Genomic DNA, 225,284 nt, shown 5'->3' with positions numbered 1-225,284 from the left:
CGGCGGCGGGAGTCGTCGCCGACCTTCCCGCCGAACCCGACCTGACGACGGTGACCGAGGACAGCGAATCGGCCCTCGCCTGGGCCCTGCGCGAGGCGATCACCAACGTCGTACGGCACAGCGGCGCCCAGCGCTGCGTGGTCGAACTGGTCCGCCGCCAGACCCTGGACGGCCCGATGCTGGAACTCTCCGTCGAGGACAACGGCTCCGGCGGCTCGGGCAAGGGCCCCGGCAACGGACTCACCGGCCTCACCGAGCGCCTGGAGAAGGCCGGCGGCACCCTGGAGGCGACCCGCCTCAAACACGGCTTCCGGCTGGTGGCACGGGTGCCCGCGGGCGCACCGCTCACCGCGACGGACGTAGGATCCCCCGCATGAGCCGTACGATCAAGGTCCTCCTCGCCGAGGACCAGTCGATGGTCCGCGAGGCACTGGCCGCCCTGCTCGGCCTGGAGGACGACATCGAGGTCGTCGCCCAAGTCGCCCGCGGCGACGAGGTGTTGGCAGCGGCACGGCACCACACCGTGGACGTGGCCCTCCTCGACATCGAAATGCCCGGCTGCACCGGCATCGAGGCGGCGGCCCAGGTCCACAAGGCGCTCCCCGGGGTGAAGCTGGTCGTCCTGACGACCTTCGGCCGCCCCGGCTACCTCCGCAGCGCGATGGAGGCGGGAGCGGACGCCTTCCTCGTGAAGGACGCCCCGGCGGCCCAACTGGCGGCAGCGGTACGGAAGGTACTCGCCGGGGAGCGGGTCATCGACCCCACCTTGGCCGCGGCGGCCCTGGCGGAGGGCGCCAACCCGCTGACCGACCGCGAACGGGAAGTACTCCGGGCGGCGGCGGACGGCTCGACGAACGCGGAACTGGCAACGGCCCTCCACCTGTCCCAGGGCACGGTCCGCAACTACCTGTCGACAGCGATCCAGAAGCTGGCGGTACGGAACAGGGCAGAGGCGGTAAGGATCGCAAGGGAAAAAGGCTGGCTGTAGAACACAGTCCAGCAGCATCCCCCTCCAGGGGTGCGGGGAACTGCGCGACCAGCCATAACGCGCCCGCAGACGCCAAACAACCAGAGCCCCAACGGCGAACGGGCGAAGATCAGTTCAGCATCGCCCGAGCCGAAGAAGCCTGCCCCCGCACCCGATCCGCCGCAGGTTCATCCACGGCAGCCACCACCTCGGCGTAGGCATCCAACTCCGCCGCCCCGGTGAGGAAATCCCCCCGCTGAACCAGCAGTTGAGCCCGCTCGTACCGCAACTGCGCGGGGTGCGAAGGCAACAGCAGAGCCAACTCCACAGCCCACAGGGCGACTTCGGACTGTTCGGGCCAAGCCGCAGCCCACGCCCGGATGTTGTTGAGAACCCGCACGATCACGTCGAGGGGATCCGCGGGCTCCAGCATGGAGGGCCGCAACGTGGCCCCCACCAACAACTCCGCGTCACCCCCTGACAGAATCCGCCCCCCGTCGAAGGGATCGGCCAGCACCCGCTCGTCCCCCGCCCCGAACCCCACCACGAAATGCCCCGGCAGCCCGACCCCGTACACCGGCGCCCCCGCCCGCCGGGCGACCTCCATCCACACCACCGACAACAGGATCGGCAACCCGCGCCGCCGCCGCAGCACCGCATGCAGCAACGACGACTCCAGCCGCTCGTAGTCACCCGGCGAGCCCCGGAACTCGAAGCGCCCGCCCAGCAGTTGCCGCAGCGCCTCCGCCCAGGCCGACGGCGCCCCCGGCCGGAACGGCACCAGCCCGGCGAGCCGGTCCAGCTCCACCTGCGCAGAGTCGATGCCCGCGTCGTCGAGCGCCCCGTCCCCCGCGGCGCCGACCAACAGGCACAGCGTCGCGAGATCGGGCCGCCCGGACCGAGCCTCCTCGGCGAACAACCGCCGTACCTCGGCAGCCCGTTCGGCCGACGGAGGACAGGGCGACGACGCGGCGAACTCGAACCCGAACCCGTTCACGACGAACCGTCGCGGTAGTGGTGATAGGCGTGATGCGCGGAGAACCCCATCCCGGAGTACAGCGCCCGCGCCCCCACGTTCTCCGCCTCGACCTGCAACCACGCGGCCGAAGCCCCCTCCTCCAGCGCCCGCGAGGCCAACGCGGCCATGACGATCGAGGCGAGCCCCCGCCGCCGTAGGGCCGGATCGACCTCGACGGCGGCGAAGCCGGCCCAGCGCCCGTCGACGACACAGCGCCCGATGGCCGCGGGTTCGGCACCCTCGCCCGGCACGGTCGCGAACCACACCGAGGGTCCGCTGCCCAGCACCTCGAGGGTCACCTCGCTGACGCCCTTGCGCTGGTAGCGGGCGAGCCACGCCTCGTCGGCGGCCCGGGACAGCTCGACCCCGGAGGCGTCCGCGCGGTCGGCGACGGGGGCCAGCGCCCCGATCCACAGCTCGGCGGTGACCTCGCGGGTCCAGCCACGCCGTTCGAGCTCGGCGCAGAGCAGCTCCTGCGTGCCCTCCGCCCCCGTCGCGGTCTGGACGTACGCGGGCAGCCCCCGGTCGCCGTACCACCGTCGTACGGCGGTCAGGGCCTCGTCGAGGGGCACGCCGGGATCGCCGAGCGGGAGGGTGGAGTTGGCGCGCCGGGTGAAGCCGGCGGCGGCGCGCAGCTCCCACTCGCCGAGCCGCTCGCTCTCCACCGGCCGCCACGCGCGCGAGGAGACACGGGCGAGTTCGGCGTACGACGCGGAGGGTCCTCGGCGGCGTGCCGGGGCGGCCGGGACGACCTTGCCCGCTACCAGCGTGGATTCCGAAATACGGACGGACTCGCCACCCTTACGTGTGATCGTCACCACACCGCTGTCCCATGATGTGAGAACACCCACCGTGTCGGTGAACTTCTCCGTCGTGTCTTCAGCGGCGCTCAAGCACCTCACGGACACCCGTTTGCCCACGTCAGCAGCGGTGATCCGGACCTCGAGTCGTCCGGCCGCAGAGATTTCCACAGGTCTGTTCACCCCTCCTGTATGGATCACGCCCCGGAACGGAGATACTAGGTGCGGGCATGGACGACGCCGCGCTCCAGCGCGCCTGGCGGCGGAGCCTACGGAGGCCCGCCAGCGCCCTATCGAGGAGGAACGACAGCGTGACCTACGTCATCGCGCAGCCTTGTGTCGACGTCAAGGACAAGGCGTGCATCGAGGAGTGCCCGGTCGACTGCATCTACGAGGGCTCACGGTCCTTGTACATCCACCCGGACGAATGCGTCGACTGTGGAGCCTGTGAGCCGGTGTGCCCGGTCGAGGCGATCTTCTACGAGGACGACACTCCCGAGGAGTGGAAGGACTACTACAAGGCGAACGTCGAGTTCTTCGACGAGCTCGGCTCGCCGGGCGGCGCCAGCAAGCTGGGCCTGATCGAGCGCGACCACCCCTTCGTCGCCGCGCTGCCGCCGCAGAACCAGTAGGAGCGGCCCGCACAGACGCGCGCCGCCTCGGTCCCGTACGGCCTGATCACGCCCGATCAGCGCCCTACGGGGCCGAGGCGTTTGCCGTACGACGGCCCGACGACGGCTGTGCGGCGCGCACGTGCGGGGTGCACGCACCAGAAAGCGAGTCAGAGATCGTGTCCGCAGTCACCGACCGCCTGCCCACCTTCCCCTGGGACAAGCTGGAGCCGTACAAGAAGACGGCCGCAGCGCACCCGGACGGCATCGTCGACCTGTCGGTCGGCACCCCGGTGGACCCGGTTCCCGACCTGATCCAGAAAGCGCTGATCGCTGCGGCCGACTCGCCCGGCTATCCGACGGTCTGGGGCACACCGGCACTGCGTGACGCGATCACGGGCTGGGTGGAGCGCCGCCTGGGCGCCCGCGACGTGACCCACCGCCACGTCCTGCCGATCGTCGGCTCCAAGGAACTCGTCGCCTGGCTCCCGACCCAGCTGGGCCTCGGCCCCGGCGACCGCGTGGCCTACCCGCGCCTCGCCTACCCGACGTACGAGGTCGGCGCCCGTCTGGCCCGCGCCGAGTACGAGACCTACGACGACCCCACGACGCTGGACCCCGAGGGCCTGAAGCTCCTCTGGCTCAACTCCCCGTCCAACCCGACCGGCAAGGTCCTCCCCAAGGAGGAGCTGACCCGGATCGTCGCCTGGGCCCGCGAGCACGGCATCCTGATCTTCTCCGACGAGTGCTACCTCGAACTGGGCTGGGAGGCCGACCCGGTCTCGGTCCTCCACCCGGACGTGAACGGCGGTTCCTACGACGGGATCGTCGCCGTCCACTCGCTCTCCAAGCGCTCGAACCTCGCCGGTTACCGCGCGGCCTTCCTCGCCGGCGACCCCTCGGTCCTCGCCCCGCTCCTGGAGATCCGCAAGCACGGCGGCATGATGACCTCGGCACCCACCCAGGCGGCCGTGGTGGCGGCGCTCGCCGACGACACCCACGTCCAGGAACAGCGCGAGCGCTACCTGACCCGCCGCACCGCCCTCCGCGAGGCGCTCGTGAAGCACGGCTTCCGCATCGAACACAGCGAGGCGAGCCTCTACCTCTGGGCCACGCGGGACGAGTCCTGCTGGAAGACGGTCGCCCACCTGGCCGACCTGGGCATCCTCGTGGCCCCGGGCGACTTCTACGGAGAGGCCGGCGAGAACTTCGTCAGGGTGGCCCTGACGGCTACGGATGAGCGAGTAAGGGCGGCCGTGAACAGGCTGAGCTGAGTCGGAACCGAAAAAAGGGGTCCAGGGAATTCCCTGGACCCCTTCGACGCAGCCGAACTAGCCGAGCGGCAGCCCCTTCAGGGGCAGCTCCTGCGCGGTGGGCAGCCCGCCCTTGGTCACGGCGTCGGTCGGCAACCCGCCACCCGCGGTCGCGGTCTTCGCGGTCTCACCGAGCAGACCCCCGGCCTGCCCCGCCGTGTCCCCGGCAACGTGCTGCGCAGCCGGCGCCACCGTCTTGGCAACCTTCCCGCCGGTCTTCCCCGCGGCCGGCACCGCCTTCTCCAGCGTCTGGCCACCGGACTTGCCGGCGACCCCCGTGACGTTCTGGCTCGCGCCGTCGACCGCGTTGCCGACGCTCGCCCCGTCCAGAGCGGTGAGCCCGCTCAGGTTCGGGGTGGCCGGCAGGGAGGGGGCCGCACTGGCGGAGCCGGCCACACCGACCCCGGCTGCCGCTCCCGCTGCGACGAGCAGCGCGGCACGGGCGATCCGGCGGGTCAGGGGGAGGGACATGATGCTCCTTGTGTTGATCTCCGGGCTCGGACGCAGTGACTACCGCTCGAAGCCCGCGAAGGTTGCGGAGCGGCAACGTAAAGAGTTGGCAATGCGTCGCATAATCAGCTACGGATAAAAACGGACAAAGAGCGCCCGGTGTGAAAGCCCGTCACATGCTCACAGCCCTTTGTTTGCAAGGGCTTCGGCGCACGCCAGGGTGACCGCACGAAAACCTGAGCACACCGGGCCCCGGATCGGCCGCGCATAACCCCTACGGGTGAGGACCCGTACGAACGCCCGGCCGCCGCCTCGCGACTACTTCCGCCCGGTCTGCCGCTCGGTCACTATCCGCACCCCGCCGGAGGCATTCGTGGCGGTCGAGTGCCACGGGTCGTCCGCGCTCCCCGCGGCCCACTCGCGGCCCGCGTACGACACGCGCTCGATGTGCAGCACCGAGGAGTTGGCGACCGCCCAGTGCGCGAGCTGCCACCCGGTCCGCGTGCTGCCGGACCGCACGGGCAGGGTCACCGTGCTGCTGCCGCCGGTCGCGCTCGCGCTGGGCGACGGCGTGGACTTCGCCTCCGTCTTCGTCGCCGAGCCGTCCCCGGTCACCTCGGCGCCGGTCTCCTTCAGCACCGTGCGCCCGAAGTCCCGTACCAGCGCGGCCCGTACGGCGTCCGGGCCGGTGTTCGCCCGGGTGGTGTCCGGGAGGCCCTGGCAGGTCAGCGTGGCGGCCGCCTGGCCGGTGAGGGCGGCGGACAGCAGCGTGGCCTCGGGCTCGTGCTTCGCGTACGCCTCCGGATAGCCGCTGCGCTGCACACGCTGGGCGGCGACGGTGAGGGGGAGCTGCTGGTAGTCGTTCACCTTGGCCAGGTGCTCGTAGAAGACGCCCGCCGCGTACGTCGGGTCCAGGATCTCCTTCTTCGTGCCCCAGCCCTGGGAGGGCCGCTGCTGGAACAGGCCGAGCGAATCCAGGTCGCCGTGCTCGATGTTGACGAGCTGCGACTCCTGGAGGGCGGTCGCGAGCGCGATCGTCACGGCCCGCTCCGGCATCCCGCGCCCGGTGCCGACGGCGGCGATCGTCGCCGCGTTCATCGTCTGCTCCTGCGAGAACTCGTAGGCCTGGCCGTCGTCCTTGCCGGAGACCACCTTGCAACCGGGCCCGCCCCGGCCGCCGGTGACGTACTGGACGACCAGATAGCCCGCGACCGCGAGCAGCACCACGAGCGCCGAGGAGAACCGGAAGAGGCGGCCGCGTCGACGCTTCTTGGGGGTGGGGGACTGCTGCATGCCCACAAGGTACTGGAGGCTCCTGTTACCGCTGCGCCGGGTGTGGACAACTTGTGCGCACCCCGTTCGCGTTAGGGTCGGCGCCATGGCCGACACCGCACTTGACCTCACGCTGGACGCCGCACGGCTCACCGCGCAGCTCGTCGACTTCCCCTCGGAGAGCGGCAGCGAGAAGCCCCTCGCGGACGCGATCGAGACCGCCCTGCGCGCCCTGCCGCACCTGACGGTCGACCGGTACGGCAACAACGTCGTCGCCCGCACGAACCTAGGCCGTGGCGAACGCGTCGTCCTGGCCGGTCACATCGACACCGTCCCGATCGCCGACAACGTCCCCTCGCGCCTCGACGAGAACGGCGTCCTGTGGGGCTGCGGCACCTGCGACATGAAGTCCGGGGTGGCGGTCCAGCTCCGCATCGCCGCGACGGTCCCGGCCCCCAACCGCGACCTGACGTTCGTCTTCTACGACAACGAAGAGGTCGCCGCCCACCTCAACGGCCTCAAGCACGTCTCCGAGGCCCATCCCGACTGGCTGGAGGGCGACTTCGCGGTCCTCCTGGAGCCGACGGACGGTCAGGTCGAGGGCGGCTGCCAGGGCACGCTCCGGGTGTTCCTGAAGTTCAAGGGTGAACGAGCGCACTCCGCGCGCGCGTGGATGGGCTCCAACGCGATCCACGCGGCCTCCCGGGCACTGGCCAAGCTCGCCGCGTACGAGCCGCGCACGCCCGTCGTGGACGGCCTCCAGTTCCACGAGGGCCTCAACGCGGTGCGCGTCGAAGGCGGAGTGGCCACCAACGTCATCCCGGACGCGTGCACCCTGGTCGTCAACTTCCGCTACGCGCCCGACCGCAGCGAGGAGGAGGCGGAGGCCTTCGTACGGGACTACTTCGCGGACTGCGGGGTCGACGAGTTCGTCGTCGACGACCACACCGGGGGTGCCCGTCCCGGCCTGACCCACCCGGCCGCCGCCGCCTTCATGGCGGCCGTCGGCGGCGAGGCCCGCCCCAAGTTCGGCTGGACCGACGTGGCCCGCTTCAGCGCGCTCGGCGTGCCCGCGGTGAACTACGGCCCCGGCGCCCAGCTCCTCGCCCACAAGGTCGACGAGCGCGTCGAGGCGGCCCTGATCCCCGAGGCCGAACGGCGCCTCGTGGACTGGCTGACGGGCTGACATCCGTACGTCCCCCCGCTGTAACCCGCGTAGACCTACGCTGAGGTGGAAACACCTGCAAGTGGAGGGAGCGCACATGGCTACAGGCAACCCCGAGGGCAAGCAGCAGCCACCGGAGGAGCAGCGCCTGGGACCGGTCCTCCGGCGGCGCGGCCAGGTGACCGCGAGCACGACCGACCAGCGCCTCCTGGACGCGGGCGGCCCCTCGGACTGGGTCCACACCGACCCGTGGCGCGTCCTGCGGATCCAGTCGGAGTTCATCGAGGGCTTCGGCACCCTGGCCGAACTGCCGCCCGCGATCAGCGTGTTCGGCTCGGCCCGCACCAAGCCGGACTCACCGGAGTACGAAGCGGGCGTACGCCTCGGACGCGCCCTCGTGGAGGCCGGGTGGGCCGTGATCACCGGCGGCGGCCCCGGCGCCATGGAGGCGGCCAACAAGGGCGCCCTGGAGGCCAAGGGCATCTCCGTCGGCCTCGGCATCGAGCTGCCCTTCGAACAGGGCCTCAACGCCTACGTCGACATCGGGCTGAACTTCCGTTACTTCTTCGTCCGCAAGATGATGTTCGTCAAGTACGCCCAGGGCTTCGTGGTCCTCCCCGGCGGCCTCGGCACCCTCGACGAACTCTTCGAGGCCCTCACCCTGGTACAGACCCAGAAGGTCACCCGCTTCCCGATCGTCCTCTTCGGAAGCGAGTACTGGGGCGGCCTCGTCGACTGGCTGAAGAACACGCTGATCGCCCAGGGCAAGGCGTCGGAGAAGGACCTGCTTCTGTTCCATGTCACGGACGACGTGGAAGAGGCGGTAGCGCTGGTGTCGAAGGAAGCGGGACGGTAGTTCTGCTTCTGAACACAGGCCGGCAACACTCAGCCCGTCCGGCGTCTGAGGACGAGGCCATTTCGGGGCCGAAGCGGGGGTCTGGGGGCGGCAGCCCCCAGGGACGGGACGGGTAGGGGCGGCGGGGGCGAAAAAACCTACGCCAGCCCCCGCCTGCCCACCGCCGGAGGCCGATGCCCAGAGATCGACGCCACCATGTCCAGCACCTGCCGAGTCTCCGCGACCTCGTGCACCCGGTACACCTGCGCACCCAGCCACGCGGACACCGCCGTGGTCGCGAGCGTCCCGACGACCCGCTCCTTGACCGGCTTGTCGAGCGTCTCGCCCACGAAGTCCTTGTTGGACAGCGAGACCAGCACGGGCCACCCCGTCTCGACCATCTCCCCGAGCCGCCGCGTCGCCTCCAGGCTGTGCCGCGTGTTCTTCCCGAAGTCATGCCCGGGATCGATCAGCACGGACTCCCTGGGAACCCCGAGTTCCACGGCCCGCTCGGCGAGCCCCAGGGTCACGCGCAGGATGTCGGCCATGACGTCGTCGTAGGTCACCCGGTGCGGCCGGGTACGGGGCTCCGCGCCTCCCGCGTGCGTGCACACCAGCCCCACCCCGTATCGCGCGGCGACCTCCGCGAGCCGCGGATCCACGCCGCCCCACGCGTCGTTCAGGAGATCCGCGCCGGCCTCGCAGACCGCCTCGCCGACCTCGTGCCGCCAGGTGTCGACGCTGATGATCACGTCAGGGAAGCGCCGCCGCACCTCGGCCACGAAACCGACCGTGCGCCGCGCCTCCTCCTCGGCGGTGACCTCCTCGCCGGGGCCGGCCTTCACCCCGCCGATGTCGATGATCGCGGCGCCCTCGGCCACCGCCTGCTCCACGCGCGCGAGGGCGGGCTCGTCGCGGAACGTCGCCCCTTGGTCGTAGAAGGAGTCCGGGGTCCGGTTCACGATCGCCATGATCACCGGCTCGTGCGTGTCGAATTCACGCCTGCCCAGCCTGAGCATCCCCTGTGAACCTCTCCTAGTCCGTACCGGTCTTCAGCCGCCTGAGACCCTAACTGTCAGCGTCGCATGGCACGATCGGACCCTGACACATTCGGCTTCGGCACGTCCGACATCGACGCCCGTGGAGACCCCAGCGATGTTCATGTTCCTGTTCCTGGTCGTCGCGCTCGCCGTCGTGGTCGGCGCCGTGACGCTCTCGGTGATCGGCGGCGGCGACAGCGCCCCGCTGCCCGACGCGGCGCCCGAGCGCCTCGACGACGCGCTGCCCCCGGACCGGCCGGTGAACCACGCCGACATCGAGACCCTGCGCTTCCCGCTCGCCGCGCGCGGCTACCGCATGGCCGAGGTGGACGACGCGCTGGGCCGCATCGCCGCCGAACTCGCCGAGCGGGACGCCCGGATCGCCGACCTGGAGTCCGCCCTCGCGGGCGCCCGGGCCAGCGCGCACGTCTCCATGCGGAAGCCGGCCGAAGGCGACCAGCAGTGAGCGACGGCAAGGCCGTGGCGGGTCCGGACGGCGCTCTGCGCTGCCCCTGGGCACTGTCCACGGACGACTACGTCACGTACCACGACGAGGAGTGGGGCCGCCCGGTCCACGGCGACGACGCCCTCTACGAGCGCCTCAGCCTGGAGGCCTTTCAGTCGGGCCTCTCCTGGATCACGATCCTGCGCCGCCGGGAGGGCTTCCGGGCGGCGTTCGCGGGCTTCAAGATCGCCGAGGTGGCGACCTTCACCGACACCGACCGCGAACGCCTCCTCGCCGACGTGGGCATCATCCGCAACCGCCTCAAGGTCGACGCGACGATCGCCAACGCGCGCGTGCTGGCCGACTGGGCCCCGGGCGAGCTGGACGACTTCATCTGGTCCCACGCCCCGAAGCCGGGCCCGCCCCCGAAAACCCTCGGGGACGTCCCGGCGGTGACACCCGAGTCGACGGCCCTGTCGAAGGCCCTGAAGAAGCGGGGCCTGAAGTTCGTAGGACCCACGACGGCGTACGCCCTGATGCAGGCGTGCGGGTTGGTCGACGACCACCTGAAGAACTGCGTGGCGAGAAGCGCCGGGTAGGTAGGGGGTGCGGGGGCGCGGGGCGGTATCGATGCGCGGCTCCGCCGCGTGGGTGCGACCGGCCACCGCGGAGCCGCGCCCTCGACGGTGCTACCGCCCCAGATACTTCGGCTTCTCCTTGTTGACGAAGGCCTGCACGGCGATCGCGTGGTCCTCCGACGCGCCCGCCCGTGACTGAAGTTCGTCTTCTTTCTGCAAGGTCTCCTCAAGGGTGTGCGTCAGCCCGTAGGCCACCGCTTCCTTGAGGGCCGCGTAAGCCACCGTCGGCCCGTCCGCCAGCTGCCGGGCGACCTTCTCCGCCTCGGCGTGCACCTCGCCCACCGGGACGAGCCGGTTGGCGATCCCGAGGTCGTACGCCTCCTGCGCCTTGACCGTGCGCGGGAACAGCAACAGGTCGGAGGCGCGCCCGGGTCCGACCACCCGGGGCAGCGTCCAGGAGATGCCGGAGTCCGCGGTCAGGGCGACGCCGGCGAAGGACGTGTTGAAGCCCGCCGTGTCCGCCACGACCCGGTAGTCGGCGGCCAGGGCGAGCCCGAAACCGGCGCCCGCGGCGACCCCGTTGACCCCGGCGACCACCGGCTTCGCCATCCCGGCCAGCGCCCGCACGATGGGGTTGTAGTGCTCCTTGACCGTGGTCATCGTGGCGCCGGTCCCGGCCTCCCGGTCCGACGCGAGCAACGTGATGTGCTCCTTGAGGTCCTGGCCCACACAGAACGCCCGCTCCCCGGCCGCGGTCAGCAGCACGGCCCGTACGGCACTGTCGTCCGCCGCGGCCTGGACCGCCTCCCGGAGGGCGACTTTGGTCGCGATGTCCAGCGCGTTCATCGCCTCGGGGCGGTTCAGCGTGATCGTCGCGAGTCCGTCGCTCACCTCGTAGAGCACGGTGTCGGCCATGGTGTGTCCCCTCCGGTGTCGAGGCTGGGCCTACCGGTCGGTAGGCCCGGGTACCTAGGACAGCATGGCGGAGATCACGGTCCACGACCCGGACCGGACGTGTGACCTGCGTCAAAGAATTCCGGCCCGGATCGGGTCGGCGGAGGTCTGGGCGGCGGCGAAGTATCGCAGTCACATCGGCGAATTGAGTGGTTTTGCTCGCGCGCGTTGCCCAAGCGATGCCGACTGATGTTGGTCATCGGGTCCTGAGATGCGGGATAATGGCTTGGAAGCAATGTGTTCGATGCCGGTGACGCGTGTCTCATTAGGGGCCGCGCGTGCCCTCCATGGGGCCGTCGGCGACGATGAGCTGGTTTCAGGAAGGGGAACGAGCATGGCGGCCATGAAGCCGCGGACGGGCGATGGCCCGCTCGAGGTGACCAAGGAGGGGCGGGGCATCGTCATGCGCGTTCCGCTCGAAGGCGGCGGGCGGCTCGTCGTCGAGCTGACCCCTGACGAGGCCGACGCGCTGGGCGACGCCCTCAAGAAGGTCGTCGGCTGACGCGGCGGAACGCGACCATACCCCTTCAGCTGCCCCGGCACCCGAGACGGTGCCGGGGTCGCTGCTTTCTCCGGAGCGGTACGGGTCCGGACGCGGTTCTACGGCTTCTGCTCAGCCGTACGGGCTGTCCGCAGTCCTGGTGCTCGCCCTCGGCCCGACGGCCTGACCGGTGTCCCAGGGGGCTGTGTCCTCGGCTCGACGGCTGACCGCTGTCACAGGGGGCCGTGTCCTCGGCATTGGGTGCTGACCGCTGGGGGCTGCGCTGCCCTCGGCCTTACGGCCTGTCCACCGTCCGCTTCACGGCGCACAGCAGGCCGTCGCCCACTGGGAGAAGCGACGGAATCAGCTCGGGGCTCTCGCGCACGGCGCGCAGGAGTTCGCGCAGCCGGAGGACTTCGGTGGGCTGGGGGCCCGAGTCGACGGTGCGGCCGTTGGCGAAGACGCCCTCGAAGGCCACCAGGCCACCCGGACGCAGCAGGCGCAACGATTCAGCGAGATAGTCCAGGAACTCCAGCCGGTCACCGTCGCAGAACACGAGGTCGTAGCCGGCGTCCGCGAGCCGGGGCAGCACGTCCAGGGCGCGGCCGGGGATGAAACGCGCCCGGTTGCTGGCGAAACCGCAGGCACGGAAGGCCTGGCGGGCGAACTGCTGGTGGTCGGGCTCCGGGTCGACGGTGGTCAGTACCCCGTCCGGCCGCATGCCGTACAGAAGATGCATCCCGGAGACACCGGTCCCGGTGCCGATCTCCGCCACCGCCTTCGCGTCCACGGTGGCGGCGAGCATCCGCAGCGCGGCGCCCGTGCCGGGCGACACCGAGCGCAGCCCTGCCTCGCGGGCCCGGTCACGGGCCCAGCGCAGTGCTTCGTCCTCGGCGACATAGGCGTCGGCGAACGCCCAGCTAGTCTGCCGGTTGCCGGTAATGACCCTCTCCTGTCCCCGTGGTTGCCTGGGCGTGACTGTATCCGTTGGTGCCGGGAACCTGCTGATGGGACCGGGCGTTTAGAAGGGGGAGGAAAGCACCGGGGGACGCGGCCGGAGGGAAGAGCGGGGGATGACGATGGATCAGTTCACGGGGCAGAGGCCCGAGCAGGGTCACGAGCGTCGGCTCACACCACCGGCAGGTCGGTATGAGCGTGTATCAAATTCTCGTAAAACCGCTTATCCGGAGCTAACGGGCGAGGTGGCTATGGTAGGGGCTCCACTGGACACCACCAGAGCCGACAGGGGAGGTGCGGCTGCACCTGTGGATCGGGGAGGAGTGCTCCGGCGCTTTCTCGGATCGGCGGGCAGGCCGAAATCCGTGAACGACACCGCTGCTGACCACAGCCACGCCGCTGACCATGCCCAGACCGCGACCTTCTCCACCGACGCGGACGGGCAGGCGTGGACTCCGCCCACCTGGGAGGAGATCGTCAGCACCCACAGCGGCCGTGTGTACCGGCTCGCGTACCGCCTCACGGGGAACCAGCACGACGCCGAGGACCTGACCCAAGAGGTCTTCGTCCGGGTCTTCCGTTCCCTGTCGACGTACACGCCCGGCACCTTCGAGGGCTGGCTGCACCGCATCACCACCAACCTCTTCCTGGACATGGTCCGCCGCAAGCAGCGCATCCGTTTCGACGCGCTGGGGGAGGACGCGGCCGAGCGACTGCCCAGCCGTGAGCCGTCCCCCCAGCAGGTCTTCAACGACGCGCACTTCGACGCGGACGTGCAGCAGGCCCTGGACACCCTCGCCCCGGAGTTCCGGGCCGCGGTCGTCCTGTGCGACATCGAGGGTCTCTCGTACGAGGAGATCGCCGCGACCCTGGGCGTCAAGCTCGGCACGGTCCGTTCCCGGATCCACCGCGGCCGCTCCCAGCTCCGCAAGGCCCTCGCGCACCGCTCGCCGGAAGCACGGGCCGAGCGCCGTTCCTTCGTGGCGCGTGTGCCCGCGCTGGGGGGAGGGGGCGCGACCGCGTGAGTGGATCACGTCCTACGCCTGCGGAGCAGCACCTGGGAGACCGACTTTCCGCCCTGGTGGACGGCGAGCTCGGTCATGAGTCGCGCGAGCGTGTACTGGCGCACCTGGCCACCTGTACGAAGTGCAAGGCCGAGGCCGACGCGCAGCGCCGACTGAAGAACGTGTTCGCGGAGATGGCCCCGCCGCCGCCCTCCGAGAGCTTCCTTGCCCGACTGCAGGGACTGCCCGGCGGAGGCGACCCGGACGGCGAGGAGCCGCCCGGTGGTGGCCTGTTCGCCAGTGGCATCGGCGTCTTCGGCGTCAAAAGAGACGGCCCGCTGGACGCGTTCGAGTTCGGCTACGTCCCCGCGGGCCCGCATGCCGCGGCGGCGCTGAGGCCTTCCTCGCCGGCAGCCCGCGAAGGCTTCCGCATCCATGACGTCAGCCGGCACGACACCGACCGCTCCGCCTCGCGCGGCATGCGGTTCGCGTTCGTGGCCGCCGGTGCGGTGTCGCTGGCCGCGATCGCGCTGGGCGGGGTGGCCACGGTCACGCCGGGCGACACCGCCGCGGAGGCGCGGGGTGGTGCGGGGGTGACTCCGGCGCGTACGCAGGGTGCGGGTGCGGTGACCCCCGACACGGGGCGACGCCGTGGGACCGGTCCTCTCCTCGCGCAGGGCACGAGCCAGCGGTCGATGCTCGGCGACACGGCGACGGCACCGACGTCGGTCTCCGCGCCCCTGCTGCCCGGAGTCCCGTCTCCGGCGACCGTCCAGGGCGACGACCAGGTCATGCACACGTTGACGGCGCCGGTGATGGCCGGGGCGGCGGTCATGTCCCCCCTGATACGCCCTCTCAACGCGACCCCGCCGATCGCGCTCACGTCCTGGTCCACGGCCCCCGAGGCCATGACCCCCGGACTCCTGCGCACCCCGTCCCCTGACACCACCTCATCCCCCACACCGACCTCCTCCCACCCCCTCCACTGACCGACCCCTGCGCCCTGCCCCACTGACCTGGTTGAATCCGGGGAGTTCGGGGTGGCACGGGCAGGTACGGGGGGACCATGAGCGAGCGGTCTGAGGGGATGCCGGAGCAGTGGGTGCCGGGGGCGACACCGGGGGATTCGATGCCGGGTGCGGGTGGAGGCGTCGGTGCCGGTGGTGATGATGCCGGGGCCTTCGGGCCTGCCCAGCCTGTGGACGGGGACTTCGAGCTGCGGGAGCCTGTTGAAGGGCTGAGCGGTGAAGTGGCTTCTGGTGGGGGTGACTTCGAGTTGGCGCGGCCCGCCTCGGTTACCTCGGTCGGCGGTGAGGTCGAAGACACCGGCGCTGATGTCGAGTTGCGTCGCTCGGGGGTCGGTTCTCCGGTCGGCAGTGCGGAGCCAGACGGCGGTGGTGACTTCGAGTTGGACCACCCCAGGTTGACCGCTTCGGCTGGTGGTGAGGTCGGGGGCGGCGGTGATGACGGTCTGGATCGGCCTGAGTTGGAGTTTCCGGCGGGTGATGCGGTGGTGGACGGCAACGGTGACTTCGAGTTGGAGCGTCCCGCCTCGGTCAGCTCGGACGGCGGCGAGGTTGTAGACGCTGGGGATGTCGCTCTGGATCGCTCTGAGTTGGAGGCGCCGCTCAGGGGTGTTGCGGTGGATGCCGAGGGCGACTTCGAATTGCACCGCCCCGTCTCGGCTGCCCCGACCTACGCCGAGGCCGTAGACGCTGGTGATGTCGCTCTGGGGCGCCCCGAGTTGGGGACTCCGGCCAACGGTGCGGTGGTGGATGCCGAGGATGACTTCGAGTTGGACCGCCTTACCTCGGTCACCCCGACCGGCGGTGAGGTCGTAGACGCCAACAGCGTTACCGGGCTGGCTCACCCCGTGTCGGTCGCTCCGATCGCCGCCGACGCCGTAGGCACTGGTGCTGGTGTCGAAGCGGAATCCCCCGCGTCCGAACCCCCGACGACCCCCGGCGTGAGCCTCCCGCCCGCCGGTCGTCCCAAGCCTCTCCATGACCCCGACCCATACAGCACCCCTCCGTACGGCGCCCCGGGCCCCTGGGCGCCCGCGCCGCCAGTCCAGCACCCAGGGGTCATCTCTGCGTCTCGGGCGGTCACAGAGGCCCCTACAGCAGTTCCCGGCACTCACGTCCCGCCGGTCCCGGGCAGCGCGCCCGCGCCTTCTGGCACACCTGCGGCGCGTTTCGCTGACGCCGAGCCTTCCGGCGCCCTTGCTCGACCTGCCGCCGGCACTGTCTCCGGGCCCTCCGTCCAGGCCCCGGTGTCCTTCGCCGCCGCCGAACCACGCTCGACGGTTACCGCGTCTGCGAGCAGCGGGCCATCCCCTGCACCCGCTCCCGCTCCCGCGCCTCGCGCTGACGCCTCCGCACCCCTCGGCACGCCCCCTGCGCCCTTTGCTCTCCCCGCACCGCCCCCGGCCGACACCTCGACCTCGGCTCCCCTCACTTCAGCCGACGACGCCCGCACCCGAGTTGTCCCGGACCCGGCACCTGCTCCCGTCGCGGAGCACCCCGCACCCGCCCCAGTTGCCGACCCAGCACCCGCCACCCCCACGGACGCGGCACTCACCGCCACGCCGAACGCAGCCCCGGCGCCCATCCAGAGCCCGGACCGGGCACTCGCCCCCGCCCCGGAGCACCCCGCACCCGTTCCTGTTTCTAGGCCAGCACCCGCCACCCCGACGCACTCGGCCACCCCGACGCACTCGGCGGCCTCCGTCACTCCGACCCCAGCCCCGGCACCTGCTCCCGTCCCGAGGCACTCCGCACCCGCCCCTGTTGCCGACCCAGCACCCGCCACCCTCACGGACGCGGCACTCACCACCGCGCCGAACACAGCCCCGGCGCCCACCCAGAGCCCGGGCCCAGCACTCGCCTCCGCCCCGCTCCCGGAGCACCTCGCACCCGTTTCTGTTTCTAGGCCAGCACCCGCGATACCCAGGGACTCGGCGGCCTCCGTCACTCCGACCCCAGCCTCGGCACTCGCCCCCGTCCCGGAGCATCCCGCACCCACTCCTGCCCCTGGCCCAACACCCGCCACCAACACGGCCCCGGCACCCACCCCCGTCCAGAACTCGGACCCGGCCCCCACCCCCACCTCCACGCCCCCGTCGACCCCCACTTCGAACCCGGACCCGGCACCGGACCCGACACCGAACCCGAACCCAGACCCCGCACCGGCCCCCGCCCCCACACCCCCCAACCCCTGGCACCGCTACGACCCCTGGGCGTCCCGAACCCCCGCCCCCCTCCAACAAAACGGTGCCCCCACCCCGACCTCCACCCCCACCCACCCCCGAATCCGCCCCCGCACCCTTCTGACCTCCGCGCTGGTTCTCACCCTGCTCGCCGGAGGCGTCGGCGGGGTCGTAGGGGCCTATATCGAGCGGGGCGGACCCGGTGGGGACGTCGTGTTGCCGCAAGCTCGGGAAGAAGGCACCGGGCGCGCTGCCGGTACCGTCGCCGGGATTGCCGCTCGGGCGCTGCCCAGTGTCGTGACCTTGCGGGTGAGTGGGGACGACGGGTCGGGGACCGGGACCGGGATCGTGTTGGACGGTCGCGGGGACATCCTCACCAACAACCATGTCGTGCGGGCCGGGGGCGGTGGCGGGGCGATATCCGTTCGGTTCAGCGGGGGGCAGACCGTCAAGGGGGACGTGGTCGGGCGGGATGTCGGGTACGACCTCGCTGTCGTGCGGGTGCACGGCGTGCGGGGGCTCAGGGCGATGCCGCTCGGGAATTCCGACAATGTGCGGGTGGGTGACCCCGTCGTCGCGATCGGGGCGCCGTTCGGGCTCGACAACACCGTGACCGCCGGGATCGTCAGTGCCAAGGAACGGCCCGTCACGACCGACGGGGACGCGTCGGACGGGAGCGGCGTGTCGTATCTCGATGCTCTCCAGACCGACGCGCCGATCAATCCCGGGAACTCCGGTGGGCCGTTGCTCGACGCGCGGGGGCTGCTCGTCGGGGTCAACTCCGCCATCCGGTCCGCCGATCAGCAGGACGGGGACGGGGAGGGCAGTTCGCAGAGCGGGTCGGTCGGGCTCGGGTTTGCCATTCCCGTCAATCAGGCCAAGCGGGTTGCCGAGGAGTTGATCAATCACGGGAAGGCGACTCATCCCGTCATCGGGGTCACCCTCGACCTCGACTACGCCGGCGACGGCGCCCGTGTCGCCACGCCCAAGGCCGGGCTCAGGGCGGGGGACGTCATCACCCGGGTCGACGGTCAGCCGGTGCACTCCGGTGACGAGCTCGTCGTCAGGACGCGTGCCCACCGGCCCGGTGACCACCTGCGGCTGACGCTGCGGCGCGGCGGCCAGGACATGACCTTGTCGCTGGTGCTCGGCTCCGCGACCGGTGATTGACAGAAACGTCACAGGTGGGAGCCCCGCGCCCGGTCCCCCTAGGCAAACAACCCGGAAAACCGGTCCTGTACATCCACTCGTAGCCCACGGGACAGTACCGGTCGGGTGGGATCGCCGGGTACCGTGGACCCGGCCCGGACCACGGAAGACCCGCACAGACCACCGAGGGCCGAGGACCGAGGACATCGCAAGGAGCTTCAGGTGTTCAATGACATAGGACCGCTCGAGCTGGTGACGATCATTGTGCTCGCCGTGCTCGTCTTCGGTCCGGACAAGCTCCCGAAGGTCATCCAGGACGTCATGCGGACGATCCGGAAGATCCGAGAGTTCTCGGAGAGCGCCAAGGCGGACATCCGCGAGGAGCTGGGCCCGGAGTTCAAGGACTTCGACTTCGAGGACCTCAACCCCAAGACGTTCCTGCGCAAGCAGCTGGACAACGACGAGCTGGGGCTCAAGGAGATCCGCAACGGCTTCGACCTGAAGAAGGAGATGGCCGAGGTCACGGAGGCCGTGCAGAGCGCGGACACCCCCTCCTCCTCGTCGTCCTCGTCCTCCGGCAGCGGTCGCCTCGACATGACCAAGAAGCCCGAGGACCCGGAGAAGGACGACCGCCCGCCCTTCGACGCCGACGCCACCTGAGGGTCGTCAGCGGACGCCGGCCGAGCCGCCTGCCGGCGGTCCCTCCACCGCGTCGTACGTGACGCGTTTCATACCTCCCCACCCCCTCTGACGCCTCCGAACAGCCTCCAAAAGGCCTCCGTACGGCCCGAACAGGGCCCCCGTGCGCCTCACGCGCCGGGCGCTTTCCGGGCTGCCTCGCATGAGGTGGCTATGCTGCCGAGTTGTTGTGCGGACCGGGCGAGTCGCCCGACGGGGGGCGGGCCGCCCCGGTCCGACGAGAGCGAGGAGGCGTCCGGAGCATGGAGACGACGAGTCGGGTAGGCGCGCAGGCGCCGGCCGCGGAGGGCGGACAGCAGGTCCCCTCCGCCCGGCGCACGGTCGACGGCTACCTGCTGGCGCCCTTCCCCTGGTACGGCCTCGACGAGGCCTTCACCGGGCCGCGCTGGCTGATGCAGGTGGGCATGGCGGCGGACGGAGCCGTGGAGCACGGTTCGATCGGGCACGGTGACGAGCCCTCCGTACGCAACGAAGGCACGGAGGACAAGGAGAAGTTCGCGGTGGTCGTCACCGTCGCGGGCAACCCCGCCCGGCGCACCGCCGACGGCACGGGCCTGCTGGAGGCCACCTCGGTCTCCTCGGCGGCCTGGCTCGCCGGGGTGGGGCTGCTGTCGTTCACCTGGCCTGGCCAGATGGACCACACCCTGCGCGACGACTGGCTGGAGCAGCAGACGGAGACCGCCTGGGTCCTGGCCGACGATCTCGCCGGCGACGACTGGTCCACCCTGTCCCTGCCGGTGGACGGCGTACCGACGCCGTTCCACTACCGCGAGTCCGAGTTCGGCTGGGTGCTCGCCGGGTCGACGCAGGAGGGCGTGCACGTGGGGGCGTACGGCCGGGGCATGAGCGCGTACGGGCTCGGCTTCGCCATGATCAAGGACATCACCACGTACGCCGCCTGACGGCGGAGCTGCGGTGAGGGGGGAACTGCGGGCCGTTCATGGCCGGTCGCGCAGTTCCCCGCCGCTGAGGTGGAATCCCTAGAACTTGTTCCTCGGGGTGATCCCCAGGGACATGCCCGAGAGGCCGCGCTGGCGGCCGCCCAGCTTGCCCGCGATCGCGCGCAGTGCCGCGCCGGCCGGGGAGTCCGGGTCGGTCAGGACGACCGGCTTGCCGTCGTCGCCGCCCTCGCGGAGGCGGACGTCGATCGGGATGCTGCCCAGCACCGGGACGCTGGCGCCCGTCGTGCGGGTGAGGCCGTCCGCGACGGACTGGCCGCCGCCGGTGCCGAAGACGTCGACCATCTCGCCGCAGTGCGGGCAGGGCAGGCCCGCCATGTTCTCGACGACGCCGACGATCTTCTGGTGGGTCTGTACGGCGATGGAGCCCGCGCGCTCGGCGACCTCGGCCGCCGCCTGCTGAGGGGTCGTCACGACGAGGATCTCGGCGTTCGGGACGAGCTGGGCGACGGAGATCGCGATGTCACCGGTGCCCGGCGGGAGGTCGAGCAGCAGGACGTCCAGGTCGCCCCAGTACACGTCCGCCAGGAACTGCTGGAGCGCGCGGTGCAGCATCGGGCCGCGCCACACCACCGGTGCGTTGCCCGGTGTGAACATGCCGATGGAGATGACCTTCACGCCGTGCGCCGACGGCGGCATGATCATGTTCTCGACCTGGGTGGGGTGACCGTCGGCGCCCAGCATGCGGGGCACGGAGTGGCCGTAGATGTCGGCGTCGACGACACCGACCTTGAGGCCGTCGGCGGCCATCGCGGCGGCGAGGTTCACCGTCACCGAGGACTTGCCGACGCCGCCCTTGCCGGAGGCGACCGCGTAGACGCGGGTGAGGGAGCCGGGCTGCGCGAAGGGGACCTCGCGCTCGGCCTTGCCACCGCGCAGGGCGGTCGCGAGTTCCTTGCGCTGCTCGTCGCTCATCACGTCCAGGGTCACCTCGACACCGGTGACGCCCTCGACGCCCATGACGGCGTCGGTCACGCGCTGGGTGATGGTCTCGCGCATGGGGCAGCCGGAGACCGTCAGGTACACGGTGACCGCGACCGCTCCGTCCGCACCGATCTCCACCGACTTGACCATCCCCAACTCGGTGATGGGTCGGTTGATCTCGGGGTCGTTCACCGTCGACAGCGCTTCGCGCACCGCGTCTTCCGTAGCCATAGGGTCGATGGTACGGCGCCGCGCGGGGCCCCAGGTAAGCCCGTCACTGGTCGTCTACGTCACGTCCGTGCGACCGTTCTGCCGGGAATACGACGTGTTTGTGGTGGCCGTCCTCCCGTTCCTCCAGCTCTTTCACCAGGTCCTGGAGTTCGGAGCGGATCCAGTCCCGGGTCGCGACCTCGCCGAGGCCGATGCGCAGGGCGGCGATCTCGCGGGTCAGGTACTCGGTGTCGGCGATCGACCGCTCGTTCTGCTTGCGGTCCTGTTCGAGGTTGACCCGGTCGCGGTCGTCCTGCCGGTTCTGCGCGAGCAGGATCAGCGGGGCCGCGTAGGAGGCCTGGAGGGACAGCATCAGCGTGAGGAAGATGAACGGGTAGTTGTCGAAGCGGACATCGCGGGGCGCGAAGATGTTCCACAACACCCAGACGATGATGACGACCGTCATCCAGACGATGAACCGCCCGGTGCCCAGGAACCGCGCGATCCGCTCCGACAGCCGTCCGAACGCCTCCGGGTCGTACTCGGGCAGGAACCGGCGCCGGGGCGGGCGCGGCTGGTCGAGCCGGGCCCGGGGCCGGCTGGTGGCGGTCGCGCCCGCCGGTGTCCTTTCCCGCGTGGACTCGCGCTCAGGAGTCATGAGCCGCCACCTCCTCCGCCTCTGCCGGTCCGTCCGCCGATGTCTCTTCCGATGCCGCTGCCTCGTTCTCGCCCTCGTCGAGGTGGAACTCGGTCTCCCGCCAGTCCTCCGGCAGCATGTGGTCCAGCACGTCGTCCACGGTCACCGCCCCGAGCAGCGACCCGGTCTCGTCGACCACGGGCGCCGCGACCATGTCGTACGTCGCGAAGAACCCGGCGATCAGCTGGAGCGTCGCGTCCGGGTCGAGCGGCTGCAGGTCGTCGTCGATGATCGCGCTGACCAGGGTGTACGGCGGGTCGCGCAGCAGCCGCTGGAAGTGGACCGTGCCGAGGTACTTGCCGGTCGGGGTGTCGTCCGGCGGGCGGCACACGTAGACCTGGGCGGCGAGCGCGGGGGAGAGGTCGGCGCTGCGGACCCGGGCGAGCGCGTCGGCGACGGTCGCGTCCGGCCGCAGGACGATCGGCTCGGTCGTCATCAGGCCGCCGGCCGTGTGCTCCTCGTACGACATCAGGCGGCGTACGTCGGCCGCCTCGGAGGGCTGCATCAGGTTGAGGAGGCGTTCCTTGTCGTCCTCGGGGAGTTCGGAGAGGAGGTCGGCCGCGTCGTCCGGGTCCATGGCCTCCAGGACGTCGGCCGCGCGCTCCTCCTTCAGCTTGCCGAGGATCTCGATCTGGTCGTCCTCCGGGAGCTCTTCGAGGACGTCGGCGAGGCGGTCGTCGTCGAGGGCGGCGGCGACCTCGGCCCGGCGCTTGGGGGAGAGGTGGTGCAGGACGTTGGCGAGGTCGGCGGGGCGCAGCTGCTCGAAGGTGGCCAGGAGGCTCTCCGCGCCCTGTCCCTGCTCCTCCAGGGAGAAACCGGTGACGCTGGACCAGTCCACGGTCAGCGTCTCGCCCTTGGCCCTTCTGAAGGCTCCGCCGGTCCTGCCCTTGCGGACGAAGACGCGGTCGATCTCCCAGTCCCGGCGGGCCGGGAGGTGCTGCACCGACAGGTCGAGGACGGTGACCTCCTCGCCGGTCTCGACGAGGGTGACGCGCCGGTCCAGGAGTTCGCCGAACACCAGCCGCTCGGTGGGGCGTTGCTCGAAGCGGCGGACGTTCAGCACGCCGGTGGTGATGACCTGTCCGGACTCGATGCCGGTGACGCGGGTCATCGGGAGGAAGATCCGGCGCCGGGTGGAGAGTTCGACGACGAGGCCGAGCAGCCGCGGGGGACGCCGGCCGACGCGGAGCATGGCGACGAGGTCGCGGACGCGGCCCACCTGGTCGCCGTTCGGGTCGAAGACGGCGACACCGGCGAGGTGCGACACGAAGACTCGGGGAGCGCCCGATGCCATGGCCGCACCTCCATTCTTTCCTGGGTCTACCGAGGGACTTGCTGCTTCCCGGATGTTCCGAATTGCCTGCTCGGATGGGCTTCAGGCTAGCCCGTCCGCATGTGATCCGCGCTGGTGGGCGGTCCGGACGGACTGGCTCCGCCGGTGCCTCGCGGCCCCGGTACGCTGCCGTACGCCATCGACCCCCGCACGGAAGGCATCCCCCCTGTGACCGCTATCGCCCAGGTCCGAAACCGTCGTGCGGCGCTGCTCTCCGCGGTGTGTGTCGTGGCCCTCGCGGGGTGCGGCGGCGGGGACCCGGACGCGGGGACCAACGGGGTCGGGAAGCTGGCCGCCGACAAGATCCAGTCGAAGTCGGTGACGGCCGCGAGCGCCGCCGGTGCCGTACGGCTGTCGGGCACGGTCGTCACCAGCGGGCGGACGTACACGCTCGACATGCGGCTGACGTCCGACGGCGGCAGCGGGTCGGTCACCTCGAAGGGGTCGACCTTCGGGCTGCTGCGGATCGGCGAGCAGCTGTACCTGAAGGCCGACGCGGACTTCTGGAACAGCAACGGGGACTCGGGCGCTGGCACCGCGCTCCACGGCAAGTACGTGAAGGTGCCGCAGGGCGACCCCTCGTACAAGAAGTTCAGTGGTTTCACGGACAAGGACGTCCTCCTCTCCAGCTTGCTGACCCTGCACGGTTCGCTCGCGCGGGACGGGCACCACGCGCAGCACGGTGTCCGGACGATCCGCATCACCGGCGACAAGGGCTCCGGCGGCACCCTCGACGTCTCCCTGGAGGGCAAGCCGTATCCGCTGCGGCTGGTCCGCGCGGGCGGCGCGGGCACGCTGACCTTCTCGGACTGGGGCAAGAGCTTCACGGTGACGCAGCCGAAGGACGACGACACTGTCGACTACGGCAAGCAACTTCCGTCTTCCTAGCGGCAGTTACCGGCGTTTGCGTTTCTTCAGGAGCAGCCGCGGCAGGCCGGCCGGGACCGGCTGACGGGTCGTCGCCGAGGTCGGCAGCGGGGCCTCCGCGAGCGAGCCGTCGGGGAGAGCGGCCGTCGCTCCCGTCGGCTCCAAGCGGAGCACCCTGCACTCGCGCGCCCAGCGGGCCGTCATCGCCTCGCCGTCGGGGGCGTTCAGGCGCTTGCCCTTCAGCTCGGCGACGGCCGCCGTCCAGGCCTCGGAGTCCGGCGCCAGTTCCACGACCCTCGCGGTCCAGGAGACCAGCCGGCCGCCCTTGTCCTTGCTGCGGACGGTGACCTCGGCGGGGCCGCCGTCGACCAGCCCCGGCAGCGGCTGCTCGCCCGGTCCGTCGCCGATCAGACAGGCCGCGCCCTCGTGCCAGACATGCCACAGGGCGCGGGCCGGGACGCCGGGACCGTTGACCCAGACGAGGCCGGACTTCTTCGTGGCCTCCTCGACGAGGGCCTGGTCGAGCAGCTCGCTGCTAGTCATGGGCGTCAGCCTATCCAGCCGCTCACAGCCAGCCGTTGCGCTTCAGCGTGCGGTGGATCGCCAGACAGACCGTCACGGTGAAGGCGAGCACCGCCGGATACCCGTACCGCGCGTGCAGCTCCGGCATGTGCTCGAAGTTCATGCCGTACACGCCCGTCACCATCGTCGGTACGGCGATGATCGCGGCCCACGCGGTGATCTTCCGCATGTCCTCGTTCTGGGCGACGGACGCCTGCGCGAGGTTGGCCTGGAGGATCGAGTTCAGCAGCTCGTCGAAGCCGATGACCTGCTCCTGGACGCGGGCGAGGTGGTCGGCGACATCGCGGAAGTACTTCTGGATGTCCGGGTCGATCAGCCGCATCGGCCGCTCGCTCAGCAGCTGCATGGGACGCAGCAGCGGCGACACCGCGCGCTTGAACTCCAGTACCTCGCGCTTGAGTTGGTAGATCCGCGCCGAGTCGACACCGCGCGAGACCCCGCCTTTGCGGCCCGGGGTGAACACCTCGGTCTCGACCTCGTCGATGTCGTCCTGCACCGCGTCCGCGACCGCGACATAGCCGTCGACGACGTGGTCGGCGATCGCGTGCAGCACCGCCGAGGGACCGCGCGCGAGCAGCTCAGGGTCGTCCTGCAGCCGGTGGCGCAGCGCCCGCAGGGAGCCCTGGCCGCCGTGCCGGACGGTGATGAAGAAGTCCCGCCCGGTGAAGCACATGACCTCGCCGGTCTCGACGACCTCGCTGTTGGCGGTGAGCTGGTCGTGCTCGACGTAGTGGATGGTCTTGAAGACGGTGAACAGGGAGTCGTCGTAGCGCTCCAGCTTGGGGCGCTGGTGGGCCTGTACGGCGTCCTCGACGGCGAGCGGGTGGAGTCCGAACTCCCCTGCGATACCGGCGAATTCGGCCTCGGTGGGCTCGTGCAGGCCGATCCACACGAAGCCGCCGTCCCGGCGGACCAGGCGCATCGCCTCGTGCGGGGTGAGCGGCTTGCCGGTGTCGATGCGGGCACCGTCGCGGTAGACGGCGCAGTCGACGACGGCCGAGGGGGTGCCGGGGTCGCGGGTCGTGTCGTACGCGCCGCCGTCCTTGCGCAGGGAGGGACGGGACGGGCGGACCACGGCACGCAGGTCGCGGATCATCGACATGGCGGGCTCCTTCGCGACGAGCAACGAAAGGCGCCAACGACGGTTGGAACTGCCCGGAATGGGGACGTCCTGAGGTACGGATGTTTGGCACGTCCACAAAGCGGGGAGCACCGCTCCGTCGCGGTGGCGAGCTTCGCTACTGATACAGGCACTGACTTCGGAACAGACAGATCGGTCAGATCAGATACACCGGACAGATCAGGCAGATCAGGAAAAGGAAACGAAGTGCTCTTCCGCGACAGTGAAGAAGTGCGAGAGGCGGCAGCCGTCTGGGGAGGCTAGAGCCAGAGCGACGACATCAGCGGCCGGAAGAGCGGGTGGTACTGCCAGGCCGACTTCGGTCCATTGCAGCCCCACCTCCTCCGGCCGGTCCCCCGTGGGGGAGTCTCAACGGCGTCGGGACCTGATCGCGACGCTTCTGCGTGCTGCCCCGAACGACCGGCCAAGACTATCAGCCGACTGAACTGTCAAGGCGCTGCTTTGCCCGGTACTGACGAGTTCTATGCTCGCCGCATGGTTGATGTTCTTGCTCTGGTCGAGGCACGGTTGCGCACCGCGCTGGGCGAACCGGACGCGCGCGCCGCCGTCACCTTCCTGGGCACGGACCGCGTCGAGGTACTGCGTTTCCAGGACGGCAGCCAGGACGGAACCGTCGTCCGCTACGCCACCCTCGGCATGTCCGCCCAGCCCATGAGCGACCCCACGGCGATGCTCGCCGACCCGGTCGCCGGCCCGCGCGCCGAGCTGGTCCTCTCCGTCCGCGGCGGCCTCGCCGACACCGACAAGGTGCTCCGGCCGCTCGCCGTGCTCGCCGCGTCCCCGCAGGTCGAGGGCGTGGTCGTGGCCCCCGGCGCCTCGCTCGACGTGGGCGAACCGCTGTGGCCCGGCGCTCCGTTCGCCTCGGTGCTGGTCGCCGAGCCGGGCGGCCTGGTCGAGGACCTGGAACTCGACGCGCCCCTCGACCCGGTGCGCTTCCTGCCGCTGCTCCCCATGACCCCGAACGAGGCCGCCTGGAAACGCGTCCACGGCGCCCAGGCCCTCCAGGAACGCTGGCTCACGAACGGGACGGACCTCCGGGATCCCTCCCGGAGGTCCGTCCCGCTGGACTGACGGCGGAGTGAGCAAGCTCACCAACGCCAGCCAGGAATCGGCTAGTTGGCGAACACCGCCACGCTGTCCTCGGTCGCGTGCCGCGGCTCCAGCTCCTCGGCCTCGTGCGTGAGCGCGTTCCGTCGTACGAGGACCACCAGCGCACCCAGCGCCGCCGTGATCGCCGCGACCACGAACGGGATGTGGATGTTGCTCCACCCCTCGATCTTCGGCGCGAAGAACGGGGCGGCAGCGGCGGCGAACCAGCGGACGAAGTTGTAGCCCGCGCTCGCCACCGGGCGCGGCGCGTCCGACACGCCCAGCGCCAGCTCGGTGTAGACGGTGTTGTTCACGCCGATGAAGGCGCCGGACAGGATCGTGCAGACGATGGCGGTGGTGTGGCTGCCGTAGCCGAGGACGAGGACGTCGACGGCGAGCAGGACCAGTGAACCGCCGAGCACCTTCAGGGAGCCGAAACGGGCCTGGAGGCGCGGGGCGACGAAGACCGAGAAGACGGCGAGCAGGACGCCCCAGGCGAAGAACACGGCACCGGACTTGTACGGGGTCATGTTCAGCACGAACGGGGTGAAGGCCAGCACGGTGAAGAACGTGTAGTTGTAGAAGAAGGACGAGGCGGCGGCCGAGGCGAGACCTCCGTGGCCGAGGGCCTTGAGCGGGTCGAGCAGGGACGTCTTCTGCGCGGGCTTGGGCTGCTCCTTCAGGAACACCGTGATGCACAGGAAGCCGATCGCCATCAGGAACGCGGTGCCGAAGAAGGGGTAGCGCCAGCTCTGGTTGCCCAGCAGGGCGCCGAGCAGCGGGCCGCAGGCCATGCCCAGGCCGAGGGCGGACTCGTAGAGCAGGATCGCCGCGGCGCTGCCGCCGGCCGCCGCGCCGACGATCACGGCGAGGGCGGTCGAGACGAACAGCGCGTTGCCGAGCCCCCAACCGGCCCGGAAGCCGACGAGTTCGCCGACCGAGCCCGAGGTGCCGGCGAGCCCGGCGAAGACCACGACGAGGGCGAGGCCGAGCAGCAGGGTCTTCTTGCCGCCGATGCGGCTGGAGACGAAGCCGGTCACCAGCATCGCGATGGCGGTGATCAGGAAGTACGAGGTGAAGAGCAGGGACACCTGGCCGGCCGTGGCGTCCAGGCCCTTGGCGATCGAGGGCAGGATCGGGTCGACGAGTCCGATGCCCATGAAGGCGACGACCGAGGCGCCCGCGGTGGCCCAGACCGCCTTGGGCTGCCGCAGGATGCTGCCCGAGCCGGTGTCGGCTCCCTTGTCGAAGGGGTCGTCCATGCTTCCTCCCAAGTAGTTGGTATATGCACATAGTAAGTTAGGCAAGGTAATGAATGCAAGCTACATTTAGTTTCGTTCCGTGAGTGGCCCGGCCGGACGGGTGATCGTCCTTGACGTGCGCGGGTGAGGGTAGGACCGTGGGGCCCTATGAGGGGCGAACCCAGTTGCCCGAAGTGCGGTGGCCGGGTCAGGGCTCCCGGACTCTTCGCCGATTCCTGGCAGTGCGATGTCCACGGGACGGTGCATCCGCTGCAGCCCGTGATCCCGCCCAGCGTCGAGGCGCTCAGTGTCGTCGTGCACCGGACGCAGGTGCCGGTGTGGATGCCGTGGCCGTTGCCGGTCGGATGGCTGTTCACCGGTGTGGCCTGCGCGGGGGACGACCGTAGTGGGGGACGGGCCACGGCGGTGGCGTGTTCCGGGCCCGGGCCCCTTGGCGGGATCGGCGAGTTGATCCTTGTCGCGGAAGAGCTGGGGGTGGGGCTCGGGGCGCGGTATGCGGGGATCGACGGGCCGGATCCTGGGCCGTACATGAACGTCGAGAAGCCCCCTCAGGCGAAGTTGCTCGCCGCGGGGCGGCCCACGCCGTTGTGGCATGTGACCACGGCGCCGGACGACCGGGCGGTGTTCGCGGGGGAGGCATTGGGGCTGTGGCTGTGGGCCGTGGTGTGGCCCGAGCAGTCGGGGCTGCTGATGTACGACGAGCTTGTGCTGACGGATCTGCGGGATGCGGGGGCCGAGGTCGATCTCGTGCCGTGCGGGGCGTTGTCGCCGCGGTTGCTTGAGCCGTAACACCTAGGGGGTGCCTCGGGTTGGCGCAGCCCCGCGCCCTCTAGGGGGTCGGCCTCGGCGTGTTCCAAGGGGGCCCTGGGGTGCCGTTACCCTTGGGGGGTCCCTTTTCCTGCTGTCACCGTCTGGAGTTCGCGTCGTGCGTATTGATCTGCACACCCACTCCACGGCATCGGACGGTACGGACACGCCTGGTGAGCTGGTGCGGAACGCGGCCGCAGCCGGGCTGGATGTCGTGGCGTTGACCGATCACGACACCAGTCGGGGGTACGCCGAGGCCATCGACGCGTTGCCCTCGGGGCTCACGCTCGTGACCGGGGCCGAGATGTCCTGTCGGATCGACGGGGTGTCCATGCACATGCTGGCCTACCTGTTCGACCCGGAGGAGCCCGCGCTGCTCGCCGAGCGGGAGCTCGTGCGGGACGACCGGGTGCCGCGGGCCCGGGCCATGGTGGCGCGGCTGCGGGAACTCGGCGTGCCGGTCACCTGGGAGCAGGTGGCGCGGATCGCCGGGGACGGCTCCGTCGGGCGGCCTCATGTGGCCACCGCGCTGGTCGAGTCGGGGGTCGTGCCCACCGTCAACGACGCGTTCACCCTGGACTGGCTCGCCGACGGCGGGCGCGCTCATGTGGCCAAGCACGAGACCGACCCCTTCGAGGCGATCCGGCTCGTGAAGGCCGCGGGAGGCGTGACCGTGTTCGCGCACCCGGGCGCCAGCAAGCGGGGGCACACCGTGCCCGACGCCGCGATCGCCGAGATGGCCGCCGCCGGCCTCGACGGAATCGAGGTCGAGCACATGGACCACGACGCGGAGACACGGGTACGGCTGCGGGGGCTCGCCAAGGAACTGGGGCTGCTCGTCACCGGCTCCAGCGACTACCACGGGAGCCGCAAGACCGTACAGCTCGGTGAGTACACGACCGACCCCGAGGTCTACGGCGAGATCACGCGGCGCGCGACCGGGGCCTTCCCGGTGCCGGGGGCCGGCGGAGCCTGACGCCCGCACCGCTCCCGTACGTCCCGCTCTCCCCGCTCACCCGCTCATCTCTCTTCTGCAAGGCTCGTGGCTCACCCATGTTCGACGTCGCCGTCTTCGGCTCTCTCTTCCTGACCCTTTTTGTCATCATGGATCCCCCTGGGATCACCCCGATCTTCCTCGCGCTGACCGCCGGACGGCCGTCCAAGGTGCAGAAGCGGATGGCCTTCCAGGCCGTGTGCGTCGCGGGGGGTGTCATCACCGTCTTCGGACTGCTCGGGCACCAGATCCTCGACTACCTGCACGTCTCCGTGCCCGCGCTGATGATCGCGGGCGGACTGCTGCTCCTGCTCATCGCGCTCGACCTGCTCACCGGCAAGACCGACGAGCCCAAGCAGACCAAGGACGTCAACGTCGCCCTCGTGCCGCTGGGCATGCCGCTGCTCGCCGGGCCCGGCGCGATCGTGTCCGTCATCCTCGCCGTGCAGAAGGCCGACAGCGTGGCCACGCAGGTGTCGGTGTGGACGGCGATCCTCGCCATCCATGTCGTGCTGTGGCTGGTGATGCGGTACTCGCTGCTGATCATCCGGGTCATCAAGGACGGGGGCGTGGTGCTGGTGACGCGGCTCGCCGGAATGATGCTCTCCGCCATCGCCGTCCAGCAGATCATCAACGGGATCACCCAGGTCGTCCGCGCGGGCTGAGCGTCTGACGCCTGGCGCAACGCAGAACCCCCGCACGGCAACAGTGCCGTACGGGGGTTCTGAAGTGTGGTCGCGATCCGCGTAGGGGTCGCAAGTGGGTGTCGTAGATGGTGCGTCGTCAGTGGGCTGCTACGTCGTCAGGTGTACGTCGTCGGTATTGCGCGGCCTCAAGTGTTACGAGGCCTTGGTCTCGGCGGGGCGGATCCACAGGCGCTGTCCAATGGCGGCAGCCTGTTGCACGATCCGATTGACGGAGGCGGCGTCCACGACGGTGCTGTCCACGGTGGTGCCGTCGACCTCGTCGAGACGCATGATTTCGAAGCGCATGGCTTCTCCCTTCGTCTGGTCATCCTCCTGAGGAGAACTACTTGGTTACTGATGTAGTCAACGGGGTGCGTGTTACAAACATTCCCTACGCTAAGGAAATTTTTCGAACGCCTAATTACTGACCGGTAAGAGATCGCCGCGAGACTGACCGGGACCGGTTGTGTTCGCAGCGTGACCGCCGGGACAATGGAAGCGATGAACGACGACCTCGCGGCCCTCAGCGCCCGCATCGACCGCACGAACGAGCTGCTGCACCGCATGCTCGCCGAAGTAGCGAAGACGCCCTCGACGCATGCGATCTTCGTCGACGCGGGGTATTTGTATGCAGCCGCGGGCCGGCTCGTCTCCGGGACCGAGGACCGGCGCACGTTCGACGTCGACACCGAGGGCCTGATCGAGGCGCTCATCGACAAGGCCCGCACGATCTTCGCGGACAGCCGGCTGCTGCGCGTCTACTGGTATGACGGCGCCCGCCGCCGCATCCACACCGCCGAGCAGCAGTCCATCGCCGAACTCCCGGACGTCAAGGTCCGGTTGGGCAATCTGAACGCCAACAACCAGCAGAAGGGCGTCGATTCACTCATCCGCTCCGACCTGGAGTCCCTCGCCCGGCACCGCGCCATCAGCGACGCGGCGCTCATCGGCGGCGACGAGGACCTGGTCTCGGCGGTCGAGGCGGCCCAAGGGTACGGCGCCCGCGTCCACTTGTGGGGCATCGAGGCGCCCGAGGGCCGTAACCAGGCGGAGCCGCTCCTCTGGGAGGTCGACAGCCAGCGCACCTTCGACCTCGACTTCTTCAAGCCGTACGTCTCCCGCCGCGCGTCCGCCGTCTACGAGGCCGCCGCCACCCGGCCCACCCGCGACGACGTCCGTTTCGTGGGCGCGCAGATCGCGGCGAAGTGGCTCGCGGCGCGGGGGAGGGAGGCGCTGGTGGAGTTGCTGCCCGGGCATCCGTACCTGCCGGGCTCCGTCGACCAGGACCTGTTGGTCGAGGCGGAGGGGCTGCTCCAGTACTCCCTGCGCGGGCAGGCCGACCTCCGCCGGGCGCTGCGGGACGGCTTCTGGGAACACCTGCAGACGCAGTACTGAAATACAGGTGTTCAGGGGGCCGTGGAGTCCCAGAAATCGGCGATGGCCTTGGCGGTCGCGGCCGGCTGGTCCGTGTTCGGCGAGTGCTCGGCCTGCGCGATGACCGTCCGCCGCGCCTTGAGCCGTACGGCCATGTCGTCCAGGAGTGGCACCGGCCAGGTGTCGTCGCGGGAGCCCGAGAGGACGTGGAAGGGGAGGGGGACCGCGGCCAGTTCGGCGACCCGGTCCGGCTCACCGCACAACTGCCGTCCCGCCGCGAGGAGTTGAGCGGGCTTGGTGCCCAGCCAACGGCGGCGCAGATCGGACCGGTCGTCAAGACCCTCGTCCAGCGCACCGCCGGTCTCGGTCTCCTCCGGTGCCTCCATGGCCTGGATCGCGTCCCACACCTCGGCCATCGACATCACGGCGAGCGCGTCCCGCAACAGCTTGACCCGCTCCTGCTGCGACGCGGAGATCTGCGCAGGGCCCGACGACATGAGCGTCAACGACACGAACGGCGTGCGATCGAGCAGCACGGCCGCGCGCGCGACCTGCCCCCCGAAGGAATGCCCGAGCAGATGCACCGGCCCACCCAGCGCCTCGGCCAGCGCGAGCACGTCCCGCGCCAACTCGTCCTGCGCGTAAGCGGATTCGTCCTCAGCCGGCCCGTCCGACTCGTACTGCCCCCGCCCGTCCGCGGCCACGGTCCGATAACCCCGCACCCCGAACGCCTCGTGAAGGGGGTTGAAGTCCTCCTTGCTCCCGGTGAACCCCGGCAGCAGAAGCGCGACCCCCTTCGCCTCGACACCATCGCCCACGGGCGAATCCACCACGGCGAAATCACCGCGAGCGGTCCGCAGGGGGTATGCGCGAGCACCGGGGGGCGGGGTGAAGGAGGGGGGCTTGCTCATGGGGTGAGGTTATCCGGAGGGGTTGGGTGGGAGGGGGACGGGAGGGTGTAAGGGGGGTTAACGGGGTGGTGGGGGCAGGGAACGCCGACCCGCGCGGCGGACGGGAAACGCCGACGGCCCGGCCCATGTCGTATGGGTCGGGCCGTCGGCGTCGTGCCGGTGCTGAGTGCCGGGGGCGGGTCAGGCCTCCGTCGCCTCCGCTGTCGCCGCGGTCTTGCGCGGGCGGCGGACCCTCGGCTTGGCCTCGGGGGCTTCCGGTGTCTCCACGACGACCGGGGCCTCGGCGGTCTTGCGGGTCGCACGGCGGCGGGGCTTGACCTCCGCCTCCTCGGCGACCTGCGCCGGGATCTCGGCGGTGGCGGCCGTCTTGCGGGTCCGGCGCGGCTTGGTCTCGACGGCCTCGGCCGTGTCGACTGCTGTCTCGGCGGAGACCGCGGTCTTGCGGGTGCGACGCGGCTTCGCCTCGGCGACCACCTCGGCCGGAGCCTCTACCGCTACGGCTGCCTTGCGGGTCCGGCGCGGCTTCGCTTCCACGGCCTCGGCCGTGTCGACTGCTGCCTCGGCGGCGACCGCGGTCTTGCGGGTGCGACGGGGCTTCGCCTCGGCGACCACCTCGGCCGGAGCCTCTACCGCAACGGCCGCCTTGCGCGTCCGGCGCGGCTTCGTCTCCACGGCCTCCGCGGTGTCCACGGCGACGACCTCGGCCGGAGCCGCGGTCTTCCGGGTCCGCTTCGGCTTGGTCTCCGCCACGACCGGCGCTTCGACGGCCTCCACGACCGGCTCGGCGACCTTGCGGGTACGGCGCCGGGGCTTGTCCTGCTCCTCGACGACCTGCGCGGGGATCTCGGCGACGGCCTTGCGGGTCGTCGTACGACGGCGCGGCTTGGTCTCTTCGACGGCCTCGACGACCGTCTCCACGACCTCGACCGGCGCCGTGGTCTTCCGGGCCCTGGTCCGGCGCGGCTTCGTCTCGACGGCCTCGGCCGTGTCGACCGCGACCACTGCGGCGGCCTCGGCCACGACGGGCTCGGCAGCCTTACGGGTCCGGCGGCGCGGCTTCGTCTCCTCGGCCACCGGGGTCTCGGCCACCGGCGTCACCACCGAGGCCTCGGCCACCGGCTCCGCCGACTTCCGCGTCCGACGGCGACGCGAGGTCGTCGTCGGGGCGTCCGCGGCCGGGGCTTCGGCAGGCTCGACGGCGCTTTCGGCGACCTCGGCCACGGGTGCGACCGCCGTGGCCGGCAGCTGCTCTCCCGTCGCTCCGTTACGCGTGCGGCGACGACGGCGCGGGGTGCGTCCCGCCGTGTCCTCGGAGGGGGCCAGCGCGGTCTCCTCCGGGGTGGACGTCACGGCCGCAGCCGCTGAAGTCGCTTCCATCGGGGCGCCGTTGCGGGTACGACGGCGGCGGCGCGGGGTGCGGGCGGCGCGCTCGGTGTCGTCGGAACGGGACGCGTCGCGGGTGTGGCCACGGCCGTTGTCACGACCGCCCCTGCCACTGTCACGACCGCCGTCACGCCTGCCGCCGTCGCGGCCACCACGGCCGCGCGGACCGCCACGGCCACCGGTCTCGCCGAGGTCCTCGACCTCTTCCGCCGCCAGCCCGGCGCGCGTGCGCTCCGAGCGGGGCAGGACACCCTTGGTGCCGGCCGGGATGTTCATCTCCTCGAAGAAGTGCGGGGAGGTGGAGTACGTCTCCGGCGGGTCGTTGAACTTGAGGTCCAGCGCCTTGTTGATGAGCTGCCAGCGCGGGATGTCGTCCCAGTCGACGAGCGTGACCGCGATGCCCTTGGCGCCCGCGCGGCCGGTGCGGCCGATGCGGTGCAGGTAGGTCTTCTCGTCCTCGGGGGACTGGTAGTTGATGACGTGCGTGACGCCCTCGACGTCGATACCGCGCGCGGCGACGTCGGTGCAGACGAGCACGTCCACCTTGCCGTTGCGGAACGCGCGCAGCGCCTGCTCGCGGGCGCCCTGGCCGAGGTCGCCGTGGACCGCGCCGGAGGCGAAACCGCGCTGCTGGAGCTGGTCGGCGAGGTCGGCCGCCGTGCGCTTCGTACGGCAGAAGACCATGACCGGGCCACGGCCCTCGGCCTGCAGGATGCGGGCGACGAGCTCGGGCTTGTCCATGTTGTGCGCGCGGTAGACGAACTGCTTGGTGTTCGCGACCGTCGAGCCCTCGTCGTCCGGCGACGTGGCGCGGATGTGCGTGGGCTGCGACATGTAGCGGCGCGCGAGACCGATGACCGCGCCCGGCATGGTCGCCGAGAACAGCATCGTCTGACGGCGGGCCGGCAGGAAGTTGATGATCTTCTCGACGTCGGGCAGGAAGCCCAGGTCGAGCATCTCGTCGGCCTCGTCCAGGACGAGCGACCTGATGTGCTTGAGGTCCAGCTTCTTCTGGCCGGCGAGGTCGAGAAGACGGCCCGGGGTGCCGACGATCACGTCGACGCCCTTGCGGAGCGCCTCGACCTGCGGCTCGTAGGCCCGGCCGCCGTAGATGGCGAGGACGCGGACGTTACGCACCTTGCCCGCGGTCAGTAGGTCGTTCGTGACCTGCGTGCACAGCTCGCGGGTGGGGACGACGACGAGCGCCTGCGGGGCGTCGGTCAGCTGCTCGGGCTTGGCGCGGCCGGCCTCGACGTCGGCGGGGACGGTCACGCGCTCCAGGAGCGGGAGGCCGAAGCCGAGCGTCTTGCCGGTGCCGGTCTTGGCCTGGCCGATGACGTCCGTGCCGGAAAGGGCTACGGGGAGCGTCATCTCCTGGATCGGGAAGGGGGAGACGATACCGACGGCCTCAAGGGCCTCAGCGGTCTCGGGAAGGATTCCGAGCTCTCGGAAAGTAGTCAGGGTGCTGCCTCTTCTGTGTGCGCGGTGCGAGGCGAGCGCGGGGGTCGTGTCAGGACCGTGCCGGGACGTCGGCTGCCTTACGGACAACCCGCGAGGGCAAGCCGTACTGCACGGGACCACTGCCGACGCTCTAGCGCTCGAACCGCTGAGGGTCCCCCTCCGAACTCCGTACGCAGCGTGCCGTACGGGCGAGGAGGGCTGTCGGGTCGGAGCCGATCGGGCCACCGACCGGGCATCCTCATTCGTGCGGCCCGGCGAATACTCGGCGGGCGCATTACCACCATACCCCGGAATCACGCACATGCGTTGGCCGATTTGGTCACGTAGTCGTCGTCACACTGATTGACCAGGGACTTCCGCCGTGCTGTGAGCGGGCTATTGTGCGCTTCATGACGACCGCTGACAACGCCTCCGAAGCGCCCGCCGAACCCACCGGAGTCGCCGCCCAGGACTGGGCCACGGCCTCCGCCGACCCGCAGTACCGCAACGCGGTCGTGGACCTGCTCGGCGCGCTCGCGTACGGCGAGCTGGCGGCGTTCGAGCGGCTCGCGGAGGACGCCAAGCTGGCGCCGACGCTCGCCGACAAGGCGGAGCTGGCGAAGATGGCGTCGGCCGAGTTCCACCACTTCGAGCAGCTCAGGGACCGGCTCACGGAGATCGGCGCGGAGCCGACCGACGCGATGCAGCCGTTCGTCGCCGCGCTCGACGGCTTCCACCGCCAGACGGCGCCCTCGGACTGGCTGGAGGGGCTCGTCAAGGCCTACGTCGGCGACTCGATCGCCAGCGACTTCTACCGCGAGGTCGCCGCCCGCCTCGACAAGGACTCCCGGCTGCTCGTGCTCGGCGTCCTCGACGACACGGGGCACGCGAGCTTCGCCGTGGAAAAGGTGCGCGCGGCGATCGACGCCGACCCGCGCGTGGGGGGCCGACTCGCCCTGTGGGCACGGCGGTTGATGGGTGAGGCGCTGTCGCAGTCGCAGCGGGTGGTGGCCGACCGGGACGCGCTGTCGACGATGCTCGTCGGTGGTGTCGCGGACGGGTTCGACCTCGCGGAGGTGGGCCGGATGTTCTCCCGGATCACCGAGGCGCACACCAAGCGGATGGCCGCTCTGGGGCTCGCCGCCTAAGCGTGGTCACGCGGGGGCGGACCGCCCCCGCAGTCGTCGCGCCGGGCGCAGCAGCAGCGAGAGCGAGGCCGCCGAGACGACGGCGGCGCCGAGCAGGCTCGGCAGTCCGCTGCCCGGGCCCAGCGCGCTGTGGGTGACGAAGTCACCGAAGAGAGCTCCTGCGACACCCGTCGAGAACACCAGGGGGCGGGTCGGCAGACGGTGTGCAAGCCGGTGTGTGGCAGCCCAGGCGAGCAGCACACCCAGCACAGCGGAGCCGAGCGCTTCCAGGATCATCACGGGGGTCCCTCCCACGGTCGGCCTGCGTAACGCGTTCGTAGCCCGTCATACCCGTGACCTGCGGAATGCAATCCTCCCCTGTGGGGGACTTGTGCTCCATCTGTGGCGAAAAAGCTGATGAGCACAGCGGTGAAAACGTGAGGGGCCCGGTGACCGTGACGGTCACCGGGCCCCTCGTCCGTTCGCGACTACAGCGCGCCGAAGCCCACCTTGCGCGGGGCCGCCTCGCCGAGCTCGACATAGGCGAGCCGGTCGGCGGGGACGAGGACCTTGCGGCCGTGCTCGTCCACCAGGCTCAGCAGCGGAGCCTTCCCGGTCAGCGCCTCGGCCACGGCCTGCTCGACCTCTTCGGCGCTCTGACCGGTCTCCAGAACGATCTCGCGAGGCGTGTGCAGCACGCCGATCTTGACCTCCACGACTATGTCCCTCCGGTCAGCAAAGTGCGCGATCTTCCGCGCCGTACGCAGCACACACTAGCCCGGCGAGGGGACGTAGATGTTCCGCGCCGGAACGCCAAGAGCGAACAGCCGGCGGGAACAAACTCCGGCCCCGCGGCGGTCAGTGGTGCTGTTCGCTGCCGTGCAGCGGGAAACCGGCGATGCCGCGCCACGCGAGCGACGCCAGCAGCTGGACCGCCTGGTCGCGCGGGACGCTGCGGTCGCTGTGCAGCCACGAGCGGGCGACGACCTGGGCGAGACCGCCGAGACCCGAGGCCAGCAGCATCGACTCGGCGCGCGACAGACCGGTGTCCTCGGCGATGACGTCGCAGATCGCCTCGGCGCACTCGTTGGTCACCTTGTCGACGCGGGCGCGCACGGCGGGCTCGTTCGTCAGGTCCGACTCGAAGACCAGCCGGAAGGCGCCGCCGTCGTCCTCGACGTAGGCGAAGTACGCGTCCATGGTCGCGCGGACGCGCTGCTTGTTGTCCGACGTCGACGCGAGCGCGGTCTGCACCGCCTGGATCAGCGACTCGCAGTGCTGCTCGAGAAGGGCGAGGTAGAGGTCGAGCTTGCCCGGGAAGTGCTGGTAGAGCACCGGCTTGCTGACGCCGGCGCGCTCGGCGATGTCGTCCATCGCGGCCGCGTGGTACCCCTGTGCGACGAAAACTTCCTGGGCGGCGCCCAGCAGCTGGTTCCGTCGGGCACGGCGCGGCAGGCGCGTGCCCCGCGGGCGCGCCGCCTCTGTCTGCTCGATGGCTGTCACGCCGCCTCCCAAAGTCGTCCTCATGCGGTGAGCGCCGCGCGGCCATCGTACTTTTCGGTAACCGTGGTGTGCGCGGTGCGAGCGCAGAATTTCACGGACCGGACGGCGGGGAAAGCGGCGCAAAGTGTTTCGAAGGGGGATGGAGCGGGCAGAGGTGCGCGGTTCACCGCCTGTTTTCGGCCCTCCATAGGGGCGGTGACAGCGGTGACGGCCAGGACCGTCAGCGGTAGTCGTCCTCATCCACGGAGACGACCCGCGCCTGTTCGATGACATCGGCTACGTCGGCCTCGTTCGCGGAGTCCGGGTCCACACCGGCGAGTGGATCGCCGCCGTCCGGTGTCACCTCGGCCGACTGCTCGGCCGCGTCGTCCTCGGGGGCCTCGACATCGAGCTCGGGGGTGGCGCTCTCGTCCGCGAAGGTCTCGGGATCGGTGGGGTCGACGGCCATGGCGGGCTCCCTTCCTGGACTGTGACCGGATACGTCGATACGTCTCCGTACGGGTGCCCTGTTATGAGCCTAGGAGACACCTGATCCGTACGCCATGCGGTGCGGGGGCCTGGGCGGGGCGACGAGGGGGCGTGACCTGGCCTGTGACGGCGAACACATGAGCCACTGCGTGATCGTCTCGTAACATTGGCGCATGTCTTCGACAGAGCTGCCTTCCGCGTCGGCCGCCAGTGTGCTTCCCAAGGTGGCGCCCGTCAGGGTCGGCGAGGGGGAGCGGCTCAGGTCGGTCGGGCTGCCGGGGATCACGCTGACCGTGCGGTCCAGGCCGCCCGCGCGCGAAGGACTCCCGCCCGCGCTCTTCGTCCACGGGCTCGGCGGTTCCTCGCAGAACTGGTCGCAGCTCATGGCCGAGCTGGACGGCCAGGTCGACAGCGAGGCCCTCGACCTGCCGGGCTTCGGCGACTCCCCGCCACCGGACGACGGCGACTACTCCGTCACCGGGCACGCGCGCGCGGTCATCCGTTACCTGGACGCGGCCGGGCGCGGCCCGGTGCACCTCTTCGGCAACTCGCTCGGCGGCGCGATCACCACCCGCGTGGCCGCGGTCCGCCCCGACCTCGTCCGCACGCTCACGCTGATCTCCCCGGCCCTCCCGGAGATCCGCGTCCAGCGCTCGGCCCTGCCGACGGCACTGCTCGGCGTCCCCGGCATCGCGGCCCTGTTCACCCGCATCAGCAGGGAATGGACAGCGGAACAACGCGTCCGCGGCGTCCTCGGCCTCTGCTACGGCGATCCCGGCCAGGTCACGCCGGAGGCGTTCCGGTACGCGGTCGAGGAGTTGGAGCGGCGCCTTCAACTCCCGTATTTCTGGGACGTGATGGCCCGTTCCTCCCGTGGCATCGTGAACGCGTACACCCTGGGCGGCCAACACGGCCTCTGGCGCCAGGCCGAACGCGTCCTCGCGCCCACCCTCCTCGTCTACGGCGGCCGCGACCAACTCGTCGGCTACCGCATGGCCCAGCGCGCGGCCCGCACGTTCCGGGACTCCCGGCTGCTGTCCCTGCCGGACGCGGGGCATGTCGCGATGATGGAGTACCCGGAGACGGTGGCCACGGCGTTCCGTGAACTGCTCGCGGACACGGGGGAGTTGGACGATCGGGGGGAGTCGGTGGCTGCTGCCGGGCGCGCGGGTGCGGATTCGGTGGCGACTGCCGGTGCGGATTCCGGCTCGGATTCGGCGAGGGGCCGTCGTTCGTCCGAGGGGGACGGATTCGGCCGAGGTGGCGGGGGTGGGGCGCGAGGGTCCCGGGGCGGCGGTTCGGTGAGTACGGTGAGGGGTGCCGGCGGCGCGGGAGCGGGATCCGGTGCCGGGGGCGATGGCAAGACCGACGATACGAACGCGGGGAGTTGAGGGGGCGACGTGGGACGCCATAGTCGCCGTAGGTCCCCTGCGAAGGGTGACTCCGCGGGCGAGGGGACGGGGACGGGGAGAGGGCCAGGAGCGGGGGATGGCGCGGGGGGTGCGCGGGATTCTGCTCGGGGAGACGGTCGGGGTGCGGGGGAGCGTGGTCGGGGTTCCTGGTCGGATGGCCAGGGGGCTCGAGAGGGTGCGCGGGGTTTCCGACGGGACGGTCAGGGGTCTGGAGAGGGTGCGCCGGGTTTCCGGCGGGATGGTCAGGGGTCTGGAGAAGGTGCGCGGGGTTTCCGACGGGACGGTCAGGGTGTTCGAGAGGGTGCTCAGCGTTCCCCGCAGGACGGTCAGGGGGCTCGTGAGGGGCTGACTTCTCGGGAGGGTGAGGGAGCGCTGCCTGGTCAGCGGGGGGCTCGGCCTTCGGGTGGGGTGCCTGGGCAACAGGGGCCGCGTCTATCTGACGGTGGGTCTGGTCAGCGACCGCCGCGGCTTTCGGATGGTGCGTCCGGTCAGCGCGGGCCGCGGCTCTCAGGTGAGGTGCCTGGGCAGCAGGGGGCTCGGCTTTCCGACGGAACGCCTGCTCGTGGCGTGCCTGGTTTTGAGGGTGGGACTCCGGCGCGGGGTATTCCGCGTGTCCAGGGGGCGGTGCCTTCGGAGGGCGCGTCGCGGTTCGTGGACGGGACTCCTACGGGTGGGGTGCCGCGGGTTCCGGGGGCGTTGGGTGTGCGGGGCGGGGTGGGTTCCGGGGAGGGGACTCCGGCGCATGGCGTCCCGCGTTTCCAGGGGCCGCCGCCCGTTCAAGGTGGGTCGCGTTCTGGTGATGGGACTCCGGCCCACGGTGTTCCGCGTTTCCAAGGTCAGCCGCCCGTTCAAGGTGGGCCTCGTCTTTCCGATGGCACTCCCGCTCATGGGGTTCCGCGCTTTCAGGGTGCGGCGCCCGGGCAGGGTGGGGTGGGTTCCGGGGAGGGGACTCCGGCGCATGGCGTCCCGCGTTTCCAGGGGCCGCCCGTACAAGGTGGGTCGCGTTCTGGCGAGGGGACCCCGGCCCACGGTGTCCCGCGTTTCCAAGGACAGCCCTCCGTCCAAGGTGGCCCTCGACTTCCCGACGGCACCCCCGCTCACGGCGTCCCGCGCTTCCAGGGAGCGGTGTCCGGTCAAGGGGAGCAGCGTTTTCCGGACGGGACCCCGGCTCATGGGTCGCCGCGTTTCTTCGGGGGCGGGTCCGAGACCGGAGGGCCGCGTCTTCCTGATGGCACTCCCGCGCGCGGGGGCCCGCGTTCGCCTGATGGCATGCCCGTACAGGGTGCGCCGGGTTTTCGGGACGGGACTCCGGCGCATGGTTTTCCCCGGCTTCCGGACGGGACTCCGGCCCACGGGTTTCCGAGGCTGCCCGACGGCACGCAGGCTCGCGGTGGGCCACGTGTGCCGGACGGGACCCCGGCGCACGGCACTCCCCGTTTCGCCGACGGGACCCCGGCGCATGGCGTTCCCCGGCTGCCGGACGGCTTCCCCGCGCGCGAGACGCCCCGTTCACCTGATGGGACTCCGGCTCACGGCACCCCTAGCTACTCCGAGGGGACCCCGGCCCACGGCACCCCTCGCTACTCCGACGGCACTCCCGCGCGTGGGGTACCCCGTTTCGACGGCACCCCCGCCCACGGCACCCCCCGCACCCCCGCCGGCCACCCCGAGCAGCCCGAATCCGGGGGCGGCTGGGGTGAGTTGAAAGGACGTACCGGAGTTGGAGCCGGCGCCGCTCAGGGGACCGGTGTGCCTCAGGCCCCGGCCGTCGGTGCGCCTTCCGGGGCGGCAGGAACCGGGGTTCCCATTCCCCGCCAGCGCCAGGCCCCTCAAGCCGCCCCCCAGCGACGCCGGCACGGCGGTCGGGGTCCACGGCAGGACTACGTCGACGCGTTCGAGGCGGACGACGACGTCTTCGCGCCCCGGAGCGAGGTCGCGACGAACGCCTCCGACCCGTACGGCTCTGTCACGGACTGGACGCCCGAGACCGACGACGCCGATGACGCACCCCCCTCCGAGCAGCCCTCCGCGCCCGCGAAGGGCAGCAAGGGGCGGACGTACACCGGTATCGCGGCCGCCGCCGTCACCACCGTGCTGGCCGTCATCGTGGCCGGGCAGGTCGCGAAGGACGGTGACGGGACGCAGGCGCGGGCGGCGACCGATCAGGCGCGGGACGCGCGCGAGAGTGCCTCGGCGGAGGCCGGCCCGTCGAGTTCGCCGCGGCTGGTGGCGCTGACGTACGCCCAGAAGATGGCCAAGAAGTACCCGCTCGGCGCGAAGCTCAAGGGGCCGGACAAGTTCGACGCGGTGCCCGGTGTCGACAAGGCGCCCGGCAAGGGGCACAAGTACACGTACCGCGTGGACGTGGAACAGGGGCTCGGGCTCGACGGGACGCTCTTCGCGGAGGCCGTGCAGAAGACGCTGAACGACAAGCGGAGTTGGGCCCACAACCGCGCCCGCACCTTCGAGCGGATCTATACGGGCAAACCGGACTTCGTCATCACTCTGGCGAGCCCTGGTACTACCGCCACGTGGTGCGCCAAGTCGGGGCTCGACACCACCGAGGACAATGTGTCGTGCGACTCAGCGGCCACCGAACGCGTGATGATCAACGCGTATCGATGGGCTCAAGGGTCGACGACATATGGGGACAAGATGTACGCGTACCGGCAGATGTTGATCAACCACGAGGTCGGTCACCGTCTCGGCTACGGGCACGTCACCTGCGACAAGGACGGCGAGTTGGCCCCGGTCATGCAGCAGCAGACCAAGTTCCTCGATCATGACGGCATCCACTGTCTCGCGAACCCCTGGCCGTACCCGGGCAGTTGACAGGGGACGCTTATGTCACATTGACACGAGCCGCAACTTCCTTCATATTTTTCGGCATGTGGTCTAGTCATGTCCCGAACCGCGCCGCCATCGAGCTGGCGCTCATCGGCGTGACCCCGATCTGCGTGGCCGACATTCTCTGTCGCTGAACACCGCCCCTGGCGTTTGTGTCGCGACCCACATCACCATGCCCTTGCCGCATGACCCAGGCAGGGATTTTTCGACGACCCGACGCCGGGGCAGACGGCTGTTCACTTCCGTCTCACTCCTCGTCCATCAGTCTCACCATTCGAGAAGTCTCCTGGAAACCCCGGCGAGATTCTCGAAAGTCATCCGAGAGGTCGTCATTCCGATGCGTCAACCGTCCGTCATAGCCCGGCGCGTGGCCGTGGCATCCGTCAGCCTGGCCGTGGTAGCGGGTGCCGCTGCCTGCGGGCCGAAGGACAACGATGCCAAGGGCTCCGGTGGCGACTCCGCGCCCCACAAGGGCGGCACGCTCACGGTCCTGAACTCGCAGCCCCAGGAGGACTTCGACCCGGCCCGTCTGTACACGTCGGGCGGCGGCAACGTCCCCTCCCTCGTCTTCCGCACCCTCACCACCCGCAACCGCGAGAACGGCGCGGCCGGCGCCAAGGTCGTCCCGGACCTCGCCACCGACACCGGACGCCCCAACAAGGACGCGACCGAGTGGACGTACACCCTGAAGAAGGGCCTTAAGTACGAGGACGGTACGGCGATCACCTCGGCCGACATCAAGTACGGCATCGAGCGCTCCTTCGCCCCCGAACTCTCGGGCGGCGCGCCCTACTTGAGGGACTGGCTGGTCGGCGCGGCCGACTACCAGGGGCCCTACAAGGACAAGAAGGGGCTCAGCGCGATCGAGACCCCGGACAGCCAGACCATCGTCTTCCACCTGAACAAGCCCGAGGGCGAGTTCCCCTACCTCGCCACGCAGACGCAGTTCACGCCCGTCCCGAAGGCGAAGGACACGGGGACGAAGTACGAGCAGCACCCGATCTCCTCGGGGCCGTACAAGGTCGTCAGCAACCAGAACGACGGTGAGACGGTCGTCCTGGAGCGCAACACGTACTGGTCCACCGCGACGGACGCCGAGCGCAAGGCCTACCCGGACAAGATCAACGTCAAGTCGGGTCTCGACTCGTCCGTGATCAACCAGCGGCTGTCCGCGTCCCAGGGTGCGGACGCCGCCGCCGTCACGACGGACACCAACCTCGGTCCCGCCGAGCTGGCCAAGGTGACCGGCGACAAGTCGCTGGCGGCGCGCGTCGGCACCGGGCACTTCGGTTACACGAACTACATCGCGTTCAACCCCAAGGTCGCGCCGTTCAACAACGTCAAGGTGCGCCAGGCGATCTCGTACGCCATCGACCGGTCGTCCGTGGTGAACGCGGCGGGCGGCTCGTCCCTGGCCGAGGCCGCGACCACCTTCCTGCCGAACCAGAAGTCCTTCGGCTACGACCCCTACGACCTGTTCCCGGCGGGTGCGTCCGGCAACGCGGCGAAGGCCAAGGAGCTGCTCAAGGAGGCCGGTTACCCGAAGGGGGTCACCGTCACGCTGACGCACTCCAACGACAAGGACTTCGAGACGAGCCCGGAGATCGCGACCGCGATCCAGGACGCGCTCAAGAAGGCCGGCATCACCGTCAAGCTGCAGGGCCTGGAGAGCAACGACTACAAGGACAAGATCCACAGCGTCAAGACCGAGCCGGGCTTCTTCCTCGCCCACTGGGGTGCCGACTGGCCCTCCGGCGGTCCCTTCCTCGCCCCGATCTTCGACGGCCGCCAGATCGTCAAGGACGGCGCGAACTTCAACACCGGCCTGCTCAACGACAAGTCGGTCAATGACGAGATTGACTCGATCAACAAGTTGACGAACCTTGACGAGGCCGCCAAGCGGTGGGGTGCACTGGACAAGAAGATCGGCGAGCAGGCCCTGACCGTGCCGCTGTTCCACCCCGTCTACAAGCGACTGGTCGGCAAGGACATCAAGAACGTCGTCATCAGCGACTGGACCGGCGTCCTGGACATCTCCCAGGTAGCGGTCAAGTAACCCCATGAGCGAGGCACTTGTCGCCTCCCAGGCCGCCGGGACGGACATCTCCGTCCCGGCGGTCTCGGGGGCCCGTCAGTTCTGGCGGCGGCTGCGAGCGCAGCGCGCCGCCCTCGTCGCGGCGGCCGTCGTCGCCCTGCTCGTCCTGGTCGCGCTCGCCGCGCCGCTGCTCACCGCCATCGAGGGCCAGGACCCGTTCACCTACCACCCCTCGCTCATCGACTCCGCGCGCGGAGGTGTGCCGACCGGCTCCTTCGGGGGCATCAACGGCGACCACTGGCTCGGCATCGAACCGCAGACCGGGCGTGACCTGTTCGCCCGTCTCGCCTACGGCGCCCGGGTCTCCCTGGGTGTCGCCCTGGGTGCGACCGTCGTCCAGGTCTTCGTCGGTGTCGTGATCGGCGTCGCCGCCGGGCTCGGGAGCCGATGGGTTGATCAACTCTTGAGCCGGGTCACCGACATCATCGTGGCGATGCCATTGATGATCATGTCCTTGGCGCTGCTCGCGATCGTCCCCGACAGCTTTCCGCGCCCCCTGCTGGTCGCCCTGGTCATCGGGCTGATCGCCTGGGGCAACGTCGCGAAGATCGTGCGCGCCCAGACCCTGACCCTCAAGGAACTCGACTACGTCGCCGCCGCCCGGCTGAGCGGCTGGGGCACCTGGCGCATCGCCCGTCGCGAACTGCTGCCCGGCCTGGCCGCGCCCGTCATCACGTACTCCGCGCTCCTCTTCCCGATGAACATCAGCGCCGAGGCGGCCCTGTCCTTCCTCGGTGTCGGCGTGAAGCCGCCGACGCCCTCCTGGGGACAGATGCTCACCGCAGCCGACGTCTGGTACCAGGCCGCGCCGCAGTACCTGCTGCTGCCCGCCGGCGCCCTCTTCGTCACCGTGCTCTCCCTGACCGTCCTCGGCGACGGCGTCCGCACGGCCCTCGACCCCCGCGCGGCATCCCGTCTGCGCGTCGGCACGGGGCGCAAGCGCGAGGCGAAGGCGGACGCGAAGTCCGGCCGGTCAACGGTTGACCCGAGCGTCAATGCGGTCAAGACAGCCGACGCGCGCGGCACCAAGGAGGACCCGGCATGAGCGGCTTCGGAGGCTTCGTCCTGCGCCGGGCCATCGGCACCGTGATCACCCTGCTCGCCATCTCGGTGATCATCTACGTGGTCTTCTACGCCACCCCCGGCAACGTCGCCCAGATCACCTGCGGCCCGCGCTGCTCCCCGGAGCAAGTGCACCAGGTCGCCCAGCAGTTGAGGCTCGACGACCCGCTGTACCTCCGCTACTGGCACTTCCTCCAGGGCATCCTCGTCGGCACGGACTACTCGACGGGCACCTCGGTCGAGCACTGCGCGGCACCCTGCCTCGGCCAGTCGTACCAGGGCGACCAGCAGGTCACCAAGCTGATCCTGTCGAAGCTGCCGGTCAGCCTGTCCCTGGTGTTCGGCGCGATGGTCCTGTGGCTGATCCTCGGCGTCGGCACCGGCATCCTGTCCGCGTGGCGGCGCGGCCGGTTCACCGAGCGCCTGCTGACCGGCATCACCCTCGCGGGCGTCGCCACCCCGGTGTTCGTGATCGGCCTCGTCCTGATGATCGTCGTCTGCGGGCAGTTGGAACTGCTGCCCTTCCCGCAGTACGTCAGCCTCACCGACGACCCCGAACAGTGGGCCTGGAACCTGCTCCTGCCCTGGCTGTCGCTGGCCCTCATCGAGGCCGCCACGTTCGCCCGGCTCACCCGGGCGTCGATGCTGGAGACCCTCGCCGAGGACCACATCCGCACCTTCCGCGCGTACGGCGTCGGCGAGCGGTCCATCATCGGGCGGCACGCGCTGCGCGGGGCGCTCGCGCCGGTCATCGCGCTCAACGCCAACAACGTCGGCTCGGCGGTCGGCGGCGCGGTCCTCACCGAGACGCTCTTCGGACTGCCCGGCATCGGACAGGAACTCGTCCACGCCGTCAACGTCGTCGACCTGCCGGTGGTCGTCGGCATGGTCCTGGTCATCGGCTTCTTCGTGGTCATCGCCAACGCCGTCGCTGACGTGCTGTACGCGGTGGCCGACCGACGGGTGGTGCTCGCATGAGTTCGCTGGACGGCTCGACGAACGCCTCGGCGGACGTCCTGGTCCAAGTCACCGACCTGACGGTCGGGTTCGGCTCCCTGCGGGCCGTCGACGGCCTCTCCTTCACGCTGGAGAAGGGCGCCGCCCTGGGCCTGGTCGGCGAGTCCGGCTCGGGCAAGTCCACCGTCGCCTCGGCCCTGTTGGGCCTGCACCGCGGCACGGGCGCCGACGTCGGCGGCTCGGTCCGGGTGGCCGGCATCGACGTACAGGAGGCGTCCGACGCGGACCTGCGACGGCTTCGGGGCGGGAAGGCCGCGATGGTCTTCCAGGACCCGCTGTCGTCCCTGGACCCGTACTACGCGATCGGCGACCAGATAGCCGAGGTCTACCGCGTGCACACGCGCGTGTCCCGTCGGGCCGCACGCGCGCGTGCCGTCGACGTCCTGGAACGCGTCGGAATTCCGGACGCGGTACGGCGATCCCGTTCGCGCCCGCACGAGTTCAGCGGCGGCATGCGGCAGCGCGCCCTCATCGCGATGGCGCTCGCCTGCGAACCCGAGCTGCTGATCGCCGACGAGCCCACGACGGCGCTCGACGTGACCGTCCAGGCGCAGATCCTCGACCTGCTGCACACGCTGCGCGAGGAGACCGGGCTCGGGCTGCTGCTCGTCACGCACGACGTGGGTGTCGCCGCCGAGAGCGTCGACGACATCCTCGTCATGCGGCACGGGCGGGCCGTCGAACACGGGCCCGTGGACACCGTGCTCGGGGCGCCGGCCGAGGCGTACACCCGGGACCTGCTCGGCGCGGTCCCGCGCGTGGACGCCCCGCGCGCCCGCTCGGCGGCACCCTCGGCGCCCGCGGAGGTCGTCCTGGAGGCGACGGGCCTGCGGCGTGAATTCGGGCGCGGGAAGCGGGCGTTCGCGGCCGTGGACGACGTGTCGCTGACCATCCACCGGGGGGAGACCCTCGGCATCGTCGGCGAGAGCGGCAGCGGCAAGACGACACTGGGCCGGATGCTGGTCGGGCTCCTGCAGCCGACGGCCGGCGAGATCAAGCCCGGCGGCGGGGTCCGCCCCGACGTCCAGATGGTCTTCCAGGATCCCGTCTCCTCCCTCAACCCCCGCCGCAGCGTGGGCGAGTCGATCGCCGACCCGCTCCGCGCGCGTGGCGAACGCGACGAGGAGAGCATCCGGGGGCGCGTACGCGAACTCCTGGAGCGCGTGGGGCTCGGAGGGGCGCACTACGACCGCTACCCGCACGAGTTCAGCGGTGGCCAGCGCCAGCGCGTGGGCATCGCGCGGGCGCTCGCGGCCGACCCGCGCGTGATCGTGTGCGACGAGCCGGTCTCCGCGCTCGACGTCACCACACAGGCGCAGGTCGTCGCCCTGCTCGGCGAACTCCAGCGCGAACTGGGCCTCGCGCTCGTGTTCGTCGCCCACGACCTCGCCGTCGTCCGCCAGGTCAGCGACCGGGTCGCGGTGATGCGCCGCGGGAGGATCGTTGAACAAGGCCCCGCCGACGAGGTCTACGACGCACCCAAGGACCCGTACACGAAGCAGCTCCTGGCCGCCGTACCGGCCCTCGATCCCCAGGTCGCGGCCCGACGCAGGGCGGCCAGACGGGAGTTGGCGACGACGTGACGGTCGCGTCGCGACGACGGGACGGTGCCGTCCCCACGACGGTGCCGTCCCGTCCGCACGACGGTACGGTCCCGTCCTCGCGACGCTACGGCACCGTCGCGACGACGTGACCGACGCGTCGCTACGGCACCGTAGCGACGGCACGTCAACGGTCTGACGTTCCGTACGCGACTGATCTCTTAGCGCGACCGAACGCGGCCCGCACGGGAAAGTTACGCCCGTTCACCCCTTTTGGTGGCGCGATGGACAACCGTCCGTCGCGCCACCGCCTTGTCCGCATACGTTCGTCCCGCTGCGAGCCGCCGGGTCAACGGCGGCTCCCCATATGGGAGATCGGGGGTGTACCCGTGCGCATAGGACTGCTTACGGAGGGTGGCTATCCGTATGTGAGCGGTGACGCCAGACTCTGGTGCGACCGGCTCGTACGCGGGCTCGGGCAGCACCAGTTCGACATCTACGCGCTCAGCCGCAGCGAGCGCCAGGAGAACGAGGGCTGGCTCGAACTGCCGCCCCAGGTCAGCCGGGTGCGCACCGCGCCGCTGTGGAGCGCCGAGGACGACGGCGTGACCCTCGGGCGCCGCGCACGCCGGCGGTTCGGCGAGTGCTACGCGGAACTGGCGGCCGTGCTGTGCGCGGGCGACGGCCGGGTCGCGGAGGCGCCGGAAGGGGCGCAGGGCGAGCAGGAGGCCCCCTCCGCCGATGTGGCGGACCGTTTCGCCAACGCGCTGTACGGGCTCGCGGAACTCGCCCGCGACGAGGGCGGACTCGTCGGCGCGCTGCGCTCCGAAAGCGCCGTACGCACGCTCGAACGCGCCTGTCGCGCGCCCGGCGCACTCCGCACCGCCCGCGAGGCGCGCGTACCCGAACTCCTCGCCGTAGCAGCCCACTTGGAGCGTGCGCTGCGCCCCCTCTCGCTCGACTGGTACGAGGACGACGCCCTCGGCTCCGTGGACCTCTGCCACGCGACGGCCGGCGGCACCGCGGCCCTGCCCGGGCTGCTCGCCCGCCACTTCGCCGGCGTGCCGCTACTGGTGACCGAGTACGGCGTGCAGCTGCGCACGCACTACCTGGCCTCCGCCGACGCCCCGCCCGCCGTACGGGCGTTGCTCGCCGCCTTCCACGGCAGGCTGGCCACCGAGACCTACCGGCAGGCCGAGTTGATCACCCCGGGCAACAGCCACACCCGGCGCTGGCAGGAACGCTGCGGCGCCGACCGTACGAAGCTGCGCACGGTCCACCCCGGCATGGAGGCGACCCGCTTCGCCGAGGTGGGCGAGGCGCCCGACGGCGCGGACCCGGACACGCTGGTGTGGGTCGGCCGGATCGAACCCGCCAAGGACCTGATCTCCCTGCTGCACGCCTTCGCGGAGATCCGCAAGGAAGAGCCCAAGGCGCGGCTTCGGATCGTCGGCGCGCCCTCCGGCGCCGAGGGCCACGCGTACCTCGGGCACTGCCGGGCGCTGGCCGCCCAGCTCTTCCCCGACGAGGCCGAGGGCGTGCACGCGGTCGGCGACAACCCGGTGTCCTTCGAGGAGATCGGCGGCCCGGAGGCCCCCACACTCGCCGAGGCGTACGCGGCCGGGACGGTGATCGTCCTGTCGAGTGTCGTCGAGGGCTTCCCGGTCGGCCTGGTCGAGGCCATGTTCTGCGGCCGGGCGACCGTGTCCACGGACGTGGGGGCGGTGGTCGAGGTCATCGGCGGCACGGGACTCGTCGTGCCCCCGCGCAATCCGCGGGCGCTCGCGGAGGCGTGCGTGAGCCTGTTGCGCGACCCGGAGCGCCGGGAGCGCCTGGGCGCCGCGGCACGCGCCCGCGCGCTCGAACTGTTCACCGTCGAGCAGAACATCGCGGCATTTCACGGCATTTACCTGGAGATCGTTTCGCACGCCCCGGTCCGCCGGGTCGTCCTCGACGAGGCGGGCGAACCCCTCCCGTTCGCGGCCCCCGCCGAGGGTCACGTCCCCGGCCGCTGGACCGGCCCCATGGCCCGCGTCGTGGCCCGCGGCGGCCCCACCTGGGCGACCGGGACGCCCGTACGCGGCACAACTCCCTTGCCCGCCACGGAGGCAGCCCGATGAGCGGCCTCGGCGAACTCGACCGCCCCGGGACTCCTGGGAGCGCGGAGGCATGGGACGCGCGGTCGGAACAGTGGCTTGAGGGGAGGGGGGAGTCGCAGGTGGAAGCGGGCGCGGAGGCAGTGGCGCCGGGGGTGTTGTCGGCAGCAGCGCGGCACGGCAACGGAAGCGGTGACGTGCGTGGTGCCGCCGCCCGTGATGAAGCTCCGGTGGTTGAGGCGCCGGACGCCGGTGATGTGTGTGCCGCCGTAGACCTCGACGAAGCCTTGCCGCCCGCTGGCCAAGGCACCGGTGATGTGCGCGCCGCCGTAGACCTCCATGAAGCCCCGCCGGCCACCGGCCAAGACGCCAACGCCCGGACCACCCCCGCTCCTCGCCCCTCAGTCGGCGCGCGGCAACCGCATCCCGACGCGGCGCCCGCACCCACTCCCCGCGCGGCCGACCGCAAGGCCGCCACCCCCGCCCGGCGCGGTGCAGCCGACCCTGTGAAGGCGCTGATGCACCGTCACCGTGAGCTGTGTGAACGGGCCGTCGACCCCTTGGAGATCGCGGCGGGGCTCGAGGCGCACGGTGTCACCGATCGGACGGCCGCGCGCTTCCGGCACCGGGACGTGTTCTCGCTCGCCGAGGAGATGTACGCACGCGTGTCCCGCGACGACGTGGCGCCCGCGCACGCCGACCCGGTCACCGAACCGGCGCCCCGCGCGACCTGGGCCGTACTCGCCCTGCTGCCAGGGGTCCTCTGCGCTGCTGCCGTGACCGGTGTGCGGCTCACGGACGGTCGGCTGCGGTTGACGGTGGCCGTCGTCGGCGTGCTCGCGGTGGCCCTGGGTGTGCGCGTCGCCCTCCGCCGCGGCCCGTTGAGCAGCCCGCCCGGCACGCACGCGTGGCGTACGCCCCCCGGCACCCGCCTGTGGACGTACTGGCTGCTGGCCTACGCCCTCCTCGGCGACGGTCTGCTGCGTGCCGCGGACGACGGTGGCCCCGACGGGCTGCCGACCGGCCTCGCGGGCGGCCTCTGGCCCACGGCCACCGCACCGGTCCTCGCCCTCACCGTGGCCTGCGCCCCCGCGGCCTGGTGCGCGCACCACTTCGCCGTGCGCGCCCGCCGCAAGCTCGCGACCAGCCGTGGACTCGAGGACTTCGCCGACTCCGTGCAGCCGCTGCTGCTCGGCGCGTTCGCCCTGTTCGTGTGTGCCCTGACCGCCCTCCTCGCGCTCAGCGGCGCGGTCCTGGGGGAGCCCGCCGCGTATGCCCAAGGGATCACCCTGGGCGCCCTGTTGCTGCTCGCCCGCCTCCTCACCGTCCACGGTTTCACCCACGCCCCGACCGTCGCCCTCGGCGCGGCGGCCGTGACGGAGGCGACTGCCCTGGCCGTCGATCTCATCGGCCGCCTCCCCGGCTGCGGCTTCCTGGCCGCCCCCGTGGAAACCGTCCTGGAATCCGTGGGCCCCGGCGGCATCCCCGCCCTGGCCTGCGGAGCAGCCGCCCTGATCCTCCTGTTCCACACCACCCGCACGCTGACCAGAGCCTCCGCGCACGCGCCGGCGAACGAGCCGCGGTGACCGCCGTGCCCCGCACCGGGCAGAGCCGTCATCCCGTCGCAGGCGCCCGGCCCCACCGCCGGAGGCAACCGCAACACCCTGTGAAGGAGAACACCAGATGATCACCTCCCGATCCGGAGAGTCGGCCCGGGGAGCCGTCCGATGAGGGTCCTGCTGATCGGAGCCAACGGCTACCTCGGCCGCTTCGTCGCCGACCGCCTGCTCGCCGACCCGGCCGTCCAGCTCACCGCGCTCGGCCGCGGCGACGACGCCGACGTCCGCTTCGACCTCGCGACCGGCAGCCCCGGAGCGCTCACCCGCTTCCTGGACGCCGTCCACCCCGGAGTCGTCATCAACTGCGCCGGTGCCACCAGAGGCGGCGCCCGCGAACTCACCCGGCACAACACCGTCGCCGTCGCCACCGTCTGCGAGGCCCTGCGCCGCAGCGGCTGCGGGGCCCGGCTGGTGCAGATCGGGTGCGGCGCGGAGTACGGCCCGAGCCAGCCCGGTTCCTCCACGGCCGAGGACGCCGTACCCCGCCCCGGCGGCCCGTACGGCGTCAGCAAACTCGCCGCCACCGAACTGGTCCTGGGCTCGGGTCTCGACGCCGTGGTGCTGCGTGTCTTCTCGCCCGCGGGGCCCGGCACCCCGGCCGGCTCGCCGCTCGGCCGGCTCGCCGAGGCCATGCGCCGGGCCATGCAGTCCGGCGACGGCGAACTCAAGCTCGGCGGCCTCGGCGCACAGCGTGACTTCGTCGACGTACGGGATGTGGCCCGCGCCGTGCACGCGGCCTCGCTCTCCGCCGCGCAGGGCGTCATCAACATCGGCTCGGGCCGCGCGGTCCGGCTGCGCGACGCCGCCGCCGTCCTCGCCCGCGTCGCCGGATACGGGGGCGCGCTGCACGAACTCGACGGCCCTCCCGGCCCGTTGAGGGCGGCCATCGGGCACCCCCGCACTGACCCCGACCACGCGGCCCCGGTCGCGTACCCGTACCCGGACGGCTGCGGGAGCTGGCAGCAGGCCGATGTGCGCACCGCGCGGGACCGGCTCGGCTGGCGGCCCCGGATCAACCTGGAGGAGTCCCTCGCCGACATCTGGATGGAGGCGGCATGCCGCATCTGACCAGCGCCACCCCCGGCACCGCGAGCACCAGCGTCCGCACCGGCTTCGGCGTCCCCGGCTACGCGCACCCCCTGGTCGCGCCGACCGAATGGGGCGAACTCACCCGCCCCGGCACTCCCTTGCACTGGGTCGTCCTCAACGTCTCCTCGGGCCCGGGGACCCGCCCCGACCCGCACTGCCTGGAGGCGGCCGGGCGGCTGAGCAACGCGGGCGTCCGGGTCCTTGGCCACCTCGACGCCGCCCACGGCACCCGTGCCTTCGGCGACCTGATCTCCGAGGCGCACCGCTACCGCGACTGGTACCGCGTCGACGGCTTCCTCCTGGAGCGCTGCCCCACCGAACGCGCCCAGCTCCCGGAGATCCGCCGCACGGTCACCGCGCTCCGCGAGCTCCGGGACGGCGCCCACATCGTCCTGGGGCACGGCACCCATCCGTACCCCGGATACGCCGAGTGCGCCGACCAGTTGGTGACCTTCTCCGGGCCTTGGAGCGACTACCGCTGGTCGCAGGTGGCCGAGTGGACCGCCGACTATCCGCCCGAGCGGTTCTGCCACTTCGTGCACGGTGTCCCGCGCGGTCATCTCGACGAGGCGCTGCGCATCGCCCGCTGGCAGGGCGCCTCGACCATCTACTTCACCGACCGCACCGATCGCGGCGGCCGCACCGACCCCTGGGAGACGATGCCCGGCTACTGGGACGAGATCGTCTCGCGGATCGGAACGGGTGTCTCGGAATGAAGAAGGGCATGGCAGTGTTACGGCGAGAACAACTGTAGTGATTGACCGACCAACGGAGTCCCCGTGTCGCTGCCACCCCTGGTCGAGCCGGCTGCCGAGCTCACCGTAGACGAGGTCCGCAGGTACTCCCGCCACCTGATCATCCCCGACGTGGGCATGGACGGGCAGAAGCGGCTGAAGAACGCCAAGGTGCTCTGTGTGGGCGCCGGCGGTCTGGGCTCGCCGGCGCTGATGTACTTGGCCGCGGCGGGCGTGGGCACGCTCGGCATCGTGGAGTTCGACGAGGTCGACGAGTCGAACCTGCAGCGCCAGATCATCCACAGCCAGGCCGACATCGGCCGCTCCAAGGCCGAGTCGGCGCGCGACTCCGTGCTGGGCATCAACCCGTACGTGAACGTGGTTCTGCACGAGGAGCGGCTCGAGGCCGAGAACGTGCTGGACATCTTCCGCGAGTACGACCTGATCGTCGACGGCACGGACAACTTCGCGACGCGCTACCTGGTCAACGACGCCGCCGTCCTGCTGAACAAGCCGTACGTGTGGGGTTCGATCTACCGCTTCGACGGCCAGGCCTCCGTCTTCTGGTCCGAGCACGGCCCCTGCTACCGCTGCCTCTACCCGGAGCCCCCGCCCCCCGGCATGGTCCCCTCCTGCGCCGAGGGCGGCGTCCTGGGCGTGCTGTGCGCGTCCATCGGCTCCATCCAGGTCACCGAGGCGATCAAGGTCCTCACCGGCGTCGGCGACCCGCTCGTCGGCCGTCTGATGATCTACGACGCCCTGGAGATGCAGTACCGCCAGGTCAAGGTCCGCAAGGACCCCAACTGCGCGGTCTGCGGGGAGAACCCGACCGTCACCGAGCTCATCGACTACGAGGCCTTCTGCGGCGTCGTCTCCGAAGAGGCGCAGGAGGCGGCCGCCGGTTCGACGATCACTCCCAAGCAGCTCAAGGAGTGGATCGACGACGGCGAGAACATCGAGATCATCGATGTCCGCGAGGTCAACGAGTACGAGATCGTCTCGATCCCCGGCGCCAAGCTGATCCCCAAGAACGAGTTCCTCATGGGCACCGCCCTGGAGACCCTCCCGCAGGACAAGAAGATCGTCCTGCACTGCAAGACGGGTGTCCGCAGTGCGGAGGTCCTCGCGGTCCTCAAGTCGGCCGGCTTCTCGGACGCGGTCCACGTCGGCGGCGGCGTGATCGGCTGGGTCAACCAGATCGAGCCGGACAAGCCCGTCTACTAGACGCATGCTTTCCCGGGAGGGGCTCGGCACCACACGTGCCGGGCCCCTTTCCGCTGCCCTCGGTGTCTCTGTCGCCCCCGGAGCCCTCGTAGGCCCGGTCGCTCCGGCCGCCCCGGTTACGAGGCGCAGACCTTCCCGTCCTTGGGGACCGTCCCCTTCAGCAGATACGCGTTCACCGTCGAGTCGACACAGTCGCTCCCACTCCCGTACGACCCGTGGCCCTCGCCCTTCCAGGTGAGTTCCACACCGACGCCCTTGCCCAGCTCGTCGGCCATCTTGCGGGCACCCTCGTACGGTGTCGCCGGGTCCCCGGTGTTGCCGACCACCAGGACCGGCGGCGCACCGGGCGCGCTGACCTCCGGGGTGTCGTACTGCCCGGCCACCGGCCAGTCGTGACACCACCCGGCCGTGTCCCAGCCCAGGAAGTCGCCGAACACGGGGGAGATCTTCTCGAACTCCGGCAGCAGCTTCTCCGTCTGCGCGGGCGTCGGCCGCTGCTTGTCGTCCAAGCACGATATGACCCGTTGGGAATGGGTGGTCGTGCCGTAGTGCCCCGCGCCGTCACGGTCGTTGTAGCCGTCGGCGAGCGCCAGCAGCTCCGAACCGTCGCCCTCCTGCGCGGAGTTCAGGGCGCTGGTCAGGGTGGGCCAGCTCTCCTTGCTGTACAGCGGGAGGACGATGCCGGTGAGTGCGAGCGTCTCGGTCAGCTTCCGCCCGCTCGAGGTCTCCAGCGGCTTGGCGTCCATCCGCTTCAGCAGAGCCGCGATCTTCTTCGAGCCCTGAGCCGGGTCCTGGTCCGTCGACTTGAGGTAGTCGTCCAGCGCGCGCTGGAAGCCCCGGGTCTGGTTCAAGGCGTGGCCCACCGAGTCGGCGCTCGGATCGACGACCGCGTCCAGGATCAGCCGGCCCACGTTCTTCGGGAACAAGTGGGCGTAGACACCGCCGAGTTCGGTGCCGTACGAGATGCCGAAGTAGTGCATCTTCGGGTCGCCCAGCACCTGGCGCATCAGGTCCATGTCGCGGGCCGTGTCGGTCGTCGACACGTGTTCCATCAGCTTTCCGGCGGCCTTCTCGCAGCCCTTGCCGAAGGCGGCGGCGTCCTGGAAGTACGCCTTCTGCTCGGCCGGGGTGTCCGGCGTGGCGTCGATGTCCTCGGTGGCCTGGATCGCCTTGTCGCTGCGGCAGCGGACGCCCTCGCTCGCGGCGACCCCGCGCGGGTCCCAGCTCACCAGGTCGTAGCGCTCGTGCAGCGCGGACACCGTGGTGGCGTACGCCGGCATGTAGTCCACGCCCGAGCCGCCGGGGCCGCCGAAGTTGAACAGCAGCGAGCCGATGCGGTCGCCGCCCGTCGACTTGGAGCGGATCAGGGCGAGCCCGATCGTCGAGCCGTCCGGCTTCGACCAGTCCAGCGGGACTTTGAGCGTCGCGCACTGCCAGTCACTGCTCGGCGCGGCCGAGTCGGCGGTGGCCTTGCAGCGCCCCCAGCCCAGCTTCTGCCCGGTCAGCGACGCGGGCAGCGCGGCCGTGGTGGAAGAGGACGAACCGGCCGCGGACGGCTTGGCGTCCCCCGCGCCCGCGCCGTCCTTGCCGTCGTCCGACGAGCCGCCGCTACAGCCCGCCGTCAGCAGTGCGGCGGCGGCCATCAGGGCCGTCCACCGTACGAATCGCGCCATGTGCATTCCCCCCTCGCAGGCCGTCCGCGTTACGCCGCGGAAGGCGGTCAGGCCATAGTAGGCGGCGGGAGCCGAGCCCGTGACGGCCTGTGGATAACCTTCTGACCTGCGATTTCGCCCGGATTTCGGGGTGGGGTCAGGAGCAGACGGTGCCGGCCGCCGGGACTTTCCCGTTCAGCAGATAGCCGTTCACCGCGCTCTGCACGCACTTGTTCTTGCTGTCGTACGCGCCGTGCCCCTGGCCCTTGTACGTCAGCTCGACCGCGACGCCCTTACCCAGCGCGTCCACCATCTTCCGCGCCCCCTCGTACGGCGTGGCGGGGTCGCCGGTGTTGCCGACGACGAGGATCGGCGCCGACCCGTTCGCGCTCACGTCGGGATGGTCGGCGGCGCCCGGCACCGCCCAGTCGGTGCAGCTGACCATGCCCCAGGCGAGGAAGTCGCCGAAGAGGGGAGAGGCGGCCCGGAACTCGGGCAGCTTCGCCTCCACGTCGGCGGCGGTGTATCTCGGCTTGTCGTCGGCGCAGTTGATGGCGATGTTCGCCGCTGTGATGTTGCTGTACTCGCCGTTCTCGCTGCGCCCGTTCATCGAGTCGGACAACGCCATGAGGACTTTGCCGTCACCGCTGTAGGCCTGTTCGAGGCCCTCGGTGAGGTACTCCCAGAAGTCCTTCGAGTACAGCGCCTGCGCGATGCCGTTCGTGGCGGCCGTCTGCGTCAGCTGACGCGGGAAGATGCCCGGGATCGGCTTGCTGTCGAGGCTCTTGAGCAGTTTGGCGATGCGGTCCTTGACGTCCTGTGCGGTGTCGCCGATCGGGCAGTCCGTGGTCTTCGACGTGCAGTCGTCGGCGAAGTTGTCGAGCGCGAGCTGGAAGCCCTTGGCCTGTCCCAGGGAGCCCTGTTCGGAGTTCTGGGTGGGGTCGACGACCGCGTCGAAGACCGCCCGGCCCACGTGCTTGGGGAACAAGTGGGCGTAGACACCGCCGAGTTCGGTGCCGTAGGAGATGCCGAAGTAGTGCAGCGTGTCGTCGCCGAGGACCTGGCGCATCAGGTCCATGTCGCGGGCCGCGTCGGTGGTGCGCACCTGGGGGAGCATCTTCTTGGAGTTCTTCTCGCAGGCCGCGTTGAACTGCTTGGTGTTGGCCAGGAGCTTGGTGCGCTCGGCCGCGGTGTCCGGGGTCGCGTCCTGCTGGAAGTACTGGTCGAGCTGGGAGTCGCTCTCGCACTCCACGCCGGCGCTGCGGCCCACTCCGCGCGGGTCGAAGCTCACCAGGTCGTAGCGGGTGCGCAGGGCGGCGTAGTCGTCGCCGAACGCGGGCAGCGTGGTGACGCCCGATCCGCCGGGGCCGCCGAAGTTGAAGACGAGCGATCCGATCCGCTTGCTCTTGTCGCCGCTGGCCTTCGCGCGTACCAGGGCGATGCCGATCGTGTCGCCCTTGGGCTTGTTCCAGTCCAGCGGTGCCTTCATGGTGGCGCACTGCCACTTGGTGCCGTTCGGCAGCGGCGACGGCGCGGCACCGCCGCCCTCCGACTCGGACGGGGCCGGACAGTCCTTCCAGCTCAGCTTCTGGGCCGTCGGATCCTCGTCCTTGGAGCCGCCGCCGCAGCCCGCCAGCGTGGCGGACAGCAGGACGACGGTGGCGGTCAGGGCAGCGGCACGCAGCCGGGAGGGGTTCGGCATGGTCCCATCCTGGGGTCGTACGCGGTGGTGCGCTCGGGGCGCGGGCCGTACGAGGTACGCACGCGTGCGTGCACCCCGTGCGGACCCGAACGTGCTCTACAGAGCGCCCTTGCGGGACAGATGGTTGAAGAACAGCCAGCCCGGCAGCACCGGGATCCACAGCGTCAGCAGGCGGTAGAGCAGCACCGCCGGAGCGGCCACCTCCTTGGGGAGGCCGACGGCGATCAGACCCAGCGTCAGGCTCGCCTCGACGGCACCCACACCGCCCGGGGTCGGGGCCGCGGAACCGAGCGCGTTGCCCGCGAGGAAGACGACCGCGACGCTGGCCAGGCTGAGCGACGTCGAGTCGTCGCCGAAGGCCCGGATCGACGCGTCCAGGCACATCACGAAGCAGGCCGTCAGCAGGAGCATGCCGCCGATGCCGGTGACCAGCTTCTGCGGCCGCTGCAGCACGTCCAGCATGCGCGGGATGACACCGGCGAAGAGCGACCGCACGCGCGTGACGAGGAACTTCCGCAGGAACGGCACCGAGGTCACCACGAGCACGAGCACCGCCACCGTCAGCAGACCGGCGATGACCGTCCTCGACGGCGACAGCGACGGCGTCTTCTCGGTGCCGGTCAGATAGCCGAACGACAGCAGCATCAGGATGTGGCAGCCGAGACCGAACAGCTGTGACGCGCCGACACTCGCCACCGCGAGCCCGGGCCGCACCCCGGCCCGCTGCAGGAAGCGCGTGTTCAGGGCGACACCGCCGACCGCGGCCGGGGCCACGATCTTCACGAACGACCCGGCGACCTGCGCCCCCACGGCCCGCAGGAACGGCACCCGCTCCGGCACGAACCCCAGGAGGGCCATCGCCGCCGCGAAGTAGCTCAGCGCCGAGAACAGCACGGCCGCGGCCACCCAGCCCCACTGGGCGTTGGCGACGAGCGGACCGAACTCGATGTGCGTGAGCTGCGTCAGCAGGAAGTAGGCGCCGATCGCGCCCGCGATGACACTGATCAGCGTGCGTGGCCGCACCCGCTCCAGACGGGCGGGTTCGACGTGCGCCTGCGGCCTGATCAGCAGCACCTGGTGGCGGATCTGGGTGAGCAGATCCTCCTCGCGGGCCTCGTCCAACGCCTCGTCGATGGCTCGCTTCTCGGCCCGCTGCTCCGCGCGCACGGACTTCTTGTCGGGCTTCTCCAGTACGGGCGTCGAGCCCTCCGAGGCCTCCTCCGCGCGGGCCAGCCTGGTCTGCTGGGACGCCTCCAGGATCGCGTCCCGCTCGCGCTGGGCACGCTCCCTGGAGAGACGGCGCAGCGTCGCGCGCGTGGAGCGCGTCAACGCGATCGGCTGGAGCATCGGCAGACAGTCGGCCACGGCGTCGGGCCCGAGGACACCGACCGCCGAGGCGACCGCGCGCTCGGCGCCCACCCGTAGACCGATGGTCGTCACCAGCTGGGCGACGTCCATGCGCAGCAGCAGCTCACCGGCGGCGATCTCGCCGCCGCGCAGGTCCGTGAGAATCACCGTGCCGGAACGATCCACCAGAATCGCGTCACCGGCGAGCCTGCGGTGGGCGATGCGCCTCGACTGCAGGGCCTGCACCTGGTGCCAGGTCAGGCGCAGCAGATCGTCGGTGATCTCCTCGTCCGCGAGCGAGTCCAGCGTGCGCCCACCGGTGTGCTCGTAGACGAGCATCACGGCGTCCGGACCGAGTTCCGAGGTCGCGATCAGCTTGGGGGCGTTGGCCCCGGCCGCGATCGCCGCGTAGGCGAGCAGGGCCTCCTGCTCCAGCGCCTGGCGCAGCGACTGGAGGCTGCTGCGGGTCGCGAAGCCGCGCAGGGTCAGATTGCGCCACGCGCGGTAGAAGAAGCCCTGGGCCTGCTGTTCCCGGTCGACCACGGTGACGTCCAGCGGTGGACCGTCCTCCAGGGTCACGAAGTAGCGCCGGCCGCGGTCGCCGTTCTCCGTGTCGACGACCTCCTCGCGGGCCGCGCCCACGGGGTGGAAGCCGACCGTCCGCAGGCCCGCCATCAGCGTCCGCCCGGTGGGCCGCACGTTCGGGGAGCCGACCGCGTAGAGCGTCCCGTAGGCGACGGTCCAGCCGATGAGCACCGTGAGGATGATCGAGAACGGTGTGGTGTACCCGGTGACCAGCATCGAGAAGGCGTCGAGCAGCAGCACGATCCACAGCACGGAGCGCCAGCGCGGCCTCCGGGACATGCCTACGGCCGTCATGTACGCGATGACGGGCGCCAGATAGCCGTGCACCGGGTCGGTGAGGGCGTGGATGTCACCGGGGGAGGGCTGGGTGAGCGCCTCCTGGATGGAGCCCGGGGCGGCCTTGGCGACCCACAGGTCCGTGGCGAGCGTCACTCCGTGGGCGAGGACCGCCGCGAGGACGCCGTCGGCGATGCGCAGCCCGTCCCGCTTGATCAGCCGCTCGATCGCGAACGCGACCGGCACCAGCAGGATCGCGATGCTGGACGCGAGCCCCGCGATCTTGATCAGCAGGTCGGGCGCCTGCCCGGTGCCCTTGTTGATGTCCTGTTCGAGCCCCGAGGTCGTGCCGTGCGCGAACGCGGCGATCGCGAGCAGTACGACGATCGCGAGAAAGCCCACCAGGAGGCGCATGAGATCGGAAGGGCGGTGCACGCGCGCGGGGAGCAGCGGTTCGTCGCCCTCGACCTCCTCGACGTGCGGGTCGTCGCCGCAGTCGTCGAGGCCGGGCCCGGGGACGGGCGCGGGCGTCTCGGCGGGACCCTCCGAAGGGTCCTGCTCATGGGCGTCGGCGGTGTCCGGGCGCGACGCAGCGTCAGAGGTGCCCTCCGCGTCCTCGGGGTGCACACCCTGCTGCTTCATCGTCTCTTCTTGATCTCGTATCACCGGTCACCGCCCGCACGATGGTGGCATGCCCCACCGACACACGGGGGCATCAGGGTGCAAATGCGGGGGCGCACAGTCTGCCCCACGCGCCGCTTCGGGGCGAGGGATACGCACAGTCGCCAGCGCGTCGCATTGTCGGTGGGGTGCGGCAGGATGGGGCGGATGAGCGAGGAGAGCCTTCCGGACGACACCGGCACGGAGCACGGAGACATCCCTCCGGGGTACGACGACGGCCCCGAACGTGACAATGGCCACGCGCTGCCCGCATACGCGGAGCGCGTCCTGGACGTCGCCGAACGGATTCCGCCCGGGCACGTCATGACGTACGGGGACGTCGCCGAATGGCTGGAGGAGGGCGGGCCGCGCCAGGTCGGCCGTGTGATGGCCCTCTACGGAGGAGCCGTTCCGTGGTGGCGGGTCGTCCGCGCGGACGGCGCGCTGCTCCCCGGCCACGAACTGCGGGCGCTCGACCAGTACCGCGCGGAGGGCACCCCTCTGAAGGAGGCGAGCAGAGCCGCCGAGGGCCACCTGCCGCGCCTCGACATGAAACGGGCGCGATGGGACGGCGGCGAGCACGCGGACGGTCACACCTGACAGCTTCCGCCATCGGACGCGGCCCGGGGCGACCTGTGGCCCGTACGGGGGAAACCCGGCACGTCCGTGGCATGCCGTACGTTCGAGGGGCGAGGGACACCCGGGACGGGCGAGCCGTGAGGGAACGCGCGGAAGTCCTGCTTCCCGGCGACCCGTCGGCGTAGCGTCGGCTGCACCTGTCCCCCTCACCTCGCGGTCACCGCCCTCCACGCGCGGTGGTCAGGCAACCAGTACACCCACCAGGACCGGCGAACCACGTGAGCTCCTCTTCCTCCACCAGGCGCCTGTCGCACCCCCAGGTGCGACAGGGGAACCGTGGCGCTTACCGACTGGTGCGTACCCCGCCGACCCGGCCGGCTCCCCCTCGTCTGGACGCGCCACAGCGCTCGGTGGTTGACCACGGGACCGGCCCGCTGCTCGTCCTCGCAGGTCCGGGCACCGGCAAGACGACCACCCTGGTGGAGTCCGTCGCCGCACGGATCGCCCGGGGAGGTGACCCCGCGCGGATCCTCGTGCTGACGTTCAGCCGCAAGGCGGCCGTCGAACTCCGCGACCGCATGGCCCTGCGCATCGGCGCCGCCCGCGCGCCCCGGGCCACCACCTTCCACTCGTTCTGCTATGCCCTGGTCCGCGCCCACCAGGACAGCGACCTGTTCGTCGAGCCGCTACGGCTGCTCTCGGGCCCCGAACAGGATGTCGCCGTACGCGAACTGCTCGCGGGCCAGCCCGACCTGGAGCGGCTCGGCCTCGCCCATGTGCGCTGGCCCGACGAGCTGCGCGCCTGCCTCACCACCCGGGGCTTCGCCGACGAGGTCCGCGCGGTCCTCGCCCGCAGCCGCGAACTGGGCCTGGGCCCCGGCTCCCTGGACGCCTTCGCCCGCCGCATCGGCCGCCCCGACTGGCGTGCCGCCGCCGCGTTCCTGGCCGAGTACCTCGACGTACTCGACCTCCAAGGAGTGCTCGACTACGCCGAACTCGTGCACCGCGCCGTGCTCCTCGCGCGCCGCCCCGAGGTCGCCGAGAAGCTCGCCGCGCAGTACGACGCCGTGTTCGTCGACGAATACCAGGACACCGACCCCGCGCAGGTGCGGCTGCTGCACGCCCTCGCCGGCGGCGGCCGCACCCTCGTCGCCTTCGGCGACCCCGACCAGTCGATCTACACCTTCCGGGGCGCCGACGTGAACGGCATCCTGGAGTTCCCGAACGCCTTCCCGCGCGCGGACGGGCATCCGGCGCCCGTGGAGGTGCTCGGGACCTCCCGCCGCTCCGGCGCCGCCCTGCTGACCGCCACCCGCCTGCTCACCCAGCGCATGCCCCTGACCCGCCTCCCGGCCCAGAAGGTGCGCGCCCACCGCGAGCTGTCCCCGGTACGGGACGGCGGGCGCGTCGAGGTGTACACGTATCCGACGTCCGGCACGGAGCTGGACAACATCGCCGACATCCTCCGGAGGGCGCACCTGGAGGACGGCGTCCCCTGGAACGACATGGCCGTCCTGGTGCGCGCCGGCTCCCGGACCATCCCCACGATCCGCCGCGCCCTCACCGCGGCCGGTGTCCCCCTGGACATCGACGGCGACGACCTTCCCCTGCGCCACGAACCGGCGGTGGCCCCCCTGCTGACGGCACTGCGGGCGGTGGCGGCTGCGGAGGCTTCGGAGCGCCCCGAGGACGCCACCGAAGCCGTGGAAGCCGCAGGGGAGGCGGCCGTCGGGGTGGACGCCGTACTGGAAGCGGCCGACGAACAGGGCACCGCGGAAGCCGATGCCGAACAGGCCGAATCCGCAACCGAAGCCGACGCCCAGCAGGCCTCCCCGGAAGCCGCCTCCGAGGAGCCGGTCGCCCCCACCTGGCTCGACACCGAGACCGCCCTCACCCTGCTCGCCTCCCCCCTCGCCGCCATGGACGCCGCCGATCTACGGCGCCTGGGCCGCGCTCTGCGCGAGGAGGAGCGGGCCGGTGGCAATCCCGTGCCGCCGCCCTCGGACGAGCTGCTCACGCGGGCGCTGGCCGAGCCGGAGCGGCTGGTCGCGCACGACCCGACGTACGCGCGGGGAGCCCAGCGCCTGGGCGCGCTGCTGCGCAAGGCACGCGAGCGGCTGGCGGGCGGCGGGACGGCCGAGGAGGCGCTGTGGGACCTCTGGCAGGGCACACCGTGGCCCGGGCGCCTGGAGCGGGCCGCACTGCGCGGCGGCGCGGCCGGGCGCAACGCGGACCGCGACCTGGACGCCGTCTGCGCGCTGTTCGCGACCGCCGCCCGCGCGGAGGAGCGCACCGGGGGCCGGGGCGCCCTCAACTTCCTGGAGGAGATCGACGCCGAGGACATCGCCGCCGACACGCTCACCCGACGGGCCGTACGCCCCGACGCCGTACGCCTGATGACCGCGCACCGCTCCAAGGGCCTGGAGTGGAATCTGGTCGTCGTGGCGGGCGTCCAGGAGGGCCTGTGGCCGGACCTGCGCCGCCGCGGCTCCCTCCTGGAGGCCGACCGCATCGGCCGCGACGGACTCGCCGAACCACTCACCCCGGGGGCCCTGCTCGCCGAGGAACGCCGCCTGTTCTACGTCGCCGCCACACGCGCGCGTGAACGCCTCGTCGTCACCGCCGTGAAGGCCCCTGCGGACGACGGCGACCAGCCGTCCCGCTTCCTCACCGAACTCGGCGTCGAGCCCAAGGACGTCACCGGCCGCCCGCGCCGCCCGCTGTCGGTCGCCGCCCTGGTCGCCGAGTTGCGCGCCACGACCGTCGACCCGCGCGTGTCGGAGACCCTCAGGGAGGCCGCCGCGCGCAGGCTGGCCCGGCTGGCCGCGCTCGCCGACGAGGAGGGGCGCCCGCTGGTCCCCTCGGCGCACCCGTACCGCTGGTGGGGCATGTACGACCCCACCGAGAGCAAGGTGCCGCTGCGCGACCGCGACCAGCCCGTCGTGCTCTCCGGGAGCGCCCTCGACCAGCTCGCCAACACCTGTTCCCTGCAATGGTTCCTGGGCCGCGAGGTGAAGGCCGACGCGCCCGCGACCGCCGCCCAGGGCTTCGGGAACGTGGTGCACGTCCTGGCCGACGAGGTCGCCTCCGGACGCACCCCCGCCGATCTCGCCGTCCTCATGGAGCGCCTCGACACCGTCTGGAACGCGCTCGCCTTCGACGCGCCCTGGAAGTCGGCGCAGGAGAAGGACAACGCGCGCGTGGCGCTCGAACGCTTCCTGAAGTGGCACGTCGACTCCAACGGCGTCCGCACCGGCCGTACACCGGTCGCCAGCGAGCACGACTTCGACGTCACCCTCGGAGCGGGCGACTACGAAGTGCGCATCCGCGGCTCCATGGACCGCGTCGAGGCGGACGGCGAGGGACGCGCCTACGTGGTCGACTTCAAGACCGGCAAGCAGACGCCGACCGCCCGCGAGGTGGAGCGCCACCCCCAACTCGCCGTCTACCAGCTCGCGGTCCGCGAGGGCGCCGTCGACGAGGCCTTCGACGGAGTACGCCCCGAACCGGGCGGCGCCGAACTCGTCCAGCTGCGCCAGGGCGCCCCCCTGCGGGACGGCGGCGAGACCCTGCCCAAGGTGCAGGCCCAGGAGCCCCTGGAGGGGGAGTGGGCCGGTGAACTGCTGGCCACGGCCGCGGGCAAGGTCCTCGACGAACGGTTCACGCCCACGGCCGGACAGCACTGCGCGCACTGCGCGTTCCGGGCCTCGTGCAGCGCGCGGCCCGAGGGGCGACACGTCGTCGAGTAACTCGCGTGACGTATCGCACCACATGTGTTGACCTGCGCTTCTTCTGCCCCTGAGGGCGATTGGTCCTCGACTGTCAGTGGCCGCCGCTAGCCTTCCCGACATGCCCGCCCGTATCACCGATCCCGACCAGCTCAAGGAGCTCCTCGGCATCCCCTTCACCCCGGAGCAGACGGCCTGCATCGTCGCGCCGCCCGCCCCGCAGGTGATCGTGGCCGGAGCCGGGTCGGGCAAGACGACGGTGATGGCGGCCCGCGTGGTGTGGCTGGTCGGCACCGGCCAGGTCGCCCCCGAGCAGGTCCTCGGCCTGACCTTCACCAACAAGGCCGCCGGTGAACTCGCCGAGCGCGTCCGCAAGGCGCTCATCAAGGCGGGCGTCACCGACCCCGACGTCATCGACCCGGACAACCCCCCGGGCGAGCCCGTCATCTCGACCTACCACGCCTTCGCGGGCCGCCTCCTGACCGACCACGGCCTGCGCATCGGTCTCGAACCGACGGCCCGTCTGCTCGCCGACGCCACCCGCTTCCAGCTCGCCGCGCGCGTGCTGCGCGAGGCCCCCGGCCCCTACCCGGCCCTCACCCGCTCCTTCCCGGACCTGGTCAGCGACCTCCTGACCCTGGACGGCGAGCTGTCCGAACACCTCGTACGCCCCGAGGAGTTGCGCGCCCACGACGCCGGGCTGCTGCGTGACCTGGAGGGCCGCAAGCTCAGCAACGCCGAGCTGCGCAAGGTCCCCGAGGCGGCCGCCGCCCGGCGTGAACTGACCGAGCTGGTGAGCCGTTACCGGACCGCCAAGCGCGAGCGCGACCTGCTCGACTTCGGTGACCAGATCGCCCTCTCCGCGACCCTGGCCCGCACCCGCCCCGAGGTCGGCGAGATCCTGCGCGACGAGTTCCGGGTGGTGCTCCTCGACGAGTACCAGGACACCTCGGTGGCCCAACGCATCCTCCTGGCAGGCCTGTTCGGCGCCGGCACGGGCCACCCGGTGACCGCCGTCGGCGACCCCTGCCAGGCGATCTACGGCTGGCGCGGCGCGTCCGTCGCCAACCTCGACGACTTCCCGGAGCACTTCGCGCACCCCGACGGCCGCCTCGCCGCCCGCCAGTCGCTCAGCGAGAACCGCCGCAGCGGCGGCCGCCTCCTCGACCTCGCCAACAACCTCGCGGAGCCCCTGCGCGCCATGCACGCGGGCGTGGAGGCCCTCCGCCCGGCCCCCGGCGCCGAGCGCGACGGCATGGTCCGCTGCGCGCTGCTGCCCACCCACGCCGAGGAGATCGGCTGGCTCGCCGACTCCATCGCCCACCTCGTGAGGACCGGGACGGCGCCCGGCGAGGTCGCCGTCCTGTGCCGCACGGCCACCGACTTCGCCGAGATCCAGGGCGCCCTGGTGGCCCGCGACATCCCGGTCGAGGTGGTCGGCCTCTCCGGGCTGCTGCACCTCCCCGAGGTCGCCGACCTCGTCGCCGTCTGCGAAGTCCTCCAGGACCCCGGTGCCAACGCCTCCCTGGTCCGGCTGCTGACCGGCCCGCGCTGGCGCATCGGCCCGCGCGACCTCGCCCTCCTGGGCCGCCGCGCCCGCCTCCTGGTCGCGCACACGCGCGTGGGGGACGACGAGGACCCCGACCGCCGCCTCGCCGAAGCCGTCGAGGGGGTCGACCCCTCCGAGGTGATATCGCTCGCGGACGCCCTCGACACGTTCCTGGAGACGCCCCTCTACGGCGCCGACCGCACCGGGGACGACGACGGGCTGCCCTTCTCGCCGGACGCGCGCGTGCGCTTCGCCCACCTCGCCACCGAACTCCGCGACCTGCGCCGCTCCCTGTCCGACCCCCTGATGGACGTCCTGCACCGCATCCTCGCCGTCACCGGCCTGGAGGTCGAACTCGCGGCGTCCCCGCACGCGTTGGCCGCCCGCCGCCGCGAGACCCTGTCGAACTTCCTGGACGTCGCCGCCTCCTTCGCCGCGGGCGACGGTGAGGCGACCCTGCTCGCCTTCCTCGGCTTCCTGCGCACCGCCGCCCAGTACGAGAAGGGCCTCGACAACGCCCTGCCCGGCGGCGAGAACACCGTCAAGGTCCTCACCGCGCACAAGTCCAAGGGCCTGGAGTGGGACGTCGTGGCGGTCCCCGGTCTGGTCACCGGGACGTTCCCCAGCAGCCAGGGCCGCGAGAAATGGACCGCCCAGGGCAAGGTCCTGCCGCACGCGCTGCGCGGAGACACCGCCACCCTGCCCGACGTCGCGTCCTGGGACTCCAGAGGCCTGAAGGCCTTCCACGAGGCCATGAAGGACCACCAGCACACGGAGGAACTCCGCCTCGGCTACGTCACCTTCACCCGCCCCCGCTCCCTCCTCCTCGGCTCCGGCCACTGGTGGGGCCCTTCTCAGAAGAAGCCCCGCGGCCCCTCGGACTTCCTGACGGCCCTGTACGACCATTGCGCCGCCGGCTACGGCGAGATCGAGGCCTGGGCGGACGAACCCGAGGAGGGCGAGGAGAACCCCGCCCTGCACACGGCCACCGCAGACCAGGCCTGGCCGCTGCCCCTGGACGACACAGCGCTGGCTCACCGCCGCTCGGCGGCCCGGATGGTCCTGGATCACTTGGAGCACCTCGCCGCCCACGACGAGGACCACCCCGCGGCCGCCCACGACCCGAACACCGTTCCCGACGACCCGGACTGGCCCCCGCCACCCGAGGACGACGAGCGTCCTTATGAAGAGCCCCCTTTCGGGGAGCCTTCCTACGAGGAGTCCCTCCCCGAGACGCCAGCCGAAGAAGCTCTCCCGGAGGACGACCCCGCCGACTGGGACGCCTGGACCACGGACCGCCCGACCGTCCCGCACCAGGCGACGGCCCCGCACGCCGCCGATCACTCCAGTCCGCCGGGGGGCGCACGCCCGCACCCCGCCGATCCGCCCAGCACGCCCCTCACCCCCGAGGAAGCCCGCGCCATCGCCTCCTGGGACCGCGACCTCGACGCCCTCACCGGCGAACTGCTGCGCGCCCGCCGAGGCGTCACCGACGTACCCCTGCCGGCCTCCCTCACGGCCACCCAGCTGCTGCTCCTGGCCGCCGACCCGGACGCGCTCGCGCAGGAACTCGCCCGCCCACTGCCGCGCCCGCCCCAGCCCGCCGCACGCCGGGGCACCCGCTTCCACGCCTGGGTGGAGTCCCGCTTCGAAGAGCTGACCCTGCCCATGCTGGAGCCGGACGAACTGCCAGGCAGCGAGGCCGAGATCGCCGACGAACGCGACCTCGAGGAACTCAAGGACGCCTTCGAACGCACCGAGTACGCCCGGCGCACGCCCTACCGCGTGGAGACCCCCTTCCAGCTCGCGATCGCCGGCCGCGTCGTACGGGGCCGTATCGACGCCGTCTACAAGGAAGGCGACGGCGACGAGGCGACGTACGAGATCCTCGACTGGAAGACCAGCCGCACCCGCGCCGCCGACCCGCTCCAGCTCGCGATCTACCGCCTGGCCTGGGCGGAGCGGCAGGGCGTGCCCCTGGAGGCGGTCACGGCCGCGTTCCTGTACGTGCGCGGCGGCGAGGTCGTCCGGCCGGAGAACCTCCCGGACCGGGCCGCGCTGGAGCGGCTGCTGCTGGAGGAGCCGGGCGCGCAAGCAAACTGTGAGGAACCGCCCACCGAGGATGTCAGTGCGGGCCGATAGGCTCGTGACCATGAGCCACACCGTTGACAGTGCCGTCAGCGCGGTCCGCACGTACATCGAGCAGCACCGCGCAGCCTTCCTCGACGACCTCGCCGAGTGGCTGCGCATCCCGTCCGTGTCGGCGCAGCCCGACCACGCGCCCGACGTCCGGCGCAGCGCCGACTGGCTCGCCGCCACACTCCGCAGGACCGGCTTCCCGACCGTCGAGGTCTGGCCCACCCCGGGCGCCCCCGCCGTCTTCGCCGAGTGGCCCTCCGACGACCCCGAGGCACCCACGGTCCTCGTCTACGGCCATCACGACGTCCAGCCCGCCGCCCGCGAGGACGGCTGGGACAGCGAGCCCTTCGAGCCCGTCGTCCGCGAGAACCGCCTCTACGCGCGCGGTGCGGCCGACGACAAGGGCCAGGTGTTCTTCCACACACTCGGCGTCCGCGCCCACCTCGCCGCCACCGGCCGCACCGCCCCCGCCGTACACCTGAAGCTGCTCGTCGAGGGCGAGGAGGAGTCCGGCTCCCCGCACTTCCGCGCGCTCGTCGAGGAGCACGCCGACCGGCTCGCCGCCGACGCCGTGATCGTCTCCGACACCGGCATGTGGTCCGAGGACACCCCCACGGTGTGCACCGGCATGCGCGGCCTCGCCGAGTGCGAGATCCGGCTGCACGGCCCCGACCAGGACATCCACTCCGGCTCCTTCGGCGGCGCCGTACCCAACCCGGCGACCGCCGCGGCCCGCCTGGTGGCCGCCCTGCACGACGAGCACGCACGCGTGGCCGTCCCCGGCTTCTACGACGGCATCGTCGAACTCACCGACCAGGAGCGCGCACTCTTCGCCGAGCTGCCCTTCGACGAGAAGGAGTGGCTGCGCACCGCCAAGTCGCACGCCACCCACGGCGAGGCAGGACACACCACCCTGGAGCGCATCTGGGCCCGCCCCACCGCCGAGGTCAACGGCATCGGCGGGGGCTACCAAGGCCCCGGCAGCAAGACGATCATCCCGTCCTCCGCCATGGTGAAGCTCTCCTTCCGGCTGGTCGCGGGCCAGGACCCCGCCCACATCGAGCAGGTCGTCCGAGCCTGGGCCGCCCAGCAGGTCCCCGACGGGATCCGCCAGGAGATCACCTTCAGCCCGGCCACGCGCCCGTGCCTGACGCCCCTGGACCACCCGGCCCTGCGGTCCGTCGCCCGCGCCATGGGCCGCGCCTTCGAGAAACCGGTCCTCTTCACCAGAGAGGGCGGCTCCGGACCGGCCGCCGACCTCCAGGAAGTCCTCGGAGCACCCGTCCTCTTCCTGGGCATCTCCGTCCCCTCCGACGGCTGGCACGCCCCGAACGAGAAGGTCGAGCTCGACCTCCTCCTGAAAGGCGTCGAAACCACCGCCCACCTGTGGGGAGACCTCGCCGAAACCTGGCGCCACGCGCCCTGACGCCCCACGCGATCCGGAACGGCCGCACGCGCGGGGCACACTGGAAGACGCCCCGCGCACCCCGTCCCCGCCGGACCCGGTCGCCTCCCGCCGTACGTCCCGCTGAACCGCCCGCCGAAACAATCCGCATTGCCGGGGGAGTTGGAAGCACCCGTGACCACCTGGACCGACCACACAGCCGACCGACCCATCTCGCTCACCGCCCCGAGCGGCATCGACCGAGCCGCCCACCACCGGCTCGACGAGGCCTGGCTCGCCGCGGCGTGGAGCCACCCCACCACCCGCTGCTTCGTGGTCTCCGGCGGCCAGGCCCTCATCGACGAGACGCCCGACGGCAGCACCGAACTCGTCATGACCCCGTCCTTCGAGGCCCCCCTCACGGAGGCGCACCGCTACTTCCTGGGCACCGACGACGACGGCGTCAGCTACTTCGCCCTCCAGAAGGACGCGCTTCCCGGCCGTATCGACCAGTCGGCGCGGCCCGCGGGCCTGCGCGAGGCCGGCCTGCTGCTGTCGGCCCGGGACGCGGGCCTGATGGTGCACGCGGTCGCCCTGGAGAACTGGCAGCGCCTGCACCGCTTCTGCTCCCGCTGCGGCGAGCGCACGGTGATCGCCGCGGCCGGCCACATCCGACGCTGCCCCGCCTGCGGCGCCGAGCACTACCCGCGCACGGACCCCGCGGTGATCATGGCCGTCACCGACGAGGAGGACCGCATCCTGCTCGGCCGCCAGGTCCACTGGCCCGAGGGCCGCTTCTCGACGCTCGCCGGCTTCGTGGAGCCCGGCGAGTCCATCGAGCAGTCGGTGCGCCGCGAGGTCTTCGAGGAGGCCGGGATCACCGTCGGCCACGTCGAGTACGTCGCCAGCCAGCCCTGGCCCTTCCCGTCCAGCCTGATGCTGGGCTTCATGGCCCGCGCCACCTCGACCGACATCAACGTCGACGGCGACGAGATCCACGAGGCCCGCTGGTTCTCCCGCGAGGAACTGCGCGCCGCCTTCGAGTCCGAAGAGGTGCTCCCGCCGTACGGCATCTCGATCGCGGCCCGCCTGATCGAGCTCTGGTACGGCAAGCCGCTGCCCACGCGGACCTTCGTCTGAGGCGACCGGGGCGCCGATGACCGACCCCTACTGGAACCACAACGTCCACTACCACCCCGTGGTGGTAGACGCCGTGCCGGAGGGCTGCCGTACCGCCCTGGACGTCGGCTGCGGCGACGGCCTGCTCGCCCGCAAGCTGGCGGGCAGGGCCGGTTCGGTGACGGGCGTGGACCGTTCGCCCGAGATGATCCGGCTCGCCCGCGTGGACGTGCCGGAGAACGTCACCTTCGTGGAGGCCGATTACCTCGACGGCACCTCACTCGCCGACGGCACGTACGACTTCGTCAGCGCGGTCGCCGTCGTCCACCACACGGAGTTCGACAACGCCGTGGCACGGCTCGTGCGCCTGCTGGCCCCGGGCGGACGGCTCGTGATCGTCGGCCTGGCGTACAACAAGACGTTCCTGGACTGGATGATCAGCGGCTGCGGGCTGCCCGTCAGCCGGTTCCTGGCGCGACGGCACGGCGGGAAACTCGGCCCCGTCGGCATGCCCGTCGAGGACACGCTCATGAGCTGGGGAGAAGCCCGCGGGAGCGTCCGGAGACTGCTGCCCGGGGCGCGGTTCCGGCGACGGCTCCTGTGGCGCTACATCGCCGTGTGGGACAAGCCGGGCGCGTCGCGGGAACGCCAAGAGGGCGGCCCCTGACCACAGGGCCGCCCTCTTCGGAGTCGCGCGCGGAGCGTCGTTCAGGCGCCGATCTTCTGCTTGACCTGGGCCAGCGACGGGTTCGTGAGCGTCGAACCGTCCTCGAAAAGTACGGTCGGGACCGTCTGGTTCCCGCCATTCGCCTTCTCGACGAACGCCGCCGAAGCCGGGTCCTGCTCGATGTTGATCTCGGTGTACGCGATTCCCTCGCGGTCCATCTGGCCCTTCAGCCGACGGCAGTAACCGCACCACGTGGTGCTGTACATCGTCACAGTGCCCGACATTCTCTCGCGCTCCTCAACAACTCGGGGATGTGTCCTCGCAGTGAGGGGAACGTACGCGACACGGCCGCCATTCCCGCCAGGGGTGTGCCGCCGCACGTGACGCCTGCCGCATTAGTACGACTGCTGGGGCCTCCCTGTGGACAACCGACTCACCTGTCTCCGGCGACCTGGCAGCATGGCCGTGTGACAGCAGCAACGCACTCCTCCCTCTTCCCGCAGGTACCGGACTCGGCCGACGCGGTGCTCGAAGGGCTCGACCCCGAGCAGCGCGAGGTGGCCACCGCCCTGCGCGGCCCGGTGTGCGTGCTGGCGGGCGCCGGCACGGGCAAGACACGGGCGATCACCCACCGCATCGCCTACGGAGTGCGCGCCGGGGTCCTGCAGTCCTCCAGCGTGCTGGCCGTCACCTTCACCAACCGCGCCGCCGGCGAGATGCGCGGCCGACTCCGGCAGCTCGGCGCCACCGGAGTCCAGGCGCGCACGTTCCACTCGGCCGCGCTGCGTCAGCTCCAGTACTTCTGGCCGAAAGCGATCGGGGGCAGCATGCCCCGGCTCGTCGACCGCAAGATCCAGCTCGTCGCCGACGCGGCCGCCGCCTGCCGCATCCGCCTCGACCGAGGTGAACTGCGGGACGTCACCGCGGAGATCGAGTGGTCCAAGGTCACCCAGACCGTGCCCTCGGACTACGCGGCGGCGGCGGCCAAGGCGGGCCGTGACGTCCCCCGCGCCCCCGCCGAGATCGCCCAGCTCTACGCCACCTACGAGGACGTCAAGCGCGACCGCGCGGTCATCGACTTCGAGGACGTCCTGCTGCTCACCGTCGCCGTCCTCCAGGACCGGCACGACATCGCCGAACAGGTCCGCTCGCAGTACCAGCACTTCGTGGTCGACGAGTACCAGGACGTCAGCCCCCTCCAGCAGCGCCTCCTGGAGCTGTGGCTGGGCGAGCGCGACAGCCTGTGCGTCGTCGGCGACGCCAGCCAGACGATCTACTCCTTCACCGGAGCGACCCCGGACCACCTGCTCGACTTCCGCATCCGCCACCCCGGCGCCACCGTCGTCAAGCTGGTCCGCGACTACCGCTCCACACCCCAGGTCGTCCATCTCGCCAACGGCCTGCTCTCCCAGGCCCGCGGCCGTGCCGCCGACCACCGCCTGGAGCTGATCTCCCAGCGCGCCGCGGGACCCGAGCCGGTCTACGCCGAGTACACCGACGAGCCCGCCGAGGCCGAGGGCGCAGCCCGCCGCATCCGCGAGCTCATGGACGCGGGCGTTCCCGCGAGCGAGATCGCGATCCTCGTCCGGACGAACTCCCAGTCCGAGACCTACGAACAGGCCCTCGCCGACGCCGGGGTCCCCTATCAGCTGCGCGGTGCGGAGCGGTTCTTCGACCGCCCCGAGGTGCGCAAGGCCGGCATCGCCCTGCGCGGCGCAGCCCGCTTCGGGGGCAACGACTCGCTCCTGGACGACGTCATCGACCTGCCCTCCCAGGTCCGTGCCGTCCTCTCCGGCGAGGGGTGGACCACCGAGCCCCCGGCCGGCTCCGGCGCCGTCAGGGAGCGCTGGGAGTCGTTGGCCGCGCTGGTCAACCTGGCCCAGGACTTCGCCGCCGCCAAACCCGGAGCCACCCTCGCCGACCTGGTGGCCGAACTCGACGAGCGGGCCAACGCCCAGCACGCCCCGACCGTCCAGGGCGTCACCCTCGCCTCCCTGCACTCGGCCAAGGGCCTGGAGTGGGACGTCGTCTTCCTGGTCGGCGTCGCCGAGGGCATGATGCCGATCACCTACGCGAAGACCGACGAGCAGATCGAGGAGGAGCGCCGTCTCCTCTACGTCGGCGTCACCCGCGCCAGAGAGCGGCTCCACGTCTCCTGGGCCCTGTCCCGCTCACCGGGCAGCCGCCCCAGCCGCCGCCCCAGCCGCTTCCTGAACGGCCTGCGCCCCGGCTCCACCGGCGGTGCGGCCAGACCCGGCACGGTCGCCCCCGGAGGCATCGAGCGCGGCTTCACGGGCAGCGGCCCCAAAGCCGTCCCGCGGCGGACCCAGCGCACCGTCGCCCGCTGCCGGGTCTGCGGCCGCACGCTCACCGAGGCCGGTGAGATGAAGTTGATGCGCTGCGAGGACTGCCCTTCGGACATGGACGAGGGCCTCTACGAGCGGTTGCGCGAGTGGCGGGAGGTCCAGGCGCAGCGCAGCGGTCAGCCGGCGTTCTGCGTCTTCACCGACAAGACGCTGATGGCGATCGCCGAGACGGTCCCCGACGAGGAGGGCGAACTCGCGAGGATCCCCGGCGTCGGCGTGCGCAAGCTCAACCGCTACGGGGCCGATGTCCTGGCCATCTGCGGCGGTCAGGAGCCTGCGGAGGGTGTCGCGGAGGACTGATTCAAACTCGTCGAAAAAATAGTTTGCGCATGCCCCAGCAATCCCCATAGGTTCTTAGACACGGGAACAGGGGGCCTTCTCGAAGGCCCTGATCCCGTGTTGTACTTGCATATCCGAAGGGCCGGGCTCATCCCCGGTCCCCCGAGACGCCGAGAGGAGGCGATTCCAGTGATCAGCATCAACACCAGCTCCAGCAGCACCGTGAAAATGACCGATCCCTCGGTCGTCTCCCTGTGCATGCTCGGCGTTTCGAACCTGGGCACCGGTCTGTCCGGCATTTCCGCCGTCCGTCCGGCGTCCGCACTGTCTCTCGCGGTCCTTCCCGTCCGTGAGCGCAATGAGCGACCGACCAAGGCACTGGAAGCAGTAGCGGCACAGGCACAGGCGCAGGCCTATGCCTTTGCGGCCGGTGCCGGAGGCCGGAAGCAGACGACGCAGCACCACCAGATGTGGGCCTTCCGTGGGCCAGAACCCTGGAGTGATCCAGCCTGATCGATCAGGCCGGCGCCTTCAGGGCCGCGGAACCCCATCCGGGATCCGCGGCCCTTCTGTTTTCCCCGAACGGGGACGACGGAGCGAAGGGGCCTCGGGACAAGAAAAGAACCCGGTACCAAGCCGACACCCCGCCCAACAGGGCCGGACCGACCAGACGAGGAAGAACAACCGTGCAACTCGAAGCGCACGCCCCGTCCGTACCGCCTTCCGAAACGATCACCCCGCCCGGCCTCACGGAGGACTCCACCTTGACTCCGCTCACTGCGCTCACCGCGCTCGACGACGCCATCGAGAGCCTCGGCGTACCCGTCCCCTGCCGTTCCTACGACCCGGAGGTCTTCTTCGCCGAGTCGCCGGCCGATGTCGAGTACGCCAAGTCCCTCTGCCGCACCTGCCCGCTGATCGAGGCCTGCCTCGCCGGTGCCAAGGAGCGGCGTGAGCCCTGGGGTGTCTGGGGTGGCGAGCTGTTCGTCCAGGGTGTCGTCGTGGCCCGCAAGCGGCCGCGTGGCCGTCCGCGCAAGAACCCGGTCACGGCATGAACATCTTCGGAACGATCGACCGCCCCCTCACGCACGACCCCAAGAAGCAGGCCCCGATGAAGCCGTCCACTCCCAGCGAGCCCGCGGGCTCCGCGATCCCAGACTTCACCACCCCGGGTGCGACCGAGTCGCGCCAGAACAGGACCCGAGAGATGCAACTCATCCCAGAAGCCCTGGCTCGTGCGCATATGCACGAGCGCCTGCAGGACGCCGAGCGGGAACGCCGGGCCGTGCGCCTGGCGACCGCTCGCCGGATGCAGCGCAGGGCCGAGCGTGCCTCGATGCGCGCCCGCCGTGCGCTCGCCATGGCCGTCATGCAGTAATCGCTCACACCTGAAGCGGTGGCCTCCCGACCCCGGGAGGCGAAAGCTCCCCGCGGGGCCGGTCCGTCCGAACGGACCGGCCCCGCAGTGCGTTCAGGCCGCCGATCCCCGGGTACGGCGATATCGTCGCCGGATGACCAGCCGTGCCGGAGACAGTGACCCCAGCGACTCCACCGCGGAGCCCCAGCCCCTCGAGTGCGCCCGCTGCGGCACCCGGTCCGAGGATCCACAGCCCACCTGGACCTGCTCCATGGAGCACGGAACCCGGCACTACCTCTGCGACACCTGCGCCAGGGAGAACCTCAGGGCGATCGAGGGACGGCTCGACCCGGCCTGGTGGTAGCGCCGCGCGCAACCCGGCTGCCCGTACATCGGCCGCCCACCACCGGCTCCCCGCTCACGCCTCCGCCGCAGGGTCCTCCTCGTCCAGGAACTCCTCGTACTCGCCCTCCGGTACGAACCCCGGCAGCCACTCCTCCAGCTCCTCGCGCAGCCGCACCGTCGCACCCAGCTGGCACAGCACGCCGATTGTGCTCAATGTCACCCGGTGTATCAGGAGATACGCCGGCGGCAGGTTCAGCTGCTTGCCCAGTTGGTGGGCGGGGGAGCGGGGATCGGCGATGCGGGCGGCCTGGCTGCGCATCCAGCTGCGGGTGAAGGTGAACTCGTCGACCTGGGCCGGCTCGATGATCGGCACGAGGTAGTCGAGGACGGCGTCGGGGTCCAGCTCTATCGACTCCTTGACGAAGCCCTCCGTGCGCAGCAGTTCGTAGACCGCTTCGGCGTCGCCGTCGAGCGTCATGCGCAGGGAGTCGCCGATGGGCGTCGGCAGGCCGCCGGGGAGGCGGTCGACCGTGCCGAAGTCCAGGACGCCCAGTCGCCAGTCGCCCTTGCCGTCCGGGTCGGCGGGCAGCAGCCGGAAGTTGCCCGGGTGCGGGTCCGCGTGGAGGAGGCCGGTGCGGGCCGGGCCGGAGAAGAGGAAGCGGGCCAGGAGCTGGCCTGCCCGGTCGCGCTGCTCCTGGGTGCCGTCGGCGATCACCTCCGACAGCGGGATCCCGTCGATCCACTCCGTGACCAGGACCTGGTCGCACTGGTGGACCACGGCGGGCACCACGACATCCGGGTCGCCCTCGAACTCCTCCGCGTGCACCTGCTGGGCCTGCGCCTCCAGGGCGTAGTCCAGCTCCTCGGAGACCCGGTCGCGGAGCTCGGCGATGAGGGGCTTGATGTCCATCCCGGGGATGAGCGGGCCCAACAGGCGGGCGAAACGGCTCAGTTGGGTCAGGTCGGACAGGAGGGCCTCGCCGGCGCCCGGGTACTGCACCTTGACCGCGACCTCGCGGCCGTCGTGCCACACCGCCCGGTGCACCTGTCCGATCGACGCGGCGGCCGAGGGTTTCTCCTCGAACTCCTGGAACAGCTCGCGCCAGTCCGCACCGAGCCGCTCCTCCAGCACACCGTGCACGGTGCGCGTCGGCATCGGTGGCGCGGCCTCCTGGAGCTTGGTCAGCGCGGCGCGGTAGGGGCCGGCGACCTCTTCGGGCAGCGCCGATTCGAAGACGGACAGTGCCTGCCCGAACTTCATCGCACCGCCCTTGAGCTCGCCGAGCACCTTGAACAGCTGGTCCGCGGTGCGCTGCTGCAGCTCGCGGCCGACGATGTCCGCGGACTCGCCCACGATCCGTTTGCCGAGCCCCCACGTCGCTCTCCCGGCGAAGCCGAGCGGGAGCGCGGCAAGCTTGGCGGTGCGGGTGACCGCCTTGCGGGGAAGATCAGACATGCGCCCTCCAAGTCCCGGCCGGCCGGGCCGAGTCTGCCTTACGGCGCACATCCCTCGACGGCCGGTCCTCTGCCATTGTCGCGTGTCGATCCTCGTCCGTAGAGGTGTGTCCCTCCTTACCTTTCTCCGGGTCCTTCTCCGAGGCTCCGCAGGGGCAGCCGGAATGCGCCCAGACCGGTCGCGCGTGCCAGTGCAGAGCGGGTAGTGAGACCTCCCAGCGCGCGCCCGTGCTCGACGGCGACTGTCCGTCCAGGAAGGCGAGCGCGTGCGAGGCCGCCAGCCCGGCGACGGTCGTGGCCAGCGTCAGATCGCAGGGCCGCACCTGGGGCTGCCTGCCGGAGCGCCACTGCGCGACCAGCCGGGGCCAGGTCGGATCCCGGTCGGTGCGCGCGTGGTGCAGGCATTCCGCGCAGGACGTCTCGCCGGGCAGGACCAGGGGGCCCACGACCCCGGTGCCCTCCACGACACCCGCGTACAGATGAGGCGTCCCCGAGGCGATCAGGTCGGTGGCGGCGGCCGGGTCCGGCGCGTACACGGCGACATCGTCGCGTGGAGCCAGGATCACCAGGGAGAAACCGGGGTCGCCCTCCTCCGACGCGGCCCGCGAGGTCTGGCGCGGCGGGCGGTCCGGTGCGGCCCGGCGCACCGCGCGGCGGGCCGCCTCGTCCCTGCGCTCGCCGACCGCCTCGGCGGGCAGCCCGCCCGGAGCGACGTCCCAGGGTTCGGTGACGCCTCCGTCACGTACAGCAATCTCGCCGACCCCCGCGCCCGACAGCAGCGCGGCGATCACCGCGCCCACCCGGCCCGCGCCCCGCACCTGCACCCGCAGCGCGCGACGCGCCGCCAGACGGCCCAGCGCCGCGCCCGGCTCGCCGGTGTTCAGGGAGAGCGACGCGAGGTCCGGGCGCAGCCGGTCGAGGACGTCCTTCTTCGCGCGGAGGGCGTCGGCCGCGGGGCCGCCGCCGGTCGCGTCGTCGAGCAGACCCGCCCGTGTCAGGCCCTCCACGAGCCGGTCGACATGGCCCTCGGGCAGATCCATCCGGTGCCCCTCCTCGCGCAGAAGGGGCAGTCCACGGGTGCCGTTGAGCAGGTCCAGGAAGCTGCCCGTGGCCGTGTCCATCGGGCCCAGCGTCATCGCGTGCGCCGGTGTCATCCCGAACTGCACGGTGTTGAGGTCGCGCCAGCCGCGCCGCAGCGCGGGCTTCACCATCGGATGCATGACAGGCCCCCGTAGCCCTAGGAAGTACGTCCCGTGTGGCCGGTGGAACGGGTCGGTGCTCCGCCGGTCATGCCAGCGTGCACGGTCCCGCCGACGGGTGCCGAAAGTTGTCCACAGGCTGTGGGGATTCGTCGTACGAATCAAACGCTTGGTGGGGTATCGACACCGAACCGTCCCGGGGGCGGGACTTCCCGCGTGTGCAGAGGGTAACGTCGTGCCGTGCCCGCCGACCCACTGCACAGCGCCGGAAAACCACAGCGCAGTACGACGAGCCTGCCGCCAGGCGGCCCGGGGGCGAGCGCGATCGAGGTCCGCAGGAGCGCGCGCAGGCGCAGAACCGTCTCCGCGTACCGCGAGGGCGATCGCACCGTCGTGCTCATCCCCGCCCGCATGTCCGAGGCGGAGGAGAAGCGCTGGGTCACCGTCATGCTCGACAAGCTGGCCGCCCAGGAAAGCAAACGCGTGCTCGGTGACGCGGAGCTGGCCGAGCGCGCCGAGCGGCTGTCCGCCCAGTACTTCGACGGCCGCGCCCGGCCCACGTCGGTGCGCTGGGTCACCAACCAGAACACGCGCTGGGGTTCCTGCACGCCCTCCGAGGGCAGCATCCGCCTCTCGCACCGGCTGCAGGGCATGCCCGAGTACGTCGTCGACTACGTACTGCTGCACGAGCTGGCGCATCTCCTGGTGCCCGGCCACGGGCCGCGGTTCTGGCGGCTCCTGGAGGCGTATCCGCGCACCGAGCGGGCCAAGGGCTATCTCGAGGGCGTGGTCGCGGCCGAGCGGCTGCCCCATCCGCCGGGCGCCCGCGACGAATGACATCCCCTTGTGGGGGATTGTGTACCGGGTCTGTACCGACATCCTCCGGTGTCCGAGATTGCCGTTAGCCTGACGCGACGCACTCGCATTCGGGATGGGGGACGGTCGTTACGCATGGCCAGGGAATTCCAACGCGGCCACAAGGCCAAGATCAGTGACCTCACCGCGGGCACCGATCTGTACGTAGGTGTGCAGATCACCGGCCCCGGACTGACGTTCGACATCAGCTGCTTCGGCCTCGACGCCGAGGAACGGCTCTCGGACGACCGGTACTTCGTGTTCTTCAACCAGCCGAAGTCCCCCGAGGAGTCCATCCAGCTCCTGGGTGCCCAGGCGGGCGACTCGGAGTCCTTCCGCGTCACGCTCGACAAGATCCCGCCGCAGATCCACAAGCTGGCCTTCACGGCGACGCTCGACGGCGCCGGGCAGATGTCGCAGATCGCCCCCGGGTACGTCCGGATCGTCGCGGGCGGCGAGGAGGTGGCCCGCTACTCCTTCAACGGTTCGGAGTTCACCACCGAGCGTGCCGTGATGCTGGGCGACTTCTACCTGAAGGACGTCTGGCGGTTCGCGGCCGTCGGCCAGGGCTTCGACGGCGGCCTCGAAGCGCTGCTGAAGAACTTCGGCGGCGAGGTCATGGAGGAGGAGGCGCCCGCCGCGCAACAGCCGCAGTCCGGCGCCGCCCCGGGCTTCGCCCCGCCGCCGCAGGGTGCCGCGCCGCCCGCGTTCGGTGCCCCGTCCGCCCCGGCACCCGCACCCGCGCCTGCCCCGCAGCCCGCGGCGCAGGGCTTCGTGCCCCCGCCGGCCCCGGCGCCCGCGCCCTCCGTCCACGGCGCGCCGACGATCATCGCGCCGATGACCCCGCCGGGCGGCGCCCCCGTGCCGCCCCCGGCCCCCGCTCCCGCGCCCTACGGCCAGCCTCCGCAGCCGTACGGCCAGCAGCTCCCGGGTCAGACCGCGCCCCTGCCGCCCGGCTACGGACAGGCACCGCCGCCTCCGCCCGGCTACGGCCAGCCGCCCGCGCCTCCCGGCTACGGGCAGCAACAGCCTCCCTTCGGGCAGGTCCCCGGCCAGGCCGCCGGCTACGGAGTGCCCCAGGGATCTCCCCAGGGCGCCGGTGTGTCGGCCGCGCTGGAGAAGTTCAAGGAGACGCCCACCGGGCAGCGCTGGACGCAGCAGAACAAGAAGCTGATCCGCGTCGACCTCGGCATCGGTGGCCAGCCCGTGCTGGCCCGCCAGGGCAGCATGGTGCTCTACCAGGGCAAGGTCGACTTCGGGTACAAGGGCGCCGGGTTCGCCGGACGGCTCGTCGGCAACGCGACCGGCCAGGAGATGCAGCTGATGCGCTGCACCGGCCAGGGCCAGGTGTTCCTCGCCGAAAACTCCACCCATCTGCACCCCGTCGAGCTCCAGGGGGACGCGATCTGCGTCTCCGCGGAGAACGTCCTCGCCTTCGACGAGAGCCTCCAGTACGAGGTCAGACGCATCGAGGGACACGGCATCCCCGGGGGCGCGCTGTTCACGATGCAGTTCCAGGGGACGGGCACCATCGTCGTCAAGACGCACGGCTCGCCCGTGGTGCTGCCCGTCACGCCGACCACGTTCGCCGACTGCAACGCGGTCGTCGCCTGGTCCGCTGCCGCCCAGGTGATCGTCTCCAGCCAGGTCCGGATGCGCCGCAACGCCTATCCGGGCGACACCGGGGAGAGCGTCAACCTGCAGTTCCGGGCCGCCCCCGGCAACTTCATCGTCGTCCAGCCGTACGAGGTCTGAGGGAGCCCGTCATGAACCAGCCGCTCGCGGGCTACGCCCCCGCACCCGTCTCCGCCCGCATGGAGAACCACGGCAACAACATGCTGAAGGTCGCCATGCAGACCGGAAGCGACCTCTTCGCGCGCGTGGGCTCGATGATCGCCTACGAGGGCTTCATCCAGTACGAGCCCAACCCGCCCGCCGTGCGCCAGATCGCGCGCGACTGGATGACCGGGGAGGGCGCGCCCCTGATGAAGTGCTCCGGTGACGGACTGCTCTACCTCGCCGACTACGGCGCGGACGTCGTCGTGATCAACCTCAACGGCGACGGCATCTCCGTCAACGCCACCAACCTGCTCGCCTTCGACGCCCACCTCACGTGGGGCGTGGAGCGGGTCAAGGGGCTCGCGAAGTTCGCCGGCCAGGGCCTGTGGAACACGAAGATCAGCGGCCAGGGGTGGGTCGCGCTGACCTCCCGCGGCAAGCCGATCGTCGTCGACTGCGGCGGTGGCGAGGACGAGACCTACGTCGACCCGGACGCGCTCGTCGCCTGGTCCCCGAACCTCAAGGTGAAGGGCAAGCGCAGCTTCAAGGCGCAGTCGCTGATCGGCCGCGGCAGCGGCGAGGCCTACCAGATGGCCTTCTCCGGGACGGGCATCGTCGTCGTCCAGCCCAGCGAGGACAGCACCGACCGTCTCCGGTTCCGGGGCTGAGGGGGGAACACGACACCATGCAGAGCCCGCTTTTCGCGTTCAACGACTCGCAGTCCCAGGACCGCTACAGCCTCCAGAACAAGCAGATGCTGCGCGTCGTCCTGGAGGGCCACGACGACATCCTCGCCCGCAAGGGCACGATGGTCGCCTACCAGGGGCTCGTCGAGTTCGACGCCGAGTACCAGAACACCCAGCAGGCCTACGCCCGCGCGGCCACCGGCGAGGGCCTCAGCCTCATGCGCTGCCACGGGCAGGGCACCGTCTTCCTCGCCAACCTCGCCCAGCACATCCACGTGGTGGACGTGGAGCAGGACGGCCTGACCGTCGACAGCAGCTACGTCCTCGCCATGGACTCCTCGCTGCACCACGAGGTCATCGCCGTGGACAGCCAGTACGGCATCTCCGGCTCCGGGAAGTACCAGCTCAACATCACCGGCCGCGGCAAGGTCGCCCTGATGACCTCGGGCGCGCCCCTGATGATGCAGGTCACGCCCGACAAGTACGTCAACTGCGACGCCGACGCCATCGTCGCCTGGTCCACCGGACTGCGGGTCCAGATGCAGGCCCAGACGCACTCCTCCGGGGTGTGGCGGCGCCGCGGCAACACCGGTGAGGGCTGGGAGCTGAGCTTCATGGGCAGCGGTTACGCGCTCGTCCAGCCCAGCGAACTGCTGCCCCCGCAGAACGCCGCGATCGGCCAGGGCGTCGCCGCCCAGTTCGGCATGGGCCAGCACGGCGCGCACGCGCAGAACCAGGGCAACGCCTGGAGCTGAGCGTCCGGGAAACAGCCGAGCGCGTCCGGAAAACAAACGTAAGGGGCGCCCGCCATTGCGGGCGCCCCTTACACGTGCGGCGCTTGCCACACCCTGCTCAGAGCCTGGCGCGCGTCGCCTCCAGCAGCCGTACGACCGACTCGTCCGCCACCGACGCCACCTCGTCGTAGGGGAACCAGCGCAGGTCGAGGGACTCGTCGCTGATCTCCTGGACGGCGCCGGGGGGTGCCACCACCGCGTACTGCACGTCGTAGTGGACGTGGCACGGCGCGGGGATCGCGTGGCGGTCCAGGCGGACCGGGCCGCCCGGCAGGAGAGTCAGGCCGGTGATGCCGGACTCCTCCGTGGCCTCGCGCAGCGCCGCCGCCTTCAGGGAGGTGTCCTCCGGCTCGCAGTGACCGCCCATCTGGAGCCACATCCGCAGCTTCTTGTGCAGGGTCAGCAGGACCCTGCCGTGCTCCGGGTCGATCACCAGGGCGCTCGCCGTGACATGCCCGGAGTGGCAGGACTTCCACATGCCGTCCGGGTGGGCGGCCAGGTGGTCCAGGTAGGCCTGGCGCAGCTCTTCCTGGTCCTCGTAGCTCTTGAGTACGAGGACCGCGTCGTCGTACAGGCTCACTCGGTGTCGTCGTCCTTGGAGTCCTCGTCCTTCTTCAGGTTCGGCTTCTCCGCGGTGCCGCTCGCCGCCTCGCCGAGCATCTTGTCCAGCTCGGAGAAGTCCAGCTGCTCGCGGTGCACAAAGCCGTCCGGGTCGTCCAGGTCGGAGGCCGTCGGCAGCATGTCCGGGTGGGCCCACAGACCGTCCCGGCCGTCGACACCGCGCGCGTCCGTGAGCGAGGCCCACAGACGGGAGGCGTCGCGCAGCCGGCGCGGGCGCAGTTCCAGGCCGATCAGCGTGGCGAACGTCTGCTCGGCCGGACCGCCCGTCGCACGACGGCGGCGCAGGGTCTCGCGGAGCGCGTCGGCGGACGTCAGACGCGGTTTCGCGGCCGCGTGGACCACCGCGTCGACCCAGCCCTCGACGAGCGCCAGAGCCGTCTCCAGACGGGCCAGGGCGGCCTTCTGCTCCGGGGTGTCCTCCGGCTGGAACATGCCCTGCTGGAGCGCGTCCTGCAGCTGCTCCGGATTCGCCGGGTCGAACTGGCCGACCACGTCCTCCAGCTTCGCGGTGTCGACCTTGATCCCGCGCGCGTACCCGTCGACCGCGCCGTACAGGTGCGAGCGCAGCCACGGCACGTGGGCGAACAGGCGCTGGTGGGCGGCCTCGCGCAGGGCGAGGTAGAGCCGCACCTCCTCCTGGGGGACGCCCAGGTCCTTGCCGAACGCCTTGATGTTCAGCGGCAGCAGGGCGGCCTTGCCGACCGGGCCGAGCGGCAGGCCGATGTCGGTCGAACCGACGACCTCGCCCGCGAGCACGCCCACGGCCTGCCCGATCTGCGTGCCGAACATGGCACCGCCCATCGAGCGCATCATGCCGATGAGCGGGCCCGCCATGGCCTGCATCTCCTCCGGCAGGACATCGCCCATGGCCGCGCCGACCCGCTCGGCGACCGGGTCCACGAGTTCCTTCCAGGCGGGCAGGGTCGCCTCGACCCACTCCGCGCGGGACCACGCCACGGCGCTCCCGGCACCGGACGGCAGCGAGGTCGCGTCGTCCAGCCACAGGTCGGCCAGCCGCACCGCCTCCTCGACCGCACTGCGGTCGGCGGGGCCGATGCTCGCGTCCTTGACGTCGTCCTGCGTGCCCTGGGAGACCGTCTGGCGGGCGATCTGCTTGGCCATGTCCCAGTTCACCGGGCCGCCCTCGTACGAGAGCATCTGGCCCAGCTGCTGGAACGCGGCGCCCAGGTCATTGGGGTTCAGCGAGCCGAACATGGCCGCGAGCGGATTGTCCGCGCCGGGGCCGCCAAAGCCCCCGGCACCTGGCAGGCCGCCAAATCCGAACGGGTTGGCCGGTCCCTGACCACCACCGCTCTCCTGGTCCTTCTTCTTGCCCTCGTCGCCGTCGTCCGGCTCCTCCGGCGGAAGGCCGAATCCGAATGGGGTGTCACTCACGGGATTCCTCGGCTGTTAAGGCCGCCGGTTCTCTCCGACGGCACGACTGCCCTTCAACACCACCCAGCGTAGACACCGCGGGCCGATCGGGCCTCGGTGCTTCGCCGAGACCCGGCCTGCGGCAGGATGGATGCCACCTGGTCCGGACGCGTCACGCGCATCCGTACTGAAGACAACCGCTGGAGACGCCCGGTGAGTTCCCCAGATCCGCAGGTTCGCGCAGCGCGAAACCACTCAACCAGTCCCGCCGTGCGCGGGCCCGTCGTCGCGGTCACCGGCGCCGCGTCCGGGATCGGGGCGCTGCTGACCGAGCGGCTCGCCGCCTCCGAGGAGATCAAGCAGGTCATCGCCATCGACGAGCGGCGCGGCGAGTGCGCCGCGGCGCAGTGGCACATCCTCGACGTACGGGATCCGGCCATCGCGGAGAAGCTGCGCGGCGCGGACGTCGTCGTCCATCTGGCCCTGGACCTCGATCTGGAGACAGACCCGGCCGCCCGTTCGGCGTACAACGTCCGGGGGACGCAGACCGTGCTGACCGCCGCCGCGGCGGCCGGGGTCCACCGGGTCGTGCTGTGCACCTCGGCGATGGTCTACGGCGCGCTGCCCGACAACGAACTGCCGCTCTCGGAGGACGCCGAACTGCGCGCCACCGCGGAGGCCACCGGCGTCGGCGACCTCCTGGAGGTCGAGCGCCTCGCCCGCCGCGCACCCCGGGCGCACCCCGGGCTGAACGTCACCGTCGTCCGCCCCGGAGTCCTCGTCGGCGGCACCGACACCGCGCTGACCAGGTACTTCGAGTCGCCCCGGCTCCTCGTGGTGGCCGGGTCGCGGCCCGCCTGGCAGTTCTGCCACGTCGAGGACCTGTGCAGTGCCCTGGAGTACGCCGTCCTGGAGAAGGTCGAGGGGGAGCTCGCCGTCGGCTGCGACGGATGGCTGGAGCAGGAGGAGGTCGAGGAGCTCAGCGGGATCCGCCGCATGGAGCTGCCGTCCGCGGTCGCGCTCGGCGCGGCGGCTCGGCTGCACCGCATCGGGCTCACCCCGTCCCCGGCCGGCGACCTCGCCTACACGATGTACCCCTGGGTGGTCAGCGGGAGCCGGCTGCACGACGCGGGCTGGCGGCCGCAGTGGACCAACGAGGAAGTGCTCGCGGAGCTGCTGGAGGAGGTCTCCGGGAGGCACACGGTCGTCGGACGCCGCCTCGGCCGCAAGGACGCGACGGCGGCGGGCGCAGCGGGCGCGACGGTCGCCCTGCTGGGCGCGGCGGCGGTCGTACGCCGGGCCCGGAAGGCGCGGCGCCGGATCTGACGGGCGGGCACATCCGGGACGCCCAGACCCCGCTCCCGTCAAGCGCACCCAGGGCTCCAGCGACACGCCGACCCCACCCCCGAAAAGCCCACCCCCTGTAGGACACTCCAAACCCGCACACGCGCGTGCCTGGTGAAAGTGCTATTCCTCGCTGTCCGCGAGGTGCGGCACGATGGAGGCATGGCACCCACGATCGACCACCCCGGTGAGCTGGCAGCGCAGGACCCCATCAAGTTGATCGGGATCCGGGAGACGCCCCTCTCCGTGGACGAGGTCTTCCGGGCCGTGGGGGACGACGCGGCAGGCGGGATGGCCCTCTTCGTGGGGACCGTGCGCAACCACGACGGCGGGGCCGACGTCGACGAGCTGGGGTACTCGGCCCACCCCAGTGCCGAGGACGAGATGCGGCGGATCGCCGAGAAGGTCGTCGCGGAGTACCCGGTACGGGCGCTCGCCGCCGTCCACCGGGTGGGCGATCTCGGCATCGGGGACCTGGCGGTCGTCGTCGGCGTGTCGTGTCCGCACCGGGGCGAGGCCTTCGAGGCGTGCAGGAAGCTGATCGACGACCTCAAGCACGAGGTGCCGATCTGGAAGCACCAGAAGTTCTCCGACGGCACCGAGGAGTGGGTCGGCGCCTGTTGACGCACGATCACAACCCCGTCGTCCGTCCTCCGGTTGCGTAACCGTCCCCCGGGCATGAGCGTTGTCAGTGGGGCTGGCTAATCTGCTGATCAGTCAGTTGAGTTCACTCATTCGGGGTTGGGAGGTCGGCATGGCGGCACTCGCCTGGTTGTTGATTCCGCTGGCGGCTGCGATAGGTGCCGGCGTCTGGGGAAGCTGGGCGAACCGGACCCGCAAGGCGCGCAGCGACGGTCCGGAGCTGGACGGGTACACGCGCTTCCGCGAGGCCATGGAGAAGTCGCATTCCGGCACCTGATCGGAAGACGGCCCTGACGGTGCGCTGACAGAAGCGTCCCGTACTGTCGTGCCATGCCACGCCGCACCGCGACGATGCTCGCCTCCACCCTGATGCTGATCGCGCTCCTGTGCGCGGGAGTCCTCATCAACGTCCCGTATTCGGAGATGTCGCCGGGCCCCACGGTGAACACGCTCGGGGACCACGACGGCGAGCCGGTACTGCAGATCAACGGGCGCAAGACCTACGCGACGACCGGTCACCTGAACATGACGACGGTCCGCGTCACCAGCGCCGACTACAACATGAACCTCATCGAGGCCGTGTACGGCTGGCTCGCCCACGACGACAAGATCGTCCCGCACGACACGCTGTACCCGGACGGCAAGACGGAGCAGCAGTCCACCCAGGAGAACGCCGAGGAGTTCAGCCAGTCCCAGGAGAGCGCCAAGGTCGCCGCCCTGGACCAGCTGGGCGTCCCGGTGAAGTCCTGGGTGATCGTCTCCACGGTCGTCAAGGGCACCCCGGCCGAGGGCAAGCTGCACGCCGGTGACGTGATCAAGGCGGTCGACGGTACGACGGTGAAGCAGCCCGACGACGTCGCGAAGCTGGTCACCAAGCACAAGCCCGGCGAGAACGTCGTGTTCACGATCGTGCCCGCCAAGGAGCAGGCCGCCGCGGTGAAGGCGAACAAGACGGCGACGGCGACGAAGAACATCACGATCACCACCGCGACCTCCGACGACACCGGCGCCAAGCGCGCCATCGTCGGCATCTCCGCCGGGACCGATCACACGTTCCCGTTCACCATCGACATCAAGCTCGCCGACGTCGGCGGTCCGAGCGCCGGCCTGATGTTCGCGCTCGGCATCTACGACAAGCTCACCCCGGGCGACCTCACCGGCGGCAAGTTCGTCGCGGGCACCGGCACGATCGACGACGAAGGCAAGGTCGGTCCGATCGGCGGCATCTCGATGAAGACGGTCGGAGCGCGCAACAAGGGCGCCCAGTACTTCCTGACCCCGGCCGACAACTGCGCGGAGGCCGCCAAGGACACCCCGGGCGGTCTGAAGCTGGTCAAGGTCAACACCATCAAGGACGCGATCAGCTCCCTGAAGCTGATCAACAGCGGCAAGACCGCCGACCTCCCGAAGTGCAGCACCAAGAGCTGAACAAGGCATCCCCCAAGGCCTCTTCCAGGCCTCTTCTCAAGAAGAGCTCGATCACGGCTCGGAAGACTCGCTACGACTCCGGGGGCGTCCTCACACAGAGGGCGCCCCCGGAGTCGTACCCGAGCATCGGAGTCGTAGCGGACGGTGTCAGTCCTCGAAGGTGGCCGACAGGGCCTCCGCGAGGCCGGGGACCAGGGCGCCGCCGGTGAGGACCTCCGTGGGGGAGTCCTTCTCGCGCAGGCGGAGGGCCGAGTCGCGGCTGCCGTCGCGCAGGACCGCGACCGTCATGCGGACCTCCTGGCGGTCCGGGTGCTGGGCGACCCACTGGGTGAGCTTCTGCCCGCTGAGGCCCTCCGGGACCGACGCCTCGGCGGACGGCGGCAGCATCAGGCGCTCGACCGTGAGCGCGCAGCCGGCCACCGCGTCGGGCCAGGCGATTGTGCCGAGGAACTCGTCCAGCGGCTTCCCGGCCGGGATCTCCTCCTGCTCGATCGGGGTGAGACCGGTGGTCTCGGGCTCGTCCCGCAGGCCGAGTTGGGCCGCGAGACCGGGTTCCTGGGCCCGCAACTGCGCGGTGTCTACGAGGGCGAAGAGGCGGGCGGGCTGGTCCCAGCCGAGGCCGGAGGCGTACTCGTCGATCTCGAGCACGGCCCGGGTGAGGGGGTTCGCCGCCATGGGAGTGTTGGACATGGTCACAATCCTGCCTCGTTCATGGCCGGAATCGGGAACCGAGTAAACGGTGAGTAAGTTGCATAGGTGTGGGCCCGCGATCACGTGGGGCTACGGAGGGCCCCCGACACCGGGGACCTGACGCAACGACAGCGACCAACAGCGAACTTCGAGGTGCGCACCTTGGCTTTCCAGATGCCGGACCGCGGCGGAGGCCCGACAGGGCCGCGGATCAGAGTGGGCCGCCCGTCCCGGCGTGTCCGGACTTTGCTCATGACACTGGGCGTCCTTGCCGTACTCGGCATGGCGTTCACGATGTTCGCGGGCTTCTGGACGGACTGGCTCTGGTACCGCTCGGTGCATTACTCGTCCGTGTTCACGACCACCCTGACCACGAAGATCGGGCTCTTCTTCGTCTTCGGGCTGCTGATGGCGGCCGCGGTGGGGGTGAACATCTGGCTGGCGCACCGTCTGCGCCCGCCGCTCAGCGCCATGTCGATGGAGCAGCAGAGCCTCGACCGCTACCGCATGGGCATCGCGCCCTACAAGAAGTGGCTGCTGCTGGCCATCACGGCCCTCGTCGGGCTGATCGCGGGCGCCTCCGCGTCCAGCCAGTGGCGGGTCTGGCTGATGTGGGTCAACGGCGTGCCCTTCCACCAGTCGGACCCGCAGTTCCATCTCGACGTGTCCTTCTACGCGTTCGACCTGCCCTGGTACCGCTTCCTGCTCGGCTTCGGCTTCGCCGCCGCGATCCTCTCGCTGCTGGCCGCCGCGCTGACGCACTACCTGTACGGCGGCCTGCGCATCACCAGCCCCGGAGCGCGCGCCACGGCCGCGGCCACCGGGCATCTGTCGGTGCTGCTCGGCATCTTCGTCGCCCTCAAGGCGGTGGCCTACTGGCTCGACCGGTACGGACTCGCCGTGAAGTCCAGCGACTTCAAGGCGACGGGCGACTGGACGGGCCTGAGGTACGTCGACGCGAACGCGTATCTGCCGGCCAAGACGATCCTGTTCTGCATCGCCGTCATCTGCGCGCTGCTGTTCTTCGCCACCCTGTGGCGGCGCACCTGGCAGCTGCCCGTCATCGGCTTCGGCCTGATGGTGCTCTCCGCGATCCTCATCGGCGGCCTGTACCCGGCGATCGTCCAGAAGTTCACGGTCCAGCCGAACGAACAGGCCAAGGAAGCCCCGTACGTCCAGAAGAACCTCAAGGCGACGCGCGAGGCCTACGGCATCGACGACACCAAGGTCACGGAGTACTCGGGGACGAGCACCACCAAGGACAAGGGCAAGCTGCGCTCCGACGTGGACTCCACGGCGAGCATCCGGATCGTGGACCCGAACGTCGTGTCGCCCACGTTCCAGCAGCTCCAGCAGATCAGGAACTACTACGCGTTCCCGACCAACCTGGATGTCGACCGGTACAGCGAGGACGGCAAGGACCAGGACACGGTCATCGGCCTGCGCGAGCTGAACCTCAACGGCATCCCGAAGAACAACTGGATCAACGACCACTTCCGCTACACGCACGGCTACGGAGTGGTCGCCGCCAAGGGCACCGAGGTCGACTCCGAGGGCCGCCCGGTCTTCACCGAGTCCGATCTGCCGTCCAGGGGTGACCTCGGGACGTACGAGCAGCAGATCTACTACGGCGAGAAGACCACCACGTACTCGATCGTCGGCGGTCCCCAGAAGGAGATCGACTACTCCGACGACAGCGGCGAGAAGACCACCAGTTACACGGGCAAGAGCGGGGTCAACCTCTCCAACCCGATCAACCGGGCCGCGTACGCGGTGGCGTTCAACGAACCGCAGATCCTCTACTCCGGTGCGATCGGCGAGGGTTCGCGGATCCTGTACAACCGCACGCCCAAGGAGCGCGTCGAGGCGGTGGCGCCCTGGCTGACCATCGACGGTGACGCCTATCCGGCGGTCGTGGACGGCCGTATCCAGTGGATCGTCGACGCGTACACGACGAGCAACGGATACCCGTACGCCTCGCGTACGACCCTCGGGGACACCACGGCCGACTCGCTGACGGCGTCGAACAACAACCGCGCGGTGGTGGCCCAGCAGAACCAGGTCAACTACATCCGCAACTCGGTGAAGGCGACCGTCGACGCGTACACCGGCCAGGTCAAGCTGTACCAGTGGGACACCAAGGACCCGGTCCTGAAGACGTGGATGAAGGCGTTCCCGGGCACGGTCAAGCCCAAGGCCGACATCTCGTCCGCGCTCATGGCCCATCTCCGGTACCCGCAGGACCTGTTCAAGGTGCAGCGCGAGCTGCTCACCCGCTACCACGTGACGGACGCGCAGACGTTCCTCAGCGGCAGCGAGGTGTGGCAGGTGCCGGACGACCCGACCAACAAGTCGGGGAGCGCGGTCCCGCCGTACTACCTGAGCATGAAGATGCCGGACCAGTCCGCGCAGGCCTTCTCGCTGACGACGACGTTCACACCGAACGGCAGAGACAACCTCAGCGCCTTCATGGCCGTCGACTCCGAGGCCGGCACCCCGGACTACGGCAAGATCAGAATCCTGAAGCTGCCGACCAGTACGACCGTCGGCGGGCCCAAACAGGTGCAGAGCGCGTTCAACTCCCAACAGGACATCGCCGAATCCATCAAGCTGCTCAAGGGCGGCGACTCCGACATCGAGTACGGCAACCTGCTGACGGTGCCGCTCGACGGGGGACTGCTCTACGTGGAGCCTGTCTACGTACGCGGTGGTGGACTCAAGTACCCGCTCCTGCGCAAGGTGTTGGTGGCCTACGGGAACAAGACCGCGTTCGAGGACACCCTCGACGAGGGGCTCAACAAGGTCTTCGGGGCGGAGACGAGTACGACCCCGCCACCGGACGAGAGCACCAGTCCACCGACATCCAGCGACCCCACGGTCCAGGCGGCGTTGAGCGACGCCCAGAAGGCCTTCGACGCCGGGCAACAGGCGTTGAAGAAGGGCGACTGGGAGGCGTACGGCCAGGCGCAGAAGGATCTCCAGTCCGCGCTGAAGCGGGCCGAGGACGCGCAGGCCGCGGCGGACAAGAGCAAGACCAGCAGCGGTGGCAAGAACAGCGACAAGAGCAGTCCGAGTGCCAGTCCCAGTGCCAGTGGAAGTCCGAGCAGTGCGAGCGGTTAGCGCAGCTCAGACGGCAGTTGATCACTAGGTCAGAGGCCCCCTCCGCGCCGTGGTACGGTTGCAACACAACGGCGCGGGGTGGAGCAGCTCGGTAGCTCGCTGGGCTCATAACCCAGAGGTCGCAGGTTCAAATCCTGTCCCCGCTACTGAACGCGAAGGCCCGGATCCTTAAAGGATCCGGGCCTTCGCGCTGTGCGAACGCATGTGCCGACGAGGGTGACGGCCGTGCCGCCGGGGGGAGTTGGTGAAACCGTGTTTGGCTTGTCTCTCTGTGGGCATGTCGACAAAACGCTGTAGAGACCTCACGGGCTGCGGTATACCAGGTGTACCCAGGTTGCAGGTGGTGCGACGATGGACGTTATGGGGGACAAGGCAACTCTGTTGGATACAGGGCGTTTTGTGCAGCCTTCCGACCGGGACGAGACCGGTGACGGGGAGGCTGTCGACGAGGCACGCACACGGCTCGCCGCACAGGCCGGCGACGTCGAGGCGATGAGTGTCCTCGGAGCGATGCTGCTGCGCCGCGGTGATCTCGACGGAGCCGAGCCCCTGTTGCGTGCCGCCACCGCCGAGGGCGACCGGGCCGCCGCCAACAACCTGGGCGTCCTCCTGCACCAGCGCGGCTACACCGACGACGCCGCCGGCTGGTGGCGCATCGCCGCCGTGGCCGGTTCCGCCGCCGCCGCGCACGCGCTCGGGCGCTACCACCGCGAGCGCGGTGACGAGCCCGCCGCCGAGTACTGGCTGCGCCAGTCCGCCGAACAGGGCCACGCGCTGGGCGCGTACGCGCTCGCCGATCTCCTGGAGCACCGCGGGGACACCGCGGCCGAGCAGTGGATGCGGTCCGCCGCCGAGCGCGGGCACCGCGAGGCCGCGTACCGGCTCGCCCGCGCGCTCGACCGGCAGACGCAGCACGAGGACGAGTACGGGACTGACAACGGTGTCGACGCGCCCCCCGCGGGCGGCGAGGCCGAGCAGTGGTACCGCCAGGCCGCCGCGCGCGGACACCAGCGCGCCGCGCTGCAGCTCGGGGCGATCCTGGAGCGGCGGGGCGAGCTGAAGGAGGCCGGGCGCTGGTATCTGACGTCCGCCAAGGACGGGGAGGCGCGGGCCGCCTGCGCGCTCGGGTTCCTGCTGCGCGACGCCGGCGACACCGAGAGCGCCGCCGTGTGGTGGCTGCGGGCCGCGCAGGACGGCGACGGCAACGCGGCCAACGCGCTGGGCGCGCTGCACGCCGAGCGCGGGGAGACGCAGACCGCCGAGCGCTGGTACCGGGCCGCGATGGACGCCGGAGACGTGAACGGCGCGTACAACCTCGGGCTGCTGTGCGCCGAGCAGGCGCGTACCGCGCAGGCCGAGCAGTGGTACCGCCGGGCCGCCTACGCCGGGCACCGTGAGGCCGCCAACGCGCTGGCCGTGCTGCTGCTCCAGGGCGGCGACGCCACAGGGGCCGAGCCGTGGTTCTCCAAGGCCGCCGAGGCCGGCAGCGTGGACGCCGCGTTCAACCTCGGGATCCTCTTCGCCGGGCGGGGCGAGGAGGGCGTCGCGCTGCCCTGGTACGAGCGGGCCGCTGCCGCCGGGCACACGGAGGCGGCGTTGCAGGTCGGGATCGCCCGGCTCCGGGACGGGGACGAGCGGGAGGCCGAGCGGCATCTGCGGTGTGCGGCCGGTGGCGGGAGCGCGGAGGCCGCGTACCGGCTGGCCTCGGTGCTTGATTCCCGGCGGCCGCCCGCGCCCGCGCACGAGCTGGGTGAGCAGGTGCACGAGAAGACCGAGTGCGAGGAGTGGTACGAGCGGGCCGCGTCCCAGGGGCATCGGCGGGCGCAGGTCCGGGTGGGGATGCTGGCCGCCGCGCGGGGCGATGTCGTGGAGGCGGCCCGGTGGTACCGGTCGGCCGCGGAGGCCGGGTCTCGCAACGGGGCGTTCAATCTGGGGCTGTTGCTGGCTCGGGAGGGGAGCGAGCCCGAGGCCGCTGTGTGGTGGGCTCGGGCGGCTGACGCGGGGCATGGGCGGGCGGCGTTGCGGTTGGCGCTCGTGTATGCGCGGCGGGGGGAGTTGGCCGAAGGGCAGCGCTGGGCGGATCGGGCGGTGACCCTGGGGCCCGGCGAGGTGTCCGAGCGGGCCGCGCGGCTCCGGGATGCGCTGCGGCAGGAGCTGACCGCGTAGGGCTTCCCCGGCTGAGCGTCGCTGACCTGGGTTGATAACTGATTTGCTTCTGTCCGCCGGTCTGACGTAACGTTGCATTTACCGACGCGGGGTGGAGCAGCTCGGTAGCTCGCTGGGCTCATAACCCAGAGGTCGCAGGTTCAAATCCTGTCCCCGCTACTGAAGGCCGAGGGCCGGAACCCGAAAGGGTTCCGGCCCTCGGTGTTTCTACGGCTGGTGGCCCACCGCCTCCTCGTACAGGGAGCGGTCGACCGTGCGGGACTCCGGGAGCGGGGACCCCTTCGAGACGCCCGCCGCCTTGTAGGCCGACTGGAGCCGCGGGCATCGGCCTCGCGGCGCGGGGCGCGCTGGATGTCGAGGCCGAAGCGGACGTTGGCGCGGACCGTTTTCCAGTCGTAGATGCCGTAGTCCTGGAAGATCATGGCGGCCGGGTGGGCCGTGCGGCGGAGGCGCGGGGCGGACGGCGGCGGCGTGCGGATCTCCAGGGTGCCCGTGGTGGGGCGCAGCAGGCCCGGGGCGACGGTGAGTTCGAGCGGGTCGAGGGCGTCGACCTGGTGCGGGGCGCGGCCGAAGGTGCGGGTGAGATGGGTGGCGTGGAGTTTTGGGTGCGGGTCTCCCACGGTTGCTCCTCGCGGAGGTCGGGGTTCGGGGGGCGGGGCCGGAGATCGGTACGAGTCGGCGTGCCACACGGCGATATGACGGGCCGTCAGATTCAGGAAGGCCGTACGCAGCACAAAGCCCCGGCGGCCGCTGTGTGCGGTGCCGGGGCTCGGTGAAGGGCGGTAACAGGCTTACGCGCTCGCGCAGTTCGGGCACAGGCCGCGGTAGGTCACCTCGACGTCCGAGACCGTGAAGCCGAAGCGCTCCGAGTCGGGGAGGTCGGCCAGCGGGTTGCCGCCCGGGTGGACGTCACGGATCTGGCCGCAGTTGGCGCAGACCAGGTGGTGGTGCGGGCTGTGCGCGTTCGGGTCGTAGCGCTTGGCTCGCTTGTCCGTGGAGACTTCGAGGACCTCGCCGAGGGAGACCAGCTCGCCCAGCGTGTTGTAGACCGTCGCCCGGGAGATCTCGGGGAGCTTCGCCACGGCGCGGGAGTGGACTTCGTCGGCCGTCAGGTGGACGTGGTCGCCGTCGAGTACTTCGGCCACGACGCGGCGCTGTGCGGTCATCCGCCATCCGCGTCCGCGCAGCCGCTCCAGTAGGTCACTCATGCCGGTCAGCTTAACAGCTGGGTGACCAGTTCCCGAATGGGTGTGACTTTGGAGGAATGCTGGACTTGGACTTGGTCCAACCGCGATGAGGCCCGGTTTCAGGCGGGAACCTGCTGGCGGGCGGGTGCCCAGCAGCGGATGATGTCGCGGACCGAGACGATGCCGGCGGGCTCGCTGCGGTCGAGGACGATGAGGTGGCGGAAGCCGCCGTGGGCCATCGCGCTCGCCGCGTCCTCCAGGGTCCAGGCCGGGGTGGCGAAGACGACGTCGGTGGTGGTGTGGGCGTGGGCGCGCTCGGTGTCCGGGTTCTGGCCCCGGCCGAGGGAGTTGAGGATGTCGCGCTCGGTGAGGATGCCGATGCCGCCGGCGTCCGGATCGAGGACCACGGCCGCGCCGACATGACGCGAGGCCATCAGGGCGGCTGCCTGGCGGAGGGTGTGGGCGGGGCCGATGGTGAGGACCACCGTGCTCATGGCGTCGCGGACCAGGGTGGATCGGGGCGTGGATTGCGGAGTGGGATGCAGCATGGGATGAGGCCACCTCCTAGGGAATCCGGGGTCGTCGGCGGGCCCGTGGGATCTCTCGCGGGATCTGTCGTCGGAGCTTGTCGGCGGATCTCGTGTGGGATCTTCGGGTCCGTTAGTTACCGGGTTCACAAGTTCACAAGTGGGGGGACTCTCAGAGTCGCAGGTAAAGCACGGGTCAACAAGAGGGCGCGTGCGGCCGGTTGGGGGCGTGCGCAGGCGTCACGGGGTGCTCAGTAGCGCATGTATTGAGCGCGGTCGTTGGTGGGGTGCGGGGTTACCCTCCACTCCGCCGACGAGCTGCGTGGTTGCGGCCGTTGTTGGTCGTTGCTGGTCGTTGTTGGCCAGCCTCGGACGGCCCACAGACGGCCCGGCGAGGCCGCCGTGGCAATGCCCGGCTCGTCTCCGGACATCAGCTTGGGAAGCTAAGGGTGTCTAGGGCTCGTTCTGGGGTTGACCTGCGACGGAGCAGCGTCGGGGCTGTATGGGCGGGCGACCGGTTCCCCGGTGTTCCCCGTGGTTCCCCGCACGATCTGGCACGAGTTGAGAGAGTGCTTGATAGGTCGCAACGGTGACGGCATCAAATCTCCCTGACACGCGCACCGGTTGGCCCGTAGTGTCGTCAGATCAATGTGGATCACTTGAGCAGAGGTGATGCATGGCCCCACGCCCGCGGCGTTTGTGCGCCTTCTGCGGCAACCCAGGGAAGATCACGGAAGAGCACCTGTGGCCGCAGTGGATGGGAAAGTACACACAAGCCACCGAACCAACACGATCCATTCGGTCCCTCGGTTTCGGCCACCAAGAGGCCGGAACGATTACCGTGTATCCGCATACCATGCGTGAGCGTCAAGGCTCCGTCCTGTGCTTCGTCGCGAGAGAGGTCTGCAGAGACTGTAACGGCGGCTGGATGAGCCAGCTTGAGATGAAGACCGAGCGTCTCATCGTGCCCCTCATGCAGGGGAAGCGGGTGCTGTTGGACGAGGGAAAGTGCACCACTCTGGCGACGTGGGCCACGAAGACGGCGTGGGTGAACGAATTCATGGGCCGCCCGGGTCCTGATCCCACTCCGCAGCCGCTCACTACGCCAGCCATGCGCCGCCACCTGATGGACCACTCGACCCCGCCACAGCGGACTCAGGTGTGGATCGCCTACCACCAGGGCCTCTATCACCTCGACATTCGTGCCGCTGAACTGCGTATCAGCCCTTCACCGGATCCAGATGATCCCGAGGTCTACGACGCTCTGTTCACGGCACTGACCGTGGACAAGCTAACTATCCTGGTGTGGACCGCAGAGACAGATCGAGTGATCGCGCCACAGCTCCCCGCCGGCTACTGGCACCCAGTGTGGCCGTTCCAGACGGCGTTCATCTGGCCGTTGCAGCGCACGGTGAACGATCTGGCCATCGATACAGCTCTGACCCGGCACTCCCAACGCCATCCACTTCCGCCTCACCACCGCGTCGTGCAGGGAGAGTTGGAGACAGAGACACGCAGACGCAATGAGCTGCGGGGCCAGCCTTCCCGTGACTCTGCTCCGTGATGCCTCGAAACAGCTCCACCGCGGATCACCTATCTCCAACGGCCGCAGACGCTCACCGCGTGATGATAGAGCCCCTCGGAGACACCACAGGCGGGTGACTTCTTCGTCCCTGAAGTTCCCCCGAGATGCGGAGTGTGTTGACAGAGAGTCAGCTTGAACCACGCGGTGATCTGCCACGGAGCCTCGCAACTCTCGTTCCCCATCCCCTCACGGTTGGAGCGATCTTGCCGCTACAGTACGTATCGCCTGTACCTGTAGCGAAGGGGTGACCTACCGTGGCGACCGCATCGAATTCCCTCCCTGCCGGTTTTGATGCGGCTGTCCAAGCTGCCATTTCAAAGTACGGCGCGATTCTCAAGCCCAAGTTTCATGGACCTGGCGATCCTGAAGATCAGCTTCGCGCACCAACAGAAACCTTGGTTTCGGCGGTGGCGACCGCCATGGGGCTGAATGCCGTTATGCACGGCGAGGTGAGGCTAGTTGACCTAGAGGCGCGGCCGGACTACGGCGTTGATGTAAGCGGAGCGCCTGTGGGGTACATCGAAATCAAGCGTCCAGGGAAGGGGGCGGACCCTACTGTCTTCACTGGGCACAACGGCCGACAGTGGAATAAGCTGAAACTCCTACCGAACGTGCTGTACACGGATGGTAACGAGTGGGCTCTCTACAGAAATGGGAAACGAGTAGGCGAAATAGCCCGACTTAACAAGTCTGTCAGGACGGCGGGTTCCGCCCTCGCTTCTGATGACGGCCTGTTCTCTCAGGTGCTTCGTTCATTTCTTTTGTGGAGTCCCAATCCTCCCCGGACAATTACACAGCTTGTTAAGGCCATTTCTGGCCTCTGTGCGCTTCTCCGGGCTGAGGTTCTGTCCTCGCTCAAACTTGAAAAAGAGGGAGTTGCGTCCCCACTTTTCAGCGTCCTAGCTGACGACTGGCGTGGTTTGCTGTTCCCTGATGCTACCGATGATGCTTTCGCGGACCAGTACGCTCAAACGGTAACATTCGCTCTTCTTCTCGCACGGGTTGAAAAGGTAGATTTCTCCTCCCGGGATGTCTCCGTTATCGCGCGTGAGTTGGGTAAGAAACACAGTCTCATGGGTAAGGCCCTGGCTGTTCTGACTGATGATTCGAATGGCGGTTTGGGTGTTACGCTTGAATCTTTGATCGCAGTTATTGGAGCCGTCGACTGGCAGAAGTTGGATAATGCTTCCGGGGATGCTCACTTGCATCTCTATGAGAGCTTCTTGGCGCAGTATGACTCCAAACTGCGACAGGCCACAGGTTCTTATTACACGCCGCAGGAAGCGGTTTCATTCATGACCGGATTCGTGGATGAAATTCTTAAGAAAAGACTAGGGAAAATTAGTGGCCTGGCTTCAGATGGGATCGTGGTTGCCGACCCTGCCATGGGGACCGGGACTTTCTTGCTCAACATCATCCAAAAAGTAAAAGACGCCATTATTGACGAAGAAGGCCAGGGCGCAGTAGGGCCAAGGCTCAGGACTTTTTCATCTCAGCAGCTAATAGGCTTCGAAAAACAGACCGGTCCCTTTGCTGTCGCTGAACTTCGATTGCATCAGGCCCTACAGGAGATGATTGGGGATGAGCAAACTCCAGAACTCAGGGTTTATGTGGCAGACACGCTTGATAACCCGTATGCCGAGCAGAGTCAACTCGGCGCCCTGTATGAGCCGATTGCGCGGTCTAGGCGGGACGCTAACAAAGTAAAGAGAGAAGAGCCGGTACTTGTTGTAATTGGCAACCCGCCATACAAAGATAAGGCAGGCGGTCAAGGTGGCTGGGTAGAGTCGGGAGATCTGAAGGCGAGTCAGCAGCCGCTACTGAAGGATTTCACCCCTTCCGCTTCGCCGCGAGCCATGGGTGCCCACCTGAAGCATTTGAAAAATCTCTACGTATATTTCTGGCGTTGGGCCACATGGAAAGTGTTTGACGCCCACCCTGAGTTTCCGTCCGGCGTTATCGCTTTCATCACCCCGGGTGGCTATTGCACCGGCCCGGGCTTTGGTGCGATGCGGGAATACTTGCGGCGCGTTGCAGATGAGGCATGGATCGTCAACGTGTCTCCTGAAGGGCATAGGCCGCAAATTTCGACACGATTCTTCGCCGGTGTCCAGGAAGAACTATCTATTGCTTTCTTCGTGCGCTCAGGTGAGGGAGATCCGGAGAATCCTGCTACCGTCCACTATGCTGAGGTCCATGGAAATCGGAGTGAGAAATTCACTGCCCTTGAAGAACTAGGGCTGAATAGCCTTATGTGGACAACATGCACTGACGGATGGCAGGATCCCTTCAGGCCTGCACAGGAAGAGGACTGGACGCGTTATCCCCTTTTGGAAGATCTTATGCCGTGGACGGTTCCGGGTGTTAAGCCCAACCGCACCTGGATCATTAATCCATCCAAAGAAGTTTTGGCGGATCGATGGAAGCTCGTTGTTCGGGCTGAGGGGATCCGCAAATCTGAACTCTTTCGCGAGACTCGCGATTCAAATCTAAAGCGCGCCAAGGAGTCATTGCTAGATTCAGGAACTCGTCTAAGTGCATTTCTCGGTGAGACTGCGATCGACCCGCCGCTTGAGCGTTACGCCTATCGGAGTTTTGATCGGCAATGGATTATTGCTGACCCTCGACTGATGAATGATCCCCGCCCCTCTCTCTGGGCGAGTAGGTCTGAACAGCAAGTCTTCGTAAGTGAGCATCATGCACACGCTATTAAGTCGGGCCCTGGTGTAACCTTCTCGTCCTGGGTTCAGGATATGGATCACTACAAAGGTAGTGAGGGAGGGCGAGTCTTTCCGCTGTACAGGGATGCCGATGCGGGACATCTGAATTTCATGCCCAAGCTAGCCGAGTGTCTCTCGGAGATTATGGGACTCCAGGTGATTCCCGAAGATCTTGTTGCTTACGTGGCAGGGGTGGTGTCACATGCGCATTACACGGAACGATTCGTGGATCAATTGAAGACACCCAAGGTGAGAGTTCCACTCACAAGTGAGCCTGCTATATGGAACGAAGCCGTTCAGTTGGGGCGTCGGGTGATCTGGGCCCATACATTCGGAGAACGCTTCTTCGATGAGAGCGATGGTCGACCGCATAATATCGTCCGGCTGCCTGATGATCGTAGACCTAAAGTTATTCAACAGATTCCCGATGCTGCCGACGATATGCCGGCAGAAATCTCATACGACCCGACGACTGAAACATTGCGAATCGGTCAGGGCGCTGTCAGTCCAGTTCCCCATGCAGTCTGGGAATATAATGTCTCAGGAATGCAAGTGCTTAAGAAGTGGTTCGGCTATCGGAAGCGTGTGCCGGGGGGACGTAAATCTTCGCCCCTGGATGAGGTTTTTACTACCGCGTGGACCTCGCAGTACACGAGCGAACTTCTACAGTTGCTAAATGTGCTGGGCCTAGTTGTTGAACTAGAGGCCGCACAGGCCGAGCTACTCGACAGAGTAATCGCAGGTTCTCAAGTTACCGTTGGCGACCTGAGTGAAAAGAATTTGCTGCCCGTTCCTGATTCTGCTCGCGGCCCTGTGAAGCAAGACGATTCGATGCTCTTCTGAGGCGGGTGGAGCGGGTTTAGTCAGGCGGCCTGCCAGGTCTGAGGTCGAGCATGATCAGGGGGCTGTACTCGGGTCGGTAATTTGGGCAGGTTTCGGATTTTACCGTCATTAGAGAGAGTGGCTCCCTGGCCGGGGAGGTGGCTAAAGCCGCAGAGTCGAACGCCCATCCACGATGAACGCCTTCTCTTGTAGCAGGCGATTGATCGCTGTACGCGGCACGGGCGCCGGCCGGGCTGGAGCGGGGCGGAGACAGGAGTGCAGGCCCGGCCGGGGGCCGGGCCGCGCGCGGGGAGCGGAGCGAGCCGCCTTGAACCAGTAGAGAAAGTTGTAACTCGCTGGGCTGAGAGCCTCTGCGCAGCGACGACTTGAAAGACCGGCCGGACTTCAGGGAGGAAGCGGTACGCAAGATGCCGGGCGCATGGGGCGCCCGGGTCGAACAGACGGCCGTCGGCGAGCTGGCCCGACGGCTCGTAGGTCAGGCATCAGCAGGCTCGGGGTGCCGTACAGCCCGCTTCGCCGCCTGCTCCACCTCATACCGCGACATGGTCACGTCGTCGCGCGTCGCATATGCGGTCACGGCGGCCTGGAAGTCTTCGGCCGCCGTACGCCACGCCTTCCACTGTGCCTCGTACTCCTCACGATCAAGACCGGTGAGTTGTTGACGGGCGTCTTCGGAGGAACGTTCCAGCTTGATCAATTCGTCGGGGATGTCTGCCATGACCTGGATCCTAAGGTGCCGCCGAGACGGACCCGGGGATGCGGCTCGGGGAACGGCAAGGTCTACGGATGCAGGGACGACGGCAAGTGGCAACCGAAGGTTGGATGTAGATCTCGAACACAGAATTGGGCAAAGTCTGGGCTCAGCGCAGGGCTTCGATGGCTTTCACGATCAGAGCGCGGGCGTCCGCGCCGTACACGGCCATGCTGCGCAACCGCTCGAATGCCTTCGAGTACAGGGCGATCTCTGAGGGTTGGGTGACGTTCACTTCGGCGGACACCAGCTCGACGGAGACGTGCTTGTCGTCGTAGAGGTGAAAGGTCTCTTCGGGCCAGTGCGTCCGGCGGATGGTCATGGGGATGACGCCGAGGGAGACGGCTGGGAGGGCGCCGGCGGTGAGGAGGTAGCCGAGTTGCGCTGCCATCGCGTCGGCGTCGGCCACTTGGGAGTGCAGGACGGCCTCCTCGACGACCACGACGAAGCGGTGTCCCTGTTCGTGAATGATGCGGGAGCGTTCGAGCCGAGCGCGCGCGGCCTCTGCACTGTCGTCGATGTCCAGGTCGTGGATGCCTGCGGCGATGCCGAGGACGGCGAGTGCGTAGCCCTCTGTCTGCAGGAGCCCGGGGACGATGCTGGAGGAGTAGATCCGGAAGTTCTGGGTTTCGCGGGATGCCTGCATCCTGCTGTCCTGGATGTGGCGCAGTCCGGCGCGGACCTGGTCGCGCCATTGCCGGTACATCGACTCCGCGTTGATGGACTGCACGACGAGATCCTGCGCTTGTCCGTCCGACCCGGTCGCGGTGCACCACCGTCGGATGTCGTTCGCGGATGGCCCGGTGAGGGCGTTCTCGATGCGTGAGGTCTTGGAGTAGTGCCAGCCGCACGCGGCAGCCAACTGCACGACCGTCAGGCCGGCTTGCTTGCGCAGGTCGCGCAGCCGGTGGGCGACGGCTTCACGTGCGGCCTGGGCAGAGGAGGAGGGCGAGGCGGGCATGGGTTGGCTGCCGGTGCTTTCTGGTCAGTGGATCTGGTACTGGTCGTGCGGGATCGCGCGCGTCCATACGGCCTCGAAGGACTCAGCGCACAGCTTCGCGGCGGCTGGGCCCTCGGAGACCTCGTGGCCGATCATGGCTCCGTCGCCGGAGAAGTAACCCCACCGGATCACCTGGTCGTCGAAGAGCCAGAAGTCGTTGCCCGGTAGGGCGATGTCCGAGGCGCGTCGGCGGGGCAACCAGCGCACCTGTTCCCCGGCGTGCACGTTGACGCCGGTGGAGGCGTGTTCGTAGCGGATGTAGTCCGTGACGGGTTCGGACACGATCCGGGCGCGCCGCACCGCGATGCCGCGCGCCACGGCACGGGAGACCAGGTCCACCCAGGGTGCCCAGTCCGGCGATCCGGGGTCTGTGTCGAGACGGCCGGTCTCCAGCCATGTCCGGAAGTCATCAGCCTCTGCGGCCACCCCGTAGTGGTCTCGCATCTCAAGGTGCACAGCGGAGCGTGTGCACTCGTCCATGAGTTCAGCGATCGTCGGAACGATCGAGGACATCGCACGCCTCCCTGATCATGTGCACCATCCTGGCAGGGACGCGGATCACGGCCTCGTCCACCGGAATACCGACGGCATGACCTGGCACTTCGAACGCGGCGCACTCTGATTCGAGTTGGGGGTCGGGCTTCCATCCTTGGAAGACGAGTTCGCCCTTCTCCTGGTCGACCCATACGGTCGGTGAGTCCCCGGTCTTGGTGTCGGGGTCGATCCCGATGAACCGTAGCGACATGACTGTCTCCATCCATTCGATGTGCAGTTCTTTGCGACACGCTCCGGCAGATGTCGTAGCTGGTCAAGAGGCCGAACTCGCCAAGGAGCAGGGCTGGTTGGCATGACTGCAAAGATCTGCACATTGCTGGCATGGGTGACCATCGCACTCCTAGCTTCGAGAGGCACGACGAGACCCGGCGACCATGCGAACGGCCCCGGGCGTGGCCGACTGGGCAGGGGTCGACATGGCGAACCGCACCACCGCAGCATCCGAAGGTACTGAGCGCGGGCAAGCCGATCGCCCTGACATCACCGTCATGCGCGAGACCGTGCAGATTCTGCTGGACCCAGACGCGGTGGCGCTGCCCCCGACGGCTGACGAACTGGAGACGCTGACGCAGATGATTCGGGGCCACCTGGAGCTGCTTATCCCCGAGGTCGAGCAGTCCGTCAGGCGGTTGAAGAAGGACAGCATCCCCCGATACTGCGCACTTGCCTGCGTAGGCGAGGCGCGGGGAAAACTCCGGGCCGAGCCGATCCGCAGACTCGGCGTAGAAGTCGGCTATGCCCGACGCCTGGCACGCACCCTGAACGCTTTGTGCGACCACTACGAGAACCTCGGCGCGCGCCCGTGACCGCGGCCATCGACGACCCTTCGACGCGCTCCGCCGAGTGCGCAGTGGCCGCCCTGGACGGATACCAGGAACTGCACCACGAATGCCGCCAGACCAAGGACATCCCACTACCCCACGGGGCAGGCCTGGTCCTGGTACGACGCTGCACCTGCCCCTGCCACACACAGATCGCGGGTGCGTCATGACCCTGCGCTTCTGCCGCTACTGCGACGAGCCGATCACCGATCCCGACGACGCAGTTCACCTCTGGCACGAGGAGAGCATGAGCGGACCGGGGCGGGACGTGTGGGCACACCGCGAGCACGCCGACCTCGTCGAGCCGGACACCGCGCTGGTCCGCATCCTCGCGCGTGTGCTGATCGCGGCGTGGAAGACGTCCTGATGCAGAACTACTCCGATTGATAGCGGCCGGTTGGATCTCCCCACTGGCAGACATCAGGGGGGAGAAGATTCGCCGCCGATCGTGACGCCGAGTACCCGGCTAGGGCAGATCGGGGTGAGGCCCACGCCCGTTCTCAGTGTGCGGGGCGCAGGGTGGGGTCGAGGGCGAGGCGGTTGTCGGTGGGGTGGTGGCCTTCGGGGCTGAAGGGTGGGACGGAGGCGGGGAGGCAGTCGGCGATCAGGAGGCAGTCGTGTTGGCGGTCTTCGGGGTCAGCTGCGACCAGGGGCTCGCCGTCGGGGCCCCAGATCCCGGAGTTGCCCTGGTACTGCCAGGCGCCGGCTACGACCTGTTCCCAGCCGCGGCGGTTGGCGTAGGCGACGAACAGCCGCCAGATGCTGGCCATGGCGGGGATGATGTGGCGGGTGGCGTCCTGGTAGGGCACCTGGGTCATCGTCCCGTTGGCCAGGCGGAAGTGGCCATCGGCCGCTGTGGGGCCGAGCACGATCTTCGCTCCCCGCTCGGCAAGGTACTGGTAGAGCGGCGGGAACTCGCACTCGTAGCAGTTGAGGACGCCCACCTTGACATCGTTCAACGACACGACGGGCGGCAGTTCCTGGCCGAAGGAGTAATTGCGCCGCTCAGCTGCCCCGTACAGGTGGGTCTTGCGGTAGTTCGCCACTACTTGCCCGTCTGCAGCGATGACGCTGATGGAGTCGTAGAAGCTGGTGCCGTCGCGCTCGGGGTAGGGCAGGAGTACTGCGAGACCGTTCTCCTTGGCCGCCAGCCGGGCCCGCTCGACCGAAGGGCCCTCGCAGTGTTCTGCCAGTTCTCGGCACTGATCGGGGTCGATGGCGTAGCCGGTGGTGTACTTCTCCGGGAACACCACTACTTGGCAGCCGTAGGCCGCTGCGAGTGCGGTGACCTCGGCCAGTCGCTCCAGGTTCTGCCGTACCGCCTCAGAGCTTCCGACCGGCCCCTGGCCTTGGTACAGGGCCACCCTCAGACCCTCGCCAGGAGCAGGCGGAGTCCGCAGCGCGGAGCGGAACACGACACGAACGGGCTGCGTCTTCAACGAGTGGTCTTTCCGTGATCGGCGATCCGTGCGACCGCCACCCCAGCAAGAACGAGTCGGTACGCTGCCGGACACCCCACCACGCCGATGCGATCACGCATCCTGCCTGGCCATCAGGCCCGAGGCCACTACGTCACCGCCGGGGGAGGAACCCTGGCAACGCAGCGCGGCCACCAGGCCGGCACCGAGGCGGTACCCATCGCGCGAGGGGCGTGTCCCGCAGCAGAACGTCACATCGGGAATGGCCGTCCACGGGGAATATCCGATGCCCGCTGTCATCCGATGACACGGCTCTGCCAACGGTCAGACAATTCGTGATCGTCCACATCAGTCATTGATGTCGGAACGTCGTGCATTTTTCGTTGGTCAAGTCACCATTGGCAGTAGGCCACTGCGGCGTCATCCCCAGACTTGTACCGCGGCCACCGGCGTCCAGTGGGGTCCATGGCCTCAACCCTGCGTACGGTGTCGATCAGTTCACGGGGACCCCCCGCCCGGAGCGTGGCGAACGCTTCCGACCAGGTCACCATCTCGTACTCGCTCACGAGCCTTGATACGCCATCAGACATCACGGCAGCAGCATGCACTCCTCCGAGTGATGTAGTGCCGGTCAGGGTGTGCTCTGCTGCTTCTGGATCCGCCGCAGCCACCCAGTACCCCTCTGCCGTGTTGCGTACTTGCCGCTGCGCGAGCACGAATCGTTGCACGGCCTCCCTGTGCTCTGAGGTGTGAGTCTCGTACCGCTCAACCTCAGCTCTCATCTCGGGCAGGATGTCGTCCACCCGGAGATCAGTGATCACCGAATACCCCTGCGGCCCCTCAAGCACGATGGGAGAGTCTGCGAGGACGAGATGGTCCAGGACGCTGTCTCGATGCCGCAAGACCGCGACCGTGGCGGACGGCGTCCCCGGATTCTTGAGATCGCACTCGGGATGCAGCCCTGCAACACGTTCGAGAGCATCCGCCAAACCGTCTGAGAGTTGGCGGTCCGGGTCTGCGAGGGCCGCAACAAGCTGACCGCCGAGGTGCGCGACGTACCACGGGACGCCGTGCCGGCATCCCGTGCTGAGGCCTGCCGTACTGAGTCCGTCCAGCACGACAGCGAGCGTGGGCGTTCCTGCCACCCAGTCCTCATTGGGGTTGGCTCCCCCCGGCTGTGTGTCCATACAGACGCGCATGATCATCCCTCGTGTCGGTACAGCGGGGTGACGCGGCGGCTCTCCAGTACGTCGAGCGTCTTTGGGTCGTAGCGACAGGAAATGAGCGTCGAGAACCGGCGGGTGCGAACCTCCCGGTACAGCTCGGCGAGGTTGTTCTCCAGGTAGTGCACGACCCCGTTGGCGCCTATGGCGTGGATTCCGGCGATGTACAGGAACGTGCCACGGCCGTCCAGTCGGGGGAGTCGGCCCAGGTAGCCGAAGTCGCCGGCGGAGCCGTCTTCATCCATCGGCGATCGGTACTCCTTGCCGGCCTTCTGGTCCACCAGGTGCCAGGCTCGGTCTTTCTCGAAGCGCAGGTTGTCGTCCCCTTCGAGCACCTGGGCGACGATGGGCGACAGCCGCGGTCCACAGACGACCACGTGGTTGTCGCGGTTGAGGTTGACGATTCCCGTCGTCGGGATCACCTCGTACTCGGCCTCAAGCTTCATCCCGCCCAGCAGCTTGCGCAGGTGGTCGAAGTTTTTGAGGTCTTCCCTGGTCACAACCTCACTCGGGTTCTGGTCAGGGCCCTTGCCCGCCTCGGGCTTGCCACCGAGCGACACCGTCACCAGGTTTGTGCCGAAGAACGCGCGCTCCGGGGGCGGCCCGGCAGACGCCAGCTGCCCTACGCGACCTCGGCTCACCCCGAGTTGCGTGGCGATTTCGGTCTGAGTCATGCCGGACGCCTGCGCTTCTTCGATGGCCTCGCGGCGGATGCGGGACAGCTCAAGCACCCATCCCTGATAGGTCGCCATCAGGTCGATCGCTGCTTTGGCCCGGTCGACCGGGGCCGCGATCTCAGAGACCCGCTTCATGTCGTCGTGCACAGCTCTCCACTCCTCGTCTAGGGGGGCTAGCGAACTCTATCGCTAGAGGGGGTTGCGCGCACCCCTCCCGTTTGCTTACGGTACCTATCAGGAAAGAGCGCAACCCCCCCTAAGCAACGTAGGGAGGATGCGTCACGCCTGCTTGACCTGCAAGAACAGCACACTCAGGAGCCCCGCGTTGGACGGGGGGAGGGCACCGGACAGTCGTCTGCCTCACGGCAGGCGATCCCTTGGCAGTCCGGATGGCAGACCGAAAGGTCAGGTCTCTGCCTACAACGGGGCCCTAGCGGGCTGTACCTGATCCGGCAGCCGCGTCCCCGAAAGAGACCACTCATCCACCGCAGTTCTCTGCGGCCGGTTGCCTCCGCTGCTCGTCTCGCACGAGCGGCGCTGAGGGGAGCCGGAAACCCGACTTCAACGGCGCGCGGCCCCGGTGCGCGAACACCGGGACCGCTGTTCGGGCCGTTCACCTGTGGAAGGACACACGACCCAATGGACCACATCGTCACTCTTCAAGATGCTGTTACCGCGTTCGTCGACTTCATGGACCCGACGGACGCCGAGCTGGACGCCATCGAGCTGGAGATGCCCGCGATCCTCGCGGACGTCGACCTGCTGGACGCACAGATCATCACCATGAACCGCACCCCCACCGAGCTGGACGTGCGGCGTATCCGCCGGGCCCGCCGCCGACTGCTGACCGCGCTGGCGGGCCAGGCCGCGACCGTGCACCGGGGCGGTGCGGCGTGAACGGACAAAACGACGTGCGGGAGTTCACTGCGCAGATGTCCGTCCGCGCCGGCCACTGGCGCCTGTACGTGGCCTTGATGAACACCACCGAGCGGTGGCCCGACTATCGGTTCACGCGCACCGTCCCGACGTTCACGGATCGTACGGACGCGCTCAGCGTGCTCGGCTTCGAGCCGGTACCGGGCGCCGAGTGGGAGTGGACCGAGGACAGCGAGACCCCCGACGACCCCGCCTCCCCGGTCGTACTGATCGCGGCGATCCGGGTGCGTTCATGGTCGGAGGTGGGGGCGTGAACGCCGCTCACATCCGTTCAGCGGAGCGGGCGTTGTCGGTCGGCACGTGGCTGATCGTGGCGGGCGCGATGCTCTACTCGATCCTCACCGTCACCCCGCTCGCCTCCGCCCACACCCCCGCCCAGTGGGCCTGGACCGCGCCCATCCTGCCCCTGGTGGTGGATGCGGCCGTGGTCATCGTGGTCCGCCTGGACGCGGTGCTCGCCCGGCTCGGGGGCAACGGCGGACGGTGGCCCATCGCGCTGCGGTGGATGACCGGCTGCATGACCCTCGCCCTCAACGTCGCCGACTCCGCGCTCAAGAACGACCTGGTGGGCGTGGCCGTGCACGCGGTCGCCCCGCTGCTGCTGATCGTCACGGCGGAGACCGGACTCGCCTACCGGCGCGCGATCACAGCCGCCGTGCTGGCGCTGGAAGCCAAGCAGCAAGCGGAGCGGGAAGCCCGTGAACGGGCTGCGATCGAGCGACGTGACGAGGCTGCGCGGCGGGCTCGTGAGGAACGCGAGCACGCGGCGGAACTCGCTCGTGAACAGCGTGAACATGAGGCCCGCATGGCTCGTGAACAGGCCGAGCGGGAGGCCGCCGCGCGGCGTGAGGAACGCGAGCGGGAAGAGGCCCGGGAGCGTGCCGAGTGCGAGCAGCGTGAACGCGCCGACCGTGAGCGTGAACAGCGTGAGCGGGAGCGTGAACGCCGTGAACGTGAAGCCGCCGAACGCGCGGAACGCGAGCAGCGCGAGCGCGCTGAGCGGGAGCGTCGTGAACAGAACGAGCGGGAGGAGCGGGCAGCGCGTGAACGCGCCGCGCTGCTGTCCGCCGGTCCTGCCACGGAGAAGCTGTCCGAGGACGACGCCCGCGCGATCGTGGCCGCCGCTCACGCGGAGGGCATGTCGGTGCGCACGGCTGCGGAGTTGTGCGGTTGGTCGGTGGGCTGGGTCTCGACCCGCTACGCCGAACTGCGCGGCCAGGTCAACGGCGTACCGGTCGACCTCACCGGCACGGGCCGCTGATGACCACCGCGCACGCGAGCGCGTCGCTTCCTGTGTACCGGTGGCGTCTCGCCCGCATTGCTCGGCACCTGCGTGCCGTGCGCCGACTCCAACTGACCTGAGGGAGAGCCCTGATGGCACATCGTGACCCGCCGGGGATCATCGCCCCGCACATTCCCGCCGACGCCTACCGCCGTGCCGAAGCCACCGGGCAGCCGGTCGTCGTCATCGTCCACACCACCGACCACGCCGGGCACCCCCTGGGCCACTACCTGTTCCCGATCGTCATCGCCGGAGCCGCCGCCATGGGCTGCTGGGGACTGGTCGCCGCCCTGTGCGCGCTGCTCGACACCGCCGCCCACGCGGTCACCGTCATCGCCCAGACCACCGGCCCCATCGGCGTCGGTGGCGTCACGCTCAAGCTGGTCCGCCCCAAGCACTGAACGGCTTCCGCCCGAACCTGAAACGGGCGGAAGCCGCAGGCGGCCCGCAGAAGGCCCGACCCCCGCGTATGTGGGTGCACATCCCCCGGTCTGTGAACGGCCGTTGAGGGCCCCGCGAGGGGGTTGCACGGCCCCATTTTCCGCTGCTCTACGCGCGCGTGCGCGTAGGACCCCCACCCCTCCCCACTGCTCAACTCTGCAACATCGCAGGTCAGATGTGGTTGCAGGGGGTTCAACCGGTGCTGTCGACGCAACCGACAGCCTCGCCCCCTGCAACCCGGCGGGCCGGTGCCGCCACGCGACGGCGCACCGGCCCTCATCCACGGTCTTGGAGGACCCTTTCGTGGACTGGAAGCAAGCATGGTCGACCACCGCCAACACCACCACTACGGCTCTCGATTCACTCGCCCCGGTGTGTGCTCCGTTCGCGGCCCGCTGGGACCTTGAAGCCGAGCGGCGCACCAAGCTGCGTACCCCCGAGCATTTGAAGTCGCTGATGGCCGCGCAGAAGGAACACAACGCCGCGCGCTCCACGCACGCCACCGCCAAGTCGCAGCAACACGCCGCGCGCGCCGCGTCGAACAACCCGTTCGCGGCCGGCCGCCGAGCTGCCCGCGTCGCGGCCAAGGCAGCCCTGAGCCACGAGCGCGACACCCGCGCCAAGCTCAAGGCCGCGCGGGTGAACTACCCCACCACCCTCAAGGCCCGCGCGATCCAAACGCATTCGATGCACGCCGTGCCCAGCTCGATCGCGTCCGCGCTCCTGTCCACCGCGCACCTCACCCTCTGGCCGGCCGCCACCTCGGCCGTGCTGATCGGGGCGAACGTCGCCGCGCTCGCACTCGGTCGGCGCAAGCTGCGCGTGCCGGTGGACGAGTCGGTCTCGGTCGAAGAGCGTCAGCTCATGGAACGCCTCGACCCGTCGTACTGGGTGGAGCACGCTCCGGACCGTGGTCTGTCGGGCACGGTCACCACGCCTCCCGCGATGGAGCCGGGCGGCATCCGCTGTGAGATCCGGCTGGACGGGACGTGGACGGTCAAGACGCTCGCGGACAAGGCCGACTCCGTTCGTGCGCTGCTCGGTGCCCGCACCGCGCTGCGCGTCCGGATCACCTCCGCCTCCCGGGGCGGCTGGGCCGTTCTGAGTCTGGCGACCCGTTCGGCAGCCGCGGGCGTCCCCTCGCTGTGGACTGCGGACCGTATCCCGTCCGACCCGCTGATGATGAACCTCGGTCTGGACACCGAGACCGGGGATGAGGTCCTGATCCCGTTCGACGAGCGGCTGTTGGTGTCCGGCGCGTCCGGTACCGGCAAGTCCTGGTCGTTCCGCCCCCTCATGGCCACCGCCCACCTGCGCGGCGACCTGCTCCTGATCGACGGCAAGGGCGAAGAGGCCAACATCTGGGAACCGGTCTGCCGCGTCGCCGTGGAACGCGACGACATCACCGACGCCGTGGACGAGGCGCACGCGGAGATGACCCGCCGCAAGACCGACATGAAGCAGCGCGGCATCAGCGTGTGGGACGGCCGGCAGCTCACCGTCGTCGTCGACGAAGGACAGGTGATCCTCGCCTTGATCACCAAGGACAAGGACCGGCTGCAACGCCTGATCGAACTGTCCTCACTCGGCCGCTCGCGCGGCGTCGTCCTGTGGTGGGCCACCCAGTACCCGCTCACCGACGGCGGAGCGCCGGGCGTGCACAAGCTGATCGCACCCAACCTCCTCACCCGGTTCTCGCTCCGGGTGGCCGGCACGACACAGGCACAGGTCGCACTCGACGACTGCGCACACTACGCACCCCACCAGATCCCCGACGGCCGCGAATACCGAGGCCACGGCTACCTCAAGGGCTACGGACCGCGCATGCTGCGCACCTGGACCCTCGACGACGCAGGCGTACGCGCCCTGCCCACATCGATCTGGGCTCCTGCGCAGACGTCGGGCGGCTCGTCGCCGCGCACGCCGCTGCACCTGGTCAAGAACACGCCCGCACCCGCCGGGGCGGCAACCAACCGGGACAAGGTGCTCGCCGCCGTGCAGTCCGGGGCCCGCACCGCCAAGGACGTGGCCGACACGACCGGCCTCAACAAGGGCACCGTCTCCCGCGAGATCAAGACCCTCACCGCAAGCGGAGCCCTGCACCGCACCCCCGACGGCAGGCTCCTGCCCGGCCGGCAAGCGGCCTGAGCACTCCCGCGAACGACAAGGGCGGCCCCGTCTCGCCAAAGCCGGGCCGCCCTTGTCTCCAGTCCTCAACAGACCTGCGGAGGTCTCCAGCATGACCCAACCGACCCTCCTTCGGGGAGAGCACCTGCAAACCGCTCTCGACCTGGCCGCCTCCGGCCTGCCCCCGCTGCCCCTACGAGCCGGGAAGGTACCGTTCGGCAACTGCCGCCGCTGCGCCAACAACGCCTGTGGCGGCCGACCCAACATGAAGACCCCGGGCCCGTGCGCCTGCCCTGGCGTCTGCCACGCGTGGGCCGCCGCGACCACCGACCCACACGTCATCACCTCCGGCCCCTGGCGCCGCGCCTGGCTGCGAGCCGAAGCGGTCGCCTACCATCCGGGTGGGGCGGGGCTGACGGCCGTGGACCTGGACAACGCCGACGCGATCGCGTGGGCCCGCGAGAACCTGCCGCCCACACACGTCGTGCCCACCACCCGGGGAGAACACTGGCTCTACCTCGGTGCGATGCAGTCCGCCAACGCCGTACGCCCCGGCGTGGACATCAAGTCGACCATGGCCTACGCCCGCTGGCTCGGATTCGGCACCGGCACGATGACCGCCCTGCCGGACGCCGTACGCGCGCTCATCGTGAAGAAGCCCACCGCAGTCCGACCGACGGCCGTCACCGTGCCCGCCCTTGCCGGGGGCGGGAAGTGCCCGCACCGCACACCGACCTACTTGGACCGTGGCATCGCCATGGCGGAACAGCAGATCACCAACGCCCGGGAGGCGGTGCACGCGACCGTCTACCGGACGTTCCTCGCGGTGCTGTCCACGCACGGGCGGTGCGGCTGCCTCACCGAGGTGTACGTCGCCCGGTTGTTCACCGCTGCGCAGGCCAAGGGCGAATCGCTCCGGCACTGCACGGACGCGTGGACCAACGCCCGCACAACGTTGGGACTGTGACCATGTCCGAGGACGAGAAGACCCCGGCCCGCGAGGTCATCACCGACTACGCGCAGTCCCATTTCCGGTACTTCCGTACGCCTGATGGGACCGTGTACGCGCAGAAGAACGGCCAGCCCATCGCCCGCCCGATCCGCTCCCAGGGCACCACGGGAAGCCACCGGCAGGAACTCATGGTCGGCCTCTACCGCGACGGACGCGGCGCGTTCAACGGGTCGGCCCTGAAAGAGGCGTTGGACCTGATCGAAGCGCTCGCGCTGACCGAGGACGTCCAGCCCGTGCACATCCGCGTCGCCCCCGGATTCGACGGAGCGACCTGGTTGGACCTGGGCCGCGACGACGGGCAGTCCGTACGTATCCACCCCACCGGGTGGGACATCCTCATCCCCGACCCGCGTGAGGTGTGCTGGCGACGGACCCAGCTCACCGGGGAACTCCCCCTGCCCGTCAAGGACACCAACGGCAAGGGCATCGACCTGCTGATGCGGCTGTGCAACTTCGCCAACGCGGAAACAGAGTGCCTGGCCATCGCTTGGCTGATCGGCTGCCTCGGACCGTCCGTCCCGGTGCCCGCGCCGTTTCTCACTGGCCCTCAGGGTGCAGGTAAGTCGACCGGCGGGCGGATGCTGGTCCGGATCATCGAGGGTATGAGCGGGGACCTGCGCCGGGCTCCGAAGGATGAAGAGAATCTGATCGCGGCCGTAGCGGCGGGATGGGTCACCGCGCTGGACAACCTCTCGCACATGACGCCCGACCTGTCGGACGCGATGTGCTGCATCGTCACCGGGGCAGAGAGCGTCAAGCGTGCCCTGTTCACCGATGGGGACGTGTTCCGTGTCGGCTACCGCCGGCCGCTGCTGCTGACCGGGATCGACGTCGGCGTCATCCGGCCCGACCTCGCCGAACGGCTCCTACCTCTGCGCCTGGAGCGGCCTAGCATCCGGCGCACCGAGGCCGAGCTGTGGACGGACTACGCGGAGGTTCTGCCCATCGTCCTCGGGTCGCTGCTCGACCTCGCGGTCAAGGTCCGGGCGGTGGACGCGGAGACCCCCACCGACCTGCGGATGGCGGACTTCGCCCACCTGTGCGCGCAGTTCGACGCTGCGACCGGCCTGGGGGCGCTGCCCGCGTACCGGGCCAGTCTGGACGACCTGAACGACGACGTGATCGAGGGCGACCTGTTGGCGCAGACCGTCCTCAAGCACGCCGAGACCATCGAGCCGGGCGGCGCGCAGCGGATGACGTCCACGGAATGGCTGTCCTGCCTCAGCCGCCTCTACAGCGGCGACGACGGCCGTCCCCTGCCCAAGGGATGGCCGACCACGGGCAAAGTCCTCTCCGACCGCCTCAAGCGCCTCCAACCCACCCTGGCCGCCCGGGGTGTCCTCATCGACTCGGGCCGCACCAGCACGGGCCGATATCTCGAAATGACCCGCCCCGCCGCCCCGTCCCCACACCAGCAGCGGATGCTCTGACGCGCACGCTCACCCGGACAAGCAAGAGGAGCACCACCGCGCGGGGCGTGCTCCTCTTGCTGTTCGGCGCTGCGCGCCGCCCCAGGGACGCGCCGCGCAGCGGCTCCTTCTTCACGCGCTGAGCAGCACCGCACTACGACAGACACCCCCTCTCCTTGTCCTAAGAGGGAAGACGCTGCGTCATCTGCGTCATGCCAGCTGAAAAATGGCACCTGACCTGCGGCTACAGCCATGACGCAGACGGCCGTGCCTGCGTCATCCTGCGTCATCTGCGTCATGGGCTGCGTCACGGATGACGCAGCCCATGACGCACCAATGACGCACCTCGACACCGCCGCGTCACCCAAAGTCGCAGGTCAGGCGCCTGAATGACGCTGCTGACGCAATGACGCAGAAATCCATACCTCGGACAGACGTGAACTCCCGCCCCCCCCAAGCCAGTACGACGTGACTCAACTTCCGAGGACCAAATGAGCCGAACGTCCGCTCAACCCGACCTCCGCGCCACGCTCCGGGGCGGCCTCCCGGATCGGTACCTCACCCCCGACGACATCGCCGAGATGTTCGAGGTGCCCAAAGAGACCGTCTACCAGTGGCGCAAGAAGAACACCGGGCCGCCCAGCTTCCGCATCGGCAAGTACGTCCGCTACGACCCCGCCGACGTTCGCGCTTACGTCACTCAACGCAAGACCGACGACCGCACCGCCGCCTGACATAGCCCCAATCGCGCAGCTCAACACCCCAGGGAGGGCCCCCGTGGCCCTCCCTTCCCATGTCCAGAAGGGACCGCCATCACATGGCAGGCCACATCCAAGACCGCTGGTACAAGACCGAAACCGATGCCCACGGCAAGACCGTCCGACTCAAGTCCGACCGCCACGGAACCGGCCTGCGCTACCGCGCCCGCTACGTCGGCCCCGACGGCGCCGAGAAGTCCAAGAGCTTCCCCGACGGACAGAAGCGCGTCGCCGAGAAGTGGCTGTCTCAGATCGAGGCGGACATGACGCGCGGTCAGTACATCGACCCGCGCGCCGGGCGCCTGACGGTACGGCAGCACGCGGAACGGTGGCTGGCGTCGCTGACTATCGACCCCGGCACCTTCGTGAGCACAGAGCAGCGCGTGCGCCTGCACGTAGTGCCGCACTTGGGCAGTCGGTCGCTCGACTCGCTGAAGCCGATTCACGTTCGTGAGTGGCTGCGGAAGCTTCAGGATGGAGGGGTGGCGCCCGCCTATCAGCGGGTGATCTTCGCCAACCTCAATGCGATGTTGGGGGCGGCCGTCGACGACCGCCTGATCTCGCACAACCCGTGCCGTTCATCGTCGGTGAAAGCGCCCAAGCTGGAACCCCGCCGGATCGTGCCGTGGCGCCCTGAGCGTGTGCTCGCCATGCGCTCGGCACTGCCGGCGCGGTACCGGGGGATGGTGGACCTGGCCGGCGGGTGCGGCATGCGGCAGGGCGAAGTGCTCGGTCTGGCCGTTGACGATGTGGACTTCGTGGAAGGGGTCGTGCACGTCGTGCGACAGGTCAAGCTCATCGCTGGCAAGCAGGTGTTCGCCCTGCCCAAGGGCGGCAAGACGCGCACTGTCCCGCTGCCTGAGAGCGTCGCGCGGTCGCTTGAGGGCCACATCGCGAAGCATCCGCCCACGGCCGTATCGCTGCCGTGGCGGTCGGTCGACGGGCCGCCGGTGACCGCCTCTCTGCTGTTCACCAACGTTGGAGAGCACGCGATCAATCGCGTCGTCTTCAACCGCCTAGCGTGGTGCCCCGCCCTCGACACCGTGGGCGTCCCGCGCGGCAGGGAGAACGGCATGCACGCGCTGAGGCACTTCTACGCGTCCGTTCTGCTGGACGCCGGCGAGAACATCAAGGCTCTGTCCGAGTACCTGGGACATCACGACCCGGGCTTCACGCTGCGGACGTACACGCACCTGATGCCGAGCAGCGAGAAGCGCACGCGGGAGGCGGTGAACGGCGTGTTCGAGGACGGCCCGAAGGTGGATGACGGCCCCACCACGGCCCAGGGGTCTTAGAGGAGGGGGAAAGGACCAGGTCAGGCCGCAAGCCAGGTCAGTAGCGCATGTTGAGATACCCCAGGAACTCGTCGTGCAGGATGCCGTTCGACGCGGCCGCGTTGCCGCTGTGGGGGCCCGGGCGGCCGTCGAGGCCGGTGAAGGTGCCGCCTGCCTCGGTGACGATGATCGCGGTGGCCGCCATGTCCCAGAGGCTGAGTTCCGGTTCGGCGCAGATGTCGACCGCGCCCTCGGCGACCATCATGTAGGGCCAGAAGTCGCCGTACGCGCGCGTGCGCCACACCTCGCGGCTCAGGTCCAGGAAGCCGCCCAGGCGGCCCTGGTCCTCCCAGCCGGTGAGCGAGGAGTACGCGAAGGACGCGTCCTTCAGTTTCGAGACCTGGGAGACCCGGAGCCGGGACGCGGAGGAGAGGCTGCGGCCGGTGTAGGCGCCATGGCCCTTCGCGGCCCACCAGCGGCGGCCGAGCGCGGGCGCGGAGACCAGGCCGACGACCGGCTGGAAACCGCCCTCCGCCGCCTCCATCAGGGAGATCAGCGTGGCCCAGACCGGCACGCCGCGTACGTAGTTCTTGGTGCCGTCGATCGGGTCGATCACCCAGCGGCGCGGGCCGGTGCCCTCGATGCCGTACTCCTCGCCGAGGACCGCGTCCCGCGGGCGGGCGCGCTGCAGATGGCCGCGGATCAGCTCCTCGGCCGCCTTGTCCGCCTCGGTGACCGGAGTCATGTCCGGCTTGGTCTCGACCTTGAGATCGAGCGCCTTGAAGCGCGCGGTCGTCGCCGCGTCGGCGGCGTCCGCGAGGACGTGGGCGAGGCGCAGGTCATCGTGATAGTCGGCCATGCGTGAACCGTATCTTCAGGGGTCGCGCCGGGGCTACAGGGTCCGGTGGGCGAAACGTGAGGTGGGGGACCTCCGGGGAGACGGCCGGAACGGCGCCGCGTGATCGTCGTGGCGACACCGTCCGGTGAACTCCCGCGCGCGCCGGCCGAAGTGCGCCCCCCGGCACCGCCGCGACCCCTTGACACTGCCCCCGTGCGCGTCAAATCTGGGCGCAGAGCCGCTCGCCCCGGGAGGCGAATGATGCCTGCAGCGCGGGAATCCCTGCTGGACGCCGCCTACACGGCGCTGGCGCGACGGTCGTGGTCCACCGTACGGATGGTGGACGTGGCCGCTGCCGCCGGAGTGTCCCGGCAGACGCTGTACAACGAGTTCGGCAGCAAGGAGGGGCTCGCGCGGGCGCTGGTCCGACGGGAGGCCGACGGCTATCTCGTCGGCGTCGAGCGGGCGCTCGGCAGCCACAGCGACGCCCGCGAGCGGCTGACCGCGACCGCCGAGTGGACCGCGTCGGCGGCCCGGGAGAACGCGCTGATACGGGCGATGCTCACCGGCTGCTGGAGCGAACGGCTGCCCTCGCCGACCCTGTCCGCGGTGCCGTCCTCCTCCGCCGTACCCGCCCAGCGCCGGGCCGACGGGCCGCTGCCCTCACCCGGTGACTTCGTGGCCGTCGTCCGCGACCGTGCCGTCGCCGCGCTGACCGGACCCGGGGCCGCCAAGCCGGACACCGCCGACCTGGCCCGCTCCTGCGAACTCGTCGTACGGCTGGCGCTGTCCTGTGTGGCGGCACCGCCGGGGGAGGGCGGGGTCGGCGAACTCGTCCGCAGCGCGCTGGACCTGACCCCATAGGTGCTGGATCCGACCAATAGGTTCAGTGCGCGGAACCGGACAGCTGGAGTCCGATGACCCCGATGATGACGAAGCTGATCGACACGATCTTCAGGGTCGACACCAGGTCGCCGAGGAAGACCATGCCGTAGATCGCGGTGCCGGCCGCGCCGATGCCGGTCCACACGGCGTAGGCGGGGCCCACGTCGAGCTTCCGCAGGGAGAGGGTGAGCAGGCCGAAGCTGCCCAGGGCGAAGGAGCAGAAGGCGACCGTCGGCCACAGGCGCGTGAAGCCGTGGGACAGCTTCAGGCACACGGCGAACCCGGTCTCCAGAATTCCGGCCACGACAACCAGCAGCCACGCCATTGTGCTGTCCTCCCGTTTGTCCGGCTCGGTGCGATTATGCACTTACCGAACTTGAGTCCCCACAAACACGCGGTGGTCGGTCGGTGATCAGTCGCCTTCGGTCCGCTCGCGGGTGGCCAGCAGCCGCCGTAGCGAATAGAGCCGCTGCGGGTCCGCGTGGCCGTCGGCCACCCACTGGTCCAGGGCGCAGTCCGGCTCGTCGTGGCTGCACGCGCGCGGGCAGTCGGCCGTGCCGGGCTCCAGGTCGGGGAAGGCCTTGATGACCCGGGACGGGTCCACGTGGTGCAGGCCGAAGGAACGCACGCCCGGGGTGTCGACGACCCAGCCCGAGTCGTCCGGCAGCGGGATCATGCGCGCCGAGGTGGTGGTGTGCCGGCCGCGGCCGGTGACGGCGTTGACGATGCCGGTGCTGCGCCGCCGCTCCAGCGAGACCAGCGCGTTCACCAGGGTCGTCTTGCCGACGCCGGAGTGGCCGACGAACGCGGTGATCTTGCCGTCGAGCTGCTTGCGGACCCGCTCCACGGCGGTGCCGTTCTCCAGCTCCTCGCGGCTCGTGACGACATACGGGACGCCCAACGCGCCGTACATCTCCAGGAGTTCGTCCGGTGGGGCGAGGTCCGACTTGGTCAGCACGAGCAGCGGGTCGAGGCCGCCGTCGTAGGCCGCGACCAGGCAGCGGTCGATCAGGCGGGGGCGCGGCTCGGGGTCGGCGAGCGCGGTGACGATGGCCAGTTGGTCGGCGTTGGCGACGACCACGCGCTCGTACGGGTCGTCGTCGTCGGCCGTGCGGCGCAGCACCGAGGTGCGCGGCTCGATGCGGATGACGCGGGCGAGGGTGTCCTTGTCGCCGGAGAGGTCGCCGATGATGCCGACGCGGTCACCGACCACCGCGGCCTTCCGGCCCAGTTCGCGGGCCTTGACCGCCATCACGACCCGGTCCTCGACCAGACACGTCAGCCGGCCCCGGTCGACGGTGACGACCATGCCCTCGACCGCCTCCTCGTGCTTGGGGCGGATGTTGGTGCGCGGCCGGTTGCCCTTGCGGTTCGGGCGCTGGCGGATGTCGTCCTCGTCGGTGTTCTTGCCGTAGCGACGCATGGCGTGTGTCCCCTACGCCCCGTCGCTCCCGAGCATCCCGGTCCACAGGTCGGGGAAGTCCGGGAGGGTTTTCGCCGTCGTCGCCACGTTCTCGATCTGCACGCCCTCGACCGCGAGGCCGATGATCGCGCCTGCGGTGGCCATGCGGTGGTCCTCGTACGTGTGGAAGATCCCGCCGTGCAGGCGGCGCGGGCGGATGTGCAGACCGTCGGCGGTCTCCGTCACATCACCGCCCAGTTCGTTGATCTCCTTGGTGAGCGCGGCGAGCCGGTCGGTCTCGTGCAGCCGCAGGTGCGAGACGCCCCGCAGGGTGGAGGGGGAGTCCGCGAGGGCGGCGACGGCCGCGATGCCGGGGGTCAGTTCGCCGACCTCGCCGAGGTCCACGTCGATGCCGTGGATCGCACCCGAACCGGTGAACTCCAGTCCGTACTCGGTGAGTTCGCAGGAACCACCCATCTCGGTGAAGATCTCCCGCAGCCGGTCGCCGGGCTGGGTGGTCCGGGCCGGCCAGTCCGGTACGACGACCTTGCCGCCAGCGACCAGCGCCGCCGCGAGGAACGGCTGCGCGTTCGACAGATCCGGCTCGATGGTCAGGTCCCGGCCGAGCAGCGCGCCCGGCGTCACCCGCCAGACGTTGGGCTCGCCGCCCGACTCCGGGGTGTCCACCTGGGCGCCGACCGCGCGCAGCATGTCGACCGTCATCCGGATGTGCGGCATCGAGGGGAGCGAGGAGCCGGTGTGGCGGACCTCGACGCCCATGTTGAAGCGCGGGCCGGAGAGCAGCAGGGCGCTCACGAACTGGGACGAGGAGGAGGCGTCGATCTCCACGGGCCCGCCGTCCAGCGCGCCGCCGCCGTGCACGGTCAGGGGCAGGGCGCCCCGGCCGTCGTCGTCGATGCGGGCACCGAGGACGCGGAGGGCGTCGATCACGCCGTGCAGGGGGCGTTCGTAGGACCTCGGGTCGCCGTCGAAGCGGATGGGGCCGTTGGCCAGGGCGGCGACGGGGGGCAGGAAGCGCATCACCGTGCCCGCGTTGCCCACGTCCACCGTGGCAGGGCCGTGCAGGCCGGAGGGGATGACCCGCCAGAACTCTCCGGAGCCCTTCTCCGTGCCTACGCCCTCCTCGATGCCTACGCCCATTGCTCGGAGGGCGGCTGCCATGAGGAGGGTGTCTCGGGAGCGGAGAGGGCGGCGCAGCCAGCCCGGTTCGCTGGCGAGGGAGGCGAGGACTAGGGCGCGGTTGGTTACGGACTTGGACCCGGGCACGTGGACCGTCGCGTCGACGGCTCCGGCGGCTGTGGGGGCGGGCCAGAGGGCGGTTTGGTCGTTGTTCGGGGCCATGAGGTCACTGTATAAGTAGGCCGTCTTTCGGGTGCCGCGCCGTTGGGGCTGGTCGCGCAGTTCCCCGCGCCCCTGAAGCTTGCCCCTTCGGGGCGCTTCATAGCTCCAGCAGCCACCTGCCGCCGCCTATGAGCGAGCAGAGGGACACCAGGTGGAACAAGAAGAACCACAAGGCTGCCGGTACGTGGGTCAGGCGGGCCAGCTGGTCCGCGTCGGAGTCGCCCGCGCCGCCCCTCGCCCTCTTCGCCTGCAACTCGAAGGCGGGGCGTACGCCACCCAGCAACAGGAACCAGACCACCGCGTAGGCGAAGGCTGCCTGGACCTGGGGGCCCGTCAGCCAGGAGACGAGGAGGAAGGCTGCTCCACTGAGGATGACCGTGAGCGCGCCGTAGGCGTTGCGGATCATCACCAGCATGGCTATCAGGAGGACGGTCGACAGCCAGAGGAGGAGGGTGATGTGGCCCGCGCCCAGGAGGGCCGCGCCGCCGAGGCCCAGCAGCGGGGGAGCCGTGTAGCCGGACGCCGCCGTGAGGATCATGCCGAGGCCGTGCGGCTTGCCCCGGCTGACCGTGAGGCCGCTGGTGTCGGAGTGCAGGCGGATGCCGGTGAGGGTGCGGCCGGTGAGGAGGGCCACCAGGCCGTGGCCGCCCTCGTGCGCGATGGTGATGGCGTTGCGGGAGAGGCGCCACAGGCGGTGCGGGACGACCACGGCCAGCGCGGCGACCATGGTGGCGATGACCACCCACAGGTCCGGGTCGGGCTGACTGCCGAAGACCTCGTCCCAGAGGGTGGGTATCGAGGCGATTGCGGTGCTGTCCATTGGTGGCGGAGGCTCCCGTAGGTCTTGTCGAATCTGGCAGTCTGGCACGTATGTGCGGACGGTATGCAGCGAGTCGTGGGCCCGAGGATCTCGCAGGAGTCTTTGAGATCGAGAAGTGGGAGCCGGAAGAGGTTCTGGCCCCCGACTACAACGTGGCCCCGACCAAAGAGGTCTATGCAGTCCTCGACCGTCCACTTAAGGACGCGGACAGCCCGAAGCCGGTTCGGCAGCTGCGCAAGCTCAAGTGGGGGCTCGTGCCGAGCTGGTCGAAGACGCCCGAGGGCGGGGCGCGGATGATCAACGCGCGGGCCGAGACCGTGCACGAGAAGCCGTCGTACCGTCGCGCCTTCTCCACCCGGCGCTGCATCATCCCCGCCGACGGCTACTACGAGTGGGTCACCGCCAAGGACGAGCGGGAGCTGGAGGTCGAGGGCAAGAAGAAGCGGCAGCGCAAGCAGCCGTACTTCGTGCTGCCGGCCGACGGTTCGGTGTTCGCGATGGCCGGGCTGTACGAGTTCTGGCGGGACCGGACTCTGCCCGACGACCATCCGCTGGCCTGGTGGGTCACCTGCTCGGTGATCACCACCGAGGCGGAGACGACCCCGCTGGCGGTGTCCCCGGCCGACGGGCCGCACACGCTGGCCGAGATCCATCCCCGGATGCCGCTGATGCTCACCCCGGACCGCTGGGACACCTGGCTCGACCCGGCCCGCACCGACCCGGACGACCTGCGCGAGCTGCTCGCCCCGCCGCCCGCCGGGCTGATGCGCGCGTACCCGGTGTCCACGGCCGTCAGCAATGTCCGCAACAACGGGCCGGAGCTGCTGAAGGAACTCGAGGGCCCCGAAGAAGGCACACTCTTCTGATGTGACGGATGCAACAGGCGTGACCACAGAGACCCTTGAGACCGACGCGGGAACCGCCCGCATCACCTGGCACCCGGCCAGGAAGGCACGGCTCGTCCTCGCCGTCAGCCATGGCGCCGGTGGTGGCATCGAGGCCCGGGACCTCCAGGCCCTCGCCGCCGTCCTCCCCGCGCACGGCGTGACCGTCGCGCTGGTCGAGCAGCCGTGGCGGGTCGCCGGGAAGAAGGTGGCGACCGCGCCCAGGACGCTCGACGTGGGGTGGCGGGGGATCTGGACGGCCGTCGCGAAGCCCGGCCTGCCGGTGATCTCCGGGGGCCGCAGCGCCGGAGCCCGCGTGGCCTGTCGTACGGCCACGGAACTGGGGGCCGCCGCCGTCCTCGCCCTGAGTTTCCCGCTGCATCCGCCGGGAAAGCCCGAGAAGTCGCGGGCCGGCGAGCTGCTCGGGGCCGGGGTGCCCACGCTCGTCGTGCAGGGCGGCAACGACCCGTTCGGGAAACCGGCGGAATTTCCCGAGGGCGATTTCGAGCTGGTCGAGGTGCCGTACGGCGACCACGGGTTCGCGGTGCCGAAGCGGGCGGAGATCGGTCAGGACGAGGCTTTGGAGATCATCACGGGGCGCGTGGTGGAGTGGACTCGAACACTGCGGTAAGGCGTGGGAATGCTGAGCCCCTTACCGCTGTTGTCGCGGACAGACGTGCTGACGAAAAGACAGCGTCGACGTCGTGGATTCGTCGAAGAGAGGAAGTCCGCCGCATGGGTTCGACCTTCTGCCCGAGTCGCAACAGCCGCACTGACCTGGACTGGACTGTGCTGCGTGCGGCCAAGGCCACCCCGATTGGGGCGGCGGGCGGACCGGATCGTCGTCTATCCTCCGATTCTGGTGGCATCGGCTTCGGTGCCACCCGGAATCTTGAGGAGGTGGGTCCGGTTCCCGGTACCGACGCAGGGACCGAACACGGCCAGGCGGAGCAGCCCGAGGGCCAGGGCACGAGCGAGGTCACACCGGAATCGACCTCGGAGCGCAGCGCGCGCTTCGAGCGGGACGCGCTCGAATTCCTCGACCAGATGTATTCGGCCGCGCTGCGCATGACGCGGAACCCGGCCGACGCCGAGGACCTGGTGCAGGAGACGTACGCGAAGGCGTACGCGTCCTTCCACCAGTTCCGCGAGGGCACCAACCTCAAGGCGTGGCTGTACCGGATCCTCACGAACACGTTCATCAACTCGTACCGCAAGAAGCAGCGCGAACCCCAGCGCTCCGCGGCCGAGGAGATCGAGGACTGGCAGCTCGCACGCGCCGAGTCGCACATGTCGACGGGTCTGCGCTCCGCGGAGTCGCAGGCGCTCGACCACCTGCCCGACTCGGACGTGAAGGAAGCGCTCCAGGCGATCCCCGAGGAATTCCGCATCGCCGTCTATCTCGCGGACGTCGAGGGCTTTGCGTACAAGGAGATCGCGGACATCATGGGGACACCCATCGGCACGGTGATGTCCCGGCTGCACCGGGGCCGTCGTCAACTGCGCGGCATGCTCGAGGACTACGCGCGTGACCGCGGACTGGTCCCGGCCGGTGCCGGAGACTCGGACGAAGCGAAAGGCTCGGGCTCATGAGCTGCGGTGACGAGCACGAAACGGACTGCAGTGAGGTCCTCGACCATCTCTACGAGTTTCTCGACAGTGAGATGCCGGACGTCGACCGCGCCAAGTTCAAGCAGCACTTCACGGAGTGCTCGCCGTGCCTGGAGAAGTACGGCCTCGAAGAGGCCGTGAAGAAGCTGGTCAAGCGGTGCTGCGGGCAGGACGACGTGCCGACCGACCTGCGCGCCAAGGTCCTGGGACGGCTCGACCTGATCCGTTCCGGCCAGGCCGTGCCCGAGCACGACCTCACGGCCGCCCCCCAGGAGTCCTGACCCCCGGTCACGACCTCCTGAAGGTTCCTGAGCGGGCGAGCGTCACCCGAACGTGCTAATCCCCGGGTGATACGCCCGCGGCCCGCCCCCGACCGCCCTAGGCTCCTCGGCCTGGACAGGCATGGTCGGGGGAAGGGCGTCAGCCATGGAGGCGACACCGGCACGGGCACGTGCGTACGTCCTCTGTGCCGTCCTCGCCGCCCTGTGGTGCCTGCTTCCGCTGCCGACCGTCCACACACCCTGGTGGGCGGTCGCACTGCTGGCCGCGCTCTACGCCGGCTGCGAGCAGGTCGCCCGCCGCCGCTTCGCCGGCACCTTCTACCCGGTGCTGCTCGCCGCCGCCTTCCTCCTCCCGCCCCCCGCGGCCGCGCTCGTGCCGCTGCCGGGCGCGCTGTTCTCCCGCGTCGAGAAGGGCTCACCCTGGCTGCGGCGCGGTTGGCGGGCCGCACAGCTCGCGCTCGGCGTGTGGGCCGCGGCCCGCGTGCACTGGGCGCTGGGCGGACGGAACGCCGTCGTCGCCTCCGACTTCCCGTACGCGCTGGTGCCCGCCCTGGCCGCCGTCCTCGCCTTCTGCCTGGTCCTGACCGTGCTCGACGGCGGGATCCTCGCGCTGGCCGAGCGGATGCCGGTACGGCGGGCCTGGCGCGGTCTGTTCCTGCGGTCCCTGGCGCCCATCGGCGTCCACGGGCTCGCCGGGCTCATGATGGCCGTCCTGTGGCGCAGCCCCTACGGTCCCGTCGCCGCGCTCCTCGTGCTGCTGCCGATGGGGGTCTCCTGGTGGGTGTTCGCCCAGTACCACCGGGAACGCGCCGCCCACCAGGCCACCATCCGCGCCCTCGTCCAGGCCGTCGACATCAAGGACGGGTACACCCGCGGGCACAGCGAGCGGGTCGGACAGGCGTCGATGATGATCGCCCGCGAACTGGGCATGGACGACTCACGCGTCGAGGTGCTCCGCTTCGCCGGGATCCTGCACGACGTCGGCAAGCTCGGCGTCCCCACGCGGCTGCTCCGCAAGGACGGGCCGTTGACGCCCGAGGAGCGACGCGTGATCGAACTGCATCCGGAGTACGGCCACGAGATGGTGCGGGGCATCGGATTCCTGGGTGAGGCCCGCGCGGCTGTCCTGCACCACCATGAGCGCCTGGACGGGAGCGGGTATCCCTACGGGCTGTTGGGGAGTCAGATCCCCGAGTCCGCACGGGTCGTCGCGGTCGCCGATGCCTTCGACGCGATGACGTCGACCCGGTCCTACCGGCGCGCTCGGCCGGTATCTGCAGCGCTGGAGGAGTTGTCGCGCTGTGCCGGCAGTCAGTTCGACCCGTTGATGGTCACGGCGTTGGTGCGGGCGCTCGGGCGGTGTGGGTGGCATCCCTCGGTAACAGCCGACGAGGTCCAGTCGTCCATTGTTCTCCCACCCGGCCCGCCTGTTTCCAGTGTGCTGAGGGGTTGACGAAATGCCCCTGTTTCGCCCCCCTCTCACCCTCACCCTCATCCACACCTCCGCCACCCTCCTCGCCACCACCTCCCTCACCCTCACCCTCTGGACCGGCCTCGAAGAACGCGGAGTCGCCCTCGCCTTCGGAGTCCTCGTGGCCGTGGGCGAGTTGAGCCGATGGAACGGCACGACCGGCCTCAGGGAAACCGCCCCGCTCGGCGCGGCCGGCGCCCTCTCCTACGCCCTCCTCGGTGCCGACGCCGGCCACCCCACCCACCACGGCGTCTTCCAGACCGTCGCCGTGGTCGTCGCCGCCACCCTCGTCGGCTGCGTCCCGCACATCGCCCGCGGCCACAGCCGCACCCCCGACCACATGGCGCGCCGCGTCCTGACCGTCGGCTTCGCGGCCGTCTGCTTCCAACCCCTGTACAACCAGGGGGTGTTCAGGCACTGGGGCGGCCCCGCCTACGCCCTGCTCCTGCTCGCGCTGCTCTCCCTCACCGCGCTCTGCGACGCCGTGCTCGCCGCCGCGCTCGCGCACTCGCGGACCGGGTGGCCGTTCGGGCCGCTGCTGCGGGACGAGCTGCGCGGGATGCTCGGCATCGGGTCCGCCGTGTGCGCGACCGGCGCGGTGATGGCGCTCGCGGTCGCCGTCGTGGGGCTCTGGGCGCTGCCCGTGTTCTCGCTGCCGCTGCTGCTGACCCAGCTGTCCTTCCGGCGGTACGCGGCCGTACGGGACACCTACCGCCAGACCATCGCCTCCCTCGCCCGGTCCACCGAGATAGCCGGCTACACGCCTGCCGGGCACGCCCGCCGGGTCGCCGCGCTGTGCCAGGCGGTCGGCCGGGACCTGGGCCTGTCCGAACCCGACCTCACCGTCCTGGAGTACGCCGCCCTGATGCACGACATCGGCCAGCTCAGCCTCGTCGACCCGGTACCGGCCGGCGCCACCGCCGCGCTCCCCGCGGAGGAGCAGCGCCGGATAGCCCTGCTCGGCGGGGCCGTCGTACGGCAGACCGGGGTGAGTCCCCAGGTGGCGGCCGTCGTGGAGCGGCAGGCCGACCCGTGCCGGGAGCAGCCGCTGTCCGCGCGGATCGTCCGGGCCGTGAACGCGTACGAGGAGAAAACCCGGGCAGGCGGCCCCGGCGGGCCGCTTCAGGCGCTGGAGGAGCTGCGCCTCGGGACCGCCGGGGACTACGCTCCCGAGGTCGTGGAAGCACTGGCCCGGGTGCTGTGCAGTCAAGAAGGGTGGCGCGAAGCGCCTCGGGCAGGGCGGTGGTGGGTGACGGGTGGGACTGTCTGACCTTGCCCTTGGCTGGGTAACCCATGGGTAATGAGCGCCCTTCCAGTCGTACGTGGTTGGATGCGAAGAAGAGGGTGTCCGGGGGCATGGCCAGCCCACTGAACGGAACTGGCAGGCGGGAATCGTGAGGATCTTCGGCAAGGGACGGCACCGGCCCTCCGCCTCCTGGCGGCAGGCCACAGACCGCGCGTTCACGCTGATCGGCGACGGTCGGTACGAGGACGCGGGCGCACTGCTGACACGTGCCGCCGATCTTGAACCCTGGCTGTCCGAGTCCTGGTTCAACCTCGCCCTGCTCCACAAGTTCCGGCACGACTGGGAGCAGGCGCGGGCGGCCGGACTGCGGGCCGTGGCGCTGCTCGACCGGGAGGCCGGGGCACCTGACTGGTGGAACGTCGGCATCGCGGCCACCGCGCTTCAGGACTGGCCGCTGGCTCGGCGGGCCTGGCAGGCGTACGGGCTGCGGGTGCCGGGCGGAGTCACCGGTGCGGGTGAGCCGGCCGGGATGGATCTCGGCAGCGCGGCCGTACGGCTCTCTCCCGAGGGGGAGGCCGAGGTGGTGTGGGGGCGGCGGCTGGATCCCGCGCGGATCGAGGTGCTCTCGATTCCACTGCCCTCGTCGGGGCGGCGGTGGGGTGAGGTCGTGCTCCACGACGGGGTGCCGCACGGGGAGCGGACGACCGCTGCCGGGCACTCGTATCCCGTGTTCGACGAGATCGAGCTGTGGGCGCCTTCTCCTGTGCCCACGTGGGTGGTGCTGCTCGAGGCGGCCACCGAGGCGGATCGGGACGCGCTGGAGCAGCTGGCCGCGGACGCGGGGTTCGCGGCGGAGGACTGGTCGTCGTCCGTGCGGTTGCTGTGCCGGATGTGTTCCGAGTCGCGGATGCCGTCCGACGAGGGTGACGGGGAGCATCTCGATCCGCATGATCACAGTGAGCCCGGGCATCCTGGGCCGCTGGGGCATCGGACGGACGGGCAGTTGTGGGTGCCGGAGCGGGAGTGCGGGCTGGCTGCGCCGGCTTCGCTCGTGCGGGGGTTGCTGGACGGGTGGGTTGCCGACAGTCCTGACTCCCGGGACTGGCGGGATCTGGAAGAGGTCTGCTGAGGTCGTTGGTCGGGTGCCGCGCCGTCGTGGCCGGTCGCTCAGTTCCCCGCGCCCCTTGAAGACAAGACGATGGCCGTACCCTGTATCAGCAACTTCTCCCCCTTGGCTTCAGGAAGGCGTTCGTCGGCATGGCGCAGCAGGACACCGATCAGCAGCACGTGGGCGTGCTCCCCGTGGATGACGAGGGGTTCGTCATCGACACCGAGGAGACCGAGGAGCGTGAGGCGGTCTGGCGTGAGCGGGGGACCTCGCGGGCGATCACGGTCGTCGGGAATCCGGTGCTGCACAAGGAGTGCAAGGACGTCACCGAGTTCGGTGCGGAGCTGGAGACGCTGGTGGCGGACATGTTCGCCTCGCAGCGCACCGCCGAGGGTGTCGGCCTCGCCGCCAACCAGATCGGCGTCGACCTGAAGGTCTTCGTCTACGACTGCCAGGACGACGAGGGCAAACGCCATGTCGGTGTCGTCTGCAATCCCAAGCTTGTCGACCTGCCCGCCGAGCAGCGCCACCTGGACGAGAGCAACGAGGGGTGCCTGTCCGTGCCGACCGCGTATGCGCCGCTCGCACGGCCCGACTACGCCGAGGTGACGGGTCAGGACGAGAAGGGCAACCCCGTCAGGGTCCGCGGCACCGGCTACTTCGCACGGTGTTTGCAGCACGAGACCGACCACCTCTACGGCTACCTGTACATCGACCGGCTCTCCAAGCGTGACCGCAAGGACGCGCTGCGGCAGATGGCCGAGAACGAGCCCCGCTACCCCGTGGTCGCCAACGACTGACCCGGCCGACCCCAGCGGTCGCCCCTCTCCCTTCCGCACGGCGTCTGTTCAGGAGCATCTCCCTGACCAGGCGCCGTTCGCATGTCCCTCGCACATTCGATCGTTTGTGCTCGTGTAGTGATCCAAAATCGGTCACACAAGGGGAGATTCTCGGCACTTGGGGGTAGTGAAGGGAGCAAATCCGTTCCCAGAACGGTCAGTTGTGGTGCTGAATAGGAAGTGCGGGGATACGCAACGGCGCACGCCCGGCACAGCGGGAGGGGCGTGCGCAACTGGCGGCTGAGAGGGGTTTGTTCGTGCCTGCTTTCTCACACAGCACCACAACGACAACGGCAACGACAGCGATCGCGGTTCCACCGTCGCTCTCTCTCCCGGTGATCGAGGCGGCGTTTCCCCGGCAACTGCATCCGTATTGGCCGAGGCTCCAGGAGAAGACGCGTGTCTGGCTGCTGGAAAAACGTCTCATGCCGGCGGAGAAGGTACGGGAATATGCCGACGGTCTTTGCTACACGGACCTGATGGCCGGGTACTACTTGGGCGCCCCGGACGAGGTGCTCCAGGCGATAGCGGACTACAGCGCGTGGTTCTTCGTCTGGGACGACCGCCACGACCGGGACATCGTGCACGAACGGCCCGACGCCTGGCGGCGGTTGAGGTTCCGGTTGCATGCTGCACTCGATTCACCACGGCACCACCTGTTCCACCCGGATCCGCTGGTCGCCGGGTTCGCCGACAGCGTGACGCGGATCTACTCGTTCCTCCCCGACACCTGGAACGCGCGGTTCGCCCGCCACTTCCACGCCGTCATCGAGGCCTACGACCGTGAATTCCACAATCGCACCGACGGAATCGTCCCCACGGTCGACGAATACCTCGCACTGCGCCGGCTCACCTTCGCCCACTGGATCTGGACGGATCTGCTGGAGGCGAGCGCGGGTTGTGAACTCCCGGACAGTGTGCGGAAAAGCTCGGGATATCGCCGTGCGGCCCTGCTCAGTCAGGAATTCGCCGCCTGGTACAACGACCTCTGCTCACTGCCCAAGGAAATCGCGGGCGACGAGGTCCACAATCTCGGCATCAGTCTCATCAAGCACGAGGGGCTGACCCTCGAGGAAGCGGTCGCCGAACTGAGGCGCCGTATCGAGGAATGCATAGCCGAATTCCTGGAGGCGGAACGCGAGACATTACGGCTCGCCGACCGCCTCGACGACGGAACGGCACGGGGAGCGGAACTGAGCGCGGCCGTACGGGCCAACCTCGGAAACATGCGGAACTGGTTCAGTTCCGTCTACTGGTTCCACCACGAGTCCGGCCGTTACATGGTCGACAGCTGGGACGACCGGTCCACACCCCCGTACGTCAACAACGAAGCGGCAGGTGAGAAATGACCGTCGAGTCTGTGAAGCCCGCGGCACCCGAGGTGCCGGAGCTGATTGAGCCGCCCGTCGCGGGCGGCAGGGTCCCGCTTCTCGGCCACGGCTGGAAGCTGGTCCGCGACCCTCTGGCCTTCATGGCCCAACTCCGCGACCACGGCGACGTCGTGAGGCTCCGCCTCGGCCCGAAGACGGTCTACGCCGTCACCGCGCCGGCCCTCACCGGAGCACTCGCGCTGAACCCGGACTTCATCATCGCGGGCCCGCTCTGGGAGTCCCTGGAGGGACTGCTCGGCAAGGAGGGCGTGGCCACCGCCAACGGGTCCCTGCACCGGCGCCAACGGCGCATCATCCAGCCCGCGTTCCGGCTCGACGCGATCCCCGCGTACGGGCCGATCATGGAAGAGGAGGCGCACGCGCTCACCGAGCGGTGGACGTCCGGCGAGACGATCGACTGCACCTCCGAGTCCTTCCGAATCGCCGTGCGGATCGCGGCCCGCTGTCTGCTGCGCGGCGACTTCATGGACGAGCGCGCCGAGCGGCTGTGCGTCGCCCTCGCCACCGTCTTCCGCGGTATGTACCGACGGATGGTGGTACCGGCGGGACCCCTCTACCGGCTGCCTCTTCCGGCCAACCGCGAATTCAACCGGGCGCTGGCCGATTTGCATCTCCTGGTCGACGAGATCGTCGCCGAACGACGGGCATCTGGTCAAAAGCCGGACGATTTGCTGACGGCATTGCTGGAGGCGACGGACGACAATGGCGAGCCCATCGGGGAACAGGAGATCCACGACCAGGTCGTCGCGATCCTCACCCCGGGAAGCGAAACAATCGCGTCCACGATCATGTGGCTGCTCCAGGTCCTCACCGAACACCCGGAACACGCCGACAAGATACGCGAAGAGGTCGAATCCGTGACGGGTGGCCGCCCGGTGGCATTCGACGACGTCCGGAAGCTGACGTACACGAACAATGTCGTCGTCGAGGCGATGCGCTTGCGTCCCGCCGTATGGATATTGACGCGGCGGGCGGTCGCGGACACCGATCTGGGCGGCTATCGGATTCCGGCCGGGGCCGACATCATCTACAGTCCGTACGCGATCCAGCGCGACGCGCGTTCGTATGACCGCAACGACGAGTTCGATCCCGACCGCTGGCTTCCGGAACGGTCCAAGGACGTACCGAAGTTCGCCATGAGCCCGTTCAGCAACGGCAACCGGAAGTGTCCGAGCGACCACTTCTCGATGGCCCAGCTGAGCCTGATCACGGCGGCGGTGGCGGCGAGGTACCGCTTCGAGCAGGTGTCCGGCTCGGACGACTCCACCCGCGTCGGCATCACGCTGCGGCCCAACAAGCTGCTGCTCAGGCCCTTGTCGAGGTGACGGCGGCAGGCGTGCGTTCAGGCGGCCTCCGGGCCCCTGAACGTGCGTCGGTAGGCGTTCGGGGTGGTGCCCAGCGCCCGGACGAACTGGTGGCGCAGGGCGGGCGCGGTGCCGAAGCCGGTCCGCCAGGCGATCGTGTCCATCGTCTCGTCCGTCCCCTCCAGCAACTGCTGCGCCAGCAGCACCCGTTGACGCAGGATCCAGCGGTACGGCGTGGTCCCGGTCTCCTGCTGGAAGCGGCGGGCGAACGTCCGCGGTGACATCAGGGCGCGGGCGGCGAGCTGTTCGACGGTGACCTCCTGGTCGAGGTGCTCCGCCATCCACACCAGCACCTCGCCCACCGTGTCGCACCGCGTGCGCGGCAGCGGCCGCTCGATGTACTGGGCCTGGCCGCCGTCGCGGTGCGGCGGCACGACCATCCGCCGCGCGATCGCGTTGGCGACCTCCGGCCCCTGCTCCTTGCGCACGAGATGCAGACAGGCGTCGATGCCGGCCGCGGTGCCCGCCGAGGTGATCACCGGGTCCGCGTCGACGTACAGCACATCAGGTTCTACGACGACCTTCGGATAGCGCCGGGCGAGCAGCTCCGCGTGGTGCCAGTGCACCGCGCAGCGCCGCCCGTCCAGCAGCCCGGCGGCGGCCAGCACGAACACCCCCGAGCAGACGCTGAGCACCCGGGCGCCCCGGTCGACGGCCCGGCGCAGGGCGTCGAGGAGTTCCTCCGGGTACTCCCGCGCCGCGTAGGTCGCACCGGCCGGTACGGCGATGAGGTCCGCGGTCTCCAGGCGTTCCAGGCCGTGTTCGACGGCCAGGGAGAAGCCCGCGTGGGTGGAGAGCTTCGGGCCCTCGGCCGAGGCGACCGCGAAGTCGTAGACCGGAAGGCCCTCGTCGCTGCGGTCGAGGCCGAACACCTCGCAGACCACGCCGAGTTCGAAGGGGTGCACTCCGTCGAGCAGGACCACGGCCACGTTCTTCAGCATGCCGCCAGTGTGCGCCCCGGATGGCAGTAAATCGAGGATGTGCGGCAGTCCTGCCACTCACGGTAAGGAGTCAACAGGACGAGACTCATGTCCATGAACACAGCCATGGACAACCTCATCGCCCTCCTCACCGTCGTCGGCATCCTCGTGGCCGTGACCTTCCCCTCGCTGCTCGGCATCGCGCACGACCGGCGCGTCGACCGTCAGATCCGGACCGCCCACCGGCTCATGGCTTCGACACCACGACGGTGACCGACCACTCCTGAATGCCCTTGCACGAGATCTTGTGCGGCGCGGTGGCACACAGCGGCCGGGACGACGTGAGCTTCACGGTCCCGGCCGAGACCGCCTCGTAGGCGTTGCTCGCGTCGCCGGGCCGGATCAGGATCCCGCTGTTGGTGGCCTTCAGGCCGCTGCCCGCGGTCTTGACCGGGGCCCAGGGCCGGGTCGTCGTCCCGTCCAGCAGGATGCGGACGGTCTTGCCGGTCGTCAGACAGAACGTGCCGTTCGTGTCGGTCGCGGCGAGGGTCTCCTTCGCCGTGCAGGCCGCCCTGCTCCTGCTCGGTGTGGGGGACGAGGACGGCGACACGGTGCCGCTGCCGGTGTCGGACGTGTTGCCGCAGCCCGTGAGGGCGACCGCCAGGGTGGCGACGGCGAGGGACGGACCAAGAATCGATCGGCGCATGGGGGGCCTCCTTTGCCCCTTTGACGTGTCACGGACGCATCCGGATCCCTCGTGAGCAGCACAATATTCGTGGACATGACAGAGCCCCGGCCGTTGCGAGACGACCGGGGCCCAGCTCATACGGAGGTCAGCTCGTCGTCACGGCGGTGTCGTCGAGGACGAAGCTGGTCTGGAGGGAGGAGTCCTCGACGCCGCTGAACTTCAGCGTGACGGTGGAGCCGGCGAAGGAGGACAGGTCGAAGCTCTTCTGCGCGTACCCGGTGGCCTTGTTCAGGTTCGAGTACGTCGCGAGCGTGGTCGAACCGGCGGTGACCGTCAGCTTGTCGTACGCCGTGCTGGTCGTGGTCTCCGCGGTGTCGATGTGCAGGTAGAAGGTGAAGGTGGCCTTGCAGCCGGACGGGACGGTCACCGACTGGGACAGCGTGTCGGTGTGGGTCGAGCCGTAGCCGTCGAGCCACGCGAAGTACGAGCCCGTGTGCGCGCTCTCGCCGGTGTCGTTGGTGATGACACCGCTGCTCGCGGTCCAGGTGGTGTTGCCCGACTCGAAGCCCGCGTTGCCCAGCAGCTGGGTCGAGGTGCAGGTGCCGCCGCCACCGGAGGTGCTGACCGTCCAGGTGAAGGAGGCCGAGCCGGAGGCGCCGGTGGAGTCGGTCGCGGTCACCGTCACGGCGTAGGTGCCGGCGGTGGACGCGGTGCCGGAGATCAGCCCGGTCGAGCTGTTGATCGACAGGCCGGTGGGCAGCCCGCTCGCGCTGTAGGTGAGGGTCGCGCTCGCGCTGTCCGAGGCCTTGATCTGCAGGCTGGCCGCGGAGCCGGTCACGGTGGACTGGCTGCCCGGGTTGGTGACGGTCACCGTGTTGCCCGTGGTGGTGCCGGAGGTGAAGGCGGCGGTGCCGTCCGGGGTGCCCCAGCCGGTCGGGCCGTCGTAGCCGGTGCCCGCGGTGCAGAAGTAACTCGGCGAGCAGGAGCCGTTGTTACCGCTGGTGACGTCGTACAGGTTGCCGGTGTGGGAGTAGGGGTACTTCGCCGGGTAGTCGCTGGAGCCGGGGGTGCCGGCCAGCGCGTAGACGCCCGCGATGATCGGGGACGAGGCGCTGGTGCCGCCGTAGACCGCCCAGCCGGAGCCGCCGTAGGTGTCGTAGACGGCCACGCCGGTGGCGGGGTCGGCGACGGCGGAGACGTCGGCCTCCATGCGCTTGCTGCAGCCCGTGTCGGTCTGCCAGGTCGGCTTCGGGTCGTAGGCGGAGCAGCCGGAGCCGGTGCCCTCGGAGCTGCTGGTCTTCCACACGGACTCGGTCCAGCCGCGGGAGTTGGAGGACGTGGAGAGCGCGGTGCCGCCGACTGCCGTCACGTACTGGGACGTTGCCGGGTACTCGGCGCCGTAGGCCTCGTCACCGGAGGAGACGGTGATCGCGACGCCCGGGTGCTTGAAGTACGAGGTGTCCTCGCTGGTCTGCGAGGAGGACTCGGAGCCGCCCCAGCTGTTGGAGACGAACTTCGCGCCCAGGGTGACGGCCTCGTTCTCGGCGGTGCCGAGGTTGGCGTCGGTGGCCGAATTGGCCTCCACCAGAATGATGTTGCAGTTCGGGCAGACCGCGCTGACCATGTCGATGTCGAGCGCTTCCTCGCCCGCCCAGCCGCTGTCGTTGGTCGGCAGCGAGGTGGTCGAGCCGGTCTGACTGACCTGTTTGAAGCAGCCGTTGGCCTTGGTGCAGGCGGACAGGCCGAAGTTCGAGCGGTACGTGGCCAGGTCCGACTCGGCGTTGGGGTCGTTGTACGCGTCGACCACCGCGACCGTCAGGCCGGAGCCGCCGGTCGAGGGCAGCGCGTACGCGCTGTGCAGGTTGGCCGGGCTCAGCCCGGACACCGCGGCCGCGGCGTCCGAGTGCACGGCGGCGGCCAGTTGCTGCTTGATGTCGGTGCGCCGCTGGGCGAAACAGGACGCCGAGCCGGGGGCCGCGGTCGCGCAGAGGCGCTCGGTCGGCACCTTCTGCCCGGCCTTGCCGGTCGCGTGGACGGCCTGGGCCGCGGGGGCGGTCAGGGCCTTGGCGTTCTGGGTGACCTTGGAGACCTGGGCGGACTGGACGGCCGCGTGGGCGGCGGGCTGCGCGTCGGCGGGGGTGGCCGCCACGAGCCCGAAGACGCTGAGGGTGAGGGCGGGTAGGGCGGCGGTCAGCAGTCTTCGCAGACTCCGTCTGGGCTTCTCACGCATGGGGTACTGCCTCCATCGTTGGAGTGGGGTTCCTCGGCGTGGTGGCAGGCCTGTGACGCGCGTAGCGGCGGCAGTTGACGTCGTCATGGGCATGACACTTTGACCGTCCTGCGGGGTCATGGGTACATGACATGAGCAGGACGGGTGGAACGTAGCCGGGGCGGCGAGACCGCGAACAGACGCGCCCCATGAACTTTGCCGCTCCATAGAAACTCCATGGACGGCCCATGGAAGCTCCATGGGCCGTCCGCGAAGTAAGAGGCAGTCAAAAGGACACGCGTGTCCCCTGAGGAGAGCTAGAAGTCCTCGTCCAGGTCGACCGTGCCCTCCACGGCCACCTGGTACGCCGACGGGCGGCGCTCGAAGAAGTTCGTCAGCTCCTGCACACCCTGCAACTCCATGAAGGAGAAGGGGTTTTCGGAGCCGTACACCGGCGCGAACCCGAGCCGCTGGAGGCGCTGGTCCGCGACGCACTCCAGGTACTGGCGCATCGAGTCGGTGTTCATGCCCGGCAGACCCTCACCGCACAGGTCGCGCCCGAACTGCAGCTCCGCCTCCACGGCCTCCTTCAGCATGTCCGTGACCTGTTGCTGGAGCTGGTCGTCGAACAGCTCCGGCTCCTCCTTGCGGACGGTGTCGACCACCTCGAAGGCGAAGCTCATGTGCATCGTCTCGTCGCGGAACACCCAGTTGGTGCCGGTGGCGAGACCGTGCAGGAGACCCCGGCTGCGGAACCAGTAGACGTACGCGAACGCGCCGTAGAAGAACAGCCCTTCGATGCACGCGGCGAAGCAGATCAGGTTGAGGAGGAAGCGGCGGCGGTCCGCCTGGGTCTGGAGGCTCTCCAGCTTCTCGACCTCGTTGATCCACTTGAAGCAGAACTCGGCCTTCTCGCGGATGGAGGGGATGTTCTCCACCGCGTCGAAGGCGGCCGCCCTGTCCTCCGGGTCGGGGAGGTAGGTGTCGAGCAGCGTCAGATAGAACTGGACGTGCACGGCCTCCTCGAACAGCTGACGGCTCAAGTACAGCCGCGCCTCTGGGGAGTTGATGTGCTTGTACAGCGTCAGCACGAGGTTGTTCGCCACGATCGAGTCACCCGTCGCGAAGAACGCGACCAGCCGTCCGATCATGTGCTGCTCACCCGGCGACAGCTTCGCGAGATCGGCGACGTCCGAGTGGAGGTCGACCTCCTCGACGGTCCAGGTGTTCTTGATCGCGTCCCGGTAGCGCTCGTAGAAGTCCGGGTAGCGCATGGGGCGGAGGGTCAGCTCGAAGCCCGGGTCGAGAAGGTTCTTGGCTTCGCTGGTCATCACTGGCAGGCCTCGCAGGACTCGGGGTTCTCAAGGGAGCAGGCGACCGCTTCTTCGTCAGGGGTCAGCTGCTGGACGGGGATGGGGGTCTGGGCCTGGGCGGCGCGGGCGATGCGGGTCGCCGGGCGGGAGCGCAGGTAGTACGTCGTCTTCAGGCCCTGCTTCCAGGCGTACGCGTACATCGAGGAGAGCTTGCCGATCGTCGGCGTCTCCAGGAACAGGTTCAGGGACTGGGACTGGTCCAGGAACGGGGTGCGGGCGGCGGCCATGTCGATCAGGCCGCGCTGGGGGATCTCCCACGCCGTGCGGTACAGGGCGCGCACGTCCGCCGGGATCCAACTGAACGCCTGCACCGAGCCGTTGGCCTCGCGCAGCGCCTCGCGGGTGCGGGCGTCCCACACGCCGAGCTGCTTCAGCTCGTCGACCAGGTAGGAGTTGACCTGGAGGAACTCGCCGGAGAGCGTCTCGCGCTTGAACAGGTTGGAGACCTGCGGCTCGATGCACTCGTAGACGCCCGCGATCGAGGCGATGGTGGCCGTCGGGGCGATGGCCAGCAGGAGTGAGTTGCGCATGCCCGTCCGGGCGATACGTTCCCGCAGGGCCGCCCAGCGCTCCGGCCAGGTCAGGTCGACGCCGTAGTGGTCGGGGTGCAGGACGCCGCGGGCCGTACGGGTCTTCTCCCAGGCGGGCAACGGGCCGTTGCGCTCGGCGAGTTCGGCGGACGCCTCGTACGCGGCGAGCATGATGCGCTCGGCGATGCGGGTGGAAAGGGCCTGCGCCTGCGGGGAGTCGAAGGGGACGCGCAGCTTGAAGAAGACGTCCTGGAGGCCCATCGCGCCGAGGCCGACCGGACGCCAGCGGGCGTTGGAGCGGCCCGCCTGCTCGGTCGGGTAGAAGTTGATGTCGACCACGCGGTCCAGGAAGGTGACGGCGGTGCGGACCGTCTCGTCCAGCCGCTCCCAGTCGATGTCGCCGTTCGCTTGGTCCACGAACGCGCCGAGGTTCACCGAGCCGAGGTTGCAGACCGCGGTCTCGCCGTCGTCCGTGACCTCCAGGATCTCCGTGCAGAGGTTGGAGGAGTGGACCGTGTGGCCCGGCTCGGCCGTCTGGTTGGCGGTGCGGTTGGCCGCGTCCTTGAAGGTCATCCAGCCGTTGCCGGTCTGCGCGAGGGTGCGCATCATGCGGCCGTAGAGGTCACGGGCCGGGATGGTCTTCTTCGCCAGGCCCCGCGCCTCCGCCTCGCGGTACGCGGCGTCGAACTCGTCGCCCCACAGGTCGACCAGCTCGGGCACGTCGGCGGGGGAGAACAGCGACCACTCGCCGTCCGCGTTCACCCGGCGCATGAACTCGTCCGGGATCCAGTGCGCGAGGTTCAGGTTGTGCGTACGGCGGGCGTCCTCACCGGTGTTGTCCCGCAGCTCCAGGAACTCCTCGATGTCGGAGTGCCAGGTCTCCAGGTACACCGCGGCGGCACCCTTGCGCCGGCCGCCCTGGTTCACCGCGGCGACCGAGGCGTCCAGCGTCTTCAGGAACGGGACGATGCCGTTCGAGTGGCCGTTGGTGCCGCGGATCAGCGAACCCCGGCTGCGGATACGGGAGTACGACAGCCCGATGCCGCCGGCGTGCTTCGAGAGGCGGGCCACCTGGTGGTAGCGGTCGTAGATGGAGTCCAGCTCGTCCAGCGGGGAGTCGAGGAGGTAGCAGGACGACATCTGGGGGTGCCGCGTACCGGAGTTGAAGAGCGTGGGGGAGGACGGGAGGTAGTCCAGGCGGCTCATCAGGCGGTAGAGCGCGGCGACCTCGTCCAGGGCGCGGACGCTGTCGTCCTCGGCGAGGCCGGCCGCGACCCGGAGCATGAAGTGCTGGGGGGTCTCGATGACCTTGCGGGTGATCGGGTGCCGCAGCAGGTAGCGGCTGTACAGGGTGCGCAGGCCGAAGTAGCCGAAGCGGTCGTCGGCCCCGGTGTCGATCAGCGCGTCCAGGCGGGCCGCGTGCAGCGTCGCGAACTCGGCGGTGCGGTCCGCGATGAGGCCCTCGCGGTGGCCCACGGCGACGGACTCGGTGAAGCTCGTGACGCCCTGGGAGGTGGCCTCGGCGGCGATGCTGATCGTCAGCAGCCGGGCGGCGAGCCGGGAGTAGACGGGGTCCTCGGAGATGAGGCCGGCGGCCGCCTCCGTGGCCAGCTCGCGCAGTTCCGCCACGTCCGCCTGGGCGGACCGGCCGCGCAGGGTGGCGGCGGCGACCCGGCCCGGGTCGGCGTCGGGGAGGTCGGCGGTCAGCTCGGTCAGGGTCCGCAGGATCGCGGTACCGGGACCGTCGGCTCCGGGAACGGCCGTTCCGGGAACGTCGGTTCCGGGGACGATCGTGGCGGTTGCCCGGTTCGCTGATGCCGGCTCTGCTGGCGCGATGGTCACGGTGGGGCTCTCCCTCGCTCGGCACGGGGCCTCGCTGAGGGCAGGCGGCAGCACACGAGCGCACGGGGCGTCGCGTCCACCGGCCCACTCCACGAGGCCCGGACGTCATGCGCGCGGCCGGGTGGCCGCACGCGCGCCGTCGGCAGGTCCTCGGACTGGCCATGTGCGGATATGCGCACAAGTACACCGTTGCGGGACAGTTCCGGATTCGCACCGGATTCCCCTGCGGCGACAGCGAGCATGAGCATACATCTTGTGCTCGCCTGTCACATCACCACCAGATGTTGTGTCGCGGTGGTTTCAGAGTGTCAGCTCATAGGTGAGCAGAGTGAGATCGTCCAGGTGCGGCACGGGATTCCAGTCGCGGTCGGGGGTGCGGGTGAAGCCCAGGCGTTCGTAGATGCGGTGGGCCGCGTGCATGGAGGGCTGGGTGGAGAGGACCACGGCCGTGCAGCCCTCCGTGGCCCGGGCGCGGTCGATGCAGGCGCGGACCAGGGCCTCGCCCGCGCCTCTGCCCCGGGCGGTGCGGGCGATGGCGAGGGCGCGGATCTCTGTCTCGCCGGGGCGGGCTATGTCGGCGACGGGGCCGGGGCCGGGGACGAAGGTGACGCCGCCGAGGAGGTGGTCGCCGTCCACCGCGACGAGGACCTCCGCGGTGGCTGCGCGGGTTGCCACGTCCTTCAGTACGTCGAGGTAGGGGTCGCTGTCGCCGTAGTCGAGGAGACCGTCCTGCAGGTAGGCCTGCGCCGTGATGGTGCCGAGGTCTTCGTATTCGGTGGGGACCGCTCGGCGGATGAGGATGTCCATGGGGGTCAGTGTGTACGAACAGCGGGCCGCCGAGTGACTTGCTTTTCGGTGGCCCGCTGCGGGTTCGTCGTGGCTGGGCGCGCCCGCGCGGCGGAGCCGCACATGGACACAGTCCCGCGCCCCTGGGTGGGGATGGTCAGCCTGCGTTAATGGGTTGCTCCCGCTGTTGCCGGAGGGAGTTCTACCTCTACGCCCGGGTCGCCCGCGTCGGCCGTGTAGTCGCCGGGGTTGGTCTCGTCCACGCCCTCCGGCACCTTGAAGGCCTTCAGGGCGAAGGTGAGGACCACCGTGACCACGACGTTCATGACGAACGCCGTGAGGCCGATGTAGCCGATCTCGCCGATGCCGGGGATCTCCTTGGACGAGCCGCCGAAGTGGTCCTGGGTGGGGGAGGCCACGCCGTAGGCCGCGAGGGTGCCGTAGATCATGCCGACGGCCCAGCCGGCGAGGAGGGCCCAGCGGTGGAACCAGCGGGTGAAGAGGCCGCCGACCAGGGCCGGGAAGGTCTGGAGGATCCAGATGCCGCCCAGGAGCTGGAAGTTGATGGCGACCGTCTTGTCCATCGTCAGGACGAAGGCCAGGGCACCGACCTTCACCAGGAGCGAGACGATCTTGGAGACCTTCGTCTCCTGGGCCGGGGTCGCGTCCGGCTTGATGAAGTCCTTGTAGATGTTGCGGGTGAAGAGGTTCGCCGCCGCGATGGACATGATGGCGGCCGGCACGAGCGCGCCGATGCCGATCGCCGCGAACGCCACGCCCGCGAACCAGTCCGGGAACATGTTCTCGAACAGCTGCGGGATCGCCAACTGGCCGTTGGTGACCTTGACTCCGGCCGCGATCGCCATGAAGCCGAGCAGCGCGAGCAGGCCCAGCATCAGTGAATACAGCGGCAGGATCGTGGTGTTGCGGCGGATCACGTTGCGGCTCTTCGAGGAGAGCGTCGCGGTGATCGAGTGCGGATACATGAACAGGGCCAGCGCCGAGCCCAACGCCAGTGTGGCGTACGTCCATTGGCCCGCCGGCGCGGGGACGAGCCCGCCCGCTCCCGCCGCCTTGAACTTGGCGCCGGCCGCGCTGAAGATGTCGTCGAACCCGCCGAGCTTGATCGGGATGTAGATGATCGCCACCGCGATGACGATGTAGATCAGGCCGTCCTTCACGAACGCGATCAGCGCGGGTGCGCGGAGCCCGGACGAGTAGGTGTACGCGGCCAGCACGGCGAACGCGATGAGCAGCGGCAGGTCCTTCACGAACCAGTTGGAGTCGGCGCCGCCGCCCACGCCCATGACGTCCAGCACGGCCTGGATGCCGACCAACTGGAGCGCGATGTACGGCATGGTCGCGAGGATGCCGGTGATCGCCACCGCCAGCGACAGGCTCTTCGAGCCGAAGCGCCCGCGCACGAAGTCCGAGGTCGTCACGTACCCGTGCTTGTGCGACACCGACCAGAGGCGGGGCAGGAACGTGAAGATCAGCGGGTAGACGAGGATCGTGTACGGCACCGCGAAGAAGCCGGCCGCGCCCGCCGCGTAGACCGCCGCCGGGACCGCCACGAAGGTGTACGCCGTGTAGAGGTCGCCGCCGAGCAGGAACCAGGTGACCCAGGTGCCGAACGACCGTCCGCCCAGGCCCCATTCGTCGAGGCTGTGCTCGTTGTCGGCCCGGCGCCAGCGCGCGGCCAGGAAGCCCAGGACCGTGACGGCCAGGAAGAAGAAGATGAAGACGCCGAGGGCGACGCCGTTCACGCCGTCTTTCACCGGTTGCCTCCCTGGCGGGTCCGCTGGTCGCGCTGCCACAGCTTGTAGGCGGTCATCGTCAGCACGGTCGAGATCAGCACCCAGAGCATCTGGTACCAGTAGAAGAACGGGACGCCGATGAACGTGGGGTCGACCTTCGTGTAGGAGCCGACCCAGAGCAGGGCCACGAACGGCGCGACGAGACACACGGCGATGACGACACGGGCCGGCGTCACCACCGGCAGGCCCGCTTCGGGCGGAACTTCGGGCACATCTGACATTTCTCGGCTCCGTCCCCACGCTGATCACCTGTGTAATGCGCAGGCAATCTAGGTCACGGCGTCACCGCCGCGAAAGACCTCGTCCGCATATCGTCATGTCGATTCGGTGAAGGCCCGACATCGGTGTCAGCAGCACCGGAATCCCTGGCGCGGATCGGCCTCCTGGCGGGCGGTCCGCAGGCGTTCGAAGTCACGGCGGTCCGGGACGTCGGCGTCCGGGTGGTCCCGGCGGACGTGTGCGACATACCGGTCGTACGCCGACTCGTCCATCAACTCCCGGACGTACCACCGCACTCCGCGGATCGCCCGGCTAGCCGCCCGCGTCAGCGCCGACCGCATCGCGGGCCGCCTCCTCCTTCTCCTCGCGGGTCGGGACCAGCCCGGCCGGTGCCGTGATGTTCGACCGGACGTACGGCGTCTCGCTCAGGGTGGAGAGCGCGGGGCGGCGGACGTGGCGGACGCAGACCCGGAGCGCGTCCGCGATCACGACCACCACGAGCACCGCGAGAATGGCCGAAAGTACCCCGTCCACCGTGGAGTTGGTGACGACGGTCCGCATGTCGTCCATGGACCTGGCGGGCGGCAGCACCCTGCCCGCGTCGATCGCGTCCTGGAACACGGACCGCTGCTTGAAGAAACCGACCTTCGGGTCGCCGGAGAACACCTTCTGCCAGCTCGCGGTGAGGGTGACCGTCGCGTCCCAGGCGAGCGGAATCCCGGTGATCCAGGCCCACTTGAGGCGTCCGGACTTCACCAGGAGGGTGGTGCAGACGGCCAGTGCGACGGCCGCGAGGAGCTGGTTGGCGATGCCGAAGATCGGGAAGAGCTGGTTGATCCCGCCGAGGGGTTCGTGGACGCCGACCCAGAGGAAGTAGCCCCACAGGGCGCAGACCACGGCGCTGGTCAGGGCCAGCCCCGGGCACCAACTCACGTTCCTGAAAGGCCGGTAGAGGTTTCCCAGCGCGTCCTGGAGCATGAACCGGCCCACGCGGGTGCCCGCGTCCAGCGCGGTCAGGATGAACAGCGCCTCGAACATGATCGCGAAGTGGTACCAGAAGGCGCGCAGGCTCCCGCCGGTCACCTTGGCGAAGATCTCCGAGACGCCGACCGCGAGGGTGGGCGCGCCGCCGGTGCGGGACAGCAGGCTCGCCTCGTCGACGTTCTTCGCGGCCTGCGCGAGGTCGGCGGGGGAGATGTGGTAGCCCCAACTGCCCACCACCTGCGAGGCGTTCTGCACGGTGGTGCCGATCGCGCCGGAGGGGGCGTTCATCGCGAAGTACAGCCCTGGGTCGATGATGCTCGCGGCGACCAGTGCCATGACGGCGACGGAGGACTCCATCAGCATCGCGCCGTAGCCGATCATGCGGATCTGGGTTTCCTTCTGGATCATCTTCGGGGTGGTGCCGCTGGAGATGAGCGAGTGGAAGCCGGAGAGGGCGCCGCAGGCGATGGTGATGAAGACGAAGGGGAAGAGGGAGCCGGCGAAGACCGGGCCGTCGCCGTGTTTCGCGAAGCCGGTGACGGCGGGCATCTTCAGGGCGGGCAGGGCGACGACGACGCCGATCGCGAGCAGGGCGATGGTGCCGATCTTCATGAAGGTGGAGAGGTAGTCGCGCGGGGCGAGCAGCGTCCAGACGGGGAGGACCGAGGCGACGAAGCCGTAGCCCACCAGCCAGATCACCAGGGTCGAGGGGGCGAGGGTGAAGGTGCCGGCCCAGGACGACTCGGCGACCCAGCGGCCCGCGACCAGGGCGAGCAGCAGCAGGGCCACGCCGATCAGGGAGACCTCGGAGACGCGGCCGGGGCGCAGGACGCGGAGGTAGAAGCCCATCAGGAGGGCGATCGGGATGGTCATGCCGATGGAGAAGGTGCCCCAGGGGGAGGCGGCCAGCGCGTTCACGACGACCAGGGCCAGCACCCCGAGCAGGATGATCATGATGGCGAAGGTGGCGATCAGCGCCGCCGCGCCGCCGAACGGGCCGATCTCCTCGCGGGCCAGCTGCCCAAGTGACCTGCCGTCACGGCGGGTTGAGAAGAACAGCACCACCATGTCCTGGACCGCGCCCGCGAAGACGACACCGGCGATGATCCAGATCGTGCCCGGCAGATAACCCATCTGCGCGGCCAGTACGGGTCCGACGAGCGGTCCGGCGCCGGCGATCGCCGCGAAGTGGTGGCCCAGCAGGACGCGGCGGTCGGTGGGGTGGAAGTCGATGCCGTTGTCGAGGCGTTCGGCCGGGGTGGCCCGGGTGCCGTCGACCTTCAGGACCCGGTAGGCGATGAACCTGGCGTAGAAGCGGTAGGCGATGGCGTACGAGCCGAGGGCGGCGGCGACCATCCAGGCGGCCGACACGTTCTCGCCCCGCGCCAGCGCGAGGACGGACCAGCCCGCCGCGGCGACGAGCGCGACGAGGGTCCAGACGACGATGGTTCGGACGTTCGCGGTACGCACCGGGGTGCCCTCCCGTCCATGCGGCGACGGGAGGAACGTAGAGCAACCCCGGTTGCTCCGTAAGTCTTCTAGTCCTGCGGGCGCTTGAGTCGCGCCACGAACTTGTAGCGGTCGCCGCGGTACACCGAGCGCACCCACTCCACCGGCTTGCCGTCCTTGTCGAGGGAGTGGCGGGAGAGCATCAGCATGGGCAGGCCGACGTCGGTGCTGAGCAGGCCGGCCTCGCGCGGGGTGGCCAGCGAGGTCTCGATGGTCTCCTCGGCCTCGGCGAGATGGACGTCGTAGACCTCGGCCAACGCCGTATAGAGGGACGTGTACTTGACGAGGGACCTGCGCAGGGCGGGGAAGCGCTTCGCGCTGAGGTGGGTCGTCTCGATGGCCATCGGCTCGGCGTTGGCCATGCGGAGGCGCTCGATGCGCAGCACCCGGCCGCCCGCGGTGATGTCGAGCAGGTCGGCGAGGGTGTCGTCGGCCGTGATGTAGCCGATGTCCAGGAGCTGCGAGGTGGGTTCGAGGCCCTGGGCGCGCATGTCCTCGGTGTACGAGGTGAGTTGGAGGGCCTGCGAGACCTTCGGCTTGGCGACGAAGGTGCCCTTGCCCTGGATGCGCTCCAGGCGGCCCTCGACGACCAGTTCCTGAAGGGCCTGGCGCACGGTGGTGCGCGAGGTGTCGAACTCGGCGGCCAGGGTGCGCTCGGGCGGGACCGGGGTGCCGGGCGGCAGTGTTTCCGTCATGTCCAGCAGGTGCTTCTTCAGGCGGTAGTACTTCGGCACACGCGCGGTGCGGACGGTGGCCCCACCCTCGTTCTCCGCACTGCTGACGTCGGTGCTCATGCTCCGCCTTCCCGGCTCCGGACAAGGGTCACTTGGTGATCCCCTCTGTATACCGTCGCCGTCTCTTTTGGTCTAGTCCACAGCGCCAAGTGGTCTAGCGGAAGAGAGTACTCCGGCGCCCCTGTTTTCGCTGCCTTCTTACTTAAAGGTTCCTGCATATGTAGGTCCCATAACGGCTGGTCAGGGCCGTTTCGGGGACCCTTGACAGGCCCTCTGGTCTGGTCCAAGCTCCCGGTACTGGTCTACACCATTGGTTCAGGTCCCGGCCCATGGGCGGGAGGTGTGGCAGGCATCCCTGAGGAGGGTGGCGTGAAGCGCAAGCTCATAGCCGCGATCGGTATCGCGGGCATGATGGTCTCCATCGCGGCGTGCGGGGGCAACGACGACAAGGGCTCTTCGAACAGCGGCGCCGACGCCAAGGAGCTGACCGTCTGGCTCACCGTCGACGCGCAGAACAACTGGCCCGACCTGGTCAAGGCCGCCGACGCGACCGTGCAGAAGGCGCACCCGGGCGTCAAGATCAAGCACGAGTACTACGGCTGGCCGGACAAGAACACCAAGCTCGACGCGGTCCTCGCCACCGACAAGGCGCCCGACGTGGTCGAGATGGGCAACACCGAGATGCTCGGCTACATGGTCAAGGGCGCCTTCGCACCCGTCGACGCCTCCAAGTTCACCAACTCCTCCGCCTGGCTGGACGGCCTCAAGGCTTCCGTCACCTACGACGGCAAGACCTACGGCGTCCCCTACTACGCCGGTGGCCGCGTCGCCAACTGGCGCAAGGACATCGCCGCTTCGGCCGGCATCAAGGCCCCGCCGACGACGTACGCCGAGCTGACCTCCGACCTGGACAAGATCCAGAAGAAGGAAGGCAGCAAGTTCAGCGCCTGGTACCAGCCCACCCGTGACTGGTACGCGGCCATGTCCTTCGTCTACGACGCCGGCGGCGCCATCGCCACCCAGTCCGGTGACCAGTGGAAGGGCAGCCTCTCCTCGCCCGAGTCCCTCAAGGGGCTCAACGAGTGGAAGTCCGTCATCGACAAGTACATGCACGGTGACAAGACCAAGGACGAGTCCGACCGCTACATCGTCTACGGCCAGGGCAAGGCGGCCATGATCTTCGGCGCGGCCTGGGAGGGCGCGAGCGCGGCCGACCCGAAGGCCGACAAGACCGGCGGCAAGCTGAAGACCAGCCTCGTCAACTTCGTGATGCCCGGCCCGTCCGGCAAGAACATGCCCGTGTTCCTGGGCGGTTCGGACCTGGCCATCCCGGTCAAGTCCAAGGCGCAGGGCCTGGCCGCCGAGTGGATCAACGCCTTCACCGGTCCGTCCGGCCAGAAGGGCCTGATGGCCAAGGGCAACCTGCCGAACAACAAGACCGACCTCGCGACGCTGAAGAGCGACCCCGCGACGGAGGTCCCGGCCACCGCGGCCGAGTCCAACTGGTTCGTCCCGATGGCACCGGGCTGGGGCCAGGTCGAGAAGGCCCAGGTCCTGCAGACCATGCTGCAGAACATCGGCACCGGCAAGCAGTCGGTCGAGGCCGCCGCGAAGGCGGCGGACAGCGCGATCGACAAGGTCATCAACACCAAGTGACCTGAGTGCGGGGCCCTGTCGAAGCACAGGGCCCCGCACCTCGTACGAAGTCCGCGCGGTGCGCGGATCCTTGTACGAGGTACGGCCGTACGACCTGAGGGATCGCTGAGGAGCCCGCGATGAGTGCCGACACGACCACCCCCGCCAAGGTGCCGCCGCCGCGGCACGCGCCGCCACCGGGCGTCCCCAGCGTTTCCCGCAGACAGCGGACGTCGAGAGGGACCGGGGTTCCCTGGCTGCTGCTCGCGCCCTGCCTGCTGATCCTCGCCCTGGTCATGGGCTATCCGCTGGTCCGCCTGGTCACCCTGTCCTTCCAGTCCTTCGGGCAGTCCCAGCTGTGGGGCTTCAAGTCCGCCGAGTGGATCGGCCTCGACAACTTCACCGGGATCCTCGGCGACTCCGAGTTCTGGGGCGTCGTCGTCCGCACGATCGTCTTCGCGGCCGGCTCGGTCATCTTCACGATGGTCGCCGGCATGGCCCTCGCGCTGCTCCAGCAGAAGGTCTCCGGCTGGGTGAAGACCCTCATCAACATTGTCCTGGTGGCCAGTTGGGGCATGCCGGTGATCGTCGCGACCACCGTCTTCAAGTGGCTCTTCGACACGGACTACGGCGTCTTCAACGCCCTGCTCAGCAGGCTGCCCGGCGTCGACATGGTCGGCCACAACTGGTTCGCCAGCGGCCCCCAGGGCCTTCTCGTCATCATGCTGCTCGTGGTGTGGGGCGCGGTGCCCTTCGTGGTCATCACGCTCAGCGCCGGACTCACCCAGGTCCCCCAGGAACTGGAGGAGGCCGCCCGCCTCGACGGCGCCGGCGCCTGGGGCGTCTTCCGGTACGTCACCCTGCCCATCCTCAAGCCGATCATCGTGATGCTCACGACGCTGTCGGTGATCTGGGACATGGGCGTCTTCCCCCAGGTGTTCGTGATGCGCGGCGGTCACCCCGAAGCCGACTTCCAACTGCTGAGCACCTATTCGTACGACCGTGCCTTCGTCGTCAACGACTACGGACAGGGTTCTGCGATAGCCCTGGTCACGGTGGTGCTGCTGCTCGGTGTCGTCGCCGTCTACATGCGTCAGATGCTTCAGATCGGAGAGGTCGAATGAGCGCGCTCACGACCGACGCGCCCCGCAGGCAGACCGGCGGGCGCAAGAAGTCGAAGCTGGGCTGGAACCTCCTCGGCCTGCTCGTCTTCGTCGTCGTCGGCTTCCCCCTCTACTGGATGCTCGACACGGCGTTCAAGCCGGCCAAGGACGCCATCGACCCGAACCCGAGCCTGCTGCCCACCGGCATCACGCTCGACAACTTCCGCCGGGCGCTGGACATCGCCGACTTCTGGGGCCCGGTCGGCCGCAGCCTCATCGTCTCCCTGTCGGTCGTGGTGATCGGCATCGTCGTCGGCCTGCTGGCCGCGCTCGCCATCTCCCGCTTCGCCTTCCGCGGCCGCAAGATCGTGATCGTCGGCATCCTCGCGGTCCAGATGGTCCCGCTGGTCTCGATGATCATCCCGGTCTTCCTGCTGCTGAACGACCTCGACCAGTACGACAAGCTCTCGGGCCTGATCATCACGTACCTGACCTTCATCCTTCCGTTCACGGTGTGGACCCTGCGCGGTTTCATCGTCAACATCCCGAAGGAGCTGGAGGAGGCGGCCATGGTCGACGGCTGCACCCGCACCGGCGCCTTCATCCGGGTCGTCTTCCCCCTGCTCGCCCCGGGCATGGTCGCCACCTCGGTCTACGGCTTCATCCAGGCCTGGAACGAGTACCTGTACGCCCTGATGCTGCTCAGCCAGGAACACCAGACGGCGACCGTCTGGCTCGGCAACTTCACCACCAAGCACGGCACCGAGTACGCCCCGATGATGGCCGGCGCCACGATGATGGCCGTGCCGATCGTCGTCCTGTTCCTCATCGTCCAGCGCAAGATGGCCGCGGGGCTGACCGCGGGCGCTGTGAAGGGATAACGCCACCGATGACGACTCTCGCCAGCGGTACAACAGCGTCTGATTCTGTAAAAGACGGCCTGACGCGCGACGCCCTCACCGTCCTGCAGCCCGGCTTCCCCGGCACCACGGCCCCCGACTGGCTGCTCCGGCGCCTCGGTGAAGGCCTCGCCTCGGTGGGCCTGTTCGGCCGCAACATCGCGTCACCCGAGCAACTCTCCTCGCTCACCGCCCAGTTGCGGTCCGAGCGGGACGACGTCCTCGTCGCGATCGACGAGGAGGGCGGCGACGTCACCCGCCTGGAGGCCCGCACCGGTTCCTCCTTCCCCGGCAACCACGCCCTGGGCGCGGTGGACGACGTCGACCTGACGCGGGCGGTCGCCCACGAGCTCGGCCGCCGCCTCGCCGAGTGCGGGGTGAACCTCAACTGGGCGCCCTCCGCCGACGTCAACTCCAACCCCTCCAACCCGGTCATCGGCGTCCGCTCCTTCGGCGCCGACCCCGACCTGGTCGCCCGGCACACGGCGGCCTACGTCACCGGCCTCCAGGACGCGGGCGTCGCCGCCTGCACCAAGCACTTCCCGGGCCACGGCGACACGGCGGTCGACTCCCACCACGCGCTGCCGCGCATCGACGCCGATCTCTCGGTCCTGGAACAACGCGAGTTGCTCCCGTTCCGCGCGGCCATCGCCGCCGGCAGCCGCGCGGTGATGAGCGCCCACATCCTGGTCCCCACCCTGGACCCGGACCACCCGGCCACCCTCTCCCTCCGCATCCTCACCGACCTCCTCCGCGGCCGCCTCGGCTACGACGGCCTCATCGTCACCGACGGCATGGAGATGCAGGCCATCGCGGCGACGTACGGCATCGAACGGGGCAGCGTCCTCGCGATCGCCGCCGGCGCGGACGCGATCTGCGTCGGCGGCGGCCTCGCGGACGACGAGACGGTACGACGGCTGCGGGACGCGCTGGTGGGCGCGGTGCGCTCGGGGGAGCTGCCGGAGGAACGGCTCGCCGAAGCGGCGGAACGGGTACGGGGGTTGGCCCGGTGGGCGGCTTCGGCGTCGTCCGAGGCGGGCGCGAATTCAGGGTCCGGGTCGGCATCCGAGCCGGCCCAAGCCGCGACCGCCGACGTGACGCGCGTCGACATCGGACTCGTCGCCGCCCGCCGTGCCCTCACGGTCACCGGCGCCGAGGACTTCACCCCGCTCACCGAACCGCCCTATGTCGCCCTGCTCACCCCGGTCGCCAACATCGCCGTGGGCAACGAGACCCCCTGGGGTGTCGGCGCCGAGCTGCAACGCCGGCTGCCCGGTACGGAGTCGGCCGGGTTCGCCGGGGCGGACGCGGGGCGGGAGATCCTGGCCGCGGCCGGGGCGCGACGCGTCGTCGTCGTGGTCCGGGACGAACACCGGCACTCCTGGATGGCGTCGACCCTCGACACCCTGCTCGCCGCCCGCCCCGACACCGTCGTGGTCGAGATGGGCGTACCGCAGGCTCCGCCGCGAGGCGCCCTCCACATCGCGACGCACGGCGCGGCCCGGGTCTGTGGCCACGCGGCGGCGGAGGTCATCGCGGGCAGGTGACCGTGCGCCGGGGGAGCGACCCCGACCAGGGGAGACACCTCCGAACACGCCGGTGCCGGGCCCTCCACGAGGGGGCCCGGCACCGGTGCGTACGTAGGTGAAGGGGTGTCAGATCCCTTGCCAGTCCGGCTTGTTGACGAACGTGTGCCGGAAGTAGTCCGCGAGCTTCAGCTTGGACGCGGCACCCTCGTCGACCACGACCGTCGCGTGCCGGTGCAGCTGGAGCGCCGACGCCGGGCACACCGCGGCGACCGGACCCTCGACGGTCGCGGCGACCGCGTCCGCCTTGCCCTCGCCGGTCGCGAGCAGCACCAGGTGCCGGGCCTCCAGGATCGTGCCGATGCCCTGGGTGATGACGTGGTGCGGCACCTGCTCGATGTCGCCGTCGAAGAACCGCGCGTTGTCCACCCGCGTCTGCTCGGTCAGCGTCTTGATCCGGGTCCGCGAGGCGAGCGACGAGCACGGCTCGTTGAACCCGATGTGCCCGTCGGTCCCGATGCCCAGCACCTGGAGGTCGACCCCGCCGGCCTCGCTCAGCGCCCGGTCGTACGCCCCGCACGCCGCGAGCACGTCCTCGGCGGTGCCGTCCGGCCCGAAGAAGGCGTCCATCCCGATCCCGAGCGGCTCCAGCACCTCGCGCCGCAGGACCGAGCGGTACGACTCCGGGTGGTCGGCGGGCAGCCCCACGTACTCGTCGAGCTGGGCGATCCGGGCCCGCGAGGTGTCCACGGCCCCGGCGCGCACCTTCGCGGCGAGGGCTTCGTAGATGGGCAGCGGCGTCGACCCGGTGGCCACGCCGAGAAGGGCGTCCGGCGTGCGCCGGAGCAGCTGTGCCATGGCCTCGGCGATCAGCTCGCCGCCCGACTTGGCGTCCGGAACGATGACAACTTCCACGCTGGCCTGCCGTTCTGCAGAGGGGACTTCGAGGAGCCCGGAGGTGCTGTGTGGTTTAGACCAATCCGCGCACCAATCTAACAGAGGAGGGCCTTGCCTCCCAGAGTTCGCCGCCTGTCCGAAGACCGGTAACCGCCCACCACAGGCGCACCTCCGGCGGACGGGGTGGAATGGACACCGCAGCACAGCCCGACCGACCTCCGGAGGAGCCCGCATGACCGCCACGACCCCGGCCCCCGACAGCGACCTCCCCGGCCGGATCATGGCCCGCGAGATGGCCGAACAGCCCGCCGTCCTGCGCCGCATCCTGGACGAGGGCGCCCCGCGCATCCGCCGGGTCGCCCAGGAGGTCGCCGCCCGCACGCCGCGCTTCGTGCTGCTCACCGCCCGCGGCACCTCCGACAACGCGGCCCTCTACGCCAAGTACCTCCTGGAGATCCGCCTCGGCCTGCCCTGCGGCCTCACCTCGATGTCGACCACCACGGCCTACGGCGCCCACCCCGACCTGACCGACGTCCTCGTCGTCACCGTCAGCCAGTCCGGCGGCTCACCCGACCTGGTCGCCTCGACCCGGGCCGCCCGCGAGGCCGGCGCGATCACGGTCGCGGTGACCAACAACCCGGACTCACCGCTGGCCGCCGTGTCCGAGTACCACGTCGACATCATGGCGGGCCCGGAGAAGGCGCTCCCCGCGACCAAGACGTACACGGCGTCCCTGCTCGCGCTCTACCTCTTCGTCGAGGGCCTGCGCGGCGGCGACGGCGCCGCAGCCAAGGCACTGCCCGACCTCGCCGAGCAGCTTCTCGCCCGCCAGGGCGAGGTCCGCACCCTCGCCTCCCGCTACCGCTTCGCCGAGCGCATGGTCATCACCTCGCGCGGCTACGGCTACCCCACCGCCAAGGAAGCCGCCCTCAAGCTGATGGAGACCAGCTACATCCCCGCGCTCGCCTACTCGGGCGCCGACCTCCTGCACGGCCCCCTCGCCATGGTCGACAACGTCTCCCCGGTCATCGCCGTGGTGACCGACGGCAGGGGCGGCGCCGCCCTCCAGCCGGTCCTGGACCGGCTGCGCGGCCGGGGCGCCGACCTGGTCGTCATCGGCCCGGCCGGCCAGGTCGAGCAGGCCTCGGCCGGCTTCGTCCTCCCCGTCGAGGGCGTCCCCGAGGAACTCCAGCCGGTCCTGGAGATCCTCCCGCTCCAGCTCCTCGCCTACGAGGTCACCATCGCCCGAGGTCAGGACCCGGACGCGCCCCGCGCGTTGGCCAAGGTGACGGAGACCCGCTGAGTCCGTGGCCAGGCCACCGAAATTGTCATGACCAACCAGTCCCGCACAGGACCCGACACCGTTAGGCTTCCAACATCCTTCAAAGCATGGACACGGTAAGTGGTCTAGTCCACAATGTGTTAAAGGCGTAAGCCTCCGTCCTCCCCGCACAGGAGGACGGACCGAGGAACCGAGGCTCTCTGCCCTGACTGCCCCGGCTCCTCATCCATCGGCCGTCCGGGACCGCACACCCCGTGGCCGTTGCTGCTCCGGGCTGCGGTGCCGGGAGGGTTGAGGGTCCCTCCCAGGCGCCGCGGCCCGCGGGTGTTTTTAGGACAGGTACAGACCGGCGGGTACGCTCGCAGACGTGCCCTCCATGAACGAACTCGTACGCCAGCACACCGCACTCGACGACTCCGATCTCGAGTGGCTCCACCTGCTGGTCTCGGAGTGGCAGCTGCTCTCCGACCTCTCCTTCGCCGACCTGGTCCTGTGGGTCCCCACCCGCGACGGCACCCGCTATGTCTCCGTCGCCCAGATGCGGCCGAACACCGGGCCCACCTCGTACCAGGACGACATGGTCGGCCACCTCGTCCCGCGCGGCCGCCGCCCCATGCTGGACGCGGCCCTGGACGAGGGCCGCATCGTCCGCGAGGGCGACCCCGAGTGGCGCGAAGAGGTCCCCGTCCGGGTCGAGTCGATCCCCGTACGACGGGACGGGCGCGTCCTGGGCGTCATCGCCCGCAACACCAACCTGCTGACCGTGCGCACCCCGAGCCGCCTCGAACTCACCTATCTGCAGAGCGCGTCGGACCTCGCGCAGATGATCGCGGCCGGCTCCTTCCCGTTCCCGAACCAGCAGGTCGACATGGACGCCTCGCCGCGCGTCGGCGACGGACTGATCCGCCTCGACGGCGACGGCATCGTGCAGTACGCCTCGCCCAACGCCCTGTCCGCGTACCACCGCATGGGCCTCGCCACCGACCTCGTCGGCCAGCCGCTGGGCGTGACCACGGCCGAACTCGCCCCCACCAGGGGCCCGGTGGACGAGGCGCTCGCCAAGCTGGCCAGCGGGTGGGCACCGCGCGAGTTCGAGATCGAGGCCCGTGACGGGGTGATCCAGTTCCGGGCGATTCCTCTCAAACCCAAGGGCACCCGTATCGGTTCCCTGGTGCTGCTCCGGGACGTCACCGAACTGCGGCGCCGCGAGCGGGAGTTGATCACCAAGGACGCGACCATCCGGGAGATCCACCACCGGGTGAAGAACAACCTCCAGACGGTCGCCGCCCTGTTGCGGCTCCAGGCCCGCCGGATCGAGTCCGAGCGCGGCCGGGAGGCGCTGGAGGAGGCCGTACGCCGGGTCGGCTCGATCGCGATCGTGCACGAGACGCTGTCCCAGAACCTGGACGAGCGCGTGGAGTTCGACGAGATCGCCGACCGGGTGCTCGCGATGGTCGCCGAGATCTCCCCGGGCAAGGTCACCGGCCGGCGCAGCGGCCGCTTCGGAATACTGGACGCCGAGGTCGCGACCCCGCTCTCCATGGTCCTCACCGAGATCCTGCAGAACGCCCTCGAACACGGCTTCCGCGAGGGCGAGACGGGCACGGTCGAGGTCTCCGCGGTCCGCGGCGGCACCTCCAAGGAGGCCCGCCTCCTGGTCACCGTGCAGGACGACGGCGTGGGCCTCCCCGAGGGATTCGACCCGCACCGCTCGGGCAACCTCGGCCTGCAGATCGTACGGACGCTGGTGGAGGGCGAGTTGGGCGGCACCTTCGACATGGTGGCGGCGCCGGAGCGGGGGACCCGGGTGATCCTGGACGTGCCGGTGCAGGCCCACAAGTGACGTACGTGCACACGACCTTCACACGCACGTGCGTCAACGGCCGTACGCACGGCTCTACTTGAACGGCTCTGTGCGGGGGACCCGGATGGCCGTACGCGCGGGGATCTGAACAGCAAAGAGCCCCGGACCATGTGATGGTCCGGGGCTCGTCACTCGTTGCTATGCGCATCGGGGGTACTGCGCGCTGCGGCTCGGGGGCGGGAGATGCGTACTCGCTGTACGCGCCGCCAAGCTCAGGCTGTTAGCAGGGTGGGCGTCAGGCGGAGGCCTGACGGGCACGGTTGCGAGCGGCGCGGCGCTTCATGGCGCGGCGCTCGTCCTCGCTGAGACCACCCCAGACGCCGGAGTCCTGGCCGGACTCGAGCGCCCACTGCAGACACTGGTCCATAACAGGACAGCGACGGCAGACGGCCTTGGCTTCCTCGATCTGCAGCAGCGCAGGACCGGTGTTGCCGATGGGGAAGAAGAGCTCGGGGTCTTCCTCGCGGCAAACGGCGTTGTGACGCCAGTCCATGGCTGCTACCTCTCCTTGGTATTACGTGCGGGTTGCTTGTGAATGTGAACGCTTTCACGAATCCCTCAACAAGTGAAGGGCCGAACGCCAGACTCACTGGCGGGGTCCTGTGGATTGAAGAGGGGTTCCGGTGATCCGTGGAGGCCGGTGTTGCGGGCCGTCTCGATCGCCACGTAGAGACTCGCAAACCTCAGCGGCGGATACAACCCCTTCTGGAAAGTTTTTTTTGATTCCTCGGTGTCGACTAGGTCACAGCCGTACTTCCATGGGGTGGATCCTGGTCTAAACGTTCGAGTGAAAGGACTTCAGCCCTTTCTGCTCACACAATCACACGCAGTGCACGGCGTACGCCTGTGAACGTCACGCTGGTACGCAGTCCGAGGTGGTCGCCGTCCATCTGGAGGGGCAGGGGGACCTTCGAATGCAAGGTGAAGTCACTCAGGTCGTGCAGAGCCGCAGCGTGCTTGCCATGGGGTCCACGCTCGGGGGACGAAGTGAGCAACTGGGTGCCATACCGGGCAACCGCGGCGCTGGACAGCCGGCTGAGCCCGAGTACGTCGAGGCCTTTATCGAACGACGCCTTAGGTGACGTGTACATCGGGCGATTGCCGAGATACGTCCAGGGCGAGGTGTTCGAGACTATGGCCACCACCAGATCGGTCACCGGATCCTCACCGGGCTGCTCCAGCGTGATCGTCCCGTGCCGGCGGTGCTGCTCGCCGAGGAACTGCCGGACCACCTGGCGCACGTAGAGGGCGTGGGTGGATTTCTTGCCCTGCTCCCGCTGCTGTTCGACCCGTCCGACCACCCCGGCGTCGAACCCGAGCCCGGCGTTGAAGGTGAACCAGCGCGAGGGCACCGCCTCGTCCTCGGTGCCGGGCGTCCCGGAGGTCAGCCCGAGGCCGACCGTGCGCTCACGGCCCTCGCGCAGCGCGTCCAGGATGGCGCCGGTCGCCTCCACGGCGTCGTTGGGCAGGCCCAGGGCGCGGGCGAAGACATTGGTGGAGCCGCCGGGGACCACCGCGAGACCGGGCAGGTCCGGGTTCGGGCCGGTGTGCAGCAGGCCGTTGACCACTTCGTTGACCGTGCCGTCGCCGCCGAGGGCCACCACCAGATCGACGTTCCCGCTCTCCGCGGCCTGCCGGCCGAGGTCGCGCGCGTGCCCTCTGTACTCGGTGGTGACCGCTTCCAGCTTCATCTCGCTCGCGAGCGCGTGGAGCAGAACGTCGCGCGTACGTGCGCTTGTGGTGGTTGCCGCCGGATTGACCACGAGAAGTGCACGCATGAGTTGCAGCGTACCTACTGGGGGGTACTCGGCCCATACCGAGGTAGGCGTTCGGTAAGAGGAGACGACGTGAGCCTGAACACCTGGGGCCGCACCCCGAGGGCTACCCTTCTGGGGTGAGTGCTGAGCAGACCCCCGCCCCGGAGACCGACGGCCCCGGCGGACCCCGCCCGCGCCGACTGACCTACGCGGCGGTCCTCGTCGCCGTCGAGGGGCTCGCGCTGGCCGTCGCCGGCGTGTGGATGCTCGTCCTCGGAATCACCGGCGAACCGGACGACCGCCAGCAGGCCGTCACCGGTGGCGTGACCCTGGTGGTGCTCGCGCTGCTGCCGCTGCTGGCCGCGCGCGGACTGCTCCTGCTGCGCAGCTGGAGCCGGGGCCCGGCCGTCATCACCCAGGTCATGGCGCTGCCCGTGGCCTACAACCTGCTCCAGGCCGACAGTGTCGCGATCCCGGCCGGGATCGTGCTCGCGGTGCTCGCGGTCGGCGCGCTGGTGCTGCTGGTGAACCCGGCGACGACACAGGCCCTCGGAATCCGAGGGCCTGGTCGTGGAACCGAAGAGCCGAAGAGCTGACTCTTTTTCTGCGTCCGTCCTACTCCTCGACGAGGAGCTTCTCCCGCAGCTGGGCCAGCGTCCGGGCGAGCAGCCGGGACACGTGCATCTGCGAGATGCCGACCTCCTGCGCGATCTGCGACTGCGTCATGTTGCCGAAGAACCGGAGCAGCAGGATGCGCTTCTCCCGGGGCGGCAGATCCTCCAGCAGCGGCTTGAGCGACTCGCGGTACTCGACACCCTCCAGGGCCTCGTCGTACGCGCCGAGCGTGTCCGCGACCGCCGGGGACTCGTCGTCCGTGTCCGGGACGTCCAGGGACAGCGTGGAGTAGGCGTTGGCCGACTCCAGGCCCTCCAGGACCTCCTCCTCGGAGATGCCGAGCTTCTCGGCCAGCTCATGGACCGTGGGGGAGCGGCCGTGCCGCTGGGAGAGCTCCGCCGTCGCCGTGGTCAGCGACAGCCGCAGCTCCTGGAGGCGGCGCGGGACGCGCACCGCCCAGCCCTTGTCGCGGAAGTGCCGCTTGATCTCGCCGACGACGGTCGGGGTCGCGTACGTCGAGAACTCGACGCCGCGCTCCGGGTCGAAGCGGTCGACCGACTTGATCAGGCCGATGGTGGCGACCTGGGTCAGGTCGTCCAGCGGCTCGCCGCGGTTGCGGAAGCGGCGTGCGAGGTGCTCGACGAGCGGCAGATGCATACGGACCAGCCGGTTGCGCAGCTCCGCGTACTCGACGCTGCCGTCCTTGAGGGTGCGCAGCTCGATGAAGAGTGCGCGCGCTCCGCTGCGGTCCTGGGGGTCGTGCCGGGTGACCTGCACGCTCTGCGTGCCCGCCACGTCGTCCCGCTCGTGCTCGCTCATCGCCTGGTCCGTCGCCCCTTCCCGAGCTTTCGCCTCCTCCCCCGCGCTCGACTCAGTCGGAGCGGGGGAACCCCCGGCAACGGGGGAGACCCCACCAATACGCACGGCACCGTCCTGCTCGCGTTGACCGTCGTCCATCACACCGGCCTCCGAGGGTTCGTCCTCCGGGTGCGGCCGGGCCTGCTCGGGGATTCCGCCGCGCGGCACCAGGGCGCTGTCGTCCGCCGTGCGGCGGGATCCGCCTGAGCCGCCCTCGGCCGGCAGCTCCCGTGTGCCGCGCTCTTCGTCCCGCACCGGCCCGTCCCCGTTCCTCACGCCGGCCCGGGTCCCGCGCCGCGCTGTTTGTAGAGGCTGATCGAAACGGTCTTGTCCTCGTCGACTGCCGATGAGACCTTGCCCGCGAGGGCCGAGAGCACGGTCCAGGCGAAGGTGTCGCGCGAGGGTGCGTGACCGTCCGTCGTCGGGGCGGAGACGGTGACTTCGAGCGAGTCGTCCACAAGGCGGAAGACACAGCTGAGCACCGAGCCCGGCACGGCCTGCTGGAGCAGGATCGCGCACGCCTCATCCACCGCGATGCGAAGGTCCTCGATCTCGTCGAGGGTGAAGTCCAAACGGGCCGCGAGGCCGGCCGTGGCCGTACGCAGCACCGACAGGTAGGCACCCGCAGCCGGCAGCCGGACTTCCACGAAGTCCTGGGTCGCGGGCTCGCCTGCGATCTGGGACACCCTCACCTCCAAGGTGGTACAAGCTCTTTCGGGGGCCCAGGGGTCGCCCCCCGGGGTAACGCGATACTTGGTTCAGCGGTGACGCTACCGCGCTCCGAACTTTTCTGTCCCCGGGACCCCAACCCCATGCTGTCACTCATAGTAAACCTACGGATACGCTCCGTGGCTAGGGGTCCTGCGGGCCCAATTGGGAAGAGCGCGCGCCGGGTTGACGTACCCAGACGTCAGACGGTCGAACCGTCGAAAGCGGCGGTCGGATTACGGGGTCACAGGAGTACGTGGTCGACGAAGCACCAGCGCCAGCTCTCCCCGGGCTCGAACGTCCGCATCACCGGATGTCCGGAGTCCTTGTGATGTGCTGTGGCGTGGCGGGCGGGCGAGGAGTCGCAGCAGGCGACATGGCCGCAGAAGAGGCACAGTCGCAGCTGCACCGGGTGGGTGCCGGCCGCCAGACACTCCAGACAGGTCTCGCTCTGGGGCCCCGGTTCAGGGAGCGGCAGCGCGTCGGCGTGCGTGCACTGTTTCATGATTGCCAGATTACGACGGGTGTGCGGTTGGCCGCGCGGAAAAACGAGGGTGGGCGAGGTCGATGGACGTGATGCCACTGCTGATGCTGGTGGCGGGGAGTGCCGTGGTGGCCGCCGCGGCCAGACGCACCCCGGTGCCGGCACCGCTGCTGCTGGTCGCGGTGGGGCTGGTCGTCTCGTACGTACCGGGGGTGCCCGACTACACCCTCGACCCCGAGGTCGTGCTGCCGCTGCTGCTGCCCCCGTTGCTGTACACCTCGGCCACCGACAGTTCGTATCTCGACCTGCGGGCCCAGGTGCGGCCCGTGGCGCTGCTGTCGGTCGGGTACGTGCTCTTCGCCACGTTCGTCGTCGGCTGGGCCGCGTACGTGATCGTGCCGGGGCTGCCGCTGACCGCGGCGCTGGTGCTGGGCGCGGTGGTGGCGCCGCCGGACGCGGTCGCGGCGACGGCCGTGGCCCGCCGGGTCGGCCTGCCGTCCCGGATCACGACGATCCTCCAGGGCGAGTCCCTGCTGAACGACGCGACCGCGATCACCGCCTACAAGGTGGCCCTCGCGGCCGCGATCGGCGAGGGCGCCACCTGGGCCGGCGGGATCGGGGAGTTCCTGCTCGCGGCCGTCGGCGGGGTCGGGATCGGGCTCCTGCTGATGGTGCCGATCCACTGGCTGCGCACGCACCTCAAGGAGGCGCTGCTGCAGAACACGCTCTCCTTGCTGATCCCGTTCGTCGCCTACGCGGTCGCCGAGCAGGTGCATGCCTCCGGGGTGCTCGCCGTGGTCGTGGTGGCGCTCTATCTGGGGCACCGCGCGTGGGAGGTCGATTTCGCGACCCGCCTCCAGGAGGAGGCCGTCTGGAAGATGGTCGCCTTCGTCCTGGAGTCGGCGGTGTTCGCCCTGATCGGGCTCCAACTGCCGGTGGTCCTCAAGGGCCTTGGGGAGTACCGGGGCCTGGACGCCGCCTGGTACGCGATCGCCCTCTTCCTGGTCGTCGTCGCGACCCGGTTCGTGTGGGTGTACCCGGCGACCTTCCTGCCCCGGATGTTCTCGGCGCGGATCAGGGGCCGCGAGGACAACCCCACCTGGAAGGGGGCGATGACCACCGGGTGGGCCGGCATGAGAGGCGTGGTCTCGCTCGCCATCGCCTTCTCGATCCCGCTCACGGTGCACGGCGGCGGCCCGTTTCCGCAGCGCAACCTCATCCTGTTCCTGACCTTCACGACGGTCATCGGCACGCTGGTGGTGCAGGGCCTGACCCTGCCCCCGATCATCCGCCTGCTGAAATTCCCCGGCCGCGACCAGCAGGCCGAGACGCTCGCCGAGGCCAACGCCCAGGCACAGGCGTCCCGGGTCGCCGAAAAACGCCTGGAGGCTCTTCTGGAGGACGAACGCAACGCCCTGCCGCCTCCCCTCGCCGACCGCCTCCGCGAGGTCCTGGAGCGCCGCCGCAACGCCGTCTGGGAACGCCTGGGCGCCACCAACCCCGTCACCGGCGAGACCGTCGACGACACCTACCGCCGCCTCTCCCGCGAGATGATCAGCGCCGAACGCTCGATGTTCGTCCGCCTCCGGGACGGCCGCTACATCGACGACGAGATGCTCCGCACCCTGCTGCGCCGCCTGGACCTGGAGGAGGCGGCGGCCTACCGCGAGGCGGCCTAGCGATCTCTACGACACGGGGAGCGCCCGGCGTTTTCCACGGCGCCCGAAGCGGCTCTACGGGAACGGTCGCCCGGTGATCACCGCGGCGACCGTGCTCCCGCGCGGGAAGGCCCCTTCGTCGGCCAGGGCGACAAGTCCGTGGAGCAACTTGGCGACATAGAGACGCTCCACGGCCAGCCCGTGCCGCTGCTCGAAGTCCCCGGCGAAGGCGTCGAGTTCGGCGGGCACGCGCGCGTAGCCCCCGAAATGGAACCGGTCGTCGAGGGTCCAATCGCCCCGTCGGCCACCGAAGGCGCGCTCCTGCAGCTCCTCTATGTCCGCGCTCAGGAAGCCGCCCTTCAGGACCGGTATCCCCAAGGCCCGCTGGTCAGGGCCGAGTCCGGCGGCGAGCCCGGCCAGCGTGCCGCCGGTCCCGCAGGCGAGCGCGACGACGTCGACGTCGGCACGCGCGCGGAGTTCCTCGCCCAGGGCCCGGCAGCCGCGTACGGCAAGGGAGTTGCTGCCGCCCTCGGGGACGACGTACGCGTCCTCCGCGCCGGCCGCACGCAGGATCGCCGCCAGCGTGTCCGCCTCGGTCTTGCGCCGGTAGGTCGACCTGTCGACGAAGTGGAGGCGCATCCCGTCGGCCGCGCACCGGGCCAGGGACGGATTGAGCGGACGGTCGGACAGCTCCTGCCCGCGGACCACGCCCACCGTGCGCAGCCCCAGGAGCCGGCCCGCGGCGGCGGTGGCGCGCAGATGGTTGGAGTAGGCGCCGCCGAACGTGACGACCGTCCGGCCGGCCGCCGCCGTGAGGTTCGGCGCGAGCTTGCGCCACTTGTTGCCGATCAGGTCCGGGTGGATCAGGTCGTCCCGCTTGAGCAGCAGCCGGATGCCGTGCCGCCCGAAGCGCCCGTCCGCGACCTCTTCCACCGGCGAGGGGATCAGGGGCCGTAGGGCGGCGAGGTCGGGGCTGGTCACGGCACCATTGTCACCCGGGTCGGCCGGATCGCCCGGTGGTCACTTCAGGCGGTCGTGGATCCGGTCGCGCAGCCAGTTCATCGTGAACCCGCGCGGGTCCACCTTCCCGGGCTGCCACTCCAGATGCCCGATCACCGACCGCTGCGACCAGCCGTGGTGGCGGCAGATCGCCGCGCAGACCTTCTCGACCGTCTCCAACTGGGCGTCGGGCCACGGGTCGTGCCCGTCGCCGAGGTTCTCGCACTCGAAGCCGTAGAAGTGGCGGTTGCCGTCGGTGTCGGCCTCGTTGTCGTGGGGGAGCGCCTTCTCGGCGATCACCGCGCGCAGGACGTCGTCGTCGCCGAGGCCCGCGTGGTTGGCGCGGCCGTAGCCGACGAGGTGGAGGCGGCCGTCCTTGGTGATGACGCCGTGGCAGAGCGGGCCGGGGAGGTCGGGGCGGCCCGCGCGGCACAACTCGACCGTGGCCGCGCTGCCCTTGGTGACCGTGTGGTGGATCATCACGCCGTGGACGGGTCCCCAGGGGCCCTTGTGGTTGCGGTTGTGGGTCTGCCAGTCGCCGACCTCGAGGACCGGGACGCCCGTCGCCTTCAGACAGGACAGGAATCCGCCCGCGGACATGGGTGAGGCCATGATCGCCTCCTTCGTGCTGTGCGACGGCCGCCGTTCGCGGTCGCCTGTTGTCAGTGCTTGTACTGACAACAGGGCACTTGGGCCTACTTGTTCGTACGGCGTGCGAGCCGATCCGGACACCCCCGGCACCAGCAGCCACTCGAACAACATTCGAGGTGAACGGCCCTGTGCCCACCCCGTGAAGATCCATTCCCGCTCTTTCGGGTAATACCATCAGCACGCTCCGTGAGGAAGGCTGGTGCGCGAGAACGATGCCGGGCGCACAGGTGCCGGGCATGAATGGGGAGGGCATTTCTCTATGTCGGTAGGCGAAGAGGTCCGCGCGGAGCAGAACAAGCCGCAGCAGAGTCTTGGTACGGCGGCGGCGCGGAACCTGGCCACGACCACGAAGTCCGCACCGCAGATGCAGGAGATCAGCTCACGCTGGCTGCTGCGCGCACTGCCGTGGGTGAACGTGCAAGGTGGCACATACCGGGTGAACCGACGGCTGAGCTATTCCGTGGGCGACGGCCGGGTGACATTCGTGAAGACCGGCGACCGCGTCGAGGTCATCCCCGCGGAACTGGGCGAACTGCCCGCACTGCGGGACTACGAGGACGAGGAGGTGCTCTCGGAGCTGGCCACCCGCTGCCGGCAGCGCGAGTACGCCCCGGGAGAGGCGATCGCGTCGTTCGGCAGCCAGGCCGACGAGGTGTACCTGCTGGCGCACGGCAGGGTGGAGAAGGTCGGCACCGGCCCGTACGGCGACGACACGGTCCTCGGAGTCCTCGCCGACGGCGCCTACTTCGGCGACCAGGCACTGCTCGACCCGGAGGCCATCTGGGAGTACACGGCCCGCGCCGACACCGCGTGCACGGTGCTGATCCTGGCCCGCGGGGACGTCGAGCAGGTCGCGGAGCGCTCCGAGACCCTGCGCGACCACCTCACACAGCTGCGGGCGATCCCCGAGCAGCGCACCAACAAGTACGGCGAGAAGGCCATCGACCTCGCCGCGGGCCACTCCGGCGAGCCGGACATCCCGCACACCTTCGTCGACTACGACGCCAGGCCGCGCGAGTACGAACTGAGCGTCGCCCAGACCGTCCTGCGCATCCACTCGCGCGTGGCCGACCTCTACAACCAGCCGATGAACCAGACGGAGCAGCAACTCCGGCTCACCGTCGAGGCGTTGAAGGAGCGCCAGGAGCACGAGCTGATCAACAACCGCGAGTTCGGCCTGCTCAACAACTGCGAGTACGACCAGCGGCTCCAGCCCCACGACGGCGTCCCCGGCCCGGACGACATGGACGAGCTGCTCAGCAGGCGCCGCGGCACCAAGCTGTTCCTCGCCCACCCGCGCGCGATCTCCGCGTTCGGCCGCGAGCTGAACAAGCGCGGACTGGTCCCCGAGTCCATCGACGTCGGCGGCAACCGCATCCCGACCTGGCGCGGTGTGCCGATCTACCCGTGCAACAAGATCCCGGTCAGCGACCGCAGGACCACCTCGATCATCGCCATGCGTACGGGCGAGAACGACCAGGGCGTCATCGGCCTCCAGCAGGCCGGCATCCCGGACGAGATCGAGCCGAGCCTGTCGGTCCGCTTCATGGGCATCAACGAACAGGCCGTCATCAACTACCTCGTGACGGCCTACTACTCGGCGGCCGTCCTCGTGCCGGACGCCCTCGGCGTGCTGGAGAACGTCGAGATCGGCCGCTGGAGGTGACGTTTCAGCAGTTGGACGCGGTGTCCCCGCCCGAGAGGGCGGGTACACCCCGGTCGTACGCGGCCGGTCGCGGCGCGGGCGTCACCGTCCGCGGACTCTCCGAGGGGGACCCCATGGCCGAGCTGAGGGGGGACCCCGTGGCCGAGCCCAGGACGGAGCCGAGGCACCGGACCGCCGGCACGCAGCCGCCCGACGGGCAGGAGGCGGCGGTGATCCTGGAGGGGGCCAGGAGGTCCGTCGACCCCGAACTGCGCGCCGCGATCGACTCGTTGCCCGGCTCGATGCGCCGGATCGCGCTCTACCACTTCGGATGGGAGCACGCGGACGGCACCCCGGCCGCGGGCAACGCGGGCAAGGCGATCCGCCCCGCCCTCGTCCTCGCCGCCGCCACCGCACTCGGCGGCGAGCGGGCCCGGGCGGGCGCGCTCCGGGCCGCGGCGGCGGTCGAACTGGTCCACAACTTCACGTTGCTGCACGACGACGTGATGGACCGGGACGCCACCCGCAGACACCGGCCCACCGCGTGGACCGTGTTCGGCGACGCCGACGCGATCCTCGCCGGGGACGCCCTCCAGGCGCTGGCCCTGCGGCTGCTCGCCGTGGACCCGCACCCGGCGGCCCAGGCAGCCGCGGCCCGGCTCGCGGACTGTGTCGTCGAACTGTGCGAGGGCCAGCACGCGGACACCGCCATGGAGAAGCGGGCCCCCGCCGAGGTCACCCTCGACGAGGTGCTCGTCATGGCCGAGGCCAAGACCGGCGCGCTCCTCGGCTGCGCCTGCGCGGTGGGCGCGCTGTACGCGGGGGCGTCCGCCGAGGACGTCGAGGCGCTGGACGCGTTCGGCCGGCAGGCCGGGCTCGCCTTCCAGCTGATCGACGACGTCATCGGGATATGGGGCGACCCCGGCCGCACCGGCAAACCCGCCGGCGCCGACCTCGCCGTACGCAAGAAGTCCCTGCCCGTGGTCGCCGCCCTCACCTCGGGCACCCCGGCGGCCGCGGAACTCGCGGAACTGTACGGACTGCCGTACGAGGAAGGGGAGTTGGAGCGCACCGCGCTCGCCGTCGAGCGGGCGGGCGGCCGGGACTGGGCGCAGGCCCAGGCGGCCGACCACATGGCGCGGGCCGTGCAGGAGCTGGCCCGGGCGATCCCGGACCCGCAGGACGCGGGCGGTCTGCTCGCGCTGGCCGAGTTCGTGACCCGGCGCAGCAGTTGAGGACTCCGGAGCCGGCCGGAACCGCGCGGTCCTGACCCCGCACGGCCCCCGAAAGGCCCCGGACCAGCGGGTCCCGCGCATCCCCACGGTGCGCGGGGCCCCACTTTTTTTGAGGCTCGGTTCGCCTCCGGGGCGCCGAAGTCGGTGTCGGGAGCGCGATCGTGCTCGACCCTTCGGGCCTCCGCGCGTTCGCGCTCCCGACACCGACGCGCCCCTTCGGCTCACTCGCCCCGTAGGGCAGCGTTAGGCTCAACAGCCGTTCGGGTGGCGGTGGTTGAGAGGTGAGGGGTGGGGCATGGGTGTCGCGATACGGGTGGCGGGCCAGGGGGACCGGGAGCTGGTCGTCCGGCTGCTGGACGAGGCCTTCCAGGACGATCCGGTCAGCGGGTGGGTCTTCCCGGACGCCGAGTACCGCCGTACGACCCACCACCGGCTGATGGCCGCCTTCGCCGACGCGGTGTTCGCCGACGGGTGGATCGACCTCACCGAGGACGGCGCGGCCTGCGCGCTCTGGCTGTCGATACCGGATGAGGCACATCCGGCGGACGGCGCCGACGAGGCCGTGGAACTACGGGAGTTGGTCGATCCCGACAACGACCGGGTCGAGACGATCGCCCGGCTCATGGCGGACTCGCATCCCGCCGGGCGGGCGCACGAGTACCTGTGGATGATCGCCGTCGCCCCCGGCCGGCAGGGCGAGGGACTCGGCGCCGCGCTCGTCCGGCACGTCCTGGACCGCTGCGACCGTGAGGGCCTGCCCGCGTATCTCGAGGCCAGCAGCGAACGCAGCGCCAAGCTGTACGAGCGCCTCGGCTACACGTTCACCGACCGCACCCTCGACCTCCCGGACGGCCCGCGCATGTACCCGATGTGGCGCGAGCCGAGGCCGTAACGTGGGCGTATGCCCGAACACGAACCCACCGCCCCCGTCCTGCACATCACCGAGCGCGCCCTCTGGGACGCGGCCCGCGAGCGCGGGAGCTATGAGTGGTCGACCCGTGGCCGCACCCTCCAGGAGGAGGGCTTCATCCACTGCTCGACCCGCGACCAACTCCCGCGCGTGGCACGCTTTTTGTACGGTTCCTACGACGGCCCGGACGAACTGGTGGTCCTGGTCGTGGACCCGGCGCGGCTCGACGCACCGCTGAAGTACGAGGCGCCGGAGCCGGGCGGGGAGGAGTTCCCGCACGTGTACGGGGCGATTCCGGTGGGCGCGGTGGTGGACGTGGAGGTGTGGACGGGCTGATCCCCTTGTCTCAGGGGCGGTGGGGGAGTCCGCCGGTCTCCGGGTCGCGGCCGGTCAGGCAGTAGGTGCCGCCCGCCGGGTCCCGCATCACCGTCCAGTGCCTGCCCTGGGAGACGACGGACGCGCCGAGGCGCTCGTGCGCCACGACGGCCGTGCCGATGTCCGCGCAGGCCAGGTCGAGATGGGCGGACGCGGGACGGTCCTCGCCGAGACGCTGGAGCAGGATGCGGATCGGCAGGCCGGTCGGGGGCTTGAGGACGTGGAACTCGGGGAGCGCCCCCGCCAGCGAGGCCCAGTCGGGCAACAGGGCGCTCCAGAAGGCGAGTTCGGCGTCGTAGGAGCCGGGGCCGATGTCGAGGGAGACCTGGTCGAGGCGGGTGCCGGCCACCACGGGCGGTCGTACGGACTCGCCGTGCCAGGGGACCGCGCAGAACAACTGCCCCGCGGGGGACCGGAGTACGGCCCAGCCGTCGTGCTCGGCGACGGAGTCCGCGCCGAGGCGCAGCGCGGACTCCACGAACGCCGGCACGTCCTCGACGGAGAAGTCGAGATGAGCGCCACCCGGGCCGTCCTCGACGCCCTGGACCTTCACGCAGGCGTCGGCGCCGGAGGACAGCAGGGTGGTGAACTCGCCCCTGTCACCCCGGAGTTCGGACAGCTCGGTGTCCGTGGCCGCCGTCCAGAAGTCGTGGGCGGGGCCGAGGCGGCCGAGCGGGCGGTCGATGAAGGCGTGGGTCCAGCGGACGGTCGTAGCGCTCATGGCGTGATCGTAAGCGCGAGGGAGAGAGCCGACCGCGGGATTTTCGTCCCCGTCCTCAGCCCTCAGTCCTTGTTGCGCTGCATGAACCGCAGCATGTTTCCGGCCGGGTCGCGGAACGCGCAGTCGCGGACGCCGTAGGGCTGGTCGGTCGGTGCCTGGACGACCTCGGCGCCGGACTCCTGGACGCGGGCGTAGAGGGCGTCGCAGTCGGTGGTGGTGAAGTTGACGCCGCGCAGGGTGCCCTTGGCGAGGAGTTCGGCCATGGCCTGCTTGTCGGCGGGGGAGGCGTCCGGGTTCGCGGCCGGCGGCTCCAGGACGATCTCCACGTCCGGCTGCAACGGCGAGCCCACGGTCACCCACCGCATGCCCTCGAAACCGACGTCGTTACGGATTTCCAGCTCCAGGACGTCGCAGTAGAAGGCGAGCGCCTTGTCGTGGTCGTCGACGGCGATGAAGCACTGGCGGAGTTTGAGATCCATGCAGGACAGGCTAGGGCTGGAGGGGCGGTCCCGCCCGGTTCGGCCGGGTAAAAGTGCGGGCCACACAGGACGGGATCACCGCACCCGCCTCGTGCGAACGGGCACGGTACGCGCTGGGCGTCTCACCGACCAGCTCGGTGAACCGCGAGCTGAACGACCCGAGCGACGTACAGCCCACGGCCATGCACACCTCGGTCACGCTGAGGTCCCCGCGCCGCAGCAGCGCCTTCGCCCGCTCTATCCGCCGGGTCATGAGATAGCTGTACGGCGTCTCCCCGTACGCGGCGCGGAAACTGCGCTGGAAGTGGCCCGGCGACATCAGCGCGGTCCGCGCGATCGAGGCAATGTCGAGCGGCTCCGCGTACTCGCGGTTCATCCGGTCCCGGGCCTGGCGCAGCCGTACGAGGTCGTCACGGTTCACGCCGTCCAGGATGGCACGGGGGCCGCCGGGGCCGGGGCGGGAACGGCGAAGGGGCCCCGCCGGCGAACCGGTGGAGCCCCTTCCCCAGACCCGCTGACCGTCGATGGTGCACCGATCGCCGGTCGGCCGGGCTGGGCCGACTGGGTGTCAGGCCTTCTTGGTCTCCCAGAAGATCTTGTCGATCTGGGCGATGTAGTCGAGCGCCTTCTGGCCCGTCGCCGGGTCGGTGGACGCCTTGGCGGCCGAGAGGGCCTTCAGGGTGTCGTTGACCAGCTGGTGCAGCTCCGGGTACTTCTCGAAGTGCGGGGGCTTGAAGTAGTCGCTCCAGAGCACCGAGACGTGGTGCTTCGCGAGCTCGGCGCGCTGCTCCTTGATGACGATGGCGCGCGCCTGGAAGTGCGGGTCGTCGTTGGCGGCCATCTTGTCCTGCACGGCCTTCACCGACTCCGCCTCGATGCGGGCCTGGGCCGGGTCGTACACACCGCAGGGCAGGTCGCAGTGCGCGCTGACCTTCACCTTGGGGGCAAACAGGCGGGAAAGCATGGAGCGTTCCTTCCTCGTGATCGTCTTCTCAGGTGGGACATTACTCCCTGGAGAAGCTGTTTTCGCGAGTGCCCCCATGGGCTTAGGACAAAAGTCCAGGGTCAGACTCAGACTGGTGGAGGATAGGACCGGGGAGGTGCCGGGGATGCCGGAGCTGTCGCAGGAGACCGAGCGCGGAAGGGCCGTACTGCCCTTCGGGACGGCCGAGGTGACCGGCCCGTCCATGGTGCCGACGCTGTGTCACGGGGATCTGCTCGTGGTGCAGTACGGGGCGCGGATCAGGCCCGGCGACATCGTCGTGCTGCGGCATCCGTTCCAGCAGGACCTGCTGGTCGTCAAGCGTGCCGCCGAGCGCCGCGAGGGCGGGTGGTGGGTGCTCGGGGACAACGCGTTCGCGGGCGGGGACAGCACGGACTACGGCACCGTGCCCGAGGAGCTGGTGCTGGGGAAGGTGCGGTTCCGGTACCGGCCGCCGAAGGCCGGTCAGCGTTCGCCGGTCGCGGTGGTCCGCTGGGCGCTCTCCGCGGCGAGGCCCGTCTTCTCCGACCGGTCGGCCTCCAGGCGCTTCCGGGCGCGGTAGGCGGCGACGTTGGCGCGGGTCGCGCAGCGGTCCGAGCAGTAGCGCCGGGAGCGGTTCGTCGAGGTGTCCAGGTAGGCGTTGCGGCACGGCGCGGCCTCGCACAGGCCGAGGCGGTCGACGCCGTACTCGGTGAGGTGGAAGGCCAGGCCCATCGCCGCGATCGCCGCGTAGCCGGCCGTCGCGTTCGACGGGTGGTCCGCGAGGTGCATGTGCCACAGCGGGCGGCCGTCGTCGTCGCGGAAGTTGTGCCCGGAGATCTGCGGGCTGACCGGGAACTCCAGCAGCAGCGAGTTCAGCAGGTTCACGGAGAGCGTCTCGTCGCCGCCGTCGGCCGCCTCGAAGACCGCCCGCAGCCGCCCGCGCACCGAACGGAAGCGGGTCACGTCGGCCTCCGTGGCGCGGCGGGCCGCCTCCTGGTTGGCGCCGAACAGATCCCGTACGGCCTCGACCGAGGTCAGGACGTCCTTGCCCCGGACCGGTTCCTCGGTGTTGACGAGGCGTACGGCGTAGTCCGAGTAATAGGCCAGTTCCACTTGTAGTCCTTACGGAGGCGCTCTATGGTCGTGGATGCGGTCAGGTAACAGCTGATCGTGCTTCCAGGGTATTACGACAGTGCGTGGACAGGGGGTCCTCATGACGACCGGTGTCGGAACCGACTGGCAGGCCTGGCAGGAGAGCTGGGACCGGCAGCAGGAGTGGTACATGCCCGACCGGGAGGACCGCTTCCGGATCATGCTCGACATGGTCGAGGCCCTCACCGGCCCCGCACCGCGCGTCCTCGACCTCGCCTGCGGCACCGGCAGCATCACCGCCCGGCTGCTCGCCCGCTTCCCGGACGCCACCAGCACCGGGGTCGACCTCGACCCGGCCCTCCTCGCCATCGCCGAGGGCACCTTCGCGGACGACGACCGGGTCACCTTCGTGACGGCCGACCTCAAGGACCCGGAGTGGACGACACGGCTGCCGTACGACACGTACGACGCCGTGCTGACCGCCACGGCCCTCCACTGGCTGCACAGCGAACCCCTCGCGGCCCTCTACGGTCAGGTCGCGGGGCTCGTCCGCGACGGCGGTGTCTTCATGAACGCGGACCACATGATCGACGAGTCGACGCCCAGGATCAACGCGGCGGAGCGGGCGCACCGGCACACCCGGATGGATCAGGCCAAGCGCGACGGCGTCCTCGACTGGGCCGACTGGTGGCAGCTCGCCGCCCAGGACCCGGTCCTCGCCGGCCCCACGGCCCGCCGCTACGAGATCTACGGCGAGCACGCGGACGGCGACACACCGTCCCCGGAGTGGCACGCGCGCGTGCTGCGGGAGAAGGGGTTCGGGGAGGCGCGGGCGGTGTGGTGCTCGCCTTCGGACACCCTGCTGCTGGCGCTGAAGTAGGACGCGCAGGCGGGACAGGCGAAGGGCCGGACAGCGAAGGGCCGGACAGCGAAGGGGCGGTACGAGAATTCCGTACCGCCCCTTCAACTCGCCTGCCTCTAGAGCACCTTGGACAAGAAGCCCTGGGTGCGCTCGTGCTGAGGGTTCGTCAGGACGTCGCGTGGGTGGCCGGATTCGACCACCACGCCGCCGTCCATGAAGACCAGGCTGTCGCCGACCTCGCGGGCGAAGCCCATCTCGTGGGTGACGACGATCATCGTCATGCCGGACTCGGCGAGGTCGCGCATGACGTCGAGGACGTCACCGACCAGCTCCGGGTCGAGGGCCGAGGTGGGCTCGTCGAAGAGCATCAGCTTCGGGTCCATCGCCAACGCCCGTGCGATCGCGACCCGTTGCTGCTGGCCGCCGGAGAGCTGCGAGGGGTAGCTCTGCGCCTTGTCGGCCAGCCCGACCCGCTCCAGGAGCTGCATCGCGCGCTCCCTGGCCTGCGCCTTGTTGACGCCCCTGACCTGAACCGGCGCCTCGATGACGTTCTCCACGGCCGTCATGTGCGGGAACAGGTTGAAGCGCTGGAAGACCATGCCGATGTCCCGGCGCTTCACCGCGACCTCGCGATCACGCAACTCGTAGAGCTTGTCGCCCTGTTGGCGGTAGCCGACCAGCTCGCCGTCGACGTACAGCCGGCCGGCGTTGATCTTCTCCAGGTGGTTGATGCACCGCAGGAACGTCGACTTGCCGGAGCCCGAGGGGCCGATGAGGCAGAACACCTCGCCGGACTTCACCTCCAGGTCGATGCCCTTGAGGACCTCGACCGGGCCGAACGACTTGTGCACGCCCTCCGACTTGACCATCGGGACCGAGGGGTCGGACGGGTTCTTCTCCGCGGAGTCGGACTTGCCCAGCTTCGGACTCATGCCGTGCCTCCCTTCGGACGGCCGATGGACAGCATGTTCGCCTTGATCTTCTGGTACGGCGTCGCCGGCAGCGCGCGGCTGGAACCGCGGGCGTAGTACCGCTCGACGTAGTACTGCCCGACGCTCAGCACGGACGTCATGATCAGGTACCAGGCCGCGGCGAGGAAGTACATCTCCACCGGGGCGCCGGAGTTCTGTCCGATGTCCTGGGCATAGCGGAAGAGTTCCGGATACTGGACGGCCGCCACGAGCGAGGTCGTCTTCAGCATGTTGATCACTTCGTTGCCCGTGGGCGGCACGATCACCCGCATCGCCTGCGGGATCACGATCCGGCGCAGCGTCTTGGCGTGGCTCATGCCGAGCGCGTGCGAGGCCTCGGTCTGGCCCTCGTCGACGGCGAGCAGACCGGCACGGCAGATCTCCGCCATGTACGCGGCCTCGTTGAGACCGAGGCCGAGCAGCGCCGTCAGCAGCGGCGTCATGAAGGCCGACCAGTAGTTCTTGTAGATCGGCCCGAGGTTGATGTACTGGAAGACCAGGCCCAGGTTGAACCAGAGGAACAGCTGGACCAGCACCGGGGTGCCGCGGAAGAACCAGATGTAGAACCACGCGATCGACGAGGTCACCGGGTTCTTCGACAGCCGCATGACCGCGAGGCCGATGCCGCCGACGATGCCGATGACCATCGACAGGACCGTCAGCAGGAGCGTCTTGTAGACACCGGTCATGATCCGGTGGTCGAAGAAGTAGTCCGGTACGGCATGCCAGTTGATCTTGCCCTGGCCGAACGCGTAGATGATCGAGACCAGGATCCCGATCGCGACCACGGCGGAGACGTACCGCCCGTAGTGCCGGACCGGAATGGCCTTGATGGGCTTGGGGGCGTCCGGGGGCGCGTCGTGCGCCCCCGGCGTCCCGTCGATGTCAGTAGTCACGGATGTTGCCTCTCGGTGACGGCGGATCCGCGGTCACTTGCCGCCGTTGATCACGGACGACTTGACGGCACCGTCCTCGGCGCCCCACTTCGTCAGGATCTTCTGGTACTCGCCGCTCTTGATCACGGCGTCCATCGCGGCCTGCAGCGCGTCCCGCAGCTGCGTGTTGCTCTTGGCGACCGCGATGCCGTACGGCGCCGCCTCGACCTGGTCGCCGACCAGCTGGAAGTCCTTGCCGCCGCCGGAGGTCTTCACCGCGTAGGCGGCCACCGGGAAGTCGGAGGAGGCCGCGTCCGCGCCACCCGAGCGCAGCCGGGTCTGGGCCTGCTGGTCGTCGTCGAAGGGCTCGATGGTGATCTTCTTGCCGCCCGTGCACTTCTTCGTCTCGCTCTTGGCGAGGTCCTCGGAGACCGTGCCGCGCTCGACCGCGAGCTTCTTGCCGCACAGGTCGGACCACGAGGCGATGTTCCCCGTGTCGCCCTTGCGCGTGTAGATGGAGACACCGGCGGTCAGGTAGTCGACGAAGTCGACGCCCTCACCGACCTTCTTGCCCGTGTCGCCGTCGATGCCCTCCTGGCGGTTCTTGTTGTCCGTCATCGCGGACATGGCGATGTCGTAGCGGTCCGAGCGCAGACCGGTGAGCAGGGCGTCGAAGGTGCCGTTCTCGAACTCGAACTTCACGCCGAGCTGCTTGCCCATCGCGGCGGCCAGATCCGGGTCGAGGCCGACGACGTTGCCGGAGTCGTCCTTGAACTCGACCGGCGCGTACGCGATGTCGGAGCCGACCTTGACGACCCCCGCGCTACGGATGGACGAGGGAAGCTTGGAAGCCAGTGGAGCCGTGCTCGTGGACGCGCTGCTCGAGTCGGCCTTCTTCGTCTGGTCACCGCAGCCGGTGAGCACCAGGGCGCCGGCGACCGCGATCGCACCGACCGCGGCCAGCCGGGTGTGCGGGGCGGTCGTACGACGGGTGAATCTTGCGGTCATGGTGAGTTCCTCCGGCGGATGGACGGCAATGCCGACGGGTCGACGTGAACACACACCTTCGAGTGTCGCGACCCCGTGTGATTAGGGCATCTTGCCATTCGGACTGAACCATTCAGGGGACTCTCCATGTCAAAATCGGATAACGGGTGACCCCCGAATCGCATCAGGTCGGTACATCAGGACGGCCCCCGCACGGACCATCTACGGGAATCACGCCTTCCGGCCGGAAGACCTTCGGTATGTCTCACGATGTGATCGATCATCGTTCCGCCCATGGCGGACGGGATGTGACCTTGCGCCTATTGGACTCGTCCTCGGCGGTGTCCGTCCGGTAAGAAGGGTCTTTACACCCCTCATCCGGGGCTCAGGGCGCGTGTGCGGCGCGCCCGTCGCGCAGATGCTCGTACGCATCAATTCCTGGGCTCTGCGCGGTGCCCGCCCACCCCTCACCAGGGAGTGGCCACCCTCAAAATCAATGAAGACTTAAGGGGTAAGACAAAGTGGCAGCGGAGATCGTCAATCCTCGCAGCGACAGCAGTACGGATCAGGACGGCGGGGCCGAGCCCCTCGATTCCTTCGATCCGGCGTTCGCGCTGCACCGCGGCGGCAAGATGGCCGTGCAGGCCACCGTGCCGATCCGCGACAAGGACGACCTGTCCCTCGCGTACACACCCGGCGTCGCGCGCGTGTGCACCGCGATCGCGGAGCAGCCGGAACTCGTCCACGACTACACCTGGAAGTCGTCGGTGGTCGCCGTCGTGACGGACGGTACGGCCGTGCTGGGACTCGGCGACATCGGTCCCGAGGCCTCCCTCCCCGTCATGGAGGGCAAGGCGATCCTGTTCAAGCAGTTCGGCGGCGTGGACGCGGTGCCGATCGCGCTGGACTGCACCGGCGTCGACGAGATCATCGAGACCGTCGTGCGGCTCGCCCCCGCCTTCGGGGGCGTCAACCTGGAGGACATCTCGGCGCCGCGCTGCTTCGAGATCGAGCGGCGGCTCCAGGAGCGGCTGGACATCCCGGTCTTCCACGACGACCAGCACGGTACGGCGATCGTGACGCTGGCGGCCCTGCGGAACGCCGCGCGGCTGACCGGGCGGGAGCTGGGCGATCTTCGGGCCGTCATCTCCGGTGCGGGTGCGGCCGGTGTGGCCATCGCCAAGTTCCTGCTGGAGGCGGGGCTCGGTGACGTCGCCGTCGCCGACCGCAAGGGTGTCGTCTCGCGGGACCGGGACGACCTCACGCCCGTCAAGCGTGAACTCGCCGAGCTCACCAACAAGGCGGGGATCTCGGGGTCGTTGGAGGCGGCGCTGGAAGGCGCCGACGTCTTCATCGGGGTGTCCGGGGGTACGGTGCCGGAGCCTGCCGTCGCCTCCATGGCCGAGGGGGCGTTCGTGTTCGCCATGGCCAACCCGAACCCCGAGGTGCACCCTGATGTGGCGCACCGGTACGCGGCGGTTGTCGCCACCGGGCGGTCCGACTTCCCGAACCAGATCAACAACGTGCTGGCGTTCCCGGGGATCTTCGCGGGGGCGTTGCAGGTGCGGGCGTCTCGGATCACCGAGGGGATGAAGATCGCGGCGGCCGAGGCGTTGGCCGGGGTGGTCGGGGACGACCTTGCCGCGGACTATGTGATTCCGTCGCCGTTCGATGAGCGGGTGGCGCCTGCGGTGACCGCGGCTGTCGCTGCGGCGGCTCGGGCGGAGGGGGTTGCCCGCCGGTAGGTTGGAGGGTCCCGTCCGTTTGGGCGGGGCCCTTTTTCCCACCCGCCCGCCCGTGCGGGGCGTTGGGGGGTGGGCGTTTGCCGTGGGTGGTTCGGGTGCGTCGGCGTCTGCGGGCCAAAACCTTTCCCACCCGCCCGCCCGTGCGGGGTGTTGGGGGGTGGGCGTTTGCCGTGGGTGGTTCGGGTGCGTCGGCGTCTGCAGGTCAAAACCTTTCCCACCCGCCCGCCCGTGCGGGGTGTTGAGGGGTGGACGTTGCCTGTGGGGCGCGAGGCCGTTCGGCGGCTGCGGGGCGTTGAGGGGTGGGCGTTGCCCGTGGGACGCGGGATCGGTCGGCGGCTGCGGGGTGTCGGTTCGAACTCCCCGCACCCGATGGCAAGAGGGCATCTGTCACACCGCGAGGTAGTTCCCTGTTCAACCGGCGGAGCCTATCGTCAAGGTCATGTTCGCCGTCTACGCCGCCCGAATCGACCGCGACCAGCCGCTCTCCGGCCTTGAGTTGGGGGAGCGTCCCGCCCCCGAGGCCCGGCCGGGCTGGAGTGTCGTCGACGTCAGGGCCGCTTCCCTCAACCACCATGACCTGTGGTCCCTGCGCGGCGTGGGCCTCGCGGAGGACAAGCTGCCGATGATCCTCGGCTGCGACGCCGCCGGGATCGACGAGGACGGCAACGAAGTCGTCCTGCACTCCGTCATCGGCCAGACCGGGCACGGCGTCGGCCCCAGGGAACGCCGTTCCATCCTCACCGAGCACTACCAGGGCACCTTCGCCGAGCGGGTCGCCGTACCGACCTGGAACATCCTGCCGAAGCCCAAGGAACTCTCCTTCGCCGAAGCCGCCTGTCTGCCCACCGCCTGGCTGACCGCTTACCGGATGCTCTTCACCAACTCCGGTGTACGGCCCGGGGATTCGGTCCTCGTGCAGGGTGCCGGCGGGGGTGTCGCCACCGCCGCCATCGTCCTCGCCAAGGCGGCGGGGCTGCGCGTCTTCGCCACCAGCCGCGACGAGGCCAAGCGCAAGCGGGCGCTGGAGCTGGGCGCCCTGGAGGCGGTGGAGCCGGGGGCGCGGCTGCCGGAGCGCGTGGACGCCGTCATCGAGACCGTCGGCGCCGCCACCTGGTCCCACTCGGTCAAGTCCCTCAAGCCCGGGGGGACGATCGTCATCTCCGGGGCCACCAGCGGTGACCGGCCCTCGCATGCCGAACTGACCCGCATCTTCTTCCTCGAACTCAAGGTCGTCGGGTCGACCATGGGCACCAAGGACGAGCTGGAGGACCTGCTCGCCTTCTGTGCCACGACCGGTGTCCGCCCCGTCATCGACGAGGTGCTCCCGATGGACCGGGCCCGCGAGGGCTTCGAACGGCTCGACGCCGGTGGGCAGTTCGGCAAGATCGTCCTCACGAACGGTTAGCCACCTCGCGGTTCCCTTCCCTGTGCCTTGCTTCGCGCGGCCGGTCCGGTTCTCCGGGCCGGCCGTTGGCGTGTGCCACACCCTGCACCCCACTCTGTTGTCAACTTTGGTTGACATCCGAGGCGTGTCAACGTAGGTTGACGTCATGACCGAAGCAACGGATCTCGCCGAGCGCGCGGGTGACCGTGATCCACGGGTCGGCCTCCGTGCCGTCTCCGCGCTGCGCAGGCTGGTGGAGCAGTTGGAGGCGGTTCAGGTGCGCAGTGCGCGCAATCAGGGCTGGTCGTGGCAGGAGATCGCCGCGGAACTCGGTGTCAGCAGGCAGGCCGTGCACAAGAAGTACGGGAGGCAGTGATGTTCGAACGGTTCACGAAAGACGCCCGCGCCGTGGTGCAGGGCGCGGTGGAGCACCGTGAGGGGTCAGGGGCTCGCTCCGTCGACCCCGACCATCTGCTCCTGGCACTCCTCGACCGCCAGGGCAGCCGGGCCTCCTTCGCCCTGTCCGCCCTCGGCCTCGCTCCCGAGGAACGCAAGGAGTCCGTACGACAGGCTCTCGTCGACGCCCGCCGGCGCGCCGGGCTCTCGCAGTCCGAGGCCGATGCCCTCGCGGGGCTCGGTATCGACGTGTCGGAGATCGTCGCCCGGGTCGAGGAGGTGCACGGCGTCGGGGCGATGTCCGGTGATCGCAAGGACAAGGAGCCCTGGTCGGGCCGCCGCACCTTCAGCCGCGGCGCCAAGAACGTCCTGGAGAAGTCCCTGCGCATCGCCGTCGCCCACCACGACCGCCACATCGGCGACGAACACCTCCTCCTCGCCCTGACCATCCTCCCCGGCGTACCGGGCGAGGTGCTCGCCGATCACGGGGTGACCCATGAGACGGCGAGGCGGGTTCTGTACGGGGGAGGGGAGGAGCGGGCCGCGGGGTGAGGGGAGAGGGGGAGGGGAGAGGGGGAGGGGGAGGGGAGAGGTTAAGGAAGGGGGTGAGGGGAGGGTGGGGGAGCTTGCGGCGAGTCGGTGTGCCCGGGCTTGGCTCCCGAGCACACCCATGACCCGCCCGCTCTCGATCCCCCTCACTCGGATCCCCCCCTCACTCGGATCCCCTCACTCAGACCTTCCGCCCACCGCCCCGCAGCACCGCCCCGATGTGCGCCGCCGCCGCGGACAAGTGGCGGCGCGTGTCCCGGAGTTGGTCCTCCGTGACGCCCCGGTCGCGGGCCGCGTCGCGGATGTCGTCCCGGAAGCGGTCGAGGAGCCGGTCCAGGTCGCGGGCCGGGTCGCCGGTGGAGTCCTCGTGGGCCCATGCCGGTTCGTACTCGGCGGGGAAGTCCTCCGGGGTCTGGCCGTACTCGGGCGTCGACCCAGCTGACGGTTTCTGCTGAGCCGAGCCCGACTTGCCGGTACCCGCACCAGCACCCGCCCCCGCACCTGTCCCCGGTCGCCCGAACCCGAAGTCCTTGCCGAACTCCTTGCCGAAGTCGCCGAACTCCTTGGCCAGTTCGGTCAGGCTCTCGCGGACCCCCGTGGGCCAGTCGCCGCGGGCGAAGTGGTCCTGGGCGTGTTCCTGGACCTGGCGGCCGATGCGCTGCATCTCCTCCTGGGCCTGCGCCCACGCCCGTGTCTGCGCCTCCTTGGCCTGGCGGCGGGCCTGCTGGGCCTCCTCGCGGGCCCGGCGGCTCTCGTCCTTTGCGCGGCGGGCCTGTTCCTTCCACTCCTGCTTGGCGCGGCGCATCTCCTCCTTGGCGGCGCGCCACGACTCCTTGTCGCCGAACTCCGTGAAGTCCCCGGCGGGGGAGTCGTGTTCGCCGGTCCGGCCGCGCCCGGTCCTGGCACCCTGCCGGGCCTCGGAGGCCGCCGCGCGCATCTCGCGCCGCAGATCGCCCGCCGCGCCCCGGACGTCGGCCCGGATCTCGGCGGCCAGTTCGGCGACGGACTCGCGGATCTCCAGCTCCAGGTCGGCCAACTCGCCGCTGCGGTCCGCCAGTTCGGCCCGGCCGGCGTCCGTGATGGCGTACACCTTGCGGCCGCCCTCGGTGGTGTGGGTGACCAGGCCCTCGGCCTCCAGCTTGGCCAGGCGCGGGTAGACCGTGCCCGCCGACGGTGCGTACAGCCCCTGGAAACGCTCCTCCAGGAGGCGGATGACCTCGTAGCCGTGGCGGGGGGCCTCGTCCAGCAGCTTCAGCAGGTACAGGCGGAGGCGGCCGTGGGCGAAGACGGGAGGCATGTCAGAGCACCTTCTTGTCGGTCGTGCCGTCGGCCGCGTCGGTGCCGGAAGCACCGCCTGAGCCGGAAACGGAATTGTCCCCCGAGTCGCCCTGAGCCCCGTCCGCAGGGGCGTGTGCGGTGTCGTCCGTAGTGTCAGGTGTGGGTGCGCCGGGCGGGTTGGTCGATGTGTCCGGGCCCTTGGTCATGTCGGGACGCGGTGTCTCGTCGGCCCGTGTCACCGTGGCGGCGGCCCCCTCGTCACCGTCCCCGGTCCTGTCCCACGCTCCGTCGCTCTCGTCCTCCGCCGCCGGTCGCCGCAGCAGGGCGATCGAGCCGGAGACGGTCGTGGCGCGGAGCTTTCCGGTGCCCGCGCCCAGGCGGCCGGTGATCTTGTGGGCGCCCCACTGGCCGTGGACCCGCAGTCCTTCGAAGGCGTTGGAGATCGAACCGCTCGCCGTGTTGGCCTCGACGTCCGCGTCCGCCGGGTGCGGCAGGCGGATGGCGATCTCGCCCGAGACGTTCGTGAGCCGGACGTCGGTCGGGCCGTCCGGGTCGAGGTCCACGATCATCGAGCCGCTCACGGACTCGGCGCGCACGGAGGGCCCGGAGCCCTCGACGACGGTGAAGTCGCCGGAGACGGAGTTGAAGCGGAGGTCGCCGGTGACCGCCTGGGCCTCCAGGTTCCCGGAGACCGTGTCGGCGCGGACCGAGCCGGAGAGGCTGACGAGGGTCGTGTCGCCGGTGACCCCGCGCACCACCGAGGGCCCGCTGATCCCGGAGACCACGGCCGCCGCGCCGACCACCCCGACCTCGACCCGGGTGCTCGCGGGAACGGCCAGGGAGACCACCGCGCTGCGCCGCCAGCCCTTGCGGTCGAGCCACTTGAGGAAGCCCTTCCAGGGCAGGTCCTCGTACGCCACCGTCAGCGTGCCGTTCGACTGGGTCACCACGAGGGGCGGGCCGTCGATCTCGGAGATTTCGAGACGGGCGGAACCCTCGTCGGTCCCCACGACGTTCACCGTTCCGTTGACGATGCGCACGTGGAGATCGCTCACGGGCTCGTCGAACGTGAGCTTCTTGGGCTCTGCGACGGACCACTCGGACATGATGCAGACCTCCTCGGCCGAACCGCTCGGAAGATGACGCGCCATATCGCGTCTTCTGAGAAACACGATATATCGTGGATCCGGAAAGTCAAGACACCCGTTCCGGTGACGAGCGACCGGTTGGTGATCGGTCGGTGATCGGTCGCCAACGAGTCAACATGCGGCAAAAGCAAACAAATTGACCTAGCGTGTGAGCATGTCGACGGAGAAGCCCCAGGCCAGGCGCCAGGCCGGTGCCGCACCGGGCGCGCTGCTGCTCTGCCGCGCCGACCCCGAGTCCGTCGCGCAGGCGGCCCATCCGCTCCGCGAACGCATGCTGCTGACCCGCGCGGGCGACGACTGGAGCGTGCTCGTTCCCGAGGGCAAGCCCTGGCTGCACGGCGGGGAACCGGTCGACCGCGTCCTCACCGGCTGGGCCACCGCGCTCGCCGTCGGCGCCCCCTGGCCCGTTCTCGCCCTGTGGTGGGACGCCGACCGCGCGGGCTACGCCCTGGCCTCGGGTTTCCGCCGCCCGGTCGGCTACGTCTGGCTCGCCGACGGCACCCCGGCCGGCGAGGACGAGGCGATGCGCACCTTCGCCGCCCGCCTCGGCCTGGACCCCGTGCTGGATCTGCAGTCCCTGGACCAGCTGACGAAACCGGACCCCGAAGCCGACGCCCGCGCCCGCCTCCGGGGCGTCCTCGCGGTCCTCACGCGCGCGGGAGTGTCCCTCCCCACCGGCCTCTCCCCGGGGGAGACCGCCGACCGCCTCCGGGAAATCGCCCGCGTCCAGCCCGACGCCCGGCAGGTCGAGTGGGCGGGCTGGCGGGAAGCGGTCCGCGCCGAACTCGACGCCGTCGACAGCAGCCGCCTCGGCCCCTGGATGCCCTGGTCCGGCACCCCCAGGGCGCGCGCCGTCGCCCTGACCCAGATCGCGGCGGGCCTCCCGCTCACGGCCTGGGGCCTACGACGCCGAAGCGGAGGCTGGGCCGTGGCGGGCGCGCTGTTCCTGGTCCACGGGGCGCTCGGTCTCGCCTACGACCTCGCCCGCCCGCGCGACTGACCCAGGCGGGCGGCACGGCCGTAGTGACTACTCGTCGTCGTCCTCGTCGTCCAGGCGGGCCAGCCAGGTCGCCAGGCGTTCCACCGGGACCTCGAAGTCCGGGTTCAGGTCGACGAAGGTGCGGAGCTGCTCGGCGAGCCACTCGAAGGTGACCTCTTCCTCGCCGCGCCGCTTTTCGAGCTCTTCGATGCCTCGGTCGGTGAAGTACACGGGGGATTCTCCTGGGGGCGTGGGTCTGACACCTCCAGGTTATGCGGGGGGCAAAGGTTCCGATCCCGCACCTCACGCGCGCGTGCCTGGGCACAATGACCACAGGCGCACGAGATCGTCGTACGGGGGCGGGATGGAACGGAAGATCCAGGAGATCGAGCTGCCCGGGGGAGAGCGGGTGCTCGCGCGGGTCAGTGTGCTCTCGGCCGAGGAAGTGCCCGGCGGGGCCGACGAGTTCGCGTACGAGGACGTCGGCGCCCTCGACCACATGGCCGCGCGGATCGACCAGCTCAACGAACTGGTCAGCGGTGTCGGCGGTGCCGTGCTGGAGGCGGCGCGTGCCGTGCGGCCCGACGAGGTCAGCGCGACCTTCGGGGTCGAACTCGCGATGAAACCGGGCAAGGCGGTGGCGCTGCTCGCCGACGGTGAGGCCAAGGCCGCCCTGTCGATCACGCTCACCTGGCGCGGGGACAGCACGCAGAGCGCGGGGGACGCCTCCGGCACGGCTCTCCAGGACGGCCGGAACGCCGCCGCCACATGACCGGCCGGCTGGAACAGTTGGCGATCCGCGCGACCGTACGGATCGGTCCTGACGCGGCGCCCGGCACCCTCTGGGGGAGCGGTTTCCTCGTCGCGCCCGGCTGGGTGCTGACCTGCGCGCACGTCCTGCCTCTGGCCAAGGGCGCCGAAAACGTCGGCACGCTCCGCGTACAGGGCCATCAACTCGACACCCCGGCCCGGCTCGCGTACTGGCTCGGCGGCGGCACCGACCCCGAACAGGACCTCGCTCTCGTACGACTTGAGGATGACGCGGCGCACGGCCACGCGTGCGTGCGGCTGACCGACCGCTACGACCCGCCGCACCAGGTCACCGCGTTCGGCTGGCGCACCCCGACCGGCGGCGCGCCCCAGCGCTGGAACGGCCACAGCGAGTGCAACGGCAGGGACGGCTCCTACGGCTACACCCTCGCGCCCCGGATGGAGATCCCGCATGGCGCCTCCGGCGGGCCCCTCCTGGACCGTGACCACGGAGTCGTCGCGGGCATCGTCAAGGCCCGCCGCGCCGGCAAGGACGGCGGCCTGGCCGTCGCCGCGACGGCGCTGCGCGGCTTCCGCGAGGCGCGCGCCGTGGACGGCGAGGACAGCCTGGGCCCCGACCCGTACGCGGCGCTCATCCGCGCCCACGACCGCTGGCACCACCACGCGACGGCCGGCCCGAACTGGGTCCGGCTGCAGGGCGAACCGCACGCGGGCGGCTGGGGAGCGCGGGACAGCGCCGAGGCGTCCGCCCTGCTCGCCGAACTGCCCCGGCCCGTCTCGTCGGCCGAACTCCAGCGGATGATCAGCCGCGTCCTCGGCTACGAACCGCTCTGGGAGGACGAGTTGGCCCCGGTCGACTGGCGCGACGGACAGGGCTGGGCGCACGACCAGCCGGACGGCGCCGAGACCCTGGCCCTGCACTATCTGCTCGCCGTGGCCCAGTCCTGCCGACGGCGGGCACCGGACGCCGTCGCCGAACTGGAGCGCTGGGTGAAGGCGCGCATCGAGCGGCTCCCCGACTACCTCGCCGCCCTGCTGCGCGAACGCGCGGGCGACGACCACGCGGAGGACCTCGCCCTCCCGGCCGCCGAACAACCCCTCACCTCCGACACCGTCGGCGAACAGCCCGTCGTAGCGGTCGAGTTGGAGCCCGACCCCTACGGCCCCGGCGATCGTTTCCACTGGCGGGTCTGGTCCTGGCCCGACGGGCCGGACACCGCGCGGATGCTCGACGAGGACACCGCGGATGAGGGTGCTCCGCTCGCCGAGCTGCAAGGGGTGCTGCACCAGCCGTTGCGGCGGGCGTTCGGGAAACTGGACGCCGAGCACAGCCGTGCCCGCCTCGAACTCGCCCTGCCCGTCGAGCACTTCGGGCTGGACGCGCACCAGTGGCCGCGTACGGCCGAGCCGTCCATGGGTACCCAGCGCCAGGTCGTGCTGCGCTCGCTGAACCGGCGCGGCGAGCCCGCCCCGCTGTGGCGGGAGCGCTGGGACGGGGTCGTCGGAAAGGCTCTCAAGGCGCTGCCGGTGCACTCGCCCGAGTACGCGAAGGAGGCGCTGGAGGCGGCGGCGCACGACGCGGTGCCGGTCCTGTGCCGCCCGCCGCAGCAGAACCCCGACTCGCTCACCGACGCGATCGGCGCCGGGTACGGCGTCGCCGTGTGGAGCCTCCGGGGCGAGCACGCGCGCGCGTGCGGCGTGGAATGCGGTGAACTGTACGGCCGTACCGCCCAGTTGCTCGGTTCCGTCGACGGCGCCGGAGCCCTGCCCGAGCGGCTGCGCGCCCTGCGGGAACAGGCCGGTGCGGAGGGCGGCGAGGACGCGGCCTGGACGGCCCAGGTCGCGCTGCTCTACGACGACCCGAGCCGCCCCCTCCCGCTCTGCGACGACCCGCTGGACTCCCCGTGACCCGCCACCGCGCCACGGCCCATCCGACCGCCTCCCCCCGAAGGAGACTCCCGTGACCACCCCCGACTGGTTCGTCTTCCGGGGTTCAGGCGAGCCGCACGACGGTGTCGGACGGCTGCCCGCGCCGCCGCCGTGGCGTGACTTCGACGGCGGTCCGGTCGTCGACACGGTCCCGCCGCTCGGCACCGAGTCGACGCGCCGCCTCGGCACCCGGGGCGCGGGCGGCCTCAGCTGGCGCCCGCAGGAACTCGAACTCATCAACTCCGCCCTCTACTTGAGGCGCCCGCTGCTGGTCACCGGCGACCCGGGCTCGGGCAAGTCGACACTCGCCCACGCCCTCGCGCACGAACTCGGCCTCGGCCGCGTCCTGCACTGGCCCATCGTCAGCCGTACGACCCTGCGCGACGGCCTCTACACGTACGACGCGATCGCCCGGCTCCAAGACATGCAGATGGCAAAGGAGTTGGGCGAGCCCTACACGGAGGACATCGGCGAGTACCTGCGCCTCGGCCCGCTCGGCACCGCCCTGCTGCCCCGCGCCAAGCCCCGGATCCTCCTCGTCGACGAACTCGACAAGAGCGACATCGACCTGCCCAACGACCTCCTGAACGCCCTGGAGGAGGGCGAGTTCGGCATCGCCGAGCTGCAACGGATCGCCCGCCGCCAGCCCGAGGTCGAGGTCCTCACCGACGACGGCGACCGCGCCCCCGTCGCGAAGGGCAAGGTGCGCTGCCGGGCCTTCCCCATCGTCGTGATGACCAGCAACGGCGAACGCGACTTCCCCGCACCGCTGCTGCGCCGCTGCCTCCACCTCGACCTGCCCTCACCCCGCAACGACGAGTGGGGCACCGCCCGCCTCGACGCCATGGTCCGCGCCCACTTCGGCGACACGGACACGTCCGACAACGAGGAGTTGATCCGCGCCTTCCTGGAGTCGAGCCCCGGCTCCCTGCGCGCCGCCGACCAACTCCTCAACGCCATCTACCTCACCCAGGAAGCGGTACGCGACAGCGAACCCGACCGCCAACGGCTCGCCGAGCTGCTGATGCGGCCGCTCGACCAGGGCGAACACGGAACGCGCTGATGACCGCACCCCCGCCGCCGCCCGCAGCCGAAGGCCCGCTCGGTGCACTCACCGAGCGGTTGCGCGCCCGGCTGGGCGTCGAGCCCGGCGCGCGTGAACTCGCGGAGGCGTTGTGGCTCGCGGAACACGTGGCGCCCGCGGAAGTCACGCTGGTGGAAGGGGATTTGGCGCCGGACCCGCTGGACGGTCCCACCCCCTTCCCCACCCCACAGGAGGGAACCCCCCGCCCCGACCTCACGACTCCGACCCCCGCACCCGCCCCGGCCGACGGCCGCACCCACCTCTACGCCGACCGCCCACGCCCGGCGCCCGGCGAAGGCGCCGAACACCCCACCCCCGAGCCGGACTTCACTCCCGTCCGCATCCCCGTTGCGACCGCCCTCCCGAACTCCCTCGCCCTCCAGCGCGCCCTGCGCCCGCTCCAGCGCTACCACCCGCCCGTCCGCACCATCGCCCACCGCCTCGACGAACAGGCCACCGCCGAACGGGCCGCGGAGACCGGCCTGTTCACGCCGGTCCTGCGCTCCGGTGTGCGCCGCGAATCCCGGATGCGGCTGCTCATGGACGCGTCGACCTCAACCTCCGTCTGGGACAGCACACTTGAGGAACTCCGGCAGATCTGCGCGGGCCTCGGCGCGTTCCGCGAGGTGCAGGTGCACTACGTCCACCAGGGCGCCGACGGTCAGTTGGCGGTCGGCACGTCACGTGAACCCGGCCGCGGTCTGCGCGCCGCCGAGCAGGTGCGCGACCCCACCGGACGCCAACTCACCCTCGTCCTCAGCGACTGCGCGGGCCCGCTGTGGCGCTCGGGCCAGCTGCAACGGCTGCTGCACCACTGGGCACAGGCCGCGCCCGTCGCCGTGGTCCAGCCCTTGCCGCAGCGGTTGTGGCGGCGGACGCACCTCCCGGCTCTCCCGGGCACCCTGCGGCGACGTGAAGGCCTGGGCGCCAGGCTGGAGTTCAGGCCGGCCGAGGGGCATGTGCCGTCCGGGGCGCTGCCGGTGCCGGTGCTCGGGCCGACGCGGGCGGCGCTGGGCACCTGGGCCCGCTTGCTCTCGGGCGGCACGGGTCTCTCCCTGCCCGCGGCGGCCGCCTGGGTCCACGCGGCTCACCCCGCCGCCCCACCCCGGCGTGAACGCCCGCCCGCCGACGCCGGCCCGCTCGTCACCGCCTTCCGCCGCTCGGCCTCCCGCCAGGCCGTGTCCCTCGCCGTCGCCTTCTCCGCCGTACCGCTGAGCCTGCCGGTGATGCAGCTCGTCCAGCGGGCCGTGCAGCCCCAGAGCGGGCCGTCCGTGCTGGCCGAGGTGCTGCTCAGCGGGCTCCTCAGGCGCGGGGACGGCGAAGGGTGGTACGAGTTCGTGCCCGGGGTGCGGGAGGAGTTGCTGCGGCTGCTGCCACGCGGCGACGCGCTGCTCGTCCTCAAGCACTGCGGGGCGTATGTGGAGCGGCACTTCGGGCGCGGGGTGCGGAACTTCCCTGCGCTGGCGTTGGCTCGGCTCACCGGGGACGGGGGTGCGCTGCCTGCGGGGGAGGAGGGGGTGCCGGAGGCGTTCGCCGAGGTGTCCCGGGTGGTGCTGGGGCGGTTCGAGGCGCCGGTGCGGGCGGTTGCCGAGGTGCCGTCGGAGTCGTACGCGGTGGTGTACCGGCTGGTGGATCAGGCGTGGGCGCGGTGGGTGGGCCGGGTTTTGAGGGCCATGGGACACCAGGTGGTACTGCGGGTGTGGTTCGGAGCCGAGCAGCTGCAGGAGGCGCTCGTGATGTCCGCCGCCCAGGCACGGACGCTCCTCCTTGTCGGGGACGACTACGAGCCGTACGAGACACCGCTGGAGGACATCCTGGCCCGGCGCGATCCGCGAGTGGTCACCGTCGATGTCGGCACCGGGCGGCCGGCTCTGGCCTTCCAGGTTGTCGACCAGGGGCCGGACCTCTCCCTGTCCCGTGCGAGTGAAGGCCTGGCCAGATGGCGGCTGTTGGAGCGGCTCGGCACTGATGCGCCGGGGGACTACCCGGCCGACATCGCGGACACGGAGTTCCCCGGGCCCGCGCGGCTGGTGCGGGGCAAGGCGCCCGGGCGTTCGCCGGGGTACGTCCTGCGGGAGGACCTCCTCGGGCAGCTGAGGGCGAAACTGGCGCAGGCACGGGGGAGTTCAGCGGCTTGCGCCCTGGTCGGACCGCCTTCGTCGGGCAAGTCGGCGCTCGCGGCGGCATACGTGCGCCGGTTCGGCGCCGACTACGACTTCGTGTGGTGGATCAGGGCCGGAGAACACACGACGCGACTCGGCGATGTGCGGCGCTTCGGCTCCGAACTCGCCCCGTCCACCGACGGCCTGCCCCTCATGCAGGAGATCCATGAGATGTTCCGGCGCCTCCGCGAGGCCAAGCTCCGCTGGCTGATCGTCTACGACGGCTGGGACGACCTCCAGGACGCCAACGACCTGCTGATCAGCGGCGGTCATGCCCTGATCACCTCCCAGGACGGCGCGTGGGCCGAGGTGGCCGACGCCCTGCGCGTGTCCGCCGCCGAGGAGAGCCCGGCCGGCCCCGCGGCCCAGTGGGACGAACTCGTCCGCCGCGCCTTGGTCCGCGTGCACGCCCCGGCCGGCGCACAGGGTGTCGTATCGGCGAGCGGCTTCTTCCTGGCGCCCGGCTGGGTGGTCACCGCGGCCCATGTGGTCGAGGACCGTGGTCGGTTGTCGGGCGTGGGCATCACCACCATGGACGGCCGCCGCCGTCAGGTCGAACAGGTCCGTGACGTGGGCGACTTGGCACTGCTGCACGTGCCCGACGTAGCCGGAGTCGACTGTCTGTGGCTCGGCGACCACCCGGCGGGCAGCGAGGCGGCGGCGATGCTCTACGGCGCCGACGGCCCCCTGGACGCGCCCAGGGTGGTCACCACGACGTCCGTCGTCTCCGGACGGAGCCGGGACACCCTCCGGCTCGACGGCGAGCTGATCCCCGTAGGAAGCGCGGGCGGTCCCGTCATCGACGAACACCGCGGCGCCGTCATCGGGGTCATCAGGTCCCGGCGGCCCGACGGCGGCGGGCGGGGCGAGGCCGTACCCATCGAGGCACTACGGGCGCTGTGCGAACAGGGCATCACCGACACCGAGTTGTGGCACGGGCTCGTACGCGCCCATGACCGCCACCACGCCGAGCGGTTCGCCGAGCGGGGTCCGCACCTGACCTGGACCGGCGTCCAGCTCGGACTGACCGGCACCCCGGCCCCGGCCCTCCCGCCCGACGAGCGGACCGAACTCTACGGACGCCTCGCCGAGTTGGAGCCGCCCCTGGAGCCGAAGACGGTGCTGGAGCTGCTCCCGCCACGACAGCGGCCGGAGGTGCCCCCGCGCCACTGGCGGGACGGCGCCGGATACCTGAACCAACTCGCCACCGACGAGCACCTGCTGCTGTACACCGCGCGGGCCTGGGCCCACCTCGCCACCCGGACCGGTCCCGCCCAGGCACCCGCCGTCGCCGCGCTGCGCAGCTGGACCGACGCGGCCCGACAGCGCCTCACGGGTCCCGGCGGCCGGGACGTCGGTGCCGCCTTCAGCCGCGTCGACACGGACTTCACCCACATCGGACCCATTGTGCGGGTGGAGATCGAGCGCGCCGCTGTCGAGGCCGCGGTCTACGCCTGGCGCCTCGTCATGGTGCGGGGCAGCGATGAATCGGTACTGGCGCAGGACAGGACGGGTACGCGGCTCGACGACCTGCCGGAGCGACTGCGCAGGCAGGTCGGCGACGCGCTGAGGCAGGCCGAATCGCCCGGCGCCAAGGCCTCCGTGCAGTTCTCCCTGCCGAGGGAGCTGCTGTGGGAGTTGCCCGTGGAGAACTGGCGGCTGCCGGACCTGAACCCGCTCGGACTGGAGCGGCACGTCTTCGTGCGCAGCCAGTACGACCAGGACCGTTCGCTGCGGGACCGGCGGCGGCGTTGGGACAAGGTGTCCAGCGGCCCGCTGACTGGGCTTCGGCTGGACGGGGCGTCCCCTGTCGACTGGACCGGCACGCCTGCCGACGCGGTACCGCTGCTGTGCCGCCACGACGCGACAAGCCCGACCACGGGCCTCGACCTTGCCGAGTCCCAGGGCTTCCCTCTCATCCTGTGGAGCCGACGGGCCACCCACAGCGACGAAGCCGACTGCTCCGCCTTCTACCAGCGGGCCGAGCGCCTGCTGCGCCACGTCGGCACCGCCCGTGAACTCGTCGCGCAGGTCGGTTACTTGAGAGCCGGCAGCACCACCCGGCGTACCTCCGAGAACGCCTGGGCCCGCGACCTCGCCATCTTCTGCGATCCCCCCGACGACCGCTGACCCGCCCCCCGATACGCCAATGGGCCCGCCCCCAAGTCCAAAGACTCGGAGCCGGGCCCACCGTAGAACGGGCCGAGGCCTACGCCTCGAACACCTCGCGCACCAGCTGCTCCTGCTCAGCCTGGTGTCGCTTCGCCGAACCCACCGCCGGAGACGACGAGTGCGGGCGGGAGATCCGCCGCAGCCGCTCTCCGTGAGGAACATCCGCGCCGACCGCGAGGTCGAGGTGGTCGATCAGGTTGAGGGCGATGAACGGCCAGGCACCCTGGTTCGCCGGCTCCTCCTGGGCCCACAGGTACTTCTCGACGTTCGGGTACTTGTTGACCTCCGCCTGGAGCTCCGCACCCGGCAGCGGGTACAGCCGCTCGACGCGGATGATCGCCACGTCCGTGGTGCCGCGCTTGGTGCGCTCGGCCTCCAGGTCGTAGTACAGCTTGCCCGCCACGAAGACGACCTTCTTGACGGCGGCCGGGTCGACCGTCGCGTCGCCGATGACCGGGCGGAACTGGCCCGTCGTGAACTCCTCCGTCTTCGACGCGGCGGCCTTGAGGCGCAGCATCGACTTCGGGGTGAAGACCACCAGCGGCTTGTGGTGCGGGTTGTGCACCTGCCACCGCAGGAGGTGGAAGTAGTTCGACGGGAGCGTCGGCATCGCGACCGTCATGTTGTTCTGCGCGCACAGTTGGAGGAAGCGCTCGACCCTCGCCGAGGAGTGGTCCGGGCCCTGGCCCTCGTAGCCGTGCGGGAGGAGCAGGGTGACGCCGGACGTCTGGCCCCACTTCTGCTCCGCCGCCGAGATGTACTCGTCGACCACGGACTGCGCGCCGTTGACGAAGTCGCCGAACTGCGCCTCCCACATCACGAGCGCGTCGGGACGGGCGAGCGAGTAGCCGTACTCGAAGCCCATGACCGCGTACTCGGAGAGGAGCGAGTCGTAGACGTTGTAGCGCGCCTGCTCCTCGGAGAGGTACTGGAGCGGGGTGTAGTCCTCGCCCGTCTGCCGGTCGATGAGGACCGCGTGGCGCTGGCCGAACGTACCGCGGCGGGAGTCCTGGCCGGAGAGGCGGACCGGGGTGCCCTCGAGGAGCAGCGAACCGATCGCGAGCGTCTCGCCCATGCCCCAGTCGATCGTCCCGTCCTCGACCATCGTCGCCCGGCGCTGCAGCTGGGGCAGCAGACGCGGGTGGACGTGGAAGTTGTCCGGGATGTTGACCTGGGACTCGGCGATGCGCTTGACGACCTCGGAGGAGATCGCCGTGTTGACCGCGACGGGGAACTCGGCCTGCGGGTCCGACATGGGCGCCGCGCCCGGCTGGGACGTCGCCTCGCGGACCTCCGTGAAGACCTTCTCCAGCTGGCCCTGGTAGTCCTGGAGCGCCTGCTCGGCCTCCTCGAGGGTGATGTCGCCGCGACCGATGAGGGACTCGGTGTAGAGCTTGCGCACCGAGCGCTTCTTGTCGATCAGGTCGTACATCAGGGGCTGGGTGAAGGCCGGGTTGTCCGACTCGTTGTGACCGCGGCGGCGGTAGCAGATGAGGTCGATCACCACGTCCTTGTTGAACGCCTGACGGAACTCGAAGGCCAGGCGGGCCACACGGACCACGGCCTCCGGGTCGTCGCCGTTCACGTGGAAGATCGGGGCCTCGATCATCCTCGCCACGTCCGTCGCGTACATCGAGGAGCGCGAGGACTCCGGGGCGGCGGTGAAGCCGACCTGGTTGTTGATGACGATGTGGATCGTGCCGCCGGTGCGGTAGCCGCGCAGCTGGGACATGTTGAGCGTCTCGGCCACGACGCCCTGGCCCGCGAAGGCCGCGTCACCGTGCAGGGCGAGGGGCAGGACCGTGAAGTCCGTGCCGCCCTTGTTGATGATGTCCTGGCGGGCGCGGACGATGCCCTCGATGATCGGGTCGACCGTCTCCAGGTGGGACGGGTTCGCCGCGAGGGTGACCTTGATCTGCTCGCCGTCCAGGCCGGTGAAGGTGCCCTGGGCGCCCAGGTGGTACTTCACGTCGCCGGAGCCGTGCATCGACTTCGGGTCGAGGTTGCCCTCGAACTCGCGGAAGATCTGGGCGTACGACTTGCCGACGATGTTGGCGAGCACGTTCAGGCGGCCGCGGTGGGCCATGCCGATGACGACCTCGTCGAGGCGCGACTCGGCCGCGCTGTCGATGACCGCGTCCAGCAGCGGGATGACCGACTCGCCGCCCTCGAGGGAGAAGCGCTTCTGGCCGACGTACTTCGTCTGCAGGAAGGTCTCGAAGGCCTCCGCCGCGTTCAGCCGGCGCAGGATGCGCAGCTGCTCCTCGCGCTCCGGCTTGGAGTGCGAGCGCTCGATGCGGTCCTGGATCCACTTGCGCTGCTTCGGGTCCTGGATGTGCATGAACTCGATGCCGGTGGTGCGGCAGTACGAGTCGCGCAGCACGCCGAGGATGTCGCGCAGCTTCATCAGGGACTTGCCGGCGAAACCGCCGACCGCGAACTCCCGCTCCAGGTCCCACAGGGTGAGGCCGTGCTCGGTGATGTCCAGGTCGGGGTGCTTGCGCTGGCGGTACTCCAGCGGGTCGGTGTCGGCCATGACGTGGCCGCGGACCCGGTAGGAGTGGATCAGCTCGAAGACGCGGGCGGCCTTCGTCACGTCGTTGTCGTGCGACGCGTCGATGTCCTTGAGCCAGCGGACCGGCTCGTACGGGATGCGCAGCGCCTCGAAGATCTCGTCGTAGAAGCCGCTCTCGCCGAGCAGGAGGTTGGCGACGATCCGCAGGAACTCGCCGGAGGCGGCGCCCTGGATGACCCGGTGGTCGTAGGTCGACGTGAGCGTCATGACCTTCGAGATGCCGAGCTTGTTCAGGGTGTCCTGGGAGGTGCCCTGGAACTCCGCCGGGTAGTCCATCGAGCCGACGCCCATGATGACCGACTGGCCGGGCATCAGGCGGGGGACCGAGTGGACCGTGCCGAGGCCGCCGGGGTTGGTCAGGGAGACCGTGACACCGGTGAAGTCGTCCATCGTCAGCTTGCCGTCGCGGGCGCGGCGGACGATGTCCTCGTAGGCCTGCCAGAACTCGAAGAAGTTCAGCGTCTCGGCCTTCTTGATGCCGGCGACGACGAGCTGGCGGTCGCCGTTCGGCTTCACGAGGTCGATGGCGAGACCGAAGTTGACGTGCTCCGGCTTGACCAGGGTGGGCTTGCCGTCCTTCTCCTGGAAGGAGTGGTTCATCGACGGCATGGCCTTGATGGCCTGCACCATCGCGTAGCCGATGAGGTGGGTGAAGGAGATCTTCCCGCCCCGGGCGCGCTTCAGGTGGTTGTTGATGACGATGCGGTTGTCGAAGAGCAGCTTGACCGGAACCGCGCGCACCGACGTGGCGGTGGGGACCTCGATCGAGGCGTTCATGTTCTTCGCGACCGCGGCGGCCGGGCCGCGCAGCGTGACGAACTCCGGGCCACCGGTGGCCTCGGCCGCGGGCTCCGCCTTCGGCTTCGCGGCGGCGGGAGCGGCGGCGGCCGGCTTGGCGGCGGGCGCCGGAGCCGGGGCTGCGGCCTTCGCCGGCGCGGGAGCCGCGGCTGCGGGCGCCGGCGCGGGGACCGCCGGAGCGGCGGGCGCGGGTGCGGCAGGAGCGGCCTGGGCCGGAGCCGGGGCCTGGGCGGCGGGTGCCGCCGGGGCCGGGGTGGTTCCTACGGCCCCCGCGGCCGCAGTACCCGCCGAAGTCGAGGTCGGGGCGGCAGCCGCGCCCGGCTTGTAGTCGGCGAAGAAGTCCCACCAGGCTCGGTCAACCGAGTTCGGATCCTGGAGGTACTGCTGATAGATCTCGTCGACGAGCCACTCGTTGGGTCCGAACGCCGCCGCGGGATTCTTACCCGCGGGTTGGTCGGACTCGGTCGAGATGGTCGAGTTACTGGGGGACTGTGACGACACGGCGGCAACCGCCCTCTTCCGCTTCACAAGGTGATGGACAGCGGGAATTAAGGCTACGCCCCCATGACGGCCAAGGTCAGGTCGGGCCGGTCCATCGTCGCGTAAGTCACATCGGAAAGTGTGTTTCGAGCGCTGAAATGGCGGGAAACAGGCGTGGTTCCGCTACGGAAGGGGCGCGTCGATGCGGGCCGGGCGCGCCGATGGCGCGGGCCTGTGCCTGATCACACGTGTCCGTCAGCGCGGACCGTCGTGGATCTTGGGGCTCCGGTTCGAACTTTACGTCAACTTGGCACAGATGACAGTCCCGGGAGGGTGACGATGATCCTGCAGCCACGGTCGGATTCGGCCACACCGATCCGGCCGCCGTGCAGATCCACCGCCCAGCGGGCGATCGCCAGGCCGAGGCCCGTACCGCCGTCGCTGCCGGGTCCGTGGGGCGCGCTCACCGCTCCCCGGTTGAACCGCTCGAAGATGTGCGCCCACTCCGCCTTCGGGATGCCGGGCCCCTCGTCCAGGACCTCCAGCTCCAGCGACTCCGGCAGCGACCCGCGCCGCGCCTTGACCGTCACCCGGCCGTGCGCGGGGCTGTGCTTGACCGCGTTGTCGATGAGGTTGGCGACGACCTGGTGGATCCGCTCCGGGTCCGCGAGCGCGGTCAGCTCCGGCGGGGACACGTCCAGGTGCAGATGGACGTCCGTGCGCGTGTGGCTCCCTGAGCCCGACGCGATGCCCGCCCGCGCCGAGGCGACCATGTTGGCCTCCTTGAGCACGCCCGAGAGATACGGCCAGACCTCGAACCGGCGGGTCTTCAGCGGTACGACGCCGTTGTCCAGCCGGGACAGGTCGAGCAGCGTCTCCACCAGCCGCCCCAGCCGCTCCGTCTGCTTCAGCGCGGTCCGCATGGTCTCCGGGTCGGCCGCCGAGACGCCGTCGACGACGTTCTCCAGGACGGCACGCAGGCCCGCGATGGGGGTGCGCAGCTCGTGCGAGACGTTCGCGACGAGTTCCTTGCGCTGGCGCTCCTGCGCCTCCAGCTCGTCGGCCATGACGTTGATCGTCCCGGCCAGGTCGCCCAGTTCGTCGCGGCGGTTCTCCCGCACCCGGCGGGTGTAGTCACCGCGCGAGATGGACCGGGCCACCGTGTTCATCTCGTCCAGCGGCGCGGTGAGCGAATGGGCCACGAACTGCGTTATCAGCAGTGTGGCGATCATCGAGAAGACCGTGATGAAGCGCAGCTCCGTCGCCGTGCGCATGGCGATCATCATCAGACCGGTGGTGATGAGCACCGCGATGACGACCAGAGCGCCCAGCTTGGTCTTGATCGAGAACGGGCGTACGCCGCCCCAGGGCTCCCCGGGGCTCCTCCGTGACGTCGGCCCTTCGCTCATGGCGTCGGTGTCTCCAGTGCGTAGCCCACGCCGTGCACCGTGCGGATCCGCTCGGCGCCGATCTTCCGGCGCAGCGCCTTGATGTGGCTGTCGACCGTGCGGGTGCCGGAGGCGTCCGCCCAGTCCCAGACCTCGGCGAGCAGCTGCTCGCGCGAGAGCACGGCACGCGGGGTGTTCGCCAGGCAGACCAGCAGGTCGAACTCGGTGGGCGTGAGGTGGACGTCCTCACTGCGCACCCGCACCCGGCGCTGCGCGTGGTCGATCTCCAGCTCGCCCAGGCGCAGGATGCCCGAGCGCGGGGTGGACGCGGCCACCACGGCACGCTCCACCCGGCGCAGCAGGACGTGCACCCGCGCGGCCAGCTCCCGCATCGAGAACGGCTTGGTCATGTAGTCGTCGGCGCCGACCCCGAGCCCGACCAGCATGTCGGTCTCGTCGTCGCGCGCGGTGAGCATCAGCACCGGCACCGGGCGGGCGGCCTGCACACGGCGGCAGACCTCCAGCCCGTCGAAGCCGGGCAGCATGATGTCGAGGATCAGCAGATCGGGCTGCCAGGCCTCGGCGGTGTCGACGGCCGAAGGCCCGTCGCCCGCGGTCTGCACGAGAAATCCCTCGGCGCGCAGACGGGCCGCGATGGCGTCGACGATCGTCGGGTCGTCCTCGACCACCAGCACCCGGCGCTGCGCGCCCGGCGTGGCCGTGGCCGTACCGTTGTGGGAGGTGTGTGTCTGCTCCATCGCCCGCCCCTGAAGTGTGCTTTCCGGAACCAGTGGGGTGATCCCATGACTGCGCTTGACGCTTGAATGATCGGCGTCAGGGAAGCAGAGTACGGGGAGTCACCGCGCCTTTGCTATCCAGGTCGGACGGCGAGGTGCACGACGTCGGGAACTCCTCGGGCAACGGGGATCTCTTCGGTACGCACCTGTTGGAACCCGGCATTCCATAAGGTTCGTTCAAATTCCGGAGAGGGCTGCGCGGACCATACGGCGAGTACCCCTCCCGGTCTCAACACCCTTGCGCAGCTTGCCAGTCCGGCCGGTGAGTAGAGGCTGTCGTTGCCCTCGGTGACGGTCCAGTCGGGGCCGTTGTCGATGTCGAGGCAGAGCGCGTCGAAAGTGGCGCAAGTCTCATTGACGAAAGCGACAAGATCCGTTTCCACAATTACCGTGCGGGGATCGGCGAGAGCGGACGCGGAGAGCGCGGACAGCGGGCCCGAGCGGTGCCATTCGACGATCGCGGGTTCCCGTTCGACGACGCTGATCCGGCCCCAGCGGGGGTCGGCCGCGGCGTGCGCGAGCGAGAATCCGACGCCGAGGCCGCCGATCAGCACATGAGGTGCGGGGCGGGAGCCGAGGGCGTCGCGTGCCGCGTCGATCAGCAGCCGCTCCGAGCGGCCGTCCGAAGTGTCCATCAGGAAGCAGCCGTTGGCGATGATCTGCAGCAACTCCCCGTGCCGGCGCAGCACCACTTCGCCGTAGGGGCCCTCGCGCCGGTCCAGGACGACGGGGGAGCCGTACCCGGGAGCGCTGTCGTACGCGGTCGTCATGCGAACCATCCTGGCAGTTTCACCGGATCGGTCAGCCGAATTAACCCAGGGCGGTCCTGTCCGGGTGCAAGGTACTGGCGGACGCGTCGGAAGCCTTTCAGGTTGCTGTGAATCGGCCCTCGCGTGGCGTCGGTCATAGACAGCGGCAGGTGGGACGGCGAAGGGTGGGGTGTGAACCGGAAGGAGCGCCTCACCGTGGAACGGATCGCGACGGCCGACACCCAGGCCTCCGCCACGCCTCCGGGCGGGCCCCCGGCCGCTGAATCCGGGTCGGCCGCGCCCCTGGATTCCGGGCTGCTGGACGCGATGCCGAGACAGCGGGAAGTACCGGACGACACCGGGGAGTTGGTGTTCGCCACGCCGGTCCCGGCGACCGCGCTCGCCTGCGCCTCCGCGGCGGTGTCGCCCTCCGCGTCGACCCCGGCCGTCCCCGCCGAGTACGCGCCACGGATCGCCCCCGCCCTCACCGCGCTGCGCGGCGTCCGCCCCTGGCGCCTGCTGCCGACGCCCACCGGGACGCCGTTCACCTTCTGTTACGGCGTGCTGCTCGTCGTCACCTCGCTGATCGCGCAGTACGCCGGCCCCACCCTCGTCGGCCAGTTGCACCAGGCGTCCAGCACGGACGTCACCCACCTCCTCCGCGACCCGTTCCTCGTGCTGGTCGCGAGCGCGCTGTGGATCGTGGGCGGGATGGTGTCGCCGTACGCGTTCCTCTTCCTCCTGGTACTGACCGCGCTGGAACGCCGGATCGGCGGCGTACGGACCGCCGGGGTGTTCCTCTTCGGCCACATCGTCGCCACCCTCGCGACCGAAGGGACCGTGGGCATCGCGGTGTTGGCGGGCCACCTGCCCGCCAGTTCCCTGCACCGCCTCGACTACGGCATCAGCTTCGGCGTCGCCACGAGCATAGGAGCCCTCGCCGGCCTCCTCCGCCCCTGGCTCGGCCTCCCGATGATCACCCTCTTCGCCTGGACCCTGATCCAGTCCCTCCTCGCCTTCACCGACCCCATGACCAACTGGGGCCACCTGATCTCCCTGACGATAGGCATCACCACCTGGCCACTGATACGGCGATGGGCACGGGCGGTACAGGTGACAAGGGAAGCCGGGGCGGGGTGGGTTGAGGTCGCGGAGGTCTGAACTACCCCGTGGGCTGGGTGCGTTCAGGTTCTTCAGTGGTCCCGGGCTGCCAAGTCGCCGCCCTCGCCGGGCGGTTGATCCGGTGACCACACGTACGGCGTGGCCGTGGTGATCGCGTGGAAACCCAGGCGGCGCAGGATCGGGGCGCTGTCGTCCGAGGCGTCCACGTGGAGGTACGGCACTCCGCGGGCGGCGGCGAGGGCGGCCCGGGTGGTGACCAGCGCGCGGTAGATGCCCTTGCCGCGCCACTCGGCGACCGTCGAGCCGCCGAGCAGGGTGGCGAACTCCGTCCCGGGCCGGAAGGAGAGCCAGGCCGCGGAGATCATCTCGCCGTCCGCCTCGACGGCGTGGACGACCATCTCGTCCGGCGCGGCGGCGATACGGCCGAGGAGGTCGGCGGCCAGCCAGTTCAGATCCATGTCCCAGATGGCCGACTGGACGGCGCCGAGCCGCCGCAGGTCCGCCTCGGCGGTGATCCGGCGGATGGTGACCCCGTCCGGCAGCACGGGCTCCGCCAGCGCCAGCTCCTCGGACCGGCCGACGAGCACCGTCTCCCGTTCCTCGGGCACGAAGCCCGCCGCGCGGAGGCGGTCGGCCAGGTCGGGCGGGGTGTCATGAGAGCGGGTCCTCCACTTCACGCTCTCCCCGCGCGCCGCGAAGAAGTCCCGCTGCCGGGCGATCAGTTCGTCCAGCTCGCGCCCCCGTATCCCCAGGTCGCGCGGGCCGCTCACGTAACCCCGGAACTGTCCGACCGTCCGCAGCAGCGGCCCGTCCTTCTCGTACGTCACTCCGGCCGGCGGGATGGGCGGGGTGCCTCGCAGCTGGTCGTCGTAGGCGGCGAGGAGGGTCTGTGTCTCGCTTTCCGGATCTGTCACGGGGCGACGGTACGAGGCCTTGGTCATCGGCGGGGTGCGGGGTCGTCGCCCGTCGTGCGTCGGCTTCAGGTGCGGGTGATGCCGTCGCGGAACTCCTGGAAGGCGTGCCAGGCCGAGGGGCTTCCCGGGGTGATCAGGTCTCCCGAGGAGCAGTCCAGCACCTTGCAGTCGAAGGCGCCCGCGAGGCGGAAGACCGAGGTGAGGACGTCGTCGCCGGAGCCGCGGATGTGCAGCATGATCGAGTCCACGGGGTCTTCCGAGCCGATGTTGAGTTCGATGGACCAGGTGGGTCCGGTGAGGTCGCCCCAGGTGGGGTCGGAGAGGTCTGTTCCGGGCTCGGCTCGGCTGATGGTGGCGAGGACTTCGTGCCGTGGGCCGAACGGGCGCGGAGAGTGGTCGGCGGGTATGTCCTGTGCCGAGGTGATGTCGTCGGGCAGGTTGAGGAGGAGAACGTCCCAGCTCACGGGGGCCTTCCGGGTCGGGGGCGGGTGGGTGCGCCGTTGCGTGGGTCAGGCCGGGCGGGGTTGGTCTCCCGGCGGCGGGGGCGTGAGTGTGCTGCGGAGTTGGTTGACGGCAGCGTGCCAGGGGGCGCCGTCTGATTGGGCCCAGAGGTCCAGGAGTTCGGACGGGTCGGTCATGACGTGGTCGAGGGCCTGGAGGGCGAGGGCGCGTAGGCCGGTGAGGTCGGGGACGAGTTCGTCCGGGCCGTAGTGGGGGTCGGCGGGCTCGCCGCCGGGGCACTGCGCGGCGACCAAGGCTGCTGCCGCGACGGCTTCGTCGGCGATGTCCGCGTCGAGGTAGCCGAGGGTGTCGGCCGCTCGGGCGAGGGTGTCGCGGACCAGGCCCGTACGCGCGTCCGGGGCGGCGTCGTCGAGGGTGTTGCACCAGTCCGCCGCGGTGTCGTTGTCGAAGGGGCCGACATCCCAGGTGCCCATGTGTCTCCCGTGATCGTGTTCGTGGTGATGTTGCGTCCGGGGATCGTGGCAGGCGGCACTGACATCGACCTCCGAGGTCGGCCTCCACAGCGACTCGCGGAGGCGGCCGTCGGGAGCGGGGGGCCGTCCCCGGCCGTCCTGGCTATCCCCGGCTATCCCGGCCGTCCCCGGCTATCCCGGCCGTCCCGGCCGTCCGGCTATCCCCGGCCGTCCGGCTATCCCCGGCCGTCCGGTCATCCCCGGCCGTCCCTGGCCGTCTCGGCTTTCCCCGGCTATCCCCGGCCATCCCCGGCCGTCCCCGGCCATCCCCGGCCGTCCCGACCATCCCTGCCACCCCCGGCCACCCCTACAACCCACCCCGTTCCCCGGGAAGCCCCCGCCCCATTTCCGGGTTGACCTGCACAGAGCCAAGGGCGCGGCGCCTGATCGCTCACGGCGAACAACCGGTGGGGAACAATCGAAGTCGCCCAAGCATTGAGTCGGCATAGCTCAACTTGACTGCCTAAGGGGAGATCATGGCTTCGACGTCCACACCGCTCACCCTGCCCGTGCTGCCGCTCGACGACGAGGTCGTGCTGCCCGGAATGGTGGTTCCGCTGGACCTGAACGACACCGATGTACGCGCCGCCGTGGAGGCCGCCCAGGCCGCCGCGCGGTCCGAGCCCGGAAAGCCCAAGGTCCTGCTGGTGCCACGCATCGACGGGACTTACGCCAGCACCGGCGTGCTCGGCACCATCGAGCAGGTCGGCCGGCTGGCCGACGGTGACCCGGGTGCACTGATCCGCGGCCGTAGCCGCGTGAAGATCGGGGCCGGTACCACCGGTCCCGGGGCCGCGCTCTGGGTCGAGGGCACCGCGCTCGACGAGAGCCTGCCCGAACCCCTGCCCGGCTCCGTTTCCGAGCTGGTGAAGGAATACAAGGCGCTGGCCACCGCATGGCTGCGCAAGCGTGGGGCCTGGCAGGTCGTCGACCGCGTGCAGGCCATCGATGACGTGTCCACCCTCGCCGACAATTCCGGTTACTCGCCCTTCCTGACCACCGAGCAGAAGATCGAGCTGCTGGAGACCGCCGACCCGGTGGCCCGGCTCAAGCTCGCCACCCAGCACCTCCGCGACCACCTCGCCGAGCAGGACGTCGCCGAGACCATCGCCAAGGACGTGCAGGAAGGCGTCGACAAGCAGCAGCGCGAGTTCCTGTTGCGGCGCCAGCTCGAAGCCGTCCGCAAGGAACTGCGTGAGCTCAACGGCGACACGAGCGACGGCGAGGAGTCCGACGACTACCGCGCCCGCGTCGAGGCCGCCGACCTGCCCGAGAAGGTCCGCGAGGCCGCCCTCAAGGAGGTCGAGAAGCTGGAGCGCTCCTCCGACCAGTCGCCCGAGGGCTCGTGGATCCGCACCTGGCTGGACACCGTTCTCGAACTGCCGTGGAACGAGCGCACCCAGGACGAGTACGACATCCAGGGCGCCAAGGCGATCCTCGACGCCGAGCACGCGGGCCTGGAGGACGTGAAGGAGCGCATCACCGAGTACCTGGCCGTGCGCAAGCGGCGCGCGGAGCGGGGCCTGGGTGTCGTCGGAGGCCGGCGCGGCGGTGCCGTGCTCGCCCTCGTCGGTCCGCCCGGCGTCGGCAAGACCTCGCTGGGCGAGTCCGTCGCGCACGCGATGGGGCGGAAGTTCGTCCGCGTCGCGCTCGGCGGTGTCCGGGACGAGGCCGAGATTCGTGGTCACCGGCGTACGTACGTGGGTGCCCTCCCGGGTCGTGTCGTCCGCGCGATCAAGGAGGCCGGGTCCATGAACCCGGTGGTCCTGCTCGACGAGATCGACAAGGTGGGGTCCGACTACCGGGGCGACCCGGCGGCGGCTCTGCTCGAAGTGCTCGACCCCGCGCAGAACCACACCTTCCGCGACCACTACCTGGAGGTCGAACTCGACCTGAGCGACGTGGTGTTCCTGGCGACGGCCAACGTGCTGGAGGCCATCCCGGAGGCACTGCTCGACCGCATGGAGCTGGTCCGGCTCGACGGTTACACCGAGGACGAGAAGGTCGTCATCGCCCGTGACCACCTGCTTCCGCGCCAGCTGGAGCGGGCGGGCCTCAAGGACGACGAGGTCGTCATCGACGAGAGCGCGCTGCGCAAGCTCGCCGGTGAGTACACCCGGGAGGCGGGCGTCCGCACCCTGGAGCGGTCGATCGCCCGGCTGCTCCGCAAGATCGCGGCGCAGCACGAACTGGGCGAGCGGAAGCTGCCGTTCACGGTGACCGACGCCGACCTGCGCGGCCTGATCGGACGGCCGCACCACGTGCCCGAGTCCGCCCAGGACCCGGCCGAGCGCCGCACCGCGGTGCCCGGTGTCGCCACCGGCCTCGCGGTCACCGGCGCGGGCGGTGACGTCCTCTACGTCGAGGCGTCGCTGGCCGACCCGGAGACGGGCGCGGCGGGCCTGACCCTGACCGGTCAGCTGGGTGACGTGATGAAGGAGAGCGCGCAGATCGCCCTGTCCTTCCTCCGCTCGCACGGCGCCGAACTGGAGCTGCCCGTGGGCGACCTGAAGGACCGGGGTGTGCACATCCACTTCCCGGCGGGTTCGGTGCCGAAGGACGGCCCGAGCGCGGGTGTCACGATGACGACGGCCCTGGCGTCGCTGCTCAGCGGCCGGCTGGTCCGCACGGACGTGGCGATGACGGGTGAGGTCTCCCTGACCGGTCGGGTCCTCCCGATCGGCGGCGTGAAGCAGAAGCTGCTCGCCGCGCACCAGGCCGGGGTCACCACCGTGATCATCCCGAAGCGCAACGAGCCCGACCTGGACGACGTCCCGGCGGAGGTCCTGGACAAGCTCGACGTCCACGCGGTGACGGACGTCCGCCAGGTCCTGGAGCTGGCGCTGTCGCCGGCGACGAACGGCGCGACGCCGGAGGTTCCGGTGGCGGCGTGACGGACGTCCACCGGTAGGTGAAGGCCCGGGTCCCTTCAAGGGGGGCCCGGGCCTTCGCCGTACGTCAGCCGTTGGCGAGCGCGACCACCCGGTCGAGCGCGCCGTTGAACTTGTCGTGGTCCCCGACCGTCGGCCCGGACGACGTGTACTGCCACATCGTGTAGAAGCCCCATCCGGCAGGCAGCGTCCCCGGGTCCGAGGCGTACCGCGCGATCCACAGCGGATGGGCGGACGCGAAGGCGGACGAGTTGCCGGTGCAGTCGCTCCACCAGCTCGTCGCCGTGTAGATCACCGCGTCACGGCCGGTGCGGGACCTGTACGTGGAGAGGAAGTCGGAGATCCAACTCACCATCGCCGACGCCGACTTGCCGTAGCAGGACGCGCCGTACGGATTCCACTCGATGTCGAGGACACCGGGGAGGGTGCGGCCGTCCTTGGACCAGCCGCCGCCGTGGTCGACGAAGTAGTTGGCCTGGGTGGCGCCGCTCGTCGTGTCCGGGGTCGCGAAGTGGTACGCCCCGCGGATCATGCCGACGCCGTAGGAGCCGTTGTACTGCTGGGCGAAGTACGGGTTCGTGTAGTACGTCCCCTCGGTCGCCTTCGTGTAGGCCCACTTGACCCCGCTGCTCCACAGGGTCGACCAGGCGGCGTTGCCCTGGTAGGCGCTGACGTCGACGCCCTCCGTCTGGGTGGCGTCACCGCCGGCCGGGGTGCCGTCCTGGCCGTCGTGCGCCAGGACGCCGATGCCGAGGTAGGCGGAGCCGCGGGCGGGGACCGTGGCGGCGCCGGCCGGGTGGGCGAGGGCCGCGAGCAGGATTCCGGAGAGGGCGAGCGCGAGGGAGAGAGGGCGCGGGCGGGGTGTTCGGGGTCTGTGCGCGGGCATGGCGTGGCCTCCGAGGGGGCGGTGGGGGGAGTGGGGAGAGAAGCGGTGATGATGGCGTGGCCATGCCAGCAATTGCCTGGTAAGGACGCTACGCACCGAGAAGACCGCGTGGGAAGGGGGTCCGGACGCTGCCGTTGGTCTAGCCCTGCGAAATACTGACGGAGCTGCGGCGATGACGGTGTTTGGCGGAAACTTTCACGAGCGGGAAAGCGGACCAATGGGTGCTGACGTGCACAAGGGCGAGGACAGAAACGGCGACCGGCCTTCCGGAGGCGGTGACCGGCTGCCCGGGGACGCCGAGCGGCTGTCCGGAGGCAGGGACGCGGTGCCCGCCGGTGACGCGGTGCCCGCGGGCGGCGACGAGCTCGTCGCGGACCACGAATACCTCTCCCTGGAACGCGAGTTGACGTTCCTCCTGCGCCGGGCCCGGGCCAACCAGGGCGAGATGGCCCGCGAGGTCCACCCCGACCTGGAGTCCGCCGCCTACGGCCTGCTGGTCCGGCTGGAGGAGTACGGCCGGCAGCGGGCCACCGAACTGGCCGCCTACATCGGCGTCGGCAAGGCCACCATGTCCCGCCAGCTGCGCGCCCTGGAGGACCTCGGCCTGATCGCCCGCGAGCCCGACCCGGCGGACGGCCGCGCCTGGCTGGTCGACCTCACGGACGAGGGCCGCCGCCGGGTCACCCACGTCCGCGAGGCCCGGCGCGCCCGCTACGTCACCCAGCTCTCCCACTGGGACCGCCAGGAGGTCGCCGAACTGGCCCGCCTGCTCCACCAGTTGAACGGCGTCATCGGCAAGTAGAGGGGAGCGGGGCCGGGGCGGGCCTTCACAACTCGACGTAGACGACCGTCGCGTCGTCGTGGGTCTTGCTCCGCCGCAGATACGTCCGCTCCTCCGCGTCGGCCCGCTCCAGCGCCCGCACCCGGCCGACCAGCTCCGCCGCCCCTTCCTTCCGTACGAGCGCGAAGCAGTCCGCCCAGTCGCCTTCGCCGAACTTCTCCACCCACCGCGTCGCCCCGTCCGTCAGGGCGGTGAGGGCGCGGACCTCGGCGCGGGGGAGCGATCCGGTCACCGCGCGCTCCGCGACCGACGGATCGGCGGCGGCGGTGAAGAAGCCGCCCTCCTTGTTGCGGAGCGTGGTGTCGATCAGGGCGTCCGTCGCGAGGGCGGAGCGCGGGAGGCGGGACAGCCGGTCGTCGAGTACGACGGTCACCTCGCCGGACGGGTTTTCGGCCAGCAGCGCCGAGTCCGAGAGGACCAGGTATTCGATCTCCGCCGATGACCAGCGGGCCAGCACCACGGTTGCCTGTGGGGTGCGTGGGTGAGAAAGGTCACAGGTGGTGGCGTGGGCCTCAGCTGTTCGGAGGATCGCCCGGGAGAGAATCTCCGCCAGGGTCAGATCCCGGTAGGAAACGGTCAGTTCGGTCAGTGCGCCCCCCAGGCGGGCGGTGTACCAGGGGACCGAATGCAGACAACCCGTCTCGCCTCTCGGCGGGGTGACTCCGTCCAGGACGATCAGCGAACCGCCCTGTCCCGAGGCCGGAAGGCCGACACTCGCGAAGTCCTCGTTGGGGCGGTCCGGGTCGCCGGGTTCCGACGCAAGTTCCGTACGCATTCGGCCAGTCTGCACGACCTCTTCACAGGCTTCGCAAAAAGTTGGCACGCACGGTCGAATGGGCGCGCTCGTGCAGGTCAGACGCCTGCTTTGGGAGGGAATGGATCACTCCGGGAATGCGTGGCGGCGAATCCTGCCAAAGCCCGCCGCTCACGTCCAACCGGCGCGGTACGCGGGCCCCTTGGACGGCCCGCCGGAACTTGCCCGCCAACTCCCGTCCGGGGTTCACTCCTTCGGGTGGCGGGCCGGACGATGCGCGACCGCTGCCTACCGGCACTGGGAGGGTCGCCGTACCGGAGTGACGGAGCGTCACCCGGGCCCATGGGTATCACGAGTCAGGAATGCGAGCACCGGTGCAGAAAAAGCGGCCGCGGCGCACAGGCAAGCAGACGGCCCCTCAGGGGGGCGCCACCGGTGCCGCCGTGCCCGACCCCGCGGGCAAGGGACGCCGTACCCACGTCCGCAACCGGCTCATCATCGCGGTGGCCGTCGTGGCCGCCGCCATCGCGGCAGCCGGTGTCCCCTCCCTGATCACCGCCTCGGGCCAACTGAGCGACTCCCAGGACCTGGTGACCCTCGCCGGACAGACCCAGGACGCGCTGTCGCTCGCGCACTCCCTCGCGGACGAGCGGGACGAGGTCACCTCGTACATCGCCGCCGGGCGCCCCAAGTCCCAGGCCCCCGCCGAGGACCGCAGCGCCCGCGTCGACCGCCAGGTCGAGGAGCTCCGCGCCGACACCGACATCCCAGCCGCGCTCCGCTCGGACCTCGACGACGTCGCCGCCGTACGACGGGCCGCGCTCACCGGCAAGAGCAGCGCGCTGCAGGCGCACGACGCGTACTCCGGCGCCATCACCGAACTGCACCGGCTGGCCGAGCAGCTGGCCGAGAAGATGCCGCCGCGGGCCGGCTCCGGCGCCCACGCGCTCGCCGAACTCGACGCCGCCGTCCAACAGGCCGCCGCCACACGCGGGTTGCTCCTCGCCGCCCTGAACGTGCCGTCGACCACCGAGACGGTCATCAGCCCGATCACCGGCCTGCCGGTCACCGAGTCCACCTCCACGAAGGCCCAGACCAAGGAGCGCGACGCCCTCAGCGCCGCCGCCCAGCAGGCCCGGCTGCGCTCCGACGCGGCCCTCGCCGACTTCCGCGAGACCGCCACGAAGGACGCCGTCGCGGGCTACGACTCCACGGTCACCGGGAGCGAGGTCAACTCCGCCGAAAAGTACCTCACCTCCCTCACCGCCCAGCCCACGCTGTCCGACGACCAGTTGGACACCAGCACCAAGAAGCTCGACGCGGCGCTCTCCGCCCGGGTCGACCTGATGCGCGGCGAGGAGTCCGCGCTCTACGTCGACCGCGCCAAGGACCTCGCCCAGCTCCGCGACGACGACGTCAAGGCGCTGGAACTGCGCGTCGCGATCCTCGGCGCCCTCATGCTGCTCGCCGTGGGCATCGCCACCGCCATGGCCCGCACCCTCACCCGCCCGCTCTCCGTCCTGCGCCGGGGCTCGACGCGGCTGGCCGAGGCCGAGGACCTGGGGGCCGAGGAGCCGATCAAGTTCACCGGCCGCAACGACGAGTTCGCCCAGGTCGTCCGCTCGGTCAACGCCCTGCACGCGCACGCCGCCGCCCTGCACGAGCGCATCGCGACCCTGGAGGCCGACCGCAAGCACCTCGTCGGCCAGCGCCAGAAGATGGCCGACGCCCGCGAGGAACTCCGCGCCGAAGTCACCGGCTCCGCCGAGCAGTTGGAGCGGCTGCGCACCAGCATCGGCGGCACCTTCGTCAACCTCGCGCTGCGCACGCTGGGCCTGGTCGAGCGCCAACTCGCCGTCATCGAGGGCCTGGAGGAGCGCGAGCAGGACCCCGACCGGCTCTCCACCCTCTTCAAGCTCGACCACTTCGCCACGGTGATGCGCCGTCACAGCGAGAACCTCCTGGTCCTCGCGGGCACCGAACACGTCCAACAGCACGCGGGTCCCGTCCCGTTGGTGGACGTGGTCCGCGCGGCGGTCAGCGAGATCGAGCGCTACGAACGCGTCCGCATCTCGGCACTGCCCCCGCACGCGCACGTGGCGGGCTACGCGGCCGACGACATCAGCCACCTCCTCGCGGAACTGATGGAGAACGCCACGTCGTTCTCCCCGCCGGACGCCCCCGTCGAGATCGCCGGCTGGCTCCTGGAGAACGGGGAGGTCATGCTCTCCGTCCAAGACGAGGGCATCGGCATGACCGCCACCCGCATGACCAGCCTCAACGCCCGCCTCACCGAGTTCGACCCGGACTCCCCCTACGACCAGGAGGGCGAGGAGGGCCTCGGCCTCGGCCTGTACGTCGTCGCCCGACTGGCCCACCGCCACGGCGTCCGCGTCCAGCTCCGCGACCAGAAGCAGGGCGGCATCGCGGCGGTGGTGGTCCTCCCCAGCCCGCTCCTTCCCGCGGCCCCCACGTCGGCGGTCCCGTCCGCCACCCCGCTCGCCACCGCCGACACCCACTCCTACTCCCTCCCCGGAGCCACGGCGGAGTCCAACTCCAACGTCCTGCACGGCCGTTCGGACCACAAGGACCCCCTGGTGGCCCTGGCGGAGCAGGCGGTACGCGAGACCCCGGCGGACCCCTCGGCGGACGCGCCGGTGGAGATCCAGGCGGAGTCCCCCGCGGAGATGACGATGGAACTCCTGCTGCCCCTGGCAACGGAGAACCCGAAAGCCGCCGACGCCGAGTCCGCCCCACAGGGGCCACCCGCACCCGACCACGAAAGCCGCACGGGCGGTCCGGGTGGGAACGAGTACACGGCTGATGGCGAAGCCGAGGCCGTGGAACACGAACGAGCCCAGGACGAGGACCCTGTCACCGACAAGGGCCTCCCCAAACGCACCCCCAAGCTCACCCAACCCGCCCAGGCCCCGCGCCAGCGGACCGGCACGGTGGACGCCGACGCCCTCCGCCGCAGACTGGGCGGCTTCCGCGCGGGAGCCTCCGCCGGCTACCGAGACGTAGAAGCGGAGATCGCCGAACAGACCGGCCAGAACCCGGTCCCGGCACCGCGCAGCGCGACCGCACGATCCGAGGAACCCACGGGGGGCACCGTCGAGGAGGCAAGCAGTTGACCGCGCCCAGTACCTTCGGACTGAGCAGTGAAGCCCGCAACCTGCACTGGCTGCTGAGCAACCTCGTCGAGGAGGTGCCCGGCATCCAGTCGGTCGCGGTCGTCTCCTCCGACGGGCTGCTGCTCCTGTCCTCCGATCCGGGGAGGAACGCCGAGGCCAAGGAGGCCGTGGAGACGAAGCGTTCGGGCCCGCGCGGCTCGGCCGCCGACCTCGCCACCATCGTCTCCGGCATCGGCAGCCTCACCATCGGCGCCGCGAAGCTGATGGACTCGGGCCCGGTGAAGCACACCATGGTCGCCATGGAGGAGGGCAGCCTCTTCGTGATGTCGATCAGCGACGGTTCGCTGCTCGGCGTGCACGGCTCCGCGGACTGCGACATGAGCGTCGTGGCGTACCACATGGCGCTCTTCGTCGGCCGCGCCGGCCACGTCCTGACGCCCGAACTCCGCAGCGAGCTACGGAAATCCCTCGAGGACGCGACCACCGGGAGTGCGCGATGAGCCGTACGCCCAACAAGCTCCCGGTGCGCGGCGGCGAGCGCAAACCCGCCCGGGTTCGCCCCTACTCGCTCACCGGCGGCCGTACCCGATTCGGCCATGTCCTCCTTGTCGAGACCTTCGTGGCGGCGCTCGAAGCCCCGGAGGAGCGCAAGGAGTTGACGAACGGTTCCCTCAACACCCGGGTCATGCCGGAGATGCGGGCCATCGTCGAACTCTGCCGCCGTATGCGCACGGTGGCCGAGATCGCCGCGCTGCTGAAGATGCCGCTCGGTGTGGTCCGCGTGCTCCTGAGCGATCTCGCCGACCAGGGAAAGATCCGTGTGTACGGAACCGGAACCGCTCACGGTACGGGCCGTCCTGACCGCGCTCTGCTGGAAAAGGTGCTGAGTGGACTCCGTCGTCTCTGACGCCGCCGCCTACGGCGTCTCCCCGCTCCTCGACGAAGAGGAGCTGCGGCCCTGGCAGCAGGACCGTACCCGCGCGCCCGTCGCCACGAAGATCGTGGTGGCCGGCGGCTTCGGCGTCGGCAAGACCACCATGGTCGGCGCCGTCTCCGAGATCCAGCCCCTCCAGACGGAGGCGCTGATGACCGAGGCCAGCGAGGAGACCGACGACCTCACGGGCACCCCGGACAAGGTGACCACCACGGTCGCCATGGACTACGGCCGTCTCACGCTCGACGACGACCTGGTGCTCTACCTCTTCGGTACGCCGGGGCAGCAGCGGTTCTGGTTCATGTGGGACGACCTGGTGCGCGGCGCGATAGGCGCCGTCGTGCTCGCCGACACCCGCCGCCTCAAGGACTGTTTCCCCGCGCTGGACTACTTCGAGAGCTGCGGACTGCCGTACGTCGTCGCCGTCAACCACTTCGCGGGCAGCGAGCGGTTCGACCCGGAGGACGTGCGGGAGGCCCTGACGATTCCCGCCCACGTACCTGTCATGATCATGGATGCGCGGCGGCGGATTTCGGCCATCGAGACCCTGTTGGCGCTCGTCGCCCACGCGCTGGACGTCACCCCTGAGTAGTCGCGACCAAGGAGCCACCACCCGCATGCGGAAGATACTCGTCGTCGGAGCCGGCCAGTCCGGGCTCCAACTCGCCCTCGGACTCCAGTCGCACGGGTACGAGGTCACCCTGATGTCCAACCGGACGGCGGACGAGATCCGCTCCGGGCGGGTCATGTCGACGCAGTGCATGTTCACCACGGCACTGCGGCACGAGCGCGATCTCCAGCTGAACTTCTGGGAGTCCCAGGCCCCGAAGATCGAAGGACTCGGCGTCTCGGTCGCCGCCCCCGGTTCGCACGACCCGGGTCCGACCCAGCGCGCGATCGACTGGGTGGGCAAGCTCGACGGGTACGCGCAGTCGGTCGACCAGCGGGTGAAGATGGCCGGCTGGATGGAGACGTTCGCGCAGCGCGGCGGCCAACTGGTCATCCACGGCGCGGCCGTCGGCGACCTCGACTACTTCTCCCGTACGTACGACCTCGTGCTGGTGTCGGCGGGCAAGGGCGAGCTGGTCTCGATGTTCGCCCGCGACCCGGAGCGGTCCCCGTACACCGAGCCGCAGCGGGCGCTGGCCGTCTCCTACGTCCACGGTCTCGGACCGCGCCCGGAGCACCCCGAGTTCGAGGCGGTCCGCTGCAACCTGGTGCCCGGCGTGGGCGAGTTGTTCGTCATGCCGACGCTCACCACGTCGGGGCGCGCGGACATCCTGTTCTGGGAGGGCATACCCGGTGGTCCGGTGGACGCCTTCCACGGCATCAAGGACCCGGCGCAGCACCTCTCCCTGACCCTGGAACTCATGGAGAAGTTCACGCCGTGGGAGTACGAGCGCGCTCGGGGCGTCGAACTCACCGACGCGGGTGGGACGTTGGCGGGGCGGTACGCGCCCACCGTCCGTAACCCCGTGGGCCAACTCCCCGGCGGTGGACTGGTGCTGGGCGTCGCGGACGTCGTCGTCGCCAACGACCCGATCACCGGGCAGGGGTCCAACTCCGCGTCCAAGTGCGCGGCTTCCTACCTCGCGTCGATTCTCGAGCACGGGGAGAAGGAGTTCGACGGGGACTGGATGTCGGCCACGTTCGAGCGGTACTGGGAGACGGCTCAGCACGTCACCAAGTGGACCAACGCGATGTTGGCTCCGCCGCCGGAGCACATCCTCAACCTCATCGGGGCTGCCGGGCAGTTGCCGCCGGTGGCGGATCGGTTCGCCAACGGGTTCGACAATCCGGCGGACTTCGAGAACTTCTTCTATGAGCCGGAGAAGACGGGGGCGTACCTGGCTTCCGTTGCCGGGGCCTAGTCGCCGTTGGGGTTGCGGGGAGTTCGCGGCTATCGGCTCGTTGTGGCCGGTCGCGCCGTTCCCCGCGCCCCTTTGGGGCGGGCGTCTGGACGTACTGCTCCCAGGATCGGGTAGGTCGCGATCGGGGAGACCTGGATCTTCTCGCCCGTTCTCGGAGCCTGCACCACCTTGCCGTCGCCCAAGTACAGGGCGACGTGGGTCGCCTTGGGGAAGTAGACGACCAGGTCGCCGGGGCGCAGGTGCTTCAGGGGGACCTTGGGCAGGGTGGCCCACTGCTCCTGGCTTGTTCTGGGGATCGGGGTGCCTGCGTGGGCCCATGCCTGGGAGGTCAGGCCGGAGCAGTCGTAGGTCTTCGGGCCCTCCGCGCCCCACTCGTACGGCTTGCCGATCTGCTGGACGGCGTAGCGCAGGGCGCGGTCCCCGGCTCGAGAGGGCTCGCGGTTGTCGTCGCCCAGGGCGCCTGAAGTGACCAGTGTCCGCTGGGCCTTGTCGACGTCGGTCTTCTCGAAGTCGGCGAGGGCGGTGAGTTGGTCGGGGGTGAGGGCGGTGAGGAGTTTCTCGACGTCGGCCAGGCGCTGCTGCACCTTGTCGCGTTCCTTCTTCTGCTGTGCGGCCAGCGTGAGTTGACCGTCCAGGGCCTTGCGGGCCGCGCGGGCCAGGCCGTCGCTCTTCTTCTCGGTGCCGACCAGCCGGCCGATCGTCTCGGCCCGCTCGCGCGCCAACTGCCCGATGACATGGCCCTCGTCGAGCGCGTGCTGCGGATCGCGGGCGAGCAGGAGGCGGACGTACGGGGAGATGGCGGTGCTGTTCTGGTACTGCTCCCGGGCCAGCCGGCCCGCGGCGCCGCGGCTGTCGTGGAGGGAGAGACGGGCGCGGGTCAGCTCGGAGTCCAGCCGGTCGACCTCGGCGCGCTGCTTCTTCAGCTTCTCCTCGGTGGCGTTGTACGTCTCCGTGGCCTGTTCGGCACCCTGGTAGAGGGACTGAAGATCCGTCAGGAGTTCGGCGACAGGACGCTGTCCGGGTGCCTGCGGTTCGGGCACGGCGGCGGCGGGCAGCGGCGCGAGAACGGTGCCGGCCGCCACCGTTGCCGTACAGACCAGACGCAGAAGCCTTCCTGACACGTCATCACCTCCGGTGCGCGGCGGGCCATCCGCCCCGCACCGTGAGCATCAGCCGGGGTCGGCGGGTCCGCGCGCCGGGTGTGCGCGGTTCGGCGTAACCCGGTCACTCGTGGGTGTCGTCCGGCTTGCCGCCCGGCGTGGCGTCTGGCTTGGTCCAGGGCCACCTGAGTCCGCTGCCGGGCTTCCCTTCGGGGTCGTATTCGTACTTCCAGCCCTTGGGGAGACCGAGCCGTTTGCTGTGCGCCCGGGGGACCCGGCGGTAGACGAGGACCGTGGGCGGGCCGCCTGCGTCGTCGGGGACCGGGATGCGGTACGTCTTCGGCGGGGTGCCGGTCGGACCGAGCAGCACGGGCAGGGAACGCCCGTCCATCGGGCCGCCCTCGAACGGGGTCTCTTCGCTCTTCACGGGACCAGTCTCAGCCATCCACCGCGAGATCCTGGACCAGCGCGGCGGTCTGCGGGTCCCGCCGGGCGGTCACCGACAGTACCGCCACGAACTGCTCCACCAGCCAGTCCCGCAACTCGTCGAGCGGCGGTTCCTTGTCCTCGTCGAGCCAGATCAGCGACGCGGCTTCCACGGCCGTGATCCACATCCGTACGGTCATGCGCAGCCGGGGGCCGGGGTCGGCGACCCCGAGATGGCTGAGGATGTGCACGGCCGCGGCCCTGCGGACGCCGTCCACGATCGCCGTCGTACGGGACGTCTCCACGACGCTGCCGCCCTGGAGCAGGGCGCTGAAACCGGCGTCGTGCTGGTCGACGAAGCCGAGGTAGCGGTCCAGGGCGCGGGCGAGGCGGGCGACGAGGGGGCCCTCGCGGGGTTCGTCGAAACACTGCTGGAGTTCGTCGGCGGCGGACCTGAGCGCGGCCTCGTACAGCTGCTGCTTGCCGCCCGGGAAGTACCGGTACACCAGGGGCCGCGAGACCCCGGCCGCCTCCGCCACGTCGTCGAGGGAGACCTCCTCGGGAGCGCGGTGCGCGAAGAGGGTGAGCGAGGCGTCCAGGAGCTGGCTGCGCCGCTCCTCGACGCTGAGGCGGCGGTAGGCGGGCACGGCGGGGGTCATGGGTGAAGGGTAGTCGGCGGGTGCGGGTGCGTCGTGGCTGGTCGCGCAGTTCCCCGCGCCCCTTGAAAACGCTGGCCGGCCGGTCTTTCAGGGGTGCGGGGAACTGCGCGACCAGCCCCCACCGGGCCGCACTCTGACACTCAAGCCAGCAGTCCGGACGCCTTCCACAGCCGTCGCCCGACACCCCGCAGCACACCGATGTCGTCAAGGAACTCCGTCAGCTTCCTCGACCCGTTCTGCATGACCTCCCGCCGATGCCCACTCGCCCGCACCTGAGCCACCGCCTCATTCCGGTCGAGCCCTACGTTCGTGTAGACCTCGGGATTGACGAAGGCGATGGAGAAGATCCGCGCGAACTCCCCGGACGTGACCCGGGTGTACTCCTGCGACCACCGAGGCGCGGTGATCATCTGCCGCCGCAACTCCTCCCGCGCGTACCGGACATGACGGGCTTCCTCGACGACGTGAATCCGCGTCACGCCCCGCACCAACGGCTGCACCCGCTCATCCGGGAACGTCAGCCTCTGCATCCAGTCGAGGACTTCCTCCCCGAGCAGCGTCGCCGTGAACGAACCGGGCGTCGTGGAGATGGTCTTGAACAGCCGCCCCAGATTCTGATGGGCCCGGCTCACCGGATACCAGGGGGTCTCGCCCCGGGAGATCAGCCGGGCGAACATCTTCGAGTGCCGGCACTCGTCCTCGATCTCGGTGAGCGCATAGCGCACATGCGCGCTGGTCGCCGCCTTGTCGTAGATGTGCCGGACGAGCAGCTGCATCAGGATCAGCTCGAACCAGATGCCGAGGGACGCCAGCGCCGCGGCCTCGTGCTGCGAGAGCAGGATGCGCTGCTCCTCGCCCATCCGTTTCCAGAGCGGGGTGTCGTACAGGGACACCAGCTCCGGCGGCCAGAACCACTTGCCGTCCTCGAAGGGCGCGTCCCAGTCGAGTTCCTTGTCGGGGTCGAAGGAGTGCCTGGCGGAGGAGGCGAGCAGCCGCTCGGCCACCTGCTCACGGTCCTTGAGCAGGCCGAGCGCGTCGCGCAGCCCGTCGACCGCGTCGGCTTCGGTCAGCGTCGTCATGGTTCTCCCACCTCACGGCTCGCGTGTTACCCGGGGTCACACCCCCCAGGGTCTTATGAGACTGCTTGTCAGCAAGCTCGTCAATCCCCCCGGCGGGATTTCTTGGCCCCGGGTTCCACATGTCCGCCGTCATCCGCCGTGCGACGGGGTCGCCTCCGACCGTGTTTCTAGACCGAACAGCCCAGCCCCTCAGGGATGTTCACCGGCGTCACCGGCCCCGCCCCCTGCGCCGGGAACGACGTCCGCAGCGTGAACGCGTACGGCGTCGGCCCGTGCACCCGGAGATGCAGCAGACGTTCCTCCGCCTCCGCCACCGTGGGGTGATGCCCCGCCGGCACCCACCACAGGACGGTCATCGCCTCCCGCACCCGCTCGAACCACTCCCGCCGCCGAGCCAGCAACTCCCGGTGCTCGCCCCGGTACATGAACGCGGTCAGGGCGTCCGTGTCGCGCCACACCGACATGTTGATGATCAGCCAGTCGTCCCCGAGGACCGGCACGTCCGTCGCGTTGCCGGAGTCGGACTGGAGCCGCCAGACGAAGCCGCCGGCGGTGTCGGCGGTGGCGTTCACGGGGTCGAGGGCGGCGACGAAGTCCGCCAACTCCGGGGAATCCAGAGGGAATCGGAGGCGGCCGAGGTTGGCCTGGGCGAGTTGGTACGCGGGTGATGTCCCGAAGCGCTCAGTCATGACCGAACGGTAGGTCGGCGCGTTCGGCCCCCGGTACCCCGTCTCAGGACCCGAGCACCGCCTCCATCACCGCCTTCGCGATCGGCGCCGCGTCCCCGCCGCCGCTGATGTCCGAGCGGTCCGCCGACGCGTCCTCCACCACCACCGCGACCGCCACCTTCGGCTCGATGTCCCGCTCGCCCTGCGCCCAGGACACGAACCAGGCATACGGCGTCCCGGCGTTGCCGATGCCGTGCTGCGCGGTGCCGGTCTTGCCGCCGACGGTCGCGCCGGGGATCGCCGCGTTCGCGCCGGTGCCCTCGGTGACGACGTCCTCCATGAGTTCCTTCATCTGTACGGCGGTCGCCGGGTGCATGGCCTGGCGGACGGGGCGCGAACCGTTCGTCGACACCGTCTCGCCGCCCCGCCGGGTCGTCCGCTCCACCAGATACGGCTGTCGCAGCTGCCCGCCGTTCGCGACCGCCGCCGCGACCATCGCCATCTGCAGCGGCGTGGCCCGCGTGTTGTACTGCCCGATCGACGACAGCGCCAACTGGGCCTTGTCCAGGGAGGTGTCGAAGGTGCTGGGGGAGACCGAGAAGGGGATTCGCACCCCGGCGTCGTTGAAGCCGAACGCCTCCGCCGTGGTGCTCATGTTCCCTACGCCGACATCGACGCCCAGCTTCGCGAACACCGTGTTGCACGACCACTCGAAGGCGGACCGGAGCGGCGCGTCCGCGCAGCCGTCGCCCTCGTTCGTGAGGGTCGTCGTCGTGCCGGGAAGCGTGTACGGGTCGGGGGACTTGGTCGCCGCGTCCAGGTCCGTCACCACCCCCGCGTCCAGTGCCGCCGCCGCGGTGACCACCTTGAACGTCGAACCCGGCGGATAGGTCTGCCGTACCGCCCGGTTGAGCATCGGCTTGTCCGGGTCCGCGTTCAGACGCGCCCAACTGCGGTTCGCCGAGCGGCCGTTGCCCGAGAGGCTGCCGGGGTCGTAGGACGGGGTCGAGACCAGGGCGAGGACGCGGCCGGTCGACGGCTCGATCGCGGCGACCGCGCCGGTGCGGGTGCCCAGGCCGTCGTAAGCCGCCTTCTGCGCGGCCGGGTCGAGGGTGGTGACGACGTTGCCGCCGGGGTTCTGGCCGCGCGTGAGGTCGTTCCACAGCGGGAACGGCGAGAGCATCGGGTCGGTGCCGGAGAGGATGCCGTCCTCGGAGTGCTCCAGGAACGTCGTGCCGTACTCCTGCGAGGCGAAGCCGGTGACCGGGGCGTACAACGGGCCGTCCTTGTACGTCCGTTCGTAGCGGAGCTGCTCGCCGGAGTCGCGGGAGCCGGTGACCGGCTTGCCGCCGACGAGGATGCGGCCCCTCGGCTGGTCGTAACGGGCGATGGTGTGGCGGCGGTTGGCGATGTTGTCGTCGTAGGAGCGGGACTGGAAGATCTGGACGCGGGTGGCGTTCACCAGCAGGGCCAGCAGGAGCAGGGTGCAGAAGGCCGCCGCGAGGCGGATGTGGCGGGTCATGGCGTCGGTCACGCGGCCACCTCGATGTCGTACTGACGGCGGGACGAGTCGCTCAGCCGGATCAGCAGGGCCACGATCGCCCAGTTGGTGACGACCGAGGAGCCGCCCTGGGCGAGGAACGGCATCGCCATGCCGGTCAGCGGGATCAGCCCGGTCACCCCGCCCGCGATCACGAACACCTGGAGCGCGACGATCGACGCGAGCCCGACCGCGAGCAGCCGCCCGAACGGGTCGCGCAGCGCCAGGCCCGCCCGGTAGCCGCGCTCCACGAGCAGGCCGTAGAGGATGAAGATCGCGGAGAGGCCGGCCAGGCCCAGTTCCTCGCCCGCCGTCGCCAGGATGAAGTCCGACTTCGCGGCGAAGCCGATGAGGATCGAGTGGCCGAGCCCCAGGCCCGTGCCGAGCATGCCGCCGGCCGCGAACGCGAAGAGGGACTGGGCGAGTTGGTTGGGACCGTGGCCCGCGTCGATCGACGCGAACGGGTGCAGCCAGTCCTGCACCCGGCTGTGGACGTGCGGTTCGAACCGGCCGACGGCGACCGCGCCGAGGGCCGCGAGCAGCAGGCCGACCGCGATCCAGCCGGTGCGGCCGGTGGCGACGTAGAGGAGGGTCACGAACAGGCCGAAGAAGAGGAGCGAGGTGCCCAGGTCGCGTTCCAGGACCAAGACGCCCACGCTCAGCAGCCAGATCGCGACGATCGGGCCCAGCACGCGCCCGGTGGGGAGCTGGAGGCGCCAGACACGGCGGCCGGCGTAGGCGAGCGCGTTGCGGTTGGCCGCCAGGTACGCGGCGAAGAAGACCGCCAACAGCACCTTCGCGAACTCGCCCGGCTGGATGGAGAATCCGGCGATCCGGATCCAGATCCGCGCCCCGTTCACGGCCGGGAAGAAGACCGGGAGGGTGAGCAGGGCGAGCGCGGCGGCCACGCAGACGTACGCGTAGCGCTGGAGGACGCGGTGGTCGCGCAGGGCGAGCACCACGACGATGAAGAGGGTCACGCCCAGGGTGGACCACACGAGTTGAGTGGGAGCCGCCCGGTCGCCCGGGGTCTCCAGGTCGAGCCGGTAGATGAGGACGAGCCCCAGGCCGTTGAGCAGGACCCCGATCGGCAGGAGGAGCGGGTCGGCGTACGGCGCCCGCAGGCGCACCGCGATGTGCGCGACGAGGGCGAGCACGCCGAGCCCGGCGCCGTAGCCGGCGGCGCCGGGCGGGACCGTGCCGTTCTTGGCGAGACCGACAGCGCAGTAGCCGTACACGGAGAGGAGTACGGCCACGACGATGAGGCTGAGTTCGATGCCACGGCGCCGGGGGAGGCGTACAGCGGGTGTGGGAAGGTCCGCTGTGACGGTGGTTCCGGCGTTGGTCATGTCCGGAACTTACCCAAATGGTGCGGGTTGTGTGCCTTGGGTGGTGCGTGTGTCTCGACCGTCAGCACCAGCGCGGGGCGGGGCCGATGTTGTCGATGTACCGCGCCGAGCCCCAGGCCCAGGTGCCGTCCGTGAGGAGGTACCAGAGCGGGTTGCCCTGGACGTTCGAGCCGCCCGTCTTGCAGAAGATCGAGACGCGCTCGCCGCGGTAGGCGTACCGGATGACCCTGCTGCCGCGGTCCGGGCGGGAGCGCAGGGCGAGTTGGTCGGCGGTGACGACACCCCGGTACAGCCGCGGGTTGTCGTGGCCGCCCTGGTGGTCGTAGTCCCCGCGGCCGTCGAAGTCGTCGTCGCCGCGCTGGTTCCACCCGCCGTCGTCCTGGCGGCTGACACCCGGGTCTTCGTCACCCCAGTCGCCGTCGGCCACGGCGGGAGTGACGGCCGCGACGCTGACCAGCGCACCGGCGGCGACCGCTATCCCGAGACGACGCAGGGAGAGGCTGAGGGACATGGGGGTACCTCCAGAAGTGGGACGAACCTGACTATTCGCCACATTAGGAGGAGGGGCGACCCAACGCTCATCACGCTGGTCCACACGAGCAACCCCCGAGCTGTCGACTAGCCCCCCGCAGAGGGCAAGGTCAGAGTCGCCACCGCCCCACCGTCACCCGCGTTGGAGAACTCCAACCGCGCCCCCAGCACCTCCGCCTGCCCGAGCGCGATGGTCAACCCCAGCCCATGCCCGGTGGCCCCGCCCTCCGTGCGGAACCGCTGCGGCCCATGCGCCACGAGGTACTCCGGATACCCGTCCCCGTGATCCCGCACGGTCACCACCGCCCCCTCCACGGTCACCACCACCGCCCCCCGCCCATGCCGATGCGCGTTGGCGACGAGGTTCCCCAGCACCCGCTCCAGCCGCCGCCGATCCGTCTCCACCCACTCGTCCCGCACGACGACGACCTCACCGCCGCCCCCGGCCCCCCGCACCACCCGCTCGGCCACCGCCCCCAACCGCTCGGTGTCCAGCTCCACCTTCTCCCGCCGCGTATCGAGCCGGGAGATCTCCAACAGGTCCTCGGTCAGCGTCCGCAGCGCGGCCACCCGATCCCGCACCAACTCGGTGGGCCGCCCCGGAGGCAGCAGCTCGGCCGCCGCGTGCAACCCGGTCAACGGCGTACGCAACTCGTGCGCCACGTCCGCCGTGAACCGCTGCTCGGTCAGCAGCTTCCCCTGCAACGACGACGCCATCGTGTCCAGCGCGGCGGCCACCGCGGCCACCTCGTCCTGCGGCAGGTTCGCGTCCTTCGTACGGGGATCGTCGACCCGCGCGTCCAGGTCACCCGCGCTGATCCGCCGGGCCACCTGCGCCGTACCGTGCAGCCGCCGCGTCACCCGGGTCACCGCGAACGCGCCGACGAGCAGCGTCGCCCCGATCGCCAGGCCGGACGACCAGAAGATCGCCCGGTCGAGCCCGGCGATGGTGCCCGCGCCCTGCGAGTAGTCGACGGCCACGGCGAGCACCCGGTCGTCGTCGGCGGGACCCGCCGCCCACATCGTGGGCCGCCCCCGGTGCTTGCCGACCATCGTGCCGCGCTCCCCGCCGGCCGCCAGCCGCCGCAGCGCCACCGGCAGGTCCGCGGAGTCGACCCCGGCGCCGTGCACGAGCGAGTCCCCGGCCTCGTACTGGTTCGTCGCCGTCCGCAGCCGGGACAACGCGAGGTCACGGGCCTGCCCGACGGTCTGGTCGGTCACCGACACATGCACCAGGACACCGAGCAGGGCGGCCAGCGCGCAGCACATCACGGTGATGAACACGCCGGCCTTGAAGGCGAGGGTCCCGGCCCACCGGGGCAGCGCGAGCCGGGTCACGGCGTGGCCGAGGGGGAGGCGGAAGAGGAGGGGAGGGCGCCGGGCGCGGCCGGGGTCGCGCGGCGCACCCCGTGCTTACGGCTCCCCGTCCGCAGGAACTCGTCGTGGGTCAGCAGCATCGCCTTCTGATCCGCGTCCCAGGTCCACTGCACGCGGTACTCGTACCCCGCCAGCTCCGAAGGCGAGCGGATGATCACCGAGTGCCCGGCGAGTTCGACCCCGCTGACGGCGTCGTCGTTGGCCATGACCTGCACGAGCCTGTGCTTCTCGACGGTGTAGACCCGCACGGCCGTCATCTTGGTCGGCAGCAGCCGGAACCCGAGCGTGAGGTCGTCGCGTCCGTCGCCGGTCAGGTCGCGGTAGTAGGGCTTCAGGACGGGACAGGCGCTGTCTCCGGCCTTCTCGCAGTCGGCGATGCGGTCGCCGGTTCCGCGGTACGGCGCCTTGGCGCCCTCGTAGTCGCTGGGGTGCGCGGCGATCTCCGCGCGTACGACGGCGACCGGGTCGACCTGGTGGATGTCGTCGCCGGGGACGGTGATGCCCTTCACGGTCTCCGTGTCCGCCTCGTCGAAGTCGTAGGCGGGGGAGGCGGCGGGCGACAGATTCGGCCAGAGTCTGGCGGGGCTCGTCGCCGTCGGGGTCGCCCCCGCGCCCCGCAGCGCGCCGGTGTCACCGCAGGCCACGGCGGTCGCCAGCAGCAGGGCGACGGCGGCGGTGGTGCGGGCGGCGCGCACGGGGCGGCCGGGGCGGCGGGGACGACTGGGGGGCACTGCTCTCCTGCGGGGCGCGGGTGTGTGACCCGTACACCCTATTCGTAGGGAAGTCCCTTTTGTTCGACTGCTCCGGTGGAACGGGGGAAACGATTACTCGGCCAGTTCCTCCAGCAGCCGGGCCGTGGACAGGCCCGTCCGCAGGTACTCGACGAACAGTTCGTTGTGGAGTGCCCACGGGGACCGGCGGGCGCGGATCAGCCGGATCGCCTCCTCGGTGGAGTGCCCGCGGCGGACCAGCGCGTGGGCGACGACCAGGCCCGACCGGTTGTAGCCGTGGTAGCAGCGGACGAGCACCTTCCGCCCCGCGTCCAGCGCGTCGCACGCGGCGACCGCCAGCCGCATGACGCCGGCCAGCTGGGTCCCGTCCAGCGGACCGTCCGGAATCGGCCAGACATGGTGCTCGACACCCGTGTCGGGACCGTGCCCCGGCAGCCGCAGCAGCGTCTGCACGAGATCGAACTCGTCCCGCACCACCGCGAACTCCGGTTGCCCCGAACGCCCGCGGAACTCGTGCCCGCCCATCCACAGACCGGGCGTGATCTCGCTCCACGGAGTGTCCGGAGCGGGTACGTCGGGTTGCTTCCTGCGCGTCCGCAACGGCGCCTCCCCAAGCCCCAGCGACTGACCCAAAGGTAACCGGGTTCTTGCCCCTTGAGCACCCCGCCTGTTCCCATGGTCGGGGGGTGATGGTGCATGAGCGGACTGCGCGTGATACCGACCTGGCGCCATGGTCAGGAGCGGCTGTACGTCTGTCACACCGACGGAAGGAACGTCGCCTGGTACGACAGGGAGGCGGCCCGGATCAACCTGCTGAGCGAGGACCGCAGAGAGGACGTCCTGCACGCCCTCGGCCCCTTCCTCACCGGCCCGGTCACGGTGGGCCCGCCACCGGTGCCGACCCCCGCGGAGCTGGCCCGCCTGACCCTCCACCCCGACGACGACCTGGCCCCCAACCGCCCCGGCGAGGCCCTCCACGTGGCCCTCGACCGCGACCCGGGCCCCCAGCACCGGCTCCGCCCCGACCCCCGCCGCCGCGCCCTCATCGCGGAACAGGCGGTGGGCGACGCCCTAGACGCCCTGGACGGCGCGGGCTGGCACGCCCTCCACTCCATCCCCCTCCCCGGCGGCGACCGCCTCCACCACCTGCTGATCGGCCCCGGCGGGCTCTACGCCCTGCACACCCTGTACGCCCGCAAACAACGCGTCCAGGTGGCCGACCCCATGGTCACCCTGGGCCGCCGCGACCCCCTCCCCCTCCTCCGCCGGGCCCGCTCCGACGCGGCCCGCGCCTCCTACGCCCTGACAGCCGAGGTCCACCCGGTCCTCGCCCTCTCCGGCCCGGCCGACATCACGACGACGACCCCGCTCCGCGAAGTCCGCGTACTCCAGGACACGGAACTCTCCGGACTGGCAAGAACGGGCGGGGTGTTGAAGCCGGCGGATGTGGAGGCGCTGCATGCGATGGCTCGGGATCGGCATACGTGGGGGAGGGTGTGAGGGGACGGGGGTTCGAGGGGACGGGGGGTTCGAGGGGACGGAGTCAGCGAACGGGCGACCTCCCCTAACCTCACCTCCATGACCGCGTTCGACGACCTCACCCGCCTTGTCCCTCCACCGCCGAACCCCCTGGGGGCGAACGGGGACTGGAACGAGGTGGAGGCAGCACTCGGCGTCCAACTTCCCGCGGACTTCAAGCAGTTGGTGCGGGCCTATGGCGCCCACCACTTCGCGGAGTTCCTGACGCCGCTCACGCCCTTCGCCGGGCGGGACCTGCTGGTCGGCCCCGCGAAGCGGCTGCTGGAGCAGGAACGCGGCTTCCGGGACCGGTACCCCGAAGACTCCCCGTACCCCTTCTACCCGGAGCCGGGCGGCCTCCTGCCCTGGGCGGGTACGGACAACGGGGACCGCGTGTGCTGGCTCACCGCCGGGAAGCCGGACGCGTGGACGGTCGTCTGCTGGAATCCGCGCGGCTGGTACTACGACCCGCATCCTGTGGGCGCGGTCGAATTCCTGGTCGGCTGGCTGTCGGGACGCATCAGCACCAGCGTGTTCCCTGACGCGACCGAGTCCGCCGAGTCCGCCGAGGAGGGCTGATCCGCCACTCGCCGGCATCGGGTGAGGCGACGGTCACGGCACGGACCCCGCACGCCCCGTGTCGAGCAGGGGTGCCAGCAGATCCCCGTGCTCCTCCAGCCGTACGCCCATGTCCGGTGCGAGGAAGGCGAGTTGGCGTGCGGACCGGCATGCCTCGACCTCCTCCCATGTCACCGGTGCCGAGACACCCGGGGCCGGGCCCACCCGTAGCGTGTACGCCGTGGCCGTGGTCTTGCGGGCGGCGTTCTGGCTCCAGTCGACGAACACCTTTCCCGGCCGCAGGCTCCGGGTCATCCGGTGGACGACGAGCCGGGGGAGTGCCGCCTCCGCCTCCACGGCGAGTTCCTTCGCGTACGACACCGCCCGCTCCGACGGCACCGGCGTGACCCCCGCCAGCAGATGCAGGCCCTTCGACCCGGACGTCTTGGCGTACGTCTCGATCCCGTCCGCCGCCAGCCGCTCCCGCAGCCACAGCGCGACCTCGCAGCACTCGACTACGGTCGCGGGCGCCCCGGGATCGAGGTCGAAGACGAGGCGGTCGGCGAGGTCCGGCTCCCCGATGACCCACTGCGGTGTGTGGAACTCGGTGACGAGGTTCGCCGCCCACATCAGGGACGCCAGATCCTGCACCAGCACCATCCGCGCCGGCCCCTCCGAGCGCGGCACCTCGGCCGTGGTGACCCAGTCGGGTGTACCGGGCGGCACGTTCTTGGTGAAGAAGACCTGGCCGTCGGGGCCGTCCGGGTAGCGCAGGAAGGACACGGGCCGGTCCCGCAGCTGGGGCAGCAGGACCCTGGCGGTCGTGGCGTAGTAGTGCAGGACCTCGCCCTTGGTGAAGCCGGTCGCCGGGTACAGCACCTTGTCCAGGTTGCTGAGCGCGAGCCGTCGCCCCTCCACCTCTGTGATCGGCGTCATACGATGAGAATCACACGGAATCGTGACGAACCGGACGTGAGCCGGGGCGTCGTAGGCCGGAGAGCTGTGTGCCGGAAACGGAAGGCGGGTGCGGCAGGTGCGATCCATATGGAACGGCGCCATATCCTTCGGCCTGGTCAGCATCCCGATCAAGCTGGTGAACGCGACCGAGAGCCACTCCATCTCCTTCCGCCAGATCCACACCGAGGACGGCGGCCGCATCCGCTACCGCAAGGTCTGCGAACTGGAGGACCGCGAGGTCACCCAGGCCGAGATCGGCAAGGCGTACGAGGACGCGGACGGCACGATGATCCCGATCACGGACGACGACCTGGCCCAGCTGCCGATCCCGACGGCGCGGACGATCGAGATCGTGGCGTTCGTCCCGGCCGACCGGATCGACCCGCTCCAGATGGACGCGGCGTACTACCTCTCCGCGAACGGCGTCCCCGCGGCCAAGCCGTACACCCTGCTGCGTGAGGCGCTGAAGCGGAGCCAGAAGGTGGCCATCGCGAAGTACGCGCTCCGGGGGCGGGAACGGCTCGGCATGCTCCGCGTGGTCGACGACGTCATCGCCATGCACGGGCTGCTCTGGCCGGACGAGATCCGTGTCCCCGAGGGCGTCGCCCCCGACACCAGCGTCACCGTCCGCGACAAGGAGCTCGACCTCGCGGACGCCCTGATGGACACCCTCGGCGAGGTCGACCTCGCGGACCTCCACGACGACTATCGCGAGGCGGTCGAGGAGATGATCACCGCGAAGGCCTCCGGCGAACAGCCCGCCGAGTCCCCGACTCCGGCCCCCAGCGGCAAGGTCCTCGACCTCATGGCGGCCCTGGAGAAGAGCGTCCGCGAGGCGAAGGAGTCGCGCGGCGAGGACACGGGCGAGGACGCCGGCGCGGAGACGGGGAAGAAGGCCGAGGTCAGACCGATCTCGTCCCGGTCCGCCCGAGCGACCCCCAAACAGACCACCGGCAAGAAGTCGACGTCATCGGCGACGAAGAAGACGGCCTCGTCAAAGAAGCCCACGGCATCGACGTCGACCTCGGCGAAGAAGTCGACAGGCGCCA

The 225,284-nt window shown here is 70.2% G+C and carries 207 protein-coding genes, 2 tRNA genes, 2 pseudogenes and 1 riboswitch (2 of these 212 running past the window's edge); of the genes and pseudogenes, 115 read left to right on the top strand and 96 right to left on the bottom strand.

All coding sequences use genetic code 11. From position 1 onward, the window contains the following. Positions 1 to 377 carry the final stretch of a sensor histidine kinase gene (locus tag OHT77_RS16785; RefSeq protein WP_328834260.1) on the top strand. It extends 823 nt beyond the left edge of the window, so 377 of the gene's 1,200 nt are visible here — the last part of the coding sequence; its start codon lies beyond the left edge, outside the window; its stop codon occupies positions 375 to 377. Next, positions 374 to 988 carry a response regulator transcription factor gene (locus tag OHT77_RS16780; protein WP_328829278.1) on the top strand — a complete coding sequence of 205 codons (615 nt, stop codon included), beginning with the start codon at positions 374 to 376 and terminating at the stop codon, positions 986 to 988. Before OHT77_RS16785 ends, OHT77_RS16780 begins: the two co-directional genes overlap by 4 nt. A 109-nt stretch (positions 989 to 1,097) precedes the next feature. Here the strand turns inward: OHT77_RS16780 and OHT77_RS16775 are convergent, their stop codons facing one another. Next, on the bottom strand, positions 1,098 to 1,964 hold the full coding sequence (locus OHT77_RS16775) for a transglutaminase-like domain-containing protein (protein ID WP_328829277.1): 867 nt from the start codon (positions 1,962 to 1,964) through the stop codon (positions 1,098 to 1,100). Continuing rightward, positions 1,961 to 2,956 (bottom strand): GNAT family N-acetyltransferase, encoded by a 996-nt coding sequence (locus OHT77_RS16770; RefSeq protein WP_328829276.1) that lies wholly within the window; start codon positions 2,954 to 2,956, stop codon positions 1,961 to 1,963. Before OHT77_RS16770 ends, OHT77_RS16775 begins: the two co-directional genes overlap by 4 nt. A 140-nt stretch (positions 2,957 to 3,096) precedes the next feature. On the opposite strand from OHT77_RS16770, the gene fdxA reads away from it, so the two are divergent. Next, complete coding sequence (gene fdxA, locus OHT77_RS16765; protein WP_019058397.1) at positions 3,097 to 3,417, top strand: ferredoxin; 321 nt, start codon at positions 3,097 to 3,099, stop codon at positions 3,415 to 3,417. Between the two features lie 158 nt (positions 3,418 to 3,575). After that, on the top strand, positions 3,576 to 4,670 hold the full coding sequence (locus tag OHT77_RS16760) for a bifunctional succinyldiaminopimelate transaminase/glutamate-prephenate aminotransferase (protein ID WP_328829275.1): 1,095 nt from the start codon (positions 3,576 to 3,578) through the stop codon (positions 4,668 to 4,670). Between the two features lie 57 nt (positions 4,671 to 4,727). Here the strand turns inward: OHT77_RS16760 and OHT77_RS16755 are convergent, their stop codons facing one another. Together OHT77_RS16755 and OHT77_RS16750 are read right to left on the bottom strand one after the other, a co-directional pair. Then, positions 4,728 to 5,180 (bottom strand): ATP-binding protein, encoded by a 453-nt coding sequence (locus OHT77_RS16755; protein WP_266772198.1) that lies wholly within the window; start codon positions 5,178 to 5,180, stop codon positions 4,728 to 4,730. A gap of 297 nt (positions 5,181 to 5,477) precedes the next feature. Beyond that, positions 5,478 to 6,452, bottom strand: a complete 975-nt coding sequence (locus tag OHT77_RS16750) for a heavy metal transporter (protein ID WP_328829274.1) — start codon at positions 6,450 to 6,452, stop codon at positions 5,478 to 5,480. An 85-nt stretch (positions 6,453 to 6,537) separates the two neighbouring features. On the opposite strand from OHT77_RS16750, the gene dapE reads away from it, so the two are divergent. Next, a complete protein-coding gene (gene dapE, locus OHT77_RS16745) occupies positions 6,538 to 7,617 on the top strand; it encodes a succinyl-diaminopimelate desuccinylase (protein WP_328829272.1) in 1,080 nt (359 codons plus the stop codon). A gap of 76 nt (positions 7,618 to 7,693) precedes the next feature. Next, positions 7,694 to 8,452 (top strand): TIGR00730 family Rossman fold protein, encoded by a 759-nt coding sequence (locus tag OHT77_RS16740; RefSeq protein WP_033286802.1) that lies wholly within the window; start codon positions 7,694 to 7,696, stop codon positions 8,450 to 8,452. A gap of 137 nt (positions 8,453 to 8,589) precedes the next feature. Here the strand turns inward: OHT77_RS16740 and folP are convergent, their stop codons facing one another. After that, complete coding sequence (gene folP, locus OHT77_RS16735) at positions 8,590 to 9,450, bottom strand: dihydropteroate synthase (protein WP_328829271.1); 861 nt, start codon at positions 9,448 to 9,450, stop codon at positions 8,590 to 8,592. 136 nt (positions 9,451 to 9,586) lie between these two features. Between folP and OHT77_RS16730 the strand changes: the two genes are divergently transcribed. Together OHT77_RS16730 and OHT77_RS16725 are read left to right on the top strand one after the other, a co-directional pair. Next, positions 9,587 to 9,937 (top strand): DivIVA domain-containing protein, encoded by a 351-nt coding sequence (locus OHT77_RS16730; protein WP_328829269.1) that lies wholly within the window; start codon positions 9,587 to 9,589, stop codon positions 9,935 to 9,937. Beyond that, positions 9,934 to 10,515 (top strand): DNA-3-methyladenine glycosylase I, encoded by a 582-nt coding sequence (locus OHT77_RS16725; protein ID WP_328829268.1) that lies wholly within the window; start codon positions 9,934 to 9,936, stop codon positions 10,513 to 10,515. The genes OHT77_RS16730 and OHT77_RS16725 overlap by 4 nt, the downstream gene beginning before the upstream one ends. A 90-nt stretch (positions 10,516 to 10,605) precedes the next feature. Here OHT77_RS16725 and OHT77_RS16720 read toward each other — a convergent pair whose 3' ends face one another. Further along, positions 10,606 to 11,409 carry an enoyl-CoA hydratase/isomerase family protein gene (locus OHT77_RS16720; RefSeq protein WP_328829267.1) on the bottom strand — a complete coding sequence of 268 codons (804 nt, stop codon included), beginning with the start codon at positions 11,407 to 11,409 and terminating at the stop codon, positions 10,606 to 10,608. A 373-nt stretch (positions 11,410 to 11,782) separates the two neighbouring features. Here OHT77_RS16720 and OHT77_RS16715 point away from each other — a divergent pair, with 373 nt between their 5' ends. Further along, the gene (locus OHT77_RS16715) at positions 11,783 to 11,950 is read left to right on the top strand and encodes a DUF3117 domain-containing protein (RefSeq protein WP_003966491.1); all 168 of its coding nucleotides are present in this window, start codon (positions 11,783 to 11,785) and stop codon (positions 11,948 to 11,950) included. A gap of 274 nt (positions 11,951 to 12,224) precedes the next feature. Here OHT77_RS16715 and OHT77_RS16710 read toward each other — a convergent pair whose 3' ends face one another. Further along, positions 12,225 to 12,938, bottom strand: coding sequence for an O-methyltransferase (locus tag OHT77_RS16710; protein WP_328834259.1), 714 nt, complete (start codon positions 12,936 to 12,938; stop codon positions 12,225 to 12,227). Between the two features lie 271 nt (positions 12,939 to 13,209). On the opposite strand from OHT77_RS16710, the gene sigE reads away from it, so the two are divergent. The 5 genes from sigE to OHT77_RS16685 all read left to right on the top strand — a co-directional run bounded on the left by sigE (position 13,210) and on the right by OHT77_RS16685 (position 19,848). Further along, entirely contained in the window at positions 13,210 to 13,911 is a 702-nt protein-coding gene (sigE, locus tag OHT77_RS16705) for an RNA polymerase sigma factor SigE (RefSeq protein ID WP_019072074.1), read from the top strand. Next, complete coding sequence (locus tag OHT77_RS16700; RefSeq protein ID WP_328829265.1) at positions 13,908 to 14,879, top strand: anti-sigma factor family protein; 972 nt, start codon at positions 13,908 to 13,910, stop codon at positions 14,877 to 14,879. The genes sigE and OHT77_RS16700 overlap by 4 nt, the downstream gene beginning before the upstream one ends. 1,619 nt (positions 14,880 to 16,498) lie before the next feature. Further along, on the top strand, positions 16,499 to 18,268 hold the full coding sequence (locus OHT77_RS16695) for a trypsin-like peptidase domain-containing protein (RefSeq protein ID WP_443048211.1): 1,770 nt from the start codon (positions 16,499 to 16,501) through the stop codon (positions 18,266 to 18,268). Positions 18,269 to 18,469: 201 nt separating this feature from the next. Beyond that, on the top strand, positions 18,470 to 18,907 hold the full coding sequence (locus tag OHT77_RS16690) for a sec-independent translocase (RefSeq protein ID WP_266772214.1): 438 nt from the start codon (positions 18,470 to 18,472) through the stop codon (positions 18,905 to 18,907). A gap of 281 nt (positions 18,908 to 19,188) precedes the next feature. Then, positions 19,189 to 19,848: a hypothetical protein gene (locus OHT77_RS16685; protein WP_328829264.1), complete on the top strand. Its 660-nt coding sequence runs from the start codon at positions 19,189 to 19,191 to the stop codon at positions 19,846 to 19,848. 78 nt (positions 19,849 to 19,926) lie between these two features. On the opposite strand, the gene OHT77_RS16680 is transcribed toward OHT77_RS16685, so the two are convergent. The 3 genes from OHT77_RS16680 to OHT77_RS16670 are packed head-to-tail and all read right to left on the bottom strand — an operon-like array spanning position 19,927 to position 23,030. Beyond that, a complete protein-coding gene (locus tag OHT77_RS16680) occupies positions 19,927 to 21,060 on the bottom strand; it encodes an Mrp/NBP35 family ATP-binding protein (RefSeq protein ID WP_266772217.1) in 1,134 nt (377 codons plus the stop codon). A 43-nt stretch (positions 21,061 to 21,103) separates the two neighbouring features. Beyond that, positions 21,104 to 21,697: a DUF1003 domain-containing protein gene (locus tag OHT77_RS16675; protein WP_328829263.1), complete on the bottom strand. Its 594-nt coding sequence runs from the start codon at positions 21,695 to 21,697 to the stop codon at positions 21,104 to 21,106. After that, positions 21,687 to 23,030, bottom strand: coding sequence for a magnesium transporter MgtE N-terminal domain-containing protein (locus OHT77_RS16670; protein WP_328829262.1), 1,344 nt, complete (start codon positions 23,028 to 23,030; stop codon positions 21,687 to 21,689). Before OHT77_RS16670 ends, OHT77_RS16675 begins: the two co-directional genes overlap by 11 nt. 207 nt (positions 23,031 to 23,237) lie before the next feature. On the opposite strand from OHT77_RS16670, the gene OHT77_RS16665 reads away from it, so the two are divergent. Continuing rightward, positions 23,238 to 23,957, top strand: coding sequence for a hypothetical protein (locus OHT77_RS16665; RefSeq protein WP_328829261.1), 720 nt, complete (start codon positions 23,238 to 23,240; stop codon positions 23,955 to 23,957). A 6-nt stretch (positions 23,958 to 23,963) separates the two neighbouring features. On the opposite strand, the gene OHT77_RS16660 is transcribed toward OHT77_RS16665, so the two are convergent. Together OHT77_RS16660 and OHT77_RS16655 are read right to left on the bottom strand one after the other, a co-directional pair. Next, entirely contained in the window at positions 23,964 to 24,479 is a 516-nt protein-coding gene (locus tag OHT77_RS16660; protein ID WP_328829260.1) for a hypothetical protein, read from the bottom strand. A 22-nt stretch (positions 24,480 to 24,501) separates the two neighbouring features. Beyond that, positions 24,502 to 25,620 (bottom strand): magnesium and cobalt transport protein CorA, encoded by a 1,119-nt coding sequence (locus tag OHT77_RS16655; protein ID WP_328829259.1) that lies wholly within the window; start codon positions 25,618 to 25,620, stop codon positions 24,502 to 24,504. Positions 25,621 to 26,133: 513 nt separating this feature from the next. Between OHT77_RS16655 and OHT77_RS16650 the strand changes: the two genes are divergently transcribed. Then, positions 26,134 to 26,730, top strand: coding sequence for a suppressor of fused domain protein (locus OHT77_RS16650; protein WP_328829258.1), 597 nt, complete (start codon positions 26,134 to 26,136; stop codon positions 26,728 to 26,730). Positions 26,731 to 26,771: 41 nt separating this feature from the next. Here the strand turns inward: OHT77_RS16650 and OHT77_RS16645 are convergent, their stop codons facing one another. Continuing rightward, on the bottom strand, positions 26,772 to 28,010 hold the full coding sequence (locus OHT77_RS16645; protein WP_328829257.1) for an MFS transporter: 1,239 nt from the start codon (positions 28,008 to 28,010) through the stop codon (positions 26,772 to 26,774). A 147-nt stretch (positions 28,011 to 28,157) separates the two neighbouring features. On the opposite strand from OHT77_RS16645, the gene OHT77_RS16640 reads away from it, so the two are divergent. The 3 genes from OHT77_RS16640 to OHT77_RS16630 all read left to right on the top strand — a co-directional run bounded on the left by OHT77_RS16640 (position 28,158) and on the right by OHT77_RS16630 (position 30,476). Next, on the top strand, positions 28,158 to 28,799 hold the full coding sequence (locus tag OHT77_RS16640; RefSeq protein ID WP_328829256.1) for a DUF6758 family protein: 642 nt from the start codon (positions 28,158 to 28,160) through the stop codon (positions 28,797 to 28,799). A 136-nt stretch (positions 28,800 to 28,935) separates the two neighbouring features. After that, a complete protein-coding gene (locus OHT77_RS16635) occupies positions 28,936 to 29,793 on the top strand; it encodes a PHP domain-containing protein (RefSeq protein WP_328829255.1) in 858 nt (285 codons plus the stop codon). Positions 29,794 to 29,870: 77 nt separating this feature from the next. Then, positions 29,871 to 30,476, top strand: coding sequence for a MarC family protein (locus OHT77_RS16630; protein WP_266772230.1), 606 nt, complete (start codon positions 29,871 to 29,873; stop codon positions 30,474 to 30,476). Between the two features lie 174 nt (positions 30,477 to 30,650). Here the strand turns inward: OHT77_RS16630 and OHT77_RS16625 are convergent, their stop codons facing one another. After that, positions 30,651 to 30,803: a hypothetical protein gene (locus tag OHT77_RS16625; RefSeq protein ID WP_019058373.1), complete on the bottom strand. Its 153-nt coding sequence runs from the start codon at positions 30,801 to 30,803 to the stop codon at positions 30,651 to 30,653. A 195-nt stretch (positions 30,804 to 30,998) separates the two neighbouring features. On the opposite strand from OHT77_RS16625, the gene OHT77_RS16620 reads away from it, so the two are divergent. Continuing rightward, entirely contained in the window at positions 30,999 to 31,892 is an 894-nt protein-coding gene (locus tag OHT77_RS16620) for an NYN domain-containing protein (protein WP_266772232.1), read from the top strand. A gap of 11 nt (positions 31,893 to 31,903) precedes the next feature. Here the strand turns inward: OHT77_RS16620 and OHT77_RS16615 are convergent, their stop codons facing one another. Together OHT77_RS16615 and OHT77_RS16610 are read right to left on the bottom strand one after the other, a co-directional pair. Beyond that, positions 31,904 to 32,782: an alpha/beta fold hydrolase gene (locus OHT77_RS16615; RefSeq protein ID WP_328829254.1), complete on the bottom strand. Its 879-nt coding sequence runs from the start codon at positions 32,780 to 32,782 to the stop codon at positions 31,904 to 31,906. Positions 32,783 to 32,962: 180 nt separating this feature from the next. Then, entirely contained in the window at positions 32,963 to 35,536 is a 2,574-nt protein-coding gene (locus tag OHT77_RS16610; protein WP_328829253.1) for a DEAD/DEAH box helicase, read from the bottom strand. Between the two features lie 479 nt (positions 35,537 to 36,015). On the opposite strand from OHT77_RS16610, the gene OHT77_RS16605 reads away from it, so the two are divergent. Beyond that, positions 36,016 to 36,753: a ferritin-like fold-containing protein gene (locus OHT77_RS16605; RefSeq protein ID WP_266772237.1), complete on the top strand. Its 738-nt coding sequence runs from the start codon at positions 36,016 to 36,018 to the stop codon at positions 36,751 to 36,753. Positions 36,754 to 36,759: 6 nt separating this feature from the next. Here OHT77_RS16605 and OHT77_RS16600 read toward each other — a convergent pair whose 3' ends face one another. The 4 genes from OHT77_RS16600 to OHT77_RS16585 all read right to left on the bottom strand — a co-directional run bounded on the left by OHT77_RS16600 (position 36,760) and on the right by OHT77_RS16585 (position 38,683). Beyond that, positions 36,760 to 37,029 (bottom strand): hypothetical protein, encoded by a 270-nt coding sequence (locus OHT77_RS16600; RefSeq protein ID WP_026150652.1) that lies wholly within the window; start codon positions 37,027 to 37,029, stop codon positions 36,760 to 36,762. A 191-nt stretch (positions 37,030 to 37,220) separates the two neighbouring features. Next, the gene (locus OHT77_RS16595) at positions 37,221 to 37,448 is read right to left on the bottom strand and encodes a DUF3107 domain-containing protein (RefSeq protein ID WP_019072095.1); all 228 of its coding nucleotides are present in this window, start codon (positions 37,446 to 37,448) and stop codon (positions 37,221 to 37,223) included. A 142-nt stretch (positions 37,449 to 37,590) separates the two neighbouring features. Next, positions 37,591 to 38,235 (bottom strand): TetR/AcrR family transcriptional regulator, encoded by a 645-nt coding sequence (locus tag OHT77_RS16590; RefSeq protein WP_328829252.1) that lies wholly within the window; start codon positions 38,233 to 38,235, stop codon positions 37,591 to 37,593. A gap of 220 nt (positions 38,236 to 38,455) precedes the next feature. Next, a complete protein-coding gene (locus tag OHT77_RS16585; protein WP_328829251.1) occupies positions 38,456 to 38,683 on the bottom strand; it encodes a hypothetical protein in 228 nt (75 codons plus the stop codon). 193 nt (positions 38,684 to 38,876) lie between these two features. Between OHT77_RS16585 and OHT77_RS16580 the strand changes: the two genes are divergently transcribed. The 12 genes from OHT77_RS16580 to moeZ all read left to right on the top strand — a co-directional run bounded on the left by OHT77_RS16580 (position 38,877) and on the right by moeZ (position 55,439). Beyond that, positions 38,877 to 40,094, top strand: a complete 1,218-nt coding sequence (locus tag OHT77_RS16580) for an alpha/beta fold hydrolase (protein WP_328829250.1) — start codon at positions 38,877 to 38,879, stop codon at positions 40,092 to 40,094. Between the two features lie 1,290 nt (positions 40,095 to 41,384). Continuing rightward, entirely contained in the window at positions 41,385 to 42,947 is a 1,563-nt protein-coding gene (locus OHT77_RS16575) for a DUF3152 domain-containing protein (protein WP_328829248.1), read from the top strand. 56 nt (positions 42,948 to 43,003) lie between these two features. Beyond that, on the top strand, positions 43,004 to 43,096 hold the full coding sequence (locus OHT77_RS16570; RefSeq protein WP_328679234.1) for an Ms4533A family Cys-rich leader peptide: 93 nt from the start codon (positions 43,004 to 43,006) through the stop codon (positions 43,094 to 43,096). Between the two features lie 203 nt (positions 43,097 to 43,299). Beyond that, a complete protein-coding gene (locus tag OHT77_RS16565; protein WP_328829247.1) occupies positions 43,300 to 45,018 on the top strand; it encodes an ABC transporter substrate-binding protein in 1,719 nt (572 codons plus the stop codon). A 4-nt stretch (positions 45,019 to 45,022) separates the two neighbouring features. Next, a complete protein-coding gene (locus tag OHT77_RS16560) occupies positions 45,023 to 46,102 on the top strand; it encodes an ABC transporter permease (RefSeq protein WP_328829246.1) in 1,080 nt (359 codons plus the stop codon). After that, complete coding sequence (locus OHT77_RS16555; RefSeq protein ID WP_266772246.1) at positions 46,099 to 47,097, top strand: ABC transporter permease; 999 nt, start codon at positions 46,099 to 46,101, stop codon at positions 47,095 to 47,097. The genes OHT77_RS16560 and OHT77_RS16555 overlap by 4 nt, the downstream gene beginning before the upstream one ends. Further along, on the top strand, positions 47,094 to 48,719 hold the full coding sequence (locus OHT77_RS16550) for an ABC transporter ATP-binding protein (RefSeq protein ID WP_328829245.1): 1,626 nt from the start codon (positions 47,094 to 47,096) through the stop codon (positions 48,717 to 48,719). The genes OHT77_RS16555 and OHT77_RS16550 overlap by 4 nt, the downstream gene beginning before the upstream one ends. A 347-nt stretch (positions 48,720 to 49,066) precedes the next feature. Next, a complete protein-coding gene (locus OHT77_RS16545; protein WP_328829244.1) occupies positions 49,067 to 50,797 on the top strand; it encodes a DUF3492 domain-containing protein in 1,731 nt (576 codons plus the stop codon). Next, complete coding sequence (locus OHT77_RS16540) at positions 50,794 to 52,359, top strand: hypothetical protein (RefSeq protein WP_328829243.1); 1,566 nt, start codon at positions 50,794 to 50,796, stop codon at positions 52,357 to 52,359. Before OHT77_RS16545 ends, OHT77_RS16540 begins: the two co-directional genes overlap by 4 nt. 141 nt (positions 52,360 to 52,500) lie before the next feature. Then, positions 52,501 to 53,460, top strand: a complete 960-nt coding sequence (locus OHT77_RS16535) for an NAD-dependent epimerase/dehydratase family protein (RefSeq protein WP_033282020.1) — start codon at positions 52,501 to 52,503, stop codon at positions 53,458 to 53,460. After that, positions 53,448 to 54,197, top strand: coding sequence for a spherulation-specific family 4 protein (locus OHT77_RS16530; protein WP_328829241.1), 750 nt, complete (start codon positions 53,448 to 53,450; stop codon positions 54,195 to 54,197). Before OHT77_RS16535 ends, OHT77_RS16530 begins: the two co-directional genes overlap by 13 nt. 63 nt (positions 54,198 to 54,260) lie before the next feature. After that, positions 54,261 to 55,439 carry an adenylyltransferase/sulfurtransferase MoeZ gene (gene moeZ, locus OHT77_RS16525; RefSeq protein WP_328829240.1) on the top strand — a complete coding sequence of 393 codons (1,179 nt, stop codon included), beginning with the start codon at positions 54,261 to 54,263 and terminating at the stop codon, positions 55,437 to 55,439. A gap of 116 nt (positions 55,440 to 55,555) precedes the next feature. Here the strand turns inward: moeZ and OHT77_RS16520 are convergent, their stop codons facing one another. The 3 genes from OHT77_RS16520 to OHT77_RS16510 form a co-directional block, all read right to left on the bottom strand. Next, a complete protein-coding gene (locus OHT77_RS16520; RefSeq protein WP_328829239.1) occupies positions 55,556 to 57,112 on the bottom strand; it encodes an alpha/beta hydrolase in 1,557 nt (518 codons plus the stop codon). A gap of 136 nt (positions 57,113 to 57,248) precedes the next feature. Further along, positions 57,249 to 58,793 (bottom strand): alpha/beta hydrolase, encoded by a 1,545-nt coding sequence (locus OHT77_RS16515; protein ID WP_328829237.1) that lies wholly within the window; start codon positions 58,791 to 58,793, stop codon positions 57,249 to 57,251. Positions 58,794 to 58,889: 96 nt separating this feature from the next. Continuing rightward, positions 58,890 to 61,643, bottom strand: coding sequence for a lysylphosphatidylglycerol synthase transmembrane domain-containing protein (locus OHT77_RS16510; RefSeq protein ID WP_328829236.1), 2,754 nt, complete (start codon positions 61,641 to 61,643; stop codon positions 58,890 to 58,892). Positions 61,644 to 61,829: 186 nt separating this feature from the next. On the opposite strand from OHT77_RS16510, the gene OHT77_RS16505 reads away from it, so the two are divergent. The 6 genes from OHT77_RS16505 to OHT77_RS16480 all read left to right on the top strand — a co-directional run bounded on the left by OHT77_RS16505 (position 61,830) and on the right by OHT77_RS16480 (position 72,826). Further along, a complete protein-coding gene (locus OHT77_RS16505) occupies positions 61,830 to 62,261 on the top strand; it encodes an MGMT family protein (protein WP_328829235.1) in 432 nt (143 codons plus the stop codon). A 257-nt stretch (positions 62,262 to 62,518) separates the two neighbouring features. Continuing rightward, complete coding sequence (locus OHT77_RS16500) at positions 62,519 to 65,989, top strand: ATP-dependent helicase (protein ID WP_328829234.1); 3,471 nt, start codon at positions 62,519 to 62,521, stop codon at positions 65,987 to 65,989. 100 nt (positions 65,990 to 66,089) lie between these two features. Further along, positions 66,090 to 69,659: a UvrD-helicase domain-containing protein gene (locus OHT77_RS16495; RefSeq protein ID WP_328829233.1), complete on the top strand. Its 3,570-nt coding sequence runs from the start codon at positions 66,090 to 66,092 to the stop codon at positions 69,657 to 69,659. Between the two features lie 10 nt (positions 69,660 to 69,669). Next, positions 69,670 to 71,082: a dipeptidase gene (locus tag OHT77_RS16490; RefSeq protein WP_328829232.1), complete on the top strand. Its 1,413-nt coding sequence runs from the start codon at positions 69,670 to 69,672 to the stop codon at positions 71,080 to 71,082. Positions 71,083 to 71,235: 153 nt separating this feature from the next. Further along, a complete protein-coding gene (gene nudC, locus OHT77_RS16485; protein WP_266772265.1) occupies positions 71,236 to 72,180 on the top strand; it encodes an NAD(+) diphosphatase in 945 nt (314 codons plus the stop codon). A 16-nt stretch (positions 72,181 to 72,196) separates the two neighbouring features. After that, complete coding sequence (locus tag OHT77_RS16480; protein WP_328829230.1) at positions 72,197 to 72,826, top strand: class I SAM-dependent methyltransferase; 630 nt, start codon at positions 72,197 to 72,199, stop codon at positions 72,824 to 72,826. A gap of 41 nt (positions 72,827 to 72,867) precedes the next feature. On the opposite strand, the gene OHT77_RS16475 is transcribed toward OHT77_RS16480, so the two are convergent. Continuing rightward, positions 72,868 to 73,110, bottom strand: coding sequence for a mycoredoxin (locus OHT77_RS16475; protein WP_328829229.1), 243 nt, complete (start codon positions 73,108 to 73,110; stop codon positions 72,868 to 72,870). 183 nt (positions 73,111 to 73,293) lie between these two features. Here OHT77_RS16475 and OHT77_RS16470 point away from each other — a divergent pair, with 183 nt between their 5' ends. The 5 genes from OHT77_RS16470 (at position 73,294) to OHT77_RS16450 (ending at position 77,192) form a co-directional block, all read left to right on the top strand. Further along, positions 73,294 to 75,492, top strand: a complete 2,199-nt coding sequence (locus OHT77_RS16470; protein WP_328829227.1) for an ATP-dependent DNA helicase UvrD2 — start codon at positions 73,294 to 73,296, stop codon at positions 75,490 to 75,492. Positions 75,493 to 75,660: 168 nt separating this feature from the next. Next, complete coding sequence (locus OHT77_RS16465; RefSeq protein WP_328829226.1) at positions 75,661 to 75,984, top strand: hypothetical protein; 324 nt, start codon at positions 75,661 to 75,663, stop codon at positions 75,982 to 75,984. A 173-nt stretch (positions 75,985 to 76,157) separates the two neighbouring features. Next, positions 76,158 to 76,526 carry a WhiB family transcriptional regulator gene (locus tag OHT77_RS16460; RefSeq protein ID WP_328829225.1) on the top strand — a complete coding sequence of 123 codons (369 nt, stop codon included), beginning with the start codon at positions 76,158 to 76,160 and terminating at the stop codon, positions 76,524 to 76,526. Next, positions 76,523 to 76,849 (top strand): hypothetical protein, encoded by a 327-nt coding sequence (locus OHT77_RS16455; RefSeq protein ID WP_266772329.1) that lies wholly within the window; start codon positions 76,523 to 76,525, stop codon positions 76,847 to 76,849. Before OHT77_RS16460 ends, OHT77_RS16455 begins: the two co-directional genes overlap by 4 nt. Before the next feature lie 133 nt (positions 76,850 to 76,982). Further along, on the top strand, positions 76,983 to 77,192 hold the full coding sequence (locus tag OHT77_RS16450) for a hypothetical protein (RefSeq protein ID WP_328829224.1): 210 nt from the start codon (positions 76,983 to 76,985) through the stop codon (positions 77,190 to 77,192). Positions 77,193 to 77,246: 54 nt separating this feature from the next. On the opposite strand, the gene OHT77_RS16445 is transcribed toward OHT77_RS16450, so the two are convergent. Both OHT77_RS16445 and OHT77_RS16440 read right to left on the bottom strand, forming a co-directional pair. Next, complete coding sequence (locus OHT77_RS16445) at positions 77,247 to 78,629, bottom strand: ABC1 kinase family protein (protein ID WP_328829223.1); 1,383 nt, start codon at positions 78,627 to 78,629, stop codon at positions 77,247 to 77,249. Then, entirely contained in the window at positions 78,622 to 79,848 is a 1,227-nt protein-coding gene (locus OHT77_RS16440) for a TOMM precursor leader peptide-binding protein (RefSeq protein ID WP_328829222.1), read from the bottom strand. The genes OHT77_RS16445 and OHT77_RS16440 overlap by 8 nt, the downstream gene beginning before the upstream one ends. 219 nt (positions 79,849 to 80,067) lie before the next feature. Between OHT77_RS16440 and OHT77_RS16435 the strand changes: the two genes are divergently transcribed. From OHT77_RS16435 to OHT77_RS16420, 4 genes are all read left to right on the top strand, one after another. Continuing rightward, positions 80,068 to 80,664, top strand: coding sequence for a M48 metallopeptidase family protein (locus OHT77_RS16435; protein ID WP_266772337.1), 597 nt, complete (start codon positions 80,068 to 80,070; stop codon positions 80,662 to 80,664). 114 nt (positions 80,665 to 80,778) lie between these two features. Further along, positions 80,779 to 82,437, top strand: a complete 1,659-nt coding sequence (locus OHT77_RS16430) for a TerD family protein (protein ID WP_328829221.1) — start codon at positions 80,779 to 80,781, stop codon at positions 82,435 to 82,437. 11 nt (positions 82,438 to 82,448) lie between these two features. Next, positions 82,449 to 83,129, top strand: coding sequence for an AIM24 family protein (locus OHT77_RS16425; RefSeq protein ID WP_328829219.1), 681 nt, complete (start codon positions 82,449 to 82,451; stop codon positions 83,127 to 83,129). A 17-nt stretch (positions 83,130 to 83,146) separates the two neighbouring features. Beyond that, complete coding sequence (locus tag OHT77_RS16420) at positions 83,147 to 83,902, top strand: AIM24 family protein (RefSeq protein ID WP_266772342.1); 756 nt, start codon at positions 83,147 to 83,149, stop codon at positions 83,900 to 83,902. A 97-nt stretch (positions 83,903 to 83,999) separates the two neighbouring features. Here OHT77_RS16420 and OHT77_RS16415 read toward each other — a convergent pair whose 3' ends face one another. Both OHT77_RS16415 and OHT77_RS16410 read right to left on the bottom strand, forming a co-directional pair. Then, positions 84,000 to 84,521: an NUDIX hydrolase gene (locus OHT77_RS16415; RefSeq protein WP_328829218.1), complete on the bottom strand. Its 522-nt coding sequence runs from the start codon at positions 84,519 to 84,521 to the stop codon at positions 84,000 to 84,002. Then, positions 84,518 to 85,957 (bottom strand): zinc-dependent metalloprotease, encoded by a 1,440-nt coding sequence (locus tag OHT77_RS16410; RefSeq protein ID WP_328829217.1) that lies wholly within the window; start codon positions 85,955 to 85,957, stop codon positions 84,518 to 84,520. Before OHT77_RS16410 ends, OHT77_RS16415 begins: the two co-directional genes overlap by 4 nt. A gap of 192 nt (positions 85,958 to 86,149) precedes the next feature. Between OHT77_RS16410 and OHT77_RS16405 the strand changes: the two genes are divergently transcribed. From OHT77_RS16405 to OHT77_RS16390, 4 genes are all read left to right on the top strand, one after another. Continuing rightward, the gene (locus OHT77_RS16405; protein ID WP_266772347.1) at positions 86,150 to 87,262 is read left to right on the top strand and encodes an SDR family oxidoreductase; all 1,113 of its coding nucleotides are present in this window, start codon (positions 86,150 to 86,152) and stop codon (positions 87,260 to 87,262) included. Between the two features lie 180 nt (positions 87,263 to 87,442). Further along, positions 87,443 to 87,904: a molybdenum cofactor biosynthesis protein MoaE gene (locus OHT77_RS16400; RefSeq protein WP_266772349.1), complete on the top strand. Its 462-nt coding sequence runs from the start codon at positions 87,443 to 87,445 to the stop codon at positions 87,902 to 87,904. A 130-nt stretch (positions 87,905 to 88,034) separates the two neighbouring features. Continuing rightward, positions 88,035 to 88,199, top strand: a complete 165-nt coding sequence (locus OHT77_RS16395) for a hypothetical protein (RefSeq protein ID WP_266772351.1) — start codon at positions 88,035 to 88,037, stop codon at positions 88,197 to 88,199. Positions 88,200 to 88,252: 53 nt separating this feature from the next. After that, on the top strand, positions 88,253 to 89,350 hold the full coding sequence (locus tag OHT77_RS16390) for a YlbL family protein (RefSeq protein WP_328829215.1): 1,098 nt from the start codon (positions 88,253 to 88,255) through the stop codon (positions 89,348 to 89,350). Positions 89,351 to 89,497: 147 nt separating this feature from the next. Here the strand turns inward: OHT77_RS16390 and OHT77_RS16385 are convergent, their stop codons facing one another. Beyond that, positions 89,498 to 90,040, bottom strand: a complete 543-nt coding sequence (locus OHT77_RS16385; protein ID WP_328829214.1) for a PPA1309 family protein — start codon at positions 90,038 to 90,040, stop codon at positions 89,498 to 89,500. Between the two features lie 174 nt (positions 90,041 to 90,214). Here OHT77_RS16385 and OHT77_RS16380 point away from each other — a divergent pair, with 174 nt between their 5' ends. The 4 genes from OHT77_RS16380 (at position 90,215) to OHT77_RS16365 (ending at position 95,485) form a co-directional block, all read left to right on the top strand. Then, the gene (locus OHT77_RS16380; RefSeq protein ID WP_328834257.1) at positions 90,215 to 93,160 is read left to right on the top strand and encodes a UPF0182 family membrane protein; all 2,946 of its coding nucleotides are present in this window, start codon (positions 90,215 to 90,217) and stop codon (positions 93,158 to 93,160) included. A 72-nt stretch (positions 93,161 to 93,232) separates the two neighbouring features. Beyond that, positions 93,233 to 93,306: transfer RNA gene (locus OHT77_RS16375), tRNA-Met, on the top strand. A 205-nt stretch (positions 93,307 to 93,511) separates the two neighbouring features. Beyond that, positions 93,512 to 95,326 (top strand): tetratricopeptide repeat protein, encoded by a 1,815-nt coding sequence (locus OHT77_RS16370; RefSeq protein WP_328829213.1) that lies wholly within the window; start codon positions 93,512 to 93,514, stop codon positions 95,324 to 95,326. 85 nt (positions 95,327 to 95,411) lie between these two features. Continuing rightward, positions 95,412 to 95,485: transfer RNA gene (locus OHT77_RS16365), tRNA-Met, on the top strand. Positions 95,486 to 95,533: 48 nt separating this feature from the next. On the opposite strand, the pseudogene OHT77_RS45035 reads toward OHT77_RS16365, so the two are convergent. The 4 genes and pseudogenes from OHT77_RS45035 to OHT77_RS16350 form a co-directional block, all read right to left on the bottom strand. Further along, positions 95,534 to 95,656: pseudogene (locus OHT77_RS45035) on the bottom strand (ABC transporter substrate-binding protein); the annotation flags it as partial. After that, a pseudogene (locus tag OHT77_RS16360) lies at positions 95,638 to 95,946 on the bottom strand (ABC transporter ATP-binding protein); the annotation flags it as partial. The pseudogenes OHT77_RS16360 and OHT77_RS45035, both read right to left, overlap by 19 nt. Positions 95,947 to 96,117: 171 nt before the next feature. After that, entirely contained in the window at positions 96,118 to 96,534 is a 417-nt protein-coding gene (locus OHT77_RS16355; RefSeq protein WP_019058319.1) for a Fur family transcriptional regulator, read from the bottom strand. Positions 96,535 to 96,632: 98 nt separating this feature from the next. Beyond that, positions 96,633 to 97,061: a CBS domain-containing protein gene (locus tag OHT77_RS16350; RefSeq protein WP_266772364.1), complete on the bottom strand. Its 429-nt coding sequence runs from the start codon at positions 97,059 to 97,061 to the stop codon at positions 96,633 to 96,635. Between the two features lie 907 nt (positions 97,062 to 97,968). On the opposite strand from OHT77_RS16350, the gene OHT77_RS16345 reads away from it, so the two are divergent. Both OHT77_RS16345 and OHT77_RS16340 read left to right on the top strand, forming a co-directional pair. Further along, positions 97,969 to 98,604, top strand: coding sequence for a hypothetical protein (locus OHT77_RS16345; RefSeq protein WP_328829212.1), 636 nt, complete (start codon positions 97,969 to 97,971; stop codon positions 98,602 to 98,604). Between the two features lie 275 nt (positions 98,605 to 98,879). Continuing rightward, positions 98,880 to 102,188: a type ISP restriction/modification enzyme gene (locus tag OHT77_RS16340; protein ID WP_328829211.1), complete on the top strand. Its 3,309-nt coding sequence runs from the start codon at positions 98,880 to 98,882 to the stop codon at positions 102,186 to 102,188. Between the two features lie 475 nt (positions 102,189 to 102,663). On the opposite strand, the gene OHT77_RS16335 is transcribed toward OHT77_RS16340, so the two are convergent. The 4 genes from OHT77_RS16335 to OHT77_RS16320 form a co-directional block, all read right to left on the bottom strand. After that, a complete protein-coding gene (locus OHT77_RS16335; RefSeq protein WP_328829209.1) occupies positions 102,664 to 102,906 on the bottom strand; it encodes a hypothetical protein in 243 nt (80 codons plus the stop codon). Between the two features lie 142 nt (positions 102,907 to 103,048). After that, on the bottom strand, positions 103,049 to 103,900 hold the full coding sequence (locus OHT77_RS16330) for a helix-turn-helix domain-containing protein (RefSeq protein ID WP_328829206.1): 852 nt from the start codon (positions 103,898 to 103,900) through the stop codon (positions 103,049 to 103,051). Between the two features lie 24 nt (positions 103,901 to 103,924). Further along, positions 103,925 to 104,452, bottom strand: a complete 528-nt coding sequence (locus OHT77_RS16325) for a DUF6879 family protein (RefSeq protein ID WP_328829204.1) — start codon at positions 104,450 to 104,452, stop codon at positions 103,925 to 103,927. Then, positions 104,424 to 104,684: a hypothetical protein gene (locus tag OHT77_RS16320; RefSeq protein WP_328829201.1), complete on the bottom strand. Its 261-nt coding sequence runs from the start codon at positions 104,682 to 104,684 to the stop codon at positions 104,424 to 104,426. Before OHT77_RS16320 ends, OHT77_RS16325 begins: the two co-directional genes overlap by 29 nt. 226 nt (positions 104,685 to 104,910) lie before the next feature. Between OHT77_RS16320 and OHT77_RS16315 the strand changes: the two genes are divergently transcribed. Further along, entirely contained in the window at positions 104,911 to 105,300 is a 390-nt protein-coding gene (locus tag OHT77_RS16315; RefSeq protein WP_328829199.1) for a DUF6415 family natural product biosynthesis protein, read from the top strand. Between the two features lie 181 nt (positions 105,301 to 105,481). After that, a complete protein-coding gene (locus tag OHT77_RS16310; protein ID WP_328829198.1) occupies positions 105,482 to 105,682 on the top strand; it encodes a hypothetical protein in 201 nt (66 codons plus the stop codon). Between the two features lie 133 nt (positions 105,683 to 105,815). Here OHT77_RS16310 and OHT77_RS16305 read toward each other — a convergent pair whose 3' ends face one another. The 3 genes from OHT77_RS16305 to OHT77_RS16295 form a co-directional block, all read right to left on the bottom strand. Beyond that, positions 105,816 to 106,679: a nitrilase-related carbon-nitrogen hydrolase gene (locus OHT77_RS16305; protein WP_328829197.1), complete on the bottom strand. Its 864-nt coding sequence runs from the start codon at positions 106,677 to 106,679 to the stop codon at positions 105,816 to 105,818. Positions 106,680 to 107,125: 446 nt separating this feature from the next. Continuing rightward, positions 107,126 to 107,938 carry a hypothetical protein gene (locus tag OHT77_RS16300; RefSeq protein WP_328829196.1) on the bottom strand — a complete coding sequence of 271 codons (813 nt, stop codon included), beginning with the start codon at positions 107,936 to 107,938 and terminating at the stop codon, positions 107,126 to 107,128. After that, the gene (locus tag OHT77_RS16295) at positions 107,935 to 108,780 is read right to left on the bottom strand and encodes a sigma factor-like helix-turn-helix DNA-binding protein (protein WP_328829194.1); all 846 of its coding nucleotides are present in this window, start codon (positions 108,778 to 108,780) and stop codon (positions 107,935 to 107,937) included. Before OHT77_RS16295 ends, OHT77_RS16300 begins: the two co-directional genes overlap by 4 nt. 492 nt (positions 108,781 to 109,272) lie before the next feature. Between OHT77_RS16295 and OHT77_RS16290 the strand changes: the two genes are divergently transcribed. The 9 genes from OHT77_RS16290 (at position 109,273) to OHT77_RS16250 (ending at position 117,893) form a co-directional block, all read left to right on the top strand. Continuing rightward, positions 109,273 to 109,530 (top strand): DUF6284 family protein, encoded by a 258-nt coding sequence (locus OHT77_RS16290; RefSeq protein ID WP_328829192.1) that lies wholly within the window; start codon positions 109,273 to 109,275, stop codon positions 109,528 to 109,530. Positions 109,531 to 109,565: 35 nt separating this feature from the next. Continuing rightward, on the top strand, positions 109,566 to 109,823 hold the full coding sequence (locus tag OHT77_RS16285) for a DUF6303 family protein (RefSeq protein WP_328829191.1): 258 nt from the start codon (positions 109,566 to 109,568) through the stop codon (positions 109,821 to 109,823). Further along, positions 109,820 to 110,830: a DUF2637 domain-containing protein gene (locus OHT77_RS16280; protein WP_328829189.1), complete on the top strand. Its 1,011-nt coding sequence runs from the start codon at positions 109,820 to 109,822 to the stop codon at positions 110,828 to 110,830. The genes OHT77_RS16285 and OHT77_RS16280 overlap by 4 nt, the downstream gene beginning before the upstream one ends. 113 nt (positions 110,831 to 110,943) lie before the next feature. Continuing rightward, entirely contained in the window at positions 110,944 to 111,252 is a 309-nt protein-coding gene (locus tag OHT77_RS16275) for a hypothetical protein (RefSeq protein WP_328829188.1), read from the top strand. Positions 111,253 to 111,595: 343 nt separating this feature from the next. Then, a complete protein-coding gene (locus OHT77_RS16270) occupies positions 111,596 to 113,440 on the top strand; it encodes a type IV secretory system conjugative DNA transfer family protein (protein WP_328829186.1) in 1,845 nt (614 codons plus the stop codon). 91 nt (positions 113,441 to 113,531) lie between these two features. Next, the gene (locus OHT77_RS16265; RefSeq protein ID WP_328829185.1) at positions 113,532 to 114,386 is read left to right on the top strand and encodes a DNA primase; all 855 of its coding nucleotides are present in this window, start codon (positions 113,532 to 113,534) and stop codon (positions 114,384 to 114,386) included. A gap of 2 nt (positions 114,387 to 114,388) precedes the next feature. Next, entirely contained in the window at positions 114,389 to 115,861 is a 1,473-nt protein-coding gene (locus OHT77_RS16260) for an ATP-binding protein (RefSeq protein WP_328834256.1), read from the top strand. Positions 115,862 to 116,331: 470 nt separating this feature from the next. After that, a complete protein-coding gene (locus OHT77_RS16255) occupies positions 116,332 to 116,574 on the top strand; it encodes a helix-turn-helix transcriptional regulator (protein ID WP_317773352.1) in 243 nt (80 codons plus the stop codon). Positions 116,575 to 116,657: 83 nt separating this feature from the next. Next, positions 116,658 to 117,893 (top strand): tyrosine-type recombinase/integrase, encoded by a 1,236-nt coding sequence (locus OHT77_RS16250; protein ID WP_328829184.1) that lies wholly within the window; start codon positions 116,658 to 116,660, stop codon positions 117,891 to 117,893. 37 nt (positions 117,894 to 117,930) lie between these two features. Here the strand turns inward: OHT77_RS16250 and hisN are convergent, their stop codons facing one another. Then, a complete protein-coding gene (hisN, locus tag OHT77_RS16245) occupies positions 117,931 to 118,731 on the bottom strand; it encodes a histidinol-phosphatase (protein WP_328829182.1) in 801 nt (266 codons plus the stop codon). Between the two features lie 237 nt (positions 118,732 to 118,968). Here hisN and OHT77_RS16240 point away from each other — a divergent pair, with 237 nt between their 5' ends. Further along, positions 118,969 to 119,574, top strand: a complete 606-nt coding sequence (locus OHT77_RS16240) for a TetR/AcrR family transcriptional regulator (protein WP_328829180.1) — start codon at positions 118,969 to 118,971, stop codon at positions 119,572 to 119,574. 22 nt (positions 119,575 to 119,596) lie between these two features. On the opposite strand, the gene OHT77_RS16235 is transcribed toward OHT77_RS16240, so the two are convergent. The 4 genes from OHT77_RS16235 to OHT77_RS16220 form a co-directional block, all read right to left on the bottom strand. Beyond that, the gene (locus OHT77_RS16235) at positions 119,597 to 119,920 is read right to left on the bottom strand and encodes a DMT family transporter (protein ID WP_266772378.1); all 324 of its coding nucleotides are present in this window, start codon (positions 119,918 to 119,920) and stop codon (positions 119,597 to 119,599) included. Positions 119,921 to 120,007: 87 nt separating this feature from the next. Then, on the bottom strand, positions 120,008 to 121,018 hold the full coding sequence (rsgA, locus tag OHT77_RS16230; protein ID WP_328829179.1) for a ribosome small subunit-dependent GTPase A: 1,011 nt from the start codon (positions 121,016 to 121,018) through the stop codon (positions 120,008 to 120,010). A gap of 12 nt (positions 121,019 to 121,030) precedes the next feature. Beyond that, positions 121,031 to 122,359, bottom strand: coding sequence for a 3-phosphoshikimate 1-carboxyvinyltransferase (aroA, locus tag OHT77_RS16225; RefSeq protein ID WP_328829177.1), 1,329 nt, complete (start codon positions 122,357 to 122,359; stop codon positions 121,031 to 121,033). A gap of 97 nt (positions 122,360 to 122,456) precedes the next feature. Then, positions 122,457 to 123,179: a M50 family metallopeptidase gene (locus tag OHT77_RS16220; RefSeq protein WP_328829176.1), complete on the bottom strand. Its 723-nt coding sequence runs from the start codon at positions 123,177 to 123,179 to the stop codon at positions 122,457 to 122,459. A gap of 50 nt (positions 123,180 to 123,229) precedes the next feature. Here OHT77_RS16220 and OHT77_RS16215 point away from each other — a divergent pair, with 50 nt between their 5' ends. The 10 genes from OHT77_RS16215 to OHT77_RS16170 all read left to right on the top strand — a co-directional run bounded on the left by OHT77_RS16215 (position 123,230) and on the right by OHT77_RS16170 (position 133,335). Then, positions 123,230 to 124,045: an SOS response-associated peptidase gene (locus OHT77_RS16215; RefSeq protein WP_328829175.1), complete on the top strand. Its 816-nt coding sequence runs from the start codon at positions 123,230 to 123,232 to the stop codon at positions 124,043 to 124,045. A gap of 19 nt (positions 124,046 to 124,064) precedes the next feature. Further along, complete coding sequence (locus OHT77_RS16210; protein ID WP_328829174.1) at positions 124,065 to 124,694, top strand: alpha/beta hydrolase family protein; 630 nt, start codon at positions 124,065 to 124,067, stop codon at positions 124,692 to 124,694. 269 nt (positions 124,695 to 124,963) lie between these two features. Beyond that, entirely contained in the window at positions 124,964 to 125,656 is a 693-nt protein-coding gene (gene sigR, locus OHT77_RS16205; RefSeq protein WP_266772389.1) for an RNA polymerase sigma factor SigR, read from the top strand. Then, entirely contained in the window at positions 125,653 to 125,955 is a 303-nt protein-coding gene (gene rsrA, locus OHT77_RS16200) for a mycothiol system anti-sigma-R factor (RefSeq protein WP_266772391.1), read from the top strand. The genes sigR and rsrA overlap by 4 nt, the downstream gene beginning before the upstream one ends. A 145-nt stretch (positions 125,956 to 126,100) precedes the next feature. Then, positions 126,101 to 127,408 (top strand): HD-GYP domain-containing protein, encoded by a 1,308-nt coding sequence (locus OHT77_RS16195; protein WP_328829173.1) that lies wholly within the window; start codon positions 126,101 to 126,103, stop codon positions 127,406 to 127,408. A gap of 4 nt (positions 127,409 to 127,412) precedes the next feature. Next, the gene (locus OHT77_RS16190) at positions 127,413 to 128,696 is read left to right on the top strand and encodes an HD-GYP domain-containing protein (protein ID WP_328829172.1); all 1,284 of its coding nucleotides are present in this window, start codon (positions 127,413 to 127,415) and stop codon (positions 128,694 to 128,696) included. A 124-nt stretch (positions 128,697 to 128,820) separates the two neighbouring features. After that, positions 128,821 to 129,801 carry a tetratricopeptide repeat protein gene (locus OHT77_RS16185; RefSeq protein ID WP_266772394.1) on the top strand — a complete coding sequence of 327 codons (981 nt, stop codon included), beginning with the start codon at positions 128,821 to 128,823 and terminating at the stop codon, positions 129,799 to 129,801. A 128-nt stretch (positions 129,802 to 129,929) separates the two neighbouring features. Next, positions 129,930 to 130,580, top strand: a complete 651-nt coding sequence (gene def, locus OHT77_RS16180; protein ID WP_328829170.1) for a peptide deformylase — start codon at positions 129,930 to 129,932, stop codon at positions 130,578 to 130,580. Positions 130,581 to 130,876: 296 nt separating this feature from the next. After that, entirely contained in the window at positions 130,877 to 131,968 is a 1,092-nt protein-coding gene (gene cyc1, locus OHT77_RS16175) for an epi-isozizaene synthase (protein WP_328829169.1), read from the top strand. Further along, on the top strand, positions 131,965 to 133,335 hold the full coding sequence (locus tag OHT77_RS16170) for a bifunctional albaflavenone monooxygenase/terpene synthase (RefSeq protein ID WP_328829166.1): 1,371 nt from the start codon (positions 131,965 to 131,967) through the stop codon (positions 133,333 to 133,335). The genes cyc1 and OHT77_RS16170 overlap by 4 nt, the downstream gene beginning before the upstream one ends. Before the next feature lie 17 nt (positions 133,336 to 133,352). On the opposite strand, the gene OHT77_RS16165 is transcribed toward OHT77_RS16170, so the two are convergent. Beyond that, positions 133,353 to 134,315 carry a GlxA family transcriptional regulator gene (locus OHT77_RS16165; RefSeq protein WP_328829164.1) on the bottom strand — a complete coding sequence of 321 codons (963 nt, stop codon included), beginning with the start codon at positions 134,313 to 134,315 and terminating at the stop codon, positions 133,353 to 133,355. Between the two features lie 93 nt (positions 134,316 to 134,408). Here OHT77_RS16165 and OHT77_RS16160 point away from each other — a divergent pair, with 93 nt between their 5' ends. Next, a complete protein-coding gene (locus OHT77_RS16160; protein WP_266772404.1) occupies positions 134,409 to 134,567 on the top strand; it encodes a hypothetical protein in 159 nt (52 codons plus the stop codon). Here OHT77_RS16160 and OHT77_RS16155 read toward each other — a convergent pair. From OHT77_RS16155 to OHT77_RS16110, 10 genes are all read right to left on the bottom strand, one after another. Further along, positions 134,542 to 135,000 carry a hypothetical protein gene (locus OHT77_RS16155; RefSeq protein WP_328829162.1) on the bottom strand — a complete coding sequence of 153 codons (459 nt, stop codon included), beginning with the start codon at positions 134,998 to 135,000 and terminating at the stop codon, positions 134,542 to 134,544. The genes OHT77_RS16160 and OHT77_RS16155 overlap by 26 nt on opposite strands. 127 nt (positions 135,001 to 135,127) lie before the next feature. Continuing rightward, a complete protein-coding gene (locus tag OHT77_RS16150; protein ID WP_328829160.1) occupies positions 135,128 to 137,212 on the bottom strand; it encodes a putative Ig domain-containing protein in 2,085 nt (694 codons plus the stop codon). Positions 137,213 to 137,508: 296 nt separating this feature from the next. Continuing rightward, on the bottom strand, positions 137,509 to 138,522 hold the full coding sequence (locus tag OHT77_RS16145) for a ribonucleotide-diphosphate reductase subunit beta (protein ID WP_328829159.1): 1,014 nt from the start codon (positions 138,520 to 138,522) through the stop codon (positions 137,509 to 137,511). Further along, positions 138,522 to 140,936 (bottom strand): ribonucleoside-diphosphate reductase subunit alpha, encoded by a 2,415-nt coding sequence (locus OHT77_RS16140; protein ID WP_443048039.1) that lies wholly within the window; start codon positions 140,934 to 140,936, stop codon positions 138,522 to 138,524. The genes OHT77_RS16145 and OHT77_RS16140 overlap by 1 nt, the downstream gene beginning before the upstream one ends. Before the next feature lie 124 nt (positions 140,937 to 141,060). Then, positions 141,061 to 141,184: riboswitch (cobalamin riboswitch) on the bottom strand. Positions 141,185 to 141,236: 52 nt separating this feature from the next. After that, the gene (locus tag OHT77_RS16135) at positions 141,237 to 141,743 is read right to left on the bottom strand and encodes a GNAT family N-acetyltransferase (protein WP_328829157.1); all 507 of its coding nucleotides are present in this window, start codon (positions 141,741 to 141,743) and stop codon (positions 141,237 to 141,239) included. A 146-nt stretch (positions 141,744 to 141,889) separates the two neighbouring features. Then, on the bottom strand, positions 141,890 to 143,500 hold the full coding sequence (gene mctP, locus OHT77_RS16130) for a monocarboxylate uptake permease MctP (protein ID WP_328829156.1): 1,611 nt from the start codon (positions 143,498 to 143,500) through the stop codon (positions 141,890 to 141,892). Next, positions 143,497 to 143,760 (bottom strand): DUF3311 domain-containing protein, encoded by a 264-nt coding sequence (locus OHT77_RS16125; RefSeq protein WP_328829155.1) that lies wholly within the window; start codon positions 143,758 to 143,760, stop codon positions 143,497 to 143,499. Before OHT77_RS16125 ends, mctP begins: the two co-directional genes overlap by 4 nt. A 126-nt stretch (positions 143,761 to 143,886) precedes the next feature. Continuing rightward, positions 143,887 to 144,099: a YbdD/YjiX family protein gene (locus OHT77_RS16120; protein WP_328829153.1), complete on the bottom strand. Its 213-nt coding sequence runs from the start codon at positions 144,097 to 144,099 to the stop codon at positions 143,887 to 143,889. Next, positions 144,071 to 146,212, bottom strand: coding sequence for a carbon starvation CstA family protein (locus OHT77_RS16115; RefSeq protein ID WP_328829152.1), 2,142 nt, complete (start codon positions 146,210 to 146,212; stop codon positions 144,071 to 144,073). Before OHT77_RS16115 ends, OHT77_RS16120 begins: the two co-directional genes overlap by 29 nt. A gap of 68 nt (positions 146,213 to 146,280) precedes the next feature. After that, positions 146,281 to 147,045, bottom strand: a complete 765-nt coding sequence (locus tag OHT77_RS16110) for a GntR family transcriptional regulator (RefSeq protein WP_328829151.1) — start codon at positions 147,043 to 147,045, stop codon at positions 146,281 to 146,283. A 309-nt stretch (positions 147,046 to 147,354) separates the two neighbouring features. Between OHT77_RS16110 and OHT77_RS16105 the strand changes: the two genes are divergently transcribed. The 4 genes from OHT77_RS16105 to OHT77_RS16090 all read left to right on the top strand — a co-directional run bounded on the left by OHT77_RS16105 (position 147,355) and on the right by OHT77_RS16090 (position 152,169). Then, positions 147,355 to 148,641 carry an extracellular solute-binding protein gene (locus tag OHT77_RS16105; protein ID WP_328829150.1) on the top strand — a complete coding sequence of 429 codons (1,287 nt, stop codon included), beginning with the start codon at positions 147,355 to 147,357 and terminating at the stop codon, positions 148,639 to 148,641. Positions 148,642 to 148,760: 119 nt separating this feature from the next. Continuing rightward, complete coding sequence (locus tag OHT77_RS16100; protein ID WP_328829148.1) at positions 148,761 to 149,744, top strand: carbohydrate ABC transporter permease; 984 nt, start codon at positions 148,761 to 148,763, stop codon at positions 149,742 to 149,744. Continuing rightward, positions 149,741 to 150,604: a carbohydrate ABC transporter permease gene (locus tag OHT77_RS16095; protein ID WP_328829147.1), complete on the top strand. Its 864-nt coding sequence runs from the start codon at positions 149,741 to 149,743 to the stop codon at positions 150,602 to 150,604. The genes OHT77_RS16100 and OHT77_RS16095 overlap by 4 nt, the downstream gene beginning before the upstream one ends. Positions 150,605 to 150,612: 8 nt before the next feature. After that, positions 150,613 to 152,169 carry a glycoside hydrolase family 3 protein gene (locus OHT77_RS16090; RefSeq protein ID WP_328829146.1) on the top strand — a complete coding sequence of 519 codons (1,557 nt, stop codon included), beginning with the start codon at positions 150,613 to 150,615 and terminating at the stop codon, positions 152,167 to 152,169. A gap of 108 nt (positions 152,170 to 152,277) precedes the next feature. Here OHT77_RS16090 and nagB read toward each other — a convergent pair whose 3' ends face one another. Then, the gene (gene nagB / locus OHT77_RS16085; protein WP_328829145.1) at positions 152,278 to 153,063 is read right to left on the bottom strand and encodes a glucosamine-6-phosphate deaminase; all 786 of its coding nucleotides are present in this window, start codon (positions 153,061 to 153,063) and stop codon (positions 152,278 to 152,280) included. A gap of 214 nt (positions 153,064 to 153,277) precedes the next feature. Here nagB and OHT77_RS16080 point away from each other — a divergent pair, with 214 nt between their 5' ends. Both OHT77_RS16080 and OHT77_RS16075 read left to right on the top strand, forming a co-directional pair. Beyond that, positions 153,278 to 154,348 carry an SIS domain-containing protein gene (locus OHT77_RS16080; RefSeq protein ID WP_328829144.1) on the top strand — a complete coding sequence of 357 codons (1,071 nt, stop codon included), beginning with the start codon at positions 153,278 to 153,280 and terminating at the stop codon, positions 154,346 to 154,348. A gap of 355 nt (positions 154,349 to 154,703) precedes the next feature. After that, complete coding sequence (locus OHT77_RS16075) at positions 154,704 to 156,170, top strand: sensor histidine kinase (RefSeq protein WP_266776740.1); 1,467 nt, start codon at positions 154,704 to 154,706, stop codon at positions 156,168 to 156,170. Positions 156,171 to 156,426: 256 nt separating this feature from the next. Here OHT77_RS16075 and OHT77_RS16070 read toward each other — a convergent pair whose 3' ends face one another. Next, the gene (locus OHT77_RS16070; protein WP_006142322.1) at positions 156,427 to 156,684 is read right to left on the bottom strand and encodes a WhiB family transcriptional regulator; all 258 of its coding nucleotides are present in this window, start codon (positions 156,682 to 156,684) and stop codon (positions 156,427 to 156,429) included. Between the two features lie 319 nt (positions 156,685 to 157,003). Then, positions 157,004 to 157,969, bottom strand: a complete 966-nt coding sequence (locus tag OHT77_RS16065; protein WP_266772426.1) for a diacylglycerol/lipid kinase family protein — start codon at positions 157,967 to 157,969, stop codon at positions 157,004 to 157,006. A gap of 116 nt (positions 157,970 to 158,085) precedes the next feature. On the opposite strand from OHT77_RS16065, the gene OHT77_RS16060 reads away from it, so the two are divergent. Then, positions 158,086 to 158,544 (top strand): hypothetical protein, encoded by a 459-nt coding sequence (locus tag OHT77_RS16060; RefSeq protein ID WP_328829143.1) that lies wholly within the window; start codon positions 158,086 to 158,088, stop codon positions 158,542 to 158,544. Positions 158,545 to 158,563: 19 nt separating this feature from the next. On the opposite strand, the gene OHT77_RS16055 is transcribed toward OHT77_RS16060, so the two are convergent. The 3 genes from OHT77_RS16055 to OHT77_RS16045 all read right to left on the bottom strand — a co-directional run bounded on the left by OHT77_RS16055 (position 158,564) and on the right by OHT77_RS16045 (position 160,634). Beyond that, positions 158,564 to 159,676, bottom strand: a complete 1,113-nt coding sequence (locus OHT77_RS16055; RefSeq protein WP_328829142.1) for a SigB/SigF/SigG family RNA polymerase sigma factor — start codon at positions 159,674 to 159,676, stop codon at positions 158,564 to 158,566. A 17-nt stretch (positions 159,677 to 159,693) separates the two neighbouring features. After that, entirely contained in the window at positions 159,694 to 160,107 is a 414-nt protein-coding gene (locus tag OHT77_RS16050; RefSeq protein ID WP_004925829.1) for an anti-sigma regulatory factor, read from the bottom strand. A gap of 266 nt (positions 160,108 to 160,373) precedes the next feature. Continuing rightward, positions 160,374 to 160,634 carry a UBP-type zinc finger domain-containing protein gene (locus tag OHT77_RS16045; RefSeq protein ID WP_266772430.1) on the bottom strand — a complete coding sequence of 87 codons (261 nt, stop codon included), beginning with the start codon at positions 160,632 to 160,634 and terminating at the stop codon, positions 160,374 to 160,376. Between the two features lie 62 nt (positions 160,635 to 160,696). Between OHT77_RS16045 and OHT77_RS16040 the strand changes: the two genes are divergently transcribed. After that, positions 160,697 to 162,292 carry a Na+/H+ antiporter gene (locus OHT77_RS16040; RefSeq protein WP_328829141.1) on the top strand — a complete coding sequence of 532 codons (1,596 nt, stop codon included), beginning with the start codon at positions 160,697 to 160,699 and terminating at the stop codon, positions 162,290 to 162,292. A gap of 54 nt (positions 162,293 to 162,346) precedes the next feature. Here OHT77_RS16040 and OHT77_RS16035 read toward each other — a convergent pair whose 3' ends face one another. Together OHT77_RS16035 and OHT77_RS16030 are read right to left on the bottom strand one after the other, a co-directional pair. After that, positions 162,347 to 163,252 (bottom strand): 1-aminocyclopropane-1-carboxylate deaminase/D-cysteine desulfhydrase, encoded by a 906-nt coding sequence (locus OHT77_RS16035; RefSeq protein ID WP_328829140.1) that lies wholly within the window; start codon positions 163,250 to 163,252, stop codon positions 162,347 to 162,349. 39 nt (positions 163,253 to 163,291) lie between these two features. Next, positions 163,292 to 163,882 carry an N-acetylmuramoyl-L-alanine amidase gene (locus tag OHT77_RS16030; protein WP_328829139.1) on the bottom strand — a complete coding sequence of 197 codons (591 nt, stop codon included), beginning with the start codon at positions 163,880 to 163,882 and terminating at the stop codon, positions 163,292 to 163,294. A 298-nt stretch (positions 163,883 to 164,180) separates the two neighbouring features. Between OHT77_RS16030 and OHT77_RS16025 the strand changes: the two genes are divergently transcribed. From OHT77_RS16025 to OHT77_RS16010, 4 genes are all read left to right on the top strand, one after another. Then, positions 164,181 to 165,587: a family 2B encapsulin nanocompartment shell protein gene (locus tag OHT77_RS16025; protein ID WP_328829137.1), complete on the top strand. Its 1,407-nt coding sequence runs from the start codon at positions 164,181 to 164,183 to the stop codon at positions 165,585 to 165,587. A 113-nt stretch (positions 165,588 to 165,700) separates the two neighbouring features. Continuing rightward, a complete protein-coding gene (locus OHT77_RS16020; RefSeq protein ID WP_328829136.1) occupies positions 165,701 to 166,801 on the top strand; it encodes a family 2 encapsulin nanocompartment cargo protein polyprenyl transferase in 1,101 nt (366 codons plus the stop codon). 295 nt (positions 166,802 to 167,096) lie between these two features. After that, positions 167,097 to 167,693, top strand: a complete 597-nt coding sequence (locus OHT77_RS16015; RefSeq protein WP_328829134.1) for a GNAT family N-acetyltransferase — start codon at positions 167,097 to 167,099, stop codon at positions 167,691 to 167,693. Between the two features lie 9 nt (positions 167,694 to 167,702). Beyond that, positions 167,703 to 168,047, top strand: a complete 345-nt coding sequence (locus OHT77_RS16010) for a DUF952 domain-containing protein (protein ID WP_328829133.1) — start codon at positions 167,703 to 167,705, stop codon at positions 168,045 to 168,047. Between the two features lie 10 nt (positions 168,048 to 168,057). On the opposite strand, the gene OHT77_RS16005 is transcribed toward OHT77_RS16010, so the two are convergent. The 4 genes from OHT77_RS16005 to sodN all read right to left on the bottom strand — a co-directional run bounded on the left by OHT77_RS16005 (position 168,058) and on the right by sodN (position 170,250). Continuing rightward, on the bottom strand, positions 168,058 to 168,807 hold the full coding sequence (locus OHT77_RS16005; RefSeq protein ID WP_328829132.1) for a VOC family protein: 750 nt from the start codon (positions 168,805 to 168,807) through the stop codon (positions 168,058 to 168,060). A 62-nt stretch (positions 168,808 to 168,869) separates the two neighbouring features. Further along, positions 168,870 to 169,286 carry a VOC family protein gene (locus OHT77_RS16000; protein WP_328829131.1) on the bottom strand — a complete coding sequence of 139 codons (417 nt, stop codon included), beginning with the start codon at positions 169,284 to 169,286 and terminating at the stop codon, positions 168,870 to 168,872. Between the two features lie 10 nt (positions 169,287 to 169,296). Continuing rightward, a complete protein-coding gene (locus OHT77_RS15995; RefSeq protein WP_328829129.1) occupies positions 169,297 to 169,707 on the bottom strand; it encodes a helix-turn-helix transcriptional regulator in 411 nt (136 codons plus the stop codon). A gap of 147 nt (positions 169,708 to 169,854) precedes the next feature. Then, positions 169,855 to 170,250, bottom strand: coding sequence for a superoxide dismutase, Ni (gene sodN, locus OHT77_RS15990; RefSeq protein WP_019058247.1), 396 nt, complete (start codon positions 170,248 to 170,250; stop codon positions 169,855 to 169,857). A 145-nt stretch (positions 170,251 to 170,395) separates the two neighbouring features. On the opposite strand from sodN, the gene sodX reads away from it, so the two are divergent. Next, entirely contained in the window at positions 170,396 to 170,830 is a 435-nt protein-coding gene (sodX, locus tag OHT77_RS15985) for a nickel-type superoxide dismutase maturation protease (protein ID WP_328834254.1), read from the top strand. On the opposite strand, the gene OHT77_RS15980 is transcribed toward sodX, so the two are convergent. Next, the gene (locus OHT77_RS15980; RefSeq protein WP_328829128.1) at positions 170,734 to 171,363 is read right to left on the bottom strand and encodes a CGNR zinc finger domain-containing protein; all 630 of its coding nucleotides are present in this window, start codon (positions 171,361 to 171,363) and stop codon (positions 170,734 to 170,736) included. The two genes, sodX and OHT77_RS15980, sit on opposite strands and share 97 nt — an antisense overlap. A 100-nt stretch (positions 171,364 to 171,463) precedes the next feature. Here OHT77_RS15980 and OHT77_RS15975 point away from each other — a divergent pair, with 100 nt between their 5' ends. After that, entirely contained in the window at positions 171,464 to 172,222 is a 759-nt protein-coding gene (locus OHT77_RS15975; RefSeq protein ID WP_328829126.1) for a class I SAM-dependent methyltransferase, read from the top strand. A gap of 98 nt (positions 172,223 to 172,320) precedes the next feature. Here OHT77_RS15975 and OHT77_RS15970 read toward each other — a convergent pair whose 3' ends face one another. The 3 genes from OHT77_RS15970 to OHT77_RS15960 are packed head-to-tail and all read right to left on the bottom strand — an operon-like array spanning position 172,321 to position 175,058. Continuing rightward, complete coding sequence (locus OHT77_RS15970; RefSeq protein ID WP_328834253.1) at positions 172,321 to 173,073, bottom strand: amino acid ABC transporter ATP-binding protein; 753 nt, start codon at positions 173,071 to 173,073, stop codon at positions 172,321 to 172,323. A 59-nt stretch (positions 173,074 to 173,132) separates the two neighbouring features. Then, complete coding sequence (locus tag OHT77_RS15965) at positions 173,133 to 174,071, bottom strand: amino acid ABC transporter permease (RefSeq protein WP_328829124.1); 939 nt, start codon at positions 174,069 to 174,071, stop codon at positions 173,133 to 173,135. Between the two features lie 33 nt (positions 174,072 to 174,104). Next, entirely contained in the window at positions 174,105 to 175,058 is a 954-nt protein-coding gene (locus OHT77_RS15960) for an ABC transporter substrate-binding protein (protein WP_328829123.1), read from the bottom strand. Positions 175,059 to 175,558: 500 nt separating this feature from the next. Here OHT77_RS15960 and OHT77_RS15955 point away from each other — a divergent pair, with 500 nt between their 5' ends. The 4 genes from OHT77_RS15955 to OHT77_RS15940 all read left to right on the top strand — a co-directional run bounded on the left by OHT77_RS15955 (position 175,559) and on the right by OHT77_RS15940 (position 179,114). Further along, complete coding sequence (locus OHT77_RS15955; protein ID WP_328829121.1) at positions 175,559 to 176,782, top strand: NAD(P)-dependent malic enzyme; 1,224 nt, start codon at positions 175,559 to 175,561, stop codon at positions 176,780 to 176,782. Between the two features lie 439 nt (positions 176,783 to 177,221). Further along, positions 177,222 to 178,187 (top strand): zinc-binding dehydrogenase, encoded by a 966-nt coding sequence (locus tag OHT77_RS15950; RefSeq protein ID WP_328829120.1) that lies wholly within the window; start codon positions 177,222 to 177,224, stop codon positions 178,185 to 178,187. Between the two features lie 145 nt (positions 178,188 to 178,332). After that, complete coding sequence (locus OHT77_RS15945; RefSeq protein WP_266772466.1) at positions 178,333 to 178,542, top strand: helix-turn-helix domain-containing protein; 210 nt, start codon at positions 178,333 to 178,335, stop codon at positions 178,540 to 178,542. Beyond that, positions 178,542 to 179,114 carry a Clp protease N-terminal domain-containing protein gene (locus OHT77_RS15940; protein WP_328829119.1) on the top strand — a complete coding sequence of 191 codons (573 nt, stop codon included), beginning with the start codon at positions 178,542 to 178,544 and terminating at the stop codon, positions 179,112 to 179,114. The genes OHT77_RS15945 and OHT77_RS15940 overlap by 1 nt, the downstream gene beginning before the upstream one ends. Before the next feature lie 178 nt (positions 179,115 to 179,292). Here the strand turns inward: OHT77_RS15940 and OHT77_RS15935 are convergent, their stop codons facing one another. Beyond that, positions 179,293 to 180,408, bottom strand: a complete 1,116-nt coding sequence (locus tag OHT77_RS15935) for a helix-turn-helix transcriptional regulator (protein ID WP_328829117.1) — start codon at positions 180,406 to 180,408, stop codon at positions 179,293 to 179,295. A gap of 1 nt (position 180,409) precedes the next feature. Further along, positions 180,410 to 181,495, bottom strand: coding sequence for a DUF4097 family beta strand repeat-containing protein (locus OHT77_RS15930; protein WP_328829116.1), 1,086 nt, complete (start codon positions 181,493 to 181,495; stop codon positions 180,410 to 180,412). Between the two features lie 196 nt (positions 181,496 to 181,691). On the opposite strand from OHT77_RS15930, the gene OHT77_RS15925 reads away from it, so the two are divergent. After that, complete coding sequence (locus OHT77_RS15925; RefSeq protein WP_328829115.1) at positions 181,692 to 182,537, top strand: hypothetical protein; 846 nt, start codon at positions 181,692 to 181,694, stop codon at positions 182,535 to 182,537. 27 nt (positions 182,538 to 182,564) lie between these two features. Here the strand turns inward: OHT77_RS15925 and OHT77_RS15920 are convergent, their stop codons facing one another. Next, entirely contained in the window at positions 182,565 to 182,747 is a 183-nt protein-coding gene (locus OHT77_RS15920) for a DUF6104 family protein (RefSeq protein WP_019075209.1), read from the bottom strand. Between the two features lie 133 nt (positions 182,748 to 182,880). Between OHT77_RS15920 and OHT77_RS15915 the strand changes: the two genes are divergently transcribed. The 4 genes from OHT77_RS15915 to OHT77_RS15900 are packed head-to-tail and all read left to right on the top strand — an operon-like array spanning position 182,881 to position 190,592. Next, positions 182,881 to 183,288 (top strand): CU044_2847 family protein, encoded by a 408-nt coding sequence (locus OHT77_RS15915; protein WP_328829113.1) that lies wholly within the window; start codon positions 182,881 to 182,883, stop codon positions 183,286 to 183,288. Beyond that, entirely contained in the window at positions 183,285 to 185,195 is a 1,911-nt protein-coding gene (locus OHT77_RS15910; RefSeq protein WP_328829111.1) for a VMAP-C domain-containing protein, read from the top strand. Before OHT77_RS15915 ends, OHT77_RS15910 begins: the two co-directional genes overlap by 4 nt. 52 nt (positions 185,196 to 185,247) lie before the next feature. Beyond that, the gene (locus tag OHT77_RS15905) at positions 185,248 to 186,279 is read left to right on the top strand and encodes an AAA family ATPase (protein ID WP_328829110.1); all 1,032 of its coding nucleotides are present in this window, start codon (positions 185,248 to 185,250) and stop codon (positions 186,277 to 186,279) included. Then, entirely contained in the window at positions 186,279 to 190,592 is a 4,314-nt protein-coding gene (locus OHT77_RS15900) for an SAV_2336 N-terminal domain-related protein (RefSeq protein ID WP_328829109.1), read from the top strand. The genes OHT77_RS15905 and OHT77_RS15900 overlap by 1 nt, the downstream gene beginning before the upstream one ends. A 79-nt stretch (positions 190,593 to 190,671) precedes the next feature. On the opposite strand, the gene OHT77_RS15895 is transcribed toward OHT77_RS15900, so the two are convergent. The 4 genes from OHT77_RS15895 to OHT77_RS15880 form a co-directional block, all read right to left on the bottom strand. Next, complete coding sequence (locus tag OHT77_RS15895) at positions 190,672 to 194,508, bottom strand: multifunctional oxoglutarate decarboxylase/oxoglutarate dehydrogenase thiamine pyrophosphate-binding subunit/dihydrolipoyllysine-residue succinyltransferase subunit (RefSeq protein WP_328829108.1); 3,837 nt, start codon at positions 194,506 to 194,508, stop codon at positions 190,672 to 190,674. 281 nt (positions 194,509 to 194,789) lie between these two features. Further along, positions 194,790 to 195,896 (bottom strand): sensor histidine kinase, encoded by a 1,107-nt coding sequence (locus OHT77_RS15890; protein ID WP_266772486.1) that lies wholly within the window; start codon positions 195,894 to 195,896, stop codon positions 194,790 to 194,792. Beyond that, entirely contained in the window at positions 195,893 to 196,633 is a 741-nt protein-coding gene (locus OHT77_RS15885; protein ID WP_033282112.1) for a response regulator transcription factor, read from the bottom strand. Before OHT77_RS15885 ends, OHT77_RS15890 begins: the two co-directional genes overlap by 4 nt. 113 nt (positions 196,634 to 196,746) lie before the next feature. After that, on the bottom strand, positions 196,747 to 197,442 hold the full coding sequence (locus OHT77_RS15880) for a spermidine synthase (protein WP_328829106.1): 696 nt from the start codon (positions 197,440 to 197,442) through the stop codon (positions 196,747 to 196,749). A gap of 195 nt (positions 197,443 to 197,637) precedes the next feature. Between OHT77_RS15880 and OHT77_RS15875 the strand changes: the two genes are divergently transcribed. Continuing rightward, entirely contained in the window at positions 197,638 to 198,582 is a 945-nt protein-coding gene (locus OHT77_RS15875) for a rhomboid-like protein (protein WP_328829104.1), read from the top strand. 32 nt (positions 198,583 to 198,614) lie between these two features. Here OHT77_RS15875 and OHT77_RS15870 read toward each other — a convergent pair whose 3' ends face one another. The 3 genes from OHT77_RS15870 to OHT77_RS15860 form a co-directional block, all read right to left on the bottom strand. Continuing rightward, the gene (locus OHT77_RS15870) at positions 198,615 to 199,457 is read right to left on the bottom strand and encodes a GNAT family N-acetyltransferase (protein WP_328829101.1); all 843 of its coding nucleotides are present in this window, start codon (positions 199,455 to 199,457) and stop codon (positions 198,615 to 198,617) included. A gap of 65 nt (positions 199,458 to 199,522) precedes the next feature. Beyond that, positions 199,523 to 199,921 (bottom strand): hypothetical protein, encoded by a 399-nt coding sequence (locus OHT77_RS15865; RefSeq protein ID WP_328829098.1) that lies wholly within the window; start codon positions 199,919 to 199,921, stop codon positions 199,523 to 199,525. 45 nt (positions 199,922 to 199,966) lie between these two features. Next, entirely contained in the window at positions 199,967 to 200,392 is a 426-nt protein-coding gene (locus OHT77_RS15860) for a DUF4259 domain-containing protein (RefSeq protein ID WP_328829095.1), read from the bottom strand. A 515-nt stretch (positions 200,393 to 200,907) separates the two neighbouring features. Between OHT77_RS15860 and lon the strand changes: the two genes are divergently transcribed. Next, positions 200,908 to 203,325 (top strand): endopeptidase La, encoded by a 2,418-nt coding sequence (lon, locus tag OHT77_RS15855; RefSeq protein WP_328829093.1) that lies wholly within the window; start codon positions 200,908 to 200,910, stop codon positions 203,323 to 203,325. 64 nt (positions 203,326 to 203,389) lie between these two features. Here the strand turns inward: lon and OHT77_RS15850 are convergent, their stop codons facing one another. After that, entirely contained in the window at positions 203,390 to 204,208 is an 819-nt protein-coding gene (locus OHT77_RS15850; RefSeq protein WP_328829091.1) for a lysozyme, read from the bottom strand. 217 nt (positions 204,209 to 204,425) lie between these two features. Between OHT77_RS15850 and OHT77_RS15845 the strand changes: the two genes are divergently transcribed. Continuing rightward, the gene (locus OHT77_RS15845; protein WP_328829090.1) at positions 204,426 to 205,010 is read left to right on the top strand and encodes a MarR family winged helix-turn-helix transcriptional regulator; all 585 of its coding nucleotides are present in this window, start codon (positions 204,426 to 204,428) and stop codon (positions 205,008 to 205,010) included. A 25-nt stretch (positions 205,011 to 205,035) separates the two neighbouring features. Here OHT77_RS15845 and OHT77_RS15840 read toward each other — a convergent pair whose 3' ends face one another. Next, positions 205,036 to 205,824: a hypothetical protein gene (locus OHT77_RS15840; protein ID WP_328829089.1), complete on the bottom strand. Its 789-nt coding sequence runs from the start codon at positions 205,822 to 205,824 to the stop codon at positions 205,036 to 205,038. Positions 205,825 to 206,177: 353 nt separating this feature from the next. On the opposite strand from OHT77_RS15840, the gene OHT77_RS15835 reads away from it, so the two are divergent. Genes OHT77_RS15835 through OHT77_RS15815 form a run of 5 tightly spaced genes read left to right on the top strand, consistent with a single transcriptional unit; the run spans position 206,178 to position 211,742 of the window. Further along, complete coding sequence (locus tag OHT77_RS15835) at positions 206,178 to 208,937, top strand: sensor histidine kinase (protein ID WP_328829088.1); 2,760 nt, start codon at positions 206,178 to 206,180, stop codon at positions 208,935 to 208,937. Beyond that, positions 208,934 to 209,437 (top strand): roadblock/LC7 domain-containing protein, encoded by a 504-nt coding sequence (locus tag OHT77_RS15830; RefSeq protein WP_266772505.1) that lies wholly within the window; start codon positions 208,934 to 208,936, stop codon positions 209,435 to 209,437. Before OHT77_RS15835 ends, OHT77_RS15830 begins: the two co-directional genes overlap by 4 nt. After that, positions 209,434 to 209,844, top strand: coding sequence for a DUF742 domain-containing protein (locus tag OHT77_RS15825; protein ID WP_019058213.1), 411 nt, complete (start codon positions 209,434 to 209,436; stop codon positions 209,842 to 209,844). The genes OHT77_RS15830 and OHT77_RS15825 overlap by 4 nt, the downstream gene beginning before the upstream one ends. Further along, the gene (locus OHT77_RS15820; RefSeq protein ID WP_328829087.1) at positions 209,825 to 210,463 is read left to right on the top strand and encodes a GTP-binding protein; all 639 of its coding nucleotides are present in this window, start codon (positions 209,825 to 209,827) and stop codon (positions 210,461 to 210,463) included. The genes OHT77_RS15825 and OHT77_RS15820 overlap by 20 nt, the downstream gene beginning before the upstream one ends. A 25-nt stretch (positions 210,464 to 210,488) precedes the next feature. Continuing rightward, positions 210,489 to 211,742, top strand: coding sequence for a styrene monooxygenase/indole monooxygenase family protein (locus tag OHT77_RS15815; RefSeq protein ID WP_328829086.1), 1,254 nt, complete (start codon positions 210,489 to 210,491; stop codon positions 211,740 to 211,742). Positions 211,743 to 211,771: 29 nt separating this feature from the next. On the opposite strand, the gene OHT77_RS15810 is transcribed toward OHT77_RS15815, so the two are convergent. The 11 genes from OHT77_RS15810 to OHT77_RS15760 form a co-directional block, all read right to left on the bottom strand. Continuing rightward, a complete protein-coding gene (locus tag OHT77_RS15810) occupies positions 211,772 to 212,863 on the bottom strand; it encodes a C40 family peptidase (protein ID WP_328829085.1) in 1,092 nt (363 codons plus the stop codon). A 103-nt stretch (positions 212,864 to 212,966) separates the two neighbouring features. Then, complete coding sequence (locus OHT77_RS15805; protein ID WP_328829083.1) at positions 212,967 to 213,287, bottom strand: hypothetical protein; 321 nt, start codon at positions 213,285 to 213,287, stop codon at positions 212,967 to 212,969. Beyond that, positions 213,280 to 213,927, bottom strand: coding sequence for a TetR/AcrR family transcriptional regulator (locus tag OHT77_RS15800; RefSeq protein ID WP_328829082.1), 648 nt, complete (start codon positions 213,925 to 213,927; stop codon positions 213,280 to 213,282). The genes OHT77_RS15805 and OHT77_RS15800 overlap by 8 nt, the downstream gene beginning before the upstream one ends. Positions 213,928 to 214,067: 140 nt before the next feature. Then, the gene (locus tag OHT77_RS15795) at positions 214,068 to 215,006 is read right to left on the bottom strand and encodes an AurF N-oxygenase family protein (RefSeq protein ID WP_328829080.1); all 939 of its coding nucleotides are present in this window, start codon (positions 215,004 to 215,006) and stop codon (positions 214,068 to 214,070) included. 167 nt (positions 215,007 to 215,173) lie between these two features. After that, the gene (locus OHT77_RS15790) at positions 215,174 to 215,695 is read right to left on the bottom strand and encodes a DUF3291 domain-containing protein (protein ID WP_328829078.1); all 522 of its coding nucleotides are present in this window, start codon (positions 215,693 to 215,695) and stop codon (positions 215,174 to 215,176) included. Positions 215,696 to 215,738: 43 nt separating this feature from the next. Next, positions 215,739 to 217,196 (bottom strand): penicillin-binding transpeptidase domain-containing protein, encoded by a 1,458-nt coding sequence (locus OHT77_RS15785; protein WP_328834252.1) that lies wholly within the window; start codon positions 217,194 to 217,196, stop codon positions 215,739 to 215,741. A gap of 8 nt (positions 217,197 to 217,204) precedes the next feature. Beyond that, positions 217,205 to 218,563 (bottom strand): FtsW/RodA/SpoVE family cell cycle protein, encoded by a 1,359-nt coding sequence (locus OHT77_RS15780; protein WP_328829076.1) that lies wholly within the window; start codon positions 218,561 to 218,563, stop codon positions 217,205 to 217,207. 61 nt (positions 218,564 to 218,624) lie between these two features. Further along, entirely contained in the window at positions 218,625 to 219,074 is a 450-nt protein-coding gene (locus tag OHT77_RS15775) for an SH3 domain-containing protein (protein ID WP_328829075.1), read from the bottom strand. A 107-nt stretch (positions 219,075 to 219,181) separates the two neighbouring features. Next, positions 219,182 to 220,432, bottom strand: a complete 1,251-nt coding sequence (locus OHT77_RS15770; protein ID WP_328829074.1) for a HAMP domain-containing sensor histidine kinase — start codon at positions 220,430 to 220,432, stop codon at positions 219,182 to 219,184. Continuing rightward, the gene (locus OHT77_RS15765) at positions 220,429 to 221,202 is read right to left on the bottom strand and encodes a hypothetical protein (RefSeq protein WP_328829073.1); all 774 of its coding nucleotides are present in this window, start codon (positions 221,200 to 221,202) and stop codon (positions 220,429 to 220,431) included. The genes OHT77_RS15770 and OHT77_RS15765 overlap by 4 nt, the downstream gene beginning before the upstream one ends. Before the next feature lie 93 nt (positions 221,203 to 221,295). Next, a complete protein-coding gene (locus OHT77_RS15760; RefSeq protein ID WP_328829072.1) occupies positions 221,296 to 221,802 on the bottom strand; it encodes a protein-tyrosine phosphatase family protein in 507 nt (168 codons plus the stop codon). Positions 221,803 to 221,898: 96 nt separating this feature from the next. Between OHT77_RS15760 and OHT77_RS15755 the strand changes: the two genes are divergently transcribed. Together OHT77_RS15755 and OHT77_RS15750 are read left to right on the top strand one after the other, a co-directional pair. Then, positions 221,899 to 222,702 (top strand): nuclease-related domain-containing protein, encoded by an 804-nt coding sequence (locus OHT77_RS15755; RefSeq protein ID WP_328829071.1) that lies wholly within the window; start codon positions 221,899 to 221,901, stop codon positions 222,700 to 222,702. A 78-nt stretch (positions 222,703 to 222,780) separates the two neighbouring features. Beyond that, entirely contained in the window at positions 222,781 to 223,299 is a 519-nt protein-coding gene (locus OHT77_RS15750; protein ID WP_328829069.1) for an SMI1/KNR4 family protein, read from the top strand. A gap of 33 nt (positions 223,300 to 223,332) precedes the next feature. On the opposite strand, the gene ligD is transcribed toward OHT77_RS15750, so the two are convergent. Then, positions 223,333 to 224,214 carry a non-homologous end-joining DNA ligase gene (gene ligD / locus OHT77_RS15745; protein ID WP_328829068.1) on the bottom strand — a complete coding sequence of 294 codons (882 nt, stop codon included), beginning with the start codon at positions 224,212 to 224,214 and terminating at the stop codon, positions 223,333 to 223,335. A 97-nt stretch (positions 224,215 to 224,311) separates the two neighbouring features. Between ligD and ku the strand changes: the two genes are divergently transcribed. Next, positions 224,312 to 225,284, top strand: the 5' portion of a protein-coding gene (gene ku, locus OHT77_RS15740; RefSeq protein ID WP_443048031.1) for a non-homologous end joining protein Ku. 107 nt of this gene lie beyond the right edge of the window; the window shows 973 of its 1,080 coding nt (coding positions 1-973); it begins with the start codon at positions 224,312 to 224,314; the stop codon falls past the right edge of the window.

It is taken from the genome of Streptomyces sp. NBC_00252, assembly GCF_036187565.1.
GTDB lineage: Bacteria > Actinomycetota > Actinomycetes > Streptomycetales > Streptomycetaceae > Streptomyces.
Note: the sequence above shows the minus strand (reverse complement) of the source record. Positions and strands in the feature narration are given on the sequence as shown.

What these genes read in the sequence shown, in the direction of transcription:
- OHT77_RS16780 (WP_328829278.1), top strand. Translation starts at nt 374, where the DNA reads ATGAGCCGTACGATCAAGGTCCTCCTCGCCGAGGACCAGTCGATGGTC.
- OHT77_RS16755 (WP_266772198.1), bottom strand. Translation starts at nt 5,180, where the DNA reads ATGTCCCTCCCCCTGACCCGCCGGATCGCCCGTGCCGCGCTGCTCGTC.
- OHT77_RS16750 (WP_328829274.1), bottom strand. Translation starts at nt 6,452, where the DNA reads ATGCAGCAGTCCCCCACCCCCAAGAAGCGTCGACGCGGCCGCCTCTTC.
- dapE (WP_328829272.1), top strand. Translation starts at nt 6,538, where the DNA reads ATGGCCGACACCGCACTTGACCTCACGCTGGACGCCGCACGGCTCACC.
- OHT77_RS16740 (WP_033286802.1), top strand. Translation starts at nt 7,694, where the DNA reads ATGGCTACAGGCAACCCCGAGGGCAAGCAGCAGCCACCGGAGGAGCAG.
- folP (WP_328829271.1), bottom strand. Translation starts at nt 9,450, where the DNA reads ATGCTCAGGCTGGGCAGGCGTGAATTCGACACGCACGAGCCGGTGATC.
- OHT77_RS16730 (WP_328829269.1), top strand. Translation starts at nt 9,587, where the DNA reads ATGTTCATGTTCCTGTTCCTGGTCGTCGCGCTCGCCGTCGTGGTCGGC.
- OHT77_RS16720 (WP_328829267.1), bottom strand. Translation starts at nt 11,409, where the DNA reads ATGGCCGACACCGTGCTCTACGAGGTGAGCGACGGACTCGCGACGATC.
- OHT77_RS16715 (WP_003966491.1), top strand. Translation starts at nt 11,783, where the DNA reads ATGGCGGCCATGAAGCCGCGGACGGGCGATGGCCCGCTCGAGGTGACC.
- OHT77_RS16685 (WP_328829264.1), top strand. Translation starts at nt 19,189, where the DNA reads ATGGAGACGACGAGTCGGGTAGGCGCGCAGGCGCCGGCCGCGGAGGGC.
- OHT77_RS16680 (WP_266772217.1), bottom strand. Translation starts at nt 21,060, where the DNA reads ATGGCTACGGAAGACGCGGTGCGCGAAGCGCTGTCGACGGTGAACGAC.
- OHT77_RS16675 (WP_328829263.1), bottom strand. Translation starts at nt 21,697, where the DNA reads ATGACTCCTGAGCGCGAGTCCACGCGGGAAAGGACACCGGCGGGCGCG.
- OHT77_RS16670 (WP_328829262.1), bottom strand. Translation starts at nt 23,030, where the DNA reads ATGGCATCGGGCGCTCCCCGAGTCTTCGTGTCGCACCTCGCCGGTGTC.
- OHT77_RS16660 (WP_328829260.1), bottom strand. Translation starts at nt 24,479, where the DNA reads ATGACTAGCAGCGAGCTGCTCGACCAGGCCCTCGTCGAGGAGGCCACG.
- OHT77_RS16655 (WP_328829259.1), bottom strand. Translation starts at nt 25,620, where the DNA reads ATGTCGATGATCCGCGACCTGCGTGCCGTGGTCCGCCCGTCCCGTCCC.
- OHT77_RS16650 (WP_328829258.1), top strand. Translation starts at nt 26,134, where the DNA reads ATGGTTGATGTTCTTGCTCTGGTCGAGGCACGGTTGCGCACCGCGCTG.
- OHT77_RS16645 (WP_328829257.1), bottom strand. Translation starts at nt 28,010, where the DNA reads ATGGACGACCCCTTCGACAAGGGAGCCGACACCGGCTCGGGCAGCATC.
- OHT77_RS16640 (WP_328829256.1), top strand. Translation starts at nt 28,158, where the DNA reads ATGAGGGGCGAACCCAGTTGCCCGAAGTGCGGTGGCCGGGTCAGGGCT.
- OHT77_RS16630 (WP_266772230.1), top strand. Translation starts at nt 29,871, where the DNA reads ATGTTCGACGTCGCCGTCTTCGGCTCTCTCTTCCTGACCCTTTTTGTC.
- OHT77_RS16625 (WP_019058373.1), bottom strand. Translation starts at nt 30,803, where the DNA reads ATGCGCTTCGAAATCATGCGTCTCGACGAGGTCGACGGCACCACCGTG.
- OHT77_RS16620 (WP_266772232.1), top strand. Translation starts at nt 30,999, where the DNA reads ATGAACGACGACCTCGCGGCCCTCAGCGCCCGCATCGACCGCACGAAC.
- OHT77_RS16615 (WP_328829254.1), bottom strand. Translation starts at nt 32,782, where the DNA reads ATGAGCAAGCCCCCCTCCTTCACCCCGCCCCCCGGTGCTCGCGCATAC.
- OHT77_RS16610 (WP_328829253.1), bottom strand. Translation starts at nt 35,536, where the DNA reads ATGACGCTCCCCGTAGCCCTTTCCGGCACGGACGTCATCGGCCAGGCC.
- OHT77_RS16605 (WP_266772237.1), top strand. Translation starts at nt 36,016, where the DNA reads ATGACGACCGCTGACAACGCCTCCGAAGCGCCCGCCGAACCCACCGGA.
- OHT77_RS16600 (WP_026150652.1), bottom strand. Translation starts at nt 37,029, where the DNA reads ATGATCCTGGAAGCGCTCGGCTCCGCTGTGCTGGGTGTGCTGCTCGCC.
- OHT77_RS16585 (WP_328829251.1), bottom strand. Translation starts at nt 38,683, where the DNA reads ATGGCCGTCGACCCCACCGATCCCGAGACCTTCGCGGACGAGAGCGCC.
- OHT77_RS16580 (WP_328829250.1), top strand. Translation starts at nt 38,877, where the DNA reads ATGTCTTCGACAGAGCTGCCTTCCGCGTCGGCCGCCAGTGTGCTTCCC.
- OHT77_RS16575 (WP_328829248.1), top strand. Translation starts at nt 41,385, where the DNA reads ATGCCCGTACAGGGTGCGCCGGGTTTTCGGGACGGGACTCCGGCGCAT.
- OHT77_RS16570 (WP_328679234.1), top strand. Translation starts at nt 43,004, where the DNA reads ATGTGGTCTAGTCATGTCCCGAACCGCGCCGCCATCGAGCTGGCGCTC.
- OHT77_RS16565 (WP_328829247.1), top strand. Translation starts at nt 43,300, where the DNA reads ATGCGTCAACCGTCCGTCATAGCCCGGCGCGTGGCCGTGGCATCCGTC.
- OHT77_RS16560 (WP_328829246.1), top strand. Translation starts at nt 45,023, where the DNA reads ATGAGCGAGGCACTTGTCGCCTCCCAGGCCGCCGGGACGGACATCTCC.
- OHT77_RS16555 (WP_266772246.1), top strand. Translation starts at nt 46,099, where the DNA reads ATGAGCGGCTTCGGAGGCTTCGTCCTGCGCCGGGCCATCGGCACCGTG.
- OHT77_RS16550 (WP_328829245.1), top strand. Translation starts at nt 47,094, where the DNA reads ATGAGTTCGCTGGACGGCTCGACGAACGCCTCGGCGGACGTCCTGGTC.
- OHT77_RS16540 (WP_328829243.1), top strand. Translation starts at nt 50,794, where the DNA reads ATGAGCGGCCTCGGCGAACTCGACCGCCCCGGGACTCCTGGGAGCGCG.
- OHT77_RS16535 (WP_033282020.1), top strand. Translation starts at nt 52,501, where the DNA reads ATGAGGGTCCTGCTGATCGGAGCCAACGGCTACCTCGGCCGCTTCGTC.
- OHT77_RS16530 (WP_328829241.1), top strand. Translation starts at nt 53,448, where the DNA reads ATGCCGCATCTGACCAGCGCCACCCCCGGCACCGCGAGCACCAGCGTC.
- OHT77_RS16520 (WP_328829239.1), bottom strand. Translation starts at nt 57,112, where the DNA reads ATGGCGCGATTCGTACGGTGGACGGCCCTGATGGCCGCCGCCGCACTG.
- OHT77_RS16515 (WP_328829237.1), bottom strand. Translation starts at nt 58,793, where the DNA reads ATGCCGAACCCCTCCCGGCTGCGTGCCGCTGCCCTGACCGCCACCGTC.
- OHT77_RS16510 (WP_328829236.1), bottom strand. Translation starts at nt 61,643, where the DNA reads ATGAAGCAGCAGGGTGTGCACCCCGAGGACGCGGAGGGCACCTCTGAC.
- OHT77_RS16505 (WP_328829235.1), top strand. Translation starts at nt 61,830, where the DNA reads ATGAGCGAGGAGAGCCTTCCGGACGACACCGGCACGGAGCACGGAGAC.
- OHT77_RS16495 (WP_328829233.1), top strand. Translation starts at nt 66,090, where the DNA reads ATGCCCGCCCGTATCACCGATCCCGACCAGCTCAAGGAGCTCCTCGGC.
- OHT77_RS16490 (WP_328829232.1), top strand. Translation starts at nt 69,670, where the DNA reads ATGAGCCACACCGTTGACAGTGCCGTCAGCGCGGTCCGCACGTACATC.
- OHT77_RS16480 (WP_328829230.1), top strand. Translation starts at nt 72,197, where the DNA reads ATGACCGACCCCTACTGGAACCACAACGTCCACTACCACCCCGTGGTG.
- OHT77_RS16475 (WP_328829229.1), bottom strand. Translation starts at nt 73,110, where the DNA reads ATGTCGGGCACTGTGACGATGTACAGCACCACGTGGTGCGGTTACTGC.
- OHT77_RS16455 (WP_266772329.1), top strand. Translation starts at nt 76,523, where the DNA reads ATGAACATCTTCGGAACGATCGACCGCCCCCTCACGCACGACCCCAAG.
- OHT77_RS16450 (WP_328829224.1), top strand. Translation starts at nt 76,983, where the DNA reads ATGACCAGCCGTGCCGGAGACAGTGACCCCAGCGACTCCACCGCGGAG.
- OHT77_RS16445 (WP_328829223.1), bottom strand. Translation starts at nt 78,629, where the DNA reads ATGTCTGATCTTCCCCGCAAGGCGGTCACCCGCACCGCCAAGCTTGCC.
- OHT77_RS16440 (WP_328829222.1), bottom strand. Translation starts at nt 79,848, where the DNA reads ATGCATCCGATGGTGAAGCCCGCGCTGCGGCGCGGCTGGCGCGACCTC.
- OHT77_RS16430 (WP_328829221.1), top strand. Translation starts at nt 80,779, where the DNA reads ATGGCCAGGGAATTCCAACGCGGCCACAAGGCCAAGATCAGTGACCTC.
- OHT77_RS16425 (WP_328829219.1), top strand. Translation starts at nt 82,449, where the DNA reads ATGAACCAGCCGCTCGCGGGCTACGCCCCCGCACCCGTCTCCGCCCGC.
- OHT77_RS16420 (WP_266772342.1), top strand. Translation starts at nt 83,147, where the DNA reads ATGCAGAGCCCGCTTTTCGCGTTCAACGACTCGCAGTCCCAGGACCGC.
- OHT77_RS16400 (WP_266772349.1), top strand. Translation starts at nt 87,443, where the DNA reads ATGGCACCCACGATCGACCACCCCGGTGAGCTGGCAGCGCAGGACCCC.
- OHT77_RS16395 (WP_266772351.1), top strand. Translation starts at nt 88,035, where the DNA reads ATGGCGGCACTCGCCTGGTTGTTGATTCCGCTGGCGGCTGCGATAGGT.
- OHT77_RS16390 (WP_328829215.1), top strand. Translation starts at nt 88,253, where the DNA reads ATGCCACGCCGCACCGCGACGATGCTCGCCTCCACCCTGATGCTGATC.
- OHT77_RS16385 (WP_328829214.1), bottom strand. Translation starts at nt 90,040, where the DNA reads ATGTCCAACACTCCCATGGCGGCGAACCCCCTCACCCGGGCCGTGCTC.
- OHT77_RS16380 (WP_328834257.1), top strand. Translation starts at nt 90,215, where the DNA reads ATGCCGGACCGCGGCGGAGGCCCGACAGGGCCGCGGATCAGAGTGGGC.
- OHT77_RS16370 (WP_328829213.1), top strand. Translation starts at nt 93,512, where the DNA reads ATGGACGTTATGGGGGACAAGGCAACTCTGTTGGATACAGGGCGTTTT.
- OHT77_RS16355 (WP_019058319.1), bottom strand. Translation starts at nt 96,534, where the DNA reads ATGAGTGACCTACTGGAGCGGCTGCGCGGACGCGGATGGCGGATGACC.
- OHT77_RS16350 (WP_266772364.1), bottom strand. Translation starts at nt 97,061, where the DNA reads ATGCTGCATCCCACTCCGCAATCCACGCCCCGATCCACCCTGGTCCGC.
- OHT77_RS16345 (WP_328829212.1), top strand. Translation starts at nt 97,969, where the DNA reads ATGAGCCAGCTTGAGATGAAGACCGAGCGTCTCATCGTGCCCCTCATG.
- OHT77_RS16335 (WP_328829209.1), bottom strand. Translation starts at nt 102,906, where the DNA reads ATGGCAGACATCCCCGACGAATTGATCAAGCTGGAACGTTCCTCCGAA.
- OHT77_RS16330 (WP_328829206.1), bottom strand. Translation starts at nt 103,900, where the DNA reads ATGCCCGCCTCGCCCTCCTCCTCTGCCCAGGCCGCACGTGAAGCCGTC.
- OHT77_RS16325 (WP_328829204.1), bottom strand. Translation starts at nt 104,452, where the DNA reads ATGTCCTCGATCGTTCCGACGATCGCTGAACTCATGGACGAGTGCACA.
- OHT77_RS16320 (WP_328829201.1), bottom strand. Translation starts at nt 104,684, where the DNA reads ATGTCGCTACGGTTCATCGGGATCGACCCCGACACCAAGACCGGGGAC.
- OHT77_RS16315 (WP_328829199.1), top strand. Translation starts at nt 104,911, where the DNA reads ATGGCGAACCGCACCACCGCAGCATCCGAAGGTACTGAGCGCGGGCAA.
- OHT77_RS16310 (WP_328829198.1), top strand. Translation starts at nt 105,482, where the DNA reads ATGACCCTGCGCTTCTGCCGCTACTGCGACGAGCCGATCACCGATCCC.
- OHT77_RS16300 (WP_328829196.1), bottom strand. Translation starts at nt 107,938, where the DNA reads ATGATCATGCGCGTCTGTATGGACACACAGCCGGGGGGAGCCAACCCC.
- OHT77_RS16290 (WP_328829192.1), top strand. Translation starts at nt 109,273, where the DNA reads ATGGACCACATCGTCACTCTTCAAGATGCTGTTACCGCGTTCGTCGAC.
- OHT77_RS16285 (WP_328829191.1), top strand. Translation starts at nt 109,566, where the DNA reads ATGTCCGTCCGCGCCGGCCACTGGCGCCTGTACGTGGCCTTGATGAAC.
- OHT77_RS16275 (WP_328829188.1), top strand. Translation starts at nt 110,944, where the DNA reads ATGGCACATCGTGACCCGCCGGGGATCATCGCCCCGCACATTCCCGCC.
- OHT77_RS16265 (WP_328829185.1), top strand. Translation starts at nt 113,532, where the DNA reads ATGACCCAACCGACCCTCCTTCGGGGAGAGCACCTGCAAACCGCTCTC.
- OHT77_RS16260 (WP_328834256.1), top strand. Translation starts at nt 114,389, where the DNA reads ATGTCCGAGGACGAGAAGACCCCGGCCCGCGAGGTCATCACCGACTAC.
- OHT77_RS16255 (WP_317773352.1), top strand. Translation starts at nt 116,332, where the DNA reads ATGAGCCGAACGTCCGCTCAACCCGACCTCCGCGCCACGCTCCGGGGC.
- OHT77_RS16250 (WP_328829184.1), top strand. Translation starts at nt 116,658, where the DNA reads ATGGCAGGCCACATCCAAGACCGCTGGTACAAGACCGAAACCGATGCC.
- hisN (WP_328829182.1), bottom strand. Translation starts at nt 118,731, where the DNA reads ATGGCCGACTATCACGATGACCTGCGCCTCGCCCACGTCCTCGCGGAC.
- OHT77_RS16240 (WP_328829180.1), top strand. Translation starts at nt 118,969, where the DNA reads ATGATGCCTGCAGCGCGGGAATCCCTGCTGGACGCCGCCTACACGGCG.
- OHT77_RS16235 (WP_266772378.1), bottom strand. Translation starts at nt 119,920, where the DNA reads ATGGCGTGGCTGCTGGTTGTCGTGGCCGGAATTCTGGAGACCGGGTTC.
- rsgA (WP_328829179.1), bottom strand. Translation starts at nt 121,018, where the DNA reads ATGCGTCGCTACGGCAAGAACACCGACGAGGACGACATCCGCCAGCGC.
- aroA (WP_328829177.1), bottom strand. Translation starts at nt 122,359, where the DNA reads ATGGCCCCGAACAACGACCAAACCGCCCTCTGGCCCGCCCCCACAGCC.
- OHT77_RS16220 (WP_328829176.1), bottom strand. Translation starts at nt 123,179, where the DNA reads ATGGACAGCACCGCAATCGCCTCGATACCCACCCTCTGGGACGAGGTC.
- OHT77_RS16215 (WP_328829175.1), top strand. Translation starts at nt 123,230, where the DNA reads ATGTGCGGACGGTATGCAGCGAGTCGTGGGCCCGAGGATCTCGCAGGA.
- rsrA (WP_266772391.1), top strand. Translation starts at nt 125,653, where the DNA reads ATGAGCTGCGGTGACGAGCACGAAACGGACTGCAGTGAGGTCCTCGAC.
- OHT77_RS16195 (WP_328829173.1), top strand. Translation starts at nt 126,101, where the DNA reads ATGGAGGCGACACCGGCACGGGCACGTGCGTACGTCCTCTGTGCCGTC.
- OHT77_RS16190 (WP_328829172.1), top strand. Translation starts at nt 127,413, where the DNA reads ATGCCCCTGTTTCGCCCCCCTCTCACCCTCACCCTCATCCACACCTCC.
- def (WP_328829170.1), top strand. Translation starts at nt 129,930, where the DNA reads ATGGCGCAGCAGGACACCGATCAGCAGCACGTGGGCGTGCTCCCCGTG.
- OHT77_RS16170 (WP_328829166.1), top strand. Translation starts at nt 131,965, where the DNA reads ATGACCGTCGAGTCTGTGAAGCCCGCGGCACCCGAGGTGCCGGAGCTG.
- OHT77_RS16165 (WP_328829164.1), bottom strand. Translation starts at nt 134,315, where the DNA reads ATGCTGAAGAACGTGGCCGTGGTCCTGCTCGACGGAGTGCACCCCTTC.
- OHT77_RS16160 (WP_266772404.1), top strand. Translation starts at nt 134,409, where the DNA reads ATGAACACAGCCATGGACAACCTCATCGCCCTCCTCACCGTCGTCGGC.
- OHT77_RS16155 (WP_328829162.1), bottom strand. Translation starts at nt 135,000, where the DNA reads ATGCGCCGATCGATTCTTGGTCCGTCCCTCGCCGTCGCCACCCTGGCG.
- OHT77_RS16150 (WP_328829160.1), bottom strand. Translation starts at nt 137,212, where the DNA reads ATGCGTGAGAAGCCCAGACGGAGTCTGCGAAGACTGCTGACCGCCGCC.
- OHT77_RS16145 (WP_328829159.1), bottom strand. Translation starts at nt 138,522, where the DNA reads ATGACCAGCGAAGCCAAGAACCTTCTCGACCCGGGCTTCGAGCTGACC.
- OHT77_RS16135 (WP_328829157.1), bottom strand. Translation starts at nt 141,743, where the DNA reads ATGGACATCCTCATCCGCCGAGCGGTCCCCACCGAATACGAAGACCTC.
- OHT77_RS16125 (WP_328829155.1), bottom strand. Translation starts at nt 143,760, where the DNA reads ATGTCAGATGTGCCCGAAGTTCCGCCCGAAGCGGGCCTGCCGGTGGTG.
- OHT77_RS16120 (WP_328829153.1), bottom strand. Translation starts at nt 144,099, where the DNA reads ATGCGGTCGGCGCTGACGCGGGCGGCTAGCCGGGCGATCCGCGGAGTG.
- OHT77_RS16110 (WP_328829151.1), bottom strand. Translation starts at nt 147,045, where the DNA reads ATGAGCACCGACGTCAGCAGTGCGGAGAACGAGGGTGGGGCCACCGTC.
- OHT77_RS16100 (WP_328829148.1), top strand. Translation starts at nt 148,761, where the DNA reads ATGAGTGCCGACACGACCACCCCCGCCAAGGTGCCGCCGCCGCGGCAC.
- OHT77_RS16095 (WP_328829147.1), top strand. Translation starts at nt 149,741, where the DNA reads ATGAGCGCGCTCACGACCGACGCGCCCCGCAGGCAGACCGGCGGGCGC.
- OHT77_RS16090 (WP_328829146.1), top strand. Translation starts at nt 150,613, where the DNA reads ATGACGACTCTCGCCAGCGGTACAACAGCGTCTGATTCTGTAAAAGAC.
- OHT77_RS16080 (WP_328829144.1), top strand. Translation starts at nt 153,278, where the DNA reads ATGACCGCCACGACCCCGGCCCCCGACAGCGACCTCCCCGGCCGGATC.
- OHT77_RS16075 (WP_266776740.1), top strand. Translation starts at nt 154,704, where the DNA reads ATGAACGAACTCGTACGCCAGCACACCGCACTCGACGACTCCGATCTC.
- OHT77_RS16070 (WP_006142322.1), bottom strand. Translation starts at nt 156,684, where the DNA reads ATGGACTGGCGTCACAACGCCGTTTGCCGCGAGGAAGACCCCGAGCTC.
- OHT77_RS16065 (WP_266772426.1), bottom strand. Translation starts at nt 157,969, where the DNA reads ATGCGTGCACTTCTCGTGGTCAATCCGGCGGCAACCACCACAAGCGCA.
- OHT77_RS16045 (WP_266772430.1), bottom strand. Translation starts at nt 160,634, where the DNA reads ATGAAACAGTGCACGCACGCCGACGCGCTGCCGCTCCCTGAACCGGGG.
- OHT77_RS16040 (WP_328829141.1), top strand. Translation starts at nt 160,697, where the DNA reads ATGGACGTGATGCCACTGCTGATGCTGGTGGCGGGGAGTGCCGTGGTG.
- OHT77_RS16030 (WP_328829139.1), bottom strand. Translation starts at nt 163,882, where the DNA reads ATGGCCTCACCCATGTCCGCGGGCGGATTCCTGTCCTGTCTGAAGGCG.
- OHT77_RS16025 (WP_328829137.1), top strand. Translation starts at nt 164,181, where the DNA reads ATGTCGGTAGGCGAAGAGGTCCGCGCGGAGCAGAACAAGCCGCAGCAG.
- OHT77_RS16020 (WP_328829136.1), top strand. Translation starts at nt 165,701, where the DNA reads ATGGCCGAGCTGAGGGGGGACCCCGTGGCCGAGCCCAGGACGGAGCCG.
- OHT77_RS16015 (WP_328829134.1), top strand. Translation starts at nt 167,097, where the DNA reads ATGGGTGTCGCGATACGGGTGGCGGGCCAGGGGGACCGGGAGCTGGTC.
- OHT77_RS16010 (WP_328829133.1), top strand. Translation starts at nt 167,703, where the DNA reads ATGCCCGAACACGAACCCACCGCCCCCGTCCTGCACATCACCGAGCGC.
- OHT77_RS16005 (WP_328829132.1), bottom strand. Translation starts at nt 168,807, where the DNA reads ATGAGCGCTACGACCGTCCGCTGGACCCACGCCTTCATCGACCGCCCG.
- OHT77_RS16000 (WP_328829131.1), bottom strand. Translation starts at nt 169,286, where the DNA reads ATGGATCTCAAACTCCGCCAGTGCTTCATCGCCGTCGACGACCACGAC.
- sodN (WP_019058247.1), bottom strand. Translation starts at nt 170,250, where the DNA reads ATGCTTTCCCGCCTGTTTGCCCCCAAGGTGAAGGTCAGCGCGCACTGC.
- sodX (WP_328834254.1), top strand. Translation starts at nt 170,396, where the DNA reads ATGCCGGAGCTGTCGCAGGAGACCGAGCGCGGAAGGGCCGTACTGCCC.
- OHT77_RS15975 (WP_328829126.1), top strand. Translation starts at nt 171,464, where the DNA reads ATGACGACCGGTGTCGGAACCGACTGGCAGGCCTGGCAGGAGAGCTGG.
- OHT77_RS15970 (WP_328834253.1), bottom strand. Translation starts at nt 173,073, where the DNA reads ATGGTCAAGTCGGAGGGCGTGCACAAGTCGTTCGGCCCGGTCGAGGTC.
- OHT77_RS15960 (WP_328829123.1), bottom strand. Translation starts at nt 175,058, where the DNA reads ATGACCGCAAGATTCACCCGTCGTACGACCGCCCCGCACACCCGGCTG.
- OHT77_RS15950 (WP_328829120.1), top strand. Translation starts at nt 177,222, where the DNA reads ATGTTCGCCGTCTACGCCGCCCGAATCGACCGCGACCAGCCGCTCTCC.
- OHT77_RS15945 (WP_266772466.1), top strand. Translation starts at nt 178,333, where the DNA reads ATGACCGAAGCAACGGATCTCGCCGAGCGCGCGGGTGACCGTGATCCA.
- OHT77_RS15940 (WP_328829119.1), top strand. Translation starts at nt 178,542, where the DNA reads ATGTTCGAACGGTTCACGAAAGACGCCCGCGCCGTGGTGCAGGGCGCG.
- OHT77_RS15935 (WP_328829117.1), bottom strand. Translation starts at nt 180,408, where the DNA reads ATGCCTCCCGTCTTCGCCCACGGCCGCCTCCGCCTGTACCTGCTGAAG.
- OHT77_RS15930 (WP_328829116.1), bottom strand. Translation starts at nt 181,495, where the DNA reads ATGTCCGAGTGGTCCGTCGCAGAGCCCAAGAAGCTCACGTTCGACGAG.
- OHT77_RS15925 (WP_328829115.1), top strand. Translation starts at nt 181,692, where the DNA reads ATGTCGACGGAGAAGCCCCAGGCCAGGCGCCAGGCCGGTGCCGCACCG.
- OHT77_RS15915 (WP_328829113.1), top strand. Translation starts at nt 182,881, where the DNA reads ATGGAACGGAAGATCCAGGAGATCGAGCTGCCCGGGGGAGAGCGGGTG.
- OHT77_RS15910 (WP_328829111.1), top strand. Translation starts at nt 183,285, where the DNA reads ATGACCGGCCGGCTGGAACAGTTGGCGATCCGCGCGACCGTACGGATC.
- OHT77_RS15900 (WP_328829109.1), top strand. Translation starts at nt 186,279, where the DNA reads ATGACCGCACCCCCGCCGCCGCCCGCAGCCGAAGGCCCGCTCGGTGCA.
- OHT77_RS15890 (WP_266772486.1), bottom strand. Translation starts at nt 195,896, where the DNA reads ATGAGCGAAGGGCCGACGTCACGGAGGAGCCCCGGGGAGCCCTGGGGC.
- OHT77_RS15885 (WP_033282112.1), bottom strand. Translation starts at nt 196,633, where the DNA reads ATGGAGCAGACACACACCTCCCACAACGGTACGGCCACGGCCACGCCG.
- OHT77_RS15880 (WP_328829106.1), bottom strand. Translation starts at nt 197,442, where the DNA reads ATGACGACCGCGTACGACAGCGCTCCCGGGTACGGCTCCCCCGTCGTC.
- OHT77_RS15860 (WP_328829095.1), bottom strand. Translation starts at nt 200,392, where the DNA reads ATGGGCACCTGGGATGTCGGCCCCTTCGACAACGACACCGCGGCGGAC.
- lon (WP_328829093.1), top strand. Translation starts at nt 200,908, where the DNA reads ATGGCTTCGACGTCCACACCGCTCACCCTGCCCGTGCTGCCGCTCGAC.
- OHT77_RS15850 (WP_328829091.1), bottom strand. Translation starts at nt 204,208, where the DNA reads ATGCCCGCGCACAGACCCCGAACACCCCGCCCGCGCCCTCTCTCCCTC.
- OHT77_RS15845 (WP_328829090.1), top strand. Translation starts at nt 204,426, where the DNA reads ATGGGTGCTGACGTGCACAAGGGCGAGGACAGAAACGGCGACCGGCCT.
- OHT77_RS15840 (WP_328829089.1), bottom strand. Translation starts at nt 205,824, where the DNA reads ATGCGTACGGAACTTGCGTCGGAACCCGGCGACCCGGACCGCCCCAAC.
- OHT77_RS15825 (WP_019058213.1), top strand. Translation starts at nt 209,434, where the DNA reads ATGAGCCGTACGCCCAACAAGCTCCCGGTGCGCGGCGGCGAGCGCAAA.
- OHT77_RS15815 (WP_328829086.1), top strand. Translation starts at nt 210,489, where the DNA reads ATGCGGAAGATACTCGTCGTCGGAGCCGGCCAGTCCGGGCTCCAACTC.
- OHT77_RS15805 (WP_328829083.1), bottom strand. Translation starts at nt 213,287, where the DNA reads ATGGCTGAGACTGGTCCCGTGAAGAGCGAAGAGACCCCGTTCGAGGGC.
- OHT77_RS15800 (WP_328829082.1), bottom strand. Translation starts at nt 213,927, where the DNA reads ATGACCCCCGCCGTGCCCGCCTACCGCCGCCTCAGCGTCGAGGAGCGG.
- OHT77_RS15795 (WP_328829080.1), bottom strand. Translation starts at nt 215,006, where the DNA reads ATGACGACGCTGACCGAAGCCGACGCGGTCGACGGGCTGCGCGACGCG.
- OHT77_RS15790 (WP_328829078.1), bottom strand. Translation starts at nt 215,695, where the DNA reads ATGACTGAGCGCTTCGGGACATCACCCGCGTACCAACTCGCCCAGGCC.
- OHT77_RS15785 (WP_328834252.1), bottom strand. Translation starts at nt 217,196, where the DNA reads ATGACCCGCCACATCCGCCTCGCGGCGGCCTTCTGCACCCTGCTCCTG.
- OHT77_RS15780 (WP_328829076.1), bottom strand. Translation starts at nt 218,563, where the DNA reads ATGACCAACGCCGGAACCACCGTCACAGCGGACCTTCCCACACCCGCT.
- OHT77_RS15775 (WP_328829075.1), bottom strand. Translation starts at nt 219,074, where the DNA reads ATGTCCCTCAGCCTCTCCCTGCGTCGTCTCGGGATAGCGGTCGCCGCC.
- OHT77_RS15755 (WP_328829071.1), top strand. Translation starts at nt 221,899, where the DNA reads ATGAGCGGACTGCGCGTGATACCGACCTGGCGCCATGGTCAGGAGCGG.
- OHT77_RS15750 (WP_328829069.1), top strand. Translation starts at nt 222,781, where the DNA reads ATGACCGCGTTCGACGACCTCACCCGCCTTGTCCCTCCACCGCCGAAC.
- ligD (WP_328829068.1), bottom strand. Translation starts at nt 224,214, where the DNA reads ATGACGCCGATCACAGAGGTGGAGGGGCGACGGCTCGCGCTCAGCAAC.